The 230,686-nt window shown below is 42.7% G+C and carries 159 protein-coding genes and 1 tRNA gene (1 of these 160 cut by a window edge); 89 read left to right on the forward strand and 71 right to left on the reverse strand.

The genetic code is table 11. The annotated features are described in order from the left end of the window. Nucleotides 1–256: 256 nt before the first annotated feature. The gene (gene aroC / locus IEV61_RS14165) at nt 257–1,348 is read left to right on the forward strand and encodes a chorismate synthase (protein WP_188417692.1); all 1,092 of its coding nucleotides are present in this window, start codon (nt 257–259) and stop codon (nt 1,346–1,348) included. 127 nt (nt 1,349–1,475) lie between these two features. Here aroC and IEV61_RS14170 read toward each other — a convergent pair whose 3' ends face one another. The 3 genes from IEV61_RS14170 to IEV61_RS14180 form a co-directional block, all read right to left on the reverse strand. Then, entirely contained in the window at nt 1,476–1,766 is a 291-nt protein-coding gene (locus IEV61_RS14170) for a hypothetical protein (RefSeq protein ID WP_188417693.1), read from the reverse strand. 13 nt (nt 1,767–1,779) lie between these two features. Next, nucleotides 1,780–2,514 carry a heavy metal translocating P-type ATPase gene (locus IEV61_RS14175; RefSeq protein ID WP_188417694.1) on the reverse strand — a complete coding sequence of 245 codons (735 nt, stop codon included), beginning with the start codon at nt 2,512–2,514 and terminating at the stop codon, nt 1,780–1,782. An 87-nt stretch (nt 2,515–2,601) separates the two neighbouring features. Beyond that, nucleotides 2,602–3,153, reverse strand: a complete 552-nt coding sequence (locus IEV61_RS14180) for a helix-turn-helix domain-containing protein (RefSeq protein WP_188417695.1) — start codon at nt 3,151–3,153, stop codon at nt 2,602–2,604. Between the two features lie 61 nt (nt 3,154–3,214). On the opposite strand from IEV61_RS14180, the gene IEV61_RS14185 reads away from it, so the two are divergent. Then, complete coding sequence (locus IEV61_RS14185) at nt 3,215–4,783, forward strand: ArnT family glycosyltransferase (RefSeq protein WP_188417696.1); 1,569 nt, start codon at nt 3,215–3,217, stop codon at nt 4,781–4,783. 85 nt (nt 4,784–4,868) lie between these two features. On the opposite strand, the gene aroA is transcribed toward IEV61_RS14185, so the two are convergent. The 3 genes from aroA to IEV61_RS14200 form a co-directional block, all read right to left on the reverse strand. Then, nucleotides 4,869–6,155: a 3-phosphoshikimate 1-carboxyvinyltransferase gene (gene aroA, locus IEV61_RS14190; protein WP_188417697.1), complete on the reverse strand. Its 1,287-nt coding sequence runs from the start codon at nt 6,153–6,155 to the stop codon at nt 4,869–4,871. 129 nt (nt 6,156–6,284) lie between these two features. Then, the gene (locus tag IEV61_RS14195; RefSeq protein WP_188417698.1) at nt 6,285–7,415 is read right to left on the reverse strand and encodes a chorismate mutase; all 1,131 of its coding nucleotides are present in this window, start codon (nt 7,413–7,415) and stop codon (nt 6,285–6,287) included. Nucleotides 7,416–7,513: 98 nt separating this feature from the next. Next, complete coding sequence (locus IEV61_RS14200; protein WP_188417699.1) at nt 7,514–8,365, reverse strand: prephenate dehydratase; 852 nt, start codon at nt 8,363–8,365, stop codon at nt 7,514–7,516. Between the two features lie 473 nt (nt 8,366–8,838). Here IEV61_RS14200 and IEV61_RS14205 point away from each other — a divergent pair, with 473 nt between their 5' ends. Continuing rightward, the gene (locus tag IEV61_RS14205) at nt 8,839–10,065 is read left to right on the forward strand and encodes a sensor histidine kinase (protein ID WP_188417700.1); all 1,227 of its coding nucleotides are present in this window, start codon (nt 8,839–8,841) and stop codon (nt 10,063–10,065) included. Between the two features lie 23 nt (nt 10,066–10,088). Here the strand turns inward: IEV61_RS14205 and aroB are convergent, their stop codons facing one another. After that, nucleotides 10,089–11,150, reverse strand: coding sequence for a 3-dehydroquinate synthase (gene aroB / locus IEV61_RS14210; RefSeq protein WP_188417701.1), 1,062 nt, complete (start codon nt 11,148–11,150; stop codon nt 10,089–10,091). 6 nt (nt 11,151–11,156) lie between these two features. Beyond that, nucleotides 11,157–11,363, reverse strand: coding sequence for an RNA-binding S4 domain-containing protein (locus tag IEV61_RS14215; RefSeq protein ID WP_188417702.1), 207 nt, complete (start codon nt 11,361–11,363; stop codon nt 11,157–11,159). A gap of 67 nt (nt 11,364–11,430) precedes the next feature. On the opposite strand from IEV61_RS14215, the gene IEV61_RS14220 reads away from it, so the two are divergent. After that, nucleotides 11,431–12,633: a proline dehydrogenase family protein gene (locus IEV61_RS14220; RefSeq protein WP_188417703.1), complete on the forward strand. Its 1,203-nt coding sequence runs from the start codon at nt 11,431–11,433 to the stop codon at nt 12,631–12,633. Nucleotides 12,634–12,765: 132 nt separating this feature from the next. Here IEV61_RS14220 and IEV61_RS14225 read toward each other — a convergent pair whose 3' ends face one another. Beyond that, nucleotides 12,766–13,398, reverse strand: a complete 633-nt coding sequence (locus tag IEV61_RS14225; RefSeq protein WP_188417704.1) for an HAD family hydrolase — start codon at nt 13,396–13,398, stop codon at nt 12,766–12,768. 62 nt (nt 13,399–13,460) lie between these two features. Here IEV61_RS14225 and IEV61_RS14230 point away from each other — a divergent pair. Continuing rightward, nucleotides 13,461–13,534: transfer RNA gene (locus IEV61_RS14230), tRNA-Ile, on the forward strand. Nucleotides 13,535–13,686: 152 nt separating this feature from the next. On the opposite strand, the gene IEV61_RS20700 is transcribed toward IEV61_RS14230, so the two are convergent. The 15 genes from IEV61_RS20700 to IEV61_RS14300 form a co-directional block, all read right to left on the reverse strand. Further along, nucleotides 13,687–13,815 (reverse strand): hypothetical protein, encoded by a 129-nt coding sequence (locus IEV61_RS20700; RefSeq protein WP_262890606.1) that lies wholly within the window; start codon nt 13,813–13,815, stop codon nt 13,687–13,689. A gap of 304 nt (nt 13,816–14,119) precedes the next feature. Continuing rightward, entirely contained in the window at nt 14,120–15,160 is a 1,041-nt protein-coding gene (locus IEV61_RS14235; RefSeq protein ID WP_188417705.1) for a transposase, read from the reverse strand. Nucleotides 15,161–15,703: 543 nt separating this feature from the next. Beyond that, nucleotides 15,704–15,967: a hypothetical protein gene (locus IEV61_RS14240; protein ID WP_188417706.1), complete on the reverse strand. Its 264-nt coding sequence runs from the start codon at nt 15,965–15,967 to the stop codon at nt 15,704–15,706. 132 nt (nt 15,968–16,099) lie between these two features. Next, on the reverse strand, nt 16,100–16,633 hold the full coding sequence (locus tag IEV61_RS14245; RefSeq protein WP_188417707.1) for a hypothetical protein: 534 nt from the start codon (nt 16,631–16,633) through the stop codon (nt 16,100–16,102). Nucleotides 16,634–16,781: 148 nt separating this feature from the next. Continuing rightward, entirely contained in the window at nt 16,782–17,678 is an 897-nt protein-coding gene (locus IEV61_RS14250; RefSeq protein WP_229747147.1) for an HNH endonuclease domain-containing protein, read from the reverse strand. Nucleotides 17,679–17,844: 166 nt separating this feature from the next. Beyond that, nucleotides 17,845–18,672 carry a hypothetical protein gene (locus IEV61_RS14255; protein ID WP_188417709.1) on the reverse strand — a complete coding sequence of 276 codons (828 nt, stop codon included), beginning with the start codon at nt 18,670–18,672 and terminating at the stop codon, nt 17,845–17,847. A 56-nt stretch (nt 18,673–18,728) separates the two neighbouring features. Further along, a complete protein-coding gene (locus IEV61_RS14260; RefSeq protein ID WP_188417710.1) occupies nt 18,729–19,451 on the reverse strand; it encodes an N-6 DNA methylase in 723 nt (240 codons plus the stop codon). A gap of 288 nt (nt 19,452–19,739) precedes the next feature. Then, complete coding sequence (locus tag IEV61_RS14265; RefSeq protein WP_188417711.1) at nt 19,740–20,366, reverse strand: hypothetical protein; 627 nt, start codon at nt 20,364–20,366, stop codon at nt 19,740–19,742. Nucleotides 20,367–20,370: 4 nt separating this feature from the next. Next, nucleotides 20,371–21,426 carry a DUF262 domain-containing protein gene (locus IEV61_RS14270; RefSeq protein ID WP_188417712.1) on the reverse strand — a complete coding sequence of 352 codons (1,056 nt, stop codon included), beginning with the start codon at nt 21,424–21,426 and terminating at the stop codon, nt 20,371–20,373. Nucleotides 21,427–21,968: 542 nt separating this feature from the next. Beyond that, nucleotides 21,969–23,363, reverse strand: a complete 1,395-nt coding sequence (locus IEV61_RS14275; RefSeq protein ID WP_188417713.1) for a reverse transcriptase domain-containing protein — start codon at nt 23,361–23,363, stop codon at nt 21,969–21,971. A gap of 625 nt (nt 23,364–23,988) precedes the next feature. After that, nucleotides 23,989–24,591: a hypothetical protein gene (locus tag IEV61_RS14280; RefSeq protein WP_188417714.1), complete on the reverse strand. Its 603-nt coding sequence runs from the start codon at nt 24,589–24,591 to the stop codon at nt 23,989–23,991. A gap of 81 nt (nt 24,592–24,672) precedes the next feature. Beyond that, entirely contained in the window at nt 24,673–25,554 is an 882-nt protein-coding gene (locus IEV61_RS14285) for a hypothetical protein (RefSeq protein WP_188417715.1), read from the reverse strand. Continuing rightward, the gene (locus IEV61_RS14290; protein ID WP_188417716.1) at nt 25,535–26,017 is read right to left on the reverse strand and encodes a hypothetical protein; all 483 of its coding nucleotides are present in this window, start codon (nt 26,015–26,017) and stop codon (nt 25,535–25,537) included. The genes IEV61_RS14285 and IEV61_RS14290 overlap by 20 nt, the downstream gene beginning before the upstream one ends. 897 nt (nt 26,018–26,914) lie before the next feature. Further along, nucleotides 26,915–27,328, reverse strand: a complete 414-nt coding sequence (locus IEV61_RS14295; RefSeq protein WP_188417717.1) for a hypothetical protein — start codon at nt 27,326–27,328, stop codon at nt 26,915–26,917. A 667-nt stretch (nt 27,329–27,995) separates the two neighbouring features. Further along, nucleotides 27,996–29,816: a DEAD/DEAH box helicase family protein gene (locus tag IEV61_RS14300; RefSeq protein WP_188417718.1), complete on the reverse strand. Its 1,821-nt coding sequence runs from the start codon at nt 29,814–29,816 to the stop codon at nt 27,996–27,998. A 619-nt stretch (nt 29,817–30,435) separates the two neighbouring features. On the opposite strand from IEV61_RS14300, the gene IEV61_RS14305 reads away from it, so the two are divergent. After that, entirely contained in the window at nt 30,436–30,888 is a 453-nt protein-coding gene (locus IEV61_RS14305) for a hypothetical protein (RefSeq protein WP_188417719.1), read from the forward strand. A 37-nt stretch (nt 30,889–30,925) separates the two neighbouring features. On the opposite strand, the gene IEV61_RS14310 is transcribed toward IEV61_RS14305, so the two are convergent. Continuing rightward, complete coding sequence (locus IEV61_RS14310) at nt 30,926–32,074, reverse strand: tyrosine-type recombinase/integrase (RefSeq protein ID WP_188417720.1); 1,149 nt, start codon at nt 32,072–32,074, stop codon at nt 30,926–30,928. Between the two features lie 934 nt (nt 32,075–33,008). Between IEV61_RS14310 and IEV61_RS14315 the strand changes: the two genes are divergently transcribed. The 7 genes from IEV61_RS14315 (at nt 33,009) to IEV61_RS14345 (ending at nt 39,363) form a co-directional block, all read left to right on the forward strand. Further along, nucleotides 33,009–33,920, forward strand: a complete 912-nt coding sequence (locus IEV61_RS14315) for an SDR family oxidoreductase (RefSeq protein WP_188417721.1) — start codon at nt 33,009–33,011, stop codon at nt 33,918–33,920. 22 nt (nt 33,921–33,942) lie between these two features. Next, the gene (locus IEV61_RS14320) at nt 33,943–34,869 is read left to right on the forward strand and encodes a helix-turn-helix domain-containing protein (RefSeq protein WP_188417722.1); all 927 of its coding nucleotides are present in this window, start codon (nt 33,943–33,945) and stop codon (nt 34,867–34,869) included. 357 nt (nt 34,870–35,226) lie between these two features. Beyond that, complete coding sequence (locus tag IEV61_RS14325) at nt 35,227–36,207, forward strand: NmrA family NAD(P)-binding protein (RefSeq protein ID WP_188417723.1); 981 nt, start codon at nt 35,227–35,229, stop codon at nt 36,205–36,207. An 18-nt stretch (nt 36,208–36,225) separates the two neighbouring features. Then, complete coding sequence (locus IEV61_RS14330; protein WP_188417724.1) at nt 36,226–37,137, forward strand: helix-turn-helix domain-containing protein; 912 nt, start codon at nt 36,226–36,228, stop codon at nt 37,135–37,137. Nucleotides 37,138–37,151: 14 nt separating this feature from the next. Beyond that, entirely contained in the window at nt 37,152–37,940 is a 789-nt protein-coding gene (locus tag IEV61_RS14335) for a hypothetical protein (protein ID WP_188417725.1), read from the forward strand. A gap of 36 nt (nt 37,941–37,976) precedes the next feature. Then, a complete protein-coding gene (locus IEV61_RS14340; protein ID WP_188417726.1) occupies nt 37,977–38,591 on the forward strand; it encodes a TMEM175 family protein in 615 nt (204 codons plus the stop codon). A 298-nt stretch (nt 38,592–38,889) separates the two neighbouring features. Then, nucleotides 38,890–39,363, forward strand: a complete 474-nt coding sequence (locus IEV61_RS14345; protein WP_188417727.1) for a VOC family protein — start codon at nt 38,890–38,892, stop codon at nt 39,361–39,363. A 383-nt stretch (nt 39,364–39,746) separates the two neighbouring features. On the opposite strand, the gene IEV61_RS14350 is transcribed toward IEV61_RS14345, so the two are convergent. The 3 genes from IEV61_RS14350 to IEV61_RS14360 form a co-directional block, all read right to left on the reverse strand. Beyond that, nucleotides 39,747–40,847 (reverse strand): medium chain dehydrogenase/reductase family protein, encoded by a 1,101-nt coding sequence (locus IEV61_RS14350; RefSeq protein WP_188417728.1) that lies wholly within the window; start codon nt 40,845–40,847, stop codon nt 39,747–39,749. 118 nt (nt 40,848–40,965) lie between these two features. Then, entirely contained in the window at nt 40,966–41,826 is an 861-nt protein-coding gene (locus IEV61_RS14355; RefSeq protein ID WP_188417729.1) for a helix-turn-helix domain-containing protein, read from the reverse strand. 711 nt (nt 41,827–42,537) lie between these two features. After that, a complete protein-coding gene (locus IEV61_RS14360) occupies nt 42,538–43,716 on the reverse strand; it encodes an MFS transporter (protein ID WP_188417730.1) in 1,179 nt (392 codons plus the stop codon). Between the two features lie 145 nt (nt 43,717–43,861). On the opposite strand from IEV61_RS14360, the gene IEV61_RS14365 reads away from it, so the two are divergent. After that, entirely contained in the window at nt 43,862–44,425 is a 564-nt protein-coding gene (locus tag IEV61_RS14365) for a DapH/DapD/GlmU-related protein (protein WP_188417731.1), read from the forward strand. 173 nt (nt 44,426–44,598) lie between these two features. Here the strand turns inward: IEV61_RS14365 and IEV61_RS14370 are convergent, their stop codons facing one another. Next, a complete protein-coding gene (locus tag IEV61_RS14370; RefSeq protein WP_188417732.1) occupies nt 44,599–46,251 on the reverse strand; it encodes a pectate lyase family protein in 1,653 nt (550 codons plus the stop codon). A gap of 482 nt (nt 46,252–46,733) precedes the next feature. On the opposite strand from IEV61_RS14370, the gene IEV61_RS14375 reads away from it, so the two are divergent. The 33 genes from IEV61_RS14375 to IEV61_RS14535 all read left to right on the forward strand — a co-directional run bounded on the left by IEV61_RS14375 (nt 46,734) and on the right by IEV61_RS14535 (nt 115,329). Next, nucleotides 46,734–47,750: a zinc-binding alcohol dehydrogenase family protein gene (locus IEV61_RS14375; RefSeq protein WP_188417733.1), complete on the forward strand. Its 1,017-nt coding sequence runs from the start codon at nt 46,734–46,736 to the stop codon at nt 47,748–47,750. 369 nt (nt 47,751–48,119) lie between these two features. Next, on the forward strand, nt 48,120–49,664 hold the full coding sequence (locus IEV61_RS14380) for an MGH1-like glycoside hydrolase domain-containing protein (protein ID WP_188417734.1): 1,545 nt from the start codon (nt 48,120–48,122) through the stop codon (nt 49,662–49,664). Nucleotides 49,665–49,863: 199 nt separating this feature from the next. Then, nucleotides 49,864–52,647: an alpha-d-galacturonidase gene (locus IEV61_RS14385; RefSeq protein WP_188417735.1), complete on the forward strand. Its 2,784-nt coding sequence runs from the start codon at nt 49,864–49,866 to the stop codon at nt 52,645–52,647. A 496-nt stretch (nt 52,648–53,143) separates the two neighbouring features. Continuing rightward, complete coding sequence (locus IEV61_RS14390) at nt 53,144–56,041, forward strand: glycoside hydrolase family 95 protein (protein ID WP_188417736.1); 2,898 nt, start codon at nt 53,144–53,146, stop codon at nt 56,039–56,041. Between the two features lie 8 nt (nt 56,042–56,049). After that, nucleotides 56,050–59,691 carry a malectin domain-containing carbohydrate-binding protein gene (locus tag IEV61_RS14395; RefSeq protein WP_229747148.1) on the forward strand — a complete coding sequence of 1,214 codons (3,642 nt, stop codon included), beginning with the start codon at nt 56,050–56,052 and terminating at the stop codon, nt 59,689–59,691. Between the two features lie 18 nt (nt 59,692–59,709). Continuing rightward, nucleotides 59,710–62,511, forward strand: a complete 2,802-nt coding sequence (locus IEV61_RS14400; RefSeq protein ID WP_188417737.1) for a family 78 glycoside hydrolase catalytic domain — start codon at nt 59,710–59,712, stop codon at nt 62,509–62,511. Between the two features lie 71 nt (nt 62,512–62,582). Then, entirely contained in the window at nt 62,583–63,740 is a 1,158-nt protein-coding gene (locus tag IEV61_RS14405) for a glycoside hydrolase family protein (protein ID WP_188417738.1), read from the forward strand. Nucleotides 63,741–63,761: 21 nt separating this feature from the next. Continuing rightward, entirely contained in the window at nt 63,762–66,167 is a 2,406-nt protein-coding gene (locus IEV61_RS14410) for a glycoside hydrolase family 2 TIM barrel-domain containing protein (RefSeq protein ID WP_188417739.1), read from the forward strand. Between the two features lie 147 nt (nt 66,168–66,314). Further along, a complete protein-coding gene (locus IEV61_RS14415) occupies nt 66,315–67,898 on the forward strand; it encodes a sodium:solute symporter family protein (protein ID WP_188417740.1) in 1,584 nt (527 codons plus the stop codon). Nucleotides 67,899–67,922: 24 nt separating this feature from the next. Next, complete coding sequence (locus tag IEV61_RS14420) at nt 67,923–68,873, forward strand: dihydrodipicolinate synthase family protein (protein WP_188417741.1); 951 nt, start codon at nt 67,923–67,925, stop codon at nt 68,871–68,873. A 507-nt stretch (nt 68,874–69,380) separates the two neighbouring features. Further along, the gene (locus IEV61_RS14425) at nt 69,381–71,015 is read left to right on the forward strand and encodes a fucose isomerase (RefSeq protein WP_188417742.1); all 1,635 of its coding nucleotides are present in this window, start codon (nt 69,381–69,383) and stop codon (nt 71,013–71,015) included. Between the two features lie 9 nt (nt 71,016–71,024). Further along, nucleotides 71,025–71,714: a DUF3826 domain-containing protein gene (locus IEV61_RS14430; protein WP_188417743.1), complete on the forward strand. Its 690-nt coding sequence runs from the start codon at nt 71,025–71,027 to the stop codon at nt 71,712–71,714. Between the two features lie 99 nt (nt 71,715–71,813). Next, nucleotides 71,814–75,098, forward strand: a complete 3,285-nt coding sequence (locus IEV61_RS14435; RefSeq protein WP_188417744.1) for a SusC/RagA family TonB-linked outer membrane protein — start codon at nt 71,814–71,816, stop codon at nt 75,096–75,098. 10 nt (nt 75,099–75,108) lie between these two features. Next, complete coding sequence (locus IEV61_RS14440; protein WP_188417745.1) at nt 75,109–76,992, forward strand: RagB/SusD family nutrient uptake outer membrane protein; 1,884 nt, start codon at nt 75,109–75,111, stop codon at nt 76,990–76,992. A 396-nt stretch (nt 76,993–77,388) separates the two neighbouring features. Then, nucleotides 77,389–79,035 carry a polysaccharide lyase gene (locus tag IEV61_RS14445; protein ID WP_188417746.1) on the forward strand — a complete coding sequence of 549 codons (1,647 nt, stop codon included), beginning with the start codon at nt 77,389–77,391 and terminating at the stop codon, nt 79,033–79,035. Between the two features lie 79 nt (nt 79,036–79,114). Next, on the forward strand, nt 79,115–82,201 hold the full coding sequence (locus tag IEV61_RS14450; RefSeq protein ID WP_188417747.1) for a DUF6298 domain-containing protein: 3,087 nt from the start codon (nt 79,115–79,117) through the stop codon (nt 82,199–82,201). Nucleotides 82,202–82,205: 4 nt separating this feature from the next. After that, on the forward strand, nt 82,206–83,603 hold the full coding sequence (locus IEV61_RS14455) for a glycoside hydrolase family 140 protein (RefSeq protein ID WP_188417748.1): 1,398 nt from the start codon (nt 82,206–82,208) through the stop codon (nt 83,601–83,603). A 130-nt stretch (nt 83,604–83,733) separates the two neighbouring features. After that, entirely contained in the window at nt 83,734–84,636 is a 903-nt protein-coding gene (locus IEV61_RS14460; RefSeq protein WP_188417749.1) for a glycoside hydrolase family 43 protein, read from the forward strand. Nucleotides 84,637–84,652: 16 nt separating this feature from the next. After that, entirely contained in the window at nt 84,653–86,491 is a 1,839-nt protein-coding gene (locus tag IEV61_RS14465) for a sialidase/neuraminidase family protein (RefSeq protein ID WP_188417750.1), read from the forward strand. Continuing rightward, nucleotides 86,491–87,927 (forward strand): sialate O-acetylesterase, encoded by a 1,437-nt coding sequence (locus IEV61_RS14470; RefSeq protein ID WP_229747149.1) that lies wholly within the window; start codon nt 86,491–86,493, stop codon nt 87,925–87,927. The genes IEV61_RS14465 and IEV61_RS14470 overlap by 1 nt, the downstream gene beginning before the upstream one ends. 36 nt (nt 87,928–87,963) lie before the next feature. Beyond that, nucleotides 87,964–90,711 (forward strand): glycoside hydrolase family 2 protein, encoded by a 2,748-nt coding sequence (locus IEV61_RS14475; RefSeq protein WP_229747150.1) that lies wholly within the window; start codon nt 87,964–87,966, stop codon nt 90,709–90,711. A gap of 2 nt (nt 90,712–90,713) precedes the next feature. Next, nucleotides 90,714–93,479 (forward strand): alpha-L-rhamnosidase, encoded by a 2,766-nt coding sequence (locus IEV61_RS14480; RefSeq protein WP_188417752.1) that lies wholly within the window; start codon nt 90,714–90,716, stop codon nt 93,477–93,479. 13 nt (nt 93,480–93,492) lie between these two features. Continuing rightward, complete coding sequence (locus tag IEV61_RS14485; RefSeq protein ID WP_188417753.1) at nt 93,493–94,638, forward strand: sialidase family protein; 1,146 nt, start codon at nt 93,493–93,495, stop codon at nt 94,636–94,638. A gap of 176 nt (nt 94,639–94,814) precedes the next feature. Then, entirely contained in the window at nt 94,815–96,212 is a 1,398-nt protein-coding gene (locus IEV61_RS14490; RefSeq protein WP_188417754.1) for an alpha/beta hydrolase family protein, read from the forward strand. A gap of 282 nt (nt 96,213–96,494) precedes the next feature. Next, the gene (locus IEV61_RS14495; RefSeq protein WP_188417755.1) at nt 96,495–97,406 is read left to right on the forward strand and encodes a sugar phosphate isomerase/epimerase family protein; all 912 of its coding nucleotides are present in this window, start codon (nt 96,495–96,497) and stop codon (nt 97,404–97,406) included. Nucleotides 97,407–97,699: 293 nt separating this feature from the next. Beyond that, nucleotides 97,700–100,258 (forward strand): L-rhamnose mutarotase, encoded by a 2,559-nt coding sequence (locus IEV61_RS14500; RefSeq protein ID WP_188417756.1) that lies wholly within the window; start codon nt 97,700–97,702, stop codon nt 100,256–100,258. A 61-nt stretch (nt 100,259–100,319) separates the two neighbouring features. Continuing rightward, nucleotides 100,320–101,399, forward strand: coding sequence for a Gfo/Idh/MocA family protein (locus IEV61_RS14505; protein WP_188417757.1), 1,080 nt, complete (start codon nt 100,320–100,322; stop codon nt 101,397–101,399). An 18-nt stretch (nt 101,400–101,417) separates the two neighbouring features. Then, the gene (locus IEV61_RS14510; protein WP_188417758.1) at nt 101,418–103,010 is read left to right on the forward strand and encodes a sodium:solute symporter family transporter; all 1,593 of its coding nucleotides are present in this window, start codon (nt 101,418–101,420) and stop codon (nt 103,008–103,010) included. A 2-nt stretch (nt 103,011–103,012) separates the two neighbouring features. Continuing rightward, nucleotides 103,013–105,310: an alpha-L-rhamnosidase-related protein gene (locus IEV61_RS14515; protein ID WP_188417759.1), complete on the forward strand. Its 2,298-nt coding sequence runs from the start codon at nt 103,013–103,015 to the stop codon at nt 105,308–105,310. 230 nt (nt 105,311–105,540) lie between these two features. Further along, nucleotides 105,541–108,795 carry a glycoside hydrolase family 2 TIM barrel-domain containing protein gene (locus tag IEV61_RS14520; protein WP_188417760.1) on the forward strand — a complete coding sequence of 1,085 codons (3,255 nt, stop codon included), beginning with the start codon at nt 105,541–105,543 and terminating at the stop codon, nt 108,793–108,795. Between the two features lie 135 nt (nt 108,796–108,930). Next, a complete protein-coding gene (locus IEV61_RS14525; protein WP_188417761.1) occupies nt 108,931–112,287 on the forward strand; it encodes a glycosyl hydrolase in 3,357 nt (1,118 codons plus the stop codon). Nucleotides 112,288–112,417: 130 nt separating this feature from the next. After that, nucleotides 112,418–114,451, forward strand: coding sequence for an aceric acid hydrolase (locus tag IEV61_RS14530; RefSeq protein WP_188417762.1), 2,034 nt, complete (start codon nt 112,418–112,420; stop codon nt 114,449–114,451). A gap of 191 nt (nt 114,452–114,642) precedes the next feature. Beyond that, nucleotides 114,643–115,329 (forward strand): GNAT family N-acetyltransferase, encoded by a 687-nt coding sequence (locus IEV61_RS14535; RefSeq protein WP_188417763.1) that lies wholly within the window; start codon nt 114,643–114,645, stop codon nt 115,327–115,329. A gap of 195 nt (nt 115,330–115,524) precedes the next feature. Here IEV61_RS14535 and IEV61_RS14540 read toward each other — a convergent pair whose 3' ends face one another. Both IEV61_RS14540 and IEV61_RS14545 read right to left on the reverse strand, forming a co-directional pair. After that, nucleotides 115,525–117,843, reverse strand: coding sequence for a DUF5703 domain-containing protein (locus tag IEV61_RS14540; protein ID WP_188417764.1), 2,319 nt, complete (start codon nt 117,841–117,843; stop codon nt 115,525–115,527). Nucleotides 117,844–117,870: 27 nt separating this feature from the next. Beyond that, the gene (locus tag IEV61_RS14545; RefSeq protein WP_188417765.1) at nt 117,871–118,743 is read right to left on the reverse strand and encodes an AraC family transcriptional regulator; all 873 of its coding nucleotides are present in this window, start codon (nt 118,741–118,743) and stop codon (nt 117,871–117,873) included. A 278-nt stretch (nt 118,744–119,021) separates the two neighbouring features. Here IEV61_RS14545 and IEV61_RS14550 point away from each other — a divergent pair, with 278 nt between their 5' ends. The 6 genes from IEV61_RS14550 to IEV61_RS14575 all read left to right on the forward strand — a co-directional run bounded on the left by IEV61_RS14550 (nt 119,022) and on the right by IEV61_RS14575 (nt 125,887). Beyond that, nucleotides 119,022–120,167: an iron-containing alcohol dehydrogenase gene (locus IEV61_RS14550; RefSeq protein WP_229747151.1), complete on the forward strand. Its 1,146-nt coding sequence runs from the start codon at nt 119,022–119,024 to the stop codon at nt 120,165–120,167. A gap of 55 nt (nt 120,168–120,222) precedes the next feature. After that, nucleotides 120,223–121,164 (forward strand): dihydrodipicolinate synthase family protein, encoded by a 942-nt coding sequence (locus IEV61_RS14555; protein ID WP_188417767.1) that lies wholly within the window; start codon nt 120,223–120,225, stop codon nt 121,162–121,164. Next, on the forward strand, nt 121,154–122,191 hold the full coding sequence (gene pdxA / locus IEV61_RS14560) for a 4-hydroxythreonine-4-phosphate dehydrogenase PdxA (protein WP_188417768.1): 1,038 nt from the start codon (nt 121,154–121,156) through the stop codon (nt 122,189–122,191). The genes IEV61_RS14555 and pdxA overlap by 11 nt, the downstream gene beginning before the upstream one ends. Nucleotides 122,192–122,196: 5 nt before the next feature. Beyond that, nucleotides 122,197–123,348 (forward strand): four-carbon acid sugar kinase family protein, encoded by a 1,152-nt coding sequence (locus IEV61_RS14565; RefSeq protein ID WP_188417769.1) that lies wholly within the window; start codon nt 122,197–122,199, stop codon nt 123,346–123,348. Between the two features lie 28 nt (nt 123,349–123,376). Then, nucleotides 123,377–124,930 carry a sodium:solute symporter family protein gene (locus IEV61_RS14570; RefSeq protein ID WP_188417770.1) on the forward strand — a complete coding sequence of 518 codons (1,554 nt, stop codon included), beginning with the start codon at nt 123,377–123,379 and terminating at the stop codon, nt 124,928–124,930. A gap of 114 nt (nt 124,931–125,044) precedes the next feature. Further along, on the forward strand, nt 125,045–125,887 hold the full coding sequence (locus IEV61_RS14575; protein WP_188417771.1) for an endonuclease/exonuclease/phosphatase family protein: 843 nt from the start codon (nt 125,045–125,047) through the stop codon (nt 125,885–125,887). 91 nt (nt 125,888–125,978) lie between these two features. Here IEV61_RS14575 and IEV61_RS14580 read toward each other — a convergent pair whose 3' ends face one another. Then, nucleotides 125,979–128,357 carry a glycoside hydrolase family 31 protein gene (locus IEV61_RS14580; RefSeq protein ID WP_188417772.1) on the reverse strand — a complete coding sequence of 793 codons (2,379 nt, stop codon included), beginning with the start codon at nt 128,355–128,357 and terminating at the stop codon, nt 125,979–125,981. A gap of 397 nt (nt 128,358–128,754) precedes the next feature. Here IEV61_RS14580 and IEV61_RS14585 point away from each other — a divergent pair, with 397 nt between their 5' ends. The 3 genes from IEV61_RS14585 to IEV61_RS14595 all read left to right on the forward strand — a co-directional run bounded on the left by IEV61_RS14585 (nt 128,755) and on the right by IEV61_RS14595 (nt 130,433). Then, on the forward strand, nt 128,755–129,264 hold the full coding sequence (locus tag IEV61_RS14585; protein ID WP_188417773.1) for a hypothetical protein: 510 nt from the start codon (nt 128,755–128,757) through the stop codon (nt 129,262–129,264). Between the two features lie 21 nt (nt 129,265–129,285). Then, the gene (locus IEV61_RS14590) at nt 129,286–129,708 is read left to right on the forward strand and encodes a hypothetical protein (protein ID WP_188417774.1); all 423 of its coding nucleotides are present in this window, start codon (nt 129,286–129,288) and stop codon (nt 129,706–129,708) included. Nucleotides 129,709–129,785: 77 nt separating this feature from the next. Beyond that, nucleotides 129,786–130,433: a hypothetical protein gene (locus tag IEV61_RS14595; protein WP_188417775.1), complete on the forward strand. Its 648-nt coding sequence runs from the start codon at nt 129,786–129,788 to the stop codon at nt 130,431–130,433. Nucleotides 130,434–130,441: 8 nt separating this feature from the next. On the opposite strand, the gene IEV61_RS14600 is transcribed toward IEV61_RS14595, so the two are convergent. Beyond that, a complete protein-coding gene (locus IEV61_RS14600) occupies nt 130,442–131,515 on the reverse strand; it encodes a YdbT family protein (protein ID WP_229747152.1) in 1,074 nt (357 codons plus the stop codon). Between the two features lie 51 nt (nt 131,516–131,566). On the opposite strand from IEV61_RS14600, the gene IEV61_RS14605 reads away from it, so the two are divergent. From IEV61_RS14605 to IEV61_RS14615, 3 genes are all read left to right on the forward strand, one after another. Further along, nucleotides 131,567–132,157 (forward strand): hypothetical protein, encoded by a 591-nt coding sequence (locus IEV61_RS14605; protein ID WP_188417776.1) that lies wholly within the window; start codon nt 131,567–131,569, stop codon nt 132,155–132,157. Nucleotides 132,158–132,331: 174 nt separating this feature from the next. After that, a complete protein-coding gene (locus IEV61_RS14610) occupies nt 132,332–133,552 on the forward strand; it encodes a hypothetical protein (protein WP_188417777.1) in 1,221 nt (406 codons plus the stop codon). Between the two features lie 38 nt (nt 133,553–133,590). Next, a complete protein-coding gene (locus tag IEV61_RS14615; protein WP_188417778.1) occupies nt 133,591–134,589 on the forward strand; it encodes an SPFH domain-containing protein in 999 nt (332 codons plus the stop codon). 6 nt (nt 134,590–134,595) lie between these two features. On the opposite strand, the gene IEV61_RS14620 is transcribed toward IEV61_RS14615, so the two are convergent. The 8 genes from IEV61_RS14620 to IEV61_RS14655 all read right to left on the reverse strand — a co-directional run bounded on the left by IEV61_RS14620 (nt 134,596) and on the right by IEV61_RS14655 (nt 144,314). Next, entirely contained in the window at nt 134,596–135,216 is a 621-nt protein-coding gene (locus IEV61_RS14620) for a hypothetical protein (RefSeq protein ID WP_188417779.1), read from the reverse strand. A gap of 81 nt (nt 135,217–135,297) precedes the next feature. Beyond that, complete coding sequence (locus IEV61_RS14625; RefSeq protein ID WP_188417780.1) at nt 135,298–135,753, reverse strand: hypothetical protein; 456 nt, start codon at nt 135,751–135,753, stop codon at nt 135,298–135,300. Between the two features lie 198 nt (nt 135,754–135,951). Then, on the reverse strand, nt 135,952–136,926 hold the full coding sequence (pfkA, locus tag IEV61_RS14630) for a 6-phosphofructokinase (protein WP_188417781.1): 975 nt from the start codon (nt 136,924–136,926) through the stop codon (nt 135,952–135,954). 406 nt (nt 136,927–137,332) lie between these two features. Beyond that, nucleotides 137,333–137,716, reverse strand: coding sequence for a response regulator (locus IEV61_RS14635; protein ID WP_188417782.1), 384 nt, complete (start codon nt 137,714–137,716; stop codon nt 137,333–137,335). Nucleotides 137,717–137,975: 259 nt separating this feature from the next. Continuing rightward, complete coding sequence (locus IEV61_RS14640; protein WP_188417783.1) at nt 137,976–139,418, reverse strand: TolC family protein; 1,443 nt, start codon at nt 139,416–139,418, stop codon at nt 137,976–137,978. A gap of 11 nt (nt 139,419–139,429) precedes the next feature. Next, entirely contained in the window at nt 139,430–142,591 is a 3,162-nt protein-coding gene (locus tag IEV61_RS14645; RefSeq protein ID WP_188417784.1) for an efflux RND transporter permease subunit, read from the reverse strand. 86 nt (nt 142,592–142,677) lie between these two features. Further along, on the reverse strand, nt 142,678–143,817 hold the full coding sequence (locus IEV61_RS14650) for an efflux RND transporter periplasmic adaptor subunit (protein ID WP_188417785.1): 1,140 nt from the start codon (nt 143,815–143,817) through the stop codon (nt 142,678–142,680). Between the two features lie 101 nt (nt 143,818–143,918). Continuing rightward, nucleotides 143,919–144,314 carry a hypothetical protein gene (locus IEV61_RS14655; protein ID WP_188417786.1) on the reverse strand — a complete coding sequence of 132 codons (396 nt, stop codon included), beginning with the start codon at nt 144,312–144,314 and terminating at the stop codon, nt 143,919–143,921. A 302-nt stretch (nt 144,315–144,616) separates the two neighbouring features. Between IEV61_RS14655 and IEV61_RS14660 the strand changes: the two genes are divergently transcribed. Further along, a complete protein-coding gene (locus IEV61_RS14660; RefSeq protein WP_188417787.1) occupies nt 144,617–146,251 on the forward strand; it encodes an ABC-F family ATP-binding cassette domain-containing protein in 1,635 nt (544 codons plus the stop codon). A gap of 70 nt (nt 146,252–146,321) precedes the next feature. Here the strand turns inward: IEV61_RS14660 and IEV61_RS14665 are convergent, their stop codons facing one another. Further along, a complete protein-coding gene (locus IEV61_RS14665) occupies nt 146,322–147,299 on the reverse strand; it encodes a family 43 glycosylhydrolase (protein ID WP_308472333.1) in 978 nt (325 codons plus the stop codon). Nucleotides 147,300–147,540: 241 nt separating this feature from the next. On the opposite strand from IEV61_RS14665, the gene IEV61_RS14670 reads away from it, so the two are divergent. The 3 genes from IEV61_RS14670 to IEV61_RS14680 all read left to right on the forward strand — a co-directional run bounded on the left by IEV61_RS14670 (nt 147,541) and on the right by IEV61_RS14680 (nt 154,505). Continuing rightward, entirely contained in the window at nt 147,541–149,835 is a 2,295-nt protein-coding gene (locus IEV61_RS14670; RefSeq protein WP_229747154.1) for a GH92 family glycosyl hydrolase, read from the forward strand. 9 nt (nt 149,836–149,844) lie between these two features. After that, nucleotides 149,845–153,054, forward strand: coding sequence for a glycoside hydrolase family 2 TIM barrel-domain containing protein (locus tag IEV61_RS14675; RefSeq protein ID WP_188417788.1), 3,210 nt, complete (start codon nt 149,845–149,847; stop codon nt 153,052–153,054). A 113-nt stretch (nt 153,055–153,167) separates the two neighbouring features. Continuing rightward, a complete protein-coding gene (locus tag IEV61_RS14680; protein WP_229747155.1) occupies nt 153,168–154,505 on the forward strand; it encodes a glycoside hydrolase family 28 protein in 1,338 nt (445 codons plus the stop codon). 216 nt (nt 154,506–154,721) lie between these two features. On the opposite strand, the gene IEV61_RS14685 is transcribed toward IEV61_RS14680, so the two are convergent. The 10 genes from IEV61_RS14685 to IEV61_RS14730 form a co-directional block, all read right to left on the reverse strand. Next, nucleotides 154,722–157,289: a beta-N-acetylhexosaminidase gene (locus IEV61_RS14685; protein ID WP_188417790.1), complete on the reverse strand. Its 2,568-nt coding sequence runs from the start codon at nt 157,287–157,289 to the stop codon at nt 154,722–154,724. A 30-nt stretch (nt 157,290–157,319) separates the two neighbouring features. Continuing rightward, complete coding sequence (locus IEV61_RS14690; RefSeq protein ID WP_229747156.1) at nt 157,320–159,572, reverse strand: GH92 family glycosyl hydrolase; 2,253 nt, start codon at nt 159,570–159,572, stop codon at nt 157,320–157,322. A 48-nt stretch (nt 159,573–159,620) separates the two neighbouring features. Continuing rightward, nucleotides 159,621–160,769 (reverse strand): exo-alpha-sialidase, encoded by a 1,149-nt coding sequence (locus tag IEV61_RS14695; protein WP_188417792.1) that lies wholly within the window; start codon nt 160,767–160,769, stop codon nt 159,621–159,623. Between the two features lie 26 nt (nt 160,770–160,795). Continuing rightward, entirely contained in the window at nt 160,796–162,916 is a 2,121-nt protein-coding gene (locus IEV61_RS14700) for an alpha-L-fucosidase (protein WP_188417793.1), read from the reverse strand. A 2-nt stretch (nt 162,917–162,918) separates the two neighbouring features. After that, nucleotides 162,919–165,165 carry a family 20 glycosylhydrolase gene (locus IEV61_RS14705; RefSeq protein ID WP_229747157.1) on the reverse strand — a complete coding sequence of 749 codons (2,247 nt, stop codon included), beginning with the start codon at nt 165,163–165,165 and terminating at the stop codon, nt 162,919–162,921. A gap of 70 nt (nt 165,166–165,235) precedes the next feature. Further along, nucleotides 165,236–167,068, reverse strand: a complete 1,833-nt coding sequence (locus IEV61_RS14710) for a glycoside hydrolase family 35 protein (protein ID WP_229747158.1) — start codon at nt 167,066–167,068, stop codon at nt 165,236–165,238. Nucleotides 167,069–167,070: 2 nt separating this feature from the next. After that, the gene (locus IEV61_RS14715) at nt 167,071–168,489 is read right to left on the reverse strand and encodes a glycoside hydrolase family 125 protein (protein ID WP_188417882.1); all 1,419 of its coding nucleotides are present in this window, start codon (nt 168,487–168,489) and stop codon (nt 167,071–167,073) included. Between the two features lie 36 nt (nt 168,490–168,525). Continuing rightward, nucleotides 168,526–170,445: a glucosamine-6-phosphate deaminase gene (gene nagB, locus IEV61_RS14720; protein WP_188417795.1), complete on the reverse strand. Its 1,920-nt coding sequence runs from the start codon at nt 170,443–170,445 to the stop codon at nt 168,526–168,528. A 151-nt stretch (nt 170,446–170,596) separates the two neighbouring features. Beyond that, entirely contained in the window at nt 170,597–172,051 is a 1,455-nt protein-coding gene (locus IEV61_RS14725) for an alpha-L-fucosidase (RefSeq protein ID WP_188417796.1), read from the reverse strand. Between the two features lie 21 nt (nt 172,052–172,072). Then, nucleotides 172,073–173,287 (reverse strand): ROK family protein, encoded by a 1,215-nt coding sequence (locus IEV61_RS14730; RefSeq protein WP_188417797.1) that lies wholly within the window; start codon nt 173,285–173,287, stop codon nt 172,073–172,075. Between the two features lie 413 nt (nt 173,288–173,700). On the opposite strand from IEV61_RS14730, the gene IEV61_RS14735 reads away from it, so the two are divergent. The 3 genes from IEV61_RS14735 (at nt 173,701) to IEV61_RS14745 (ending at nt 181,120) form a co-directional block, all read left to right on the forward strand. After that, nucleotides 173,701–177,141, forward strand: a complete 3,441-nt coding sequence (locus IEV61_RS14735) for a SusC/RagA family TonB-linked outer membrane protein (protein WP_229747159.1) — start codon at nt 173,701–173,703, stop codon at nt 177,139–177,141. A 23-nt stretch (nt 177,142–177,164) separates the two neighbouring features. Next, a complete protein-coding gene (locus IEV61_RS14740; RefSeq protein WP_229747160.1) occupies nt 177,165–178,766 on the forward strand; it encodes a SusD/RagB family nutrient-binding outer membrane lipoprotein in 1,602 nt (533 codons plus the stop codon). Between the two features lie 167 nt (nt 178,767–178,933). Next, nucleotides 178,934–181,120, forward strand: a complete 2,187-nt coding sequence (locus IEV61_RS14745) for a glycoside hydrolase family 3 N-terminal domain-containing protein (RefSeq protein ID WP_188417798.1) — start codon at nt 178,934–178,936, stop codon at nt 181,118–181,120. Nucleotides 181,121–181,426: 306 nt separating this feature from the next. Here IEV61_RS14745 and IEV61_RS14750 read toward each other — a convergent pair whose 3' ends face one another. Both IEV61_RS14750 and IEV61_RS14755 read right to left on the reverse strand, forming a co-directional pair. Further along, the gene (locus tag IEV61_RS14750; RefSeq protein WP_188417799.1) at nt 181,427–182,446 is read right to left on the reverse strand and encodes a glycosylasparaginase; all 1,020 of its coding nucleotides are present in this window, start codon (nt 182,444–182,446) and stop codon (nt 181,427–181,429) included. Between the two features lie 402 nt (nt 182,447–182,848). Further along, nucleotides 182,849–183,868: a S66 peptidase family protein gene (locus IEV61_RS14755; RefSeq protein WP_188417800.1), complete on the reverse strand. Its 1,020-nt coding sequence runs from the start codon at nt 183,866–183,868 to the stop codon at nt 182,849–182,851. 454 nt (nt 183,869–184,322) lie between these two features. Here IEV61_RS14755 and IEV61_RS14760 point away from each other — a divergent pair, with 454 nt between their 5' ends. From IEV61_RS14760 to IEV61_RS14780, 5 genes are all read left to right on the forward strand, one after another. Next, nucleotides 184,323–187,430 carry a SusC/RagA family TonB-linked outer membrane protein gene (locus IEV61_RS14760; RefSeq protein ID WP_229747161.1) on the forward strand — a complete coding sequence of 1,036 codons (3,108 nt, stop codon included), beginning with the start codon at nt 184,323–184,325 and terminating at the stop codon, nt 187,428–187,430. A gap of 10 nt (nt 187,431–187,440) precedes the next feature. After that, a complete protein-coding gene (locus IEV61_RS14765; protein WP_188417801.1) occupies nt 187,441–189,012 on the forward strand; it encodes a SusD/RagB family nutrient-binding outer membrane lipoprotein in 1,572 nt (523 codons plus the stop codon). Nucleotides 189,013–189,029: 17 nt separating this feature from the next. Continuing rightward, a complete protein-coding gene (locus IEV61_RS14770; protein WP_188417802.1) occupies nt 189,030–189,827 on the forward strand; it encodes a DUF4397 domain-containing protein in 798 nt (265 codons plus the stop codon). A gap of 211 nt (nt 189,828–190,038) precedes the next feature. Then, entirely contained in the window at nt 190,039–190,947 is a 909-nt protein-coding gene (locus tag IEV61_RS14775; RefSeq protein WP_188417803.1) for a glycoside hydrolase family 25 protein, read from the forward strand. A gap of 197 nt (nt 190,948–191,144) precedes the next feature. Next, nucleotides 191,145–192,980 carry a DNA topoisomerase 3 gene (locus tag IEV61_RS14780; protein ID WP_188417804.1) on the forward strand — a complete coding sequence of 612 codons (1,836 nt, stop codon included), beginning with the start codon at nt 191,145–191,147 and terminating at the stop codon, nt 192,978–192,980. A 205-nt stretch (nt 192,981–193,185) separates the two neighbouring features. Here the strand turns inward: IEV61_RS14780 and IEV61_RS14785 are convergent, their stop codons facing one another. Continuing rightward, the gene (locus tag IEV61_RS14785) at nt 193,186–195,096 is read right to left on the reverse strand and encodes a DUF4153 domain-containing protein (RefSeq protein ID WP_188417805.1); all 1,911 of its coding nucleotides are present in this window, start codon (nt 195,094–195,096) and stop codon (nt 193,186–193,188) included. A 169-nt stretch (nt 195,097–195,265) separates the two neighbouring features. Beyond that, entirely contained in the window at nt 195,266–196,603 is a 1,338-nt protein-coding gene (locus tag IEV61_RS14790; RefSeq protein WP_229747162.1) for a hypothetical protein, read from the reverse strand. Nucleotides 196,604–196,919: 316 nt separating this feature from the next. Between IEV61_RS14790 and IEV61_RS14795 the strand changes: the two genes are divergently transcribed. From IEV61_RS14795 to IEV61_RS14810, 4 genes are all read left to right on the forward strand, one after another. Continuing rightward, nucleotides 196,920–197,519 (forward strand): hypothetical protein, encoded by a 600-nt coding sequence (locus IEV61_RS14795; protein WP_188417807.1) that lies wholly within the window; start codon nt 196,920–196,922, stop codon nt 197,517–197,519. Nucleotides 197,520–197,524: 5 nt separating this feature from the next. Then, nucleotides 197,525–198,322, forward strand: coding sequence for a hypothetical protein (locus IEV61_RS14800; protein WP_188417808.1), 798 nt, complete (start codon nt 197,525–197,527; stop codon nt 198,320–198,322). Between the two features lie 605 nt (nt 198,323–198,927). Then, on the forward strand, nt 198,928–200,001 hold the full coding sequence (locus IEV61_RS14805) for a GAF domain-containing protein (RefSeq protein WP_188417809.1): 1,074 nt from the start codon (nt 198,928–198,930) through the stop codon (nt 199,999–200,001). Nucleotides 200,002–200,062: 61 nt separating this feature from the next. Then, nucleotides 200,063–201,151, forward strand: coding sequence for a GAF domain-containing protein (locus IEV61_RS14810; RefSeq protein ID WP_188417810.1), 1,089 nt, complete (start codon nt 200,063–200,065; stop codon nt 201,149–201,151). A gap of 569 nt (nt 201,152–201,720) precedes the next feature. Here IEV61_RS14810 and IEV61_RS14815 read toward each other — a convergent pair. Beyond that, nucleotides 201,721–202,011: a hypothetical protein gene (locus tag IEV61_RS14815; RefSeq protein WP_188417811.1), complete on the reverse strand. Its 291-nt coding sequence runs from the start codon at nt 202,009–202,011 to the stop codon at nt 201,721–201,723. A gap of 371 nt (nt 202,012–202,382) precedes the next feature. Here IEV61_RS14815 and IEV61_RS14820 point away from each other — a divergent pair, with 371 nt between their 5' ends. The 9 genes from IEV61_RS14820 (at nt 202,383) to IEV61_RS20850 (ending at nt 209,214) form a co-directional block, all read left to right on the forward strand. After that, nucleotides 202,383–202,802 carry a MarR family winged helix-turn-helix transcriptional regulator gene (locus IEV61_RS14820; RefSeq protein ID WP_188417812.1) on the forward strand — a complete coding sequence of 140 codons (420 nt, stop codon included), beginning with the start codon at nt 202,383–202,385 and terminating at the stop codon, nt 202,800–202,802. Beyond that, nucleotides 202,803–203,201, forward strand: a complete 399-nt coding sequence (locus tag IEV61_RS14825; protein ID WP_188417813.1) for a DoxX family protein — start codon at nt 202,803–202,805, stop codon at nt 203,199–203,201. A 27-nt stretch (nt 203,202–203,228) separates the two neighbouring features. After that, on the forward strand, nt 203,229–203,906 hold the full coding sequence (locus tag IEV61_RS14830) for a type 1 glutamine amidotransferase domain-containing protein (protein ID WP_188417814.1): 678 nt from the start codon (nt 203,229–203,231) through the stop codon (nt 203,904–203,906). 22 nt (nt 203,907–203,928) lie between these two features. Continuing rightward, nucleotides 203,929–204,351, forward strand: a complete 423-nt coding sequence (locus IEV61_RS14835) for an organic hydroperoxide resistance protein (RefSeq protein WP_188417815.1) — start codon at nt 203,929–203,931, stop codon at nt 204,349–204,351. A 56-nt stretch (nt 204,352–204,407) separates the two neighbouring features. Further along, nucleotides 204,408–205,043: a nitroreductase family protein gene (locus tag IEV61_RS14840; protein WP_188417816.1), complete on the forward strand. Its 636-nt coding sequence runs from the start codon at nt 204,408–204,410 to the stop codon at nt 205,041–205,043. A 1,029-nt stretch (nt 205,044–206,072) separates the two neighbouring features. Further along, the gene (locus IEV61_RS14845) at nt 206,073–207,497 is read left to right on the forward strand and encodes an inorganic phosphate transporter (RefSeq protein ID WP_188417817.1); all 1,425 of its coding nucleotides are present in this window, start codon (nt 206,073–206,075) and stop codon (nt 207,495–207,497) included. A 13-nt stretch (nt 207,498–207,510) separates the two neighbouring features. Then, nucleotides 207,511–208,332 carry a universal stress protein gene (locus tag IEV61_RS14850; RefSeq protein ID WP_188417818.1) on the forward strand — a complete coding sequence of 274 codons (822 nt, stop codon included), beginning with the start codon at nt 207,511–207,513 and terminating at the stop codon, nt 208,330–208,332. A gap of 150 nt (nt 208,333–208,482) precedes the next feature. Next, complete coding sequence (locus IEV61_RS14855) at nt 208,483–208,818, forward strand: hypothetical protein (RefSeq protein WP_188417819.1); 336 nt, start codon at nt 208,483–208,485, stop codon at nt 208,816–208,818. A gap of 204 nt (nt 208,819–209,022) precedes the next feature. Then, nucleotides 209,023–209,214: a hypothetical protein gene (locus IEV61_RS20850; RefSeq protein ID WP_507762838.1), complete on the forward strand. Its 192-nt coding sequence runs from the start codon at nt 209,023–209,025 to the stop codon at nt 209,212–209,214. 541 nt (nt 209,215–209,755) lie between these two features. Here IEV61_RS20850 and IEV61_RS14860 read toward each other — a convergent pair. Further along, nucleotides 209,756–212,290: a response regulator gene (locus IEV61_RS14860; RefSeq protein ID WP_188417820.1), complete on the reverse strand. Its 2,535-nt coding sequence runs from the start codon at nt 212,288–212,290 to the stop codon at nt 209,756–209,758. A gap of 635 nt (nt 212,291–212,925) precedes the next feature. Between IEV61_RS14860 and IEV61_RS14865 the strand changes: the two genes are divergently transcribed. Further along, entirely contained in the window at nt 212,926–213,771 is an 846-nt protein-coding gene (locus tag IEV61_RS14865; RefSeq protein ID WP_188417821.1) for a metallophosphoesterase family protein, read from the forward strand. Nucleotides 213,772–213,777: 6 nt separating this feature from the next. After that, nucleotides 213,778–214,773 (forward strand): glycosyltransferase family protein, encoded by a 996-nt coding sequence (locus IEV61_RS14870; protein WP_188417822.1) that lies wholly within the window; start codon nt 213,778–213,780, stop codon nt 214,771–214,773. Nucleotides 214,774–215,070: 297 nt separating this feature from the next. On the opposite strand, the gene IEV61_RS14875 is transcribed toward IEV61_RS14870, so the two are convergent. The 3 genes from IEV61_RS14875 to IEV61_RS14885 all read right to left on the reverse strand — a co-directional run bounded on the left by IEV61_RS14875 (nt 215,071) and on the right by IEV61_RS14885 (nt 218,889). Continuing rightward, a complete protein-coding gene (locus IEV61_RS14875; protein ID WP_188417823.1) occupies nt 215,071–215,934 on the reverse strand; it encodes an SDR family oxidoreductase in 864 nt (287 codons plus the stop codon). 128 nt (nt 215,935–216,062) lie between these two features. Continuing rightward, nucleotides 216,063–216,698 (reverse strand): TetR/AcrR family transcriptional regulator, encoded by a 636-nt coding sequence (locus IEV61_RS14880; protein WP_188417824.1) that lies wholly within the window; start codon nt 216,696–216,698, stop codon nt 216,063–216,065. A gap of 1,204 nt (nt 216,699–217,902) precedes the next feature. Beyond that, nucleotides 217,903–218,889 (reverse strand): DUF6985 domain-containing protein, encoded by a 987-nt coding sequence (locus tag IEV61_RS14885; RefSeq protein WP_188417825.1) that lies wholly within the window; start codon nt 218,887–218,889, stop codon nt 217,903–217,905. A 233-nt stretch (nt 218,890–219,122) separates the two neighbouring features. Between IEV61_RS14885 and IEV61_RS14890 the strand changes: the two genes are divergently transcribed. Further along, entirely contained in the window at nt 219,123–219,599 is a 477-nt protein-coding gene (locus IEV61_RS14890; RefSeq protein ID WP_188417826.1) for a hypothetical protein, read from the forward strand. Between the two features lie 497 nt (nt 219,600–220,096). On the opposite strand, the gene IEV61_RS14895 is transcribed toward IEV61_RS14890, so the two are convergent. After that, nucleotides 220,097–220,441: a hypothetical protein gene (locus tag IEV61_RS14895; protein ID WP_188417827.1), complete on the reverse strand. Its 345-nt coding sequence runs from the start codon at nt 220,439–220,441 to the stop codon at nt 220,097–220,099. Between the two features lie 408 nt (nt 220,442–220,849). On the opposite strand from IEV61_RS14895, the gene IEV61_RS20855 reads away from it, so the two are divergent. Next, the gene (locus IEV61_RS20855; protein WP_507762839.1) at nt 220,850–221,170 is read left to right on the forward strand and encodes a hypothetical protein; all 321 of its coding nucleotides are present in this window, start codon (nt 220,850–220,852) and stop codon (nt 221,168–221,170) included. Here IEV61_RS20855 and IEV61_RS14900 read toward each other — a convergent pair. From IEV61_RS14900 to IEV61_RS14940, 9 genes are all read right to left on the reverse strand, one after another. Then, on the reverse strand, nt 221,104–221,349 hold the full coding sequence (locus IEV61_RS14900; RefSeq protein ID WP_188417828.1) for a hypothetical protein: 246 nt from the start codon (nt 221,347–221,349) through the stop codon (nt 221,104–221,106). The genes IEV61_RS20855 and IEV61_RS14900 overlap by 67 nt on opposite strands. A 366-nt stretch (nt 221,350–221,715) precedes the next feature. Beyond that, nucleotides 221,716–222,321, reverse strand: coding sequence for a hypothetical protein (locus IEV61_RS14905; RefSeq protein ID WP_188417829.1), 606 nt, complete (start codon nt 222,319–222,321; stop codon nt 221,716–221,718). A gap of 171 nt (nt 222,322–222,492) precedes the next feature. Next, nucleotides 222,493–223,473, reverse strand: coding sequence for a FecR family protein (locus IEV61_RS14910; protein WP_188417830.1), 981 nt, complete (start codon nt 223,471–223,473; stop codon nt 222,493–222,495). A 62-nt stretch (nt 223,474–223,535) separates the two neighbouring features. Beyond that, the gene (locus IEV61_RS14915) at nt 223,536–224,123 is read right to left on the reverse strand and encodes an RNA polymerase sigma factor (RefSeq protein ID WP_188417831.1); all 588 of its coding nucleotides are present in this window, start codon (nt 224,121–224,123) and stop codon (nt 223,536–223,538) included. Nucleotides 224,124–224,354: 231 nt separating this feature from the next. Continuing rightward, nucleotides 224,355–224,666: a hypothetical protein gene (locus tag IEV61_RS14920; protein WP_188417832.1), complete on the reverse strand. Its 312-nt coding sequence runs from the start codon at nt 224,664–224,666 to the stop codon at nt 224,355–224,357. A gap of 51 nt (nt 224,667–224,717) precedes the next feature. Next, entirely contained in the window at nt 224,718–225,224 is a 507-nt protein-coding gene (locus IEV61_RS14925; RefSeq protein ID WP_188417833.1) for a hypothetical protein, read from the reverse strand. 166 nt (nt 225,225–225,390) lie between these two features. Further along, nucleotides 225,391–226,413 (reverse strand): aldo/keto reductase, encoded by a 1,023-nt coding sequence (locus tag IEV61_RS14930; protein WP_188417834.1) that lies wholly within the window; start codon nt 226,411–226,413, stop codon nt 225,391–225,393. 5 nt (nt 226,414–226,418) lie between these two features. After that, the gene (locus IEV61_RS14935) at nt 226,419–227,333 is read right to left on the reverse strand and encodes a helix-turn-helix domain-containing protein (protein WP_188417835.1); all 915 of its coding nucleotides are present in this window, start codon (nt 227,331–227,333) and stop codon (nt 226,419–226,421) included. A gap of 74 nt (nt 227,334–227,407) precedes the next feature. Further along, complete coding sequence (locus IEV61_RS14940; protein ID WP_188417836.1) at nt 227,408–228,163, reverse strand: SDR family NAD(P)-dependent oxidoreductase; 756 nt, start codon at nt 228,161–228,163, stop codon at nt 227,408–227,410. 886 nt (nt 228,164–229,049) lie between these two features. Between IEV61_RS14940 and susR the strand changes: the two genes are divergently transcribed. After that, nucleotides 229,050–230,686 carry the 5' portion of a SusR family glycan utilization regulator gene (gene susR / locus IEV61_RS14945; RefSeq protein WP_188417837.1) on the forward strand. Its footprint extends 10 nt past the window's final position, so 1,637 of the gene's 1,647 nt are visible here — the first part of the coding sequence; the start codon lies at nt 229,050–229,052; its stop codon lies off the right edge, out of view.

A 230,686-nucleotide genomic window follows, 5' to 3' on the forward strand; every position in this document is an offset into this window, starting at 1 on the left:
ATTACAACTGGGAAAGGCCACATCAAGGTATAGGCGGTAAAAAACCTATCGAAATGACCACCCTAAACAACATATCTTAAATCATCTGTTTGTCCTCGAATTACTAAACCCTTACAGCAATGACATGATTAAATGTTGTTCTGTAAATTCCGGTACAGTCAAATTCAAACAAAAATCACATATTTGCCCATTAGTAAAATCACAAATACATCTGTGAAATCACCGAAGTAATCTGTGAAATCAAAATCAATCAATCATGGCAGGCAATTCTTTCGGACAACTATTTAAGATCACAACCTTTGGCGAATCGCATGGCGTGGCTATAGGGGTAATTGTAGACGGATGTCCCGCTGGTTTAACTATAGACTTAGATTATATTCAAGCTGAACTCGACAAGCGTAAACCTGGCCAATCTAAAATCACTACGCAACGCAAGGAAGCGGACACTGTGCAAATTTTATCAGGTACCTTTGAGGGTATGACCACTGGTACGCCCATAGCCATGCTCATCCCAAATGAAGATCAGCGTTCTAAAGACTACGGCCATAATACCGATGTGTTTCGCCCATCGCACGCCGATTATACTTACCACCACAAGTATGGCATTCGCGATCATAGGGGCGGAGGGCGTTCATCGGCCCGCGAAACGGCTGCACGGGTGGCTGCGGGTGCTATTGCAAAATTGCTGCTGAAATCGCAAGGAATTGAAGTTCTTGCGCATGTTAGTAGTGTGGGTAAGATTGAGGCGCCAAACATCAGCATCGAATCGGCCGAAGATTTTATAGCTATCCGTGAAGCAAATATTGTACGCTGTGCCGACCCGGCAACGGCCGAAGAAATGATAGCCCGGATAGACGAAATACGTAAGCAGGGCGATACCATTGGCGGTAAGGTAAGTTGTACTATTACCAATTGTCCGGTGGGCTTAGGTGAGCCCGTATTCGATAAACTACATGCCGATTTGGGTAAAGCCATGCTGAGCATTAACGCCGTACACGGTTTTGAATATGGTTCGGGTTTTACCGGCAGCGAAATGCTGGGATCGGAGCATAACGATATATTTATTAAAGGTACAGAAGAGCAGGTGAAAACCATCACCAACTATTCGGGCGGTATACAGGGTGGTATAAGTAATGGCATGCCTATCGAATTTAAGGTGGCTTTTAAACCTGTAGCCACTATTATGACCAATCAAAACACGGTAGATGCCGAAGGCAATGCCGCCCAGATTCAAGGTAAAGGCCGCCATGACCCTTGCGTTGTACCACGCGCCGTGCCTATTGTAGAAGCCATGGCCGCACTGGTGCTGGCCGACCATTGGTTGAGGAATAAGACTGCTAAATTGTAATTAGCTTTACCAACATGTTATTTCAAGGTACGAAGCAATCTCTGCACGATAGATAGCGGCCTGACTAATCGACGCAGGGATTGTTTCGCACAATAATGACGGTGATTCATCAGTGAGAAAAGCTTTGTTAGGCTTTCCTTCGGTAAGCCAGCGACAGCTTATTATCCTCAAACAACACCTCCGGTTGCTTTAACCATAGCTGCATTCTTTCAATCATCCTACACAACTGCTCGTCGTTCAACTGGCTAATGGCGGTTTTTGACTTGTCAAGATGATTATACCAAATATCGCTGAATAGCCAGTCTAATACAATTCGGTTGAAGCAATGGTTGTGGCGTACAGGTTGGGTAAACGATGCTGGTAACACTTCGTTTAAAAGTTGCCTGTATCTGTTAATAAGGGAAGGCTGAACTGCCATTTACTGTAATTTGTTATAGGCTGAATAACATTACTGCACTCATGGCTATCATCAGTCCGTCTTCAATAATGGTTACGGTACTCATAGGTAAATTAAATACGGCACCTAAGCAGGCACATTTAATAGCCTTTTTGTTAAGCACGCTTTTCAGTACGCCAATAATGCTAACTACCATTACCAGTAAAGTAACAACGTTGGTTACTACCGGGTTAAAGTTGGCGGCATAAGCAATGCCTAATCCCAATTCGATCAACGCATATATATATCCCCATGCTTTAAACCTACGGGCAATCACATCATACATGGCGTAACTATCGGCAAAGCCCTCTAAATTTAATAGCTTAAAAAAGGAGAACACTAAAAAGAAGCCGGCCATAAATACCCGCATAGCCACCATTTCATCAAAGCCCAGTACGGTAGAACCAGCAATTATGGAAACGGTGAACACATAGGCAAAGATGAGCACAATAGGCTTATAAGTTTCAAACCACGATTTGGATTCGGCTTCCATATTGCTGCTAATGGGGCTGGCTATGGCATGTGCATCGGTTAGCTGGTATTTAGGGTAGTCTTTTAAGGCCGCTTGCAACGTTGGCGTGTTAATGTGTTTATCCATTTCCACGGTTACTTCGCCATTGGCTAAGTCTACAATCGCCTCTTGCACATGCTCTACCTTGCCCAAAAGGTGCTGCACTTTATATTGACAACCGGAACAGGTCATTCCGGTTACTTGATAAGTATGTTTCATAACTGTATTATTTATATCACAAAGATACAGCCGTTAAGCCCTGTAACTTTATACAATTTGGATATGATGTTTCGAAATTTACAGTTCCTATATATTGCGGCGCTTATTGTCTTTTATATGCTTAAAATGGCTGGGCGTTAATCCTGTTTCCTTTTTAAACTGGCTGCTCAGGTAAGCTACGCTGCTATAACCCATGCGATAGGCAATCTGACTTAGGGTAAGTTCATCATAAATAAGCAGCTCTTTTACTTTTTCTATTTTTTGGCTGATGTAATATTTCTCAACAGTAGTGCCTTCAGCTTCAGAAAAAAGGTTGCTTAGGTAATTATAATCATAATGCAGTTGATTGGCTAAGTAGCTGGAAAGGTTGACCGTTAACGTATCATTGCTGTGATGCACCAATTGTATGATGACGTTCTTGATTTTTTCTACCAGCCTGACTTTGCGGTCGTCTATCAACTCAAATCCTAAATGCCTGAGGCGACCGTTTAACGCTTCTAACTGTTGATGATTTAATTCTTCTTCAATTGTTACCTCGCCCAACTCAATTTGCTGCGGATGATAGCCGCTTTGCTGCAACTCGTTTTCAACGGCAAGCTTACAGCGGTGGCAAACCATATTTTTGATGTGTATTTTCATAGAGATTGAGTAGACGGGAGCAAATTATCAAATAGTTGTTTAATTTTAAGCCAAACCTATCATGCTTACATCACAAAAAATTTCTGCTAAAGCATATGTGCCTTTTATCGGCTGCTTTGTTGCACTAAAAGCTTTGCTGTTATTGCTGGCTATCAATCACTTTGGTTTTCACCGAGATGAAATGCTGCACCTGGTTTTAGGCAATCACCTGGACTGGGGCTACATGGAGGTACCGCCGTTTATTGCGTTACTGGCTAAAATCAGCACTACCGTGTTCGGCTCATCGGTAGCGGCGGCCCGTGTTTTCCCCGCCATAGCCAGTGCCTTAATGGTATGGTTTACCGGCTTATTGGTAACAGAGTTTGGCGGGAGACGCTTTGCCATAGCGCTGGCTTGTTTGTGCGTTATTTTCTCTCCTGGAATGGCAGCAAGTGGGTACCTGTTTCAGCCGGTGGTGTTCGATCAATTGTGGTGGTTAGTAGCTGCCTATTTATCAGTTAAGTATGTGAATACCAATCAGCCTCACTATCTGTATTGGTTAGGCGCGGTAATAGGTTTAGGCTTGCTTACGAAATATACCATGGGCTTTTTTGCAGGGGCCTTGCTGTTAGGTATGTTGCTTACTCCTCAACGCGGGCTTCTATGGCGCAGGGAGATGCTGATTACTATTGCAATTTCTACCCTTATTTTCTTGCCTAATGTCATTTGGCAATACCTGCACCATTGGCCGGTGGCTACGCATATGAGTATGTTGCAAAAGCAACAGTTAGATTATGTGAAACCAGCCGATTTCATTATACAACAGTTTTTAATGCACGGTGCCTCTTTTATAGTTTGGATTACAGGATTAGGCTACATGCTCTTTCACAAATCGCTTAGTAAATACCGCTTTTTAGCCTTTGCTTATATATTGGTGTTCGCATTCTTACTAAAAATGAACGGCAAGGCTTATTACCTGCTGGCGGCTTACCCTATGCTATTTGCCGCTGGCGGATACGGCATATCAACTTTGTTAAAAAATTACCTGCTCCGTTTGGCAGTTCCTCTGCTTTTAATACTACCCAATTTACTTCTGCTTCCTATAGCGCTGCCCATATTAACACTTAATCAAACCCTTGATCTTATTGGGTATTACCGCCGGCACGCACATTTTATGCGCTTTACAGTGACCTGGGAAGACCAAAAACAGCACCCTCTCACTCAAGATTACGCAGATATGTTAGGCTGGGATGAAATGGTTGCTAAGACCGCGGCTGCTTACCGTGCCCTGTCACCAGAGCAACAAAAGCATACTGTAATTTTTGCCGACAACTACGGCGAAGCCGGTGCTTTAGCCACTTACCAAAAGAAATATAATTTGCCCCAGGCAATTTGCCTGAACAGCAGTTTCGCCCTTTGGGCACCGGAAAGCTTGAAGGCAGATTACATCATTTACGTAAGTGACGATAACGATGTAAGCGACTTAAAGCCAGTGGTAGAAAGTTATAAGAGGGTAGGTGGAGTGGACAACAAACTTTCCCGTGAATATGGCACCGGCATCTTTTTAATTAAACACCCTTCGCCGGTGTTAGAAAAGATTTACAAGCAACACCGAAGTGAAAGCAGGCTCGAGGGTTCAAAAGATAAGTGATTCCTGTTTGTTGATGTCAGTCTGAGTTTGTCGAAGCCTTAGCAAAGCGGCGAATTCTTCGACAAGCTCAGCATGACATTGGATGTTACTTAGATAGTATAAACCCAGCCTTCTCAAAATCATCCCAAAATGCTGGATATGATTTGTTAACCACTTCAGCATCTTCAATTTCTACCTGTGGAATAACCAATGCAAGCGGGGCAAAGGCCATAGCCATTCGGTGATCCTCGTAAGTCTTTACGGTCATACGTTCGGGGATGAATTTATGACTACAATCTAATTTATATACCATACCCTTTTCGGTGAGGCGTACGCCCATTTTTACTAACTCATTTTGCAAGGCAGCAATGCGGTCGGTTTCCTTAATTTTAAGGGTTTCGAGGCCTGTAAAGGTTGCATCATGACCTAAGGCCGCGCACACTACAATGAGCGTTTGAGCCAGATCGGGACACGATTTAAGGTCGAATATCTTACGGATGATGGGTTTAGGCTCTTTTTTCAAATAAACACCGCCATCTTTAAATTGGGAGGTGATACCAAAATTGGCCATCAATTCGGTAATTACGCTGTCGCCTTGCAGGCTGTAAGAAGTCAGGCCTGGTAGAAATAATTCGGCTTCGTCGGCCAGGGCAGCAACAGCATACCAGTAAGAAGCAGCGCTCCAGTCGGGTTCTACCCAAATATTTGTTTCCTGGAACTCCTGCGGCGCAATGCTGATGACGTTATCGGTCCATTGATGCTGAATGCCGGCTTGCTGTAACATACTCAAAGTCATCTCCACATAAGGGCGGGAGGTCAGCTCACCATCGATATGTAGATTTAATCCTTTGGGTAGGCTGTTTGCAATCAGTAATAGTGCTGTAATGTATTGGCTGCTTATATCACCTTTAATGGTAATATTATCAGTCAACTGCTCAAAACCACCTTTTATTTGCAGGGGAGGGTATCCTTCGTTTTCAGCATAGCTAATGTTAGCGCCTAAAGTTCTTAGTGCATCAACCAAAATGCCGATGGGGCGCTGTTTCATACGCTCGGTGCCGGTTAGCAGTACTTCGCCGTTTTGCAAGGTGAAATGTGCCGTTAAAAAACGCATGGCTGTACCTGCCGGACCAATATCGGTTGTCTGTGGGCCGTTGTCTGTTGTCTGTAATGGGTTTTCACCGGTAACTGACAACTGAGAACTGGCAACATTTCTTAATATTCCCGCCAGGGTTACCGCATCGGCAGCATCAGATACGTTAGTAACCTTTACCTTTCCTTTGCTCAGCGCTTCAATAACCAGTGCCCGGTTGCACTCGCTTTTGGAGCCGGTGAGTTGAATAGTGGCGTTTATTTTTTTGTTGTTACGGCTAACCGTTATGTTTTTTGACATGGAGGTAATGGAAATTAAAGAAATGTCATTGCGAGGAGCAATAGCGACGTGGCAATCTCATGCGCTTGGGTTACCTTGCGTGTGAGATTGCCATGCTACCGCTCGCAATGACATAAAGAAGTAGTACTACTAAGAATGCGTTAACTGCTCCTGAACGGGGGCATTACCCTGACCTTTATTCATAATTTCGGTTTGTTTACGGATAGATTCGCCGTGAATCAATTCTAAAAGTTTCTCGGTAAACTCCGGGTTTAAGTTAAGTGCTTTACCATAGTTGGTGCGTTTTTGCAAAATTTCATCCCAACGGTTCACTTGTAAAATAGTAATGCCGTTATCCTTTTTGTAGTTACCAATTTGTTCTACAATTTTCATGCGTTCGGCAAGCTTGGCAATTACCAGGTCGTCAATTTTATCAATGTTATCGCGAAGGTCGGCCAGTTTATCTTTTACATCTTTGTTAACTACCTCCGGCTTGCGCAGAGTAAGGCGGTCAATCAGTTCAACTAAAGCAGCTGGGGTTACTTGTTGTTTAGCATCGGTCCATGCTACAGACGGGTCAATGTGCGATTCTATCATTAAACCCTGCATATCCATATCCAAGGCTTTTTGCGACACGTATGGAATCAGCTCGCGATTACCCGAAATATGGCTTGGATCGCAAATAATAGGCAATTCTGGCGCATGGGTTTTCAGGTTGATGGCCAAATCCCACATCGGTTCGTTACGGAATGCTGTTTTTTCGTATGATGAGAAACCGCGGTGAATAGCCGCCAATTTGGTAATGCCTGCATTGTTAACGCGCTCTAAGGCGCCTATCCATAAAGAAAGATCAGGGTTAACCGGGTTTTTGATCATTACCGGAATATCTACGCCTTTTAATGCATCGGCAATTTCTTGTACGGTAAATGGGTTAGCGGTTGAACGTGCACCTATCCAAAGGATATCTACACCACCTTTTAGAGCTTCCTCTACGTGTTTGGCGGTAGCTACTTCCACGGCAGTTGGCAAACCGGTTTCGGCTTTTGCACGTTTTAACCATTCTAAACCAATACTGCCAATACCTTCAAACTCACCAGGGCGGGTACGAGGTTTCCAAATGCCTGCGCGCAGGGCGGTTACTTTACCAGTAGCTGCCAGCAAATGCGCAGTGGCTACCAGTTGTTCTTCGGTTTCGGCGCTGCAAGGACCGGCAATAAGCAGTGGTTGGGCCTTAGCAGTTATCCAAGAGCTAAGCGGCTGTATTTTAAGATCAAGTTTCATATTTTTGTTAATAGTTCATGGTTGATAGTTCATTGCCATGAGGGTGATTGAATGTTTTTAGTTTATGTTATTTACTGTTTTTCTTTATGATCCATTAACTAGGAACCGTTAACCACGTCTTCCATATACCGCTCATACTCGCCCAGTATATTAAAATTTTTAGTATAGTTAAGTATCTGCCTTACGGCTGTGTCGTATTGGCTGGGCTGGTTCCACTCAACATCCAGGTAGAAGTTGTATTCGTTGCGTTTACCCAGCACAGGCATGCTTTGAATTTTACTCATATTAATTTCCTGTTCGGCCAGTACATTTAAAACCTTGGCCAAAGCGCCTACTTCATTGCTCACCTGGAAACATAAAGAGGCTTTGTTAGCCTTAACTTGTTTAGCGTTTTCGTGGCTGGTAAAGATCAGGAAACGGGTAAAGTTCTTTTTATTACTTTCAATACGGCGCTCTTTTACTTCAAGTTCGTATATGCGGGCAGCAAGGCTGTTGGCAATAGCGGCCGTATCAGTCAATTGCTCCTCATGTACGCGTTTGGCGCAGGCAGCGGTATCGCTGCTTTCCACTACTTTAATGTGCGGGTATTCATCCATAAAATCAATACACTGGCGTAACGCAATGGGGTGAGATATTACCGTTTTAATATCTTCAAATTTAACGCCGGGCAGGGTTAAAAAATGCAGCTGTATGGGCAGGTAAACCTCGCCTACAATAGGGAAGTTGTAGCTCATTAACAAGGAGTAGTTAGGCAGTATGCTGCCGGCAATGTTATTTTCAATAGCCATTACCACATAATCGGCTTCTTTATTCTTCAGTGCCTCGAACGTTTGTTTGAACGAGCCACACTCTACCGTTTGTATATCGGTACCGAAATATCGGAAAGCCGCCTCTTCATGAAACGATGCGCGAATACCCTGTATAGCCACCTTTGGCTGTTGATTTTTCATAAACCGCTGTTAAACAAAAAATCCCGGTCTTGTTAGGCCGGGACTTTCTGATTTTGTATGTTTTGTTAGTGCATATCAGGCCCGGCTCTTACTGCTAAAGTAAAAGTAATAGAAACCGAAACCGAATGCGCTGTTGTTGATCATTGTTTTTTGTTGGTGTAAATTTACAAGTTAAAATTAATTTGTCAAGAGAAAATTTTAAAAAAGATGCGTAAACCAAATTTTATTTTTTTTCGTGACTTATTGTAACTGTTAGTTTCTTGCAAATTAAGCAATTGCTGTTATTGGTTAAGTTGCACTATAAAGTGCGCGATTAGTTGTGGCAAATAATTATATATAATTACATTTAAGGCTCTAATTGATCAATGCCCAAGATTAAATCCTATTTGTTCCATATATGGCACAGCCTAAATGGTTCTGTGTCACAGTTTCCGCTTACAACGCGTATATTTCATTCAATTTGCCTCATATCTGTGCTGGCACTTGCTTACAACGTGCCGCTTAATTATATGGTGGGGCTGCCTTGGGTGGCGGTGGTAAGTGCATTAGTGGGTGCTTTATTTGCAACGTTATACTACCTGTCCAGAGTAAAACGCAAAACCATGCTGGCTATGCTTATCTTTTGTATTGCGGGTGATCTAATGTTTATAGCGGTGTTCTTTCTAAACTCAGGCATAAACGGCCCAACCGATATTTTCTTTATATTAACTATGGTCATGATGGTGGCTATTGTGCCTGTAAGCCAGTACTGGGTGTGGGTTATTACCAATGTAATTATCGTTTCGGGCTTGCACTATTTACAATATTCTTTCCCTGAATTAGTACCCAATGCCTATCATGAAGAAGTTAACCGTTATGTAGATATTACTTCGGCTTACTTTACGGTAGTGGCGGTTGCGCTATTCAGCTTTTACCTTATAAGGCGTAATTACGAGTCGGAACGTAAATCGGCCGAACAGAAAACCGCAATGATGCGGTTGCTCAACGAAGAGAAGAATAAGTTGTTTTCGATTATATCTCATGACCTGAGGGCGCCGCTCAGCAATATTCAGAACTACCTCGAACTGCTTACTGTGGTAGATATTAGTGAAGATGAGCGTTTCAAAATAAACAGTGATTTGTTGCAATCTACCCGCAGCACACTCGATTTATTGAACAACGTGCTATCGTGGTCTAAAAGCCAGATGCAAGGCTTGTCGTTCAAGCTATCCCCCTACAATGTTTATCAGTTGTTGTCGTCGCCAATGCTGCTTTTTATACGGATTGCCGAGAGTAAAAATATCAGGTTGGAGATTTCTATAGATCCAAAGCTGGAAGTTGTTGCTAACGGCGACATGCTTCAACTGGTTATTCGTAATTTAATTAACAACGCCATTAAATTTACAGCACCCGGCGGACGCATTATTTTTAGTGCGCAACGACACGATGATTTATGTCACTTTATGGTGAAAGATAGTGGTACCGGCAAGCCTGTGAAACTTTCTACAGACATCTTTTATCTTAATTCGGACTCAACAGCCGGTACATCTAACGAAAAGGGGGTAGGGTTAGGCCTGGTATTATGTAAAGAGTTTACCGAGGCGCAAAATGGCCGGATATGGTTTGAATCCGATTCGGTAAGCGGTTCAAGCTTTTTTGTACAGTTACCTTTGGTAAGTGAAGAGGAAGTAGTAAGGATGGAAACACTGTTTACGCAATAAGCAGGGTTCCCATCCACTATAGTTTAAAGTCCCTTATAGTAACTTAGGCTCTGGCAAAGCTCTTCTTCAGTGCATATGTGGTCTATGCTGCACTGACCAATTTTGTTAAGCAACGTACAGTTAATTAAACCGTTCTGATTCTTTTTGTCGGTTTTCATCAAGTTATGCAACAAGCTGTAGCAGGAATCATCTATTTCATATTTCGGATACAGACCGGTTAGTACCGTGCTAATCTCGTCAAGTTCTTCGGCGCTTAAACCGGCTTTTTTGTGCGAGAGCCAAGCTTCGCAGATCATTCCTATAGCTATGGCTTCGCCGTGAGTTAAATGTACCTTGTCATTTTGCAGCGAGTAGGTTTCTACTGCATGGCCAACAGTGTGCCCAAAGTTTAAGCACTTACGGAAACCTTTTTCAAAAGGATCTGCCACTACCACCTTGTTCTTAATAACTACTGATTGATACACCAACTCAGCCGGTGGTGCTACACCTATATTTTGCACTTTCAATAAATTCCAGTAGGCGGCATCTTGTATTAAACCATGCTTCAGCATTTCTGCATAACCTGAGAGAATTTGCCTTGGTGGCAGTGTTTCTAAAAATGCGGGCTCAATAAATACTGCTTTTGGTGAGGTAAAGGTGCCTAAGATATTTTTCAGATTATTAAAATCAATACCGGTTTTACCACCTACAGATGCATCTACCTGCGAAAGCAGTGTAGTGGGCACCTGGACGAAATCTATCCCGCGTTTATAAACAGAGGCCGCAAAGCCCCCCATATCGCCAATAACCCCCCCACCTAAATTGATCATGAGCGCATGGCGGTCGGCACCAAAATCAATCAGCGTGTTCCAAATGCCTTCACAAAATTCAATGGTCTTGCTTTCTTCTCCGGCGCTTACTTCAATTAAATCATAATTATCGGCAGCGCTCAGGTACATTTGCAGCAGCGGCAAACAATGTACGCTTGTATATTCATCTGTTAAAACAAAGCAACGTGAATAATTGCCTTTTTCTATTAAGTTAACCAGTTCGGTTAAGGTATCGGTAAAATAGACGGGGTAGTCTATACTATTAATCGTATCCATAAAAAATTAAATCACTATGATCTTTTTCGAGCGAAACTCAACTACATCGCCTTTTTTTACTTTTAAGCGTTTGCGGTAATCAACTTCGCCATTGTACTTTACTTCACCTTCGGTAACTACAATTTGCGCTTCGCCTCCGGTGTAAACTAAACCTGTAGCCTTTAACAATTGTATTAGAGGGATAAACTCGCCGTTTAGTTTAAATTCGATCATGATTTGACAAAAATAAACTATTGAAGCAGAAAATGAGTTATATAGATTGAATTTCTAATTTTGCGCAATGTTAGCTGAAAATAATTCCACTCAGCCCCATAGGGGTAATTTATCTTTCGAAAATACAGAAATAGCCTTTCGTCATGCCAATAATGCCGATTTGAATCGCGCGTATTGGTTGTTTAAAGCCATCAATAATAATTTTTTAGTGAAGATAGGGCCGGGCATGACCAACTTTGCCTTGAACATTGGCCTGCCCATAAAAGGTGTTATTAAGGCCACAATCTTCAAGCAATTTTGCGGTGGCGAAACTATTGCTGAGTGTGCCGGTACGATTAAAAATTTGCAACAAGGCGGGGTAGGAACTATTTTAGATTACTCCGTAGAAGGCGAAGAGCATGAGCATGTATTTGACCATACGCGAGACGAAATTATACGCACTATTGAACGTGCCACTGGTGATGCGGCCATACCGCTTACTGTTTTTAAAGTAACTGGTGTAGGGCGTTTTGGGTTATTAGAAAAGCTGGATACAGGGCAAAGTTTAACTATTGCCGAAGAACAAGAATGGCAGAAGGTGCAGGATAGGGTAAAAGCTATCTGCCAAAATGCATTCCAGGCTGGCATACCGGTTATGATTGACGCCGAAGAAAGCTGGATTCAAAAGACCATTGACCATTTAGCATTGAGTATGATGCAACGATTTAACCAGCAGAAAGCTATTGTTTATAATACGTATCAGCTTTATCGCCACGATAAACTCGCATCGTTAAAACTTGATTTTGATTTATCCCGTACCGGAGGCTTTTTATTAGGCGTAAAAATTGTACGAGGTGCCTACATGGAAAAAGAGCGTAAAAGGGCGCAGGAAATGGGCTACCCATCGCCCATACAGCCCAATAAAGCGTCAAGTGACCGTGATTATAACGAAGCCGTGCGCTTTTGCGTGAACAACGTAGAAAGCATAGCCATGGTTGCCGGTACTCATAGTGAAGAAAGTTGCCGTTTGCTGGCCGATCTGCTGGACGAATTGAATGTTCCGCATAATCACCCTCATGTTTATTTTTCGCAATTATTGGGCATGAGCGATAACCTGAGTTTTAACCTGTCTAATGCCGGTTACAACGTAGCTAAGTATGTACCTTACGGACCCGTAAAGGCGGTAATGCCATACCTGTTTCGCCGTGCGCAGGAAAACACTTCTATAGCCGGCCAAACAAGCCGTGAACTTGGCTTAATTAGTAAAGAACGTAAGCGCAGGGGACTGTAAAGTTTCCCAGTTTTCCAACATATCTTCGGCTTCATTTAATCACTTGCATATGCTTACCAAGCATATGCAAGTGATGTATTTTTAAGCTGGATATTTCACGATGCACTTTTACAAGTTCTAAAAGTGGACTTTCTAAATTAACCCTTCACGTTGAGCAAAAGCCTGAATAGTGTCTGGGGCGGTCATCAAGAATGTTTGTATACCCAGAGCCTTGGCTGCTGCTAAATGTTGCGGACTATCATCTACGAACAAGGTTTCGGCCGGGTTAAGGTTATTTTCTTTTAATACTTTCTCAAAAATTGCAGGCTCCGGTTTGCGCATTCCGGTAAAGTGCGAGTAGTACACTTTCTCAAACAAGTGGTCATTGTTGTCGAAACTATATTCATCTTTAAGATACTTCATAATGTAACTGAAATGAATTTCATTAATGTTGCTTAACAGAAAAGTCCGATATTTCCCTTTTAATTTGAGCAACAAATCATGGTTTCCATCGGCAATTCCAATCAATATACTATTCCATGCTCCGTCAATTTCATTGTCGGTGAGCTCTGGGTTTCCACTTTTTTCGCGTATGCGGTCACGAAACTGACCCGCAGAAATTTGTCCGCGGTCAAAAGCATCAAAGATGGGGTCTTGCTGTAAATGCCCATAAAATTCATCTACATTACTGATACCCAATTCCTTTAAAGACTGCTGTACACGGGCAAAATCTATGCTGAAAATAACGTTACCATAGTCGAAAATGATGTTTTTAATATTTTGCATATTGTGTTTGGCTATTTGCCCGCAAATATGTAAAATTGCACCCGGAAACAAAACAAGTTCCTGCGCCTATAGCTCAGTTGGTTAGAGTAGAAGACTCATAATCTTTTGGTCCCTGGTTCGAGCCCAGGTGGGCGCACAAGCGAGAGAAGCTCCTTAGTATAACTAAGGGGCTTTTTTTATGCCTTAATCTGCGTATACAAGCTGTAAATGCGGTTTTTGAATTGAATTAATTAAATTAAGTTAATGGCATAGCTATAATACTACACTGTTGCAAGTTACATAAATTGTTCAGCTTGGTGCTGTTTGGCGCATGGCTTGGCGCACTTTTTGGCGCATACTGACCCGTTCTAATGGAATTGGCTGGTAGTCGAACTGCCTATCGTCGGCAGTACTCTTTTCAAGGGATTGTGTACTCATGATACTTATGTTGTTTAGTTAATAAGCAAACACATAGGCTAAGGAGCTAACTAAGTCAAGGAGGAACGGAATAAATGTAAGGCGGTGCGTAGGGTGGTGTTTATGCCGTAGTTCCTTGAAACGTGTTGTTCCTGTTGCCTAACTTTGCGTTAATCACTGAACAACACCCCCTTCCCATTGCCAACCTTATATCCTCGTTAGAGTGCTATCAACCTATAAAACAAACACTCATCATCTGTATCTTTCACATCAAATCAGTACCTGACTTGTACCCTAGTTTGGTAACGCCATTTCAACAATTGCATTAACCAGTAGGTTCGACTTGTCGTGCAGATGCGCGAACGTACTCCTTTTGGTAGACACGATCTTGGTTTAAGCAGGCAAATATTCTTAGTATGATTTTGTAACGGACGGCGTTGAGGACAGACATCTTAGATTTGCCTTCGTCTTTTGTTTTCCGTTGATAATATGCTTTGAAGTCGGATTGGTAGGAGATTGAAGAAATAGCACAGATATGTAAAAGGGTCTTCACCCGCTTGTTTGCTAAGGATGATATCTTAGCCTTTCCGACTACAATACCCGACTCATCTCTGAAAGGAGCTACACCAGCATATGATGCATACTTCTTTGGATCAGTAATGTCCTTGTATTCATTTGTCGTGATGATGATTTGAACTGCTGTAACTGGCCCTACACTTGGCACAGATGTTATGATTTCAAATAAGCGCTTAGTTCGTTCGTCCTCTTTAACGGTGCTTATGATTGCTTTATCAACCTCGTCAATGTCGTTCTTTAATGCCAACATGCTATTGCTACATAGACTCGTCATAGTGGTGACAATTGCAGGGTCTAAAAAGCCGGTTTGTTCCTTGAGTGGAATACGTATGGCATGGCTTAAACCGATTAATCTAAACCTAAGGCTTGAGAGGTGAGCTAACTTGTCAATGATGGGTCTACGTTGTGCCCACAACCTCGCTTCTTCCTTAGTTTTGTACAAGAAGGTTGCAATACGGATGGCATCCAGCTTGTCGTATTTGCCTCTCATCTTACCCAAAGAACTTTTTATATGCAAGGCATCTTCTAACACAACATTTCCTTTGAAGCGCTTCAACGCATTCAAAAGGTGACTGGTGTAGATACCTGTTTGTTCTAGTCCGAATAAAGACTTTCCAATTGTGAACTTGGGAAGCTGCTTGATGTCCTTAAGGAAGCTTCGTATCGCTTTAAGTTCATTTGGAATTACGGTATGGCTTACTAACTTTCTACCGTTCATAACTGCGCAATCAAGCTTATCACGCGATACATCAATACCGATGAAGTAAGAATACTTCTTTGCTATATCCATTGTCTAAAGGTTCTATGAAACAGGTCGGTTGAGATTAATCCTTTTGACAGGTCTTGTAACCTAGCGCAGCTAATAATTCGCTCAACCTGAAATATATTCAACAAGTAGGTACCGTCAGAGCTTTGATTCCATTTATAGGCCTTGATGCCTGGAACACGGACTAAGCCTTAGTTGAGGTCACTACGAGTTACCTAATTCCAACGACCTGTTTGGTATATAACAAATTTCTGAGCAGCCTGTTCAAGGCTAGCTACCCCTATGGCAATAAATATTATTGATGACCTTACGGGTTCAAACGGCCCATCTCGCCAGTGTTGTACTAATTCTTACTGCTTGAGGTTATCAAGCAATTCCATGCTTTTCGATTTACGAATACAGTGTATTCGCATTGCGAATGCAGTGCGTTCGTATTGTATAACGCTGCTTTGGTGGGCTTGTGGTAAGCAATTAGATGCACTTTGGACAAGCTTCTGCAATGAATAGCATTTGTTCTACAACCTCTGTAACGCAATAACGCCAAGCTGTGAAGCCTGGCGTTTGTGTTTAGTTTTTTGGCGTTACCTTCTTAACAGTTGACTTGTTTGCCTTATAGCGCATATCGGCTGTTCCATCTTTCTTAGTAGGCCCTACAACTGTAGTTGAACTACTGGCCTTATTTTCTTTATAACGTTTATCAGCTGTACCGTCCTTCTTAGTGTGTGCCTTAGTAGTCGTTACTACTTGGGTGGTTTTCTTTGTCTGTGCCTGAACTAAGGCTGTACTCATGCCTATCATTAGCATGGCGAACATTGTAAGTAGCTTCTTCATATCAATGGGTTATAGTGAGTGCTAATAACAACTTGACAGAAAGATTTGTTCTAAAGCTTTGAACCGATGCCGTGAAACACCAAGCTACGGAGCCTGGTTTGTTAATCATATCAACTAAGCCTGAAAGTTCGACTAGTTACTAGTGTTCGGATTTAAGTTCTTGAGAGTAGAACTTTCCGTCTCCCTTCTGCCAGACTCAGCTAAGAGCGTTTCCAAAACGTAGTTCTTTAGAGTATCCGTGTTAAAGCTCTCTATCTCGCTCTTAACTGTTTCGTAAGCTTGTTCTACCTTAGTGATGTAGCCTTCTGCCGTATCTTTCAATTCCTTAACCAGGGTTTCGTTCCCCGTAATTGACTTGTCAGTCAAATATCTAAAGCGTAAGTTGTTTGCTTCATCTATCCATGAATTACGGCCATCAACAGGTGTCACAGCTTCAAGTAGCGATTTGTCGCCACTCAATGGTACTGTGTAACTTACAGCATTAAGCTGGTCACCCGATTTATATCCGCTACCAAAGGGTGTATCACCGTTTCGAACAGTATGAATGCCGCTTTCTACCTTGAGCTTATCCCTTTCAACTTTTGGCGCCTTAATCGAAGAGTGTAGGCGCACAGTTTCTGCGAACTGCGTATCTTGTAGTTGTTGATTGTTTGCCTGCTTGATCATCCGGCTAGCATTCCCTTTCGCGGCCCTGTATGTAATATCTAGATTCATAAACTAAGTATCTTATGCTAGTAAAGATAGTTAGGCACAATGGGTATGTCAAACGAACATGTTCAAATTACAATTGACAGACGCAGGTAGCTTGAAACAGTTATAAGCTAAGGTATTCAAAGCCGTTGTTAGCTGCAATAGTAAGAAGTGGTTGCAGTTGCTCCCTATACCGTTGCTTGGCGCGGTTGTTATTATTAGTAAACATGGTGAGTTCAGGTAGAATGGTTAAGTAATCCTCTAAGTACTTATTCTTAGGGTTAACATGCTGCACGATTTCTATTGCAGTAGCCTGTAGTCTGTAGAATGGCTCAAAGTAAGTGTCTAGCCTAGGTAGCTTGTCGCTCTTACTACAGTTAAATGCTATGTCGGCAGGTATAAGATTCCATATAAGATCGTGAGCTACGAACGCAAATGGAACGAAGTGTTCAACGGCGTAGTCGCCAACAGTTAAACGCTTACCTGTATATATGCAATCGATCGAGCCGATTTCATTTATTACCACGTTCCAAAAGTTCACGCGCTGATCTCTTAAACTGTTTCTTAGCGCTGGCCTAATGAGTTTACCTGCTATGTCAGGTACATTAGGGTTCTTAGTTTGCAAGTAAAGCGTAAGATTCCAATAGCAGAAGTCTTTCAACACCCTTGCGTTGGTTGTAAGGTAATGAATCCAGTTAGGATTGATCGTTAGGCTATCATTACTCAATGAGTATAAGCAGTCATTAAGGTAGTCGTTAGACCCGCTATAAATCTCTACTCTATCTGCTTTAGGGAACCAAGGCGCTAAGAACCAATGAGGCACTTGGCTATTGAAGTAATTAAGCTCTGCAACCGTTGCTTTGTTATCGGTCTGCATCAGTCGCTCTTTAACCACCTTTAAATTAGCATCTACTTCCATTCCCTCGAAATCAATAAGAGCTTCAATCGCCCTTTGAAGCTTGTCTTGCTTGCCGAACGACACATGGAAGTAGTTAACCGTATACCAGGCGTTTGAAACCATACCAGCAAATAGTTCTCGCTTGCTTATGATAGTTAAACCACTCTCGACAGCTTGTAGGATAGATAAGAACCAGTAGAATTTATAGGTTGCTGAGGTATTGTTGAAGCAAGCAGCAAGTCGATTAACTGATAGGTTTTCGTGCTTAGGTAAACTCATTACGTTTCATTTATGCCGTATGGAACAGGCGCTGTATTATCGGTTCTAGGGCAGCTCCTGCGATTAAGCTTATCACGCTTACAATGGCAAGCAACCAAGGCGTTTCGTTCACTACATTAATAATGCCTACTAGTGAAGTTCCATAGATTGTTTTCCAATCTACATTTACTTTAAGCTCTCCTACTTCAGTTCGTTGGAAAATGCTTTCGATAACGTCCACCTTTTTCAAGGTAGACATATGAAGCTGAAGGTATTGTCTATTGTCAAATGCTGTTGCTTCCTCTGAACCAGTTAAAGCGTTTATCGTACTTATGTTATTACGCTCAGCCAAGTTCAGTAATCTACCCTTAGGCCTATTTGCTTCATAACCATAGGTGTATATAAGCCCAAGCATTCGAGGAAAGTCATACTTGCGGTCATCATCAATATCAAATGTATCTCCATTCAAGATACGCAAGCGATTGTTGATAGCTTCAAATCCATAGTTTGAATCTCGCATATTCCAGTGAATCCATCTATAACCTGAATGCCTCTTGACGAACGTTGAGAATTCAGATAGCATCGCAACTTCTAAGGTATCATAGTCGCCGTCACTAAGACTGTCAAAGCCTTGACGAGCGAATTGAGCCTGTAAGTGGATGGAGAACGAAATTGTTTGAGCTGTACCTAAGCTCTTAATACAAATTGACGTAACTCTTGGCGTTCTACCATGTAAGGTTACAAAGGATTCGCAGGAATAGTGGATAATAAAGCACCTGCTTTTATCCTTAGCTAGCTCTGCAAACGACGCTAGCCCCTGCTTCCTCTCTCTTAATCGTGGTGAATTGAATATGCTCATTCGGTATGTATCACTACGAATGTAGACAATTGGAGGAACACTTTAAGCTTGGTGGCTTAGAACAAGCTACCTTGGACACCATTAATAGACTGCGAAGCTCTTACGGGCTCAAATGGCTTATTAAACTTAGTTGCAGCTTTCTTAACAGGCTTAAGCCATATGTAGCTTTGCTCAGGCTCTTCAAACTCAACATAGTAAGGCATATGGTAACTATTAACCAATGTGGTTTGCACCTTGTAGCCTCTGTAGAAGTCATTACTTAATGAGTTCATATGGGCTATTTCACCCTGTAAAGAATTAAGCAGCAGGTTAAGCAAAGCCATCTTGCAGCAAGTAATATCAAGGTCTGCACCGTAAAGCTTAAGATGCCTGTTGATCTTTGCTGCACTAAGTAGCATCCTACCACTACCACAAGCACAATCAGCAACGCTTTGTCCATCTGTAGGATTGCCTACGCTCATTATAGCCATCATATCGCACATTGGCTCAGGTGTAAAGTACTGGCCGTTGTGTCCGTTACTTATTGCTTGCATATATAATTCACCAAGTGGGTCACAAAAGCCCTCTGACAGTTCGCCTACCAACTGTATCAGCCTTACTAGTTGGTTTACTTTGGGATGGTTGCGGTATGTATCGAAGGCTGCTTGTTGACTTGCGGTATCAGGATATTGTTTAAAGGGGATGAGTGTCCAATCTAACAAGTCTGTAAACGCTGTGTGTAGCGATTGGCCGTAAGCGAAGCATTCGAACTCTTTAAGTAGTTGTCTAATGTCTGTCATTGCAGTAAGTTTAATCCGAGGAAATTCTCGAACAGGCGAACCGCTGAACAGACGCACTAAGGCAAGGTGGAGATTGAGTAATTGCTGGAGGCTCCATGACAATGGATACCCAATTACGATATACTACCTTGAAGCGTTAGCGACTATGTGCGGATGGGAGGCTAACTTTGAGAAGAGAGTAACTCAATTAAAATAATAACGCCAAGCTTATCAGCTTAGCGTTTAATTGCAAGATTGTGTGACTTGCGTTTAGGCTAATTAGTAATTTGCAATCAAGTCATTCACCCTCTATGCGTTTGCAATGGCTTCGGCAGCAACATCCAGCTTAGAAAGATACACATCAAAGAATGTCGAACTGGTTGTAGACGTTGGATCAACAGCGAATATCACACTGGATACAGTGGCACCAATCACCCTTGTGCCTAAGAGTCTTGTCGCCAAAGCATCTAGCTTAATACTGGTCGTAGAGGACATGTGTGCTGCAGAATTCCTTACCGTTTTCAAATCCTGTAGGTCAGATGTCAGCGAGTTAATGTTTACTTCAAAGGGATTACCCGGATCAAAGTAAATTCGTGAGAGCGCTACTACTACATCACCACGGGTCCAATCGACGTACTTCTGTGTACCTATTAGCATATCATTTGCATGCACTTCATCTCTTGGTGATGCGTGCCTTGCAATTACAATCCCGTTAATGGACGCAATCCCCAACATGTATTTGTTAAAAGCACTTTCCAAAAAGGATTCCCATGCTATAAACACCTTTAGGAATGCCGAGTCAGTGATGAATTCACGTTGATCAGATGTCAGTATGTAATGGCCTGTTGCGGGATCAGTCTGAAATGCAATACTAACATAGGTCCTGATAAGGGTAATAGATGCTCTAAAGCTATCAAGCGACACCTGTAATGACATGTGACTATGATAGTATCAGGTCAATAAGAAATTCTGTTCGTCGTGTACGTACAGTTGTGTCAGTTGTCGCTCTACGGCTATCTTCTAAGAACTCGGCTTCGCTAGCTTTAAGCTGAGTAGAAGCGTCCTCGGAAAATATAATGTTAATTCGCTCAAGCTTCGAAGCTATCTTAGGGTAGTCATGAGGATCAATTGGTACGACAGGCCGATTAATGTTACGCAGTCCGTGCTGTAAATGGTAAAGAGCAGTAAAGAGACTATAGAAGATATGAATTCTCCTAAACTCCGTTGAACGCAGGTCTGAACCGAACAATCCTTTAATGGTATCAATCGTCGTTACGAAGTCCTCCTCTAATACTTCAGGTAAGGGGTCAAACGACTTCTCGAAAGTTGCATAATATGGCTTGATCTGCTTTTTACTCTTGATTCCTTCTATCATAGCAATTAACAAATCAGCTGTTAGAGTTACATCCCCCATCCTTAAGACTTCGGCATCAGTAAGTATCTTGTTTCGAATCCAAAATTCATGGAACTGATGTGCTACTCTGTCAGCAAGTGTTTTAAAAGGGCCGAAATGATTAGCGTTCAACTTCTCTTGGTCGTTCAAGGTCACCGAATAAGAGTTAAGTCGACTAAATATGTCTAGTACTTCAGCGTCAGGCATGTTCACCAACAAGTCAGTTGACAACTCGTAATTTAATAGGAAGCCTTGTATATCAGGATCCACCCTGTCTAATTGTGAGAAGTATAGACCTCCATATAGAGGATGGTGCTTTTTACTTATAACAAACCCATCCCTTAAGAAGGAAAGTATCGTCCGTAGTCGTTGTTGACCATCCACAACCTCCCTTATAGACTGCCGTGTTTGAATATTAAGCTTCTGCCTAATAAACACCTTTGGTATCGGCTTGCCTCTTATGATTGTATCCATAAGAAATGAACGAGCGGTATCGGTCCACACGGATCTACGTTGGAACTTTGGATTTAGCTCCAGTTGATTGTTATTTGACCATTCAAGGTAGTCGTTTATGCTATAGGTTCTGCTATCGAAATTCTTCATTCACTAACGTGTATTTAACAAAGATAAATTTAATTCTCGACTAGGAAAGAAGCGAAGCCGCCCAGCGAGTGGAGTTCGGGTCTGAGTGGAGGCAGTACGTTAGTACGACCACTCAGTATGCTTCCACAAGCAACTGGCGCTGCTTTTGACTTTGGGTGGTGCATGGGCATTCAAAAGCCGTGACAGTTGGGAAGCCCGAATGACCAGCAGGCGAGCAAAATATAGGGGCGCGACTACCTTTTTAAAGAGTGTAGTGGTAACGTAACGTGTAAAAAGATAGGGGCAGCGACCGTAAGTAATGACTTTGCTCAAACATCAAACGGTGTGACAAGTCAGCCGTAAGGATGGTGAAGCGTAACGTGCTTGAAAAGCTTGTTAAGCGTAACGCAACTTGGCGTACGGTTGTGATGAGCTTAGGTAATGGATTACACCTATCTTCCTGCGATAGCACGGTGGAACTACCCTAAAAGATCCAGAGCATCCCTTACTCGCTTAAACAACTCTTCGAGCTAATGGATGCTCAGGTTCTGACCGTACTGGCACTACAGCCCCGATTTTTTTTCGGTAGCAGTATCCCCTTCGCTCTTATAGTTCTTGATGTTAGTAATTCCTTGTTTGATAAGTGTATCAAGTAAATCATTCAATGGTAGTCTGTTTCGGCGTGCTTTTTCAAGTGTGCTTATGCAACTAGGTAATCCACTTAGCTCACGTTGAGCAGGAGTTAAGCCCAATGGCTTTTTAGCGTGGCCTTTAATTGCCGTCTTCCTGAGCTTTGATGGTTTAAGTTCAAATCCATAGCTTTCAAATAGCCGAGAGAGTTGAATGTTAACGTGGTTGTCCAGTTCCGCTACCTGTACATCACAATTAACAAAGGCATATGAAGCAATCCAGCCTTCTAAGGCGTTGCTGACCTTTTTAAGCGCTTGAAACAATCCAACTTTCTCATGTGGGTAGAGTGCATTGCAATCTTCTCTGCATGCAAGGGTTTTAAGCTTTCCAACTATGCTAGCTACCTTACCATCTTCTACTGTAAATGAAGTTCCATCAAACTTGATTGATAAGAAGTTAAACTTGTGCTGACGAGGGTCTTTGATCATACTGGCTTTCTCTCCTTCACCTTTAATCTCTCTTAGAGGATGTAGAGTTAATCCAAGCTTGCCCTCAAGCTCTTCCTTAGCTAACTCATAAGCACTTTTAGCATCATCAATGCTCTTACAGAGTATTATAAAGTCATCAGCATATCTGACCATCTTATATCCACCTTCAAGCATTCGCTGGTCAAAATCACTTAGGTAGATGTTTGCCAACAACGGCGAAAGGGCATTACCCTGAGGAATGCCATTCTCAGAGTCCTGGAAGTATTTCTCATAAACCTTCTTTGACATTAACTCTTCTACGTTGCTAAGCTCTTGCTTAAGAGCACCGTCTAGGAGCTTGTCAATCGTAGTGTCAGGTAAAGCAACCTTAACTTTTTTTAAGACATCTTCCGCAACTACGTTGTCGAAAAACTTTACGATATCAGCTTCAAGGATGTATTTGTAACCCATTTTGTAGTACAAACCCAATTGAACTATAGCATGCTCGACACCGATCTTGCTTTGATAAGCGAAGCTACATTCGTTACCTAACTTAAAAGTTTCTGAAAGTAGCGCTTCCAGACGTATCGCTAATGCCTTATGAATGATTCTATCTTGTATATCTGGTATCCTAAGTGGCCTTAGGTTGTTAAGTCTTTCTATTTCTGCATCCGCTGCATTTAGCGCAGTTGCTGGCTTACCTGCCTTCTTAGATAGTGTAGCACCTCTAACTGCGGAAAACTTAAAGGTTCCATCAACAAGGCTCTTAGATAGGCGTTCCAAATGCTTGTCTAAATGGGTTGCGAAAGATTTGATTGTAACTTGTGAAGGTCCCCGTGAACGTTGGTTGCTCTTGTTCATAAGCCTCCACGCGTGTCTTAATGAGTCGACTGAGGAAATTTCAGATAGAAGATCTGGTTTAGAAGTCATTTTGTATTGAGTGCGGGTTCCAAGCCTGTGCAGCTTATGCAGGTTGCATTCTGAAATGCCGGTGTGAGCTTGTCAAACACAGTAACCCTATGAACCACCTGATACTACGCCTGCCACACTCGAAGGCATCTGCCATTAGTGGGACGAACTCGTTCAGCGAAGGAATTGCGTTTGAGCCGAGAGCCTGGCTCTCTCTCACGTTTATTGTTTTTTAGCGTTCATCGTTTTTTCGGCTCGGCATATACTGCCCTAAGCAAAGATGCGGTTTTTTCGCAGTCTTGCAAGTTTTTTGAAAATAGTTGAAGGCCGCCCCTGCATCCCGCCCTTTAAAAGTCCCAACTCCACATTTACGGTTACCCTCAACCTGCAAATAGATGTGTCATTGAATAAGCACAGGTGTGAGCTTGTCAAACACAGTAACCAGATGAACCACCTGATACTACGCCTGCCACACTCGAAGGCATCTGCCATTAGTGGGACGAAATCGCCCCTCACCGACATGTTCAAATATAGTTAAAGGGTTCTTGACCTGCAATGTATGTGGATAACTTTTGGTTTACCACACTTGCCACCACGGCTTCTTTTTAGGCTGTTCAAGCACTTTAACAGTAAGCCGACTTACATATTCGTCTGCGTGCCAAACGTAGACTGTCCTTAAGTCTATGTTATGGGATTCCAAGAAACGTTCTGCAAACCCATCAAGCAACTCACCCCTAAACTTCATCCACCACCAGTTATGTATCTGCGCGTAGTCCTTGCTATGTTCAGTTAGGTTATCCAAAACAAGGGTTGAGGTTTCGTCTTGCGCTTTAACAGCACGGTAGATACCGGCTTGCTCTTTAATTTTCCCCAACATCTCTAAAAATTTATGCTGTACCTGCTTCCGAACATCAAGGCTTAGCTTATTTATTGGTATGATCGTCCCATCTTTGCTTCGCAGCCGTTCAATCAAATCCTTATAGGCCGAAAGCTCCTTCTTGCTGTAAGTAGTACTTACCCTGTAAACTAACACGGCATCAAATGTGAGAAACACATCCGTAGTAAGTGCAATGAAGCGGTTGTGCTTCTTGTCGTAATAACAATGCTGCTCGGCACCCTCTAAAGGAACAATCAGCGCGTCTATCAACCAACGTTTGTAGTCCTGTGGGAAAGGTTGCATAGCGTTAAAGATAAGTCTTTACCCTGTAAAGAAAGAGCCTGCCATGTGGCAAGCTCCTGTGTGATGTTGTTGTTGCAAAATTTAGTTGACAACCTTGTATTCATAAGTCCATGAACGGTTTTTGGTGCCTGTACCTACCTTAGTAATTGTTGTAGGGTAACCATTGCTGTTGTACTCGTAAACGTAGGTATAGCTGGTGCCGTTTTCGTTCATAGTAACCGGGTTGTTCGGCCCAGGTGCATAGCCTAATCCTTCTTCTTCTGTGTTTACTCTAAAGTAAATCCAGTTAGGTAAAGCACTTATTGGATTGTGCTTTGTGTCGAATGTGAGATAGTTATCTGTGTAGACATAGCCGTTTGGTCGACCTGTGGTATATTCATTGGCTACCTGCTTTGTGTTGTTGCCATCACTGTTATAGGTAAAGAGTATCTCTACTTCGTTTGGTGTAAACCACCTTGTTAACTTGCTTCCGTCATAAGTCAATGTATGCTCGGTAGGCGATATGCCGCTGGCCTTGTTAAAAGTGAGCTTGCTAATGTTGCTACCTGTGTAGGCTGCCACCGAGTTTACGAAATCACCGTTGTTGTAGTTGGTATTAGTGATGGTAGAACCTGTTAGCTGGCTCGAACTGTTGTAAGCGAACGTATGTGTTTCTTTAAAGGTTGATACATTGCTGTAAGAGTAGATGGCTGCTTGCAGTAACTGTTTGCCGTTGTAAGTGAACTCGGCAAGCGTTTTACCAAAGTCCTGGTCGCCTTTGGTGTTGTTGGTTACTTTTGTAAGCAGTACTGTCGGTTGGCTTGAACCGTTTTCGTCAGGGTTCGAGTTAGCTTTTTTCGAACATGAGGTTACGAATAACGCTGCGCATAGCAGCACTGTAGATAAGGTTTGTTTCATCTGTTTTATGGTGTTAAGGGTATCTAAAATTGATTGTCTTGAAGCTTTAGCGCTTAGTGTTCTCATCTACAAATGAGGCTATCGCTGCATTGAAAACTGATTGGCTATGCCCTTTTAAAGTAATAAGCTGCTGTATGGTTCGCTCAGCGAACTTAGCCTCCAGTACAAATTTGTTACTGTCGTTCATTTCCCTTGGATCGCTGGCGGTCGTTATCATGATGCTTACAACGTTGTAGGGCTTTATCAAGGTAAACAGCTTGTCTGTTTCTTCCAAATAAACTAACAGCCGTGCAGCCTTACCAAGTATGTGGGGTTCATTTTGATAGACTGTAGTAACGAACTGTCTTCGGATATAGGATTTATCCAGTTGTAGTATGAGGACAAAGGGTATAGGGCTATCGAAGCGCCTGTTCCACATTACAACAGGTTCAAACTGTTGTTTTAAACGGGATTGAGTAAGGTGTTCGCTCAGTTCAATGGTTAAGCGTTGCTGCTTCTGTTCGGCAGTTTCTGTAAATTCAACGGGCATGTGGTTGGGTTGAGTACCGAAGCAGTCCTTGAACGGTGGGTTATAAATGCGATAAGCGCAAGGACTGAACTCAGTTTGCAGCTTTTGAGGCCCTTGGAAAGCCCACGCAACAACAAACGAGCCAGCACCCTCACGCTTATCGCATGGGGCGTTGGGTCTCATCTGTTCTAGCTGCGTTTAAAATTTCCAAGGTTCCAAAAGCAAGAACAAACAAAGCTTACGCTTATATTATCTTAAATGTATATGTGTAGGTAGATGGTACTGTCTATGTGTTGCCTCCTGTATTGTTTGAAAACAAAGTTAAGCAGTAGAACAATACGTTAAGCTACTCTACGCAACTTTCTTTTGATAGGTTTAGGCTTGTAAGCTATCTGTACGAACCTGTGTCGCTTAATTCGGCTGTCCTCTAAACACTCGTATAGGTCTGAGCAGTCTGTATGTATCTCATTGCAACATACGCTTCCTTCGATATTGATGCTGGTGCTGTTGGCAGAAGTTAAGCTATAAATTAGTCTGAGGAACTGAGATATGATATTGCCAAAGCCACCATTATCGTTGTATGCCTCAAAGCCGAAGTTGATTTCTAGCGTTTCCCCATCAGCGTAAACTAAGCATAGGTAACAAAGTGGATTAACAAACTCATCGACCTTGACATTGAACCCCGGTTGCTTTCCTTCGGAGTGAACAAGCGTATAGCGTAGTTCGTCATGTTCTATTGTGGCAAGTAGGGCCTTCGTCTGCTTTAAGATTTTAAAGTAAGCCTTGCTTACCTCATCATTGTAATTTGGTGTCTGTGTAGCGTTTCTCATAGCGTTAAAAATTATTAGATGGCTTAAAATGAAAGAAGCCTGGTGCTACTGCACCAAGCTTCTGCTTGTTGTTTTATAAGGTGGGATGTTATCCCTGTAAAGAATAAAAGTGCTTCCTGTCCTGCACTTGCTGGACGTTCCTATAATAGGTATCGAAGTCGGGCTGTAGCTTTATTTCTTGAAGCTGCTCCTGTACAAAGAACTTGCTAAGCAACTTGCGGATGGCTACCTCTTGTGGGCAGTTGCCGAAGGCGTATGTCACTTGGTATTCTGTAAAAGGATCGCATTCGAGATACCAGTAAAATGTCGGTGTAATGAAGGCGTACAGCGCTAATTTCGACTTAGCTCTCGAACGCGTAAAATCAAGCTCGAACGCATGACCGTCAGTTGGTTTTAAGAGGGTCTTTGCTTCGACCAGGATGCCTCGATAGTCACCTGCAATGATAGTGTTGCGTTGCTTTTGGTTAAGGTTGGATTTACGGTACCGAATGTTATGTAACATTGGTGAGCTGTGTTGTGGGTTTGATAGCATGTTTTACAGGTTGATGGTTTGACATTCGGGTTGATTTACAAGGTTGAAGCAATGTCGAGCAATGCGATTAAGCTGTATTCTTTACAGGTTGAATTGCTTCGAATGCAGTAAAGGCAGATTGTATAGGTAGCACACTCAAATTATGGAGCGAAGCTCTTTTTTCAAATTCGAAGGCTGTGAGCCTGAGTCCGCGTCCGCTAAACAATTTACTTTCCGGCACAATTTAGGCGGGGGTGATATCAAGCTCTGGTTCCACGATTGAGAGCCACAAATGATTTCTGTAGGGGGCGTACTTAAAATATAAAGCTGGTATTTATATAGAAGGCCGGGGGGTATTGTTTAAACAGGTAGGGGGGGATTGGCGATTAACGCTTGATAAGTCTATTGAAATTGCAAGACTCAAAGCATATAACTTGCTAAGTAGTCAATCTTAGCCACTAAACACTGTAACTACAGCCATATTATCGTTCAAATTGGTGGTTAGTAAGTGTTAAGCGTTGAAGGCAGTGTTCATTGCGTCCTCATGTTAACGGTTGTACATAGACTACCAAATCTATTTCCTCTCAAATACATTTTCTTGTAAATTCCCTTACCAAGTCAATTTTCGATTATGAGAGGAAATGATAGGGTTAAATTTTTAGGCAGCAACCTTAAGATTGAACTGCATACCCAAAATCTGAAACCCATTCACGTCTTCTCCTTGCATTTTGCATGGATGGATTTGAAATCTGCCTTGCTCCGCTAACTGCGTGGCTTCTGCTTTTCTTATTTTACCGTTACTGTCCCTGATGTTCAATTTCTCATAGATGGCTTGTAGCTGGGCACTGATAGACACTCTAGAATACTTTTGTCCAGTCTTAAAAGTATGTGATAGCAGCTTTAACAACTTGTGCTCTGATCGCAAGTTAGATGCCACTATGACTTCCTGAGCAACCAGTTTGCAGTTGTACTTTAATTCTTCAAGTTTGCCACTGTCTAAGAATTGCTCGGCTTCATAGGCAAGTGGGTTTCGAGCTTTAATCTCATCCTCGATGGTTTGACCTAAATGAAAAACCATTGTCGTAGCCTCAAGGTCCTTATAAGCTTTCAGTGCGTCAATATCTTCTTTAAGTATAGTTGCTTTTGATTTACGTTTCATGTTTGTTGTAGTGTCAAGTTTAGCTCTTGAGCTTTGAACGTCTACATCGAAGTAGCCCGCTTCCCACTCTTGTTTAATAAGTGCAAGGTTGTTATAGATCTCATTGCTGTATGACTCATTTACTTGTTGGTCAAACAGTTCGTAACTGAAGGTAGGGTGACCTGTATGCTTATCTACATTTGCAAAGTGTCTAACACGGTCATCAGGCTTAGGCTTGTTTCCTGTTAATTCGCAAAGCGATAGATACTCAATTGTTTGGCTTATAAGTAGTCTTGCTTCGTCATTGTAGCTGTTCTGAAGGTCGGCTAGTTCTTTCCGTGGGGCATTAGAATGATGATGATTAGTTAGATGTATTACCTGCGCAGGCTTATTTCGTAAGCGACCAACGGCTTGCTTTAACTTCATTGCAACAGACACTTTTGTATGTGGCTGATGTATATCTGTCACAACAATGACGTTAGCGTTTTCATCGTTGATGTCTATTCCCTCAAAGTATTTGCAAGTATAGAAATTGACCTTGCTTTGATTTGCCTTACTTGGAAGTTCATGATAGTACTTGTTGAGGTCACCTAGCTTATTCATGTTCGCCTTGTCTTCGTCATCCGCGCAATAGATGCTTACATCCGTCAGCCCGGCTTGTTTAACGCATTTAGCAATTCCCGTAACAGAGTTGAAGTAAATATGGAGATTGCCTTTTACCACATTACTCTTTTGTAGAATGTCGTTTATCGTAGCGTACACGCTAAGGCAATCTACTAAAGTTATCGTGCCTAGCTTTTCTGTAAAACGGATCTCGTAGTAGTCTAATGCCTGAAATTTGGGATTGCTAAAGTGGTAGGGCGTAGCTGATATTATTGCTTTGTGATCGAACTTCCAAAAGTAATCGAAGGGTTTGAGTATGTTCTCTCGGAACACCTCAGTAATAAAAGTGTGGCACTCATCTAACATGAGAAACCAACCCTTGATTACCTCGTCGTACATTTTTACATTATCAATCGCCTTTATAAGCCTTGAAAAGCTATCAGGCGTTACCATGATCTTTTGACTTGGCCGACGTTTAGAAAGTTGTTCTTCTATTGCTGGTTGTTTAACATTCCCATCAATGATAAAGAGTTCCGGATGGTCTTTTGCTTTGCAATGTAATATCCCTCTTGTAGGTGCAACTATGATTGAACAGCGCAGCTTGTTCAAAAGTTCTAAGGTTGTTCCACCTATACCGCATCTGCCCTTGTTAAGAAAGGCATTTGAAGGTATGGCTTTAAAGATTGTATCTAGGTAAACGTTGTTGGGGATGCTGTAGTAATAATAGTTCTTGTACATTTCAGGTGTGCGTAATTGAGTCGCTGAGGAATATCTGAGTGCCCAGGTTTGGGCAGGATGGCTATCTGGTCAAAATCGGCGTTTGAGAGGAAAGTTGAATGCATAAAAAAGACCAGTTGCAACGTGGCCTCTTTTATTCAGCTAGCTATGCCGACCTTGAAATGTATTTAAAGATACGAAAAAAATATGGCTTTGCATAGCTCAAAACATCATAAATTGGCGCTGCCAGTAGCCTTGTCAGGCTATTATTTTTTAAACGATGGCTTGTGAATGTAAAATACTCATCCTATATTTGCATCAGCAACTCGGTTGTTGTTTTACAAACCACTTTAACAACCTTCACAGTCGCAAGGTCACTTTGAGCAAGTCATTTGACCGAAATAAACCACAATCAATGGAACCCCTGTCATTCGGGTTGAATGGACGTTGCTGTTTACGTTAAACAGGTTAAGTCTACTTGATCAATGCCTTGTAGCACTCGTTCTTTACCTTCTTGTGAATTAGCCTATAGCCCTCGGTTCGTTGGCTTAATGTGATTTCAAATCTGTATTTGGAACCAGCTTATGCTAGTTGGTTTATTGGCCTGACTATAGCTCAGGTTTATTTTAGTCGTATCCATATGGAAACACCTAACGACGGCTCAAAGCAGCCAATCAAAAAAACAGTGATGTCAAATCTTAAGTCAGGTAGACTACAGATACTCACTGCGTACTTTAAAGAAAGTGCAAGCACTTTGTTAAGCTTAATACCTTCAAGGGGCAAAAACGATTTCGACGACATCATGAGGCGTGTAGATTTTCTGCACAGAGCTACTGGTATTGACAAACAATACTATGTAGCACTTACAGATGCTTTCAAGGGAAAAGGATTTACCGATGCTAACAATGTTGCAAAAACAGTCTGTGAACTTAGGCAAAGGCTTCGTCTACCACGCTTTGCAGCGAAGACTGCTTTGAAGCAATCAGTCGAAGACTTGAACCTTGTTTTTTTTGTCATGAAGAAGATGGAGAAAAACTTAGCTGGCAAAGGTGAACCAAAGTTTAAACCCGAGTTCCCACTGCTTGTAGTATAACTTAATAAGCCCACCTGTTATAGGTGGGCTTTCTTTGTTAAAAGTCCAGAGTGGGTGCTGCTTCTTTCAGCTCTTCACTGTTGAACTCTCCAAGGTTGCGTAGATACTTTAAAGTCACCATAATAGTAGAATGACCTAGTAGCTTCTGTAGTAAGTATACATCTTTCGTTCTCCTAAACACTTCTACTGCTGCTGTATGCCTGAACGAGTAGATAGTTTGTTTCTTGTATATGAGCTCCTGCTTGTACATCTTCTTCCAAGCTCTAGTCCACTGAGTGTTGAAGTAAGCATCGTTGAAAGGTTCAGATCGTCCTGTAAATATGTTATCATCAGGTTTCAACTTAGTGAGTATAGGTTCTAGCACGCTTTGGGTGTATTCAGGTACATAAACCACCCTTACTTTTCCACCTTTGTTTTCACTGCCCGATAAGTGAATTTCTGTATTGGCTTTTTTGAAATGCCTCTTGGTTAGCAGCCTGACCTCTTCATGGGGCCTAAGCCACGAGCCATAAGTCAACAAGCAACATAAGTATACGTTAGGCTGATTAATCTTCAGGAACTCTAAGATAGGTTTCAGCTGCTCTTTTTCATATGAACGATGCAATGTAGCTTTGACCCTCATGCGTTCCGTTGACTTTATTGCAGGCAGAGCGTGACTTATAACCTTCCCTGCACTAGAGAATAGTACCCCCAGGTCTCTACGCTTATCCATGTAGTAGGTTCCTGATGATTTGAACCTTGATAGGAACTCTTCGATACGTATAGCACTTATCTCTGTAATTGCCCCGCTAAGTTCGCTTGTACTAAGGAACGTGGTAAACTGGCGGTGAATGTTTCGTAAGTTCCTTTTATAAGTTTTACTCAGGTCACCTATAAGCTTCTTATCAAGGGCAGATTGGAGAAGCTCTCCTGTTGTTACCGTTGTATTGTTTACAGGTGTCTGCTCAACTGTCACCACGGCTTTTGTAGCGGGATAACACTTGTTGTCTAAAGCTTTGTGTAGCTCAAATTGCAGTTTCCGTAACAACCTGTTTCGCTCTTCAATTGAAGGGGCTCTGTTAGGGTTAAGCATCAGGTCTAAGCTCTTACCATTGTACTCACGTATTCTTTTACCATCTAGGTAGAACGTAACGTAAGAGCGAGTTTCTAAATTGTCACTAGCGACGATCTTGGGTTCTGTAAACATTTCTTGGCGCGTCTTTGGCGCAGTTGACAGCTGATAGGTCGAAAAACGGCCTCTACATGTGCTCAGTTGGTTAGAGGTGTAACACTCATAATCTTTTGGTCCCTGGTTCGAGCCCAGGTGGGCGCACTTCAAACCTCTTCGTTAACTCGAAGGGGTTTTTTTGTTTTCAGGCTTAGTAGCTGTTTTGTGCTGAAATTAGTTATAAAAGCATTTTTTAATCTATTAATTGTTTAATTGCTTCTTTAGTTTGTTAATTGACGTTTTGTGATTTCTACTTTGTTATATTGAGTTTAAGTGAATTTGGCGCGCTGATGAGTACTTATAAAAAAGATAATTATTTAAAGACAACAAGATACTGAAACGAATAGTTAAAAAACAAAATCTGTCCTTTTGCGATGGGTTCAAGACCATTGACACTGCAAAATAATATTTTATTCAAGCTTTATCTTAAATAGAGTTGAAGACACACTTTTCAGTGCCTTCAATTTTAAAGGTTTTTTAAACCTCAATGTAAAGAAATGGTAGTTTGAAATAGCGGACGCATTGCTGTCCAAATCTTATGTCATAAGGAGGAAGATTTGAATCCCTCCGGCCATCAGATACACGGCAATCATTTCGGCATCGTTATACATTTGATCTATTTTAAAAGCAGCATATAAACTGTCCTGATATTCTTAGTCTTTGTAATTATCATTTCTATATGCTGTGATTTCAAATAAAGCGTACGAAATGAGTTTTCGCCCTAACTTGTTAAGACGGCAATGCTATTAAGAATGTAGTCTTCACAGATTCTCTCTAATGATGCAAATTTCTCTTTTTTAGCGTACTTCAAAATTACGGACCGCTATACCAGTTTCGGCTACAAACTAACCTGATTCGGGCACATTCTTCACCTCGTTTGTCAGGACCTTTACATCATCAAACAAAAATAAATATGAAAAAGATCTTAGTCATCGGTGCATCAGGGTTCATTGGCGGTTATTTAACCCGTGAATTAGTTGCGGAGGGATTCGCTGTACGTTGTATGGTACGCAACCCGGATAAAGTAAAGGAACTGGCCGGTATTGACTGCGAAATTGTTAAAGGTGATTTTACAGATTCTGCATCTGTGCAACAGGCGCTTGCATCTATAGATGCCGTATATGTTTCCATTCATACCTTGGCGCCTCAGCATAAAGATACTGCAGACCAGGAATTTATGGACATTGAAATGAACGCCCTGACCAATATTGTGGAAGGCTGCAGGAAACATGGTGTGCGCCGCCTGATCTACGTTACTGCTTTGGGCATTTCTGCTGATGCTAAGGATGCCTGGACCGCTGGCCGTTGGAAAACACAGCAATATCTTTTGAACAGTGGTTTGGATGTGACCGTGATCCAGCCGGGCATGATCGTAGGTATTGGCGGGCAGGGCTTTAACATGGTACTGGCCAATGCTCAAAAAAGCACCGCTTTTGTAATCGGAAACGGCCGTAACAAGTTTCGTTGCATCGCCATTGACGACTTGGTTTATAACCTGATAGGTGTTTTAAGTGAACCGAAAGCTTATGGACAGTGTTTTGAAGTGGGCAGTGACGATATTTTAACAGCCGATCAGTTGATAGATGAAGCGGCGGATGTGGTAGGCCACGCTCATCCCGGGAAAGTGCATATTCCGTTAGGCCTTTTACGCTTTGCTGCGCCATTGATCGAGCGTATAGCCAGATCACCAAAAGGAGCTATTAAAGGGGCACTGGGCGGATTAGGCGCAGACATGATCGGTGACCCATCAGCGATCAGGAAGCTATTGCCGCGCAAACCGCTATCCTATAAACAAGCCGTAGCCAAGGCGGCGGAAAATAAATAAAAATAAATAGTCAACTTGCATCATGGAAAAAAGCCAGCCATACCTGATAAAAACGATCAGCGATTTTCATAAGATACTGGGAGCACCCGCACCTGAGCATCCGCTGATCAGTGTTGTTAACATCAAACCGTTTGAGCATATACCGGCAGGTATAACGGGTAGTGTGATCAATGGTTTCTACAACATTTCTCTTAAAAGGGGGTTCAAGTCGCCTGTGAAGATCAAATACGGGCAGCAATCGTATGATTTCGACGATGGTGTACTTAGCTTTATGTCGCCCGGCCAGATCAGTGTTTTCGATCCGCAGAAATATGCAAGTCTCGAGCAATCAGGCTGGTTGCTGCTTTTCCATCCCGATTTTCTTTGGAATACGCCTTTGGCTAAAAAGATCGGTCAGTATGGCTTTTTTGATTATGCAGTTAATGAAGCTTTGTTCCTTTCAGATAAGGAAGAAGCGACGCTTATGCAGATCATTGATAATATCAGGCAGGAGTACCATAACAATATGGATAAGTTCAGCCATGACATCATCATCACCCAGATGGAATCGTTGCTGAACTATTCGGACCGCTTTTATCAGCGCCAATTTATGACCAGAAGGAAAACCAGTCATGAGCTATTGGATCGCGTAAACGAAAAGCTTGTAGCGTATTTCAATGACGCCAATGCCATGAATGGTGGATTGCCCACCGTTACTGACCTCGCGGAGCATCTTCATGTATCGCCCGATTATTTAAGCGGACTGCTGAAAACGCTCACCGGGATGACCGCGCAGCAGCATATACATGAGAAACTTATTGAAAAGGCTAAACAACAGCTTTCTGCAACAAAGCTGTCCGTAAGCGAAATTGCCTATCAACTGGGCTTTGAGCATTCACAATCTTTCAGCAAGCTATTTAAAGCGAAAACCAGCCTTTCACCCTTAGCGTTCAGGGCTAAATTCAACTGAGCGGAATATTATTGATAACCGTTATGACGAAAGAAGCCTGGTTATGGATTTCGGTTAAAGGTCAAGCACGGTCTATAATAATTTTCTGGTTTTTACCATAGGTTAAATCTTATACGAACAAGATGGTGTAAGTTTGAGATAGGCAACTCTGAAGATTTAAAGCATTGCAGGAACTGTTATTTATTCCTTCATAAATATCCGGCTTAAGTTTGGAACGGCCTTGCTTGAGCATATCTTACCGTTAGGTCCGCCGATTTGTATTCACTCTTTATCCTAAAAATGGCTATGACAATCACAGGTTTGGCTATGCTGGGCTAATGTGTTAAGCGGACATTTGTTATAAATAAAAACAAGAAAATGAAAATTATTATAACAGGGTCTTTAGGACACATCAGCAAGCCACTTGCTCAGGAGTTAGTTAAAAAGGGCCACTCGGTAACGGTAATCAGTAGTAACCCCGACAAAAAAAAAGATATTGAAGCCATAGGCGCGATATCAGCCATCGGTTCAGTTGAGGATGTCAGTTTTCTGGCAAAGACATTTGCCGGTGCCGACGCGGTTTACACTATGCTGCCGCCGTTTAAATTTGAGGAAAACCCCGATCTTGATGCAAGAGAAGAAGCGCGCCGGATCACATCCAATTATGTCGCGGCTATCCAGCAATCGGGCGTTAAAAAGGTAGTTCACCTCAGCAGTATAGGAGCTCACACTGATAAAGGAAACGGATTGCTTGCCTTCCATTATGTGGCAGAGCACGTGTTAAAGCAGCTGCCTGCAGATGTAACGATCACGTTTATGCGGCCGGTGGGTTTCTACTACAACCTGTACCAGTTCATGGATATTGTAAAAGGTGAAGGTTTTTTGAAAGGTTTTGTAGGGCTGTTCCTTACGCTTCGCCACTACGGTTTAACTGGTTTGCTGCAAGGGAAAAAGGGGCTTATTGTATCCAATTATGGTGCTGAAGACAAAATGCCCTGGGTTTCACCAGCAGATATTGCAGCTGCCATATCAGAAGAACTGACATCGACTTCTAAAGGGCGCAAGGCACGCTATGTAGCCAGCGAAGAGCTGACCTGTAATCAGATTGCAAATATTCTGGGAACTGCTGTTGGTAAACCTTATTTGAAATGGGTAACCATCAGCGACAAGCAAATGCTGGATGCGCTACTGAAATATAAAATGCCTTTAAGCCTGGCGAATGATATTACGGAAATGAATGCCAGCCAGCGGAATGGCGGGATCTTATTTGAAGATTACTACAAAAACACACCGACTATGGGCAAAGTAAAAATGAAAGATTTCGCTCAGGAATTTGCAGCCGTTTACAATTCGAAATAGGTTAGATTAGTAAAGAATATGGAACCCTATCAAATGAAAACCATCAGCCAATACCATCAGGTTTTGGGGATAGACAAACCGGAACATCCGCTGGTAAGCGTCATCAGCATGGATGATTTTAAACCACCGGCAGAAAACAGACGCATAAGCGTTGTATTTGATTTTTATGTCATTTCGCTGAAAAGGAATTTTGAGGGTAAGATCAAATACACCTATGGACAGCAGTCCTACGATTTTGATGAGGGCGTGATGTTTTTCCTTGCGCCCAAGCAGGTGTTTTCATTTGATGCCGATGATGATTATAAAAATTCAGGCTGGATGTTACTTATCCACCCGGATTTTCTTTGGGGTACTCCGCTGGCAAAAACGATCAGGCAATATGAGTTCTTTGACTACTCGACAAATGAGGCACTTTTTCTTTCCGGAAAAGAGGAGACAACTATTGGCAGTATTGCCCAGTTGATCAAACAGGAATATCATGCCAACATAGATAAGTTCAGCCAAGGCCTGATAGTCGCTCAAATTGAGCTGTTACTTCAGTATTGTGACCGCTTTTACAACCGCCAGTTTTTGACCAGGAAGATCAGTAGTCATCAGATCCTGAACCGCGTGGAAGAAATGCTGGAGGGATATTTTAACAGTGATGACCTGATCCAAAAAGGATTACCAACCGTACAATTCATTGCCGATACTTTAAATATATCGCCAACCTATCTAAGCGCATTGCTAAAAGCATTGACCGGCCAAAGCACACAGCAACACATCCACGAAAAACTGATCGAGAAAGCGAAGGAAAAACTATCCCTTACAGACTTGTCGATCAGCGAGATCGCCTATGCTTTAGGTTTTGAACACCCACCTTCCTTTAGTAAATTATTTAAGAGTAAAACCAATCTTTCGCCCCTGGAGTTTAGGGCTACATTTAATTAAACACATCTATTATTATGATCGACTTTTTTGCTGTTTTAAAATCCAGAAACGAGCCCTTGTTTTACTTTGGCCTAATCTGTCTTATCAGCGCTGTTTTCGTGTTGCTAATTGCTAAATTTAGCGAACTTCAAATAAATGGGGTTAACACCTGGTATAAGCCTTTTAAATTCGCTTTGTCAATCGGGATATTCAGCTGGACAATGGGCTGGTATACCGGGTATCTTGAACTGCCTGGCCAGGTTAGCACCTATAGCTGGACAACTATTTTACTATTGGGGTTCGAGTTGTTTTACATTACTTTTCAGGCTGCCCGTGGTCAGTTGTCTCATTACAACGTCAGTTCATCGCTTTATACTTCGCTTACCGCGTTGATGGCTATTGCTGCTATTGCCGCCACGTTGTATACAGGCTATATCGGTATCTTATTTTGTACAGGAGAATTCCCCGAGTTGTCCGGCTACTACCTGTGGGCTATTCGTATAGGCATATTTTTGTTTGTCATTTTTGCATTCGAGGGCGCTATCATGGGCGGTAATGGTTCACATAGCGTTGGCGGTTCGGGAGATGGCGATGGTTTACCGTTGCTTAACTGGAGCCGCAAATATGGCGATCTGCGTATCGCCCATTTCGTGGGAATGCATGCTTTGCAGGTATTACCGCTATTATCATGGTACGTATTAAATAATACGTTGGCCGTCAAAATTGCAGGTTTGTTGTATGGATGTTTGGCTGTTTTCACTTTAGTTAGTGCATTAAAAGGTAGCCCTTTAATAAAATACAGGAAAATGAAAGTTGCGCACTAATTGAAAAGGTGTAGTAAAACAAGCATAGATACAAATATGAAAACATCGGTAGATTTTACTGTGAACAGGATAGAAACATTTAGTGATGGGGTTTTCGCTATAGTAGTTACTTTGCTGGTTTTTGATCTGCACTTTCCACACATCAATAACCCAACCAATGAAAACGTGTGGGCCGCCATTGTAGCAACTTTGCCTAAATTATTATCTTGGGTCAACAGTTTCCTGATCGTCTGCGTAATATGGATGAACCATCACCGGTTTATGCAGCAGGTTAAAAGCTTTGATTTTGGGTTATTTTGGATGAATAACCTTTTATTGCTTTTCACTTCGCTGTTGCCATTTCCCACCAAATTATTAGGGGAATATCCGGGTAATAACGCAGCTACTTTTTTTTATGGGTTATGCATGTTTCTTCCTACTATTATTTTTCCATCAATGGGTTTTTATCTGGTCAGGCATGAACATTTGCTTAAGGGAATTCCGAACCAGAAAATCTTGATTAAGGTTGCAAGGCTGCGCGGTTTTTACGGTCCTGTCATTTATTTAATAGGCGCTGGATTAAGCTGGGTCAATAGCTGGCTTGCCGTTGGCATTTATACTATAATTTCCATTTATTTCGTTTTCCCAAGAATTAAACTAACAACTGATTAAGCAAAATATGATTTTAATTACATTACTTTAATATCTACTACTGACATGGGGTTGTCATCAGCTACAAATATCTTTATCGCAACAATCAACTTATAAATATTATAGAAGCGAAAAAACTTAATATAGTGCCTGAGCACTACACCACAGTAACACAACTTGGATTATTTCTCCGTCCTCAGCCAAATTAATTGAATTTTTAAAGGTTGCTTTTGATGCGGAAGAGATTCCTCACAGCAGAATTACAAATGAAGAAGGAACTATCATTCATGTAGTTATAAAAATTGGAGATGCCTTAATTATGCTTTTTGATTCGAGAGAAGGCTGGCCGCCGACCCCAAGTTTTCTAAATTTATACGTCGGGGATGTTGAGGGATGTTCATCAAAATCAATTAAGCTTGGGGCTAAATCGGTAACTGATATGACTGCATTATGGTTTGGAGAAAAGGTTTGCAGGATTATCGATCTATTTGGAAATTTATGGTGGATAAATCAACGTATAGCAGAAATTGATTTTACCAAACCAGAGGAAATTGGAAGAGTAGCTTCTACTCCGGAAGCAGTACAAGGTATTGCATATATTCAAAGATCTTTGGATGAAGCAATAAAATTATTGAATCTTTTTTTGAAAACCGATGAGCATTATCTTCTAAAGTTGTGGTTCTGGCTAATTACAAAATACAACCAAGGTTTAAGAAACAGATTCTGTTGGTTTGCTATACATTACAATGAACAGCCTGATTCTGACGTTTTATCGGCAAGTGTAAACAGTTAATATAATAGGTTATAGAACAGACAGTAGGCCTGATTTAGCCCACAAAGCTGTTGTATGCTTCAAATACAGTTCCTGCCGTTTGTTTCCATCAGCTGAGTTCCTTAAAGCACACACATAATCTACTATGGTAGTGTAGTGGGTTGATAAAAGGTCTATTTGCCCCCTGCTAAATTTTCAAAAACCTTTTTATTAGGTGCCATTGCGATCTGCATCGTTTTTTTTAACCTATGCATCAGTAATAAGCGATTTTGCCTACTGATTAAATAAGCCATCAAATTACCGCAAGTAATGCGCAACTTTTTTTATTGGCTATGCATGTTTTTACTTCTATTTTTTCAATGTGCGCTTGCATATGCAATTGATCTTACCACATCGCCCTTAGCTTAGGGTACAAGCACAACCTTGCCATAAGCGGTCCGCGATTCCGCCAATTTCATAGCATCTGTAATTTGATTTAGCGGAAACCGGGCAGCAATTTGCGGTTTAAGCACTCCACTGGCCAGCAAAGTAGTGAGCTCTGCAAAAGTTTCTCTTAGCTGCGCTTGAAAAGCTTCAGTGCCTTTTCCATCCCAGATGTTATAGAAATATGCTTTACGGCCATTAGGCAAAATGTTCCACCAACCTAACTGTACCAACACTTTTAAAAACGGGATCAAAACATTACCGGCATCCTTTAACGCCGAAGCAATGGCATAACAAACCAGCACACCACCCTTGGCCAGCAGGCCGAAAGACCTCGCAAAACTTGATCCACCCAAATGGTCAAAAACTGCATCTACACCGCCGGGGGCAAGTTGGAGCACGCTGTTGGCTAAATTAGTATCGTTATAATCTATCGGTTCAACGCCTTGTGCACGCAATGTTTCATGGTGACGGGGTGAAGCAGTTCCAATTACACGGACGCCGGCATAAAGCGCCAGTTGCGTCAAAATGGTTCCGACGCCACCATTGGCACCGTGAACCAGGATCGTTTGTCCACGCTTGATCTGCGCTTTGCCGTGCAGCATTTGCCAGGCTGTAATACCGTTAACAATTAACGTTTCCACTTCCAGCGGATCAGTCGCTTCAGGAACAGGTAGCAGGTCGCCCGCAGAAAGCAGCACATAGCTTGCCCAGCCGCCAATCTTCGTCATGGCAGCCACACGTTTGCCTATCAAAGCTAAATCAACGCCGGGGCCTGTTGCAACCACCGTACCAACCAAGTCATAGCCTGGAACAAAAGGAAATTTAGGCTGCTCATAATACCTGCCGCGGCGCATGGATTGCTCGGCAAATGCTATACCGCTGGCTTCCATTTTTACAACTACCTGCCCGGCAGCAGGGTTATCTAATACGCGTGTTTTGAGTAACAAGCCTTCCGGCTCAACGATGCCCGGCATGATTACTTCTGTCGTATTAAAGCTGGTTTGTTCTAAAACTTTAACTTCTTGTTGATTTTCGGTATTACCTGTAGTATTGTTTTGATCTTTTGTAAGTGATTCCATTTTTGCTGCTGTTTATTGAATGAACAGTACAAATGTATGGGGGTATGATAGCAGGAAATTGTAAGAAAACGAAATGGCTGGTTATTGTCCTGCCTAAATGCCTTCAGGCATAAGTGGGTTAGGATTGCGGTGGGTAAGTATCAGCAACTACGCAGAAACTGCCATTGTTTAAATTTTTAATAAACTGCTGAGGCGCCAGGCCTAAGAAATATTGAAAGTCTTTGATCAGGTGGCTCTGGTCATGATAATCATGCGTGGCGATCAAATCAAAAATGTCTATTTTTTGATCACTCCGGTTAAGGATGTAAGCAATAACTTCTTTAAAGCGCAAAAAGCGGAGCAATTCTTTAACAGAATAGCCGGTATGCTTTTGAAACTTTAATTGGATACTTCTTTCGGAAAGCCGAGTGTCAGCCGCTATGGCCTTTACCGGATCAACACGTGGGTTGAAAAACTGGGCAAGGTTACTAATCACCGTTTGCAGTACCTGGTCATTTTCTTTGAGTAAGCCCAGGGCTGACTGCTTCAATAGATCCACTCTTTGTTCTGCCGTGTGTAGCGTCGCTAATTTCTCCCAAAGACTGTTAAAACGGTCATCATCGGTTAAAATCTCTGCACTCGGCCCTTCCGGGCCAGTAAGTCCTCTTAAAGGCATATTAAACAAACGCTGAAAGCCGTTAAATTTAAAGTTAACAACCAGTCCATCTGACCCGGGCAACAGTTCATAGTTCAGCATCTGCCGCAGCGGGCCTATTACGGCGGTACGCTTGATCACTTTGGTGTTTAGTGGATTATTGTGAAAGGAAATACGTACTGGTACTCCAAAGTTATATATCAGCATCATTTCCAAATTGGGACAAACATGCCTGGTGATAGGTTCTTCTTTTGATGGAACAAACAGGTGATAAAAGCTGGTGATCACCTCGTCTAATGGTGGATCCACCAAAAATAATGCTTCGTTTATATCCGTTTGTTCCATTACTTCTTTCGTTTTCTTACAATACCAGGTTTCGTTGCCCTGCTATGTTTGCTTCATCAAATTTAACGATTTGATGAAGCCCTTTTAATATTAAAAACAACAAAAATTAATTTAAAAACTATGAAAACCACCTGCCTGCTTAACTTCCTGTCACTGGCTTTGGTAATAGCCTGCAATTTTGAATTTTCAGATATTCCTTATTTTGACGGTGTAATTCTAAATGCGTATCACAACTCATTAGCCTTTCTAAAGCTTCTTTTTAAAAGCTTAGCTATTTAGCCTTAAAGCATTGCATTTTGATTGCACTCTATCTTTAACGATAATGGTATTAAATGTCCAATCAAAAGCTGGAAAAGGACTAAAATTGCTTTCCATACTTAACATGCTAACCAAATGGTCCGAAAATCGGAATTATAAACAGCAGAATTTGGAATAGTTTAAACCCATAAAATAATAATGAATTATTTAAGATTTAATTAAATCTTAAATAAAATGTGCTTTGGGTATTAAGCTTGGTTGGATATTTTATTGGTACATGTATGACTTTGGTACTTGGCATGGCAGAAACCTTGTGGATTTAATTGAATTAATTTTACATATAACTTTCTGTAGCATCTTTACCATTGATAAGCTAAAGGAGGGGTAAGCGGTTTTAAGATAGTAAACACCTCTATTACCCTCATACCAACACGCAATCAATCTATAAATATGTTAATCTGCCAGCGCAACTTGTACATGGGTATTAACCCGGGCTTGTTTTTTAACTAAAACAAAGGCAAATAATACACCTATTATTGCCATCAACATTCCTACTAACGATGGGGAAGCATAGCCAAGACCCGCAGCAATGGGCAGGCCGCCAAAAAAGGCCCCAAGGGCATTACCTACATTAAAAGCGGCCTGCGTTATGGCAGCGCCAAGCATCTCTGCACCTTTGGCGGTGTTGATCATTAATATTTGTATAGGGGAGGCCAGGGCGATGGACAAAGCGCCGGCTATAAAAGTAAATAGTAATGATATGACCTGGTTACCCGAAAATAAATAGATACCTAACAAGGTAACGGCCATAGCCACCAGCAACCAGGCGCATGCCACCGATGGTTTGAATTTATCGGCAAGGCGGCCGCCAATAATATTGCCTACTACCATGCCGAAGCCTGCCAATATTAAGATCCAGGAAACACTGCCGGCAGAAAAGTGCGATACCTCCGTCATGAGTGGTGCTATATAACTTATCCAGGCAAACAAGCCGCCTGTGCCAATAGCAGTGATCAGGATAACTAACCAAACTTCTGCACTTTTAAACATCTGCAACTCGGAGCGAGCATTGCCACTTCGTATAACCGGTAGGGTAGGCATCCATATGGTCAGAAAAAACAGGGTGATTAACCCAATAAATGCTACGATACCAAAAGTATAGCGCCATAAGAAATGGTGGCCTACCCATGTTCCCAACGGAACTATGGCCAGGTTGGCTATAGTAAGCCCGGCAAACATCATAGATATAGCCTGCGCCTGTTTACCCTTTTCGGCCAGGCGACTGGCTACAACGGCACCCACACCAAAAAAGGCGCCGTGGGGTAATCCTGCAAAAAAGCGGGCAATGAGTAAGGTAATATGCGATGGCGCAAAAGCCGAAACGGTATTGAATAGAGTAAAGATAGCCATTAGCGCCAGCAACACTTTTTTTGGCGGATAGTTGCTGGTCATCATCACCAAAAGGGGAGCACCAACCACCACACCCAATGCGTAGGCCGAAATTAAATGGCCCGCGGTAGGTATGCTGATGTGCAGGTTTTTAGCAATGTCGGGCAACAAACCCATCATTACAAATTCGGTAGTGCCAATGCCTAAACCGCCAAGCAGCAGTGGGAACAAACTTTTCTTCATGCCTTTTTAAAGTTGAGCAAAGGTAGAAATTCATAGACTGTAGTTTTTCCCGGTAGTGTAAAAATTACACCAAGCCTTGGGTGTATGCGTTAAATAGTTTGAAATTAATTATGATTCCAAGACCCAATTAATTAAATTTAACTCTATGAAAGATATTTTTGAACGGCTAAGAGGCGGCGAACTGGTTAGGCTGACGGACGCTGAATTTTTTAAAGTAGACGAAGTGGTCAACCGTACATTGGCATTGTCACCCTCGCTAAACGCTTCAACATCCGTAGATGAAGTAAGAACAAAGCTCGGCGAGATAATCGGCATGCCCCTTGATAAAAGCGTTACCATATTTGCGCCGTTTTACACCAATTTTGGCCGTTTCATTAATATAGGTAAAAATGTATTTATTAATCATGCCTGCTCATTTTTAGATATGGGTGGCATAACCTTGGAAGATGATGTGCTTATTGGTCCAAAGGTAAATCTCATCACAGAAAACCATCCATTAGCGCCTGCCGAAAGGCGGGGTATTGTTGCCAGGCCAATCCTAATTAAAAGAAAAGCATGGGTTGGGGCAGCGGCCACTATTATGCCGGGTGTTACCATTGGCGAAAATGCGATAGTTGCGGCGGGTGCGGTTGTTACACGCGATGTTCCCGATAACACCATTGTTGCCGGTGTGCCAGCCAAGATAATAAAGAACATAGATACCCTTTAAGCGGCTTTCAGTTGTTAGCTGCAAATGAGTAGGTTGCATTGCTGCTGTTACAGGAAGTATTCGTATATCCCCACCACTTAAAACCTACAATCATGGCTGCAAGATTATCCTTGCAGCCATGGTTATTGTCACTAATATGTTGATGTAATTATTGATATTGATCTAATTGTAAGTTACTTACCCGCTGGTGGAACAACTTTACTTAAAGGGACAACACTGTTTAGGTATACTTCGATATTGGTATAACCTCCTCCGTTTTTTGCAGTTAAGGTTGCATCTGCGGCACTTTTAGGGTTAAGGCCTTTCTTTATTTCGTAAGTGTCGGGCATGCCATCGTTATCGCTGTCCTTGTAGGGAGTGCCTTTGTACTCGGGGTAACCGCCTACCTGACTTGGATCGGTAATGATGCCTTGCTTATAAGAATCATCGGGCAGGCGGTGCTTGATGTATTCTTTACCGGTACTGTTGGTGGTGCCTTCCTTGTAAATAATCTTTCCTGTTTTAACCACTTGCACAACCCGGCTGTCAACGGCGTCGCGTTTGGGCAATGTAGCTCCAACGTTTTCCAAAACATAATTATAAGCATCAGCGGCCGAAAGCATCTTCACTTTAGCCATAGGGAAGGGCTTGTTTGATTTTATACTATCGGTATAGCGACCTGCGTCTTCCATATCTTCTATCTGGATACCGCCATCCCAGTTGTTTTTGGTTACGCGTTCGTTACCGTCCATAATATTGCCGTTGGCATAAACACGGCCATACAGTTTCTTCTTGTCCTGTGCACGGCCAGCTTCCGGCTTCAAAATACGGTGACCTATGGGCTTATCTAAAGGGGTTATTGGGCCGGGTTTAAAGTAATTATTAATGAAGTTGAAAAACGATTCGTTGTCGCCACCGTCGGCGCTACGGTTCCACCAGTTGAAAACTACATTGTTCACAAAGCCAAAATCGCCGTACATACCAACAGATGGGTTACGGGCTATGTTATTGGCCCACAGGTTGCGCATAAAAGTACTGTTTAAACCGCCAATGGTGCTGCCAAACGCATGGTTATAAGTATCTAAGGCCTCCGAAAAAATGGAGTTTTGAATGGTGACGTTTACGGTAGGCAGCTTTTGTTGTTTGGCGCCATTACGATCGTATACGTGGCGGTAAATAGACATATTCTCATCTAAACCCCAGCTTGCCGAAACGTGATCTATCATAATGTTTCCCACCGGGTTACCACCCAAGCCGTCGTCGCGGCGGGCTACATCGGTTGCTCCGCGACGGAAACGCAGGTAACGCACCACAACATCATGCGTATTTATCCAAACAGATTCGCCGGCAATGCAAATACCATCGCCCGGTGCAGTTTGGCCGGCCAGGGTAATATATGGTGCACGAATAATGATAGGGCTCTTTAAATGTATAATACCTGCTAAGTTGAACACCACAATACGGGCGCCGCCTTGCTCACAAGCTTCACGCAAGGTGCCGGGGCCGCGGTCGGCCAGGCTGGTTACCACGTATACTTTGCCACCCCGCCCGCCGGGAGTGTAAGCACCGCCACCTTCGGCACCCGGAAATGCAGGAATCTTAGCCTGCGGCAGATCTGATGGTTTGGCGGCCCAGGGCACATAAGGTTTGCCGTTCTTTTCATCGCGTTGAATAATAGGCAGCGCTTTTTGCCAGGCCATATCAGAAAGCCGCTGCTCTTTAGCCAAAGCCGAATCTGCTACGGCCTGTACGGCGGGTGGTATAATGGGGTATTGCGCCCAAACAATTTTAAAGCTGGTTAAAATGGCAAAGGCAGTAATGCCTAAAATGCGTTTCTTCACAATCATGGTATAGTATATAACGGATACTTAACAGAGCGATTGGCTTATCATAGCCAACCCGGGTAAACAGAGTTTATATTATTGGTTTAATGTTCAAATATCAACAGATAAGCCCGCGTTACATTGCTGCATTTTTTCCATTCTGTGTATGATGTTATCAGTTGCACGCCAAACATTGTAAATTTATAGTTACGGTTAGCCTGTCTGTAATGCTTTGTATTGTAATGGCTACCAGCAAGGGTTTAATTAACGATGCTTGCTGTGTGGCCAAATTTCACCCATGAGGGCAACACTAAGCGTATATTTGGCTTGAAGATAATTTATCATAATATCAGGATAATTAACTATAATTAAATCTTACAGAATTTTTATCCCTTTGATGCACCAGTTGACCATGCCCAACCAGCTATAAGTAATAAAACTTAAGCAAAGCAGTTTTTCTATGAACAGGATTTGCTTATCAGGCCCATGAAGCCAACATTGAATATATGAAGATATTAACATGCACCACCCCCGGCCAGTTTGCGTATGCTGAAGCCGATAAACCGGTTCTAAAAGCCGATCATGCCATTATTCGCATCAAACGCATAGGCGTTTGCGGAACCGATTTGCACGCTTTTCGCGGAACGCAGCCCTTCTTTAGCTACCCACGAATTTTAGGTCACGAACTATCGGGCGAATTGGTAGAGCTCGACAATGCTCCCGGTTTTGAGGTAGGAGAGGCGGTAACTTTCATTCCTTACTTTAATTGCGGTGTATGCGTGGCCTGCCGCTCGGGTAAGCCCAATTGCTGCGTAAACATACAGGTTTGCGGTGTACATGCCGATGGGGGCATGGTAGAATACCTACAGGTGCCTTCATACTCGCTGGTACATGGCGAGGGTTTAACCTATGATGAATTAGCCTTGGTAGAACCATTGGCCATTGGTGCACACGGCATCCGCAGGGCAGGAGTAGAGCCCGGCGAGTTTGTGCTGGTGATAGGCGCAGGCCCTATTGGCTTAGGTACCATAGAATTTGCACGCATAGCCGGCGGTAATGTGATAGCCATGGATGTAAGCAACGACCGTTTAGCCTTTTGCCGCGAAAAGCTTGGCATACAGTACACTATTAATCCGTTGGAAGGTGACGCGGTCGAACAGTTGCGGGCTATCACCAATGGCGATATGGCCTCGGTAGTGGTTGATGCAACCGGTAACCTGAAAGCCATTAACGGTGGCATAGATTACTTGGCACACGGCGGCCGTTATGTGTTGATAGGTTTGCAAAAAGAAGCATTTAGCTTTAACCATCCGGAGTTTCACAAACGCGAATCGACCCTGATGAGCAGCCGCAACGCCACCCGCAGGGATTTTGAGCACGTGGTAACCAGCATGAAACAAGGCTTGGTAGACCCTAAAACCTACATTACCCACCGCGTATATTTCGACGAGGTAATTAGCCATTTTGAAAGCTGGCTCAACCCCGAAACACAGGTGATCAAGGCTATGATCGTGAATGAGTAACACCCCTCCCTGGCCCTCCCCAAAGGGGAGGGAAATAAAAGAGGTAGTTGCCAAGCAAATGCCACTAAAAGACGCGGGGCTTCCAGCGCACCCGATCATGAGCTGGCCTTGTATGGTGGCAGGGATTGCGCTGGATAGGCCTTTTGGTTCTTTTGTGGCTATGACAAAAGAACTGGCCACTCGCGCGGCCAAGAGCGAGACGAATTAAGTTCATTAGCAATGACTAACGTTAAAGGGCGCTGAACCTACCAACCGGAGATTGCCACGCTATCGCTCGCAATGACATGATGGAGACAGCGCAGTATGCGTCCGCAGAGATTGCTTCGCTATCGCTCGCAATGACGTTTTGCTAATATATAAACCAAGATAATGAAGAAGACATTCATCTGCCTCGTACTAACCCTAACTATCGCTATCAGCCAGGCGCAAACCAAGCCCATGCTGAGCACTGATAAGTTAAAGTTTTACGTAAACTCTTTTAATAAAATTGATACCGAAACGGTGAAGAACTACGTCACCAATGATCAGGCTTTCGACTGGTTGTCTAAAAACGTTCCGCTGTTTGAGTGCCCCGATACCACCATCGAAAAAATTTACTATTACCGCTGGTGGACGTTTCGCAAGCACCTCAAGCAAACACCCGATGGCTTTGTGTTCACCGAATTTATTACGCAAATGAACCACGGCGGTAAATACAACACCATCAGCAGCGCGCTTGGGCATCACATTTATGAGGGCCGTTGGTTACGCAATCCGCAATACATCAACGATTATATTAATTTCTGGCTCTTAATAGATCCCAAAACGCCTAAGCCGCATTTACATAATTTTAGCAGCTGGATGCAGGATGCGGTGTATAATTATTACCTCGTTAACCAAAATAAAGGCTTTGTTAAAAACCTCGTACCCGCGCTGGATGCAGATTACCGCCTTTGGGAAACAGAAAAGCAGTTCCCCAACCAAATGTTTTGGCAATTTGATGTGAAGGATGCCATGGAAGAATCTATAAGCGGAGGGCGCAAGGATAAAAACATTCGTCCAACCATTAACAGTTACATGTATGGAAATGCGGTTGCCTTATCGAAAATGGCAGCATTATTTGGTAACGATACTTTGCAGCGTAGATATTCAGCTAAAGCCAAACAGCTAAAGCAATTGGTGCAAGACAGCCTTTGGGATGAAAAGGCCACCTTTTTCAAAGTAAAGCAAACAGCTAAAAATCAACTGGCCGATGCCCGCGAAGAATTGGGTTACATACCCTGGTACTTTAACTTGCCCGATGACAAAGCCAAATATGCAGAACAATGGGAACAATTAACCGATACCACCGGCTTTAAAGCGCCTTGGGGAATTACCACAGCCGAACGCCGTCACCCGTTGTTTCGCACACATGGCTCGGGGCATGGCTGCGAGTGGGATGGAGCTGTATGGCCTTTTGCCACCACGCAAACGCTGAAAGGCTTAGCTAACCTGCTCACCGGGTACAAGAATAAAGATGGCATGTCGGCCCAGGTGTTTTATGATGAATTGCACAAATACGCCGCATCGCACCAAAAACGTGGCCTACCTTACCTGGGCGAGTACCAGGATGAAAAAAACGGCTATTGGTTAAAAGGTGACAATCCGCGTAGCAGTTATTACAACCACTCGGGCTTTGCCGATTTAGTGATTAACGACCTTGTAGGCCTCAAACCTCGTAGTGATAATAAACTGGAACTTTATCCGCTCATCCCTGAAAACCAGTGGGATTGGTTTTGTTTAGACCAGGTTTTATATCACGGCAAACTATTAACCATACGCTGGGATAAAACCGGTAACAAGTACAAACAGGGTAAAGGGCTACAAATTTTTGCAGATGGTAAAGCGATAGCAAACAGCAAAGAGTTAAAACATATTGTGGTTAAAATGCCGTAAAGTGTATCCGTTTATGGTAAAATGCTATAACACCATGAAAAAATATTATACATTTTTTTCAAGCCGTAAACATAGATTTGGAGCTGTAAACCAATATAAACATTTAATCTGTTGTTAAGCTGTAACTGATGCTGTGGCGCAAGCTATCAAGCAATAAGTTTGTATACAACTCTGTTAAATTGTTATTTAAAGAACAAATATGGCCCAGTTGCGAATACGCTTTTTCATCCAATGCTTTTGTTTATTACTGCTTAGTGTATTTAAAGTTCAGGCTAATTCGGCACCGGTAAAAACTTTTACCATAGTAATATCTGCGTCAGCTCATCCCCGTATTGGGTATGGTGCGGTGCAAATCACAAAAGCGCTTACTTCAAAAGGGTATCAGGTTAAACTGTCACATCAAATGTCACCAACGGCGGCATCGCCTGTTATTTTAATTGGCCTGTTGCAAGATGCCTTGGTTAAAAATGCCATTAATAAGTATCAGGTCAAACCATCGGGCCAGCCGGGTAAAGAAGGCTTTATTATCAATTCGGCTAAAAATAATGTCATTATAGCCGGTACCGATAATTCCGGCGCCCTTTACGGCGCTATGGAGCTCGCCGAACGTATCAGCACGCAAGGTAAATTGCCCGAAAACCTGAATATAACCGATAAGCCCGAAATGGTAATGCGTGGCGCTTGTGTGGGAGTTCAAAAACCGGCGCTGCTTCCCGGTCGCGGTACTTACGAGTACCCTTATACCCCGCAAAATTTTCCCTGGTTTTATGATAAGGCACTATGGCTGCGCTATCTCGATTCGCTGGCATCCAATCGTATGAATGCTTTGTATTTGTGGAACGGCCATCCTTTTGCTTCGCTGGTGAGGGTAAAAGAGTATCCTTATGCGGTTGAGGTTGATGAGGCCACGTTTAAAAAGAACGAAGAGATTTTTAAGTTCCTGACCGATGAGGCCGACAGGCGGGGCATTTGGGTTATACAAATGTTTTACAACATCATTGTATCTAAACCTTTTGCTGAAAAAAACAACTTAAAAACACAGGACCGTAACCGTCTCATCGTTCCCATCATTGCGGATTATACCCGCAAATCTATCGCAGCTTTTGTTCAAAAGTACCCACATGTTGGCTTAATGGTTGCCTTGGGCGAGGCCATGGAAGGTGTAGGGCAGGATGATATTGACTGGTTCACCAAAACCATTATTCCGGGGGTAAAAGATGGGCTGAAAGCTTTGGGTAAAACCGAAGAACCACCCATTGTATTGCGTGCACATGATACCGATGCGCCTGCCGTAATGAAGGCCGCGCTACCACTGTACAAAAACCTGTATACCGAAGCCAAGTTTAACGGCGAAGCATTAACAACTTATACCCCACACGGTGCCTGGGCCGATCTGCATCGTACCCTCAGCCGTATAGGTACCGTACAAATAGAGAACGTACACATTTTGGCCAATTTGGAACCTTTCCGTTATGGGTCGGCCGATTTTATACAGAAATCGGTACTGGCTATGCACAACGTTTATGAAGCCAATGGCTTGCACCTGTATCCGCAGGCTTCTTACTGGGACTGGCCATACAGCGCCGATAAAGCCGATACCCGTTTGCTACAGTTAGACCGCGACTGGATCTGGTACAAAGAATGGTCGCGTTACGCCTGGAATTGTCACCGCGACCGCAATGAGGAAGTTAAGTATTGGGGTAATCAACTGGCAGCCATGTACGGCTGTACGCAGGCGCAGGGCGAACAAATACTGAAAGCCTATGAAGAATCGGGCGAAATTTCGCCACAGATCTTGCGCCGTGTAGGGATAACCGATGGTAACCGCCAAACCATGACCCTGGGTATGCTGATGGCACAGTTTACCAATCCCGAAAAGTTTGGCCTGTTCAGTTTGCTATATGAGTCGGAAGCACCTGAAGGCGAGATACTAAGCCAGTACGCCGAAAAAGAATGGAAGCACCAGCCGCATGTAGGTGAAACCCCTGTCGATGTAATGAACAACATTATAAGCTTCGGCAAAAAAGCCGTAACCGCTATTGATGCGGCGGCACCGGGTATCACCAAAAACAAGGCAGAATTTAACCGGTTGAAAAACGATATGTACTGCTACAATGCCATGGCAAACAGCTATGCTGCAAAGATCAAGGCGGCGGTATCTATCATCCGTTATAAGTACACCGACGATATTGCCGACCTGGAAAAGGCCGTGCCCGACATGGAACGCAGTATAGATTATTACCGCGAACTGGTTAAACTAACTAAAGACAGCTACCTTTACGCCAACAGCATGCAAACACGCCAGCGTAAAATACCGGTGCCAGGCACCGATGGTACCATGAAAACCTGGGCCGAACTGCTGCCGGTGTACGAAAAGGAACTGGCGAACTTTAAGAAGAACATAGACTCGCTAAAATCGCCCGATGCGAAAGCTAAAAAGGCCAAACAACAAGCATTAACTAATGCCCAGGTAAACATAGCAGCAGGTTATGCTGGGAGTTATACCATAGTTGAAAATGCACGTCCATTTGCCGATACCGCTGCAACCATTAGTGGTTTTGCCAAAGAGCTGCAAGGCTTAAAGGCAGTGCAATTAGACCGTGCCATGCAAATTAAGCAAGGCACCGCTATTACTTTTACCAATGCACAGCCGTTGAAAGTTTTAGTAGGCTACTTTAACAAAGGCGGCTTTATAAACCCTGATACCTGGCATTACGCCTTAGCTCCACAACTGGAAATTGACGCCAGCGCCAATGATTTTGGCCAGGCTGATGTAAAGCTTTCAAACGGTATATTGATCCCCGGTCAGCCATCAGTAAACATACACACCTACAGCTTCAAAGCTGGAACAAACACATTGACCTTGCCTAAAGGCATTGCATTAGTGCTTGGCTTCATACCCGAAAGTGAACCCATTCCGGTATACGATGCCGGCTTGAGCATGACGGGGAACATAAAAGATTTAAGGTGGCTGTTTAATTGAGAAGAGATGCGCTGGTTGAGGGAAAAGCCGGAGCGGGGGAAGGAAGTATTGGGTGGAAAGAAAGCTGTGCTGTCAGTCTGAACTTGTCGAAGACTTAGCAAGGCGTACAAGTCTTGGACAAGCTCGGACTAACAGCACATAAAAAATACTATCACGTTGTTACATGGAACGAAGCAATGCCTGTGCCGACAAGTAGAGAAAAGAAAAGCCGGAGCGAAGAGAGTAAGACCGAAGGAAGAAAGAAGTTGAAAACCTGATGCTATTGGCATATTACAGGAAAAGCATTAGCTTTAATACACCGTTTTCAAGCGGCATCAGAACTGTTGCGGGCAGCACAAAGCAAGTAACAGCACAAATTTAAGTAGCAACAGAACGTAGCCGCAAGTTTTCTTTTTGGTGCTTTTTCTTTTGTATAAAAGAAAAAGTACATCCACAGGTAGTGGTGCAAGTACTTAACCAATCCTAACCGGGAACAGAACCAACGTTAAAGCAGAGAATGAAAAATCGATACACAAGACAATCAATTATAGCATACCTAACATGCTTAATAATATTCACCTGCACCAACCTCTTTGCCCAAAACAAACTCTGGTACAACAAACCTTCCCAAAAATGGACAGACGCCTTACCCATTGGTAACGGTCGCATAGGGGGTATGATCTACGGCGGCATTGATACCGAACGACTGCAATTTAACGAACAAACCCTGTGGACCGGCGCACCCCGTGAATACCAGCGGGAGGGCGCCTATAAATACCTTCAGCCCATCCGCCAGCTCATTTTTGACGGCAAACAAAAAGAAGCCGAAGCCCTGGCCGAAGCACACTTCATGGGTCGCAAAAGCAATGAAGATACCTACGAAACTCAAAAGGCCGCCTGGTATAAAACGGTGAGCAGCGTTAAAGCACCTGCGGCAGCTAATTTTAACGATGGAAAGTGGAAAAGCATAACACTACCCACTGAAAAGGGCTGGGAAATTGTACCCGGCTTTGAAGGCATGGATGGTGCCGTTTGGTTTCGCACCACGTTTACCTTGCCTGCCAACTGGGCGGGTAAAAATGTGGTATTAAGCCTGGGCCGTATCCGCGACAGGGATTTTACCTTTGTGAATGGTCAGCAGGTTGGGGCTGTGGATGGACAAGACTACCGTCGATACGCCGTACCCGCCAAACTGCTTCACACAGGCAAAAACCAAATAGCCATACAGGTTATCAATTACAATGATAAGGGTGGTTTAACCAGCAACCCGCATCAGTTGGCTGTTTACCCAGAAGGTTATGAACCGGTAGATATTAAAGGCGGGATTATAAGTAAAGACATAAATGATGTTGCCGTTAACTCAAATACTGGTGAAATTGTAAAAGTTGTAAAGCTAAATGGCGCTTGGAAATACTGGATTCAAAACGATAACCCACCACAATTCCCCCGGTACAATGCCGATTACCAGCCTTTTGCCGATCTGTACCTGCAGTTTGCCAAACAAGGTACAGTTAGCAATTACAGCCGCGATCTGGATATCAGCAACGCCACTGGTCATGTTAGCTATAGCGCTTCGGGTGTAAAATATACCCGCGAGTATTTAGCCAGTAACCCCGACCAGGTGATGGCCGTACACTTAACGGCTGATAAGCCGGGGAAGATAACTTTCAACGCTTCATTAAAAACCTTACATCAATCAGTCATTACTAAAAGAATTGATGCACACACTTTGGCTTTGTACTTTAATGTTCGCGGCGGAGCTTTGCGTGGAGTGAGTTATCTGTATGCAGATGCAAAGAGGGGCAAACTAACGGTAACCAATCAGGGCATCAGCATTACCGGTGCCGATGTAGCTACGCTTTATTTGACCGCGGCTACCAACTTTAAAACTTATAAAGATGTATCGGGCAACCCGGAGGCATTGTGTCAAAAGGCTATAAAAGGCATCCGAACTAAAACTTATGCGGCTGTAAGATCGGCGCACATAGCCGATTACCAAAAGTATTACAACAAGTTTGCCATCAATTTGGGGAAAGGTAAAAATGCTGAGTTACCTACGGATGAGCGCATCTTGAAATTTAATAATACTGATGACCCATCGCTCGTAAGCCTGTTTATGCAATACAGCCGCTACCTGCTAATTTCCACATCGAGGCCGGGCAGCGGTGCAGCAAATTTACAGGGCCTGTGGAACGATTCACTTACTCCGCCATGGGGCAGTAAATTCACCACCAACATTAATTTGGAGATGAATTACTGGCCGGCCGAAATGCTCAATCTGTCAACTTGCACGCAGCCGCTGTTCAACATGGTAGAAGATTTGGTACAAACCGGAAAGCAAACCGCCAAAGCACATTACAACATGCCTGGCTGGGTGCTGCACCACAATACCGATCTCTGGCGTGGCACTGCGCCGGTTAACGCCGCTGATCATGGCATTTGGGTAACCGGCGCTGCGTGGCTGAGCGAAAGTTTGTGGGAACATTACCAGTTTACGCAGGATAAAGCTTTTTTACAAGCGCGTGCTTACCCAACAATGAAAAGTGCCGCTGAATTTTTCGTCAACTTTTTGGTGAAAGATCCTAAAACCGGCTACCTCATTAGCGCGCCTTCTAATTCGCCCGAGCATGGCGGCTTGGTGGCCGGGCCAACCATGGATCATCAGATTATTCGTGAGCTGTTTAAAAATACCGTGGCAGCCGCCCAAATTTTAGGAACTGATGCCGACTTCAGCAAGATATTACAGGAAAAATATAGCCAGATAGCACCTAACACCATTGGCAAATATGGCCAGCTACAGGAGTGGACGGTTGATAAAGACGATACCACGGACAAACACCGCCACGTATCGCACATGTGGGGTGTACATCCGGGCACCGATATTACCCCGGCTGATACCGAATTAATGAAAGCAGCCAAAAAATCGATGTACTATCGTGGCGACGAAGGCACAGGCTGGAGTTTGGCTTGGAAAATTAACATCTGGGCACGTATGCGCGATGGAAACCATGCTTATAAAATGCTCACCATGCTGCTTTCACCTGCCGATGCGGTGCCTAACCACGAAAAGGGTGGTATCTACCATAACATGTTTGACGCTCACCCGCCGTTCCAGATCGACGGTAACTTTGGCGGCGCGGCCGGCATTGGCGAAATGCTGCTGCAAAGTCAATTTGGGAGTTTAGAATTACTGCCCGCCCTGCCTTCGGCGTTACCTACTGGAGAGGTGAAAGGCATCCGGGCACGCGGTGGTTTTGTGCTAAACATGAGCTGGAAAAATGGTGCCTTGCAACAGGTAGAAATTACCTCAGATGCAGGTAAGCCTTGTACTGTAAAGTACCAGGGAAAAGAGATAAAGTTCGATACACAAAAGGGCGGCACTTACAAGCTCAATAGCGAACTAAAGAAGATATAAGATAAAGAATGGTTTTTTCTAAAAGCAGCAAGATTAGCACTAACTTAAGTTTCCCAGCTGGAGAGGGGGTAGCAGGGTCCGTGTATTTTGCACAGGCCGGGGTTAGGGGTTTGTTCCTACTGATGCTGCTTTTTGCCTTTTCTATCACCAAGTTAGCTGCACAAACCACCACAAGGCATGAAGTTTTGCTCAACAGCGGCTGGCAAATCGTTGCCGATGATAATAATTCGCAAGCTTATAACGGTTTCGAGCAATCAAATTATCCAACCAAAAACTGGAAATCTGTTACGGTACCTCATAACTGGGATCAATACGAAGGCTATCGCCGTTTAAAGCATGGTAACCGTCATGGTTATGCCTGGTACCGCAAAAATTTTACGGCAAGGCAATTAAAGGCTGGGCAGCGTTACTTTTTATGGTTTGAAGGGGTAAGCTCTTATGCCACTGTTTGGCTTAATGGTAAACAAGTGGGCAAACATGCTGGCGGGCGTACTTCGTTTACTTTAGACGTTACCGATGCCATTAAATTGAACCAGCCTAACTTGTTAGCCGTAAGGGCCGACCATCCGGCTAGTATTCAAAACCTGCCCTGGGTATGCGGCGGTTGCTCTGATGAAGTTGGCTTTTCAGAGGGCTCACAGCCTATGGGTATTTTCCGGCCTGTGCACCTCATTGCCACTAACCCGGTACGGATTCAGCCGTTCGGCGTATACATCTGGAATGATAGTACGGTAACCGAGAAATCGGCCACGTTAAACCTCGAAACGGAGGTGAAAAATTATAGTACAACAACAAGCCAGGTAACGGTGGTCAGCAAACTGACTGATGCACAGGGAAATACAGTATCTGCAGTGAAAGGGCAGGTTACTTTACAAGCAGGTGCACAAATCACTGTAAAACAACAATTTGCAAAGCTTAAAAACGCGCAGCTATGGTCGCCGTCAAAGCCTTACCTGTACACCTTACATACGCAAATCATCCAAAATGGTAAACTCACAGACGAGGTAGTTACACCTTACGGCATCCGCTGGATCAAGTGGGGGATGGGTATTAATGGTGACGGCCGGTTTTATGTAAATGGTAAGCCGGTTTTTATTAACGGTATGGGCGAGTACGAGCACCTTATGGGTAAAAGTCATGCCTTTAGCAGCGAGGAAATTAAGGCACGGGTTATGCAATTGCGTGCCGCCGGTTTCAATGCGTTTCGCGATGCGCATCAACCTCATAACCTCGAATATCAGCAGTACTGGGATAAATTGGGCCTGTTATGGTGGCCGCAATTTTCGGCGCATATATGGTATGATACGCCAGAGTTTAAGGCAAATTATAAGGCTTTATTGGTCGACTGGATCAAAGAGCGAAGAAATAGTCCCTCGGTTACGCTTTGGGGATTGGAGAACGAAAGCAAGCTGCCCGAAGCCTTTGCCCGCGAGTGTACCGAACTCATCCGAAGCCTTGATCATACCGCTTCATCGCAACGCAAAGTAACCACTTGTAACGGGGGTAAGGGTACCGATTGGGATGTACCCCAAAATTGGACCGGTACCTATGGCGGTAACCCGCTAACTTATGGCGAAGACCTGAAGAAACAAATATTGGTAGGAGAATACGGTGCCTGGCGCAGCCTCGAATTGCATACCGAAGGTCCGTTTCAGGCCAACGGACCAGTAAGCGAAGATCGCATGGCGCAACTTATGGAAACTAAAGTGCGCCTGGCCGATTCGGTTAAAGACCAGGTAGCCGGGCAATACCACTGGCTGCTCTACTCGCACGAAAACCCCGGCCGCATACAAGGTGGTGAAGGTTTACGGGAGTTGGACAGGGTAGGTCCCATTAATTACAAAGGCTTATTCACCCCCTGGGGACAACCGCTGGATGTGTATTACATGTTCAGGTCTAATTACGCACCCAAGGAAACCGACCCTATGGTTTACATCGTGTCGCACACCTGGCCCAACCGCTGGCTGAAACCTGGTAAGAAGGATAGCATCACGGTTTATTCTAACTGTGATGAAGTGGAGCTGTTTAACGGAGAGCGAACCGTTTCGTTGGGTAAGCATAAGCGCCGGGGCGGTATAGGTACCCACTTTCAATGGGATGGCGTCAACATCCAATACAATCAGTTATATGCAGTTGGCTATGTAAACGGCAAAGCAGTAGTGCATGATGAAGTTATGCTAAACCATTTGAGATCGGTCGCGGGGAAGGACGTCGCGAGGAATAATGTTGCGAAGAGCGACGTTGTAAACCCCGTACCCCGCACCTCGCACTCCGCAACCAAAACCCCTGCACCTCACTACCTTTACCGCATTAATTGCGGCGGCCCGGATTATAAAGATCACAACGGCAACTTTTGGTTAGCCGACAGGCATTTATTCGATGCTAAAATATGGGGTTCTAAATCCTGGACGGATGATTTTAAAGGGATGCCGGCATTTTTCGCAAGTCAGCAACGTACATTTGATGAAATAAAGGGAACCGCCGACGCTGCGCTGTTCCAAACTTTCCGCTATGGAATGGATAAACTGAAGTATGAGTTCCCCGTTCCCGACGGGCAATATCAAATAGAACTGTATTTTACCGAACCATGGTACGGTATAGGTGGTGGCAATTGCGAAGGCTGGCGCTTGTTTGATGTTGCGGTGAATGGCAAAACGGTTATTAAAAATTTAGACATTTGGAAAGAGGCAGGTACAAACACTGCTTATAAAAGAACGGCGACTGCACAGGTTACTGGCGGCAAATTGGTGATTTCATTTCCTAACGTTGCGGCAGGGGAGGCTATCATTTCGGCCATTGCTATCAGCACAACCAATCCAAAAGCAGTTGCTGCACGGGCATCAAAAGACATCATTCAAAACTTACAGGCACCACAGGGATGGTCGGCCAAAACCTGGCTGGACCTTGGCGATGAGGCGTACGCCAATGCTGCGGACAAAATAATCAGCCAGTTACCATCGCCCTTATTTGGTGCTGAATGGATCCAAACCGCACCTGCAACAGCACCAGCACAGTTTACATCTGGCGATAATGGCAGTTTATATGTTGGTATGGATGCAACCGCCGATAAACGTCCGCAATGGTTAAAAGATTATGAAGTGACCGGCTTAACGTTGCATATTAACGATCAGGCTTTACCGCTTTATCGTAAGTTATTCAAAAAAGACGAAAAAGTGATTTTGGGTGAGAACGTAGGCAACATGATGTACACCGTAGCGGTGCTGCCTGCCGTAACTTTAGAACCCGCCACCGACTTGCGCAAAACCATAACTTACCGTGCCGATAACGCCGAAATAAAAGGCAGCGGTGCGGTAGCCGATACATTGAGCGATCGTAAGGTGATTCGTTTTACGCAGCCATCGGGCAGTAGTGTGGCCCTGGCTATTACACCGGGCGTGGCCAATCTGTATGCTTTACGTATCAAATATTACAACTTTACCGGTAAACCATTAACTGCTAAAATGCAATTGGTAGCGGCCGATGGTACGGTAATGAAAGAAGAGGCATTAACCTTTAAAACGGTGGTCAAAGGTAAATCGGGCACCTTGGCCACCACAACAGGTACCAGTATAAACGCCGGTAATTATAAAGTAGTAATCACTGCTTTGGATGCGCAGGACCTAAATATTTCGGGCATCGAAATGCAATAATCATTAAGGAATTATATCATGAAAATATTTTGCTTTTTATGTTTGCTTATACCCATCCATGTTTTAGCACAGGGGCTTGGCGTTAGCAATTTGCAATGCGAGTACAAGGCCAATGCACAGGGTGTTGACGTAGCTGCACCCAAATTAAGCTGGCAACTGCAAAGCAGTGGTTACAATATTATGCAAACGGCTTACAGGGTTTTAGTGGCCGATAGTCGGGACGCATTAAGTAAAAACCAGGGCAACCTGTGGGATTCAAAAAAAATTAATTCATCTGCCTCTATACAGGTATTGTACCAGGGCAAGCCGCTGCAAGCTGCAAAAACTTATTACTGGAAGGTAATAGTGTGGGACAATCAGCAACACACCTCGGGCTGGAGTAAGCCTGCGCAATGGCAAATGGGCCTGTTAACCAAAGCTGATTGGAAAGGTGCGCAATGGATAGCCTACGACAGGCTGGAGGACAGTGCGCGTATTGCACCACACATCCATTTACGCGGCCCAAAAACCCTGGCTCCGGCCAATGATGTACTTCCGCTGCTGCGCAAAACGTTTACGATAAGCAAATCGGTAAAAAAGGCCACTATGTACATTTGTGGTTTGGGCCATTTTGAGTTGAGCATTAACGGTGTTAAAACCGGCGATCACTTTTTAGACCCTGGCTGGACCGATTATGACGACCAGGCTTTGTACGTGCCTTTTGATGTAACCAGCCATTTAAAACAAGGTAGCAATGCCATAGGAGTAATGCTGGGCAACGGTTTCTATTATATTCCGCGCGATAAACGATACCGTAAAATGACAGGCGCCTATGGCTATCCTAAAATGATTTGTCGCTTAGTTACAGAGTATACCGATGGTACCACAGAGAGCGTAATAAGCGATCAAAGCTGGAAAACCACGGCCGGGCCAACTACCTACAGCAGCATATACGGTGGTGAAGATTATAATGCCAATCTGGAGCAACCCGGCTGGAACAAGCCCGGCTTTAATGATGCCGGTTGGAAGAAAGTGTTGATCGTTATCGGGTCGCCCCGGCTTGATGCACAAATAGCCGAGCCTTTGAAAGTATTTGAGCAGTTTGCTCCAAAAAGCGTAAAAACGCTTGGCGCAGGTGTAACCGGCCAATATAGTAAACCTAAAGACAGCACTCAGAAGCAGCAGCAAGTGAAGAACAGGGTGCTGTATGATTTTGGTCAGAATTTATCGGGCATTGTACAAATCACCGTAAAGGGGCATAAAGGCGACACGGTTCGTATTTACCCGGCCGAACTATTGGCCAACGAAGGCACCATCAATCAAAAAGGTTCGGGCGGTCCGCATTATTATGACTACGTGCTCAAAGGCGGCGGAGCCGAAACGTGGCAACCGCGCTTTACCTACTACGGTTTCAGGTATGCGCAGGTAGAAAATGCAGTGGCACAAAACGAAAGTAATCCTCGAAATTTGCCTGTAATTACGGCTATCAAAAGCCTGCACACACACAACGCGGCACCCCAAATTGGTAGTTTCAGTTGCTCTAACGAACTATTTAACAAAACTTATACGCTAATTGACTGGGCCATGCGCAGCAATATGGCCAGTGTGTTTACCGATTGTCCGCACCGCGAAAAACTGGGCTGGCTCGAAGAAGCGCATTTGGTTGGCAGTTCTATCCGTTACGCTTACGATATTGCCAACCTGAGTCGTAAGTGCATTAACGATATGCGTTATTCGCAAACCCCCGAAGGACTGGTGCCTGAAATTGCACCCGAATTTACCAATTTCGGCGGCATCTTTCGCGATTCGCCCGAGTGGGGAAGTAACGCTGTGATCTTGCCATGGTACGTTTACCAGTGGTATGGCGATAAAAAAGTATTGGCCGATAGTTACCCCGTGATGCAAAAGTACCTCGATTATTTAGCAAGCAAGGCAGATAACCATATTCTTACCCAGGGTTTGGGCGATTGGTATGACATTGGCCCTGCGGATCCGGGATTATCGCAGAACACCACTAAGGGAGTTACGGCAACGGCTATCTATCACTACAACTTACAGATCATGAGCAAAATAGCGCGCCTGTTAGGGAAAAATGCTGATGCCGCGGGTTTTGATAAACTTGCTGCTGCGGTAAAAAAATCTTTCAATGCCACGTTCTACAATGCTCAAACGCACCAATATGCTACTGGCAGCCAAACATCCAACGCTATGGCCGTGTACTGTGGTTTGGTAGATGCCCGCGACAAAGATGCGGTGATCGCCAATATTGTGAAAGATATACGCAACCGCAACAACAGCTTAACCGCTGGTGATATTGGCTACCGCTACCTGCTCAGGGTGCTCGACGATGCCGGCCGCTCAGATGTAATATTCGATATGAACTTCCGTGATGATGTGCCTGGCTATGGTTACCAACTGGCCAAAGGTGCCACCGCGTTAACAGAATCGTGGCAGGCGCTGGCGGGTGTATCTAACAACCACTTTATGTTAGGTCACATTACCGAGTGGTTTTATAGCGGGTTGGCAGGCATACGCCCGTCAGGTGATGCAGTTGCCTTTAAACAAATTGAGATCCGCCCAGAGCCGGTAGGTAATGTAACATCGGCACAAGCCACTAACTTGTCGCCTTATGGTACCATCAGCACCAGGTGGGAGAAGAAGAGTAAGGCGTTTAAACTGGATGTAGAGATTCCGGCTAATACCAGTGCTCTGGTTTATTTACCGGTGGCGAAGAACGCCAAACTAAAATTAAACGGCAAACCGGTTTCCTCACACAGCTATGCCAATGGCAAGGCCTTGGTCAAAATAGGTTCAGGCATCTATCATTTTATAGCTAATTAAAAGTGTCGGCATATGCAGGAAAGGGAGACAGCCGTACCTCAATAACGATGATTGAAATTACATGAAGAAATATGAAGTTTTATAAAGATATAAGTAACAAAAATCAATTTTTAGGAGTCAACTTTTTATTGGTTTTGATGCTGCTTTTGGTCACCGGTGTAAGCGCCCAAACCGCTAAAAAAGAAGTTTCTCAAAAAGTGATGCAGCAAATTTATGAGGAAGTTAAAACACCACATAAATACGGTTTGGTGCTTACCCCGATAGAGAATAGCAAAAAGATGGATTGCCCTACGGTGTTTCGTAAAAACGGCCAATGGTACATGAGCTATATTATTTTTGATGGCCGGGGTTACGAAACCTGGCTGGCCCATAGTAGTGATCTGCTTAACTGGAAAACAACGGGCCGCATCATGTCATTTACAGACACCACCCAATGGGATAGTAACCAAAAAGCGGGCTACGTAGCCCTGCAAGACCCTAAGTGGGGCGGAACCTACCAATTACAGAAATATAATAACAAGTACTGGATGTCGTACTTCGGCGGCAATACCCAGGGTTACGAAAAGGGACTGCTATCCATCAGTATGGCCTATACACAGCAAGACCCCGGCACCGTTCACGAGTGGAAACGCTTGGGCAAACCCGTGCTCATGGCAACCGATAATAATGTGCAATGGTGGGATAACCATACTCTTTATAAAGAAACCGTGATCTGGGATAAGAAGAAATCGCTTGGTCATCCGTTTATTATGTATTATAACGCCAATGGCGATAGCGTGAACAAAAAGCGTGGTGCCGAGCGCATTGGGATGGCTTTTTCGGATGATATGATAACCTGGACACGTGCAAAAAACAACCCTGTACTTAATCACAACATAGGTATTACCGGCGATCCTTATCTTCAAAAAATTGGTGATGTTTGGGTAATGTTTTATTTTGGTGCGTTTTGGAAAGACAAAGGTGGGGCGTTCAACAGGTTTGCGTGCTCGTACGACTTGGCCAACTGGACCGAATGGAACGGTGATGATTTGATTAAGTCGTCGGAGCCCTATGATGATATGTTTGCACATAAATCGTGCGTGGTGAAGTATAAAGATGTGGTATATCATTTTTATTGTGCCGTAAATAAGGCCGATCAGCGGGGCATAGCTGTGGCAACCTCCAGGGATATGGGCAAGAGTAAGCTCAGCTTTGTAGCGCCGCCACCGCCAAAAGTAAAGAAGAGTTAAAGTATTAAGGATCTGATATTCATGAAGTTGAAGTGGTGTAGTTTATTCGTGTTGATGGTGTTGAATTTGGTCATAGCAAAGGCGCAGATCAATCCGAGGAAAGTAGAGTTATTCAACAGCGACTGGAAATTTTACATTGGCGATGATGCTAAGGCTAAAGACGAAAACTATAACGATAGCCAATGGCGCCAGCTAAGCCTGCCTCATGATTGGAGTATTGAAGGTGCTTTCAGCGAAACTAATCCGACCGGTCAGGCCGGTGGTGGTTTGCCTGCGGGTATAGGCTGGTACCGCAAAATATTCATGGTGTCGGCTACCTCACAAAGCAAAAATATTTTTATAGACTTTGATGGTGTGTACTGCAATAGTGAGGTTTGGATAAACGGGCATTACCTGGGCAAACGTCCTAATGGATATATCTCGTTTCAATACGATTTGACGCCTTTCCTGCATTACGGTGCCGAAAAAAATGTAATTGCTGTTAAGGTTGATAATTCTGCACAGCCAAATTCGCGCTGGTATACCGGTTCGGGTATTTACCGTAATGTATGGCTAAGTACAACTGCCAAATCCTACATTCCGCAGTGGGGCACATTTGTTACTACGCAGGTTAACATCAAAAATGCCATCGTGCGCATGCAAACCCTGGTGGTAGTTCATCAGGAGGGGCTGCGGGTAAAGGCGTCAGTATATGCACCCAACGGCGAACTGGTCAACTCGATAATTACCCCCATTGAAAGTGCCGATACGCTTGCTACCATTCAGCAAAATATCATTGTTGGCCAGCCAAAACTATGGTCGGTAGATAAGCCCAATCTCTACAAAGTTGTATTGCAGGTATTATTGGGTACTCAGGTTATAGATAAATACCAAAGCTTTACCGGTATCAGAACGTTTAATTTTGATAAGGACAAAGGCTTTTCTTTGAACGAAGAACCGATGAAGATCAAAGGCGTTTGTATGCACCATGATTTGGGCGCTTTAGGGGTTGCCATAAATGTAAGGGCTATGGAACGCCAGCTCCAAATTTTGAAGGCAATGGGCTGTAATGCCATCCGTACGGCACATAACCCGCCTGCTCCTGAGTTTTTAGATTTGTGCGACCGCATGGGCTTTATAGTGATGGATGAAGCCTTTGACATGTGGCGCAAAAAGAAAAACAAACAAGATTACTATCAATACTTCCCCGAATGGCATAAACGCGACCTGGAAGACCAGATCAAACGCGACCGCAACCATCCGTCGGTCATGATGTGGAGTATCGGCAACGAAATACGAGAACAGTTTGATAGTACAGGCATTATCCTTACCCGAGAGTTGGTGGGTATAGTTAAAAGCCTGGACAATACCCGGCCGGTAACTTCAGCATTAAGCGAGGCCGACCCAAAGAAAAATTTCATCTACCAGTCTGGCGCACTTGATGTGTTAGGCTTCAATTATCACCCGGAAACCTACGCCGATTTCCCAAAGAACTATCCCGGGCAAAAGTTTTTAGCATCAGAAACCGTATCCGGTTATGCCACGCGGGGCTATTACGATACACCTACAGACAGTACCCGCCATTGGCCAACAAGTTCAAAAGCTAAGTTAACACAAGGCAACCCCGAATTTGCCGTTACTGCCTATGATAATGTGGCCGCTTATTGGGGTGCCACGCACGAAGAATACTGGAAGATCATTAAAAAGTATGATTTCCTATCGGGAGAATTTGTATGGTCGGGGTTTGACTTTATTGGCGAGCCGGTTCCTTACCCTTGGCCGGCACGCAGTTCTTATTATGGCATAATTGATCTGGCAGGTTTTCCTAAAGATGTGTACTATATGTACCAAAGCGAGTGGACTACCAAACCTGTGTTACACCTGCTGCCGCATTGGAACTGGGAACCGGGTAAAACCGTAGACGTTTGGGCTTACTACAATAATGCCGACGAAGTTGAACTGTATCTTAACGGACGCTCATTAGGCATCAGGAAAAAGCAAGGTGACGACTTGCATGTATCCTGGAAAGTGCCCTACGAAGCCGGAACATTGAGAGCAACCTCTCGTCTGAATGGTAAAATTGTGCTTACCGAAGAAGTAAAAACTGCCGGTGCCCCTGCACGTATTGAACTGGTGGCCGACCGTAAACTCATTAAATCAGATGGTAATGACTTGTCGTTTGTTACCGTGCGCATTTTGGATGCCGCTGGTAACTTAGTGCCTAACGCTGATAATCTCATCAATTTTATCATTAAAGGAAAAGGCATGCTGGCAGGGATAGATAACGGGTCGCAAAATAGTATGGAATCATTTAAAGAGCCGCATAGAAAAGCGTTTCATGGCTTATGCCTGGCAATTGTACAGGCCATGCAAAGTCCGGGTGCAATTACCTTGACAGCGCAAGGCGATGGATTAAAACCGGCTACGGTAATCATCAGGGTGAGATAAACTTTATTGCTACCGGATAAGATGTTATAGTAGATAGCCAAAATGCTATATAATAGCGTGTTCGCTATCTTATAGTTTTGTTGTGAAGGGAGTAGCTATTCATTGCGCTGCCTGCCAATAAACCAAAATACATCTGATCTTGAACCAATGAAGAGCTTGCCAACGCTTGACCTTGCCGTTATTTCCATTTACTTACTGGCAATGCTATTGGTGGGCTTTTACTTTTCGCGCAAAAATAAAAGCGCCGATCAGTTTACCAAAGCATCGGGCAGTATACCCGGCTGGGCGTTAGGTATTTCTATTTACGCTACATTTTTAAGCAGCAATACCTTCCTAGGCGTTCCCGGTAAAACTTTCGGCACCAACTGGAATGCTTTTGTCTTCAGCATCTCCATGCCGTTGGCCGCTTGGATTGCTGCCAGGTATTTTGTGCCATTTTACCGTAATACCGGCGAGATTTCGGCTTATACCCACCTCGAACACCGCTTTGGTGCCTGGGCACGTACTTATGCCGTTATTTGCTTCCTGTTAACTCAACTGGCCCGCATGGGTTCCATCTTTTTCGGTATAGCGCTAAGTCTCCAGGCACTTACCGGTTTTAGTATGAAAATGATTATCATTAGTATGGGGATCTGTATCATCATTTATACCGTACTGGGCGGTATTGAAGCCGTTATATGGACCGAGGTGGTGCAAGGCATCGTAAAAACGTTTGGCGCGCTGCTCATTTTGTACATCATTATTACCAATATGCCGGGCGGTGTAAGCAAGATAGCGGAGATAGGCGGGAGGGATGGTAAATTCAGCTTAGGCAGCTACCTGCCCAATTTTAAGCAATCTACCTTTTGGGTAGTGTTGCTTTATGGCTTTTTTATCAATCTTAATAATTTTGGTATGGATCAAAACTATGTGCAGCGTTACCATACGGCCTCATCATCAAAGCAAGCGGTAAAATCTATATGGTTATGCGTATGGTTGTATGTACCTGCTTCATTGTTGTTTTGCATCATTGGCTCCGCATTATATGCTTATTACAACATCCACCCCGAATTAACCGAAGCCATCCGTCACCAGGTAGCTGTTGAGCGGTTGCCGGGTTCGGCATCGGCCATGGAAATTGCTAAAACTGCCGCAAAACTAAAACCTGAAGATTATGGCGATAAGGTAATGCCCAACTTTATGGTTACAAAAATACCGGTAGGGCTGGTAGGATTAATTGTTTCGGCCATACTTTCGGCAGCTATGAGTACCATAAGCTCGGGCATGAACGCATCGGCTACAGTTTTTTCGGAAGACATCTACAAACGATACATTAACCAACATATTACCGAAAAGCAAAACATGCGCCTGCTACATTGGGCAACTACCATTGTTGGTATAGCCGGTGTATGTGCAGGTGTTGCCATGATAGGGGTAAAGAGCGTGCTGGATGTGTGGTGGCAGCTCTCAGGTATTTTTGCCGGTGGCATGCTCGGCTTATTCCTGCTGGGCATCATCAGTAAACAAAGCCGTAACCACGAGGCGTTTATAGCTGTTGTTATTGGCCTGTTGGTTATAGTCTGGATGACGCTTTCTCCGTTGCTGCCCGAAAATTACGCCGCCTTACGCAATACGCTTCATCAAAATATGGTAATCGTAATAGGCACACTAACCATCTTTTTAACCGGGATATTTATTACTAAAATTAAAAGAGGCTTTGCACCTATTACGCCGCCTGTCTCTGAATTATAAAGAACTACCTATATATATAACTACATGACAACTGCCCCAGCTTCCGCAAAAAAAGGTTTCATACCTGTTATGCTAACGCCTTTTACCGATACTGGCAAGATTGATTTTGATGCACTAACCTCGTTGACCGAATACTATTTACAAGCCGGCGCTTCTGGGCTGTTTGCCAACTGCCTGTCGAGCGAGATGTTTGAGCTGGATAATGAAGAACGTATTGCCATCATTAACCAGGTAGTAAAAGCTACTAACGGCACTGTGCCCGTGGTAGCTACCGGAACTTTTGGTGGCCCTGTAGAAGATCAGGCCAATTTTGTAAAAGAGGTTTATGACACCGGCGTACAGGCCGTAATTGCAATTACCGGCTTGCTGGCCGGCAATGACGAGTCCAATGCCGTATTCAATCAACGGGTTGAGCAACTGCTGCAACTTACCGATAATGTACCCCTTGGTTTTTACGAATGTCCGGTGCCTTATAAAAGAGTGCTTTCTGCCCAGCAATTGCAGCAGTTTGTTTCGACCGGCAGGGTTATTTACCATAAAGACACCAGTTTGGATATAGCACAAATTAAAGCTAAAATTGAGGTTACACAACCTTTTAAAAGCTTTGGTTTGTATGACGCGTACATGGCGCATTCAGTTGAATCGTTAAAGGCAGGTTCGGCAGGGTTGTCTTGCATACAAGGCAATTACTTTCCCGAACTTATAGTTTGGTTGTGCAACAATTACAATGATGCGTCTTTGGTGAAAGAAGTAGATCTGGTACAACAGTTTTTAGTTGATCATATGGATGTTATGCACGATGTGTATCCGACATCATCGAAGTACTATTTACAAATGCGAGGAATACATATATCCACCTTTATGAGGCGCGATGTGGGTGATTTCAACCTGAAAAAAAAACAAGGTATTGATAAGCTGTACCAAAACTACGAGCGTTTACTACAACAAATTCAAATAAATCAGGTAAGCATTTAGCACTTTCTAATCAATGTCGGGTTGAATAAGTCCGCAGATACGATTTCCTCTTAGTAGTGTATAATATTACCTTTTAACGTTTTAATGCTTTTGCATGATTTAAGCAATTAAATTATTTAATCAATTACGCTTTTGCTTTAATATTATCAAATTACTAACGATGGTGAAGTGTCTGACAATTATGATGTCGAATTATAATGAGAATATCACCATGAGGGTGTACAACTTACACCAAAAGATGGCTTGCGTCATTGATAATATCCTACAATAAGTTGATAAAAAGCTGTAAAAAAACGGTGATGTGATAATTGATATTTGTGTACTAACCAGTTGGTAAAGCCATACATTTTATAAATCGATTTTTTCAAAAGCATCATAAATTACTTAAATAGGTTTTTTAGCGTGTTTGCCCCGAAAGAGTGTTTTAACTAACTCCTTGTTAGCACTTTCGGGATGCCTCAATTGATTTGTAAAATAACTAAAACACTGGTTGGTTTATATAGAACTATGTTAAATACAAGCAGTAATAAGCAAATTTTATTAGTTGCCAGCGGCGATCTCCGTTTATCGGCCAATCAAAATTGTTGGGCCGCACAACAGGAAATGGAAACCCTGCTAAATGCTGCTGTTGAAAAGCAAGGCTACACCGTTAAACGTGCACATACCTATGATGAGCAAAAACAACACGGTTTCATTGATTCCCAGAAAATGGGAATTGAGGTATTCCGCAACCTTGATCCTCATCAACCTATAATAGTGGCCGAAAGTGTTTGGCAATACACCCACCATGTTTTAGCTGGTTTAACTACTCATAAGGGCCCCATTTTAACTGTTGCAAACTGGAGCGGTACCTGGCCCGGCCTAGTTGGCATGTTAAACTTAAACGGCTCGCTAACCAAAGCCGGCGTAAAGTACAGTACCCTTTGGAGTGAAGATTTTACCGACAGCTTTTTTACCGAAAAACTTACCCAATGGCTGCAAACCGGTGCGGTTGAACATGATTTAAGCCATGTAATGGATTATGATGCTGTGAGCATCCCTGCGGCAGATGAAGAAACTGGTAAGGCATTTGGTGCAAGACTTAAACACAATAAAGCCATAATGGGTGTGTTTGATGAGGGCTGCATGGGTATGTTCAACGCGATAGTGCCCGATGATCTTTTACATGCCACGGGCATCTTTAAAGAACGTTTAAGTCAATCGTCCCTATACGCTGCCATGCAGCAAGTAACAGACAATGAAGCACAACAGGTGCTCAACTGGTTGTTGCAAAAGGGGATGAAGTTTAACTGGGGCACCAATCCAGAAACAGAACTTACCGAGGCGCAAACCCTGGAGCAATGCAAAATGTACATTGCTGCTCTGCGCATAGCCGATGAATTTGGCTGCGATACCATAGGTATACAATATCAACAAGGCTTAAAAGATTTAACCGCCGCCAGTGACCTGGTAGAGGGTTTGTTAAATAATCAAGACCGTCCGTCGGTGTATGCTGCCGACGGTAGAGAATTGTATGCAGGTGAAGCTTTACCACACTTTAATGAGGTAGATGAATGTGCAGGTATCGATGCTTTACTAACCTACCATTTATGGAAAGAACTGGGCATGCCCGGTGAAACCACGCTGCACGATCTTCGTTGGGGCGAAAACTTTAGCGGAGATGGTATTGATGATTTTGTTTGGGTATTCCTGATTTCGGGCGCAGCACCGCCGGCGCATTTTATAAACGGCTACAAAGGCGCATCGAGCGACAGGCAGCCGGCTATGTATTTCCGTATGGGAGGGGGCAGCCTGAAAGGGATCAGTAAACCCGGCCACATTGTTTGGAGCCGGATATATGTGATGAACAACGAACTGCATTGCGATTTAGGCGTAGGCGAGTCGGTGTTATTACCCGAGGCCGAAACACAACGCCGCTGGGATTTAACCACACCGCAATGGCCTATTATGAACGCTACGTTGAAAGGCGTTTCGCGTAACCAATTAATGGCACAACATAAAGCCAACCATATACAGGTAGTATACGCTACTGATGAACCCAAAGCACATCAGGCTTGCCGCATAAAGGCCGCCGCCTTGCAGGAATTAGGCATAAAAGTGCACTTCTGCGGCGATGTGAGTTTTTCTACTTCTAATAACTAAGACATAACCATGAAAAGGATAGCACATATATTATTTATTGCAGCCCTGTTTTTTAAAGTAGTGCCTGCTATAGCGCAAGACAATACCTCACCGGTAGAAAAAGAAATGGCCTACCGTAAAGTGATCTTTGAACGCTCGGCCAAAATAGTGAAAGGCTTAAACCCTACAGACTCTACCAAGGCTTTACTGGTTACCGATATTATTGCCAGGCAATACCGCGATCTGAATGATATTTATCTGCTTCGCGATAACAATAAGGCAACCATTAAAGCCGAAACCGGCGACAATAAAGAAGCCGCCGCCGCTAAACTTAAAAAACTGGATGAGGAAATAACTGCCAAAATCGATAAGCTTCATCCAAAGTATTTAAAAAGTTTGGCCAAAGCCGGTTTAACCCCAATGCAAATAGACCAGGTTAAGGATGGCATGACCTATAACGTGCTGAATGTGACCATGACAGCTTACAACAGCATGATGCCTAACCTTACCGAACCGCAAAAAGCCCAAATTCTGGCATGGTTAACCGAAGCACGCGAACATGCTATGGATGCCGAATCATCAGAGAAAAAACATGGCTGGTTTGGGAAATATAAAGGCCGCATCAATAATTACTTGTCAGCACAGGGCATTGATATGAAGAAAGAAGAGGCTGCCTGGATGGCCCGGCTTAAAGAAGAGAAAGAAGCAAAAAAGCAGTAAGTGAAACACACATAAATAACATATATATGGCTTAAACGCAATTGTCCACCATCATTAGAAGAAGATAAACCCAATTAAATAAATCACAACAATTAAGAGATGAAGAAATTTTTACTAATCTTATTGCTGTCTATAATTGCCGGATCGGTGTTTGCCCAAACGCGCACCATAACCGGTATCATTACCAGCAGCGATAAAAACGAACCGCTTGTAGGCGTAACTATCCAGGTTAAAGGAGGCACGGCAGCCGCACAAACGGACGTGAACGGAAAGTATAGCATCACCGTAACTAACACCCAAAATGTGGTGCTTATGGTTAAATACGTAGGTTATGCGTACCAGGAACGTACCCTGAGGGTAGGCGAAAATAACTTTGACGCCAAACTGGTACCCTCGGCCGAAACCAACCTGAACGACGTTGTAGTAGTAGGCTACGGAACTCAAAAGAGAATTTCATTAACGGGTGCCATCGCAACGGTAGATACCAAACAAATTCAGGATATTCCTGCAACAGACCTGGCATCTACATTACGTGGGCAAATTCCCGGGCTTGGTGTATCTGGTGGTAATGCACGGCCTACGTCTAACTCAACCACCTTAACTGTTCGTAACCCAACGATATTTAACGGTGCTAATAATCCTGGGCCGTTATTTATTATTGATGATGTATTCCGTGATGCGGCTGCATTCAATAATCTCGACCAGAGTGAGGTTGAAAGCATTTCTGTTTTAAAGGATGCTGCTGCAGCTATTTATGGTATACAAGGTGCATATGGAGCCATTGTTGTAAGAACAAAAAGAGGGAAAAATAGCGCTCCTAAGGTGAGTTACAACGGCGCATATGGAGGTTCTACCGCTGTTAAAATCCCTGATGTTTTATCTGGTGGTCAAATGGCGCAGTTTTATAACGATTACAACGCAACTCCGATCATTGCAAACAATCAAACCATTGATGATCGCGGTTATGTAAGCCCGCTTACACCCGGTGGTGCCCCTACAAGAAATTTGGCTTATTATACTCCCGACGAGTTAGCCTATTTTAATAATCCCGATAACAATACAGATTGGCTAAGAAAGGCTTTTAACACTGCAATAACGCAGCGTCATACGCTAAATGTAAGTGGCGGTAGTGATAAAGTTACCTATTTTGCAAGTTCTACTTACACCAGTCAAAATTCAAACTTTGCCGGCGTTGGTAGTAACAGGTGGACCTATCGTGCCAGTGTTGATGCCAAAGTAGCAAATGGCTTAAAGGTTGCTTTATCACTCAGCGGATCTATAAATAATTCCAAGATCAGGTACTTCAAACAAGGTTCCGAAAATCCGGATAACGATTTCAGAACCTTACTTACGGTAGCGCCGTGGACTCAATATTTCATTAATGGAAGAGCCGCGTTGCCTACAGGGCCGCAAGGTAACACGGGTAGTAACGTGCTTCAAAATTTTAACTACTTTCAAGCGGTAGAGGAACTAAATGATTATTCATTAACCAAGCCTACCGTACTTAACATCAACCCAACCATTACTTATGACGTTCCGTTCGTAAAAGGGTTGCGTTTATCTGCCAACTATAACAGGCAAATTACCAACACATTTTCAAAACAAGTTGGAACCAGTTACACGCTTACGCAGTTTGCCGGTTTGGGAGAAAATAACCACATTCCCGGCGGCGCAATTCTGAACGCCGATTTAAAGCAAAGCAATGGTGATCTTATCCGTTTCAATCCAAGTTACGCAAACGATTACCAGTTGACTACTACGGCATCATACAGTCGTAAATTTGGTAAGCATGACATTACGTTTTTAGGTTTATACGAGCAACAAGAAAAATTTCGTGAAGGTATTGAAGCATTTGCGAACGGTGTTTTGCAGGGAGGTTTTGATAACCTGAACTTTACCAACGGAGCACAAAATGTTAATCAAGCCAATGGCTTAATTAGTAATTACGGTCGCCAGGCTGTTGCCGGTCGATTGAACTACAGCTACGATGATAAATATTTGTTTGAAGGTGTTTTCCGTGCCGATGGTAACACAAACTTTGCACCGGGTAAAAACTGGGGATACTTCCCTGCATTCTCGGCTGGCTGGGTTGTGTCGCAAGAAGGCTTTTTTAAGGACAATGTTAAATTCATGAATCTGTTAAAGGTGAGAGCATCGGTTGGCTTTTTAGGAGCCGATAATACCAAGCCTTTTCTTTATGCAGAAAACTACAACTTTGGTCAAACCGGAAAATCTGCAGTGTTTGGCGGCAATAATGATCGCGGACTGGCCATTTACCAATCTGTTGCATTGGCCAACCCCGATGTGCGCTGGGATAGTGTTAACAAGTACAACTTAGGTTTTGATATGCAGTTCTTAAGGAGCCGTCTATCTTTGAGCATAGATGGTTATCTCGATCATCGTTACAACGGTCTCGGCAGCTTAACCTCGTCTACGCCATTGGTTGTAGGAGCAACTGTTCCTATTGAAAACTTTGCTGTAGGCAATAACTTTGGAACAGAGGTTTCGGCCACCTGGCGCGACCGTATAGGTAAAGATGCAAGTTATTATGTTACAGCAAACTTTAGCTGGAGCGATAATAAAAACATCAGGATAGATCAGTCTGCCGGTGTTGCCGGAACGTATCTTGACGGAATTAACCGCTCAAGTGATATGGGGTTGCTTGGATACAAATATGCCGGATTTTTAAGAACACAATCAGATGTTGATGCATGGATGTCAACTCATCCTGGCTATACCCTTAATAATATTGCGCCAAGACCCGGTATGTTAGTGTACGAAGATGTAAGAGGTCTTAAAAATGCCGCTGCACCTGGTGGTTACAACGCTCCGGATGGTAAAATTACCGATGCCGATTTAGAATATATCAAACCCAAATCAAGCAACCATTACGGTGGCGCATTAAATTTTGGTGGTACTTACAAAGGAATTAGTGTACAGGTAATTACTACGTTAGGTTGGGGTGGTGCAAGCATGCTTGAGGCCGATGCACTTAACCCGTTGGGCGGTGCGTTTAATGGAAACGGTACTGTTCCTTTGCAAAACCGTCCGTCTTTTTGGGCTCCGGGTAATTATTGGACTTACAGCAACACAAATGCTTCTTTGCCAAGCCCTTACTATGTTGGCAGAAACGGTATGAATGATGTGACTTCTGATATTTGGCTCGAAAGCTCGTTCCAATTCCGCATGACGAATTTGAATGTATCTTACGCATTGCCTAAAAAATGGGCTACTAAAGTTGGTGTAAGCGATATACGCGTATATACTAACATCGTTAATCCCGTCAACTTCTACAATCCGTACGGATGGCGCGATCCGGCAACCAATTTCCTTCAATATCCTTTAGTTAAATCTTACACTTTCGGTCTAAATGTGGGCTTTTAAAAATAAAACGATGAAAATCAATTATATAATTTTAGCAGCGTTTGCAGGAACGGCGTTGTTTTCAAGCTGTAAAAAAGTGCTTGATAAAGTTGATGAAGGCAAAGGTACTGCCGGTCAGGTTTACAGTGACTCTGTTTTAGCCAAACAGGCGGTAGATTATCTTTACGGCCAAAACCTTCCAACTTGGGGTGGTAACGGTGCCGATGGTGGTACAATACCAGTTTCGTTAACTGGCCTTACCGACGAAACCACCGGAGACAACAGGTTTCTTCAGGGAGTGGCTACCAGCGCCGACGAGGGTTCGATAGGCACATCTAATACGAACTCTAACTTTTATGGTAAGATGCGTATTATTAACACCTTCATAAGAGATTGCCGTGCAGGCTCATTACCAACCGCGCAAAAGAACAGATTTATAGCTCAGGCTTTATTCTTCCGGGCATTTAAATATTTTAGCATGGTACGCGTTTATGGTGGTGTTCCCTTAGTTCTTGAACCACTCTCTTCGGTTGGTGAGGATAACAAAGTTGAAGCGCAGCAGCCGCGTGCCACTACATCGGCTTGTATTACACAAATAACAGCAGATTTAGATTCAGCAATTAAATATTTGCCCACGAAGTGGCCTAACGCCAATGACTGGGGTCACATCACCTCCGGTGCCGCTGCAGCATTTAAAGGCCGTGTTTTGCTTACCTGGGCAAGCCCTCAGTTTAACCCGGCCAGAGATCAAGCCCGGTGGCAGGCAGCCTACGATGCCAGTACGCAGGCAATTACTTTGCTTAATCAAGGTGGATTTGGTTTGTTTGTCTCCACAGGATCTTCGGGAGCAGGAGGTGGTACAAACGCTTATGCAAATATGTGGTTTACCGAAATTAACAACCCCGAGGCTGTAATGGTAACCGGTTATAACACCAGTATTGCAGACCAAGCCAGATACACTAATACATATGACAAGTCGGTACGCCCGGCTTATTTAGGTGCAGGTTCCGGCTCTTCTCAACCTACATGGGATTTTGTAAGAAATTACCTTATGAAAGATGGTAAAGACACCCTGACCTCTAAGTACGGTAAATCGGCCGCGGGCGGTTACAGCCTTCAAACATTTTGGAAGAATCGCGACCCACGCTTTGACTGGACCATTGCCTATAACGGATGTACCTGGCCTACATTAGGCGTATCTAACTACAGGCTTTGGACTTATATTTATTATACCAAGGCAGACAGATCAACCTTTGCTTCAACCGAAAGCTCAGGACAAACCAGTACAGGTTTTTATTTGAGAAAAGCAACCAATGCCATTACTAATGCAAGTGACCTGGCAAATAGTGGCACCGACTGGATGGAAATCCGCTATGCTGAGGTATTAATGAACCAAGCTGAGGCAGCAGCCGAAATTGGTCGTTTAGGTGCAGGCCAGGAAGCTTATACCAATATCATTGCCATCCGCAAGCGTGCCGGCATTGAGCCTGGTACTGATAACCTTTACGGCTTAACCGCAGGTTTAAACCGCGATGACATGATAAAAACGATCATGAACGAGCGAGCAGTAGAGTTTGCGTATGAGGGTAAACGTTTTTGGGATCTTCAGCGCAGAAACCAAACGCAATCGCTACTTAATTTTGAAGGACGGAAAGCCCGTTACGGTATTACAATATCTTTAAAAACTGTACCTGCAACAGACTATGCTAAGGCTACTCGCGACGCAACCAGCATGGACGACCTCTACGCCAATACTTTTGATGTAAAAGTTAACAGGAAACTTGACACAAAATATCCATTGAATTGGCAGAGTAATTATGTTTTCTTTGGTATACCGCCGGCAACCATCACAAATAACCCCGCTATTATCCAAACAAATGGATGGGATTTAGGTGGATTTGACCCATTAAAATAAATGGTATTTGTCACAAAGAAAAGGGAAGTAGAAATACTTCCCTTTTTTGCTTTTGTATGATTTTAACAATTTAGGAAATAGGCCATGTTCGCCTAAACTACATTAAAACGCGCTCAATGAGTTATTTAAAGCCATTTATTGGCTAAATGTAACAACTTTGCTATAACTGTTAAATATAGCTTTATTTAGGGGTAATGGTAATATGCTATACTACTTTGTTAACATTTTATATAATTTAGTGTAGCACACATCGCATATTTGGACAAGAACATTATATAAAACCTGATATTACCTAAATATCCCTGTTCGTAATTAAAATCAAAGCTGCTGAATATTGCAAGCCGGATAACTGGCGCGCACTATAGCTTTTTTGATAACAACATTAAACGCTGAAAAATGAAGAAAAAGATTCCGTTGCTTTTGTTAGGTACTGCATTTGCACTTGCTAAACCGGCATTTGCGCAATACCCTCAAATACCTGCTGATATTAAGTCGCAAAGCGAAGCTATGATGAAGGAAGCCGAACGCAAGTCTGATTCGGCCTGGAAAGTTGCTTACAAGGCCGTTGATTACGATATGCGCCACGGCAAACCTTACATTCCATGGGCTGCACGTCCTAACGATTTGCCTCAGTCTGATATATTGGCTTTCCCTGGTGCCGAAGGTGGCGGCGCACATTCTTTCGGTGGTCGTGGCGGTAAAGTTTATGTAGTTACCAGTTTGGCCGATAGTGGTCCGGGTACTTTACGCTGGGCTTGCGAGCAAGGTGGTGCACGTATCATTGTCTTTAACGTATCAGGAATTATCCGCATTAAAAGTCCTTTAATTATCAGGGCACCTTATATTACCATTGAAGGGCAGTCGGCACCAGGAATGGGCGTTTGCGTAGCAGGCGAATCGGTTTGGATTAACACACATGATGTTGTTTTACGTTATATGCGTTTCCGCCGTGGCGAAACCAACGTAGGCCGTCGCGATGATTCTTTGGGTGGTAACCCCGTGGGTAACATTATTATCGATCATTGCTCTACCAGCTGGGGATTGGATGAAAACATGTCCATCTATCGCCACATGTTTGATCCGGGCGATGGTTCTAAAGAAGAAAAATTAGGTACAGTAAATGTTACTATTTCTAACTGTATCTACTCCGAATCCTTAGATATCTGGAACCATGCTTTTGGCAGTACCACCGGTGGCGAAAATAGCTTACTGGTGCGTAACCTTTGGGCCGATAATACCGGTCGTAATCCATCAGTAGGATGGAACGGAATATATAACTTCGTGAACAACGTGATATTTAACTGGGTACACCGTTCAATGGATGGCGGCGATTACACAGCTAAGTTTAACATCATCAACAACTACTTTCAACCCGGACCGGCCACACCTAAAGATAACAACGTTGGCCACCGAATTTTGAAACCAGAGTCAGGCCGTTCAAAATTAAAAGAACGCGTATTTGGTATGGCGTATGTTAACGGAAATGTAATGGAGGGTTACCCTAAAATTACGGCCGATAACTGGGCTGGTGGTGTACAGGTTGACGAACTGCCAGATACCGGTCCGTATAAAGACTACATGAAATGGAACAAGCCATTCCCGATGCCTTCCGTAAAAATTTTGCCTGCCAGTGATGCCCGTAAATTTGTGTTAACCAATGCAGGTGCCACGCTTCCGGTGCGCGATGCTGTTGATACCCGCATTGTTAAACAGGTGGTTACAGGTAAAATTGAATATAAAGAAGGAGTGGAGTTGCCTAAAACACAGTTCGAGCATCGCCGCTTACCTATCGACTCTTACAAGATAGGTATCATTACCGATCCAAGCCAGGTTGGTGGTTATCCTGATTATAAAGGTACGCCTTATAAAGATACCGATAACGATGGTATACCAGATGCCTGGGAAACAGCACATGGCTTAAACCCTAAAAATGCTGCCGACTCGCCTGCAATGGCTAAAAACGGCGGCGGTTACAGTAACATTGAGGTTTACCTGAACACGCTGGCTGTTAAAGGCGAAAAAAGCCCGGCTTCGGCTAAATAATTTTAGAGATATAACTATCAATATTGTATTGAAAAGATATAGAAAACTTTTGGTTGGTTGCATGTTAGGGTGCATGTGTATGCATGCGCCCGCATGGGCCCAAAATAAAAAAGCCAAACCTCAGCCGCCGGTATCGGTGGAAAAAGATGGCAAACTTATTTATGCTGCCAACGCTAAGAGTGATCGTATTCCCGATTACTCTTATTGCGGTTACATGGCATCTGAGCAAGCTATACCCAACGTGCCTGTTAAAGTGGTAGTGCCCGTAAAACCGGGCGATGCTACCTTGCGCATACAGGCTGCCATTAATTATGTAGCTGCATTGCCTACAGGCATAAATGGTTTAAAAGGCGCTGTGCTTTTAGAAAAAGGAACTTATGAGATTGCTGGTAGTTTAAAAATAAATGCTTCGGGCGTGGTGCTTCGGGGTAGCGGTATGCAAGCTAACGGCACAACGCTGGTGGCTGCCGGTACCGACCGTGAAACATTCATCCGCGTAGCTGGTAAAGACGACCGCGTATATGGCGATACCATTAAAGTGACTGATGCTTACGTACCCGTTAATGCAACCACCTTTCATGTAGCTGGTGGGAATTTTAAAACCGGCGACCATATCAGCATTCGCAGACCCAGCACCAAAAACTGGATAGATACTTTAGGTACCGATCACTTTGGTGGCGGCATTACCACCCTTGGCTGGAAACCCGGCGAACGTGATATTATTTGGGATAGAACCATTACGGCTGTATCGGGCAATGCTATTACCATTGATGCGCCCATCACTACTGCTTTAGATGCAGCTTTTGGTGGCGCGACTGTTACTTCATACAAGTGGGCCGGTCGTATACAAAAAATAGGTATAGAAAACTTACGTTTACAATCAGCTTATGATACTACAAACCCTAAAGACGAAGCCCATCGGTGGATGGCTGTTACCTTAGAGAATGTTAGCGATGCCTGGGTACGCCAGGTAACATTTGAGCACTTCGCTGGTTCGGCCGTTTTTGTACTCGAAACTGGTAACCGCATCACCGTACAAGATTGCAAAGCGTTAACGCCCATATCTGAAATTGGCGGCCAGCGCCGTAATACTTTTTGGACGATGGGAGGCCAAACACTGTTTCAGCGTTTATACAGCGAGCAGGGATTTCATGATTTTGCCGCGGGTTACTGTGCGCCTGGGCCTAATGCCTTTGTACAATGCCAGGCGTCGCAATCATACAGTTTTAGCGGTGCTATTGACAGCTGGGCATCGGGCGTTTTGTTTGATGTGATCAATATAGACGGACAGGCACTTAGCTACATGAACCGTGGACAAGACGGCCAAGGTGCCGGTTGGACAGCGGCCAACAGTTTATTTTGGAATTGCAGCGCCGCCCGTGTAGATTGCTTTGCTCCACCCACCGCTCAAAACTGGGCCTTTGGTACCTGGGCACAATTTGCCGGCGATGGTTACTGGGGCGATTCTAATAACTCCATCGAGCCTCGCAGCTTTTACTATGCCCAGCTAAAGCAACGTTTAGGCAGGGATGTAGCCCAGCAAGCCGATATTTTACACATCGAAACCGATGCATCAAGCAGTCCAACAGTTGAGGTTGCGGCTAAACTTACCGCGCAAGCCGTAAAGCCGGCCGTTACCATAAGCGACTGGATAGATGAAGTTCCGCAGCGTAATCCTATCCCTGTCAATCTATCTGGCGTAAAAACTATTGATCAGATTGGTTTTAAAGAACCAACTGCCGTTGCAATGGCTGGTGGAATGAAAGTAAGTAATGGTTGGCTGGTGCGTGGCGATGCTGTGTTAAGCGGTATGCGCCAGGAAGCGCCCTGGTGGAACGGCTCAATTGAACCGACGTTTCTTAAGAAGGGAGCAAAGCCCGCACTTACTCGCTGGGTACCGGGCCGTACGGGTACCGGTTTAACCGATGATTTAAGCGATGTTGCTAACCAGATGCAAAAGGAGCATTTAGTAGGCTTTGAGCAAAATTATGCGCTTTGGTACGAACGTCGCCGTGACGATCATGAACGTATCCGCCGAATTGATGGAGATGTTTGGCCGCCGTTTTATGAAGTACCTTTTGCCCGCAGCGGTAAGGAAACCGCCTGGGATGGCCTAAGCAAATATGACATTACCACTTACAATAAATGGTACTGGAACCGCCTGAAACAGTTTGCCAGTTTGGCCGATCAAAAAGGGCTGGTGCTCATCAATCAAAATTATTTTCAACACAATATAATAGAAGCCGGTGCGCATTACGCCGATTTTCCGTGGCGACCGGTTAACAATATCAACAATACCGGTTTCCCTGAGCCTGTGCCTTATGCTGGTGATAAGCGCCTGTTCATGGCCGAGCAGTTTTACGATGAAACGCACCCGGTGCGCCGTAAACTGCACCAGGCTTTCATCCGTCAAAACCTCGATAACTTTGTGGGTAATAACGGCGTCATCCAGATGATAGGGGCAGAGTTTACCGGTCCGCTACATTTTGTACAGTTTTGGGTGGAAACCATCCAGGAATGGGAAAAAGAAAAAGGTAAAAAAGAAATCATCGGCCTGAGCACGACCAAAGATGTGCAGGACGCTATCCTGGCTGACCCCGCACGGTCATCGGCCATTGATGTAATCGATATCCGTTACTGGCACTACCAGGCCGATGGTAAGGCTTATGCACCAGCAGGTGGTCAAAACTTAGCACCGCGCCAGCAAGCCCGTCAGTTTAAACCTAAGGTAACCTCGTTTGAGCAGGTGTATCGTGCCGTGCATGAGTACCGCGAAAAATACCCGGCTAAAGCAGTGATCTATTCGGGCGATAGCTTTGACAAGTTTGGTTGGGCAGCCTTCATGGCTGGTGGCTCGTTGCCTAACCTGCCTACAGGCGTTAATCCAGCTATGCTTGTCGATGCCTCATCTATGAAAGCCATTGAATTAAACGGAGCCAAAGATCAGTGGACTTTAGGCAACCCGGCTAAAGGTTATATCATATACAGTAATAATACTACCGTTACCCCGGTTACCTTAGACCCCAACGCTACTTACCAGGTTAGCTGGATTGACCCGAAAACCGGTAGCACATTGGCTGCGCCTAAAAAAATGAAAGCCTCAAAATTTACCAACTGGAGCAGTGCAGCTAATGGTCCGGCTGTATTATGGCTAAAACGTATTTAATATCATGCTTAAAAAGATCACCTATATAGTACTGCTATTAGCGACTGTTGGATTAGCTTTTATACCGGTTAAACAGGCGGTGTTACCTGGTATTAAAATCTCTGAAAACAGCCGCTATTTTACTGCAGATAATAAGCCCTTCTTTTGGCTGGGCGATACCGGCTGGCTGTTGTTTTCCAAACTGAACCGCGCCGAAGCCGAAAAGTACCTGGAAGCCCGCCGTAGGCAAGGTTTTAACGTGATACAGGTTATGGTAATTCACGATATTAAAGAGACCAATTTTTATGGCGACTCGGCACTTGTAGCCAGCAACATTGCCAAGCCAAAAGTAACCGAGGGCAGCAACCCTGCAAGCGCTACTGAATACGATTACTGGGACCATGTAGATTACATAGTTGACCTGGCTGCTCAAAAAGGTCTATACATGGCACTGGTGCCGGTTTGGGGCTCGGTGGTAAAGTCTAAAAACCATGATGTTCCTGCTGATAAAGCTAAAGTCTACGCCGACTTTTTAGCCAAACGATACAAAGACCGCAGCAACGTGATCTGGATGAACGGTGGCGATATTGCCGGCAGCGACAGTACCAAGGTTTGGAACACCATTGGTTCAACCTTACGTGCTGAGAACCCCGACAAACTCATCACATACCACCCGCGCGGACGCACACAATCATCCACCTGGTTTCATAACGAGAAATGGTTAGATTTTAACACTTTTCAATCAGGTCACCGTACTTATGCACAAGATACGTCTAAAAAGGACTTGAAGTATGGCGAGGACAATTGGAAATATGTAAACGTTGATTACAACAAAACACCCGTTAAACCTACGCTGGATGCTGAACCGTCTTACGAAAAAATACCTTACGGCCTGCACGATGTAAAGCTGCCCCGCTGGAAAGCTGCCGATGTGCGCCGTTATGGCTACTGGTCAGTTTTTGCCGGAGCATGCGGTTATACGTATGGCAATAACGATGTAATGCAAATGCACAAACGCACCGATAAAGGCAGCGCTTACGGTTCTAAAGAATACTGGTACCAATCCATTAATGATCCCGGTGCTCAACAGATGATCTATCTGAAAAAGTTGATGCTATCGCGTTCGTATTATGATCGCATGCCCGATCAATCTTTAATTGCAGGCAAGCAGGGCACTCGCTACAATTACCTGCTGGCTACCCGTGGAAAAAACTATGCCTTTGTTTACACTTATACAGGTAAAAAGTTCGTCGTAAACACTAATAGCTTACCCGGTAATAAAATTAAATCATCGTGGTTTAACCCGCGTACGGGAGTAATTACTGCCGGTGTAACGCAAGCTAAAACTAAAACCATCAGCTTTAACCCGCCGGGCGAACCTAAAAACGGTAACGATTGGGTGCTCATATTGGATGCTGTTTAATAGGATAGGGAGCATGGAAACCGTTAATAATAGAGCCAGACCGCACATGTCATTGCGAGCAATAGCGCGGAAATTCCAGTGCGCTAATAATCAGCGTAAAGAGATTGTTTCGTCGTTATCACTCCTCGCAATGACATTTTTAATGGCGTTGTCAATTACCTCATGCACCACCAAAAGCGCCTACCTGTTCACGTCTTTTCACGAACCCGCTAACGAAGGGCTGCGCATGCTGTACAGCTACGATGCTTGCCACTGGACGGATATGAACCACATTTTCCTTAAACCCGAGGCGGGCAATCCCAAGATCATGCGCGACCCATCCATGGTGCAAGGACCCGATGGCACGTTTCGTTTAGTATGGACAACCGGCTGGAAGGGTGAGCAGGGCTTTGGTTACGCCAGTTCAAAAGACCTGGTTAATTGGTCGCCGCAACAGCATATTAATATTATGACCACCGAGCCAACTACCGTAAATGTTTGGGCACCCGAAATTTTTTATGATGATGAAGCCAAACAGTACATTATTGTTTGGGCATCCACCGTTCCGTTCCGTTTCCCCAAGGGTCAGGAGGACGAGAACAATAACCACCGGCTGTATTACACCACCACTACCGATTTCAAAACCTTTGCACCGGCTAAGCTTTTTCTCGACCCGGGTTTCAGCGTAATTGACGCACAGATATTGAAGCGTGGTCATGAAGATTATGTGCTCGTCATGAAAGACAATACCCGCCCTAATCGCAATATACTGGTAGCTTTTGGTACAAATCCATTAGGGCCTTACAGCAATTACAGCAAGCGCTTTACCGAACCATTTTCAGAAGGGCCTAATGCCGTAAAAGCAGGTAAAAACTGGTTAATATATTACGACTCATACCGTCTAAAAAAATACGGTGCTATGCAAACTACCGACTTCAAAACGTTTAAAGATGTATCAAACCAGGTCATCATTCCCGAAGGGCACAAGCATGGCACCATACTCAAAGTAAGCCGCAAAACGCTCGATCAGCTGAGGAAGAGCATAGGCCAATAAATTACAGCAACTACCCATGAATAAATATACTAAGCTCCTTTATATCTTAACCGTTTCCTGCTGCTGGCAAAATGCCTCCGCACAAGACACTGTGCGTTATACAGGCAATACAGTAGCCAATGTCGATTATCATCACGGGCAATTGAGTCCGGTAATTGGCGTACACAGCAGGCAAATTTTCCGTGCCAATCGTGAGCATCCCGAACAAGCCGATGGCTTTGGTTTTACTTACAACCATGCGCCTATGCTGGCTTACTGGAACAAGACATTTTATGTAGAATACCTGAGCGATAAAGTAGGAGAGAGCGTACCACCAGGACAAACGTTGGTTTTAACCTCTAAAGACGGTAGCACCTGGACCAAACCCCAGGTGGTTTTTCCGCAATACAAAATTCCCGACGGTACCACCAAAGAAGGCAATAAAGGCGTAGCTAAAGATCTCATATCGGTTATGCACCAGCGCATGGGTTTTTACAAATCTAAATCAAACCGTTTACTGGTACTTGGTTTTTACGGAATAGTGTTGGACGAGCACGACGACCCTAACGATGGCCAGGGCATTGGCCGCGTAGTGCGCGAGGTATTGCCGAACGGTAGATACGGCCCCATCTATTTTATTCACTACAATCCAAAATGGAACGAAAGCAATACGTCGTATCCGTTCTATACTACCAGCAAAGACAAGGGTTTTGTACAGGCTTGCGATGAATTGATGGCTAATCCGCTCATGATGATGCAATGGGCCGAAGAAACCGACCGTAAAGATCCTATTATCCCTCTGCATAAAGAGTATAAGGCATTTAACTTTTACCACCTGCCCGATGGCCGCGTAGTTGGGTTATGGAAAAATGCACTTACGGCCATTAGTAAAGATGGCAAGACCTGGCCTAACGCTACCCGTGCACCGCGCTTCGTAAACGCAGCGGCTAAAATTTGGGGACAACGCACCAGCGATGGTAACTACGCCACGGTGTATAATCCATCAGAGTACCGCTGGCCGCTGGCTGCATCAGTAAGTAAGGATGGTCTGAATTATACAAACCTGCTGCTTATTAACGGCGAAATTTCGCCTATGCGCTATGGCGGCAATTATAAATCTTACGGACCGCAGTATGTGCGTGGTATTGAAGAGGGAAACGGCTTTCCGCCCGATGGCAAAATGTGGGTTACTTACAGCATGAATAAAGAAGATATTTGGGTGTCATCTGTCCCTGTACCCTTAACCGAGATTGCCACCGCACATGCCAACGAAGATTTTAACCAACTGCCTGCCGGCCGCGAATTGGACAAATGGAATACTTACAGCCTGCAATGGGCACCTGTAAGCATTGAAAAAGCGCCCGATGGCAGCAAAAGCCTCACCCTGAAAGACTGGGACCGGTACGATTACGCTAAGGCCGAACGGGTAGTGCCCGAATCTAAAAAGCTGGAAACAGAATTTACCATAACTCCGGCACAAAATAGCAACGGACAATTGGATATTGAATTTCAGGATGCCAAGGGACAGCCCGGTATTCGTTTAATGTTTGATTCTACGGGTACTTTCAGGGCTAAATCGGGTTATCGGTACAAAAACTTCATGAAGTATGAGGCCGGTACAGCGTATACCATTAAGCTGAAACTGAACACCGATACACGCTTTTACACCATGAACGTGAACGGCAAGGAACTTTCGCCTTCGCTGATGTTTGCACCGCTAACCAGTGTGAGCCGGGTGGTGTTCCGTACGGGCGATGTACGCCGTTTCCCGGATGCCGATACACCTACCGATCAAAGCTACGACCTGGCCAAACCCGGCGAACCGGTTAAAGAGGCAGCATTCTACATTAAATCGTTCACTACAAAGGCTAATTAATGTTTGTTAAACATCATAGAGTATTAGGGCTTGCGCTGGCTGCTTGTTTAAGCGCCCTAAGCAGCAATGCTACCGTAGTGTTGCCCAAAATTCTGGGTAACAACATGGTGCTGCAGCGTAACCAGCAAGTACCCGTATGGGGTAAGGCCGCTAAAGGCGAAAGGGTGACAGTAAAGTTTGGTAAGCAAACCAAAACCGCTATGCCCGATACGGCCGGCAACTGGAAAGTTTGGTTAGCGCCTATGCCTGCATCTGCCAAAGGCGAAAGTTTGATTATCTCGGGTTCTAATAAGATCGTTCTCACCAACATATTAGTAGGCGAGGTTTGGGTATGCTCGGGCCAAAGCAATATGCAATACGAAATGCGTAAGAACAGTAAGGTGAACCGGCCCGATACCAGTACGGCAAACTCGCCTATTGATGAAGTGGAACGTGCGCATAATCCATCCATTCGCATTTTCCTGGTCGACCGCAAACGCCAGTTAAAACCTGATTCCACGCACAGCGGCTGGAGCGTAGCGCAAGATTCGGCGTTACGCGAATTTTCTGCAGCAGGTTACTTTTTCGCCAAAAAATTACAGGCAGAGTTAAAAGTACCCGTAGGAATGATCTCTGCCGCAGTAAGCGGAAGCCGCATTGAGCCCTGGATAGATACCACGGCTTACAATGCCGAACCTTATTTTAAAACCATTAAGGTAAGTGCCGATCATGGCAAGTTTTATTATCCCATGATAAAAACCCTTGCACCCTTTGCCATTAAGGGCTTTTTATGGTATCAGGGCGAGAGTAACGTAGATGAACCCCTTAACTACATCTACAAAATGCAGGTGCTCATTAATAACTGGCGCAGCCTGTGGCAAAACAAAAATTTGCCGTTTTACTACGTACAGTTAGCGCCTTACTTAAACTCTAAAGATCCAAAGTTTACTAACGAAACCTTGCCCCAATTTAGGGAAGCGCAGGCGCAGGTATTAAAAATACCGCATACGGGCATGATTGTAACTACCGATTTAAACGATGATTTAAAGAACATCCATCCACCCTTTAAATGGGAAATTGGCCGGCGTTTGGCGCTGGTAGCGCTGGCTAAAACCTATGGTTTCAAGATCGAATATTCGGGCCCGGTATATGCCGGTATGAAAGTAGACCGCGACCAGGCTGTGTTGAGCTTTGACCATGTAGGTAAGGGTTTAATGAGCAATAACGGTAAGCCATTATCACATTTTATCATTGCCGGGGCCGATAATAAGTTTGTGCCCGCCAATGCCATGATTGTTGATAACCGGGTTATGCTTTCGGCACCATCAGTTAAAAAACCGGTAGCCGTTCGGTTTGCCTGGGATGAAGCTGCACAACCCAATTTTTATAATAAAGATGGTTTGCCTGCCATGCCATTTCGCACCGATAATCCGCTAAATTATCAGCCAAAAAATTAAATGAGGATCACATGCTTTGCCATATCATTTTTTTGCATGCTTACAACAGCTTGGCTAAACAGCTATGCACAGCAAACGCAAAAGATGTACTTGTCGGGCACTGGGAGCGATCATACCGTTCAATGGGATTTTTCCTGTTCGGCAGGCCGTAACTCGGGTAAATGGACAACCATACCTGTACCTTCCAACTGGGAGCTGCAAGGCTTTGGCAAATATAATTACGGCTGGGCTAAAGATAGTTCGCGCGGTAAAGAGGTAGGGCAGTACAAATACAAATTCAAAGTACCGGCAGCCTACAAAGGCAAAACCGTGCAAATTGTATTTGAAGGTGCCATGACCGATACCGAGGTCAAGATCAACGGTAAACCGGTAGGTCCAATCCACCAGGGTTCTTACTACGCTTTCAAGTACGATATATCTGCGTTGCTTAATTACGGCGGCAGTAACATGCTCGAAGCCACCGTTGCCAAACACTCAGCCAATGCATCGGTAAACGAAGCTGAGCGTAAAGGCGATTTCTGGATCTTCGGCGGCATATTTCGCCCGGTGTATTTACAAGTGTTACCTGTTCAACACATAAGCCGGGTATCGTTGGATGCACAGGCCAATGGCCATTTCAAAGCTGATGTATATATAAAGAATGCACCTGCTAACAGCATGGTATTGGCGCAAATTTTCACCTCCGGTGGCCAATCGATCGGCACACCAGTAAGTATCAAAGCCGATTCATTAATTCATCTGCAAACTAAGATTACTTCGCCCAAACTATGGTCGTCCGAAGCACCTAACCTGTACCGCGTTGATTTTACGCTAATGCAGAACGGCAAAGCTTTGCATGTAATCAGTAAGAAATTTGGGTTCCGCACCGTGGAGGTTAAACAGCGCGATGGCGTGTACGTGAACGGCACCAAAATGAAGTTCAAAGGCATCAACCGTCACTCGTTTTGGCCAACCACAGGCAGGGCCTTAAGCAAAGCGCGTAGTATTGAGGATGTGAACATGATCAAGGATATGAACATGAACGCGGTGCGCATGTCGCACTACCCGCCCGATGATCATTTTCTTGATGTATGCGATTCATTAGGACTTTTTGTAATGGACGAACTGGCGGGGTGGCATGGTCATTACGACACACCTACCGGTACCAAATTGGCCAAAGAGATGCTGGAGCACGATGAAAATCATCCGTCCATCGTATTTTGGGCCAACGGGAATGAAGGCGGTCACAACGAGGAACTCGACCCGCTGTTTCGTAAGCTGGATCTACAGCACCGTCCGCTGGTACATCCCTGGGAAGATTTTGGCGGTTTTGATACGCAGCATTACCGTGATTTTAACTATGGCATTGGCAATTACGATAACGGCCACAGCATTGTAATGCCCACCGAGTTTCTGCATGGTGAGTACGACGGAGGCCACGGCGCAGGTTTACAGGATTACTGGGAAGCCATGTGGCGTAACCCGCTTTCGGCCGGTGGCTTCCTGTGGGACTTTGCCGACCAGGGTGTGTTACGTACCGATAAAAACGGAATAATAGATACCGACAAAGATCATGGTCCCGATGGTATTGTTGGCCCATTTCACGAGAAGGAAGGTAGTTACTTTACGGTGAAAGAGATCTGGTCGCCCGTATATTTTGAGCGTACCGAAATTGCCTCGGGTTTCGATGGCACTTTCCATTTGGAGAACCGCTATAATTTCACCAACCTAAGTCAGTGTACTTTTACCGCCAAGCTGGTGCGCGGTGCCGATGTTTATGGCAAAACTAAGGCTGCCGAGGTAAGCATTGCCATTGCATCGCCTAACATTAAACCCTTTGAAAAAGGCGAGCTGAAACTCAACCTACCGTCGGATTTTAAAAGTTACGACTTCCTGTATATCACCGTAACGGATAACCATCAGCGCGAATTGTTTACCTGGAGCTGGCCTATTACCCGTCCCGAAAAGGTAGCCCGCAAGTTGGTAGTTAAATATGCGCAGGGGCAAGCGACCATTACCGAAACCGATTCGCTCTATAAAGTTACGGCTAATGGCATTAACCTGTCTTTTAGCAAAACCAGCGGTCTGCTGCGTAAAGTAAAAAATGCCAAAGGTGTTATTCCGTTTAACAACGGGCCCATTTTGCAGGAAGGCCTAACTAATTTTAAAAGCTTCAGTCAGAAAATAGAGGGCAAGAACGTAGTGATTGAATCTACCTATGACCGTAAAAGCAGCTATAATACTCTACAATGGACCATCTATCCATCGGGCTGGGTGAAAATGAAGTTGCGCTATTTCCCAGGCGATTACTTCACCAACTTTGTGGGCGTCAACTTTTCCTTCCCCGAAAAAGAGATGAAGGGTGTAGAGTACATGGGCAGCGGCCCGTACCGGGTTTGGAAAAACCGGATGAAGGGCACCCGATTAGGTATTTGGAAAAAAGATTACAACGACACCGAAACCGGCGAAAAATGGTTGTACCCCGAGTTTAAGGGTTACCATGCTAATCTGTACTGGGTAAAATTTAATACCACCGGCCAGCCCTTTACCGTGGTGGCTGAGGATGAAGATACTTTTTTACGGCTATTTACCCCGGCACCTAAAGATGACCAGTGGCACAATTACGTGGTGAAGTTTCCATCCGGTGATATTTCGTTTATGCAGGGGATAAGCGCTATCGGCAACAAAACCTTAGGAGCCGAAGATACCGGCCCCATGGGTATGAAGAACATTTTTTACGATTATGAAAAAGAGCCTAAACGCGCCAAGGAGCTGAACTTGTACTTTGATTTTTCCGGAAGATAATAATGAGAATATTTAAATATATAAAGCATTTTTCAGGGGTTTTAGTGAGCATTATGATGCTGACTGGCTACGCCTTTGCCGCCGATATTCAGCTGCAAAACCTGCGCTGTGAAATGTTGTTCAATCCGCAGGGAATAGATGTAACGGCACCCCGCCTGAGCTGGCAGCTCACGGGCAGTGGCCGTAACATTCAGCAAACGGCTTACGAAATTCTGGTAGCTTCATCGGCAGCCAAACTGGCCGCTAACCAGGGCGATCTGTGGACGTCGGGAAAGGTATCTTCCAACGAATCAATCATGGTAGCTTATAAAGGAAAGGCGCTAAAAAGCGGTACTGCCTGCTACTGGAAAGTGAAAGTATATACCAACAACGGCGTAAGCAGCTGGAGCGCACCCGCCAAATGGAGTGTAGGTCTGCTTAATGCCGCCGACTGGAAAGCCAAATGGATAGGTTACGAAAAAGGTTTCCCTTGGGATAGTATTGCTAAATTTTCAAGACTTTCGGCCCGCTACTTCCGAAAGGAGTTTACATCGGCAGCAAAGGTAAAAAGGGCAACGGCTTATATATCGGGTTTGGGTCACTATGAATTGTATCTCAACGGTAAATACATTGGCAACGAGGTACTGACCCAAATGCCAACTGATTATAATAAATCTGTACAATACAGCACATACGATGTTACCGCCGATGTTAAGCAGGGCAAAAATGCCATTGCCAATGTGTTAGGAAACGGGCGTTACTTTACCATGCGCCCTATATACAAACCCAAAAAAGTAAAAGAGTTTGGCTTCCCCAAAATGCTGCTGCAACTGGATGTGGAGTATGAAGACGGCCACCACCAGTTAGTCATAAGCGACCAAACTTGGCGTATGACCGCCGATGGCCCGATCCGCACCAATAATGAGTACGATGGCGAAGAATATGATGCCACTAAAGAACTACCCGGCTGGAATAAGATCGGCTTCAATGATACCAAATGGCTGAAACCGCAGCTAACCCCTGTACCAACCGGCAAGTTAGTTGCCCAAATGAGCGAACCCATCAAGGTAATGCAAACCCTGAAGCCACAAAAGTTGGCGGAGCTTAAACCCGGCACCTGGATTATGGATATGGGCCAAAACATGACCGGCTGGATCAAGCTGAAAGTAAAAGGCAAACGCGGCGACAAAGTAACCCTACGCTTTGCAGAAACCCTGGAAAAAGACGGCAGCCTGTATACCGCCAACCTGCGCGACGCTAAAGTAACTGACACCTATGCCCTTAAAGGCGGTGCGGAAGAAACGTGGCATCCGGTATTCGTATTTCATGGTTTCCGTTATGTAGAAATTACCGGCTATCCCGGCAAACTAAAAGAGAGTGATTTTGTGGGTGAGGTAGTATACGATGCACTGGCTACCATCGGTGAGTTTGAAACATCGAACGCTACTATTAACCAGGTTTATAAAAATACATGGTGGGGCGTCGCCGGTAACTATAAAGGCATGCCCATTGATTGCCCGCAACGCAACGAGCGCATGCCCTGGCTGGGTGATAGGGCCACCGGCTCATTAGGTGAAAGCTTTATTTTTGATAACCAAAAGCTGTATGCCAAATGGTTGAACGATATTGAAGAAGCCCAAACACCCGAAGGTGCCATCCCCGATGTAGCCCCGGCTTACTGGAACTATTACAGCGATAACATGACCTGGCCCGGCACATACATCCTCATTGCCGATATGCTGTACAAGCAATATGGCGATGTGCGCCCAATTGAAAAGCATTACCCTTCCATGAAAAAATGGTTAACCTACATGCAAACCAAATACATGAAGGATTACATCCTCACCAAAGATAAATACGGTGACTGGTGCGTTCCTCCCGAATCACCGGAGCTCATTCACGCTAAAGATTCATCGCGCACCACTAACGGGCAACTCATTGCTACGGCCTACTATCACCGTATGTTGTTCCTGATGAAACGCTTTGCCAAAATGTTAGGTAAAGAGGATGATGCCAAGGCTTATTCGGCGTTGTCGTTAAAAATTGCGGACGCGTTTAATACCAAGTTTTACAACACGCAAACACAACAATATGACAATGGTACGGTAACTGCCAACTTGCTGCCGCTATACTTTGATATTACCCCGGTAAATAACCGTAAGGCAGTATTCAATAACATAGTGAAGCGGATAACCACTATTGATAATAACCATATTGCCACCGGTGTTATTGGTACCCAATGGCTCATGCGCGGCTTAACCGAATATGGTCGCCCCGATTTAGCCTACCGCATTGCTACCAATAAAGATTACCCAAGCTGGGGCTACATGGCCGAGCGTGGTGCCACCACCATATGGGAGCTCTGGAACGGTGATACCGCCAATCCCAGCATGAACTCGGGTAACCACGTGATGTTACTGGGTGATCTGATCGTTTGGTATTATCAAAATTTGGCAGCCATTAAAGCAGGGATAAACCAGCCGGGCTTCAAACAGGTGATAATGAAACCTATAATGACCAATGGATTAGACTTTGTAAAAGCCAGTTATAAAACGCCATACGGAATTGTAAAAAGCGAGTGGAAAAAAGACAAAGATTTTACCTGGAACATCACCATTCCGGCCAATGCTACGGCGCTTATTTCAATTCCTGCAAAATCGGTTGATGGGATTACCGAAGGAGGAAAGAAAGCGGCCGAAGCGGAAGGACTAAAGTTTGTAAAAATGGATGGCGATTATGCTGTTTACGAAGCAGGGTCGGGTGAGTATAAATTCAAATCGGTATTTTAACAACGGGAGGGATATGAATATTATGGGTCGATTTTCTTATATATTTTTTGGATTACTGTGTTATGCCGGTTCAATCCGTGCGCAAACTATAAGCAACCCCTGGCGTTCGGGTATTGTTACCGATGAGTTTATTTACGAAACAGCGCCCTACAAAGAATGTCATTCGGCCACCATTGCCGAAACACCTCAAGGTTTGGTAGCATCGTGGTTTGGCGGCACCAAAGAGCGTAACCCCGATGTATGTATTTGGGTGAGCCGCAAGGTCAACGGCAAATGGACCGAAGGTATCAATGTGGCCAACGGCATACAAAACGATACACTGCGCTATCCATGCTGGAACCCCGTGTTATTTCAGATCCCTAAAGGTGATTTGATGTTGTTTTACAAAATAGGACCAAGCCCCTCTACCTGGAAAGGCTATTTAAAAACGTCAAAAGATGGTGGCAAAACGTGGTCGGCCCAGCAGGCTTTGCCCGAGGGTTATTTAGGTCCAATCAAAAATAAGCCGGTATTGATAGACAAAAACTTGTTTTGTCCAACCAGCACCGAGGGCAAAGGCGGCTGGCGAATCCATTTTGAAGTAACGCCCGATTTTGGTAAAACCTGGAAACAGGTTGAAGTAGCTAAAGGGCCTGATTCTTTGGAAGGTATACAACCCAGTATTTTAAAATATAAAGATGGCCGGCTGCAAATTTTAGCCCGCAGCCGTAACCGCTCAGTATTGGAGTCGTGGTCTGCAGACCAGGGGATGACCTGGACGGCTTTGGCAAAAACTAAGTTGCCTAACAACAACTCGGGCACCGATGCCGTGACCATGAAAGACGGCCGACAAGTGTTGGTATACAACCATGTGCTGCCGCCAGGCAAACTTGCCAAAGGTGCCCGTACACCGCTGAACGTAGCGGTTAGTAAAGACGGAAAAACCTGGTACGCAGCTTTGATTTTAGAGGATTCGCCCATTAGCCAATATTCCTATCCATCGGTCATACAAACCGGCGATGGTATGCTGCACTTCGTATACACGTGGCGCCGCCAACGCATTAAATATGCCGTGGTTAATCCTAAGAAGATGAAATTGGTGGAAATTAAGAACGGCGAATGGCCAAAGGTTGAAGGGTATACGCTGCCGGAGATTAAGGGTGAAACGAAGGATTTGTAGCCCCCAGCCTCCTAACAGGGGAGTGGGAGTTAAAAATAGCAGTTTTTAATAACTACCAGGGCAATGTAACACTATATGTCATTGCGAGGAGCGATAGTGACGTGGCAATCCCATTGAGATGGGTTTGGAGGAGATTGCCACGCTATTGCTCGCAATGACATATTTATAAAATTAAAATGTTAAACTACATCAAAATAAGTCTGATCAATACATGTCTCCTCATAGGAGGTACCCATGCTTTTGCTCAAACCAATAATTCAGATAACGACTACAAAAAGCCACTAAAACAGGTACTTGCCGAAATACAGGATAGGTTTCATGTGCAGGTAAAGTACTCTGAAGATATGGTGAAAGACCGCTTTGTGCCTTATGCCGATTGGCGCTATAAACCTACCGCAGCCAAAACTCTGGCGGCGGTTTTAGCCCCTTTAGATATGAAGGTGAACGAAGAAGGACCTAACGCTTTCAAACTAAAATACTATGAGTATTCGCGCATAACGCCCGAAGAAGGTCGTGAAAAGCTGGCTTACCTGTCGTCGTTTTATCATGATAAAGCCAGTTGGGAGAAACGAAAATACGACCTGCGCCCGTGTATGTTGCAGGCGCTGCAATTGTCGCCCATGCCGGCCAAACCTGCGTCCAAACCTATCATTACCAACAAGCGGGTAATGGATGGGTACACCATTGAAAATATTGCCATTGAGACCTTACCGGGTGTTTATGTATGCGGTTCGTTATATAAACCTTTGAAAATTAAGGGTAAAATACCGGTAGTGCTTTGTCCCGACGGGCACTTTGGCGATGGCCGCTACCGTGCCGACGGACAGTACCGCTACGCCACGCTGGCCCGTATGGGCGCTATGGCTATCAGTTATGATCTGTTTGCCTGGGGCGAATCGCTGCTGCAATTCAAAGGTGAAGATCATCGCCGTAGCTTAGCCATGACGGTGCAGGCCCTGAACAGTTTCCGCATACTCGATTACCTGCTGTCGCTTAAAGAAGCTGACCCTAACCGCGTGGCCATTACGGGCGCTTCGGGCGGGGGCAGCCAAACCATGTTGATTACCGCGTTGGATGATCGCATTAAGCTAAGTGTACCAGTAGTGATGTTATCCAGCTATTTTTCGGGCGGATGCCCCTGCGAAAGCGGTCAGCCCGTGCACTTGTGCGGCGGCGGTACCAATAACGATGAACTGGCCGCTATGGCTGCACCGAGGCCGCAACTGGTCATATCTGATGGGGGCGACTGGTCTGCCAACGTACCCGACACAGATTTGCCCTACCTGCAAAAAATATACGGCTACTACGGCAAACCCGAAATGGTTCAAAATGCACATTTTCCTAAAGAGGGGCACGACTACGGCAAATCTAAACGACTGGCTATGTATGACTTTGTGGCCAGGCAGTTCAAGCTAAACATCAACGCTGTAAAAGGCGCCGACGGTAAGGTGGATGAAAGTAAAGTAACTATTGAAAAATTTCCGGCGCAATACGTATTTGGTGCTAACGGTGAAAATTTGCCTAAGAATGCGATACATGGGTTTGGGGAGTTGGAAAGGCTGTTTGCAAAGTAAGAGCCCTTCTTAAATCCTACCTGGGGAGGGAGGACTTAAAATGAGAGGTGGAAACATAACCAACTTATCAGTCTGAGCTTGTCGAAGACTTAGCAAAACGGTGGAATGCTTCGACAAACTCAGCATGAGATACCGCATTAGATAGGAGCGGGTGAGGTGCTGAAACAAGTCTTACATTACAGGAACAATATTATAACAAAGCTGTCAGTCTGAGCTTGTCGAAGACTTAACAGAGCGGCGAATGCTTCGACAGGCTCAGCATGACAGAAGAACAAAAACAATATGGAAACCATTAAACAAACACGGCGCAATTTTATCGCCCAAACTGCCTTACTAACCGGCAGCTTCATGCTGGTCCAAAGTAACTGGGCATCGGTATTTGCAGGTGCGGCCAAAGGGCAGCGGTACAGGGTAGCCGTAGTGGATCTGATGATTTTGAAACGCCAGAAGTTAGGCGCTTTTCAACTAACCAAAGACATTGGGGCCGATGGCGTAGAAGTAGATATGGGGGGCCTGGGCAACCGGCCAACTTTCGAAAGCCAGTTGGCCGATCCTGCCATTCGACAACAATTTTTAGATAAAGCCAAAGAGCTGAACCTGGAGATATGTTCATTGGCCATGACCGGCTTTTTTGCACAATCGTTTGCCAAACGCGATGGTGTAGACCGTATGGTGCAGGATTGCATCGATACCATGAAAGCCATGAATGTTAAGATAGCTTTTTTACCCTTAGGCGTAAACAGCGACCTCACCAAAAACCCGGAACTGCGCCCCGCGGTAATTGAACGCCTGAAATTAGTTGCACCCAAGGCCGAAGCTGCCGGTGTGGTTATTGGAATAGAAACATCATTAAGCGCAACGGACGAGGCTAAATTGCTGGATGAAGTAGGCTCAAAGGCTATCAAAAGCTATTTTAATTTTGCCAATGCCTTGGATAACGGCAGGGATGTAAGCGAAGAACTGAAAATATTAGGCAAGAAACGCATCTGCCAGATTCACTGTAGCAATACCGACGGCGTTTGGCTGCAAAACGACCCAAAAATAGATTTAAAAAAAGTGAAGAAGACCCTGGATAAAATGAAGTGGGAAGGCTGGCTGGTAATAGAACGCTCGCGCGATGCCAAAGACCCGCGCAACGTAAAGTGGAATTTCAGTGCTAATACGGCGTATGTGAAAGCGGTGTTTCAGGGGTGACTTTGGTTTATTAATAAAATGTCAGTCTGAGCTTGTCGAAGACCTGTGCACTTTGCTAAGTCTTCGACAAGCTCAGACTGACAAGCCAATTTACAATTTTTCATAAAGTGGTATTGCGTGCGGTTGCCACGTCGCTATCTCGCGTAATGACATGATAGGACTAATAAAAATTAAAAGATACTGTCATCTCGAACGATAGTGAGAGATCTTTTCCAATAGTTAGGTGGACAACTCGTCCCCTTGAAAAGATTTCTCGTTATCACTCGAAACGACAAAGACTAAGTAATAAACGAATGCAAAACGCTTTACGCAAACTACTCTTCTTTCTGTTGATAGTAACCCTATCAGCAAGCGTAAATGCTGCAGATATATTTGTATCGCCGAAAGGCAATGATGCCAACGCAGGTACCCAAGCTAATCCCAAAGCAACATTAAACGCCGCTTTACGGCAAGCACGTGAAATGCGGAGGCTAAACGATCCTGCCATAAAAGGAGGCATCCATATCATTCTTTCGGGCGGATTGTATAGCTTACAAGAGCCGGTGTTCATCCGTCCCGAAGATTCGGGCAGCGAACAATCACCCACCTGGATAGAAGCCGCAACTGGTGAAAAACCTGTGTTAAGTGGAGGGGTGGCTGTTAACGGCTGGGAGAAACTGGGCACTAAAGTGCCCGGTTTACCATCAGCGGCACAAGGTAAAGTTTGGATTACGGCGTTGCCTCAATTTGAAGGTGCACAGTTACAATTCAGGCAGTTGTGGATAAATGGCGCTAAAGCCATCCGTGCACGTGAAACAGATAACGATAATCAGATGAACCGGATACTGGCGTTGGATAAAGTTAAGCAGGAGATGTGGATACCAACGCCTGCGGTGAAATTACCAGCCAATGCCGGTCAGCTTGAAATGGTAATCCATCAAATGTGGGCCATTGCTAACCTGCGGGTAAAAACTGTTACCACCGAAGGGAAGCGCACTAAACTAACCCTTCATCAGCCCGAAAGCCGCATTCAGTTCGAGCACCCATGGCCACAGGCAGTTATTGATAAGGATAACCAAATGAATGGCAACTCCGCTTTTTATTTGGTAAACGCCATAGAGCTCTTAAACAAACCGGGCGAATGGTATGCCGATAGCAAAACCAACAAACTGTACTACTGGCCCCGTGCAGGCGAAAACATGGCTATAGCAAAAGTAGTTGCCCCCGCTTTGCAAACACTGTTGAAAATAACCGGTACCATAGATAGACCGGTAAGTTATGTGCACGTTAAAGGGATTGGTTTTGAGCATGCTACCTGGCTGCGCCCATCGCAACAGGGGCATGTGCCGCACCAGGCCGGTATGTACATGACCGATGCGTACAAACTTAAAGTGGCAGGTACGCCCGAAAAGAAAGGCCTGGAAAATCAGGCATGGGTTGGTCGCCCTGCGGCGGCGGTTGAAGTAACTTATGCCAACCATACCGGTTTTGAAAATTGCCGCTTTGAGCACATGGCTTCTACCGGGCTCGATTACCAGCGTGGTACGCACGATGACGAAATTAAAGGAAACCTGTTTAAAGATATAGGGGGTACCGGCATCCAGGTGGGCGTTTTTTCCGACGAACCTGTCGAAGTGCACCTGCCTTACAACCCAACCGATCTGCGCGAGGTTTGTACCGACGAGCGCATCAGCAACAACCTGGTGACCGATGTTACCAATGAAGACTGGGGATGCGTAGGTATTGGCGCGGGCTATGTTAAAAACATCAGCATAGAGCATAACGAGATCAGCGAGGTATCATACAGCGGCATTAGCATGGGCTGGGGCTGGACGAAGTTGCCCAATGTAATGAGCGGTAACAAGATAATAGCTAACAAGATTCATCATTATGGCAAGCACCTGTATGATGTGGCCGGTATCTACACCTTATCCGCCCAACCCAATTCGCTTATTGCTCAAAACGTGGTAGATAGCATTTATAAGGTTCCTTACGCGCACGACTTGCACCATTGGTTCTACCTGTATTGCGATGAAGGGTCGTCTGAATTCACAGTAAAAGACAACTGGTGCCCGGCCGATAAGTTTTTGCAAAATGCCAATGGTCCAGGTAACAAATGGACTAATAATGGTCCGCAGGTAGCCGTAAGCATTAAACAAAACGCAGGTTTACAGACTAAATATCAACAACTTTTTAAGTACCGAAATGCTACCGGCAAGCCATCCGCCATTAACTATATAGGCTACGATGCCAGAGCCGATAAGCCGCAGGTGATAGAAATTGTAGGCGCTGATGATAAAACGCCGGATGTGAGCAAGATCAAAGATTTGTGCATTCGCAATGGCATCCCTTCATCGGCTATTTATGGATGGAAGAACAGGGTAACTATATTTGGTTACATCCCCGGTGCCGGGCGCATCAAAAAGCAGTTGCAGGAAATGTTTACCGGTGCCGAGGTGAAGCTTTATGATAGTCCGTTTTACGTGTTCAGCAACAAGGAACATTGCGGTAACACGGCTCAAACAGCAACCCAATGGGACAACATTATCCTTACCGCTAACTTGATGGCCGACCCTAAAAAACAGCAGCAGTATTTGGACTATCATGCCACCCAGTTTCAGAAATGGCCGGAGGTTGCCAAAGGATTTTGCAATGCCAGCTTCCAGCAATTGCTGGTGTTTAAAAGTGGTCGTCAGCTCATGCTCATCATCAGCATCCCCAAGGGTGAAAACCTCGACAAGCTAAACCCTAAAACTACCGAGAACAACCCGCGGGTGAACGATTGGAATAACATCATGAAGCAGTACCAGGAGGGGGTGAGCGGCACCAGGCCCGGCGAGGTTTGGGTGTTTATGCAGCCTGCGGAAAAATGAAGTTTTGAAGTGGTTTTTTGAAGTTTAATGAAGTTTTATAAGGAAACCTGAACAAAGAATTATGCTAAAAATAGGAATATTAGGATTGGGCGAGGGTCGCAGCACCATGTCGGCGGCGTTGCAAAGTGAAAAATGCGAGCTGAAAATGGTATGCGACCGCAGCCTGGACACCTGCCAAAAACGGGCGGAAGAGTTCAAATTTCACCAGTACACGACCGAGTATCAGGACATGCTGAATAATCCGGAGATTGACCTGATAGCCATTTATACGCCCGATCATCTCCATGCCGAACATGTAAAACAAGCCTTGTTGGCGGGTAAGCATGTCATTTGTACCAAACCTTTTATTGATGATTTGAAAGATGCTAACGAATTAATAAGTCTCTCTGAATCAACCGGTAAAAAGGTATTCATAGGGCAGAGTTCCCGGTTTTTTGAACCTGCCAAAAGACAGCGTAAAGACTTTGAAGCGGGCTTAATAGGTGACCTGATCACCATTGAAGCCGAATATCATGCCGACCACCGCTGGTTTCTGGAAAAGCCTTGGGCGCTCGAACAAGCGTTTAAATGGCTGTACGGCGGTTTGAGTCACCCGGTTGATTTTGTTCGTTGGTATTTGCCTAATATAGAAGAAGTTATGGGTTATGGTATGATCAGTGCCAACGGTAAAAAAGCCGGGTTGAAGAATGAAGATACCATGCACTTTATCTTTAAAGCAACCGATGGTCGTATTGCGCGTGTAAGTGGTTGTTATACAGGCCCTACGCAACCTGCCCAACGCGATAGCGGTATGAGTACCATACTGCGAGGTATCGAAGGTGCCTCGCAAGCCGATTACCACGAGCTACGCTATGCCATCACCGATAAAACCGGTGAAGAAAAGATAGTACAATGGGGCGATAAATATATCAAGTATTATTTCCGTTTTGAGGGGCAAAGTCATCATGCCGGTGAGTATCAAAATTACATAGAATATGTAGCTGATTGCCTTGAAAGCGGCCAAACAGCGTATCCTGATGTTAAAGAGGGCATAGGTACAGTCGCCTTATTGCAGGCTATGGACCGCTCGTTAAAAATCGGTAAACCGGTTAAAATCAATGATGTTTTGACAGAATTTGGCCTGGCCATTCATACATTATAAGCCTGAACTTTACCAAGCATGGGGAACATCGCACAGCATCTTACCACGTTAGACTATCTTATTGTAGCTGCTTATGTGGGCATACTTCTTTTCTTAGGTGTACAGGCCAGCCTTAAAAACCGCAAACGCGGCGATGATGAGACACTGTTCCTGGGAGACCGCTCGCTGGGCTGGAGCAGTATCGGCTTTAATATGTGGGGGACCAACGTTGGTCCATCTATGTTAGTGGCTTTTGCCGGTGTAGGTTTCAGTACGGGTATAGTGGCTGTTAACTTCGATTGGTATGCTTTTATATTCTTGATGCTGCTGGCACTCATTTTTGCACCACGTTACCTGGCAGCTAAAGTGAGTACCATGCCCGAGTTTATGGGTAATCGTTACGGCGATTCTACCCGCACCATTCTGGCTTGGTACGCACTTATAAAAATACAAATTTCGTGGCTCTCATTAGGTTTATATGCCGGAGGTACGCTGGTAAGGCAAATACTGGGCATCCCTATGTGGCAATCGGTAATTGTACTGGTAGCGTTTGCAGGGTTGTTCACCTATATGGGCGGGCTTACCGCTATTGCTAAAGTGAATGTTTTTCAGATGCTGCTGCTCATTGTAGTATCGGTTATGCTTACCGTGCTGGGCGTTAATAGGGCAGGTGGTTTATCGTACGTATACAAGCATGTACCCGGCCATTTCTGGAACTTGTTTCACCCTGCATCCGACCCTAATTATCCGTGGTATGCCATTATGCTGGGCTATCCCGTTGCGGCTGTGGCCTTCTTTTGTACAGATCAGTCGATGGTGCAATCGGTATTGGGCGCTAAAAACCTGGAACAAGGCCAGTTAGGTGTTAACTTTATCGGTTGGCTTAAAATACTATCGTTGCCGTTATTCATCTTCACCGGTATACTTTGCCGCATCATTTTTCCTGATTTAAAAGACGAGAACTTGGCTTACATGACTATGGTGACCAACCTGTTCCCTGCGGGTTTGAACGGCTTGGTCATCGTGGTGCTTATAGCCGTTTTAGTAGGTACTATAGGCTCGTCCCTTAACTCGTTAAGTACGGTTTTTACCATGGATATTTATGCCGAGCGTATCAATAAAAAGGCTACTAACAAGCAACTGATCAGCGTAGGCCGCATGTCTATCATCGTGGGCTGTATATTATCAGTAGGTGTAGCCATTGCGTTGGACAGTATTAAAGGACTCAAGTTTTTTGATGTTTTTCAGTCGATATTAGGCTTCATTGCACCGCCATTGTCTGTTGTGTTTTTGCTGACAGTGTTTTGGAAACGTACCACACGCTTGGCTGTTAATACGGTATTATCTGCTGGCTCGGCATTTAGTTTAACGGTCGGCATCTTGTACTTATGGGTTTTTCCTAAAGCTGAGTATCATTTTTGGCCGCATTATTTAATGCTGTCGTTTTACGTTTTTGCTTTCCTGATGGCTGTAGCTGTACTGGTTTCTTTGTTAGATTGTAACCCTAAAACATACATTGCTGGTGAACACGAAGAACGGGATATGCCTAAAACATCATTAAAGGTAAAAATTGCCTGGGCACTGCTAACATTGGTGATGATAGTCCTCTACATCATATTTAACGGACATTAATTATGAAGAACTTAATACAAAACACAAATAAAAATGTTATTGCCAGGAGTGATAACGACGTGTCAACCTCGTCGCATACCGATATAGCTGAGAGAAAGATAGGTTTTAAAAGTTCTCCCTTCCGGGGAGGATTTAGGAGGGGCTTCCTGCTTTTCTTCGCTCTCCTTTCCCTCTTCGCCCCCGAAATTAAAGCGCAAACCAAAGCCACCTGGATTTGGTACCCCGGCGATTACGAAATATGGCTAAGCAATAAAATGCAGAACCGCCGTACCGAGCGCGGATCGTTTTTTCCGCCATTCTGGAAACTGGACAGCCATTATGTTTTAACTGACTTTCATAAGGATTTTAACCTATCTGCACCCGAAGAAGCGGAACTGATGGTAGAGGGTCAGTATAACTTAAAAGTTGATGGAAAGGCTTTTTCAGGCTATCCTAAACGCATAACCTTACCTGCGGGTAAGCACCGCATCAGCCTTAAAGTATATAACCAGGGCAGCGTACCTGCGGTATTTGTGAAGAGTGCGAATGTGGTTTCGGACACCTCGTGGAAGGTGACTTATGAGGATAAGGAATGGATAGATGCTTCAGGTAAAACGTCGGATATATCAGCTACACAGTATGTGCCTGCTGGTGCCTGGAACTTTAATGAAGTTACCTCGCTACCATCACAGTTTCACTTACCAACTAAGGCGCAGAAAGCGGTTACTACCGATAAAAAAGCACATTCTATTTTTGTTGATTTTGGTAAGGAAACCTTTGGTTTTGTTAAGCTGCACAACGTAATAGGCAAAGGTAAGGCTACCATTTACTATGGCGAATCGAAAGAGGAAGCCATGAGTACCGATGGTGGCGAACTGGTGGATCAACTGGAGATCAACCAGCCGCAAAACGGCGATATTACTTACGATGGTTCGCGTGCATTCCGTTATGTAAATGTGGTTTATGACGATGCGGTGAGCATGGATGAAGTATCCATGCTGTATGAGTATTCTCCTGTGGAGCAGCGTGGTAGCTTCAAGTGTTCGGACGAGCAGATTAATAAAATTTGGGAGGTATCGGCCTATACTATGGAGTTGAACACCCGCGAGTTTTTTATTGACGGCATTAAACGCGACCGCTGGGTATGGTCGGGCGATGCTGCGCAGAGCTATTTAATGAACTATTACCTGTACTTCGATTCGCCTACGGTTACCCGCACCATAAGTGCTTTGCGTGGTAAAGACCCGGTGACCAGCCACATCAATACCATTATGGACTATACTTTTTACTGGTTCATCAGCATTTATGATTATTACCAGCATACGGGCGATAAGACATTCATTCAGCAATCGTACCAGCGCATGCAAACCATGATGGACTACTGCCTGGCGCGACGTAACAAAGACGGGTTAATGCAGGGCCTAACCGGCGATTGGGTATTTATTGACTGGGCTGATGGCCTGAGCAAGCAAGGCGAAGTAAGTATTGAGCAAATGCTGTTTTGCCGCAGCCTGGAAACCATGGCTTTATGTGCCGATATTATGCACGATGGTAAAGCCGCCGCCCAGTACAGCTCACAGGCAAAAGACTTAAAAGAAAAGCTGTTTACCTACTACTGGGATGCACAAAAACACGCTCTGGTGCATAGCCGCATGAACGGTAAACCTACTGACAACGTGACCCGTTACGCCAATATGTTCGGCATCTTCTTCAACTACTTTACCGAAGCCCAAAAGCAGGAGGTAAAGAAATATGTGCTGATGAACGATAAAATTCAGAAGATCACCACCCCATACATGCGCTTTTACGAACTGGAAGCCCTATGCGCCATGGGTGAGCAGGATTACGTTCTGAAGCAAATGAAAGATTACTGGGGCGGGATGCTAAACCTCGGCGCTACCTCATTTTGGGAGGAATACAATCCCGATAAAAAAGGGGCCGAGCATTACGCCATGTATGGCCGTCCATTTGGTAAAAGCCTTTGCCATGCCTGGGGGGCCAGCCCTATTTACCTGTTAGGTAAATATTATTTAGGTGTAAAGCCTACCGGTCCTGGTTATCAAACTTACTTGGTTGAACCTCAATTGGGTGGACTTAAATGGATGGAAGGTACGGTGCCAACACCTAACGGTGATATTAAGCTAAGTATAACCACCTCGCAAATTAAACTCAGCGCAGCAACCGGTATAGGTACCATCCGTGTTAAAAGCAAAACCAAGCCGGTTTGCAGCAATGCAACGGTTAAAATGGTGTCGGCAGGCTTGTACGAAGTTAGTACACAAAAGGGAAAAGATTATACAATAAAATACACCGCAATTTAAGCAAACTTGCATATTAAGACCGCCGGTTCAAGCGTCCACGCTTGAACTTAAAGCAGGTGTAAGCGTCCACGCTTACATTAATCATAAGCGTAGACGCTTATACTAAAATGGTTCAAGCGTGGACGCTTGAACCGGCGAAGGAAATGCAAAGAATCATAACAATCAAAAGTATAAAGCCCTCCCTCCCGGGGAGGGTTGGGAGGGGATTTTGCGTAGGGCTTCTTTTTATAATGCTTCCGGGTTCGTTATTTGCTCAACTGGTAGATAAGACTCCGGCAGCAGTGCCTAATGCTCCAGCAGTATTTAACACCGAACCATGGGAAGATCCGCTGGTAAGCGGCATAAACCGTGATGCTTCACGTGCTACGGCTTACTCGTTCAGCAATGTGGCCGATGCCTTGCAGGGCGACCGTGAAAAATCTGGCCGGATGCTGTCTTTAAATGGCCAATGGGATTTCACCTTTGCCGAAAACCCGGGTGCTGCGCCTAAAGATTTTTATAAGAGCCGCGTAAGCGGATGGAAGAAAATAACCGTACCCTCTAGCGTGGAAATGCTGGGTTATGGCAAGCCGATTTACAAAAGCGCAGTATATCCTTTCCGCCCAGTTAACCCGCCGCATGTACCGCTGGATGTGAATGGCGTTGGCAGTTACCAGCGTACCTTTACCTTGCCTGCTAGCTGGAAAGACATGAATGTCACCCTGCATTTTGGCGGCGTAAGTTCGGGCTTTAAGGTATGGCTCAACGGTAAGTTTTTAGGGTATGGTGAGGATAGTTTCCTGTCGTCGGAGTTTAATATCACCCCTTACTTACAGGCCGGCGAAAATATCGTATCGGTGCAAAACATTCGCTGGAGCGATGGTTCTTTTTTGGAAGATCAGGATCAATGGCGTTTAAGTGGTATCCACCGCGAGGTGATGTTGCTGGCCGAGCCTAAATTGCGCATTGCCGATTTCTTTTACCAAACCAAGCTGGATAAAGATTATAAAGATGCGCTGTTAAGTATTCGTCCACGGATTGAAAATCTGACCGGTAAAGCCATTGCGGGTTATCAAATTAAAGCCCAATTGTTCGATAAGAACAAAAAACAGGTATTGCAAAAACCTTTAACCCGCAGTGTGGAAAGCATTATCAATGAAATCTATCCCAGGTTGGATAATGTGAAGTTTGGTTTGCTGGAAACCAAGATAACCAACCCCGCTAAATGGAGCGATGAACAACCAAACCTTTACATGCTTACCCTATCGTTAGAAGATAGTACCGGCCATGTGCTGGAAGTAAAAAGCTGCCGATTAGGTTTCCGCAGTATTGAGTTTTCAAAAATGGATAGTAAGTTGCTGATCAACGGCAAAGTGACTTACTTGTACGGCATTAACCGCCCTGACCATCATGCTGTAAAAGGTAAAGCGCTATCGCGCAAGGATATTTTAAACGATGTGCGAACTATCAAGCGCTTTAACTTTAACTGCATCCGTACCAGCCATTACCCAATGGATCCGTATCTGTATGACCTTTGCGACCAGTATGGTATTTTAGTAATAGATGAGGCCAACCTCGAAACACATGGTTTGGGCTCTAAACTGAGTAACGACCCGCAGTGGACCAGCGCCTACCTTGACCGCGCCACCCGTATGGTGATGCGCGATAAAAACCACCCGAGTATTATTATGTGGAGCCTGGGTAATGAGGCCGGCCGGGGACCAAACCATGCTGCTATGGCCGCCTGGATTCACGACTTTGATATTACCCGCCCTGTACATTACGAACCGGCCCAAGGCACCCCGCAAGCCGAAGGGTATATAGATGTGACCGATGCGCGTGCCCTCAAACCTAATGATCACTCGCACCGCATTCAAAACCCCATAGATGAGCCTTATGTAGATGTGGTGAGCCGAATGTACCCCGCCCTTTACACTGCACCCTTGCTGGCCAACCAGCCCAACGGCGATACTCGTCCTATATTCTTTGTAGAATATTCGCACGCCATGGGTAACTCCAACGGTAACTTAAAAGACCTGTGGGATCAGTGGCGTTCAACCAAACGTGTAATTGGTGGTGCTATTTGGGAATACAAAGATCAGGGGTTGCTGAAAAAAGATTCTGCCGGAACGGAGTTCTTTGCTTATGGTGGCGATTACGGTGAAAAGTATTTCGATAATTTTACCATTAAGGGAACCGTAGCATCCGATGGTCGGCCTAAAGCGGCGATGTTCGAATGTAAGCATGTTTTTCAGCCGGTGGTAAGCCAATTGGTTGATGCTGCCAGAGGTTTGGTGAAGATTGCTAACCGTAGTGCTGTTCAATCATTAGCTGGTTACACTATGCTGCTGCAAGTACGCGAAGATGGACGTGTTATAGTAACCAAAGCTTTACCGGCTATCAGTTTAGCTGCTGGTAAGGACACGGTGATCAGCATCAAAGCATACTTGCCATCATTAAAAGCAGGGCATGAGTATTTAGCCGATATTCATTTCAGCTTAGCTAAAGATGAACTATGGGCAGCCAAAGGTTACGAAATAGCCGCCGACCAGTTTGCATTGAATGGTTTGCCAGTTACCAAATCATCATTTAACAAAGGTGTGGTTGCATTAGCAGATAATACCGACACTTATACCTTAACCGGTAAAGGATTTAAGGTAAGCATCAACAAACAAAACGGCGCATTAAGCTCCTATATCTATAACAATCAAGAGCAAATATTCGCGCCTTTGCTGCCGCATTTCAGCCGCCCGGTAACTGATAATGATCATCGTGGCTGGAAAGCCGATCGTAAATTAAAGCCTTGGTTTAAAGCCGTACCAGTACTTAAAAACATCAAGGCTGATAAGCAGGCTAACGGCTCGGTAACCATCACCAGCAACTACAGCCTGATCAATGATAGCGCCGCTGTTACCGTAATATATACCGTAAATGGTATGGGCGTTATTAAAGTAGAGCAACAATTGACACCCAAAGTTAAGGGCTTACCTAACCTGCCTAAAGTAGGTATGCAAGGCGGCATTAAACGCAGCTATGATAACATCAGCTGGTACGGCCGTGGGTTGATGGAAAACTACATCGACCGTCGCAGCGGTTTTGAAGCAGGTATCTATAGCCAGTCTATAACAGATTTTATGGAAAACTACGCCGTTCCGCAAGAAAACGGTAATCGTACTGATGTGCGCTGGATGCTCCTGGCCGATAAACAGCAAAACGGCTTACTGGTAGTGGCCGATAGCTTGCTGAGCATGAGCGCCTGGCCTTATACCGAAGCCAACATCGTAGCCGCCAAACACACCAATAAACTGAAAGATGCCGGTTTCATCACCTTGAATATTGACTTAATTCAAATGGGCTTAGGCGGCAACGATAGCTGGTCGGATGTGGCAGCACCGCTGGATATTTACCAGATACCCGCCAAGCCGTATAACTATAGCTTTTACCTGTATCCGTATAAAGGGAGTGTGAGTAGTGTGACCGGTGTGGTTAGTAAAGTGAAGAATTAAGAAACAAAATATAAAAACCTGTCATTTCGAGTGATAACGAGAAATCTTTTTAAGTAAGTAGCAAACCTGAAAGTTCGAAAAGATCCCTCACTATCGTTCGGGATGACAGGTTGTAATAATCGGTAAACCAAACCAATGAAAAAACTCATTCCATCCCTACTGCTTTGCATCATTTGCCTGGGTTCATCTATAGGGGTAACGCAAGCACAGGTTCGTGGTAAAGTAATGGCCAAAGTCGATCTGGAGCAGTTGTTCAAACATCCGCCTCAATCGGCTAAGCCCTGGGTGTTTTGGTACTGGATGCAAGCTGCCGTAACCAAAGCTGGTATTACAGCCGACCTGGAAGCCATGAAACTGGCTGGTATGGGCGGCGCTTATTTAATGCCTATTAAAGGTGTAGCTAACCCGGCCTGGATAACCCCGCCTGTTGAGCAGTTGACCCCCGAGTGGTGGGCCATGGTTAAGTTTGCCATGCAGGAAGCCGACCGTTTAGGTCTGCAAATGGCAATGCACGATAGTGATGGTTTTGCGCTGGCCGGTGGCCCGTGGATAACACCCGAACTCTCCATGCAAAAAGTGGTATGGAGCAAAACCTTGATTAAGGGCGGACAAACATTTAAAGACACCCTTCAAAAGCCCGAAAGCTACAAAGGTTATTATAAAGACATTGCCGTGCTGGCTTATCTGTCACTGCCCGGTTCGGGCATCAGTACTAAAAATATAACGCCTCAAATTGCCAGTAGCGTAGAGGGTGCCACCAATGTGCAGTTCTTAGCAGATCCAAATAACAAAAAGAATTTCATCAGTGCCGACTCCTGCTGGATGCAATTAACATTTGCTGTACCGTTTACCTGCCGTTCGCTGGTTATTCGCAGCAACGCACCAAATTATCAGGCCGAGCGCCTAACCATTGCAGCGAGTAATGATGGTAAAACGTTTCGCAAAGTTATGCAATTACAAGCCCCCCGGCACGGCTGGCAAGATAACGATGCCGACATCACACAAGCTATTAGGCCAACCACTGCTAAATACTTTAGGTTTATATATAACAAAGAGGGCTCCGAACCCGGTGCCGAAGATTTGGATTTTGCCAAGTGGAAGCAATCGCTCAAAATAACTGGTATTGAGTTATCTTCCGAACCTCGCATTCACCAATACGAAGGTAAAACGGGGGAGGTGTGGCGTATTAGCAAAAATTCTACCACCGAGCAGTTGCCCGATGATTTGTGTATCCCGAAGGATAAGATCATCAACATTACAAATAAACTGGACGCCAATGGCAGGTTGAATTGGGATGCACCTGCCGGTAACTGGACTATATTACGCATTGGTCATACCTCTACCGGTCATACCAATGCTACAGGAGGTAAAGGTGCCGGTTTGGAGTGCGATAAGTTTAATCCTGATGCTATTAAGCTTCAGTTTGATAGCTGGTTTGGCGAAGCCTTTAAACAGATAGGCCCTGATTTGGCTAAACGTGTGCTTAAAGTTTTTCACGTAGATAGCTGGGAGTGCGGCAGCCAAAACTGGTCGACCACATTTGCGCAGGAGTTTCAGCAGCGTCGGGGGTACAACCTAATGCTTTACCTGCCTGTTATGGCCGGCGTGCCAGTAGAAAGTGCGGCACGATCGGAAAAAGTATTAGCCGATGTACGCCAAACCATTGCCGAATTAGTGGTGGATAAGTTTTACGGTACCATGAGCAAATTGGCTCACGAGAAAGGATGCACCTTTAGCGCCGAAGCGGTAGCGCCAACCATGACCAGCGACGGACTGCTGCACTACAGTAAAGCCGATATTGCCATGGGCGAATTTTGGCTGCGCAGCCCCACACACGATAAACCCAACGATATGCTCGACGCCATTTCGGGCGGGCATATTTATGGTAAAAATATTATCCAGGCCGAAGCTTTTACCGAACTGCGTACCATGTGGGATGAACACCCGGGCATGTTAAAATCTCTGGGCGACCGTAACCTGGCTTTAGGGGTGAATCGCTTGGTTTTTCATGTAAATACGCATAACCCTTGGTTAGATAAAAAGCCCGGTTTAACATTAGATGGCATAGGCCTGTTTATGCAGCGCGATCAAACCTGGTATAAGCCCGGCCGTGCCTGGATTGAATATATACAACGCTGCCAGGCACTGTTGCAACAAGGTCACCCGGTAACCGACATTGCCGTATTTACCGGTGAAGAAACCCCAAGGCGCTCATTATTACCCGATAGATTAATACCTACGTTTCCCGGCTTGTTTGGCGCTGAAAAGGTAGCCCGTGAAAAGGAACGCTTAGCCAATAAAGGCTTACCCATGCGTACCATACCTATTGGTGTAACCAGCGGCGCAAATATGCTGGATGCCGATGCTTTGGTGGATCCATTACATGGTTACCAGTACGATTCCTTTAATCTCGATGCCCTGATGCGTTTGGCTGTTGTGAAAGATGGTCGAATACAACTACCGGGAGGTGCCAGTTACAAGGTGTTGGTTATTCCTGGCCATACGCAAATGCTGCCCAATGGTGCCGTTATTTCGCAAAAGGTGGTTGACCGTTTAAATGAGTTAATTGCTCAGGGCGCTACTATTATTTACCACCCTGATGCTGGTCCTGCGTTAAAACAAACAGGTAAAGGCCGCCTAATTACCGGGCCATATCAGCAAGGCGACCTTAGTAGTATTGGCTTATCCAAAGATTTAACGGCTGTTGATGCGTCAGGTAAATATGCAGGTAATATTGCCTGGAACCATAGGACTACAACAAACGAGGATGTTTATTTTATTTCCAATCAACTTAATGAAAAGCGCACGTTTCATTTATCCTTGCGTATGTCTGGAAAAATTCCAGAGTTGTGGGATGCAGTAACTGGTGAAATGCGCGAAGCAGCAGGTTGGCAGGTGCAAAACGGTCGTACGGTGTTACCTGTTAACTTAGAGGCTAATGGTTCGGTGTTCGTGGTGTTCAGAAAAACAGGTGTAGCCAATCTGAAAAAAAAAGAGCTTGTATTCCAGTCTGTACAAACGCTGAAACCGGATTGGACAGTAACCTTCGATCCAAAAATGGGTGGCCCAAAAGCACCGGTTAAATGGACCGCATTGCAGGATTGGAGCCAGTCGGCAGATACCACTATTAAATACTATTCGGGTACAGCTATCTACGATCAAACGTTTACTTACAAACCTGGCAAAGAGCAATCGTCTATTTATTTGAATTTAAATAAGGTTGATGACATGGCCGAAGTGTTTGTAAACAACGTTTCCTGTGGTATAGCATGGACGGCTCCTTACCGCGTTAACATTAGTAAAGCTTTAAAGCCAGGGGTAAATCAAATATGCATAGCCGTTACCAATACTTGGGCCAACCGCCTTATGGGCGACCATGCCTTACCTAAAGAAAAACAAATAACCTGGACCAACGCGCCTTACCGTTTAGAAGGTAAGGAATTGCTTCCTGCCGGATTAATTGGGCCAGTGGTGATTGAGAAAAGTAATTAAAAAAACAAAATTGTCATCTCGAACGATAGGGAGAGATCTTGTTCAAGATGCGAAGTATACAACCTGTATGTTCAAACAAGATTTCTCGTTATCACTCGAAATGACATCATAAGTTATAATCGTAGTTGTGATGAGAAGATTAATGAATTTAGCCTGCGTAAGTGTGCTGTTGCTGGTAGCCAATTACGCCATTGCCCAAAACAAAGCCCTTGTAAATACTTCTGCAAGTCCGTACGCAAAGCTGAGCAGTTTGGATATGGGTAACGTTACCTGGACCAAAGGTTTTTGGGCCGACCGTTTCCAGATTTGCCGCGATACCATGATCCCTAATTTGTGGAAGGTTTATACCGATCCGAAGGTTAGCCACGCTTACAAAAATTTTGAGATAGCTGCAGGATTGGATACCGGATTACACTCGGGGCCACCGTTTCACGATGGCGATTTTTACAAGCTGTTTGAAGCCGTGGCCAGCATGTATGCTGTTACACACGACCCTAAGCTGGACGCACTGATGGATAAAACCATCGCCGTGATTGCTAAAGCGCAACGGGCTGATGGATATATTCATACGCCCACTATTATTGCTCAAAAGAATGACCCGAAAAATGCCAAAGCCTTCGCCGACAGGTTAAACTTTGAAACCTATAATTTGGGTCACCTCATGACCGCCGGATGCGTACATTACCGTGCTACGGGTAAAAAAACTTTGCTCAACGTAGCTATTAAGGCTACCGATTATTTATACAATTTTTACAAAAAAGCATCGCCCGAACTGGCGCGTAACGCTATTTGTCCGTCGCACTACATGGGTGTGGTAGAAATGTACCGTACCACGCGTGATCCCAAATACCTGGAACTATCCAAAAATTTAATCGATATTCGTGGTTTGATGAAAGATGGTACCGACGATAATCAGGACCGCGTCCCATTCCGTCAGCAAACTAAAGTAATGGGTCATGCCGTGCGTGCCAATTACCTGTTTGCCGGCGTTGCCGATGTGTATGCCGAAACAGGAGATACCACATTGATGCATACGTTGAACCTGATGTGGGACGATGTGGTTAACCGAAAAATGTATGTAACCGGTGGAACGGGTGCTTTATATGATGGTGTATCGCCAGATGGGACTTCTTACAACCCGGTAGATGTGCAAAAGGTACACCAGGCTTACGGGCGCGATTACCAGTTGCCCAACTTTACCTCGCACAACGAAACCTGCGCTAACATAGGCAACGTACTATGGAATTGGCGCATGCTGCAAACCACCGGCAACGCCAAGTATGCCGATGTGATGGAATTGGCTTTATACAACAGCGTGCTCTCTGGCATTAGCCTAAACGGTAAAAACTTTTTATATACCAACCCCATGAGCTATTCAGACGATCTGCCGTTTACTCAGCGCTGGTCAAAGGATAGGGTGCCTTATATCAGCTTGTCAAACTGCTGTCCGCCGAATGTGGTGCGCACCATTGCCGAGGTAGCCGATTATGCTTATAGTGTATCTCACAAGGGATTGTATTTTAACCTATACGGTGGTAATGTATTGAATACGGTTTTAAAAGATGGTTCTAAGCTAAAGCTTGATCAGCAAACAGAATACCCCTGGGACGGTAAAGTGAATATCACCTTGCAACAGGTTCCAGCCAAGGCTTATTCATTATTTTTAAGGATACCGGGCTGGTGTAATGGTGCAAGCTTGTCTGTAAACGGACAACCTATTGATGCCACATTAACGACAGGTGAGTATGCGGAAATAAACCGTAAATGGAAAGCGGGCGACCGTATAGAACTTAACCTGCCTATGCCGGTAAAACTCATGGAATCGAACCCTTTGGTTGAAGAAACCCGTAACCAGGTAGCTGTAAAACGCGGCCCCGTGGTGTACTGCTTAGAGTCGGTTGGTATGCCTAAAGGACAGAAGGTATTTAATGTGGCTATCCCGGTTAATAACGATTTAAAGCCTGAGCTTATTGAAATAGAAAATAGCCCGATTATGAGCTTAACCGGCAAAGCCGACCTCAGAAATGAAGGCAGTTGGACTAACCAGCTATACCGTGAAGTGGGCACAAAAACCTCGAAAGTAAATATTCGTATGGTACCTTACTATGCCTGGGGCAACCGCGGCCATGTAGATATGGAGACATGGATACCGTTGGATAGATAGTAAATAATTCATAAAAATGCCCTAATGTCATTTCGAGTGCTAACGAGAAATCCTGTTCATGATGCAAAGTGTGTAACTTACCATTTGAACAGTATCTCTCACTATCGTTCGAGATGACATTTTTTTATAATTCAAATAGTTCTAATAGCCGTACGTGCTTCCATTCATATAAATTTTTTAGGTTTGAGGCAATGGAGCATGTATTAGATAACCCGGCATGGAATGCTTTAAATACTGGTAATAAAAACTTATCGTTAGGCAGCGAAGAGGTTAAATTTTTTGATGAACAAACGTCGCCCTTTGCCGGAATTAACGAATACACGGAAGAAGGCTTTCAGCAACTTTATAACTTATATACCGGACAAAGCCCCAAAGTAGTTATCCTAAAAGAAGAGATCGCCATACCTCAGCCCTGGATTAATTTAAGGCATATGAAATGCCTTCAAATGATTTACCATACTGGAGAGGCTCCGTTGGCATACCAAAGTGGGCTAATTGTTCCACTAACAAATGAACATGTGCCCCAAATGCTCGAACTTACTGCTTTAACCAACCCCGGGCCGTTTGCTTTAAATACCATAACTTTCGGTCACTACAGCGGCATATTCGACGGTAGTAAACTGGTTGCCATGGCTGGCCAGCGTATGAACCCGCTGCCTTATGCCGAAATTAGCGCCGTTTGTACTCACCCCGATTATACAGGGAAGGGATATGCCAAACAATTATTGCTTCAACAGGTAAATCGCATTATAGCAGCCGGCGGTGTTCCATTTTTACATGTATTAGATTATAATGAACGGGCTATAAAAGTTTACGAGTCTTTAGGCTTTGAAACCCGAACCGAATTACACTTTTACGTTATTCAAAAACAGGTTTAAGTTACATGCTGCCTGGAGATTTGAAGGACATGGTAAAGGCAAAACGCTCTTCTTTAAAATTAGAAGCTTATTATTTCAAGTGATAACGAGAAATTTTGCTTGTACGTACAATTCGTCTAATTTGAAATTAAACAAGATTCCTTACTATCGTTAGAGACAACAATTAAACTACAAAAGAATCTTAGTTTTAGAAAGCTACTTCAACATATTCACCACATCCTGCCTGCGGCTTTCGGGCCATACCTGCAAATTAACAAGTTTTCCATTTTTCACAGTAGCTTCAACGGTTGTTTGGTAGGGGGCATGCAGCTTAAAATGTACATCCCAGGCTTTAGGCCAGGCAGGTAGCAGGTAGATCTTTTTGTCGTTGGTTTGCAGCAGCATTTCCTGTAAGCCTATCATGCCGGAGCCACCCCAATTGTGGTCTGGTGTCCAATCAAAACCCGGTCCCCAAAATGCCGGGAAGCGCCGGCCGGAATCTTTTAATTTTAAAAGCGTTAATTCGGCAGCGTCATTCGTTAGTCCAAGGCGAGCGGCAAAAATATTATCTTGTTTCCAGCCTTTGCTACTCCTGAACTTTACCGCCAGCGTATCATATTTCCAAGTGTTGATGGCCACGTCCAAATCAGGTTTGCCAACACCATACATTCCCCAGGGAAATACCGGGTACATTTGTGTAGTCTCAACGTTATTAACCCTTTCCCAGCTTTGCGCAGGTGCAATAGTTTTATGCCCGTTAAACTCAGCAAAGCTAATAGGAGGTATGCGTTGAAGCATTAATACCCAGTTACTTCTTTTTGTATCACTCAAGTAACCGGCAGGCAATTCAAGCAAACTGGTAAGCACCGTTTTGAGCGCAACAATAGTAGAAGTGGAGTTGTAAGCCATCTTGTACGTTTCGCCGCCCGAACCGGGGTAGAGCACCAGGTGTCCCGAACCGTCAAGCGCTTTACTTCCGCGGTTGTGGGCCAGGTATTGGTAATGTTCGTTAAAAAAGGTAAGGCAGCTTTCAATAAACGGAATATATGGTTTTATATCTTTGCCGGCATAGCGCCCGGTTTCGAGCATCATGTAACAAAACTCCAGCACTGTGTCCCATTCATATTCCAGCCAGGCATTATATTCCATGCCTTTATCATACCCTGTGGGACGTTTCCAGCCGTATTCGGTTACGTTGGGCAAGCCAAAGTTTTCTAACTGTTCGGTAAAGCTGGCACCAGGATGATTCCAGTAGGTTTTTGTACGGAGCTCTGCATTATGTAAGGTTTGTAAGTAAAAGTCGAACTGCGGCTTCATTAAATCCCAATCTCCGCTTTTAAGCATAGGCCAGTACACCAGTCGCTGGTTTTGCGCAGTCATTAACCCGCCGCCCCAGTTACGAAAGTCGGGCGTAAAATTAGCTGTGGAATCTGTAAACTGCGGATCGTAGGTGAACAGACCACCGTTGAATTTAGTTGGGTACTTTCCTAAGGCGTTACAACCCAGCATATAACGAAACAGCTGATAATTGCGGCCAGCCTGCCAGGCTTCCGTTTGGGCAGAGTCGGGATTGATGTAAATAAAGCTCCTGTTCCAATAGTCTTTCCACCAATTTTGCGTTTTAACTGCTGCGGTTTTAGATTGTTGATTTGCTGTGGTAATTACCGCCTGCAAGCCTTCTTGCCAATCGTCAAGCGTATGAGCTTGCGCAGTGTGCAGGTAAACTCTAATATTCTGTTTCTTTGAGGCCGACCTGCTCTTCAGCACCCATCCCTTAAACGGCGTACCCAAATAGATTCCTTCATAACTGCCCGAAGCTTGCATGTTATCCCCTTGCATACTACCACCAAAAGTTAATTGTTTAAGTGGATTGAACAACTGTGATTTTACAGCAGATAAACCCTCATGTGCCACCGTAGCATCAAAAACCGTAGTGTCTTGGTTACGGTGATAAAACTGGATGGTATTGTTCTTAAATTCTATCTCATCTTTACGGGTTTTAATGTCGGGACGGTTCGCCCACTTCCAAGAACCCTGGTTATTTTCTTTACCCTTGGTTTGTCGGTCTTCATTACGCCAGCTTTCAAAGGAGGCTTCTGTTATTATTGATCTGTTGCTATTTACTTCTATGTTTATCAATGGGTTAAATACATCAACCCAAACCTTTATTATAGCTTTTATCCCGTTGGCGCTTCCCTCAACAGCAACTGCACCTGTTTGTAATGACAGCTCCTGTTTAAAATATTTGCCTGCAAAGGGATTAGGATATAGTTTAACGCGCACCCTGCCTAATTTCAAGAATGTATTATTTTCATCAAACGTGCCGCTTTTGCTGACGTAAAATAGCAGATCTCCATTTTCTACCCACACGTTGAGTCCAATATCTCCACCACCACAAGGCATCGATTCCCCCGAGTTCTTACTGGAAGTAGTCCATACAATGTTGTTAGATTTTAGCTCTGCCGGTTGTGCTTGCGTATTTTGCCGACACCATAACAGCAAAACGCATAAAATCAATACTAAACGTTTGATCATATTTTGGATAGGTTATACGGCTTACTATTAATTTTTCAAATACCGGCGCTTGTATTCTGCAGGAGTAATGCCTTTTACTTTCTTAAAGTGGCGGTAAAAGTTAGATACATTGTGAAAGCCGCATTCAAAACATATTACTTCGGTAATTAATTTGTTTTCGACCAGGAAACGGCAAGCGTGGCTTATGCGTATCTCAATCAAAAAGTCGTAATAGGTTTTGTTGGTCATTAATTTAAAGTAGCGGCAAAAAGAAGTCACACTTAAATTGCTCAAAGCTGATATCTCTTTCAGGGTGATGTCGCGCTTATAGTTTGAGAGCGTGTAAGTGTAAATCTGGCTTAACCGGGCATCGTCCATTTCGCTCGGTTGCTGAAAAGCGTTCAGGTTGTTTACAATAGGTTTATAATCTGTGGTTTCGGCCAGCTGCTTCAAAATCGTCAACATAATAATAAGGCGGTCAAGGCTACTGGCTTCCACACCCGATCGCATTAAGTCAATTACCCGCTCTTTGGTGGCACCGTTGATGATCATGCCGCTTTTAGCTCTTTCATACAGCTTATTTATAAGGTAAGCTTCCGGCAGCGTTAAAAGATCCTTACCTAAACAGGTGGGTAAGAACTGAAAAACTATGGCCTCAATGTTAAGGCCGCTGTTGTGGTGGTAATATTCTTCGCGGCACCGCCAGGCGTGGGGTAAATTCTGACCGAGCAAAATTAATTCGCCCGACGAAAAATTGCCGATATTGTCACCAATAAAACGCACACCCTCACCTTTGATATTGTAATGCAATTCCAACTCGGGGTGGTAGTGCCATATGTTGCCAAAGTTTGGCTTAATATCGTGCCTGATGCTGAACGAACTTTCTGACTCTCCTGATAATTTACGGTAAATGGGCTTCATGGTAAAAGCAAATAATTAGTGCTTTAAATATAGAAATACATTATAAAAATTATAACATATATTCCTTTAAAACCAGTGTTAATTGGATATGATGGTAAGATGGTACCAATTATAGAAAAAATGCTATAATTTATGGAAACGCTTTTGCGCTAAGTTTGTGCATACACAATCCGTATTAAACCAAATTAAATTAGCGTCTGCATGTACAATTATTCCGGTTCGGGTATACTGAAAAGTAAATGCTGCAGCAAGATAAGTAAGTAACATTTATGGCTGCAATGCAGAATTTAAAAATTCACTTTCCCGGAAAACTAATTTTCGGCAACGGATCACTTAACAACCTGGCCGATGAAGTTTTGCAATTGGGTTGTTCACGTGCTTTAATTATTACTATCGAGCCGCTGCTACCGCAATTGCAAGCGTTTTTAAAGCAGTTAAAGGATCATAACATAACCACCACTATTGATACCAGTATAGTTCAGGAACCAAGCTTTACTGATTTTTATAATTTACTGCAACGCGTGCAGCCCGTCAACCCCGACCTGGTGATAGGCATAGGCGGTGGCAGTGTGTTAGACATCGCCAAATTGGTAGCCGCACAATTGGATAACGAGCAGACCATACAAGAAATTGTGGGAAACGGTTTGCTGAAGCAACGCAATCAAAAGCTTATTTGTGTTCCGGCCACTTCGGGTACGGGTAGCGAGGTATCGCCCAATGCCATATTGGTTGATGATGCCGACAATCAGAAAAAAGGAATCATCAGTCCGTATTTAGTGCCCGATGTAGTGTATATAGACCCCTTGCTCACCATAAGTGTACCACCTGCTATTACCGCAGCCACCGGGCTCGATGCTTTAACCCATTGCCTGGAAGCGTATACCAATAAGTTTGCACAGCCATTTATAGATATATATGCGTTTGAGGGAATGCGGTTAATTGCCGCTAATCTTACGCAAGCAGTACATCAGGGAAGCGACACCGAAGCACGCAGCCAGGTTGCTATGGGCAGCCTGTTAGGTGGGTTTTGCTTAGGGCCGGTAAATACAGCAGCTGTACATGCATTGGCTTATCCTTTGGGAAGCATGTTCCACCTGGCGCATGGACTGTCTAACGCCTTGCTGTTGCCTTACATCATGGAATTTAACATTCCTGCGGCTCCAAAACGTTATGCCGATGTGGCCATGGCTTTAGGATGTAAAAAACAAGCCGACGACACAGATACAGCAAAGCTTGGGGTTAAAAAGATCCGGACACTCATAAAAGATTGTGGCGTACCTGCAACATTGGGGGAGGTGGGTATCCCGCGGGAGGCTATACCGCAAATGGCCGGGGATGCAATGAAGATAACCCGGTTGCTTAATAACAATCCGCGCGAAGTTACGCTACAGGATGCCATTGATATTTATATGGCAGCCTATTAAAAGTTTCGCTCAGGCATAATGCAATGTTCCCTAATTAATGAGACTAAAAGGTTAAATGAATATAGATAAGAAATTTAAAGGTAATGTAATACCGGTGGTAACGCCGCTCACGGCTCAGTGTACGTTAGATACTGAGGCTTTGGAGCGGATGTTCTATAACCTGATACATCACAAGGCATCCCCATTCATTTTGGGGACCACAGGCGAATCGGCATCGTTTTCGGTAGAGGTAAAGAACGACTACATTAAGCAGGCGCTCAGACTAAAGCCTGCTGATGCCGTCTTATACGTAGGTATATCCTCAAACAGTATTGAGGAATCGGTTGAAATGGCTAAACGCAGTTTTGATGCAGGTGCCGATGCTGTGGCTGCAACCCTGCCTACGTATTACAGCCTTACCACCGACCAAATGAAAAGGTATTTTACCGAGTTGGCCAACCAGGTTACAGGGCCTATGCTCATTTATAACATACCGGCCACCACGCACATGTCTATACCGTTGAGCTTAATTGATGAATTGAGTTACCACGAGAAAGTTGCCGGCACAAAAGATTCGGAGCGTAACATGGAACGGCTTACGCAATCTTTAAAATTATGGGCTTCAAGAACCGATTTTAGTCACTTTGTAGGCTGGGCTGCACAATCTGCCTACGGACTGTTAAATGGCAGCGATGGTCTCATCCCAAGTACAGGTAACCTGGCACCCGAAATTTATTGCAGGTTAGCCGAGGCGGTAGACAACAACGATGCTGAAGGAGCGTACTACTACCAGCATCAGTCGGATGTATTGGGTAACTTGTACCAGTCGGGCCGTTTACTGGGGCAATCGTTAGCGGCTTTAAAAGCGTTGATGCAGGAAGTTGGATTATGCCGTTCTACCATGATGTCGCCCTTACAGGAGCTTTCGTCGGTTGAAAATAAAACACTCGTTAGTGATTTTTACGAGTTGATAGAAAAAGAAGGAATTGTACTTAATAAATTAAATCATGCCAGATAAACCCATTATAGGTATTACCATGGGCGACCCAGCAAGTATAGGTCCCGAAATTGCCGTTAAGGCACTGTTAGATGAAGAAATCTATACAATATGCCGTCCGTTTATTGTTGGCGATGCCAGCGTGTTTGAGCATATTATTCAAAAGCTTGGCTTGCAGGCATCTCTAAATGTTATACACGAGGTAAGCGAAGCCCGTTTTAATTATGGCGTGATAGATGTTTACGATTTAAATAATGTAAACCTTGATGAGTTGGAGTTTGGCGTGGTATCGGCTATGGCGGGTAACGCAGCTTTTGAGTCGGTTGTAAAAGTGATAGAACTGGCTATGGCCGGCAGTATTGATGCAACCGTGACCGGTCCGCTAAATAAAAAATCGATGAACGAGGCCGGGCATCATTTTGCGGGGCATACAGAAATCTACGCGCAGTATACCGGTACCAAAAAGTACGCTATGCTGCTGGTAGAAGATAACATGAAAGTGATCCATGTATCCACGCACGTATCGTTGCGTCAGGCTTGCGACCTGGTTAAAAAAGACCGCATTGTAGAAGTTATTGAACTGCTGCATAACGGTTTGATAAGTTTAGGAGAAACCAACCTTAAAATAGGGATTGCAGGCTTAAACCCGCACGCCGGCGATTCGGGCTTATTTGGTACCGAAGACGATGAAGAAATACTACCGGCGGTAAACCAAGCCTTAAAGCTGGGTTACGATGTAGAAGGCCCCGTGCCTGCCGATACACTTTTTTCCAAAGCCGCCACGGGCAACTACGGTGGGGTAGTGGCCATGTACCACGACCAGGGGCATATTCCGTTTAAGCTTTCTGGCTTTAAATGGAACGCCGAGAAAAAGCAAATGGATAGCGTGAAAGGTGTTAACATTACCATGGGACTGCCCATTATACGCACTTCGGTTGATCATGGTACCGCTTTTGAAATTGCGGGCAAAGGCATAGCCAGTGCCGATGCCATGACACTTGCCATCAAATCGGCGGTACAGCTGTCAAAAAACAGGATAACTGCTTAACTAAAATGATAGCCGTAATTGCTGATGATTTAACGGGTGCGGCCGAAGTAGGAGGAATAGGATTACAATATGGTTTTACCGTCGAAATAACAACCGAAGTAAATGTAGCCTCAACCGCTGATTTGCTGGTGATCAATACCGATTCCAGGTCAAAAGGTGAGCCTGAAGCTGTAATTGCAGTGGTAAAGGCATGCAAGGCCATTAAAGCATTGAATCCGGAGCTGATCTATAAAAAGATCGATTCGGTAATGAGGGGCCATGTACTTGCCGAGCTTGAAGCAGAAATGGGTATACTGGAAAGGACTGCGGCGCTCATCATTCCGGCTAACCCTCATTTAGGGCGCAATTTTGTTAATAACACTTACCTTATTAATGGCGTTCCGGTGCACCAAACATCATTTGCCTTTGACCCAGAATTTCCGGTTAGCGGTTGCGAAGCGGCGCAGATGTTAAGGGCGCGTCATCAGCCCGTTGAAGTGCGGAAACATACAGAACTACTACCCAAGAGTGGTATTGTGGTAGGCGAAGTTGAAACTGCTGATGATCTAAATAGTTGGTCAACATCTATCAATTCAACCCATTATTTAGGCGGTAGTTCGGGGTTCTTTTCTGCTTTGTTGAAGTCGCTTCCGTATGCATCCTCGCAAAAAAACAGCAATTACCGCCTTGGTAAGCCAGTGCTTTTTGTGAGCGGCACTACCTTTAATGTAAATACCGGTAAAATAAAAGATTATCATCAGGCGGGCAAACCGGTGAGTTATATGCCGAAGGCTATCATGTACGGTCAAGATGCTGCGATAGAGATTATTGATGTGTGGGCGGCCGAGATAGTTAATTTGCTGGCTCAACATGGCAAGGCTTTAATAGCCATAGATCAAAATATGATGCCCGATGCTAATGTTACTGCATTAGTGCTGCGCCGTAACATGGCTGCAGTAGTAAAACAGATTTTTGATAACGCAAATATTGAAGAGCTCATCATTGAGGGAGGATCAACAGCAGCTGCAATTTTAAGTTCGCTAAATATTAATACGTTATTTCCGGTGCAGGAACTTGCACCCGGAATAATAAGAAGCAGGACTATGTATCCTCAAAATATACATGTTACTTTGAAGCCGGGCAGCTATCCATGGAGTGAGAAGCTATGGAGTTTTTAAGGCCGCCCCAATACTAACCAATTGTAAAATGACTAAACCTATGTTAGGTGTAATTGATTATTTAATAATCGTTGCAGTGCTTTTAACAACGCTACTCTTAGGGTTGAGGTATGCCAAAAATCAAAATACAACACAATCATACTTTGCCGCCAAGGGGCGGGTTCCTGCCTGGGCCATTGGTATGTCGTTGCTGGCCACGCTCATTAGCAGTGTTACGTTTTTAGGTTATCCCGGCGAAGGCTTTTCATCCAACTGGATACTTTTGGTGCAGGGCTTAATGGTGCCCATTGTATTGCTTGGCACTATATGGTTCATTGTGCCGCTTTTCCGCAAGGTCATAGGCCTAAGTACTTATGAGTACTTTGAAAAACGGTTTGGCCTGGTTGCCCGCTATTACAGTTCCATAGCCTTTGTGCTACGGCAATTTGCAGGTATGGGCACGGTGTTTTTCCTGCTGGCTGTGGCTTTGAATAAAATGACCGGTGGTAATATGTATTTTATTATTGCCGTGGTTGGTGCTATCATTATTGCCGTAAACCTGATGGGTGGCATTGAGGCCGTAATTTGGTTAGATGTTTTTCAGGGTTTCATGCTGTTTGCCAGCGGCATTATTTGCCTGTTGGTACTAATATATTCCATCAAAGGCGGTTTGCCCGAAATATGGAAGGTGGCATCGGCCGGTAAGCGAACTGGTTTTGGGCCATATGATATTGATTTTACCAAGCTTACATTTATTGTAATGGCTATCAACGGTATGTTTTACGCCATACAAAAATACGGTACCGACCAAACTGTGGTGCAACGTTATTTAACCGCAAAAACCGATAAGGCGGCCATCAGGGCATCTATCCTCGGCATATCGCTAACAGTACCCGTATGGGCTTTATTCATGTTTATTGGCACCTGCCTTTATGTTTTTTATAAGCAACATGCACTGCCTTCTGATACCAATCCTAATGCTATATTTCCTTACTTCATCATGACCCAGCTGCCCACCGGTGTTGTTGGGTTTATATTAGCAGCTATGATATCGGCCGCTATATGTAGTTTGAGCGCCGATTTGAACTCGCTTGCCGCTGTAGGCGTTGAAGATTATTATAAGAAGCTTTTTCCTGACAAAAACGATGTGGCTTATTTAAAAAGCGGCCGCTTAATGATATTGTTATCGGGCCTTTTAGCCATGGGGATAGGCTGCATTTACGTGAATATTGGTAACGAAGGCATCCTGGGAATCATCTTTACCTTGTACGCCATATTTTCGGGTGGTATTGTTGGTATATTTTTGTTGGGCGTTTTTAGTGCAAGGGCCAATAGCCAAGGTATAAATATCGCCATTTGCGTATGTATTGTTTTTACGGCATATGCTTTTTTAACCTCTACACCCATTGGTGTAGGCGAGCATAAATCGGTATTGCTCGATATGGGTAAGTATAACTTTATACATAACAAACTCATGGTAGGCGTGTATAGCCATTTGGTGGTGATAGGCGTGGGGTATGTGGCGAGTTTGTTTTTCCCCAAACCCGTATTAGATCCAAACTTACTTTACAGCGGCCGTAACGCTTCCACAACCGCTAATTAATTGAAAAAGATAGCTGCGGTTACGGGGTTAACATTACCTTAATGTTTGATTTATATCTTCGACCAAACTATCTCGAAGGCGAATTATAAGTCTTCGGTTAAAGTAATATAGGATATGAAAATTAAGATGTTTTTACCGGCTTTAGTACTGCTTTTGCTGACTTTCAATGTGTTTGCTCAAACCTTTACTGTAGGCACATTTAACCTGCGTAATGCTAACCCGGCCGATACCGGTAACCTTTGGGTTAACCGTGAGCCGGTTGTGGTATCGCTTATCCGCTTTCATGATTTTGATGTGCTTGGAACGCAGGAAGGTTTAAAAAGCCAGATAGAAGACCTTGAAAAAGCAATGCCCGAATATCAGCGGTATGGACTTGGTCGCGACGATGGTAAAGATAATGGTGAGCATTCTGCCATTTTCTTTAAAAAAACTAAATTCAAATTGTTGAACAAGGGGGATTTCTGGCTTTCTCAAACACCCGAAAAGCCATCATTAGGATGGGATGCCACTTGTTGCAACCGCATTTGTTCATGGGTTTACCTGCAGGATGTACAATCAAAAAAGAAATTCTATTTTTTTAATGTTCATTACGACCATCGGGGCGTTATTGCTCGTGAAGAAAGCAGTAAGCTGATCCTTGATAAAATAAAAACGATTGCTGGTAAAGAAGCGGCTGTTCTAACCGGCGATTTCAACGGCGACCATACCAGCAGCTGGTACCAAAAGGTTGCAACATCGGGCTTACTAAAAGACACTTATCAAGGTGTTGAACACCCATATGTACTTAATACGTCTTTTAACGGCTTTGGCGCATCTGTTAAACGAAATAACATAATTGATCATATTTTTACTACCGGCGCTTTTTCGGTAACCAAGTGGGGCGTTTTAACTGATACCTATCATGGCAAATATCCGTCAGATCATTTCCCGGTATTAGCTAAAATAGTATTACGCTAATACTGCTTTACGGTAACCTTAAACACAAAAGGCTAACAGATTTCAATTGATCTGTTAGCCTTTTATTCGATGAGGATTATGGAAATTTTGGTTACAGCTTTACTACCATCGCTTTACCAGTATAAACAACGGTTTTATCGGCCTTGTTTGTAGCGGCGTTGTCGGCACCATGCGCATCTTTAACTATGGTTATGCGGAATGTACGTTTCTTAAGCATCCCTGGGAACGAGCCTTTGTTGGCAGATATGCTCAACTGGCGGGCTTTATCATTCCAACTTAATAGGAAGGATGCAAACTGACCTTTCTCATAGTTGTAAGTATCGTTAGCATCCTCGTAAAAGCGGAATTCGCCGTTGGCACCGGGATATACGCGTAGTTCAATATCATTAGCTGGTTTTTCGGTTGCGTATTGCATAACCGGACCTATTGGGATTATAGACCCTGCTTTTACATACAATGGCATGGTTTCAATGGGTGCTTCAGCATCCAGCGTTTGTCCGCCAGTGTACTTTTTGCCGGTCCAGAAATCATACCAGGCAATTCCTTTTGGCAGGTATACGCTCCGCGTACTTTTACCCATGCCCGCATTGGTGCCGGTGTACAATTGCTCGGTTACAGGGTTAACCAGGAAAGCTGGCCCGAACATGTACTGGTCGGGTATGTTATGCACGTTAGTATCGCTTGCAAAATCAAAGGCAAGCGAACGCATGAGCGTGTAATTTTCCTGCGTTACCTTACCGGCCAGCGAATAGATATAAGGAAGTAAGCGGTAGCGCAACTTATCATATTTTACTACGATGGAACGGGTCTTTTCATCCCAGTTATTGGAGAACAAAGCACGTTCGCCTTTACCATGAATACGGAAAATTGGGCTGAATGTGCCGAACTGAAACCAGCGAGTGAACAGTTCGCGGTTCTCAGGAGTAGACCAGTCGGGTGCGTGCCAGTCATAATGGTAACCGCCAATGTCTGATGTCCAGTAGGGAATACCCGATGCACAAGCGTTAATGCCCTGCGGCACCTGGCTTTTGAACGCCCTGAAGGTACACGTAATATCAGACGACCATAACGTAGCGGCATTGCGCTGCTCACCGGCAAACGATTGGCGAATGAGGAAGAACGCACGCTTATTAGGCATGTCACGGCGCCAGCCTTTATACAGCCCTTTAGAGTGTTCTAATGAGTAAGTATTAAAATAATCAATGCCCTTACCTACCGAAAAGTTGGCTTTGCGGCGTTCATCAAGCAGTGCGCCGTTATCGGGTTCGCATTGGTCTACCCACCAGGCATCCCAGTCGTAACGTTTTACCAGGCTGTCGCGGGCTTGCTGCCAGTACATTTCACGCGCTTTTGGGTTATGGGCATCGTAGTAGGTGTCAAAAGTATGGGTTACCACATTGTCCCAGGTAATGCTGGTGAGGTAACCGGCTTTATCAAGCGCATCGTAATTAGGGGTGCCTTTACCAAACACCGGCCATATAGAGATCATGGCATGAATGTTAGCTTTGTGCAGCTCGTCTACCAATGCTTTGGGGTTTGGGTAACGCTCGGGCTTCATGACATGCGAGCCAATAGGCAACGGATCCCAGTAATACCAGTCCTGCACAATAACATCTACCGGGATGTTCTTATTGCGGTAATTGTTTTTCACGCCAATGATCTCATCTTGGCTTAAATAACGGTCTTGCGATTGAAAAAGCCCAAACGCCCATTTAGGAAACATAGGCGCCTTGCCGGTAGTGTTGCGATACAGATCAATGATACGGTCGAAGCTTGGCCCGTAGAAAAAGAAATAGTCTACCTGTTTACCGCTTTCAGACACGTAGCTGAATTGCGTGTTATTCTCTTCGGCGCCAAAAAAGTTTGATGCCGAGTAATTTTCCCACATTAACCCGTAACCTTTGGTAGAGAGCATAACAGGGATAGCGCCAGTAAGATATTTGATGGCCATGTCCTGATTACGGCCCTTGTAATTGATAGACAGAGTATCGGTGGGATGGCAGCCCATGCCATACAAGCCTTCGTCCGCAGGTGATTTGAAACTGGTGCTGCAGCTATAAGTATCGATACCTGCTACAGTTTGGCTTTGCATGCTTTTACCTGTTTCGGCAGTTATCATATGGCCTTTCAGGTCGGTGTAAGTAATAGCATCAGTTTCTTTATTGACCACAACTTTGAGGCGGGATGTAGTGATAACCACATTTTCGCCGGCTTCACTTACCGTAAAAGCACCGGGCTTGCCAAACTTATTGTTTACCACCAGCGAGTTAAAGGTTGGAAAGTTGTCAAGTGTGGTATATTTCACTTCTACAATATCGGCCTGGCAAACGCGTATTTTCAGAAGGCCTTTGTTGAGCGTAAACTTCACGCCATCGGTTTCTTTTTGATAACGGCTTACTTTAGCCCAGCCTGGCTGCCACATTAGCGCAAATACCAATAACATTGCCCAGCGGCAATTTAGCTTCGTCATTTTAAATGCTTTGGTTAAAATCATTTCATAATTGGTTATAGGAAGTTCAATCGATTGTAAGACGTTAGTTTAAAATATATGCCCCATAGTTTTAAACGCGCAGCACGCTAAAAACTTTAATTGCAAACGGTTCAAATTCTGGATCATCCAGTTACGAACAATTAAATTTAATTTAAATAATCAGGTTTACAGTGCAGGAACAGTGGCCTGTATTCGCCATCGTTTAACTTTACCAAATATTAAGAATTGTAGCGATATAAATTATATCCGAATAAATATTTTTATCAGGCGCCCAATATCTTTTTCATATGCTACCTGCCTATCAGGAACATTTTTCTAAACAGTATTGAATATTACCCGTTATTGCTTCACAACCCAATCACAAAATAATAGTTATATGAAAGCTGCCAAACTTATATTTCTTTTCTTACTCACCTTATCCTCGTCAGGTGAGTTGTTTGCACAAAAAAGTGCAGAAGCGTCAGATGTTTTAGCCATACGCCGTGAATATCAAAAAATCAATGCTATGCCATTAACTAAAAAGCATTATACCTACGAAAGCTCAGGATGTGCCGACGGTGGCGTGGTAGACTACTTTCTTAACAATAGGCAAATTGTAAAAATAACCGAATCTGGTGCAATAGGCGATGGAAGTTGGGTAAATGAATATTATTACAGCAATGGCAAAGTGATCTTCATCTTTGAAACCACGGTTGGAGGACCGGCTATTGGCAAAATCACGAAAACAGCAGACCGCTACTATGTTAAGAATGATCGCCCGGTGCGTGTGATGGAAGGTAGTAAGATAGTGCCGGTTAATAGCAGGGCGGTGGAAATTATTAAAACCGCCAATAAAATTTATAAAGCCTACATTACTAAGGATTTTGTGGCCGCGCTTTGTAATTAATCAGCATCTTTAAATTAGTATATGAAATCATTTATTTTAGTTATAGTCTTATTTATACTTACATCGACAGGCTTCTCGCAAGATAAACCTGTGAGGACCGGTGTTCATTCATTTACTATTCAATGGATAGGCTATAACAACGGCAAGCCCGGTACAGTAACCATTAAAGCTATAGGTAATGGCGTTTATAGCATTGAGGGTGAGCAACGTAACAAAAAGAGTAACGAGTATGTAACCATTAAGGGAACATTTAAACCGGTTGGCAGGGAGCTTTTATTTAACGGTAAAATAGTTTCTAAGGTAGAATTAACTAATAACGGTCAGCCGTGTACACTTGATGGTGCTGCCGTTTTCAAAGCCTCGGGTGCGCGCAAATACTGGCGACTGCAGCAAATGGTGAATTGCGATGGTGAAACTACAGATTATATTGATATCTTCTTTTAGCAGCTATTAGTAATGAGGCGCCCTGTATAACTACTTAGCTAATTTCAAAGCACTATCAACTTCCAAAACCTAATACAATGAATCGAATATCTTTAACCATACTGTGCATCTTACCGGCAATACTGTTTAATGCTTGTAAACATCCCGACAAAAAGCCTGCTATTACCAAGATAGCAGTCGTTAAGCCGAAAGACACGGTTGCAGTAACTTCATCAACAGCAAATGTTAATGCAACCGATACCACAACTGACGAATGCCCACGCGCAGTATCAGAACCTGTAGTTAAAAAATCGGTGTTCCCTGATGCTACTTTCAAGCTGGAACCTGATCACCGCACGGGAATTGAAACACTCACACTGGCCAACGGTGATAAACTGACCATTAAACAATCAGGCTGTGAATATTTCACGCTTACTTTCAAGTTTGAAACATCCCGCTTCGTAGCCGACACAACCAATATAGCTTATTGGAGCAATGCTACCCTTATGCTCCTGCGCCAGGTTATTAAGGGTCTTGATACGCCGCTGGAAATGGAAAACGCTTTAGCCAAGCTTTCTGCCCGTATAGAGAATGCAAAAACAGTTAAAGAAGAGCAGTTATCACTGAATGAGGATATTGATTTCGGCGGTCCCGATCCAAGGCAGTATTTAACAATAGAGCGGGTTGGTAGGTTAGCAGAACAGCGTTATGTAATTGAAGTAAGCGTAAGTTACGGACCAATGTAACGGAGATTTTAAATTTCCATGATCTGGTACAGTTCCTCTACGAACCGTTCAATATCTGCGCTTTTTTTCAGTGATATAATTGTTATAATATCCTGCTTGCCATTTTTACCCGCCACCTCAAAATAGAGGTTTACGTCGGTACCTATATAAATAAAATTTAGAGATCTGCGCACCGTTTGTATACCTGCAAAAGCGACGAAGTGATGGCTTCGGTTTAAAAATTTTGCCAGCCCGGTTCTGCTGATGGTTTTGGTTGTGGTATTTAAGGCAATTTTAGTGTAAGCTGCATTGAAGAATATTACTGCCAGGAAAACCGTGAAAACCACAATAAATACTTTGGCTAATATGCCGTTAGTTTCTACATTAAGTAAAACAATGCCGATTGCTAAAAAGAACAGGCCGAATATAATAGCCCCGATCTTTTTATTCTTAATAGTGTAAGTATCGCCTTGCTGCGTAAAAAAACGGAACGAAGTAATTTTTTCTTTAACGTTGTCTGCAGGTGTATCATATTGGTCTAAATAACCGTGTATAATAGGTACAGCTTCCTCAACAAAGGCAATGGCATTAGGATCATCGGCTTTGGTGTACCCCGAAGAAACTATAATGCCTTTACCAAACCTTGAGTTTTTTTCAAAAAGACGGTAGTTATAGCTTCCGGCCATATTACTTACCGAATTAATACCCTGCAATTTCGAAAGAGGGATGGTGTTTACCGGTATAAAACCCATCAGCATTTTGCGCATACGTGCTTTACCCAGGTCAAATTCTATGTAGGTGGCAGCAAAGCCCCAAAATAAAACTACAATGAGCAGTAATAGAAGCACAAATGGTAACGACTCACCTATACCAGCATGTTGGTAGTTCATGTAAATGAGCAGCAGTCCTGTAAATAAAACAGCAATAATGGCTGTAAATAGGTAAAATACACTGTATGGGTATACCGTTACGCGGTCGGTTTCAATTTTCCAGCGGGTTTTAGAAATGCTTTTTAATGACATGGTATAAAGTTGAGTTGCAGTATTTAACACCATAGCAGTATTGTGGTTTGCGGTAATCTGCAATTGCGTATACCAAAACATTTTCGGGGTTGTTTGTTTACAAAAACAATTACTATACACCCTTTTCAATTAATGATGCGCAAACTATACCTCTTATCACTGTTATTAAGCTTTACAAGTCTTGCAGTTTTAGCCCAGCCCGAAATGCCGGTTAATGTTCCAGCCGCTTTAAAAGGCTTCATCCCTAAAGGCTACAATGCACTCAATATTACCAAAGGCGACCTTAACCGCGATGCCTACCCGGACGCCATCATGATCTTGTATAAAGATGGTGAAAAACAATCCTCTGATGTAATTGACCATCCCGAAAAAAGGCCCCTGCTGGTGCTGTTAGGCAAACCAGATAAAACTTACGCCCTTGCTGCCCGTAGTAACAATGCCGTGTACTGTATAGATTGCGGCGGACAAATGGGCGATCCGTTTACCTCCGTCACCATTAAAAATGGCTATTTTTCAGTGGAGCATTATGGTGGCAGCGCCTGGCGCTGGACGCGAATTATTACTTTTAAATATGCACCTGCAGAAAAAAAATGGTTCTTGTTTAAAGACGGCGGCGACAGCTTTCATGCTACCGACCCCGAAAAGGTAAAAACCGAAGTAAAAACAGTTAAAAATTTTGGTAAGGTGCCTTTTGAAAAGTTTGATATTTACAAAGAGCAGTAATTATTAAATTGATTAACCGGCAGTTATTTTAGAAAATCCCCGTTGTTTTCTACCTTATAAAGGTAAACCAGGAGTTAATATAGTAGCTTAAATTTCAATAAGATAATAATCCTATGCCGTATACATCATCATTAACAAAACCTAAACAAGGCAATTACTGTTCAAACATAAGCTATGGCTAAAGATATTAAAGCAGTACAATGCCCGCATTGCGGCAGTATTCATAAAACAGAAACCAAGCCCGATTTTTACCGTTGCCTTAATTGCGGAACAGAATACTTTTTGAATAGCGATGATGTACATATTTACCACCACCACAACCGCCCGGCAGGTTACAGCTCTTCGCCGCCGGTAAACAGCCGGTTGCCGCTTTATATACTCATAGGTGCGGTTTTTTTTATTGTGGTGGTTTACTTTGTCAGCATGCTTTTTCAGCCAAAAAGATCAAGTACAAATACTTATTATACCAACACTACGTATAAAGCACCACGTTCATTTTACAGCAGCTTTGTTTATACCAATACGGTAACCGGCGAGCCTGTTTATTTACGCATGGGCACCGATTATATTGATAAGGGTAACAACCATGGAGAACAAGAACTGCATGCACAATTTAACAATGCCCTCAATGGCAAACTCATAACCGACCGCATTATTACAGATGATGTACAACGCAAAAACCGCTGCTCGTTAACATTTAAAACCTACGCACCCAACATGATATACGCTATTGGCTGCAATAATACCTTACTTGCGCTCGACACCAGGAACAACGATATTAAGGACGTTACTCAGGAGGTATTTAAAAGCTTTTCGCAGCTAAGTTCGGGCGTGGCCAGGTTAGATTTTGATTATTACAAAGCCATTATCAAAGTAATGAACAACGAGGGGGTGAGCTACTACTATTTCCCAACTCTTAAAAAACTGGTACAAACCGAGGCGCAGTCTACCGAGGTATACCGAAAAGAGTTTAACCCACATTATTTTGAATTTGGCTATAATGGCAGTTTTTTTGATGATAACAAGGTTGACCAGTTACTTGAAGTAAGGGTGGATAAAAAAACTGACGATAAGATTAAGCGCGATCTTACACCCGGCAGAAAGTACTTTAACCCCAATATTCTTTACCAAGATGCCGATAATTTGCTTATTGTAGTTAATACCACTGCAGCTGCCGATCCGCCCGTTTCTATTCAGCGTATTAATGTGCATACCGGCAAACTGGAGTGGGCCTTACCACCCGATAAGTATTACCTTTCATCTGCTACAAAATGGAAGCACGGTTTTGCCATCGAATACCGCAAGAATGAACAAGCTGATTATGTACACGGTGTATTAGTGGTAGCTGATGATGGAAAGCTGGTGAATAACTATCAGCTTGGCCGTACCGAATAAATATGAACAGGCACGTAATTTTACCATAAAATTAACAAATGGGTTTTACCGATTTTTTTAAAGAGCAGTTTGCCGCAGTAATAGAGTGGAAAAATCAACCGCAGGAATTACTGTTTTATAAATATCCTTTCAAGAGCGATGAGATAAAAGATGCCAGTAAGCTTATAGTAGCCCCAGGGCAAGGTTGCATACTGGTTTATCAGGGTAAAGTTACGGGTGTGCTACAACAGGAAGGCACCTATACCTTGCAAACAGATAACGATCCTTTTATTACCACCTTGTTTAAACTGATGCAGGGCTTTGAAAGCGAGCATAAGTTAAAAATATATTTTTACCGCAAGGCGGCCGTGGTAAACCAGGGGTGGGGTACATCTACCCGGGTAAAGTATGAGGAGCCTGTTTACAAATTCCCGGTTAGCCTGGGTGCTTATGGTAATTATTCTTTTATCATTACAGATGCCACTTTGTTTTTAACGCAGATAGCCGGCATGGCAGATGCCTATACCACTGCACAGGCGCAAATGCTCATTCAGTCGCGCATAGAACAGCAGCTTACCGTAACACTGGCTACCACCGCTTTTGGAGTTTTGCAAATTGACAGCAAGCTAAACCAGCTGGCTGATGAATTAAAGGCTCAACTAAACGGCACTTTTGCGGAGTTGGGTTTCCAGCTTGCTAATTTGCAGGTACAGGGCGCATCATTCGATCAGCAAACCCAACAACAGATCAATCAAATAGCCAATGCGCGAGCCGGTAAGCTGGCAGCCGAACAAGCCGGGTTAAATTATACTGAAATGGAAAAGTTGCAAGCCCTGCGTGATGCCGCAAGTAATGAAAGCGGCACTGCCGGTGCAGGCTTGCAAATTAACTTGGGTAATAGTTTAGGAAATTCGTTTGAGCAAACCTCACCCAAAACCGGAGATGAGCCGTTTGATGCTGTAACGCAGCTGCAAAAGCTTAAAACGCTTTTAGACCAGGGAATTATTACCCTTGAAGAGTTTGAAGCGAAGAAAAAGCAATGGCTGGATAAGCTCTAACGTTCATCAATTAATTCTTTTTAAGGCCGATAACGGCATAAAGCCTGTGGTTTCTTTATCCGCTTTGTTCATGTACGAAACAAATACCCAATTACCCGTGTTGGCAGCCATGTTTTGCATATCAAGCGTAACTTTGTCGCCTTGAACTACATAGGCCTTAAGTTTACTGGCTGTGTTGGCAGCTTTATAAAAATACGCTTTAGATGCTATCACCTGGTAATCGCCAGCTACGGCATCACTAATTTTAGTGTAAGTTCCATTAAAATCTTCGGTAAGATGATCTGTTGAGCATTTTGAAAATGTAGCTTTAATTTTCCCCTGCACAAGGTGTAACGTTACTTTGCACTCAGGCTCATTTTCGTCACTTTTTAAATAAACAAAATCATTTTTTAAGGTGCCTTGGCCAAAGTAGCTACCTGTTTGCGAGTTTGAAGAGTTCCACCAGGTGAAAATTTCTGCCTTAACCAAATTACCTGTTTTTTGAAACGAAATAACACCATATGCGCCTTTGGTGGCATTTCTTTCGTAAGTGCCGTTTTGTGCAAGTACGGGTAATGTGCTTAGTAAGAGCAGTGATAATAACAGGTTAATTTTGCTTAAGCAGGTTGATACAATAGTTGTGTGCATATAGATTGAGGTTATGTTTAAAAGCTTGAAACTAATGTGTGGTGAAAAACAATAGCATCTGTTACAATATTAGGTAGGTAGCTATCTGTACCTTACATCAAGAATAGTTTGTGTGCGACCATTAGAATAATAAGGAGAGGTGCTTGTGGCAGTAGACTTGAGTACATCGTTAATATAGACCTTGCCTGTTGCAGTCGCCTTGTCGCCATTAAGCAAAAGGTCTACATACAAGATAATGCTACTTTTCTGATCATCAGTAATGGTGACTTCCTTTTTCCATGTACTGGTGCTGTAAGTATCAAATAGGTAAGAACCGCCTGAACCTGCGTAAGACACTTTGTTATAGGCCGGAGAAGTGAACGCTTCGGCTGTGCTGGTAATTTCGTAAGTGATCTTAATTTTATTTTCGACAGGAGCGGGTTCCGGATCGGCGGGCTTGGTTACCGGGGTTTCTTCGGGGCTCTTTTTGCAGCTTAAAATAGCTACCGCAATAAATAAAAAGCAAAGTTGCTTAACAGACCGGTGTTTTGTTATCATGCTTTTTATCAACAAGCACCTACCCAAGATGTTTACAGAAAAGTATACGTGTAATGATAAAACGCTGTTAGCTAATTAAACCGCATGCAAAAATAACAAACCGGTTCTAAGTACTCGCTTTATGCCTCAAGTGCTTGAGCAGATGCGAAAACTTACTTAAATTAACGAAAGAAGATCTACAAGTATATATTCAAAAGTTTAAGAAAGCAGGTCTATGATCTTCAGCATGTTCATGTCCAGTTCCGAAGGTTGAAGAATAGCTTCGTGCAGGGGAACATAAACAATATCGTGATGCCTTACGCCAACCATTTCCTGGGTGCGTCCTTCCATGAGGCCTTCTACCGCAGCAACGCCAAAACGGCTGGCCAGTACGCGGTCTGTACAGCTTGGATGACCACCGCGTTGCATATGCCCCAGTACCGATACACGGGTGTCATACTGCGGAAATTTTTCTTTAATAATACGACCAATTTCAAAGCCGCCGCCAATTTCCTGTCCTTCCGAAACTATCAATATTTTGGAGCTCTTATGGTGACGGCTGTCTTCCAGTCGCGCAAAGAGTGGTTCTAAGTTATTCTTGATTTCGGGGAGCATTACGGCTTCGGCACCTGCGGCAATACCCGCACGCATAGCGATCATGCCCGATTCGCGCCCCATCACTTCAACAATAAATAAACGGTCGTGCGATTCGGCAGTATCCCTGATCTGGTCTACAGATTTTAACACCGTGTTTAGCGCCGTATCGTAGCCTATGGTAAAGTCTGTGCCTTTTAAGTCGTTATCTATTGTAGCAGGTATACCTATTACAGGGATGCCAAACATATCGCCAAACTTGTTGGCTCCGGTAAAGGTACCATCGCCGCCAATGGCCACTAACGCATCAATACCAAAACGTTTTAACTGGCGGTAAGCTTTCTGTTTGCCTTCATCGGTACGGAACTCTTCGCTTCGGGCGGTCTTAAGAACGGTACCCCCGCGATGAATAATATTCCCTACCGATTTTAAGGTCATGGTATGCATATCGCCGCTAATCATGCCCTCATATCCTAAGCGGATACCGGTAACTTCAAGTTTGTAATACAAAGCTGTTTTAACAACGGCCCTGATGGCAGCGTTCATACCCGGCGCATCGCCTCCTGATGTGTAAACTCCAATATTTGAAATGTCGGTCATATCTTTCGTAGTTGATGTGCTCTACCTCAACAGTAAAGCCGGATTTGATGTCATAACTATGATAACATCTATCCCTTTAAAAGCGGCGAAAGATAAGAAAACTTAGTGTTTATTTTACACTTACGGCAAATTGTTTTTAGTGGTTAATGGAGGTCTACTTAAACCCATGGTGTAAAATTAAATTTGTAACCGGGGGAAGTGGTCTCAATAAAGCTTCCGGGGAAAAACCAAATGGTAACCCATTGAACAAAAAAATGTCAGGGATAAAATCAATTATCTCTGACATCTTGTTCCATCAAATCTTATTTCTTAAAATCTAATTAAATGAAGAAAAATGTATTTTAAGCGAAGAATTATGAAGAAAAGTAAGGAATTCCAAAATTTTTAAAAACCCTGAAAATACCTATTAATGATAGCTTAATTCTGATTGCTGATCCAGGCATTTCTTGATGGTTGCATACATAACCTCTAAGTCAAAAGGTTTGGCAATGAACGCATTAGAGCCGTAATCGCCTAATGATTCTAACACCCTCGGGTAGGCCGACATTAAGACTACAGGTATATGCTTGGTTAAGGGATCAGTTTTAATGTGGTGACATAATTCGCCACCATTAATTCCAAAAAGAAGGTAGTCTAAAAGTACCAAGTTAGGTTGATGCTCTTTAACTAACTGTAAAATATCCTCGCAGTAATTATAAGTGGTTACTTTATAGCCTTCTTCGGTAAGAGCTTGTTGCAAAGCGTCTAAAATATCCTGGCTATCATCCAGGATGAGTATATGGTTATTCATGTGTTGCGTTATAATTGGTGCCATATAAACAGACAGCATAAATAATTGTTTTTACCTGCAAACTTTTCAAATACACCCCCAAGATACGTTAAACGCGGTTTTAGCTCATCATATATCACTACCTTTTACGGTAAAAGTATACTCTTGAACCATAGGTAGTTAGTTAATGCACCCACTATAATTACAACATCTTGGAGAAGAAAAAGCATGAAATTAAACCCGGGTTTTATTATTGCTCCCGGGTTTAAATTATTAATATTTAGCGTTTCCAGCCACCACCTACTGAGCGGTACAAGTTAATAGCACCTATAAAAATATTCTTTTTGGTATTGGCCAATTCCAACTCGGCATCCAGCACGTTGCGTTGGGCGGTAATGATTTCCAGGTAGTTGGCCCGGCCTACCAGGTACAAATCATTAGCTACTGATACGGCATTGTTAAGTGCCTGTACTTCCTGTTGTTTGTGCTTGTACATCTGGTTATAATTTTCGATGCTTTTAAGGCTATTTAAAACTTCCTGGTAGCTGCTTAGTACCGTTTTTTGATAACCGTACAAGGCTTGTTTGCCTTGAGCCACAGTGCGTTCGTAATCAGCTTTAATAAGCTTTCGGTTAAATATGGGTGCGGTAATACCGCCTAATAAACCATAGGCAAAAGACCCGGAATTGAACAGTAACGATGAACTAAATGCATTAAAGCCTACATAAGGTGATAAAGTAAGGGCAGGGAAAAAAGCCGCATGAACTGCCTTAATATCGGCGTTCATGGCACGTAGTTCAAATTCTGCTTCCTGTATATCGGGCCGGTTAAGCAGTAGCTGTGAAGGTACACCGGCTTTTAATACAGTAGGAAGCTTCAATGTGCTTATTGATGTATCGCGAGGAATGGATTTCGAGAACGTACCAGTTAAGAAATTCAACTGGTTCTCGGTTTCTGTAATCTGTTGCAGGGTTTGATATTCAAGACCTTGGGTACGCTCAAGTTGTGCTAAGAATTGCTGAACAGCAAGCTCTGACGCACGGCCGCCCAGTTTTTGTAGCTTTATTATCTCCAAAGCATCCGTTTGTAATTTTATATTCTTTTGGATTACCCTTAGCTCATTATCCAGGGCAAGCAATTGATAATAAGCCGTAGCAATTTGAGCTGTAAGCGAGGTGGTTACCATTTTATATCCGCTTTGACTGGCCAAAAAACGATTGAATGCCGCACGCTTACGATTACGTAACTTACCCCATAGATCAACCTCCCAGGAGCTGCGAAAACCCAGGAAGTAATCGGGCGTTGGGTTAGGAATGCGCTGCCTGTCGGTAATGTTGGGTGATAGGTTGGTGTCATAATTGCCGACACCGTTCATTGTATAATCACCATATTTCTCCAAACCGGCATTGGCGTTAAGCGTAACCGATGGTAGAATTAGCAACCCGTTGTACTTCAAATTAGCATTAGCTATTTCTACCCTTTGTAGGGCAGTAAGAACATCTAGGTTTGCAGCCATGGCGGTATCTATCAAACCCAATAAATAACTATCAGCAAAAAAATTGGAGATACGCATAGCTGCAATATTGGTCGAATCGGCAGCGTTATCGCCATAAGTAGTGTGCATATTGTCAGGAGGAGCAACCTCAACTGTTTTGAGGCTGCTGCATGCCGTTATTAAAAACAGCAAAAGAACTATATAGGTGTGAACTTTATATTTAAACATAAGCAGTATAATTAGTGGTAAGTGTTTTCCAGTTCGGGCTCTGGCAGGGCCGGGGCTACATCATCTTTCTTTTTTGACTTGGAGAGGCTGGAGAAGATCACATATAATCCCGGAATAAGAATTAAACCGAACAATGTACCCAGTAACATGCCTCCGGCTGCAGCCGTACCAATAGACCGGTTACCCATAGCACCGGCACCACTGGCAATACACAGTGGCACTAAGCCTGCAATAAAGGCAAAGGATGTCATGAGTATAGGGCGCAGCCGTGACACAGCACCGTCAACAGCGGCCTGTAAAACGGTTGCACCATCACGTTCGCGCTGCACAGCAAACTCCACAATTAAAATGGCATTTTTCCCCAGCAAGCCTATCAGCATTACCAGTGCTACCTGTGCGTAAATGTTGTTTTCAAGACCAGTGATCTTCAAAAAGAAAAAGGCACCTAAAATACCCGTAGGCAAGGATAATATAACCGCCAAAGGCAGCAGCAAACTCTCGTATTGTGCTGCCAGCAACAGGTATACAAACACTAAACATATAATGAAAATGTAAATGGCCTGGTTGCCCGAAAGGATCTGTTCACGCGTCATGCCCGACCATTCAAATGAGTATCCTTTAGGCAGTTTTTGAACGGCTATCTTCTTTATAGCTTCAATGGCATCTCCGCTACTGTAGCCGGCGCGTGCATCGCCGTTGATCATGGCCGAGGTATACATATTGTAGCGGGTTAATTGCTCTGGGCCATAAACTCGCTCCATTTTTATAAAGGTGGAAAATGGCACCATTTCGCCATGATTGTTCTTTACGTACAGTTGCAGAACATCTTCCGGCTTTGACCTGTACTCGGGCGAGGCTTGCACCATTACCTTATACATCTGCCCGAAACGGATAAAGTTTGAGGCATAATAACTACCCATCAGCGTTTGCAGCGTACCCATAGCCTTATCAATGGTAATACCCTTTTTAGCCGCCATTTGCTGGTCTACTGTAATGAGGTACTGCGGAAAGTTAGGATCGAAGCTTGAGAAGGCATTAGCTATGGCAGGCGAATGGTTAAGTGCCTTAATAAATTCATTACTTATCTGCGCCGTTTTCTGCAGATCACCTGTACCGCTTTTATCTAACAAGCGTATTTCAAAACCGCTGGAATTACCAAAACCAGGCACAGTAGGTGGCGGAAAAAATTGAATAGAAGCGTCGCCAATATTTTTGGTGCGCTTGGTCAATTCATCAATAATATCCTGCAACGATTCTTCACGTTCATCCCAGCCTTTCAAGTTTATCATGGCCATACCATAAGAAGCACCTGCAATTTCGTTCACTAAGCTGTAACCCGATAGGGTAGATACCGACTCTATGGCTTTGATATCTTTGGTCTGTCGCTGAATTTCGCTTAGTACTTCCTCAGTACGTTCAACGGTGGCACCGGCAGGGGTGGTAACGTTAACGTAAATCATCCCCTGATCTTCGGTGGGTATAAATCCAGTCGGCAGTATGGCGCTCATACCCCAGGTTACTGCAAAGAAAAATGCCAGTGCAATGAATGTGATAATTCGCCGACCGGCAATTTTGCCAATTAAGCCGGCATATTTGTTTTGAACCGCATCGTACCGCTTGTTAAATCCAGCAAAAAATTTATCAATGAAGCCCTTTTTGTTACCATCCTGATGTTTGAGCATAATAGCACAGAGTGCCGGCGTTAACGTTACCGCATTAATACCCGATATTACGATGGCAATGGCCATGGTTAGCGAAAACTGCCGGTAAAATACACCAACCGGTCCATCCATAAATGCCACAGGCACAAACACGGCCGACATTACCAACGTTATGGCCACGATTGCCCCGCTAATATCTTTCATAGCACTTATGGTGGCGTCCATGGCGTTCATGTGCTCCTCGTTCATTTTCACATGTACTGCCTCTACCACAACGATCGCATTATCTACCACAATACCTATGGATAGCACGAGTGCAAACAGCGTAAGCAGATTGATAGAGAAACCGAGCATCTGCATAAAAAACAACGTACCTACCAAGGCTACAGGTACGGCCAGTGCCGGGATAAGAGTAGACCTGAAATCTTGCAAAAAAATGTATACTACAATGAATACCAGAATAAAAGCTTCTATAAGTGTGTGTAAAACTTCATCAATAGATGCGTCTAAAAAACGCGAAACATCGTAGTTTACATTGTAGGTCATGCCGCTGGGAAATGAGCTGCTTTTAAGCTCGGCCATACGGATTTTTATATTATTAATAACATCGCGTGCGTTAGAGCCCGGGCGTTGCTTTATCATAATTGAAGCCGAAGGGCGGCCATCCGTTTTGGATACCATGCCGTAACTTAGCGAGCCAAATTCTATGTCAGCCACTTCTTTTAATAACAACACCGTGCCGCTTTCATCGGCACGTATTACAATGTTTTCGTATTGTTTAGGCTCAAAAAACTTGCCGGGGTAACGCAACACATATTGCAGCATTTGGGGTGCCTTGTCAGAGCTTTGACCGGTTTTACCTGGTGCCGCTTCCACGTTTTGGGCACGGATGGCTTCAATAACCTCATCGGTCGATACTTTGTAAGCCATCATACGGTCGGGCTTTAACCATACTCGCATCGAGTACTCTTTGGCACCCATAATTTCGGCACGGCCTACGCCGTCAATACGCTTAAGCTCCTGTAGAACATTAATATCGGTAAAGTTGTAAATGAACTTTTCGTCCATAGCTTTATCCGTACTCATAATGTTGAGGTACATGAGCATACTATTAACCTCTTTTTCGGTGGTAACGCCGGCTTTAATTACCTCTTCGGGCATTTCATCAATAATGGTGGCCACCCGGTTTTGCACGTTTACCGCAGCTTGATCGGGGTCGGTGCCCACCTTAAAGTAAATTTGAATCACGGTTAAGCCATCGTTGCTGCAAACCGACGACATATAGGTCATGCCGGGTACTCCATTGATGGCGCGCTCCAGCGGAGTGGCTACGGCTTTTGCACAAACCTCAGCGTTGGCACCGGTATAATTTGCCGTAACAGTGACCGAGGGCGGTACAATATCAGGGAACTGGGTAACCGGTAGCGTAAATAAAGCCAGTATACCCAGCAAGGTTATAATTACAGAAATAACAAGCGACAGAATAGGCCGCTTAATAAATACATTGAACATGATGTTTCAAGGTTATATCAAATAATAGCCACCTGCACAAATAATGGCAGGTAACACTAAGACAGAAAATAGCTTGCCCGAAGATTTTACTTCAAGGCTAATTTGGGAGTTTCTTTAAGCATGTTGGGCTTTATAACCATGCCGTCGCGTGCGCTTTGAGCACCTTCAAACAAGATCTTATCGCCGGCTTTTAAACCGTCTTTAACCACATAATACTGCGAGAAACGGGTAAGCGGGGTAAAGCTTTGCATATGGAGCTTATTATCGGGCCCCAGCGTATAAACATAGCTTTTATCCTGAACCTCGAACACCGATTTTTGCGGTATCATTACGGCATCATCTAATTTGGTTGTGATATAAATTTTACCGCTGGCACCATGGCGCAGCAGTTTGTGTGGATTGGGAAACTTTGCGCGCAGCGCAATTGAACCGGTAGCTTGTTCTATCTCGCCTTCAATGGTTTCAATAGTACCGGTGTGGCTGTAACTTGTACCATCAGAAAGCATTAGTTTCACCGTGTTGTTGGCATCGTTAAGTCCTTTGTTTATGCTACGCTGATATTGAAGATATTCGTTTTCGGGGAAGCTGAAATAAGCGTAAATAGTACTGATGTCGGATATACTGGTAAGCAGTGCTCCTTCATCAATTAAACTACCTCCTTTTAAAGGAATACGGTCAATGATACCGTCAAACGGTGCCCTAATAATGGTGTATGCAATATGGTTTTGTGCGCTTTGTACATTGGTACGCGCTTCGGCAATAGTGGCTTCATCGGCCTTAAGCTTTGATTTTGCAACGTCCAGTTCGGATGGAGCCAGTACATTTTTGCCTACCAGCATTTTTACACGGTTTACCTCAACGCGGGTAGCTACGGCGTCGGCCTCAGCATTGCTTAGTGCGGCTTTGGCACGAGCAAGAACTACGCGGTATTCTTCGTCGTTTAGCTTAAATAATATTTGTCCTTTGCTTACAGGTTTACCTTCGTCTACATATATTTTTTCGAGAAATCCGCGCAAGCGAGAACGTACTTCGACGTTTTTATGCGCTTGTATATCGGCCACATATGCCGTTTGAAGGGTGGTATCTTTGGTTTTTATGGTTATTACGGGTAGCTCCAGGGTATCCTGGCCGGTTGTGTTCTGACTTTTGTTTGACGAGCAGCTGCTTACTAATAATGCAGCGGCCACAACCCAAAGCCAGCTATGAACACGTTTTATTTTGATCATGATGATAGATGTATTCTTAATGTAACTGAAAATTTTGCCATACGGCAATACACATTAGGCACTTAGGCTTATGTATGTAAAAAAGTTAAGGAAGAATACAATCAAAATGGGCAGAGCCGGAACAGGAAATTATAGTAAGAGGGTAATAACGCAATACCAATAGAGTAGTGGTTTACCTTGGCAAGAATAGCATTTTTTAAGTGCTGATAATAAAAATAAAAGTTGGGTGCCGGTACAAATACATTATTATTTGCTGAGCGGCTGCGAACATACCTGCGCTGATGTTTAATTCTATGAAACTTGGTTGCAGCATCATCATCGTTATCTACAAAAGATTGAATAATGCAATCGGCCCAGGTGTTAACTTTTACACAAGTATCTTGTGCAGATGCGCTGTGTTCGGAGTTTGCAAAATCGGCAGGACTACTCGCATGAAAGTACGTAACTGAATTTATCAGCCAGAACGACAATAGAATATGTATCCAATTTTTAACCATCAGTTACAACAAAACTAATAAATATAATAGAAAAAGTGTTGAATATGTGCTTTTTTGATAACAAAAAACACAAATAGTTGCTCAATTTATTTTATGTTATTGCTTATAATGTGCGGGTTATCAAGTTAGTGTCTTGTCGAAAGAAAATAGTAAGAACAGATTTCCTGTCAGGAGCGAATATATTGTAAACTTTCCTTGTTGCGCTCCTCAAGATAGTGTGGCACAGGTACCTCTGCAAAAGGTATTCAAAGATTTTAGATCGTGTGTCATTCTTTTATCTTTGCCTTAAATTTAGTATTACTGTGATCAACGTAAATAACATCTCCGTTTCATTTGGTGGAACCACTCTATTTAGTGATGTAACTTTTCCAATAAACGAGAACGATAAAATAGCCCTAATGGGTAAAAACGGTGCAGGCAAATCAACCATTCTTAAAATCATTGCCGGTGCTGCCAAACCCACTACAGGTAATGTAACCGGCCCCAAAGAAGCGGTTATTGCTTACCTGCCGCAGCATTTGCTCACCCAGGATAACGTCACTGTTTTTGAAGAAACCATGAAAGCTTTTGCAGAAGCCAACCAAATGCAGAAGGAGTTGGACGAAGTGAATGAACAGCTTAACATTCGTACCGATTATGAGAGTGATGAATACATGAAGCTGGTAGAAAGGGTATCTGAATTGAGTGAGAAAGTTTACACGGTAGAGGAAACCAACTACGATGCTGAGATTGAAAAAGTACTTAAAGGACTTGGATTTGAGCGCAAAGACTTTGGGCGGCAAACATCGGAGTTTTCGGGCGGATGGCGCATGCGTATCGAGCTTGCCAAGATTTTATTGAAGAAGCCAGACCTTATTTTGCTGGATGAGCCTACCAACCACATGGATATTGAAAGCATCCAATGGCTGGAAGAATTTTTGATCAACTCGGCCAAAGCGGTGATGGTAATTTCGCATGATCGGGCCTTTGTAGATAATATTACCAATCGTACCATTGAAGTAACCATGGGCCGTATTTATGATTACAAGGCTAAATACAGCCACTATCTGCAGTTACGTGCCGATAGGCGTGTACACCAGTTAAAAGCTTACGAAGAGCAGCAGCGCTTTATTGCCGACAATCAGGAATTTATAGACCGCTTTAGAGGTACCTATTCTAAAACGCTGCAGGTACAGTCGCGCGTAAAAATGTTGGAAAAGCTGGAAGTAATTGAGATAGATGAGGTAGACACTTCTGCGTTGCGGTTAAAGTTCCCGCCTTCACCACGTTCGGGACAATACCCGCTTATGGTGGAAGATCTGACCAAAACCTACGGTGATCATATTGTATTTAAAAATGCATCCATGGTTATTGAGCGTGGAGAAAAGGTAGCTTTTGTGGGTAAGAACGGCGAGGGTAAATCTACCATGATCAAAGCCATCATGAATGAGATCGAATTTGAAGGTAGCCTTAAGGTTGGCCATAATGCCAAGATAGGATACTTTGCCCAAAACCAGGCCGCCCTGCTGGATGAAAACCTGACGGTATTTGAAACCATCGATCAAATTCCATTGAGTGACGGCAGTTTGAAGATCAAAGATCTTTTGGGCGCTTTTATGTTCAGTGGCGATGATACTACTAAAAAAGTTAAAGTATTATCGGGAGGGGAGAAGACCCGTTTAGCCATGATCAAATTACTTTTAGAACCCGTTAATTTGTTGATACTGGATGAGCCTACTAACCATTTGGATATGAAGACCAAAGACATTATTAAAGATGCGCTGAGAGATTTTGACGGTACATTGATCTTAGTATCTCACGACCGCGATTTTTTAGACGGGTTGGCAAAAAAAGTTTTTGAATTTGGCAACAAGCGCGTACGCGAACATTTTGAAGACATCAAAGGATTTTTGGCCTACAAGAAAATGGATAGCCTGAAAGATATCGAAACAAGTTAAGCATCCAACGGCTACGTTACTGATGATGTTTCGTTAGCTGTTAGCTGCTTAAATGATATAAGTCAAATTTCTATTTACGCTTTTGCTTTTTAAATGTTCTAACACCTGCGGTGTTTACTTTAAGAATATTGCCCTTGCTGTCAAAATTTAAGCTGTCAAGGCAAAGTTGCCTTAATACATAAGCTTCTTTTTGCGGATAAATGCGGTGGTAAAGGATGTAGTATTGCCCGTTTTCTTTAAAAGTAGTATGATGCCCTGGACCGATAATCGTACTATCGGCAGATGTTTTCAAGATGAGCCTGTGTTCATCCTCTTTAAACGGACCAAGCGGCGATTTGCCGGTAGCATAGCCCACTTGGTAAGTGGCATCAATTGCTTTACCTTCCGAAAACATGAGATAGTATTTGCCCTGACGCTTCATCACATGCGCACCTTCAAAAAAGTGAGTGGGTGTAATATCGGCAGGCTTGCCATCGAAGGTATACATGTCGCTTTTCAACTTGACGGCAATGCAGTGCCCGTTTATCCAATTATATCCCGACCCCCAGTATATGTAAGCTTGTCCATCGTCGTCAATGAAACAATCGGGGTCTATGTTATGCACTTCAGGGAAATCGGTCACCTTAACTAAAGGGGTATTGTCGGGCTTGATATTTTTCCATGGACCTGTAGGCGAATTGGCAACACCGCCCCATATTTCGCTGCCAACAGCCACATACATATAAAATTTAGCGTTCTTTTTTACTACCGATGGTGCCCAAACCATCGAACTTTTTGATGTAGGGCTGGTGCATGCAGCTTTAGTTGGCCAGTTCAAATGATGCTGCTTGAAAGTTATAAAGTCTTTGGTTTCAAATACTGCTAATTCGTTACCACCCCACGGGTCAATAGTAGCATATATAAAGTAGCTACCATTATTTTTTACAATAGTTGGGTCGGCATAGTAACCGCTCATGATAGGGTTACCAATAATTGATTTTTGTTGCGCAAAGGAAAATGTACAGCTACAATAAAGTAATAGCATGCATAGCGAAAGAAATTTGCTCATAAATATTAACAGTAGTAAATATTATACTTAAATAGTATGGCTACAATAATAGCATTCCAATGTCTAATTACAACCAGGGAAATCCAGCTAAATCCTAATTTATTTCAAATCTGGGATATTAAAAAGGTAATAGCCTGCCAGATCTTATGACAAGCTGTTAATATGTATGAAAACTTCATTAGTATACCAAAAACTAATAGTTTTACACCCTAAGATACTATTGATACTTACCTAATAGAACATGAGTTTACAAAATATGCTTAAAAGCTATGTTTTCTGCGTTTGCCTGTTATTAATCGTTTCGCCCGCTATAGCGCAAAATTTGGTGAAGTATGTGCAACCTATGGCTGGTACAGCAACTGCTACCACTACATCAGCTTTAAAACACGGCTCGGAATTGGCCAGATACGCTAATACCATACCAGCAGCCACCGTTCCGTTTGGTATGACGCAATGGACCCCACAAACCCAAACCAGCGAAAGTAAATGTATCCCCCCCTATTACTATAAAGATGATGAATTTTACGGCCTTCGCGGATCGCATTGGTTAAGCGGATCTTGCACGCAGGATTATGGTAGCTTTAGTGTTATGCCAGTAACCGGTAAGCTAAAAACAACAGGCTACGGCGTAAAGTTTAAGCATAGTGATGAAGCATCGGCCCCGCACCTATACCGCATAAACCTCAAGCAATACCAGGTGAAAGCAGCGGTTACCGCTACCGAACGTTGTGGCATGATGCAATTTACTATGGATAAAACAGATAGCCTTTACCTGCTCATTAAAGCCAATAGCGATTACCATGAAGGCTATGTAAATGTGGATAGCAAAGCTGGTGAAATATGGGGCTACAACCCGGCTCACCGCATTTACCAGGGCTGGGGTAAAAGCGCAGGTTTCAGCGGTTATTTTGTAATAAAATTTGAGAGAAGCTTAACCAAAGCCGGTACTTTTTTAAACGAAAAATTATTTAAGGCCGATAGTATACATAATAACGACGGTGCCGGTATTTATGCCGGCTTCAAGCTCAATAAAGGTGAAAAGCTTACCATCCGTATAGGTACATCATTTACCAGCGTTGATGGTGCACGTAAAAACTTACAGGCCGAAATTCCCGGTTTTAATTTTGAAAAAGTTGCAGCGGCAACCAAATCTAAATGGGAAAAAACGTTAAGTCAGATCAATGTTTCGACCACTAATGAGCGAGATAAACGCATATTTTATACCGCCTACTATCATGCTGCACAACAGCCACGTTTATTTAGCGACGTTGATGGTAAGTATCCCCGCTTTGCAGGCAATTATCAAATAGAGCAAGTTAAAAGCGGTGCCTACTATGATGATTTTTCTATGTGGGATATTTACCGTGCTCAAATTCCTTTATTTGAGATACTGGATCCATCATTCGTTAACAACTTAAGTAAGTCGCTTATCTTAAAAGGACAGCAGGGTGGATGGATGCCCATATTTCCATGCTGGAACAGTTACACTTCAGAAATGATAGGTGATCATACCACATCTGTTATTAGTTCGGCTTATTTAAAGGGCATTACCGATTTCAACGCTGATGATGCCTATAAGATATTAAGACGTAATGCTTTTGATATACCTGTTCATCATGCCGATTATGTTGAGGGCAAAGGACGCAGGGCCTTGGACAGTTATTTAAAATATAAATACATCCCGGTTGAAGACAGCGTGCTGGATGCGTTTCATAAAATGGAACAGGTGAGCCGTACCATGGAGTATGCATATGATGATTACGCTTTGGCTCAATTTGCCAAAAGCCTGAAGAAACAAAAGGACTATACCGAGCTAACCAAGCGTTCTAAATATTATGCCAACGTATTTGATGCATCGAGCGGGTTGGTACGCGGCAGGCATGCTGATGGCAGTTGGGTAACACCTTTCTTACGTGATCAGAAAGAGACTTATATTACCGAAGGCACAGCTCGGCAATACACGTTTTATGTACCGCATGATGTGCCGGGACTGGCTAAGCTAATGGGAGGAAGTGCTAAGTTAGAGCAAGGTTTAGATAGTTTGTTTACTTTAGGCGAGTACTGGCATGGTAATGAGCCCGGTCATCAAATACCATTTATGTATAACTTTACGCCATCGCCGTGGAAAACGCAGGTAGCTGTTCGCAAGATATTAGCGGCCGAATACAGTGATGGGCCCGGAGGTTTGGGGGGCAACGACGATGCGGGGCAAATGTCTGCCTGGTATATGTTTGCTGCCATGGGTTTTTACCCGGTAAACCCGGTATCGGGCGAGTACCTGTTATGTTCTCCTATATTCAATAGTGTGACCATCAAACTGAAAAACGAAAAAAAATTCGAAGTGTTGTGTCACAAGGCCAATGTAAGATCAACTTATATCCGCGAGGTAAAATTAAACGGCAAAACAATGTCAAACAGCTATATCACCTACCGTAATATTATGAATGGCGGCAAACTTGACATTTACATGCAGGATTCGCCTTATAAAACTTGGGCTAGCAAACCTAACCAACAACCAAAGGTCATAACCCAATAACAGTTAAAAATGAAATTAAGATCATCGTTAACAACAATAGCTCTTTGTTTAATAACCTTTGCAACATATGCTGCAAATGAAAAAAAACTATTAGCAGATACTAATTACAGGAAAGACTTACCGCCCGAAATTGAGAACCCTGAATGTATAGGTATTAATAAGTTACCTGCACATGCCACTTTAATGCCTTATGCTAATTTAAAAGAAGCATTAACAGCTAATCGGCATGCATCAAGCTATAGTCGCAGCTTAAATGGCAATTGGAAATTTAACTGGGTTGCCTGGCCAATTGACAGACCCGTTGATTTTTACAAAACCGATTACGACGTATCAAAATGGAAAGATATTGCCGTACCGTCTAACTGGGAAATAAAAGGGTATGGTACTCCATTTTACCGCAATATTGGTTATACTTTTCAAAAGGATTTTCCAAGGGTGATGAGTACTCCACCAGAAAAATATACCGCCTTTAAAGAGCGAAATCCGGTGGGCAGTTATCGCCGCGATTTTGAGGTTCCGGCCACTTGGAAAGGCGGACGCATTTTTATCACCTTTGATGGCGTAGATGCCGGATTTTTCTTGTGGGTTAATGGCAAAAAGGTTGGTTACAGCGTAAATAGCCGCAACGCAGCCGAATTTGATATTACTAAATTTGTTAAAACCGGTAAAAATATGCTGGCTGCTGAAGTATACCAGTATACATCGGGAAGTTACCTCGAAGATCAGGATATGTGGCGTCTGCATGGCATTTTCCGTAATGTTACCTTATGGAGTAGTCCAACCCAGCACATTCAGGATTTTATGATAAAAACTGACTTGGATGCGCAGTACAAAAACGCCGTAGCCAATATATCAGCAAGCATCAAAAACTATGGAAGTAGTGCAATTGGTTCACAATCACTGGTTGCATCCTTATACGATGGTAACAGGCTTATCACAACTGCGCAGGTAGCTCTAGGTTCAGTTAAGCCTGGCGGTGAGTTGCCTGTCAAGTTAAATTTCAAAGTAAATAGCCCGCTTAAATGGACTGCCGAAACGCCTAAGCTATATACAACAGTACTCCAACTTAAACAAGGCAGCAAGATTATTGAAACTGTTTCCACGCGCACAGGCTTTCGGGAGATTGAAATTAAGGGAAAGATATTCACGGTAAATGGAGTGCCCATTAAGTTGAAAGGCGTAAATCGTCATGAAAACTGGCCCGAAGTAGGGCATGCAGTAACCGAGGCACAAATGATACGTGATTTGGAGGTGATAAAGCAAGGTAATTGCAACCATATCCGTACCTGTCATTATTCTGATGATCCGCGTTGGTATGAGTTATGCGACCAGTATGGTATTTATTTAGTGGCCGAGGCTAATGTGGAGTGCCATGGCTTGCGCAATCGCTTTAACGAAGATTCCACCATAAAAGCAGCCATAGTAGACCGCAACGTGGCTAACGTTCAAAGTTTCAAAAATCATGCATCGGTAATTATATGGTCGTTAGGTAATGAGTGCGGCACCGGTGGAAGTAATTTTTTAGCAGCACTTAGAGCTATAAAAAGCATTGATAAAACGCGCCCGACACATTATGAGGGCTTTGGCGTGGGTGCACAAAACCCTGCCGATCTGGATAGTAAAATGTATTCGCCTATTCTACCTTATGAAAACCCGAGTGCAAAGCAAAAAGTACTGGCTTCGGTAGAGTTTACGGCGACAGATAAAAGCCTGACCAAGCCTTTTTACATGTGCGAATTTGCCCACGCCATGTTTAATTCTATGGGTTCGTTAAAAGAATATGGGGAGGCTATAGATAAATACCCGTCTCTTTTAGGCGGCGCTATTTGGGAGTTTCAAGATCAGGGTATATGGAACAGGCGTGACCCCAACCATCCGATACTTGCTTTTGGAGGAGGTTTTGGTGATTTCCCGAACGATCATTATTTTATTCATAAAGGCGTAGTAGCATCAGACAGGTCGGCTAAACCGCATTATCCGGAAATGAAGCACGTGTTTCAATGGATAAGTGTAACGGCTGAAAACCTGCAAAAAGGAACGTTAAGAATTAGAAATAAATTTCAGTTCATTAGCCTGAATGGTTTCAAAGCAAGCTACACCATTACCAAGAACGGCGTTGCCGAATCTTCGGGAAATATCAACATTGATAACATCTTACCACTTACAGAAAAAGTGGTTAACATTCCCTACAAACCATCAACATTTACCCCGGGTGCTGTTTATTATTTGCGGCTGTCTTTTGTACAAGCCAATGACGAATTGTGGGCCAAAAAGGGTTATGAAGTGGCTTCTGATCAATTTGAGCTGCCGGTAAGCAAAGTGCTGGTAGCAGCGTCGACAACAGCAATACCGCCCTTATCTTATAAAGATGCCTATGGTAACATTGCGGTAAGCGGAAAATTATTCAGTTTGCTATTCAACAAGGCAAACGGAGCCATAAGCAGCATTACCAATAATGGTGTAGAGGTATTGCAAAAAGATGGTGGCCCAAAACTGCACCTGTGGCGTGCACCACATCAGGAAGACGATATTTACGCCAACAAGGGGTGGGATAGCACTGGCTTAAAACAGTTGGTATGGAAACCCGCCACCATTACCGTAAAACAAATATCTGCCTCGCAAGTAAACGTAGCTGTAAATTTAGTTGCTAAGGGTAAAAATAACTTTACGGTTAATCATAACGTAGTCTATGAAATATCAGGCGATGGAACTATTAACGTGAACAACGATATTAAAACGAATGCTCCTGACTTAGTTATTGCCCGCTTGGGAGTTCGCCTGTTTCTTAACAAATCGTTTCAGCAGTTTAATTACTTTGGCAGAGGGCCGATGGAAAACTATTCGGACCGTAAAAGCGGATCGGATGTTGGCCTGTATGGCAGTACCATAATGCAGCAGTTAACTCCTTACGAAAAGCCAATGGAGTGCGGTAACCATGAAGATGTGCGCTGGGCTTCGGTTAAAAACAGTACGGGTAACGGGTTCAAAGTGTTGGCAAATGACAATGTAATACAGGTTTCGGCATTGCCCTACAGTGATGAAGAACTGGCACGCACCGAATACCGTATGGATTTACCGGAAAGTACCGCGACAGTATTGAATATAGGTTACAAAACTTTGGGTGTAGGTTCAAACTCATGTGGCCCAACACCAATGCCACAATATACCGTTACCGCGAAGCCTGCTTCATTTGGTTATACTATTAAACTATTTCATTGATCTTCAACATGTCTATAAAGAATTTTTGGGTTAGATATAGTGTGTTATGCGTTTGTTTGTTATGCATAACGAGCATTCACGCCCTTGCACAACAACAAGGGATTTACAATATTGTGAATTTTGGCGCAGTAGCCAATTCCCAAAACGATAATGCCAAGGCAATTCAAAAAGCTATTGATGCAGCATCGGCATCAGGTGGTGGAAGGGTTGTGGTGCCCGCTGGTGGCGTGTATATGGCAGGGCCTTTTGACCTAAAATCGAACATTGTATTTGAAGTTGAGGTGAACGCCTGGGTATTGGCCAACCCCGACGAAAAAATTTACACGAAGAGCGCGTTCCGAGATAATAAGGGCGAGGGAACTATTTGGATTGGAGGCGAAAAACTACAAAACGTTACTATTTGCGGTGCAGGTACTATAGACGGCAATGGTATCAGCTTTATGGGTGCCGAGCTCGATGACTCGTATGTGCTCAAACCATTCCAGGTGATTGATCCGCGTCCGCACCTGTTAACCATTGTGGGCGGTAAAAATATTCGTATCCGCGATCTCACTATTCGGAATTCTGCTTATTGGACGGTTCACCTAATTGGTTGTGATGATGTGGCCATTGATAATATTACCTTGCTCAACAGTCTCAAGGTGCGCAACAGCGATGGGATAGACCTTGACCACAGCAAAAATGTACGCATCAGCAATTGTTATATAGAATCAGGGGACGACTGCATTTGTCTTAAAAACAGGCGTGAGTATGAAGAATTTGGCGTTTGCGAAAATATCGTGGTAAGCAATTGTACCATGACCTCGCGCTCGTGTGCCATTAAGATAGGGTCTGAAAACATGGACCGTATTAGCCACGTGCTCATCAATAATTGCATCATCAAGAAAAGCAACCGCGGTATCGGCATTCAAAATCGCGATGAAGGAACTGTAAGCGATGTGATCTTCTCCAACATTATAATCGATTCACATTTATTTTCGGATGTATGGTGGGGCAAGGCCGAGCCTATTTATGTAACGGCCTATCGCCGGGCTAAAGGCAATAATAAAGATGCCGGGTGGCGTTTTCCGAAAGGGCAAACCGAGGGAAGAGTTGGAGCGGTTAACAATATTTATTTCAGCAATATAAAATGCGTGAGCGAAAACGGCATCTACGTAGGTGGCGAAACTGCAGAAATGGTTTCGAATATTGTTTTCGACGGAATAGATATCACCCTAAATAAGACTACTGCCATAGCCGGTGGCGTATATGACCGCAGGCCAAGCCAGGTAGAAGGATTACTTAAGGTGAATACGTCAGCATTTTATCTTGATAATGCCAATCATATAAGAATCAGCAATAGCTCGGTTAAATGGGGTCCAGATCGTCCTCCTTATTTTGGAAAGGCAGTTGAAAAAAAACAAGTGAGTGATTTAAAGATAGATCACTTGAGCGTAGCGCCTAAGCCTTAATTTAGGAGCAGATCGTTAAGGGGGTTAGAATAATACTGCATAATTATCTTTCGCCGGTTTTAAATTATATCGCATCTGACTGCTGGTTGCAATATTTAATGGGTATTATAGAAACTGATGGGTTTGGCAACAGTTCTTTGGCTTTCGGATTTTCAATTGGAAACTTTTATTATAGCATAAAATTTGTCATTTCCTGTTTCTACTTAAGATCAAACCCTAATTCACCACCGAAGTCGCGTTGCCTCCTCTGCCTATCGTATCGAATACACGAAATGATATCTTGCCTTTAACTTTGATTGGTTCTGTATAGATTTTACTTGATGAAGTTGGTTCGCCGCCATCTACTGTATAACGTATAATCATACCCGGAAACTGATTATTAACCTTCACTAAACCATTTTCAATTAATGCACCTGCGGTGGGTATGCGGTATTGAAACCCGCCGGCATAGTGGTTTAACCGGGGGAGTTCTTTTTTAGTCAATACATTGCAAAAAGTTGCCCAAGCTGCATCGTACATCAATTTGCTTTTTTTTTGATCAGGCTCCGTTGCCCATTCAGGGTCTTTGGCCCATGCTCTTTCTGCAAGGCCCAGTAGCTTTGGTAAAAGCATATACTCCATTCTAGCGGGGCTCCTGGCTGTTTCACTCCATAACTGACCTTGTATGCCTGCTATGTTAGCTCTTCCTTGCTCGGTTAATGCTTCTTCTTTAGCTAAAGCAGCGGTAGAATACTCGTTCCCCATGGCATTTTGAGTAGTATTTTTAAAGTAGTTATAAGGGATGAATTTGAAAGGCTTATCAACGTCTGTAAATCCGCCCCAGTAATAGCCGGGTTCCTGATATGACTTTTGGTAAGCCAGGTCAAAATACAGGTTAGTAACGCACGATAATATAACCGGATAGCCCGCATTGGCCAGCCTGTAAGCCAAATCTTCGGCGCCCCAGCCCAAGACATTATTCCATACATACATGTGGAAGTTTTGGTCGGCAAAATCGGTATTGGGTATCTGCTTTCTGGCACCGTTAACAACCACTTTTCTTAACGCCGCTTCTTCCCAGGCTGAAACATAGAGGTTGCGTTTTTTTAAAATTTGATTTACTTTTTTGAAGTAATAGTACCACAGGTCATCTGTTGTTTTAACCTCGGGCGATGTAGCAAATATTTTTTTAGCAGCGGGCGATTTTGTCCACACACCGGCGGGAACTTCATCGCCACCAAAATGAATAGTTTTAAGAGGGGCACCCGCTTCCTGATACATTTTAATAATATCATCGGCAACGGTGGTTATAAAATTATAGGTGGATGGCAGTGATACGTCAATAACGTTATCGTTCCAATGCTGTACCGAGCTGTATACCGAACTATCATTATAATCATGCAGCAGGTAGCGTTCGGCCTCAGCCATGTCACTGCCTTTAAACTTATTATAACGGGCATCCATTGATTTTATGGCGGCTCTTGCATGTCCGGGGCTTTCAATTTCGGGTATTACCGTGATGTGGCGTTCATTAGCATATTTTAATATTTCTATAAAATCGGCTTTGGTATAGTAGCCACTGCCATAAGGGTTATTAACATCAGGGCCTGATGCATACGCCGGTTGTAAATGATCTGTATTGGTTTCTGTATGTCCTCTTTTTGCGCCTACTTCCGTTAATTCGGGTAAGGTAGGTATTTCAATCCGCCAGCCTTCATCATCATTTAAGTGAAAGTGCAATGTGTTTAACTTGTACAAACTCATTAGATCGAGCACCTTTAGCACCTGCTTTTTAGAATGAAAGTTACGGGCTACATCCAGCATTAATCCGCGATATCCAAACCTTGGTTCATCAGTTACCAATACACCGGGTACCGTAATACTTTGCATCTTACCAAGCCATGCCTTGCCCGGTAATAGACTTTTTAGTGATTGTATGCCATAAAAGGCTCCTGCGCCGGTGCTGGCCGTAATTACAATACGATCAGCATTTACCTGAAGCTCATATGCCTCGGGAGCCATGTCTGCTTTTTTATTTAAAGAGATGATCTTGCCCGGTTTAAAAACGGCGCTTGAAGACGGCACTTTAAATAGTAAGGCCAGCTCTTTTTTAAGATAAGCTGCTTCCTTGCCGAATAGGGCATCGGCTAAAACCTGGGTATGGCCATTTAAATGAAACGGTAAACCACTTTTTTGAAAGCTTACCGGCGTAGGAAAAATTCTGGGTAACTGATTTTCTGGAAGATCTGTAATAAGTTCATTTTGTTTATATAATGCCTCAGGTGTAACTACGGGTATCTCATCCGTAGCTAAACGTTGTAGTTGCCGTGGTTGCGTAGAAGGCACTTGGCTAACTTTGGTAATGGTAGTAAAAGAGCCGGGCTTACTGTCGTCTTCATAGTAAAAACCTTCAGGCGCATCGGTTATATTTAGTGCCCAGGCATTGGCAATAAGAGGAATTTGCACCGAATCATTTGCAGCCAATCTTTTAAAATTGGATTTAGGCGACATACGAAAATAGTCACCGTTGATATGCTCAATTTTTACCGGACCGGCTACAGACTCTTCAACCACTTGCCTTGGAAAGGTGAAGTATATTTTCCAACCCGTGGCCGGCATTGGCTGTTTGCCGGTGTTTGTTATAGTTAATGCCGATTTAAATTGTGGTTTGCCGTTATAACTGTTCTGCAAAACTTCCCACTGTATCTTGAGGTCTGCAGCGTTAAATGTATTAACCTTTACCTGAGCCCTTACTAAAGCTGTTAACGATAATGTTAAGATTGTTAAAGCAATTGTTTTTTTCATGACCACTGGTTTGTACCGGTTAATATTATACTATGGCTTAACTGAATAGGGGCGGTCTTGTTGTAATTTACCCCAGTTTAAATTTGGTTTATTCCCCATCTCAAATACAAGCAGTCCGCCTTTCAGCAAATCGGCATGTGTAATGTAAGACTTAGTATAGCTTTTACCGTTTAATGTTACCTGTTGAATATAGATGTTCTTGTCGCTATTGTTATGGGCTACCATACGGATAGATTTTCCTCTGGCTAATTTTATGTTAGCCTCATTAAACAATGGGCTGCCAAATACATAATTGCCATTTGACGGGTTTAGCGGATAAAAACCCAGTGAAGAAAATACATACCACGACGACATTTGTCCCACATCTTCGTTACCTATAATGCCATCAGTTTTGTTAGTGTAGAAGTTTTTTAAGATGTATCTTACTTTTTGGGCAGTTTTCCAGGGTTGACCGGCGTAGGGGTACATATAGGTAATATGATGGCTTGGCTCATTGCCATGCGCATATTGGCCTATTAAACCCGATATATCGTTAGAGGCCTCGGCACCCATGTTGCCCTTTGCAATAAACAGCGAGTCGAGCTTTTTAATAAAGGGTTGTTCGCCGCCTTGTAAAGCTATCAAACCCTCTACATCCTGGGGTGCCAGCCAGGTATATTGCCAAGCGTTACCCTCTGTATAATCATCTTTACGGTGGCGCGATTCAAAAGGGCTAAAAGGCGTGCGCCATTCTGTTGCCGATAGTCTTCCACGCATAAAGTGTGTTTGCTTATCAAAATAGTTTTGGTAGTTTTTACCACGTTTGCTAAAATATTGATAGTCGGCTGTGTTGCCCATCTTTTTGGCCATTTGGGCAATGCTCCAGTCATCAATAGCATATTCTAACCCCATGGCTACAGACTCTACCACACTGTCTGCAGGGATATAGCCTAACTTCTTTACAAAGTTTAATCCCAAATCGTCGCGCATGGCGGTTGCCTTTACTGCTTCATAAGCCAGCTTAGCATCAAAACCTTTAAAGCCTTTTAAATAGGCATCTACTACAATTGGCACGGCACTATAACCTACCATGGTGTTGGTTTCGTTACCCATAAGGTGCCACATAGGTAGTTTGCCTTGCTGCTGATAAATAGCCAGCATAGAATTAATCATATCATTAACCCGCTGGGGCTGTAAAATAGTGTAAAGCGGATTAGCAGCACGGTAAGTGTCCCATAATGAAAACGTGGTTAAGTTAGTAAAGCTGGCTTTAGGGTAAACCTTTTTGTCTGTGCCCAAGTAATCGCCATTATGGTCATTAAAAATGGAAGGTGCAATTAGGGTATGATACAATGCTGTGTAAAAAATAGTCTTCTTGCTCTCTTCAGCAGTTTTTATTTCCACCTTTTGCAGTTCTTTGTTCCAGGCCGCATCTGCTGCTGCTACCGTTTTATCAAAGTTCCAACCGGGTAGCTCGGCTTTAATATTGGCCAAGGCGTTAGCCGTACTTACGGGAGATATGCCTACTTTAACAAATACTTTTTCGCCTGCGGTGGTGGCAAAGCTTAATACGCCCTTTACTTTTCTGGCTTCCAGCTCGGTACCTGTTTGTACTGCTGTACTATCATAAACTGAAAAGTTTTTTATCTTTTTTGAAAACACCGCAGTAAAGTAAATACGTTGGTCTGCGGCCCAGCCCGCAGAGTATCTGTAGCCGGTTATCGTGCTATCATTAACCTGCCTGATAGCTGTTTTTATTGGTCTGTCCCAACCTATGCCTTCTTGTAAGTCGATTATAATATTTGACTGGGCAGATTTAGGGAACGTATATTGATGAAAGCCCACCCGTTGTGTTGCTGTTAATTGTACGCCAATATTGTAGCGATTTAATTTGACAGCATAGTATCCCGGCCTGGCAGTTTCTTGCTGGTGACTGAACGTGGATACATAACCACTTTGCATATCTTTTAAGGTGCCCTTACTAACCTTTACAGGGCCGGTGGTGGGCATAAAGGAGATATCGCCTAAATCGCCAATACCTGTGCCGCTTAAATGTGTATGCTGAAAGCCAACAATAGTAGAATCGGAAATATGGTAGCCTGAGCACCAATCCCAGCCTTGAGAAATATTGGTAGGCCCTAATTGTACTGCGCCAAAAGGTACGTTTGCGCCCACGAAAACATGGCCGTGAAAGCCGGTGCCGATAAATGGGTCAACGTATTTTGTAAGGCTTGATTTTGGCTTTTGCTGACTAAAAACCGGTTGCGTTACCGTGAGACCGGTAAATAAAACGGTTGCCGCCAAGAATAAATTATTTACAGAGGTTATAATGGGTATTCGCATAGTAATGGCTTAATGCAATTGGTTAATTTTAAAGCGTAAAATTTCGATAGATTCTTTTTGGCGGGATATAATAACATACATATATCCATCTTTAACTAACGTATGAGGATAGCCGTATTGGCCACCTTTCCATAGCCCTTCTTTTTTTAAATGGTACACTTCATCACTTATAATGTAATTGTGGTTAAATAGCTTGCCATCATCTGCAACACTTATTATAAGTGGATTGCGGTCATAATGGTGCAGCGTATCTGGTATACCTACATAATAAACTTTGCCGTTGGGCAAGTGCCCAAAATGGAATTTACTGTCGTTATCGCTAAATGCGGTTTCTACAGGTTTTGACCAGGTTTGGGCATTATCTTTACTCTCGGTAAGCCACAAGCGGCCTTTCCAGCCCTGGCCGGTAACGCGTAGCAGCATGTGTATTTTGTTATCGGGGGTTTGGTAGAATGACCCCTCGCACAGCGGTGGGAAGCCATTTACCTTGGCGGGTGCATAAAATGTGGCAGAATTATCTTGTTTGTATAAATCTCTCGCATAAAAGCTATTGTATTTCCACACGCCAACGCCAGAAGCATCATCGGTATAAGGAAACATGAAGTTGCCGCTAATTAGCAGGCGCCCGCTTTGCAGCCTTTGCGGGCCATGATTGGGTATTAGCGGAACATGCAGATCAATAGGCTTGCTCCAATGCACACCATCGGTAGTGGTTTTTGCCCACAGCTTAGTTTGCGTACGGTGTTTGGTATATTCACCATAATAAGCAACCAGGGTGCCCTTATGTTCATACAAGCCGGCAGCTGTTAATACATTTAAAGTATCGTTTGTTGTGGAAGGGGTTTGTAATACTTCAGGGGCCGACCAATGCTTAAAATCTGTTGATGTGGCATATACTACCCGTTGACCGGGCGAATCTTCATCTTTAAAACCGTTTGACCATAATGCTATAAGTTTTCCTTTGAAACTTATAATAGCCGGATGATGGGAGTACAACCACGAAGTATCATTGGGCGTAAATATCATACTGCGCTCAATTTCTAGCTTAGGCAAACCTTGCGGCGTATGGTAAGTATTCTTAATAGCTGGTTGCTGGGCATAGGTGTTTATGTAACAAAAACCTATTAAAATTAAACTCAACAACCGGATGCTTTTCATGTGTTATACTGTATTAAATGCTGTTCCTATTTTTCGATCAAGCCAATTTCGGCCGCGGTTGCACCATTGCCATTAATTACATGCAAGGCTTTAAACTTAACAAACCGTACGTTAACCTGCTGTTTAAACTCAACTATTTGCTCAATAGGGTTAGATTTAATGTTAGAGAATTCGCCCTGCGCAACCTGCTGCCAGTTTTCACCATCGTTACTGGTGAAAAAGGCATACTGGTCAACCAACCCTGCCGTCTTTTTGTCCTGGCGCGGCAAATAGGTAAAGCCTTTTAAGTCTGCCGCCCGGTTGATGTTTATAACTAACTCGGCTGGTAAAAACTGTTGAGTTGTATCGCTTTGCAGGGTACTCCATATGGTGTTGGGGTCATCATCTATAGCAAATGGTGCTCTTGTGCGTGCAGCGTTTTGACCAATAATTACTTTCCAATCACCCTTACTTAAGTTAAACTGACGAGTGGATACCTCGCTTTGCTGGTTGCCATCAATAGCTAATGCCTTTACTAAGCCACCGGCAGGTAAACTGATAGGTTTAATATAAACAGGAGATCTTAAATTTGGTAAGCTGCCGTTGAGCGTGTAGTGAATAGCAGATACAGGCGCACCGGTAGCAATGCTCACGTTACCGGAAATATCGCGCTTAATTACCGGCGCTGTTAAATGAATGGGTTCTTTATATAATCCAAAGTCGCTCAATGCAATGCACACCGGCGATTCGGTTATTTTTAATCTTACTTTATTTGTAGTAATATTTTGTGGCAAACGGATTAACCTGTTAGCTCCTATGCTGGTTGCTGATGCAATTTCTTTCCAGCTTCCGTCCATCCATGCCTCTACTGCAAAGGCACGAATGCGTTGGCCAAGCTTTATGTTTTCGCGAAGGCGAATAACGTTGAATGTTTTCTTACCGGCTAAAGTAAGTGTCAATTGAGGGTTCGTCACCTGGTCGTCTGTAGCCCAGTAGGTATATCTGCTTTTGTCAAAAAGGTTTTGAGGGCCAAAGCTTTTTGAGCTTTTTGCCCGTACATTGCTTGCCGTTAGCGTTGCTCCTGCTGCCAGGTTAGTGGCAAAAGTTTGTTTCAATACTTGCCCGAATTTTTGCAGCGAGGTTACATCTTCGGGATTAAGTAAGCCTTGTGGGTTGGGCGATAAACCCAGGTCTAAATTAGCACCCCGGCCAACGCTATTGTAATACAAGTTAAGCAATTTGTAAGGCGACTTTACCTGGCTGTTTTGGCTTGCATGGTAAAACCAGCCCGGTCTTAACGATACATCGCACTCTGCCGGCATCCAATGTTTACCATTTAAAGTGCCTTCGGTGGCCAGCTCATATTTCGAATATCCGTTTGCGGGTTGTTTGCCGACATCAGGTGCTTCAGGATCATAGGTTGCCCAGCAGGTTTCGCCGGCATAGCCTTCTTCATTTCCTACCCATCTTACATCAGGGCCAACATCGCCAAAAATAGTAGCGTCGGGCTGCATTTTTCTGGTAATTGCCCAAGTACTATCCCAACCATAATAAGTTGTCCGGTCAATTTTGCGTACTTCACGTGCTCCGCCATAGTAGCCATCACCGCCGTTAGCACCATCGTGCCACGAAATAAATAGCTTGCCGTAACGGCTATACAATTCTTTTAGTTGCCTGCGGTATATTTCCACATACTCCGGCTTGCCGTAATAAGCGCTATTACGATCCCATGGAGAACAATATAGCCCCATCTGCATACCCAAGGTTTGGCATGCCAGCTGGTAGGCTTTAACCATATCGCCTTTGCCGCCTTTCCAGGTACTCTGGCTAATGTTGTGTGGGGTTGTTTGAGTTGGCCATAAGCAAAGACCGTCATGGTGTTTAGCCACCACTACAATGCCTTTAAAGCCACCTGCTTTGGCTGCGCCTACAATTTGCCCGGCGTCAAATTTAACCGGGTTTATAAGTTTAGGATCTTCATCGCCGTAGCCCCATTCTTTATCTGTATAGGTATCAACCCCAAAATGTATAATGCAATACATTTCCATTTCATGCCAACTCAACTGGGCCTTTGACGGAAGCGCACCATATGGCTTAGGCGCTTTTTGAGCAATAGCGCACATTGCAGATAGAGTGCAAAAACTAGACAATAGCAGTTGTTTACGCATAATTAATGTTTTAACCAACTGTCCGGAACTTCGGCAGGTTCAGAACCGTTAATACTGTACTTAAGCTTCAGCGTATAGCCACCGCCGCCCTCTACAAAGTTTAGTTCAATGGGCTGCATTCCTTTTTTTAACGCAACCTGCCCGCTTTTTTCAATAGGGCCGTGCCAGCCATCATTGTTTACCACTTCGCGTTTGGCAATGTTAAGTATGCCACCATCATCGCAGGTTAAATAGAAGCTGTAGATGCCATCGGCAGGAACGTTTAAATAACCTTCATACCTTAAGCCAAAGCTTGGAGCCTTAACAGCCGTCGGCACCACAACGCTGTTTACGGTAAATACCTCAGTAGCTTTAACCGCAGCCATTAACTTAGAGCTTTTGTACGAGCCCGGGTAATAACTGCATAACAATCCGCTTTCAACATTGGCTTTAGCTTCGGGTTGGGCCAGTGTTTGTTTAGTATAGTTTAAATTATATACATCGCCCGCGGTACCATTACTTTTAAAAGCAGCAAGCCTTATGTGCACTGGCTCTTTAATAACAAAGGGTCTATCCAGCACCTTAGCATTTGCATTGGGCAGGCTGCCATCGGTAGTATAATGTATGGTAATATTTTTCAACGAGCTTTTTAGGTCCAATACGGTTTCATCGGTAAATACGTTTTGCTCTACCAAGCCCTTAAAATCGGGCAGGCGATAGTTGACCTTTAAATTGTTCAGGCGTTCGTAATGTTCTTGTAAGCGCTGTAAATAAGACGTGTAGCTGGCTTTGTCGGTCCAAAGGTTTTCGGCCAGGGCAGTCATACGGGGCATGTACATATAATCGGCCCTGTTTTCGCTCGGTATATATTCTGTCCATAAGTTGGCTTGCGCACCTATGATGCCCTTTGCTTCGTTAGCGGTTAAACCGGTGGGTATAGGGTTAAAATGATATACATTGTATACAGAGTTTTGATCTGGTGGGGTGTCAAAGTACAGCGGGCTACCCGGTGTCATGATTACCTGATTGCCATTTTTGGCAGCTTCAACCGGTGCTTTGGGCACCCATGAGCGCCAGTACATAATTAATGCGGTTTTGCTTATTCCGCCTTCCAGAATTTCGTCCCAACCAATAAGCTTACGGCCTTTGGCGTTAAAGAATTTTTCCATGCGGTTAATGAAATAGCTTTGTAATTGAGCAGTGCTGGTAATACCTTCTTTTTGCATCAATGCTTTACAAGCATCAGATTGTGCCCAGGAGCTGCGGTCTACTTCATCGCCACCTATGTGAATATATTTGCTTGGAAAGATGTCCATGATCTCGGTAAATACATTTTGCGCAAACTCGTAAACCTCTTCGTTGCAAGGGCAAATAGGCGTAGTAAACAGTTTACCCCACTTGTTTTGACCATTACAGGTTAAAAACGGATACGAGTTTATAGCCGCCATCATGTGGCCGGGCATATCAATTTCAGGAATAATATCAATATGGCGTGCTGTGGCATAAGCTACCACATCTTTCATTTGCTTTTGAGTGTAAAAGCCGCCGTAAAGAGTTTTACCATATTTTTTTATGATGTGTTTGGGGTCGATAGCCATATCAGGATTATCGGCCGATTTTTTTATACAAATAGAGTCCTGGTTGTTAAAAGTACGCCATGCACCTTCTTGTGTTAATTTTGGATACTTTTTTATTTCAATTCTCCAGCCCTGGTCATCTGTTAAATGCAGGTGAAACTTATTGAATTTATAGAGGGCCAACAGATCAATAAACTTTTTAAGATAATTTACTGAGAAAAAATGACGCGAAACATCGAGGTGCATGCCGCGCCAGGCGTAAGCGGGAGCATCTTCTATGTTAACCGATGGTAAGCTTAATGCACTGAAAACGCCGGTTTGCTTACCTTCAATACCTGCTGGTAATAGCTGCCTAACCGTTTCAACGGCGCGAAACATTCCGGCTCCTCCCTTGGCCCATATCGTAACCTGCTGCGGTGTAATAGCCAGGCGGTACCCTTCGGCCGCGGTGATGGTAGAATCGTTTACTAAACGAATAGTGTTATTTGCCTTTGATGTACTGCTTACTGCTAGCTTATTGCTAAAAATGGCATTAAGTAATGTGCTTTCATTTTTATACTTAGAAGCAGCTACAATAACGGTTTTAGCATTTATGATAAATGCCCCATTACCCGCTACAAGTTTTTGTGGATACGGAATGATGAGGTAACGTGCAGGCTGTTCCTGAGCATTTACTAATGTACTGCTTACCAAAAAAAGGAGTAATGCGACCAGTAGCCTTAAATTGAATGAACTCGTAATTTGCATAATGCCTTTATAATTATCAAATGTTTTGATTTAGAATGCTGTGATCTAACGCTTGTAGTTCATGGTGGCCAGATTTAAGCTGGTCAAAGATCACTATCTCGTTTTTGCCTTTTTTTAACCATGACGCCGGTACGTAAAGCGTTTGCTGCGGACCAATTTGCCAGTATTTACCTAAGTTGTGGCCATTCAAAAAAACAAACCCTTTACCGAAAGAATGCATATCAAAATAGGTATCTGCCACCTTGCTTAGGTTGAATGTACCTTTGTAAAGTACGGGTTGTGTAGCTTTCAAAGCCTGAGAATTAAACTTGAAGGTTTGTAAGACGGTAAAGGGCAAGCGGTACATTTTCCAATTATGCACTACTGTATGGTTTAGGGTAACATATTGTGTAATGCCTTGCCTGTTATCGGTTAGAAAGGGGCCATAGTTTATACGTCCGTTATTTTCAACCAATATGTCAAGGGTGACGCTTTTATCAATATTCTGCAATAGCAGTGAGTCTTGTTTCAGGCGACGGTCAAGTGCGCCTATTCGTTTGCCGTTAATGTACACAATGGCAAAATCGCGGAGATCTTTAAGCTTTAACAGCCCGCTTTTGGCAATGGTTGTGCGGTATAATACAAAGCCATAAGCCTGGTTAAGGTCTTCAAAGCACAAAGGTGTTTCAGCTATGACTGGTTTTGGCAAATAATTAAACACATTGGCATAACCGGTTAGTTTTATATTGCTAATGGCTATAGAAGGCTTGTTTTTAGGTACCGGTGGTAGTTTTTGGCCTGCAGGTAAGTGTTTGGTAATTACTTCTCTAAACTTATAATATTTTGGTGTGGCATTACCAGCTTCATCAAGTGGGGCATCATAATCGTAACTTGAAACTTGTGGCGCGTATGGATTGCTTTGATTCATGTTAGCACCATTCATGAAATCTCGCGTGGTACCGCCATGAAACATATACATGTTAATGGAGATACCTGCTCTTAAAATTTTATCCAGCTTTTTTGCCGACTCATCGGCCGATACGGTCGCATGCTTTTTGCCCCAGTCGTCAAACCAGCCCGGATACCATTCGGCAATGTAATAAGGCCCTTTGCCGTTATGATATTTGTTAATTAACTGCTTTACTTGCGCCGGGTCTTCCAGTCCGTTTACCGCAGGCAAATAGCCCGGCAGATAACCTTTTGGCATTTGGTCGGCGCCATCGCAGGTAAACAATAAGCCATCAAAGCCGGCATTACGGAAAATTTTGCGGTTAAGATCCATGTAACTCTTATCGTCGCTGTAAGAGCCATATTCATTTTCAATTTGGATCATGAGAATATTACCGCCATGCGTTACCTGTAAGGGCGCCAGTTGTTTAGCTAACTGGTTAATATACCGTGTGTAAGCGCCAATAAATTGAGGATCCTTGCTCCGAACTTTTAAAGTGCTGTCTTTTAGCAGCCACCAGGGGTAGCCTCCAAATTCCCATTCGGCACAGGCATAGGGGCTTGGCCTGAGCACTACCCATAAACCTTCTTGCTGCGCGGCCTTCACAAATTCGGCAATGTTGTTATTGCCCGTAAAGTCATATTTGCCAGGAACTACTTCATGTGCATTCCAAAAAACGTAGGTGCCTATGGTATTTAGCCCCATGGCTTTTGCCATCTTCATTCTATCGTGCCAGTATTCTTTTGGAACACGTGCACAATGCATTTCGCCAGAAATCATTTGGAAGGGCTTACTGTCCAGCATGAAGGTAGAATCGCCTAAGGCGAAGGTGTGGCTGGTTTGTGCTACTGCTTCTTGATTGCCTAGAAGCAGGAATACGACACTTGCGCAGCTAAAGAGATAATTTAACGCTTTTTTCAAAATTAGCTATTTAACAGGTGAGGAGTTTGTCGATAGGTTTTCCACAAAAACTCTCCAAAAATGGTGTTTGACCATGCAAACCAACTCCGGGTAAAGTCTTCGGGACGATTTTTATTAAACGACTCATGCATAAAGCCGGTGCCGGCATGGGTGGTCTTAAGCATGGTTATGCATTGTTTAATTTCCTGCTCATTAGTGCTGGTTAACCCTCTGCTTATGATACTTAGCGGCCAAATCATATCGGGCTTGCCTACATGAGGACCGCCTATGCCTTCGGCAATAGTGCTTTTGTAGAAAAATGGATTGCTATCTGATAATACGAAGCGACGGGTATTCTGATAAATAGGGCCCGTTGCTTTTACCGCATCCAGATAGGGCAGGGCAAGTAGACTTGGAATGTTGGCATCATCCATGAAGCTGTGATTGCCAAAGCCATCAACTTCAAAAGCGTAGATATTACCAAACTGCGGATGGTTATAAATTGCATGTTTTTGCAGCGCCTGTTCAACCTCGGTGGCCAAAGCCTGAAGGTTGTTAGCCAGTTGTTGCTCTTTTAATACCTGCATTATTTCGGCAGCTTGCTTTAAGCTAACTACCGCAAAAAAGTTGGAGGGTATTAAGTAAGGATATATGGTGGCATCATCGCTGGGGCGAAACATGGAACAAATTAAACCTGTAGGTTTAACAGGGAAACCATAACCACCTATTGGCAAAGTATCGGTAGGGGTATGGGTATTCCGCTGAAAATGGTACGGGCCACGGCTGGTTTTACGTTGCTGTTCTATAAACGTATTTAAGATGAGCTTGATGCTGTTTTTCCACTGGGCATCAAATAGGGAGGTGTCGCCGGTATTTTTATAATAATGGTAAGCCAAGCGTATAGGGTAACATAACGAGTCAATTTCCCATTTACGTTCATGAACACCGGGTTTCATGTTAGTGCTATCGGTTTTCCATTCACTTACCTTGCTCTCGTCTTTATAAAAAGCATTGGCATAAGGATCTTTTAAAATACATTGTGCCTGACGGTTAATAACCCCAGCAACCATTTGCTGTAATTTCTTGTCTTTCTTAATTAGACTTAAGTAGGGCCAAACCTGGGCCGAACTATCGCGCAACCACATGGCGTCAATGTCGCCGGTAATTACGTAGGTGTCTGGCTTGCCTGGATTGTTTTCAAAGAAAACAGTAGTGTCAAGCGTGTTTGGAAAGCAGTTTTCAAAAAGCCAGGTGAGCTCCTGGTCTTTAACGTTTAATTTAAAGTCTTTAATGGCATCTTCAACAGCCTTGCTGGTAAAATTTCGTTTAGCCAAAGGCGGCCTGTTACTCACTTTATCAGCAGCAATTGCTAAAACCGATTTGCTTAAAAATAAACCGGTAGTTAGCACTCCTGCCTTTTGTATAAAATCACTTCTCTTCATCATGTATCTGCTTAGAGCCAGGTTTATTGTACTGCTTTAGAACTTATATTGTACAAATGCCTCCATTGCTTCATATTCGGCAAGGCCTAATTGATTATAGCGGTTAGCCGTTTCGCGGTTTCTGTCTTCGGCCCTTACCCAAAACTCGCGGTCATCATCACCCGGGAATACCGGCGTATCTTTTTGCGACTGATGTTTGAAGATAGCATGACGCTTACGTAAAACTTCTTGAGGCGAAAGCGGTACAGCCATTTCAATTTCATGGGTTTCAAACTCATGCCAAGCACCGCGGTATAACCATAGCCAGCAATCTTTCACCCATTCTTCGGTTTGTTTAAGGCGTTGCAAGGCTGCTAAAATTATATTGAAGCAAACTACATGCGTACCATGAGGATCGGCAAAATCTCCGGCGGCAAATATTTGATGGGGCTTAACTTTTTGTAAAAGCTCCATTGTTAATTTGATATCTTCTTCGCCTACTGCGCTCTTTTGGGTTTTACCGGTTTCGTAAAACGGCAGGGCCATAAAATGAATATGATCATCGGGTATGCCCGCATAGCGGCTGCCTGCAATGGCTTCTGCTTTACGGATAAAGCCTTTAACATTACGTATCTCCTGCGTATCTATCTGGTTGGGTTGTTTGTTTTTCATGAAGCTGGTCATGTCTTCATAAATGGCTTTAAGCTTGGCACTGTCATCGCCAATGCTATCGTTAAAGTCAATGGCAAATTCTACATAACGCAATACATCATCGTCCCAAACCGCCGTGTTACCCGAGGTTTGGTAAGCCACATGTACATCATGACCTTGGTCTACCAGGCGAATAAATGTTCCACCCATAGAAATCACGTCATCATCGGGGTGTGGTGAAAAAACAATAGATCTTTTTTGGGCAGGCAGGGCACGTTCTGGGCGCTGCGAATCGTCGGCATTGGGTTTTCCTCCCGGCCAACCGGTAATAGTGTGCTGTATCTGATTAAATATGTCGATGTTAATGTTGTACACCGGGCCTTGCTCTACCGCCAGCTGTGCCATACCGTGGTTGTTATAATCTTCTTCGGTAAGCTTTAGCACTGGTTTGCTTAATTTACCAGCCAACCAAATCACCGCTTTCTTTTTAAGTTGATTGGTCCAAATGCAGTCTTTTACAAGCCAAGGCGTGTCAAAACGCGTTAACTCCGATGCTGCGCCTTCATCCAACACAAACTCTACCTGACCGGATAGTTGCAGGTAGGTAGCCGGTACTTCGCCAGAAATTTCGCCTTCTACGGCTTTTTTAATGATAGGTGCCTTTTTTTGACTCCATGCCATTAAAATAATTTCACGGGCTTTAAAAATGGTACCTATACCCATGGTAATAGCCTTAGCCGGTACTTTTTCTTTACCGCCAAAGTCGCGTGAGGCATCGCTGCGGGTTAAATCATCTAAGGTAACCACCCGGGTGCCCGAATTTGGTGCCGAACCAGGCTCATTAAAGCCAATGTGGCCGGTACGGCCTATACCAAGTATTTGTAAGTCTAACCCGCCTAACTGCTCAATTTGTTTTTCGTAGTTTAAGCAAAATGCAGCTACCTCATCTTTGTTGAGCGTACCATCGGGGATGTGAATATTTGCAGGATCTATGTCTATGTGGTTAAACAAGTTCTCCTTCATAAAAGTCACATAGCTTTGGGCAGCATCGGGCTTCATGGGGTAGTACTCATCTAAGTTGAAAGTGATCACATTTTTAAAGCTCAAGTTCTCCTCTTGGTGAAGTCTTACCAATTCCTGGTAAACCTTTATAGGAGTTACTCCGGTAGCTAAGCCTAACACGGCAGGTAGTGCACTATCTTGTTTGCTCTTTATTAAGCCCGCAATTTTTCTTGCTACCTGTTTTGATGCAGTTTGCTGATCGGGGTATACCGTTACATGTAGCTTTTCGTAACGGGTTTCTTCTAAAAGATTTAAACGTGACATGAATTTTCAGATATGTAGGTGATTCTTATTGGGTATTGGTGAACTATAGTTGCGAGATTTAGGCGCTTACTAGTTAAGTTAATTTTATACAGTTATAAATCGTATTTATGATCTATATGAGGTTAAACTCAAGTAGTGAAATAATATATAATTATTTGTACTCTATTTTTAAACCTGCAGCCTGTTTTAACCTGCTATTTTTTTGTATGCTTTCCGGAATGCTAAGATCAATACCGTCAGAAACTGGTGCCCATTTAATGTTTTGTGCCAAGCCAAGTAAGGTTACTCTTTTTATACCTTTTGCATTGTTGAGCTTGACATGAAGTTGGGCAGGTATAGTAACCATTTCTGTATCACTTAATAAGTAAGCGTAAATTGCCTTTCGATTTTTTGACTGTGTAAAATAAATATTGTTATCTGAATAAGGAGCAATAGACCGCGAGCCATAGATGCCTTCGCCATTTATTTTTATCCATTTTCCTATACCTTCTAAGCGTTTGTAGGCTTCTGGGTCCCAATCCCCTTCAGGGCCAGGGCCAATATTCATGAGCAGATTACCACCTCTTGATACGATCTTAATAAGCAGCTGTACAATTTCTTTGGTAGACTTGTAGTGATCGCCCGGAACATAGCTCCAGGAGTTACCCATAGTTATGCAGCTCTCCCATGGATGATCGAGCGGCTGAGTTGGTACTTCCTGTTCAGGCGTTGTATAGTTTTCGTAAGGGCCTGCAACTGTACGGTCAACTATAATTAACCCAGGTTGATTTTGCCGGGCCATGGCCGCAATTTTTGGCATATCAATATCTTGGTTAAACTTAATATCGCGCTGCCAAACAATGGTTGTGTCTATTGTTTTGCGCGGCCTAACCCATCCGCCATCTAACCACAAAATATCAACACCACCATACCCGGTCATGAGTTCCTGAATTTGATTATAGGTAAACTCTTTAAACTGGTTCCATTTTTCGGGATATTTAGCCGGGTTATAATTAACGTTACGGTCTTTAGGTGGAAAGTATGGCCACCAGTAATAAGGCGAGTGCCAGTCGGGCTTAGAAAAGTATGCGCCGATTAAAAAGTTTTGCTTCCTGAAAGCATTAAATATCTCCTTGGTAACATTAGCCCGCGGGTTAGATGCAAAAGCAGTTTGAGGATCTGTAATCTTATAGTCGGTTTGCTTGGTATCAAACATGGCAAACCCATCATGGTGCTTGGTGGTAAACACCATATATTTCATTCCGGCATCGTTAGCAGCCTTTACCCACTTTTCGGGGTTGAACTTTTGCGGATTGAAAGTTTTTGGTAAGTTTTCGTAAGCTTGCTTGTACTCATTATAATTAGCACCATACGGGCCTTTGCGTTGAGTCCAGCCTTCATCTTCCGGACAAATGCTCCAGCTTTCTACCACACCCCATTGGCTGTAAGTGCCCCAGTGCATAAATAGTCCAAACTTAAGATCCTGCCAGTTAGCAAGCTTTTTTTGCACCAGTACATCTATGGGTGCCTGGTACTTTTTAGAAACTTCGTGTACCTGTGCCTGCACATTAAAAGCCAAGGCATAAATAAGCATTACTGTTAAACTGAGTTTAGTACCGGATGTCATGCTACTGAACATAATTATATATTAAAGATCAACGGATAACTCTTTTTTTAAAGCATTCATCTTTGCTTGCAAAGGCTTACCTATATTTTCTACAACCAATGCACCACCGCCGATAATTTGAGCTTTACTGTTTAAATTAGATACCAGCAGTTCGGTGTCATGCGCCAGGCGCGGAATACAATGCTCGTTTATAGCTTGCTGAATAGGGGACAGCCACAATTTACCCACCATACTGCCTATGCCACTCAATACGATTGATGCCGGGTTTAAGATGTGAATAAGTATAGCAATGCCTTGCCCAACGTTGTAAGCGGCTTCCGAAATCAGCTTTACCGATAATACATCGCCTTTTATGGCTTCTGTCATTATCGCATTGGCATCAATTTCCTCGTAACTGGATAGGCTGCTTATCTGACCTAAATTAAGCTCGGCTTTAGCTTTACCAATGGTAGCTATAAATGATGCTTCGGTTTCAAGGCAGCCATGTTTACCGCAGGTGCAAAGCTTTCCGTTCTTAACTAATGGGATGTGGCTAAATTCGCCGGCTAAACCGCTATGCCCCCTGAATATTTTACCATCCATGATCATACCCAAGCCAATACCCCAACCCAGGTTAACTATCATCGCATCTTTTTGATGCATGGCAATACCAAACTTTAATTCGCCCAGGGCTATTGCTGTTGAATCATTTTCTAAAAACACCGGCAATAGAAGTTGATGTTGCAAGTAATCTACCAACGATTGGCCCTGTACATCCAAGAAAGTATAATTAATACCCTTAGCAGTGTCAATAAAGCCTGGCATAGTTAAGCCCAGGCCTAAAATTTTGTTTTTTTCTATAGCCGAACTCTTAACGTAATCGTTGATAAGGTTAAATAAAGAATCAACTTTTAAAGTAGCAGTATTAAGCTGATGTTGAGCAAGCGCTGTGATAAAGTTATTGTTCATATCCATAAACACCAGTTGCATACTATACTGATTCATGGCTACTGATAATATAAAATGCGTATCAGTAATTAGGGAGTAGTGCAAAGGTTTACGACCGCCACTTGAAATAGCATAACCATTTTCTTTTACATAGCCATCGGCAATTAACTCATTTAGAACCTTAATGGTGTGAGGTATGCTTTTACCAATGTGAGCACTTACTTCGGTGCTTGTTAAAGACTCATTATAATATAAACTTTTAATGGCTTTAGCATTCGTATTCAAAATGGAGGACTTTATTTCGGGCATTGCAGATTTTATATTTTACATAATTAGCCATTTTTAATAAATAAAAAAGACTTTTTTAAATTTTTAAAAAGTTTTTGCTTTTCAGAGAATTAATAACTTATTTTAGACAATCATTTTAAATTAAACTTATCTATTCTTAACATAAGCCGCTTTTAAGGTTGTAAAAATGAGAATTTCATACCGAGAAAGCATTTACAAACTTAAAATGATAAATAAAGAGCTTGTTGAATTAGCATTTCAACCATTTAGCGTTTCGAAGCAAGTTATCAAAGTATAAAATACACCTTAAGAGCAGTAAGATGAAAGACGCAATACCTTAAGCCTCATTAAGTCGACACTCCTATATGTCGATAATGCAGTGATGATTATCATCACAAAAATTTTTAATTATTAAACTCAATCAATGTATTAGTATGAAAATGAAATTTTACCAAAAAGGTATTTCGCGCAAATATGGGTCAACGATGCTATCGTTAACGACGGGCCTCGTATTTGCGGGCGTGTTTCTTGTAAAAACTGATGCTAAAGCGGCTGTAAAAGCACACTATGGCAACGGTCTTACAATAACTAAAGCTCTTAATAAAACATCCTTCGCCGATATAAACATTTCGGGAACAGTAATGGATGAGAAAGGCCAGCCGCTTACAGGCGTTTCGGTCAAAGTGAAAGGTAGTAGTGCCGGCACTATGACCGATCCGAGCGGCGTGTTTAAAATCACTGCTCCGGAGAATGCAACTTTGGTGATATCTTATATAGGTTATCAATCTAAAGAAGTGCCAGTTGGTGGTAAAACATCGATTTCGATAACCTTAACCCCATCGTCTAACAGCTTAAATGAAGTGGTAGTTACCTCATTTGGTATCAAGCGTCAGGCACGTGCGGTAGGGTATGCAACAAGTACCGTTACCGGTAAAGAAATTACAGAAGCAGGTGCTACAAACTTTGGTTCAGCCTTGTACGGTAAAGCTGCCGGTGTGCAAGTAACTACAGCTCCTGGTGGCGCAAGCAGCGCTGTTAACATACAAATACGTGGTCTTACATCTTTAGGATTTCAACAGCAACCTTTATATGTAGTAGATGGGGTTATCATCAGAAGCGAAAATCAATATGGACCAAATGGTAGAAACAACGGCGGGTTTTATGATGATCAGCGTATTAGAGGTAATGGTATATTAGATATTAACCCGCAGGATATTGAGAGCCTTAATATACTTAAGGGTGCTGCAGCGAGCTCTTTATACGGTTCTGACGCTAATGCCGGTGTTATTATAATTACTACAAAAAAAGGTTCAAAAAGTAAAGGTCCGCAGGTTGCCTTCAATTATGTTGGTACCATGGAGCAAGCCGCTTTTATGCCCAAATTTCAAAATGTTTATGGCCAGGGTTATGACAGGGCTACAAATTTAGCTGTGGGGGCGACAGAAGAAGGTTGGATTCCAGATGCGGCATCGCCAAACGGTGTTAGACCCAATTTTAGGGCATATGCCAACTTTGGTCCTAAGATGGAAGGACAGCAAGTGCGTTGGTGGGATGGATCTATTCGTTCTTACTCTCCACAACCCGATAATTATAAAAACATATTCAGGAATGGTTTTAGTTCTCAGGCAAATGTTTCCTTATCAAACCAAACTGACAATGCTGATTATCGCATTTCGGCATCAAGGCTTGATTATAACAGCATCCAAAGAGAATCAAACCAACAGAGGAATACCTTTGGCTTAAACAGTGGTTTAAAATTAAGTAAAACGGTTAGCGTAGACATTGTTGCAAACTACGTAAACACTTTAACGCATAACAGACCATATCAAACGAACAGGTTAGCTCAGTCATTTGACGGGTTTTTCGGACGTGAAGAAGATATGAATCTGATATTAGATAAATATCAAACTTCTCAAGGATATGCATTTGTACCGTTCAATCAAACTGCACGCAACCCAAGTGAGGCATTCGTTTTTAACGTACGTCCTAATTTGTACGATTACTTCTTTACTACCTTAAAAAATACTTACGATGAAAATGAAAATCGTTTATATACAAGTGCTACCTTAAATTGGGATGTTTTAAAGCACTTAAGGTTTAGGGGACGTATTGGTCAGGATTATACAGGCAGAAGTGTAGAAGAAAAAGGTTACAATCAGTACCCTGTAGCGTTTAATCCGGTAAGTAACAGTACTGGTAATTTTAATGTAAGCACGGGTATTTATTCTGTTGTGTATGGAGATGCATTATTAACATATTCTGATAATCTAACCAAAGATTTTAATTTCTCGTTAAGTGGTGGTTTCACATCGCGCAGCGAACGCTATAAAGATGAAACTTCGGCAACAAGTCAAGGCTTAGTTTCTGAAAACTTTTTCTCGTTGAATAACTCTTATGGCTTGCTGAATACGACTTATACTCGTCAGTCATTTTTAAAATATGGCTTTTTTGGTATACTTAACTTAACCTATAAAAACTATCTATTTTTAGAAGGTACAGTACGTCAGGAATCGGCTTCTACATTACCTCCAAAAAACAACAGTTACTTTTATCCATCGGTAAGTGGCAGCTTTGTATTTACCGACGCATTTAAAAATAGCTTACCTTCTTTCTTATCGTATGGTAAGTTAAGAGCGTCTTACGGTGTGGTGGGTAACCCTGCTGCCAATTACAGGGCTAATGTGCTGTATGCACAAACCTCGTTACAAACTAATAACGGTTCAGTTGCCCAAGTTTCTATACCCAACTCCAATTTTGGTAACAATAACCTGATGCCTGAGAAAAAGCATGAGACTGAATTTGGTTTAGAAACAAGAATGTTTAACGACAGGTTTGGCCTCGATTTTACCTATTACCAAAACAGGATTAAAAATCAAATATTGAGTTTACAGGTGGCACCTACAAACGGCCAGTCGAGCCAAATTGTAAATGCAGGAGAAATTGGTAATACAGGGGTTGAAATAGGATTAAACGGTCGTCCATTGGTGGGCGCTTTTAAGTGGCAAACCCGCTTAAACTTTAGTAGGATCCGCTCTAAAGTTTATTCTTTAGAAGGTGTTAGCCAGATTGTTTATGCCAATCTAGAAAACAGCGGTATTCAAATCGTAGTTAAACCTGGAGAAGATATAGGTAATATTTATGTTTATCCGGTGGCTACTGATAATAACGGCAATAAAAAAGTAGATGCCGATGGATATTATATTATTGATAAGACTTACAAAAAGGCCGGTAATATTTTACCAAAAATCTCTGGTGGTTTAACAAATACATTTGATTACAAAAACTTCTCCTTAACTGTTTTGACCGATTACCGCTTTGGTGGCAAAATAGTATCAACACCACTTAAGTATGGTATTTCGGCTGGTATGTACGAAAGTACTTTACAATATCGTGATGCTGAGCACGGTGGTCTAAGCTATTATATAGACGGTACTAACTACGTGCAGGTTGCCAGCGGTGCAACAGCTGGCCCTGCCGGTCAAAAACTTTACCATGATGGTGTGATATTACCAGGAGTAAACGCAAATGGGCAGCCAAACACTAAGATATTGGATGCTGCTTCGTACTACTTTAATTCATTTGCAGCAGGCAGCGATGAGTCTTTAAACGAAGAAGGGGCTATTTACAAAAATAACTATATTAAGTTAAGAGAATTGACATTAGGTTATACATTACCTAGAAGCGTTTCAAGCAAATTGCACGTAAGCAATGTAAGATTTTCGTTGATAGGAAGAAACCTGTTATACATTTACAGAACACTTAAAAACCTTGATCCGGAAACTTTGATTGGTAGTCAATGGTATAGCCAGGGTGTTGATAACGGATCTTTACCGGCAACACGCAGCTATGGTGCTTCTCTAAATGTTACCTTTTAATAATTAGCCATCAAATATTTATAATGATGAAAAAAGTATTTATAAACATAAGCTTGCTACTTGTGCTGTTTGTAACATTCAGCTCATGCAAAAAAAGCCTCGAAAAGCAATTCAATAATCCGGAATTAACTTCACAAACCAGTTTGTCTACATTGTTTACCGCAATGTTAAACAGCGACAGGGTTAGACCTGCCTATTGGAATCAGCGTACGTATTTAATGCCGCACGCAGCAGTATATTCACAAACGGCTACTTTCGATATTGGCAATACCGTTTACCAGCAAAATGATAATTATACCGGTAATTACTGGTCAGATTTTTATTATCCGGCTGGTAATGGCAGTGGGCCCATGGCTATTTACAGAACAATGGAAAAAACGTTTAATGCATTACCCGCCGCCGAGCAGGCAAACCAACAAGTATTTATGCAGGCAGCAAAAATATTCTTGTATGACCAAGCTTCAAAAATGATTGATGCCTGGGGCGATATTCCGTTTACTGAAGCTGGAAGCCTTGAAACAAACAACGCTATTAAAGACCCTAAGTTTGACGATGCCAAAACGTTATACACTACTTTTATAGCAGGATTAAATGATGCAGCAACATTTTTTAAAACTGCAAGCTTACCTGCTAATGTATCCGCATCTTTTAGTAAGCAGGATATTTTGTTGACCGGCAGCACGGATAAATGGAGAAGATATGCTAACTCTATTCGTTTGCGTATGCTCATGCGTACTTCATTTGTAGATGAAGCTACATCACGCACCGCAGTAACAACCATGCTAAACAATAGCGCAGAATATCCATTAATAGATGGTGGAGGAAGTGCGAGTTACTCACCTGCAAGTAATGATGTTTTGTTACAGCCGTTAACTAACTATACCAATACACCGTTAAGTGCATTAACTGAAATTAACAGTTACTCTGCGCCCGATTACATGCTAAATACTGTAATGGCACCGGCTAATGATCCGCGCATACCAGTCATATTCGATAAATATGGTCAAACTGCCGGAGGCAAATTTACGCCTAACCCAACATATAAGGCAATGCCTATAACGTTTACTGCAGAGCAACAAACCACCGAGCGTACAAAATTTGCCATCATCGATTCAACAACATTCTTGAATAACTCTAAACTGCCGGGTATTGTAATTACTGCTCCGGAGGTTAACTTTTTAAAGGCCGAGGCGTTTGAGCGCTGGGGTTCAAGTGCATCTGCTGCTACAGCTTACAACACTGCTGTTGCTCAATCAGTATCATTTTATTATTACCTGAATAGCATTTCGCCAAGCGGTGTAAAAGTAAGTGCACCATCGGCTGCTGATGTAAATACCTTTTTGGCGGCACCAACTGTTGCTTATACAGGAACGTCGACCGATAAACTGGCTAAAATATGGATTCAGAAATGGTTGAATTTCGGTTTACTACAGGCCGACCAAGCTTGGTCTGAATACCGCCGCACCAAGTATCCGCAGCTAACTTTTGTCGCGCAAAACTCAAATTTCCCTTTACCTCCAACCAGGTTGATTTATCCAAGTGTTGAAACGGGATTCAATACGAACTACGGCGCTGTTAAATCTAAAGACACACGCACCACCAAAATATTTTGGGATGTAAAGTAGTTTTTTCATGATCTAAAAAGCCAGTCTGTAACCACAGACTGGCTTTTTAATTTAATTACCTGTAAGCTAATTTTTGAAATAGTAATTTAGCTTTCAATTCTATCATCACGTTACTTCTCCTTTAGTTGTATTAACCATAGGAGTACTGCAAACCTCAATGCATACTTATGATACTTTTATTTCCTGCAAAAAAAATCACTTTAAAGGCCATTGGTGCGTTTGCGTTCACGGCAATTAGTTGTTTTAGTTATGCACAAACTCTGCCTGTTTACAAAGATGCGCGGCAACCTTTAGATACCCGGGTAAAATCGCTGATAAGCACTTTAACGCTGGAAGAAAAAGCATCTTTACTGGGTTACCGGAGTAAGGCAGTCGACCGTTTGGGTATACCGGCTTACAATTGGTGGAACGAGGGTTTACATGGCGTTGCGCGCGCCGGCGAAGCCACTATTTTTCCGCAGGCTATAGGTATGGCAGCAACTTTTAATGAAGATTTAATACAACAGGTGGGCGATGTCATATCTACAGAAGCACGCGCCAAATATAACTTGGCCATACAGCAAGACCGACATTTGCAATACATGGGTTTAACGTTCTGGTCGCCTAACATCAATATATTTCGCGATCCGCGCTGGGGCAGGGGGCAAGAAACTTATGGGGAGGATCCATTTCTTACATCGCGCATGGGCATAAATTATGTAAAGGGAATGCAGGGTAACGATCTGTTGCATCTAAAAACAGCTGCAACCGCAAAGCATTTTGTGGCACATAGTGGCCCCGAAGCAACCCGCGATGAATTTAACGCCTTAGTAGATGAAAAGGACCTGCGTGATACTTACCTGTATGCTTTTAAAGCATTAGTAGATAATCATGTTGAGTCGGTAATGACGGCTTATAACAGGGTAAATGGGGAGCCAAATTCGACCAGTGATTCTTATCTTAAGAATATTCTTTTAAAAGAATGGGGCTTTAAAGGGCATGTGGTTACCGATTGTGGCGCACTTGATGACATTTACCTAAGGCATAAAACCATGAAAAATGGTGTTGAAGTAGCCGCCGCCGCCATTAAAGCTGGTATTAGTCTCGATTGCTCATCTATATTGCAAAACCAAGTTATTAAAGCCATAAAACAAGGTTTAATAACGGAAAAAGAAGTGGATAATGCTTTATCCAAAATTTTAAGAACCGAATTTAAGCTTGGCTTTTTTGATGATCCTAAAAGCAGTAAATACGCTTATTACGGAGCCGATAGCATAAGTAATTCATCGCACATTGCGCTGGCCCGTAAAGTTGCACAACAGAGCATGGTGTTGCTAAAAAACAAAGACAATGTTTTACCACTCAAAAAGAGTAACTATAGCAGTATAACAGTTTTAGGAACAAACGCGGCATCGCTTGATGCATTAGTAGGTAGCTATCACGGCGTTAGCAGTAAAATGGTTGATTTTGTGGAAGGCATTACCGCTGCAGTAGGTTTGGATACCCGGGTAGAATATGACTTGGGGAGCAATTATACCGATACCACCCATTTTGGTGGTATTTGGGCAGCTGGTAACAGCGATGTAACCGTTGCTGTAATTGGCTTATCACCCGTGTTGGAGGGTGAGGCTGGAGATGCATTTTTATCGGCTACTGGTGGCGATAAAGCCAACCTCAGTTTACCCGTAGGTAATATCGCCTTTATGAGAGCCCTAAGAAAGGGTGTGCCCAACAAGCCCATAATTGCAGTGGTTACAGCAGGAAGTGATGTTGACATTGCAGCTATAGAGCCCTATGCCGATGCCATTATATTAGCATGGTACCCCGGTGAGCAAGGTGGTAACGCACTTGCCGATCTGGTTTTTGGCAAAGTATCGCCTTCGGGCCACTTACCTCTTACTTTTTATAAAAATGAAACCGACCTGCCTGCTTATGATAGCTATGCCATGAAGGGTAGAACTTACCGTTATTTCAAAGGGGCGGTACAGTATCCTTTCGGCTTCGGCCTAAGTTATACCACATTTAACTATGACTGGAAAGATGTGCCAAAGCAAAAATATGTGTTAAAAGATAGCCTAACTTTTTCTGTTACTGTTAATAACACCGGTAAAATTGATGCCGATGAAGTTGTACAAGCCTATATACAGTACCCAAACTTAGAACGGATGCCGGTTAAAGAGTTAAAAGCCTTTAAGCGGATTACGGTATCGCAAGGGCAACAGCAAACAGTAAACTTAACAATACCAGTCAAAGAACTGCAAAAGTGGGATATGAAAAGCCATAAGTGGCGCTTGTATCCTGGTATCTATCAATTGCATGTAGGCGACAATTCGGCCAGTACTAAACTTACTAAATCTTTTACCATAGCTCAATAGATTGAAAGACAAGAGGCCGTTAAATAATGGGCTCTTTGTCTTTCTGGGTTAACATATACTTTCTGTAATGCTAATTAACTCTTTTACAATATTAGAGTCTGTATTGTCAGTTTTAAGTTCCTCCTCTTCTGTGCCCGCTTTTACATCTCTAAAAGTATTTGGTTATTAAAAGTGCGCTTAGCTGTGGTATTCTTTTGAACCGGTAAGTTAAATAAGTTGCCTAAAGTTTTTAGGACGGGGGGCCTTGGCCGTCAACGCTGAGGTTAATGAATTAGCGCATATTTCAAGGCGTATCATTTGTTAGTTTTAATAGATGCTTTGTCCTTTAATTAAAGTGTCCTGTTTTTCTGAATTACAAACAGCGTAAGAAAATCCTTTTTGTATGGCATAAGCACCATACTCGCCTTTTTTATTCAGCGCTAAAAAGCCTACTTGCAGGTTTTTTGCTTTTTCTGGGTTCTTTTTAATGATACGGTTAACGGCTTCTTTACACGCGTTTTCGGGTGTGTAACCTTGTCGCATTAACTCAACCACCAAAAAGCTGCCTACATTTCTTATAACTTCTTCGCCTACACCTGTTGAAGTTGCACCGCCCACTTCATTATCAACAAAAAGACCGGCACCTATAATGGGGCTGTCGCCAACGCGGCCATGTAACTTAAAGGCCATACCGCTCGTAGTACAAGCGCCAGATATATTTCCTGCTGCATCAAGCGCCAGCATGCCAATGGTATCGTGATTATACTGATTGCCTGGAAGTTTTTGAGGCGTGTAATACTTATTCTCAACATTGATTTCAGGCTGATACTTTGAGGTTTTTAGCCATTCCTGCCACGCTTTCTTTGATTCATCATTAAGCAGTTGTTTCTTTTTGAACCCATTCTCAAGCGCAAATTGGGTAGCACCTTCGCCAACAAGCAGCACATGTGGTGTTTTTTCCATAACCATACGTGCTACCGATATGGGGTGATCAATATATTCCATAGCGGCTACCCCTCCGCAATTACCCTTCTCGTCCATAATACAGGCATCAAGGGTTACATGACCGTCGCGATCGGGGTAACCCGAGGCTCCAACGCTATGGTTTTTAGGGTCTGCTTCAGGAATTCGTACACCGGCTTCTACCGCATCCAATGCCCTGCCACCTTTAGAAAGCACTTTCCAGGCCGCCTGGTTAGCCGGAATTCCGAAATCCCAAGTAGAAATAACAATTGGATAATTTGAAGCGGATTTAAGTTCAATGGTTTTTCCAAGTGCATTAACACCCAATAATATTCCAGATGTACCTATGGTACTTTTCAGCAAAAACTTGCGGCGATTTATCATTATATGACTCTTGATTTAAAAGCTTGAAGATAAGGTAAAGCATGTATTTAAAGGCTATTTTTTTTAGAAAAACGCCTTAAAGTGCATGATTTTTTGAAATCCTTTTTCGTCTATAGCGAAAGTATTGGCAGCTCCTTTTACGATAAAGCAGGTATACTTAAATATATCGTCTTTATGTAAAAGGTATTGCCGCTTATGGGGGTTTGTCGGTTTAAAATACTCCTTTTATATCGGCTTTTCAGCTGGTAAAAGCACTACGTCGGAAATATTTTTATGCAATCAAACAGTGCTTCACATTAATAAATCTCTCAGGTATTCAAACTTATTTTATGCAAAGAAAAGCCTATAAAGTTTCCTTTATAATAAGTTTGCTTTCGATTCTGATGTTCCACATTATTTACATTACAATTTTGATTGCAAAATAGCGCCATTTTCAGATACTTGCAATGTGTGAACAACGCCACATTTTAGTGCAAAATTATTTTTCTGATGGCCCACAGGAAATTCAAAGCAGACAGGAAAATCAAAGTTTTTGACTTTTTCCATGACAACGCTTTGCAAGGTACCTCCAAACTCTTCGTCAGCATCGTCGGCTTTTAATTTAAAACCACCAACAATAAGCCCTGCTAAACCTTCCAATTTTTTGCTCCGCAAGAGGTTATACATCATACGGTCAATGTTATAGAGGTATTCACCGGTATCTTCTATAAAAAGTATCTTACCCTTTGTGTTAATGTCTGATTTACTCCCGGTTAAACTGGCAAGCAAACTCAGGTTTCCACCTATTAATGGTGCTGTAACTGTACCCAAGCGATTAAAGCTGGAGGGTAAGGTTTTGTAAATCATACTATCACCCACCAGGGCTTGCTTAATAGATAAAATGTTGTCTGCTTGTATAGGTTCGGCTAACGACCAATTAACAGGAAAACTATTGCACATTTTACTGTGTATTGTAGCTAAATTACAATTGCTGTGTATATGGTTATGTAAAACTGTAATGTCGCTAAATCCAATTACCCATTTAGTGTGTTGCATTAATCCGTCAAAATTCAATTGATCTATTATACGTACCACACCGTACCCACCTCGTGCACACATTATGGCTTTTATATGAGGTGCATCAAGCATATATTGCAAGTCGGCCGTCCGTTCTTCGTCAGTACCGCCTAAAGTAAAGTGTCTTTTGCCTACAGTTTTTCCGATCTCAATGTTAAAGCCCCAGCTTTCCATTAATTCAACGGCAGGCCTTATGGCATCGGCAGAGATATAGCCTGCCGGGCAGGTAATACCTATGCAGTCGCCTGTTTTAAGGTAAGGTGGTAATTTTATCTTCTTATTGTAACTAAGCGACGACTTGCTTTTAATTGATGATGCGGCAATTGTTAACGGTATAAACGAAGCGATAAATTTTTTACGGTGCATAATAAAGCGGTATTCTACAGGTCTGTTAAAACTTTATCTTAAAGCTATGCCTATAAGCGAATGTTGGAATGCTATATTTTTAATGAAGTTAAGTTTGTATTATCGAAGCATTACCAATTGTTATAATTCTTTTAACGTAACTTTTTTGTACGAAAATAGGCATTGTTTGTATTTTTAATTAAAAATAAGCAACTTCATAGGCAAATTGCTCGACAGAATTTAATTTTTTTTAATAATTTAACTCAATTAATAGCTATGAACAGCTAATAGTATATTTAGTTAATATTAACACAATCAGTAATATATCTCATCTCTTATTATAAGGGTTCACCAAATTTAAAATAGAATATTAACTTAAAAATTTACCATTAATCTTAAAATTAAAAGCGAAATCAACAATAATCATTCAAAGCGCTTTTTTATAACACGTCCGAAATATATTAACCATTCATGTATGAAGAAACTTTTACCGATTTTTTTATTTCTCTTGTATATTGGGCTTACACATGTTGAAGCCCAAAGTCAAACTATTACAGGAAAGGTAACCGCTGCCGACGACGGACTTCCTTTACCGGGTGTCACCGTTAAAATTAAAGGTGCTGCCGGAGGTACTCAAACAAGTATTGATGGGGGTTACCGAATTACAGCCAGCCCTAACCAGGTAATTACCTTTTCATTCGTAGGTTACCTAACGCAGGATCAAACTGTGGGCACCTCTGCTGTTATCAACGTTCAATTAAGCACAGATGCAAAGAGCTTAAACGAGGTTGTGGTTACAGCATTAGGCCGTACCACCCAAAAACGGTCGTTAGGTACCTCGCAGCAAACGGTTAAAGGTGCAGATATAGCCGGCACCCAGCGTGAAAACTTCATTAATTCCTTACAAGGCAGGGTAGCAGGGGTGGAAGTTAATAGTTCTTCCGGTGTTCCGGGAGCTTCTACCTCCATTACCATACGTGGCGTTAGTTCTATAAGCGGCAGTAACTCACCGTTGTTTGTGGTTGATGGCTTACCTATCGATAATAAAACATTAAACACCACAGCATTAGTGTCTGACAATAGTGCAACTACAGCTTTTAGTAACCGTGGTGTAGATTTCACCAACCGTGCATCTGACATTAATCCCGAGGATATAGAAAGTTTGGTGGTGTTGAAAGGTCCTGAAGCTTCGGCTTTGTATGGTATTGATGCCGCCAACGGTGCCATTGTAATTACCACAAAAAGGGGTAAACCGGGAGAGGGAAGAATTGATTACAGCAATAGTTTCAGGCTCGAAAAGCTACGCACAAAACCCGAAATTCAAAACACTTTTGGCTTAGGTACCAATGGTGTGGGCAATACTATTTCATCGCTATCTGGCGCGTATGAATATTTTGGTCCTCAATATCCGGCCGATACTAAGTTTTATGACAATGTTGGTAATTTCTTTCAAACCGGCTTCACGCAAAAACACAACCTGGCTCTTTCGGGCGGTAGCGATAAGGCTACATACCGGATTTCCACTTCTTATACCAACCAAAACGGTGTTGTTCCGGGTTCACTATACGATCGTATTAATGTTACTGGTGCTACGCAGGCTACTTTAAACAAATGGATGAAGGCCGATTTGAGCATGAACTATGAATATGCCAATAACGACCAGCCTTTAAAAGGAAACATAGGACCGTTAATTGGTTTGCTCGACTGGCCTCAAACGGATGATGCTCAAAACTTTTTAACCCCGTCAGGAACCAGGCGATACCTGGCCTTAGCTCCGGGACTTGTGGCTACCGAGGTTGACAACCCATACTTCAGCATCAACAAAAACATCAATAACACTAAAAACAACCGTATCTTCAGTAACCTGGCTTTAATTATTACGCCGGTTAAATGGCTTAGTTTAAAAACCAATGTAGGTATAGATGCCTATAGTAACCATTTAGTGCTGGTTAGGCACCCCGAAAGTCGTGCGGGATATTCAAGAGGCGGAACTATAGATGTAGCTAATGATAATACCCGCAATTTTAACCTGCAAAACATCCTGAGTTTAACCACTCAAAAATTAGCTAAAGATCTTTCCATAAGCGGTTTTGTCGGCTATTCTATGCAAGACCTGAAATCGACCATTGATGCCGGTTTCGGTGAAAATTTCTACGACCCTAACTTTGTATCATTAAATAACACGCTTAGTACAAGCAGGGGTAATAAAACTACGATTACGCAGCGTCGGTTGGCAAGCTTTTTTAGTCAGGCATCCTTAAATTACAAAGATTATTTATACATAACCGGGACATTGAGAAACGACCGGACATCAACTATACCAATTGAGCGGTATTCTTTCTATTATCCGGGTGTTTCGGGTAGTTTCGTATTTACCGATGCTGTTCCTGCTCTAAAAAAGTTTTTTACATCAGGTAAACTTCGTGCGGCTTACGCAGCTGTTGGTAAAGATGCCAGGCCCTACGCTTATGAATCTTCTTTGGAAAGCAAAACAACGGTTGGCGGAGGATATGGCTATGGCCTTACCGGTCCAAATCCAAACTTACGGCCAGAGTTTGCAAAGGCGTTTGAGTTAGGTACCGAACTTAGCTTTTTAAATGATAGATTAGGATTAGACTTAACGGTATACCGGAAAACAACTACCGATCAAATTGTAAACGACATACGTGGCAGTTATGCAACAGGGTTTGTATTATTTAACTTGAATGGTGCTGCAACGCTTAGTAAGGGTTTAGAAATTACCTTGCGTGGAGATCCTATCAAGAGTGAAAACTTTAACTGGAACATTCTTGCCAATTTTGCGGCAAACCGAACTATCGTAAAATCTTTACCTAACGGTATACCCGAATCATATGTTTCTGATGCTAATTTGTATGCTAACATACGTACCGGTAACATCGTTGGCAATTCCACACGTGGTATAACCGGGCAGTTCTATTTGCGCAATAATAACGGGCAGCTCTTAATTAACCCCGGTACTGGTTTACCCGTTCGTTCTACTTTGTACACCAATAACGGATACGACCGTAATCCGAAATTTAGCATAGGTTTAACTAATACATTTAGTTACAAAGCATGGTCATTAAACTTCCTGCTCGACATTAGAAAAGGTGGAGATGTATTAAATGCCACTCAGCATTTCTTAACTACCGTAGGTTTAAGTACCCTGACTGAAGATCGCCTGCAATCGCGCATTATTGGTGGTGTACTACAAGATGGTAAAGAAAACAGCGCTAACCCAACAGTAAATAATATCGCTGTTACCCCATACTATCAAAACGGCTACTACACTAATATGAGCGAGGAACTGTTTATCGAAAAAAACATTAATTGGATAAGGTTAAGAGATGTTACTTTGAACTATGCCTTACCGACCAGGCTCATTAAAAGGCAAAAATTTGTTAAAACAGCCAGCGTGTTTGTAACTGCAACAGACCTGTTCCTGATCACAAATTATACCGGCCTCGACCCCGTAGTAAATGGCAATACAGCCGCTGTGGGTGGTTCGGGTGCAGTAGGTATTGATTATGGTAACTTCCCAATTCCTTTGGGTTTAAATTTCGGTATCAGAGTAAGCTTATAAAAATAACATAATGAAAAAGATATATATATTAATAGCCATATGCCTTATTTCGGCAAGCGGTTGTAAAAAATACCTGGATGTTAATACCAACCCCAATGCACCTACATCAGTAACAGCAAATCTGTATTTGTCGCCCATTTTAAGCTGGATGGCAACAGGCCCTGTTTACGACGGCCGTCAAATAAGCCGTTATATACAAAACTTCACACTAACGAGTTCGAGTAATTTGACTTGGGATCTGCAAGGCTACGATTTGCCTCCGTCTGACAATGGCGGTATGCTTTGGCGCACCGTTTATGTTGACCATGGCCAAAACCTATTAGATATGACCAAAAAAGCCGAAGCAGAGCAGCGCTGGGACCTATTGGGTGTAGCGCAGGTAATCAAGGCTTGGGATTGGCAGAATTTAACCGATATACATGGTGAGATTATTATTAAGGAAGCTTTTACGCCAGATCCCACCAAAACATCATTCAATTATGATACACAAGAATTTGCTTATGACGAAGTACGTCGCTTATTAAATTTGGCTATAGCAAACCTTCAGCGTACCGATGGCGCTGTTGATGCAGCATTTTTAGGTAAAACAGATATTGTATACAAGGGTGACAGATCAAAGTGGTTGAAGTTTGCTTATGGACTGCTGGCCATTAACCTCAATCATTATAGTAATAAAACATCTGTGTACAATGCTGATGCGGTGATTGATGCGGTTAACAAATCATTTGCGAATAGTGCTGATGACGCTGCTGTTAAATATACCGGTGTATCAAATGATGACCGTAATTTTATTGGTCCAACGCGCGATAACTATACCTCTTACCGCCAAACAGCATTTATAACAGCATTAATGGACGGGACACAATTTGGTGGTGTGGATGATCCTCGCAAGAAGCGGATGCTTTCCCCTTCGCCCGACGGTACTTACAGGGGGTTGGTTACCGGAAGTGGTATAACGGGTATTGCTACCGCGCAGCAACCCTTAAACCTGGCAGGTTATGCCGCCATACCCGTGGTTGGCTCGCCCACTAAATATCTGTTTGACGATAAAAGCAGGTACCCGATCATGACCTATGCCGAATTGCAATTTATAAAAGCCGAAGCGGCCTATAAAAAAGGGGACAGGGCAACAGCCTTAGACGCCTATACCAAAGCGGTATCGGCACACATAGACTATGTTAACGCAACCAACGCAGATATTGGCGGCACGCCCACGCAAATTACACCAGCAGAGAAAGCAGCTTACCTGGCTTCACCAAACATATTACCAACTGCGGCTAATTTGACCCTTTCGCAAATTATGTGTCAAAAGTATATTGCACTTTGGGGCTGGGGCTTTATTGAAACCTGGATGGACCTGCGCAGATATCATTACACAGAGCCTGATCCTGTTACAGGTAACCAGGTATTTTTAGGCTATGTATTTCCTACTACCTTATACGCAGATAATAGTGGAAAGCCTGCCTATCGTATCAGGCCTCGTTACGCATCAGAATACGTATGGAATATACCATCATTGCAGAAGATAGGTGCTTTAGAGCGTGACTATCATACCAAAGAAATGTGGATTACCCAGAAGTGAGCTTTAATCTTAATTAAATGAAAAAACTACAAATAGTGTTAGTAGCGTTGCTGCTAACAACACTTTTATATTCGTGTAAAAAAAATGGTGTACAGGTTATTGATCAAAATATTGAAGCCGGTAGCCCCCAAATCAAATATTTTAATTTTGGTGTAAACGCGCCTTCCGTAAATTTTTATGCAAGCGGAACTAAGGTTTCTGCTGCCTTGAGTGCTACCGGTACAGAAAGTACAAGCGGAGTTAATTCAGGGGGTGTTTACCCGGCATCAAATTATAGTGTATTAAAAGCAGGCTCCTATAATTTTGAAGCCAGGTTACCGTCAACAGCAACAGCAGATCCTGATCTTTCAATAACATCTTTAAACGGAATTGTTGAGGCTAACAAAATCTACACCCTTTATTTATGTGGCTTGTACACCAACAAGAAATCAGATGCTTTTTTAATAGAAGATAAGTTGCCGGCGGTTGATTACAATGTAGCTTATGTCCGGTTTGTAAACACCGTTCCTAATGCCACGTCAAATTTGAGTTTATACGCGCATAACACCTTAGCAGCAACAGGTGTTGATGTATTGGTAGCAGAAAATGTAGCTTACAAAGGCGCTTCGGGCTTTGTGCCCGTGCCTGTTGGTACCTATGAGTTGTTTGCCCGGTATCCATCGGCACCTACCGTCAATGTAATATCGCGCAACGGTACCAGTTCTGTTGCATTTGTTGGTGGTAAGATTTACACTATTGGCTCACGAGGAGATATTACAGTCACCGCAGCCACTGCTACCAACCGACCCCAGTTAGACAATACCTCAAACAGATAAGTCGCTAACCTAAAGCCTGGTTAACCAGGCTTTAGGTTAATATAGATTCCATTTTTTAATAGAGTTAAGCGGATAAGATAGTTAACAAAAGTTCCTTTAATAGGAACTTTTTCCTTTATATAGCCTATCTTTTAAAATATAGCTTCATCACCATCCAATGTGATGCCTATTAATTTAAGCTCATTATTTCTAAATAACTGTATTTTTACATGTGCCACCACGTAAGACATCACCCGGACAATTGCTCAAAAAAAGAGAAGTGGCTACTTCAAAACCTTCGGCTAAATCTAAAATTTCAAAAAACAATAAGGCTGTTAAAAATATTGGGGCTAACGTTTTTCGGTGGAAAGTTATTGCTATCACTGTATTGCTCATTTTATTATCGCCTTTCTACTATGGCTATATACTTAAATTCTTTGCTTCATCCTGGCGCTGGGTTAGCGATTTAGGGTCATCGTCGCATTACCGTACTTATCAAAGTTTTGGCATACGTATACCCACACGTTACCATATACATGGCATTGATGTTTCTTACGCGCAGGGTAAAATAAACTGGCCCAAAGTAAAAGCCATGAAAGAAGATCATATACACATCACCTTCGCTTTCATTAAAGCAACAGAGGGTTTGCTTACTGTTGATCCGTACTTTAAGCGTAACTGGCGCGAAGCACCGAAAGTAGGTATCCGTTGCGGCGCTTACCATTTTTTCAGGCCGAAAAAAAATGGCCTATGGCAGGCTCGCTTCTTCCTGCAAAATGTTAAGATCGAAAGCGGCGATTTGCCCGCCGTGGTAGATATTGAGCGTTTGGACGGCGTGGCGCCAGCAGCTATGCGCAACCAGTTGCACAATTTTTTAAACCATGTGCAAACTAAAACACATGTAAAGCCCATTATTTATACCGGTTTAAGTTTTTATAAAGATTATTTGGAAGGCTATTATGACGATTATCCCCTTTGGATTGCCCACTATAACCGTGAAGAGCTTAAAGCAGGCGCAAATACCAACTGGTGGTTTTGGCAGCATTCAGAAACAGGGAAAGTAAATGGGATAAATCATGCCGTTGATTTTAATGTGTTCAAAGGCGACAGTTTACAATTTGAGCGTTTCTTGATGAGGTAACACCTGCGTTAAATTATTAAGGTAGTAATGAACAAGTTGGTCAACTCATTTTGATTAACCATTGCAGCAATACAAGCCTTTACTTAGTTTTAGACTGATATTATGGAACAGATACTGTGTATAGCTAACTTTTAGTCCTCCTTCAACAAAGTAACTGGCACTACCACAGTATTATTTCAACTGCTTAGTATTTGAGTATGAAAGTGATTATAGCAGAAAAACCATCAGTAGCACGCGAAATTGCAAGAGTATTTGGAGCTACAGTTAAGAAAGACGGTTATATAGAGGGTAAAGGTTATACATTTACCTGGGCTTTCGGTCACTTGTTGCAACTGGCTCCCCCGCAAGAATATGGTTATTACGGCTGGAGCGTTCAAAACCTACCTATGCTGCCTGCTAAGTTTAAACTCTCTATCCGTAAAGTAAAGAGTAAAGAGGGGATGGTAGATGATCCCTCGGTGAAAAAGCAGTTGGATACGATAAAGTCTCTTTTTGATGAGGCAACTGAAATTATAGTGGCTACCGATGCCGGGCGCGAAGGTGAGCTTATATTCAGATACATTTATTACTACCTTAAATGTAAAAAGCCTTTTAAGCGTCTATGGATATCTTCGCAAACCGATGCCGCAATAAAAGATGGCTTTAAAAACTTAAAGCCCGGAACCGATTACGATACACTTTTTAACTCTGCCCATTGCCGTTCACAATCTGATTGGCTGGTGGGCATGAATGCTACACAAGCGCTTAGCCTGTCATCGGGCACTCGTTCGGTGCTTTCTTTAGGGCGGGTGCAAACACCTACACTGGCCATGATCTGTTCCCGCTACCTTGAAAACAAGAACTTTGTACCGCAAATTTATTTCCAGGTAGCCATACAATTAGATAAAGACGGACAACTTTTCCGGGCTATATCTGCCGAAAGTTTCAAATCCAAGGAAGATGCACAGATCATACTGGATAGGGTAGAAGATGTGACCGGAGGCTTTGCTAATGGAGGTCATATTTTTAGCGTAGAAGCAAAGCCGCGCAAAGAACCACCGCCGCTTTTGCACGACCTGAGCAGCCTGCAACAAGAAGCTAATAAGCGCAAGGGCTTTACAGCCGATCAAACGCTTTCCTTGCTGCAAAACCTTTATGAAAGCAAATTGGTAACCTATCCTCGTACCGGCAGTCGTTACATCGGCGATGATGTATTTGCCGGTGTGCCAACCTTGATCGAAAAATTTACCGGCCATGCCGACTTTGGTAAGCAGGCAACTTTTTTATTGAGTGCTAAATTGAACAAGCGCAGTGTAAATGCAAAAAAGGTAACCGATCACCATGCTATTTTGCCCACAGGCGAAAAAGCGTACCAGCTAACGCCCGATCAGCAGGCCGTTTACGATATGGTAGTTGGCCGTATGCTGGAGGCTTTTCACCAGGAATGCGTAAAGGAAATTACAAAAATAGTGGTACAGTCTGGCGCTAAGTTTACAGCAAGTGGTACGGTTATTAGCTCAGCCGGTTGGCGGGCGGTGTTTAACGAGGTTGACGAAGAGAAAAAAGATGAAGAGAATACCTCGTTACCTAAAGTTAAGAAAGGAGAGGATTTACCGATAACCAACAAGGCAATCTTAGAGAAGCAAACTAAGCCTAAACCCTTTTACAACGAAGCATCTTTATTAAAAGCGTTGGAAACTGCGGGTAAAGAAATTGATGATGAAGAACTACGCTATGCCATGAAAGACAGTGGCTTAGGAACGCCGGCCACACGTGCTTCCATTATTGAAACACTAATTAAACGCGACTACATTAAGCGTGAGAAAAAGAATCTGATACCTACCGAAACGGGCTTGTCTGTTTACGGTGTTGTTAAAGAGCAGCAAATAGCACAGGCAGAACTAACAGGCAATTGGGAAAAGCGCTTAGAAGAGATACGTTCTGGTGCATCGGTGACTGAATTTCAGCAGGAAATACAAAATTATACCCGCGCCATAACACGCGAAATGTTAAAAGCAGGCGCCAGTTTACGCGCGCCAAAGATTGTTATGTAAACGCTATAAAAATGATATCTCGGCATACCTTCATAAATCTGCCTTTTTACATAACTTATTATCCAGATTAGATCTTATTTTAAGGGAACATAACGAGAACAGCCGATTTAGACATTTCCTTATAAACAACTAATTAGATACACATACATATAATTTTGAAGGGGTTGCTACGGTTCAATAGTTATTATAAAACTAAGTTTTAAGGTTACCTGAACTTAATAAAATAATAGGCTTTAACTGAACCAATTCTCACTCCCTCCTTTTGCGAATAATCAAAACTCATTTCCTGAAATTGTACTGTTACCTCAAAGTTTGCTTTTTGCTGGGTTAGCCTAAGCATTTTTTGCGGAACTGCATATTTTTTATCTAAGCCTTGTGGTGTGTTTGTATCCTCGTATGCTTTCATAATTTCGGTTTGCTTTGCCAGTTGTGTTGCAAGATCTTTAGCAGAAAATTTAAATTGGGTAGTACCAATATTGAGTATCATGTAATTCTGATCAAAATCATCATGCTGCTTAACTACATATCCCGCCACGGTATCATTTTTTAAAGAGTCGGTATAAGGATCTTTAACCATCATATAATCGTACCCTTTTATTAAGGATATGCCTTCTTTAGCATTGATATAATAATTGGCAAGAATGCTATCTTCTAATTCGTCTTGCGTGTAATTCTGCCGGTACTCATAGCCACCCAAACGTAAATAGCTTTGTAGCCACGCAGACCGTGTCCAGTTAAAGCTATCATTGTCGGCCATATCGTAATTGCTATTCATGTTGTAATCCTTTCTTAACGAGTCGTTTATATGCTTTAGGTTAACATTTAACAGCGACTGCATAGCATCAAAATCATAGTGTTTAGATATATAAACTAGTGTACTGGCCATACGTACAGCTACAAAAGGTTTAACTTTATTTTCATTAATAGGTTGCAGTTTATTATGGCGTACTGATTTTGCCTTAATAAAGAGATCTAACAACACGGACTTTTGAGAACGTAAACTAATAGCCGTTGCGCTCAACGGACCATAAACAACCAGCATAATTACCACAAACAAAGAAATTGGAATGACTTTGATGTTCGCCTTTTTATAAATTAGAAAATATACGATCAAAAAAGTAAGCCAAATAGCAAGGGCAATTATAAAATAGCGGTATTGGGTAATGCCATAACTATTTATCCTTGTGGTAACTGCCAAAACCAATAAGATGGTTAAGGGAAGCAAAAACAGGTAAAAATATTTACTGTAAACCTTAATCCATCCGTTATCTTCCTGTTTACGAATAGGGTAAATCAGTAGCAGTGACAGCAGGCCCACACCGGCGTAACCCAAAATCAATGCAGATACAGAGCCTTTTGGCAGTTGCCACTCCACTAAAATTTTTGCCTCGTAAGCCAATAAAATAACCAGGTAAATAATGGCCAGCGGGACCAGGACGTATTGAATAAAAAACTTTAATCCTTTTGGATATACAAACTCTGCTTGTACAAGCTGCGTATAGTTGGAAAACCCAGCCAAAACAAACATTGTATTGAACAAGCCAAAAGTTACTATCCATATCTTATAAAGATTACTCCAATCTAACTCAAACCCAAATAACGAATTTACAGCGCTGAAAGCAGCTGTTAAACCTAAGGCCAAAGCCAGGCTGTAAAGTATCCCCAAGAGTAAGCGGCTTAATAGAGCCCGGTTAAACTCCCAAAATGCTATTGTATTATTAGCACCTGTGAACCCGGCAAAAGAAACAAGCAGGTGCGAAGCCAAAAATATCAATACAAAATGAACAGTATCTTGAGGGTGTGTGGTTGGCCTGAGCGCAAACAAAAGGCTTATGGCTATTAAGGCGGCGAAACTTTTTAACAACAACTTTTTGGAAAGTGAAAATGCCTTGCTTTGTACAAAAAGCGTGGTAGCGAAGCTAAGCGGTAAGCCAATGGCACTCATCATTAATATACGCCTATTCCAATTATTGCTGATGTATCCATCCAAATACATGTTAGAAAGACCAACTGCCGCAAGTGTCCCAACCACCGTAAAAGCAAATTCAAAAGGAAAGCGTTTAATAGTGTCTGTTATTTGCCGGTAAAGAAAGGTAGCAGATGGTAATTGCTTCATATAGGTTAATATTTTAGTTTAAATTTTAAGGGTAGCATAAGTTTTAAGACTATTAAATTGGCAGTAGCTAAAAGTCACTTCCATCAACTATCGCTCAAATGTAAGTTAACTCATGCGGTCAAAATTATGGTGTTTACTGATGTGTAGTTAATACTTGTTGAGTTATGAATTAAATAGAAAGCATAAGAAATTCGCCGTATGCTTTCCAAACATTAAATGCAAGTGCAAATGACAAACAATACCAAATAATGTCTATCTGCTTGCTCAATCTAATTAAGAAGACAATAATAAAGAACAGTGGGCATGTTGAAATATAAAGCAGGAAAAATATGGCGACCATTTCAAATATATCGTGATGGTTATCGCCTAATAATAGTGTAATTATAAGCTGAAAAATCCAAACAACAACAGGCAAAACCAAGCAGAGCAACCACTTGAACCCAAGTTTAATTTGAAGCTTTTTGTGTAAAGTGCTAAGATAGTTTTTCACTAAAAGGAAGACCATGCTTATCATACACAATATCAACACTCCAATCTGGATACCTTTGTTTCTAATGGTATCTGTGCGGGTATTAATGGTATTAGATGAAACAAGCTTATCGTCTTTAAATTGTTGAATTTGAGTACGCTCTCCATTGATAAATTTCACTTTAGTTACCAAGGCACTACTCGTGTCCCCAAACGTCCAGATTGAATCTTCGATCCCCTTTTTGTAAAATCCTTCAATAATTGTTTTTTCACCTTTTTTACTGACAAATTTACCATCTAAACGTCCGCCGTTAAATCGTAAAAAATCGTTCCCATGCGCCGTTCTTAAGGTTATAGAAGTCACTTTTCCGGCAGTCATCAAGGATTTAATTCCTGGAACAATACTGAAAACGTCTTCGTCAAGGTTTCTAATCACTAGGTTTTTTTGATAATCGTCATCTTTGGCGGCCTGTTTTGAGCTATACAGTTGGTTTACCTTAACTACCAGCAATGAGTCAAGATGGTAAAATTTAAAGTCTTCCTGAAACGAATTAGAGTCAGGCACAACATTAGTTTTGAAAAGTACATATTGCGGTTGATCAAAGGATTGAACATATCTTGGTTGGCTGGTTGCACAAAACGAAAAAACTGTTACAACTGCTATGAAATAGGGGCCCGCATGCCGCAATAACCTGTTAGCATCGGTGGTTTTCCACTCTTTATTTAGGCTCAACCAGGCTAAAAATAAAACAGGTAAAGCAACAAGGTCAGAAAGATCAACTGTTCGCTGGATATTGAAAAAGTATGCGCTCACAAATTCAATAACTGTAGATGCGTATTCGCTCTTCCAATAGATGAAAAGTATTCCGCTTAAGATAAATACCCACAATTTATACCGGGGGAATAATGCAGACCAAAAAATAGGGAATATAAATAATCCGCATAGATCGGATAGTTTGCCGGTTAGCGTGTTATGAAAAGCTGCTTTTAAAAAAAAGTCGTTTACTATTAAAAGTAAGAGGCAAACTACAAATGGCAATGATACCAAAGGTTTAAGACGATTATGCATAATACTACTTAAATCTGCTTTTTAGTTAATACCCAAAAGCAGATTTAGTAACCCAATGGGTTAAAAGTATCTTTTCGGCAGTGTTAAAAATAAACTCAAAGCTACAACTGTGTTTGTTCGGTTATATGCTCCGGCAGGTTTTGGATAAGGGTCTTAAAAATATAACAGGAGAGTCTTATATGGGTATTAGCGCACTTTGGCTGCTTAACGTTTATCTGTTATTGACTATACGGGCAAAACATTCACGGTGTCAGTTGTTTATAATCACAAAATCATAGTATATTTTATGAAATTTTGGCCTTATTTATCTTTCATAGTAATCCTGCAGCTATCGTTATCTAAAGTAATGGCACAAACGCCCAAATTGGTAGTTACCGTACCCGCAAATCTTAAAGGCTTTGTTCTTAAAGGATATGACGTACTTGACCTTACCAAAGGCGACCTTAACCGCGATAACTACCCTGATGCCATTATGGTGTTGTACAAAAAAGGGGAAGAAAAAACCTCTGATGTTATAAGCCATCCGGAAAAACGGCCTTTACTAATATTAATTTGCCAACCCAATAAAACCTACAAGCTTGCTGGCCGAAGTGAGAACGCCGTTTACTGTGTTGACTGTGGTGGGCAAATGGGCGACCCATTTACCGGAATCACTATCAAAAATGGTTATTTTTCGGTAGAGCATTACGGCGGTAGTGCGTGGCGATGGACTCGCATTGTTACTTTTAAATACTCGGCCTTAGATAAGAATTGGTTTTTATTTAAGGATGGAGGGGAACGTTTTTATGCAATAACGCACGAAGAAGTAAAAACAAAAGTTAGCACCGTGAAAAACTTTGGTAGGGTACCTTTTGAAAATTTTGATATTTATAAAGACAAAAAATAACCAAAATGAAAAAAAGTAATTTAAACATGGTATACACGCTGCTATACTGGTTGGGTATCACATTGTTATTTAATAGTAATGCTATAGCACAGCCTGCAGGCACTACTAATTTTTATTCCAATATCAAGGGCTATAATCTGGCTTCACTCTGGCATGCAGATAAGCTGCGGCTAATTAGCCTTAAGCGCACTGACCCTTTCCCTGAACCATACGGTATTCTTGGGAAAAATAACCAGCGTTTTTATATACACTATACTACGGTAACTAAGGATGCAACAAACCCTTACCTCTACAAGGTGGAGGGGAAGACCCGTACAGGCAACCAGGTGCGCACCTTTACCGGAACAATTACCGTAAAACAAGCCGGTATATTTAAGCCAGGTAATAACCCTTATGCACCCGAACCCTACAAAGGCTACCGGCGGGGAAAATTGGTTGGCCAAGTTGTACTAACCGAAGCTAATACATCTGTAAGCAGTACAATAACCGGTGAACTTACTACCGATTTCTGCATTAATTCACAAAACCAGCTTTTGTATGATACTTTGGACTTTGGTATGGATGGGTATGCAAACAACAGTTTCACCGGTCTTTATAAAGCCAATGGCAGTAAGGCTACACAAAAGCTCCATTATGGAGATTACGACATTACAGGTTCCGAATTTAGCGATGAGGGTGGTATTGCCGTTCCATCTCAATATGAAAAATATGGGTGGAAAAGCTTTGTGGATGCCATTCCCAGTGATTTGCGCCCGGCCAGTAAAGCTGCCATTGCCGAAGAGAAACGCCAGTGGTGGAAGTAATCGTTTGATTCGTTTAACGAACACTCTGCTTTTACCATCCTATCCGAAATTATACCTATGCGTATACCAGCGGATATTTAGTAAAGCTTGTCTTACGGGGGCAGTTTTATTCTCGGGTATTATTTCTCTCTTGGTTTGTTACCCGGAATTTTACACATTATAGGAGCGATCTAATAGTTTAAGAGAAAATATTAATCATTTAAGGACCAGTTGGATATTCCGGAGCCATTGATAAAAACGTTTCGGAAACTCGTTAAGAGTATTCCGTTACACTTTGACCATGCTAATTAGCTGATTAAAATTAAAAAATATTATTCAATACACAACTCATTGATCTGTGTGCACGGAACAGGATGGTAAAGGGTTCCGGAATGTCCAGGTAAGGAACCAAACCTTACTGAGCAGGTAATTATCATTAAACACGCTGGAGCAGATCATGCATTCACAACATTGCCCGTTCATGGCAGTCTTCGCTTTAGAAGAGAACAACTTTTTTCCGGTAATATCCGTATACAAGCTGTAGCCAATAAAATTCGCTTATTGGGGTATATATAAGCCATCAAAAGAATTTTTTCACCAGCACAAATCACTATAGCAAAGCAAATATGTCCGAAAAAGAGCGCGATAGGTTAGCTACCGTTAACCGTTTTTTGCAGATGAAGATTACCAACAAGGATGAATTGCAACAGATAGTAGAACTGGCTGCTAAAATTTGTGAAACACCTATAGCCATGATCACCTTTATGGATGATGAAACACAGCATATAAGGTTCAAAATGGGTGCCGAAATTCAAAAAGTGCCCTATCAGGATACATTTTGTCAACATACTATTTCACAGAAAGACTTGCTGGTAATTACTGATGCGCTGGCAGATGAGCGGGTTAAAGAAAATCATTTTGTAGTCAATAAGCCCAGTTTGCGTTTTTATGCTGGAGCAACGCTCACTACGCAGGACGAACATAACATGGGTACACTGTGCGTTTATGATACTCAACCAAAGGTTTTGTCTTCTCTTCAGGAAAAGATGCTGCTACGGCTGGGTAAACAAGTTATGCGATTGCTCGAATTTGACGCCAGCCTTCAGCTTTTAAAAGATCAGTACGAATCTTCCATAATGGAAGAAACCAAACTCCGCTCATTCTTCGAAAGCTCAAGCTCATGCCATTTGTTACTGGATAAAGAATTGGCTGTACATTCTTTTAATAAAGCAATGGTTAACGTTTTACGTAGTGTATATGAAATTGAACTTGCAGAAGGCATGCCAATGACCGATTATGTAGAAACTGAATTTTTAGATGAATTCAAAAAAAACTGCCAAAGCGCATTGCTGGGAGAAATTGTCAGCGTCGACAGTTTAGTAGATTCGCCTATAGGGAAAATGGCTTGGCATCTCACCTATGAGCCGGCTCTGGATGCCAGCGGGGCTATTGTCGGTGTTTCCTATAGTGCTACAGACATTACCCAAACCATGCATCATAAAAAAACAGTGATCGATCAAATGGAGTCTTTTCGTCAGATCGATCGCATTTTATCAGCTGAACTCCATCAACCACTTGATGCTGTTATGGAAGCAATGTCATGCCTCAAGCAAAAAGGTTATCCGGCCCATATAACAGAATTTAGTTTTTTGGAGAAGGCATTTGATGAATTATCGCAAAAAAGAAAAAATATTTTTTAGCAGATCAGCGTAACATCTACCAATACGATGTTGCCGATATATTTGATAGATCCTACATGTTATGCCTTACGAAGAACTGAAACGCCTTGAAGCTGTACACCGTTTTTTGCAAATCCAAATCAATAAGCAGGAAGAATTTGAAGAGATCTCTCAACTGGCTGCGGATATTTGCGGGATGCCTCGTGCTATGATCACATTAATTAGTGAAGAGACTGAATTTATTTTATCGGATAATAAATTTGTCGCCAACTCCGGAAGAAGTGAATCTTTTTGTCATTATGTATTGGAAAGCGATGCTGTTATGGTGGTCCCGGATGCTCAGGTAGATATCAGGCTAAAAAATTATGCGGCGGTAAAAAAGCAAGCAGGAATTCGTTTCTATGCAGGAGCGCCATTGACCACACATGACGGACAACGGCTGGGTAGTTTATGTGTTATTGATCAAAAACCAGGTGAGTTAACCCAGCTACAAATGGAAATGCTGAAAAACCTGGCCAGTCAGGTGATTCAATTACTTGAATTTGAGAGTAATCTTCACTTTCTGAAACTTCAATACGTGGAAGCAAAGAAAACAGAATTGAAGATGCGGTCGTTTTTTGAGAGTGTAGCCAGCAGCCATCTGTTATTAGACAGGGACCTAAAAGTAGTTTGTTTCAACAAAGCTGTCAAGCTCCTTATAAAAAAAGCTTACAACATTGATATGCAGGTAGGAATGGATGTGAAGCAATTTGTTCACGCAGCATACATGGCTGACTTTGTTGAGCATTGTAGCAGGGCTTTAGCAGGGGAAAGCATTCGTCACGAACGTTTATTGACTTTTGCTGATGATTCGGTGTGGTTTATGCTCAACTACGATCCAGCTCGGAACAATGATGGCGAGATCATTGGTGTTTCTTATAACTCAAGTGACATTTCCACGAGAGTAGGTTTTCAACTTACTGCATTAAATCAGCGATCACGGCTGGAGCATCTCGCTTATATGCAATCGCATGAGTTTCGCAGACCTGTTGCAACGATTCAAGGTTTAGTTAATTTACTGGAAATGGAAGGATATGATGAAACATATCCTGAATTAAAGATCATTAAAAATCAAATGAATGAAATTGATACAAGAATTGGAAAGATCGTGAACCTTACCGTTGAGAAGTAAGTTCATACTGCGATTATGAGTGAATTTACCCTAAACTAACATAGCAGAACAAAAAAGCAGATCAAAGAAACTTGGTACCTGACGCGTGTTTACTACACCAAAGCTTTTTATGGCTACAGGTCAATTATAAACCTGGATATTCTTACTCATACAATTTTTTTGGCTTGATAAAGTTATAGGCTGTTAAGCAATCTCTGAAGAATTTTTTTACATATGATCTTACGTCACCGGCTTGTTGGCAAGGCATGATAAGTAGTTTCTTCAACCATGTTGATTTGTTCATGCAAATTTTCATTTCTACTGGGTGTAAGGTATTCCAATCTACACTAGCCTAATGTAAGGAAAAAACGTAATTGCCAATTTTATTCAAGCGTAAACGATATTACAGCTTCACACTGTTGATGTATTCAAAACTTTGCCAAACGTCAACGAAATCGTCAGAAATAACACAAAAAAAATCGCTTATAAAGCATAAAAAAAGCTTTTGTGTGAAGCAATAACGGCGACATCATTTCCAATATTCTCAACACTATGAATTAGAATACGAAACGAAATAATCGAAATTTGATTTAAGGAAAGTGCTTATCGCCCTTTAATACATTGGTTGTAATTGCATCAAAATGATAGAAGTTTTTCACTGGATTCGGATAATTTTCCTTTAGCACTTTAGGTAGCTCCGCAACTGATACAGTTTCAAAACCGATACCGGGGTTTTTCCATTCACTTTGGTTTATATACTGATTACCTGCATCCTTAAGCTGATGATTTACTTTTAGTTTACCCCATGCGTATGCGCCAATTAATAAAGTAAAGGCTATACCTACCGAAAGGTTCGACTGAGCATTTTTTATATAAGTCAAATAATGACCATATCACTTAAATTGTGCGGTGAGGGTATATCTTGGTCTGCCGGTTATTGTAAAATCAGAATCCCCTTATTTAAGGTTACGGTATCATTGAACTACAATTCCAGCACTTCCTCCAGCTTTGTAACAGCTCATTATTAACCGGTTTTGGTATGGGTATAAACCACATTTAATTGACCGCGCTTGGCCAATTCAAAATAACCACCTTTAGCTTTTAAATTCAGGCTTTATGAAAAGAATGAAGATTAGTCAAGATAGGCCGATATCATTTATTTCTCCAACACGGAAACGCACTTCCACAAGCTTTTAAATCGTTCAAAATTATATTGTGCAAAACATTTATTTATTATTAACGTTCATACTGTATGGAAGATTTACTTAAGCTTGAGAAACAGATCTGTTTCCCGGCCTATGCGTTTTCAAGAAATCTCACTAATCTTTACAGGCCAATGCTTGCCGAATTGGATATTACATATCCCCAGTATTTAGTGTTGATGATCTTATGGGAGCACAAACAGCAGACCGTTAACCAGTTGGGCGAGAAGCTGTACCTGGATACAGGAACGCTCACGCCATTGTTAAAAAGACTGGAACAAAAAGGAATGGTAAACAGAACCCGGAGTAATGAAGACGAGCGTGTGGTAATGATCTCTTTAACAACATTTGGTACTCAATTAAAAGAGAGGGCAGAACACATCCCGATGGAACTGGTAAAATGCCTGAATATCTCTATAGAGGAGCTTCTGCAGTTGAAAGGATTGTTAAACAAGATGTTGAACAAGTAAATGCACACATCAAAAATACAAAACGCTGCCCGGGTCATTTTAGGTGCTTTTTTAACATTTGCAGGTGTAAGTCACCTTACTTTTAACCGTTCAGAATTTTTAGCACAGGTACCTCAGTGGTTACCTGTTGATCCGGATGTCACAGTAATACTATCCGGAATTGCGGAGATCAGCTTAGGTTTAGCGCTCATTTTTGCACTTAGATATAAAAGATGGGTCGGCATTACTGCCGCTGCCTTCTTTGTACTGATTTTCCCCGGCAACATCGCACAGTATGTCAATAAAGTGAATGCCTTCGGTCTTAATACAGACAATGCAAGGTTAACACGTCTCTTTTTTCAACCAATCCTTATTATATGGGCACTATGGAGTACCAATGTGTTCAATAAGAAAAATTAACAATTATATAATTAAGAAAATTAAAAAATGAAAATTCTATTTGTAGTAACATCACATGATCAATTAGGCGATTCGGGCAAAAAAACAGGTTTTTGGGTCGAAGAATTTGCTGCTCCCTATTACAAGTTTGCCGATGCTGGTTATGAAGTAGTGGTAGCTACGCCTAAGGGCGGCCAGGCGCCTATAGATCCCAGCAGCGAAGCACCTTCGGCACAAACCGAAGCTACCCAACGGTATTACAACGATACCAAAGTGCAGGAGGTTATTGCCCACACCCACAAGCTTGCCGAAATGGAAGCATCAAACTTTAATGCGGTGTTTTATCCGGGTGGTCATGGTCCGCTCTGGGATTTAGCTAATGACCAGAATTCGGCAAAACTGATTTTAGACTTTTACAACAGCGGAAAATTAGTTGGTGCGGTGTGCCATGCGCCGGGTGCGTTTAAAAACGTAAAGTTTGAAAATGGAGAATCTTTTGTAAAAGGCAAAAACGTAACCGGTTTTTCAAATACAGAAGAGGATGCCGTAAAATTATCGGACATAGTACCCTTTTTAGTAGAAACTGAAATGAAAAATTTAGGTGCTAACTATAGCAAAGTGGCAGACTGGGGTATACACGTGGTAGAAGACGGCTTGTTGATCACCGGTCAAAATCCGGCATCGTCTGAAAGTGTTGCCGAAAAAATGATAGCCCGTTTAAAATAATTGTTCACTAAAGACTATAAAGATGAAAACCTTATATACTGCAGATGCAACTGCAACCGGAGGCCGCAATGGCCATGTAAAGAGTGATAACGGCGTATTAGACGTTCAGGTTAGAATGCCAAAAGCACTTGGTGGTGCCAATGACGATTACACCAACCCCGAGCAATTATTTGCGGCAGGTTATTCTGCCTGTTTTGATAGCGCCCTTAACCTGATTATAAAACAGGAAAAAATATTAACAGGAGATACTACCGTAACTGCAAAAGTAAGCATTGGGCAAAATGATGCAGGTGGTTTTGGCTTAGCTGTAGCATTGAATGTAAACATTAAGGAAATAGATTTGGATAAGGCTAATGAACTGGTAAACAAAGCCCACCGGGTATGTCCGTATTCTAACGCTACCCGTGGTAATGTTGAAGTGAAACTAGCTGTTACTAATAATTAAAAATTCACAGCGGGGCTTAAATAGCATTAAGCCCCGCTGTTATAAAACACTATCAAATGTCATTAATAGAAGATTTAAAGTGGAGATATGCCACTAAAAAATACGATTCAACTAAAAAAGTAAATCAGGAGGATATTGATAAAATAGTAGAAGCTGCACGTTTGGCACCTACTTCTTCGGGCTTGCAGCAGTTTCGTGTGTTGGTGGTTTCCAACCAGGAAATTAAAGAGAAGCTTGCGCCAAGCTCGCTTAACCCTGAGGTTATGGTAGACTGCTCTCACGTATTGGTTTTTGCCGCATGGGATAAGTATACCGCCGAACGGATAGATACTATCTATAATCGCATTACCGACGAAAGAAACCTGCCGCGCGGAAGATTTGATAGTTATACCGATAAGATAAAAAATCTTTATTTGAATGAAACTCCGGAGGAAAACTTTGAACATACGGCCCGCCAGTCGTACATTGGGTTTGCAATGGCCATTGCCGAAGCTGCCGAGCTTAAGATAGATAGTACGCCGGCAGAAGGATTCAACAATGCCTTAGTTGATGAACTGCTTGACCTCAAATCATTAGGACTGAAAAGTGTAACTTTATTATACTTGGGATACCGTGATGAAGCCGGAGATTGGTTAGCGTCAATGAAAAAAGTTCGTAATCCTGTTGAAGAATTTGTAATTGAATATAAGTAGTTGTTAATGGGCAACCCGGTAGGAGATAGGGTGTTTATGTCGATGCCTTTTTGCAAGGTGCTTATCCACGCTCTTGTGTATAGAACGCGGGTATTCATATCAAAGCTATACATAATTTTGTGTGTCTTGTTGACCCCAATACTTTTTACGGAAATAAAAGCTAGTTGACTAACGCTATTAACGCAGCAACATCAACCAATGATACCAAACTAAACGTGCTGAACAGCGGGAGGACATTGTTTAAAACAAGCTCTTTCAATGTGACAACGGCCGGCAAAAATGTTTACACATATTACCTTACAGACCTGAACCGTACTGCTAATGCTGCCGATATTTTCAAGAATGGTAAGTACTATAGTATTTCCATAAACCCACTATTTCTATAATTACTGACTTTTGGGTGGGTATTAATGCCGTCAACAGAAACAAAACTCATGAATAACTGGACTTGTCCAACTTGTAAATACATAATCAGTTTTGAAAGAATATCAAGAAGTACTTGGGTAAAAATATGGTTATGCTGGATACCTTTACAGAGGTTTATGTGCTACAGTTGTAAGCGTAGCTATTATGTGCTTAAAGGTAGATAATTTAAAACACTATCAGGTATGGGTGGTATAGTGGCTTAAATACTATTTTGCGTTATAATAGATATTTGGTTGTGAAATGTAATGTAAGAAGTGGTTGCGCAGCATGATGTCGACGAAAATTATGTTGTAAATCTCTTGGTTGTCATCTTTGCATTCGCCTTTTTGGTGTTATTTTTAATTACAATTAAAAAATTGCGCTATAACTATGCTCAACGAGTGTTCGTAACATTACCTCAAATGCTTCTCTAATCAATGCTTTATCGGGCCTTTGGCACGAAAAATTTGTGATCAGTAAATGATTACGCTGAGGCTTATAACAACTAATTATCGATGTAATTAGCATGCGTTTACAAGTACTTTCAGTTTTTGAAAAATGAATTTAGTAATTTGTTTATATCAAATTTATGTTAAAGCAACCTGTAAATCGGTTATTTGATAAATGCATCATTCCATCATCGCCGTTGTTCTTCCTTTTTTGGGAGAGGTACAACTGAGCGGTTACCTGCTGTTTGTTTTCTTTTTATGTGTCTTAGCCGTCATAGGATTTGAGTTTGTAAATGGCTTTCACGATACGGCAAACGCAGTGGCCACAGTAATATATACCAAAGCGCTTAAGCCGGTATACGCTATACCGTGGTCTGGTGCATTTAATTTTTTAGGCGTGTTTTTGGGTGGTGTTACTGTTGCAATGGGTATTCTTAAACTGGTACCCTTAGATAAGCTCATGACCTTGCCCGTTAGCGTAGGTGCCTGCCTGGTATTGGCAGTATTGTTAGCTTCCATTATCTGGAATTTGGGTACCTGGTATTTGGGCATCCCGTGTTCTAGTTCGCATACCATGATAGGGGCAATGATTGGCGCGGGTTTGGCCTTTACCTGGTATTATAACGGCCCGGGCGTAAACTGGGAAAAAGCTGAAGAAATCGGTTCATCGCTGGTGCTTTCTCCAATCATTGGTTTTGGGGCTGCCGCTTTACTGATGCTGTTTTTAAAACATGTTACCAAATCACATGCGCTGTTCCATATCCCATCCGGCGAAAATGATCGTCCGCCTATACACATCCGTTTACTGCTCATCACTACCTGTACGTTGGTCAGCTTTTTTCATGGTAGTAACGACGGGCAAAAAGGCGTAGGCCTGTTTATGCTTATCCTCATTGCTTTTATGCCGGCTCACTTTGCAGTTAATCATCATATTCCTAATGCAAAGGTTTTATCCGAATTGAATAGAACCGAGCAGGTGATCACTAACGCATTAAATTCCGGCACCGATCAAAAGAATGTTTTACTGCAGTTAAATAAGGCGCTCGATCAAACCCGAGCTTCGCTCAAAGCAAAAAGTGAAACTGATGTTGCTAAAACTTACAGCTACCGTAAACAGGTAGAAAGTGTAATTAAAGATATAAGGCTTGTCATTAAAAATGAGAAAATAAAGTTTTCGCAAAAAGACCGGGACGTACTAACCGGAGCATCGAACGAGTTGGAGCATGTGACAGACTTTGCGCCCATATGGGTAATTGCCATCATTTCGCTTTCGTTAGGCCTGGGCACGATGATAGGCTGGAAAAGAATTGTAGTGACCATAGGCGAGAAGATAGGTAATGAACACCTGAACTATGCACAAGGTGCCACCTCCGAAATTGTGGCGGCTTCGACCATTGGCCTGAGTACCGCCTTTGGCCTGCCGGTGAGCACCACACACGTACTATCCAGCGGTATAGCCGGTGCTATGGTTGCTTCGGGCGGCAAGGGTAACCTAAATAGCAAAACCCTTAAAAATATTGCCCTGGCTTGGGTATTAACGCTGCCCGTTGCCATCGTTTTAGCAGCATTGCTGTTTATGTTATTTCATTTGTTTATTTAATAATTATTGAAAGATGAAGCAAATACTTGTTGCCACCGATTTTTCGCCGAGCGCTGCAAACGCCATGGAATATGCCATGAAACTGGCCGTGCTGCTACAGTTGGAAGTATGTGCCATTCATGCCATCCATCCTACCGAAGGCATAAACAACAGTACTTACAACGCTATTTTTATTGAAGATTACTACCGAAATAAAAGGGAAGCACTGAAAGGCTGGGTCGCCGTTTACAAAGATACCGATGAGTTTAAAAAAGTAAAGGTGACCACACTTTGCGATGTTGGCTTTCTCAAAACAGTTATTACCAAACATATTAGCAATCATACAACAGAGTTGCTGGTAATGGGCATAACCGGATCAACAGGCATCAGTGGCATTGTGGGCAGTAATGCCAGCATGATGGTAACTAAGGTAAAGACGCCGACACTCATTATTCCTTTAGAAAGTAAGTTTCCGGAGAAACCAACCATAACCTTGGCTACCAATTATGGAACTAAATTATCTTCTAAAGATGTAACTGCTCTTAACGAAATGATTAAAGCCTTTAATTCGGAGCGAATGCAAGTATTGTACGTAGAGGAAACATCGGATGCCATACATATTCAAACCGGCGAAGACAGAATAAAAGAGCTGATACCGAATGCCACTCTTAATTTTAATTACTTAAAAGACAGTAGCCCCCTCAGCGGCATAATAGATTTCGTTGATAAAACCGAAACAGATATTTTGTGCCTTGTAAAACATCATCACAATATTATTTACCGGCTGTTTAACCGCAGCACTATAAACCAGATCATGAACCTTACGGTGAAGGCTATTCTCGTTTTACATGAATAATAATTCAATTTATTTAGGCTAATTTATCAGTGAACAATAATGCAAATTATTACAACGAATAATATCTGCTGGAGCATTTAAGTATTAAAAAACATTAATCAAGTAGAAACAGATTTTTAGAATCTCAGCACTTATTTAAATTGTAATGAAATGGATTTAAACATTGTTACACTGGAAATAACAGACCATATTTCGCATTTTGATTATTTCGAACGCCTTATCTCAAAGAGATCGGATTATAATGGTGCACTTTATGAGGATATAAATAACATCAGCAACAAGTATAAGGAACATCTTGCCGAGCACTTTGCCAAAATAGATTTCTACGATGCAGAAGAACAACTATTACCATTGTTCGAAATAAGTGTCTTAATTATGCATCAGATTGCAGTTATAAAAGCAAAAGATATACATACTTTAATCGAGGTTTTAGAAAAAGATGTTAAGAAAATAAAGAAGCTTTACAAAGCTATAGGTAAATCATAATGGATAATCACACGGCCCTTTAATGATTAGTATCTTGAAGAGCAAACACACCTTCCTGGCATTAGCCTTTTCCTGTGTCAACACGGCTTTATGGGCACAAAACTTAACTGCTAACCGGATGCATAGCCACAACAATTACAAGCAAAATACTCCTTTTCCACAAGATTATTATGCCGGCGCAGGGTCAATTTAGGCTAATTTTTTTTGTTAAACGGCAAGCTATACGTGGCGCATGAACGTAAAGAAATTTTGGAAGAACGTACCCTCGCAAATCTATATTTAAAGCCGCTGGTTGCTATGTTTAATAAAAATAATCAAAGCGAAAAAAGTTACATCAATAGTACAGTCAGAGATGTAGGGTTAGAATATCAATACATTATTCGTTATGTGTGGTAAAAGCGGTGATCAAAAAAATCATCTCGATCTACGATATCAATTATCCATACTGGCTATGCAAAGGCAAGCAGGTGATGATATAGTTCCGCTTAAGATGTAAGTCAACCAGTTGCCCGATTCCTAATGTTAACGAAAATTTAAGAAAGGGTGATGATAAAAACGAATTGTCATTATTCCGGTTTAAAGGTTGAGACAATAACGAACAGTTCTTCTGTCGTAATTTGAGCGGGCTTGAGGAACTGTGTTGCTATTTGTTGATCGGATATGGTGATTTGAAACTGTGGTTGTTTTGACCTATACAGAACCGTCGTTAAACACATGATCTTTATAGTCACCAATATAGTAATCATAGCCCGCCATTCTGATCAAGATTTCAACAATCGCATAAACGACAAGCTATAATTATCCATAGCCGCAAAGTTACACCATTGTTAAGAATTGTTTTATAAATGATATAGTAACAGCAATTCTTACCTGATGCTCTTGTTGCAAAAAGCCATCAACTAGTGCGCAAATAATTAATCCTTACGCCTTTTAAGAGTTAAATCAACTCATAAGCCTTTGTTAAACTCGCTAAAAGGCTTTCAATGTGAATCGGTTTTGACAGGTAATCGTTCATTCCTACACTCATGCATTCCTCTTTATCTTCGGGCATGGCGTTAGCCGTCATGGCAATAATAACAGGTTGCCTGGTATCGCTGCTTCTAATCACTTGTGTTGCTTCGAGGCCATCCATCTCGGGCATTTGAATGTCCATCAGTATCACATCAAATGGACGGAGTTCTATTAAAGACAAGACCTCAAGGCCATTGTTTGCCAGCATGGGCTCGTAACCCAGCTTATTCAATATTCTTATAATAAGCTTTTGATTGATCATATTGTCTTCTGCAATCAATATGCGTAAGGGCTTATGTTCTCCCAACTCTCGGTTTAACTGCCCCTGGGCGGGCGGGCTGCATGGAATAGCTATCTCGCTTTGCTGAAAAGCCGACTGCATTACTTTACATAACTGCTGTTGTTTAACCGGCTTGGTAAGTACAGATGTGAATAGGTTGGGGAATTTATATTTGGCATCATCTCCGATAGAACTGAGTAGAATAACAGGTGCATGGACATCCTTGCTTCTAATCACCTCGGTTAGCTGAACACCATCCATATCTGGCATCTGCATATCGGTTAGTATAAGATCGAAGCGCCGGGCTTCGAGTAAATTAATTGCTTCACGGGCAGAGGCAGCCATTACTGGGTGCAGTTTCCATTGTTCCAATTGCAGTTGTAGTATCCTGCGGTTGGTTTCATTGTCATCCACCACTAATACTCTTTTGCCATCCTGTCCGCTCATGGTGGAAGCCTGAAAAGTTATGGTTGGCAAGGTGCTTACTTCCGTCCGTATGGTAAAGTAAAAAGTTGTGCCTTTACCGAGCGCGCTTTCAACAATGATTGTACCGTTCATCAATTGGACCAGGCGTTCGCTTATGGCCAAACCCAAACCGCTGCCGCCGTATTGACGTGTGGTGGAAGAGTCGACCTGTGAAAAAGCTTTAAATAATTTTGATAATTTTTCCCTGGGAATGCCAATACCGGTGTCCTTGATCTCAAAAGTGAGTTCCAAATTCTTTCCAGACTGGTTGGATAGGCTTATGCCTAAATAAACCTCTCCCTGGCCGGTAAACTTAATGGCATTACCCACGAGATTAATTAATACTTGTTTCAGCCGCATGCTGTCTCCCTTTTGTTGCAAGGGAAGGCCATGGTCTATCTGGTAGATGAGATCAATTCCTGTTTGCGCCGCTTTGCCCGCAAACACATCCATCACTTCTTCAATAACTTGACGTAAATTGAAATCGTGCGGGTCCAACTCTAGTTTTCCCGATTCTATTTTCAAAAAATCAAGTATATCGTTAATTACACCAAGCAGGGTTTCGCCGCTGCATTTAATAGTCTCTACATATTCAGCTTGCTCTGTGTTTAAAATTGTTTCATGCAGCAGGCACGCCATACCCAAAACACCGTTCATAGGAGTACGTATCTCATGGCTCATGGTAGCCAGAAACACGCTTTTGGCCCGGTTCGCTTTCTCAGCTTCTTCACGTGCTAAGTGTTCCTGTTCTTTTTGTGAATGTAGCTCTTCGTTAAGGGCCTGCATTTCTTCAGATTGTGCTTGCAATTCCTCATTCAGGTCCTGTAATTCGTCTTTGTGCTTACTTAGGTTGCTGATATAAGCTGTAAGCGTGTTTTTTAATAGGCTGAAGTCGTTATTCAACTTTTCAATTTCAATGCTGTTTGGCCGGAAACTTTTTTCTTTGGACAAATGCCGGATTGTACTAAAATCAGAATTAATAAACGCTGACATACGTTTATTAAGTTCCTTAATATCATAAGTCAGGTAACGTGTTAAAAAAGAGCTTAAAGCGGTAATTCCCAAAAGCAATAAGGCAGAAACGCCGATAAGAAGATAATTGAACCGCAATTGCAGCCGACGTGTTTCCCCGGCAACTCTGTTCTCAGTGAAGGTATACTGCTTTTCAAACTGGTTAATGTAATATTGTGTTCGTGGCGCTACACCCTTTGTTTGATTAACCCCTAACATATTAGTGTGTTTAACAAATTGCTCAAAATATTCTTTATAACTTTTTAACGCATGGTAGCTTTTGCTGTTTTTGGGTATTTGCTCAAGAAGGGATTGGCTTTGCGTAAGAAAAAGACTTACGTATTCGGGCTTTCCTCTAAGCATATAGTCTTTTTCGTGGCGGCGTAGTTGTAACACTGTGCTTGTAGATATAGAACTTGAGTCTTCCATCCAATGTGCTTGTCTCCTCATCCTGCCCTCAAGACCATGGTCTTCGAAGCCTTTGATAAGATAACCTGCCTTCAACTCCCGGCCCAAGGCCCGGGTTCGATTGCTTAAACTGATCAGGCTATCTAAAGGCTCGTCAAGTTGGAGATGATTTTGAATTGCTTGCTGCTTTAAACTGATAAGTTGCTGTTTGATGTTAAATTGAAGAGACAAAAATTGGTCAATATCCTTTTGATTGCCGGTTCGGTAAAATTCGGCTCCATGAAAACCTGAAATCATGAAGTTTTGGAGTGAAGTATTGCTCTTTAAAAACTGCGTTTGTATCTTTGAAAGATCCGAAGAAAATAGCCTTAATTTTACTTGCTGATTGTTGATTATCAGGTAAGTGATTATCCAAGTTAGGACGACGAGCAGTAGAGAAAAGAAACTTAAAAGGAGTCTGGCCTTGAAAGATTTAAGGAATGGGATGTTTAGATAGTTCACAGGCAATTTTACGCAACAATAATCCTGTGGTTGTTAACACAACATTAAGCTTTGTTTAAAATGCCAGGGTTTAATTAAAGCGATAATCTAGAAAATCGCTCGAATCCATAAAGAATGAAGTCTGGCATAGCTTCCTGTCCTACGCATCCAAATTATTATCCCGGAGAGCCCGTGATAAAGAGCATAGAATTTTTTGAAATAAGACGGTGTAAAATAGGGGGCTAATTGTGGTTGCAAGGTTTAATCGGTTATTAACATCGCCGCCTTGCAGCAGGCGCTTAAGGTGATTTTTGATTAGCTGCCAATTTAAGTACAATTTGCTAATGATTAGGTAACCTGCTGTTATTTTTTATTTAAGTTGTAAAGTCGATATTTACCTGCATTATTACGTATGCAGGTATTGATCATAAATAAATTAAACTTAAAACAGCATGGCTAACCGCCGTAAATTTTTGCAATCGGGTATTGTAAGCCTGGCCGGTATAAGCTTATTGCCGGCCGTAAATGCATTTGCCGATAGCTCTAATACTTCAACATCGTCTCAAAAATTCAAGTTGCGCTTTGCCCTGGCATCCGACGGGCACTATGGGCAGTCCGATACCGATTTTGATGGCTTTTACCTTAATCTTATCAGTTGGTTAAGCAAGGAGCATCAGCAAAACCACCTGGACTTTGTGATCATTAACGGCGACCTGGTACATGACCGGCCAGACCTGTTAAGTAAGGTAAAACAAACCTACCTGGATAAGCTCCCGGTTAAATACCATACGCTGCCAGGTAATCATGATTTTGCCGATGCAAAACTTTGGAAAAACGTATTTGGCTATGAAGATAATTACACCCTGGAGTTCAGCGACATTGGTTTTGTTTTAGCTAACACGGCTGATACGAAAGGTAAATATGTATGTCCCAACAATAGTTTCTTGAAGGAGTCTTTTGAAAAGTTTAGATCTAAACGCATGGTATTTGTGGTACTACATATACCACCACATCAATGGCTGCCCGAGGAAGAAAAGATATTTGTAAACTGCCGGGAAACCGTTGAACTATTGCACGCTTATCCTAATATCAAAGCCTGTTTTCATGGACATGACCATTCGCTGGACGGCGTACGTTATACAGGTAAATTACCTCATTTTTTCGATTCGCACTTTGGTGGTAACTGGGGTACCGATTATAAAGGATACCGTATCGTAGAAGTTAGTGATGACGATCAGATTTTTACTTACCAGGTTAATGCAAGCCAAAACCCAAGGTTAAACGCCAGCAAAATCTGACAGCCTATGGCAAAAAAGATTCTATATGCCATTCAAGGCACGGGTAACGGGCACTTAAGCCGCGCTATGGATATTGTGCCTTTACTAAAATTGAAAGGAGAGGTAGATGTTTTGGTAAGCGGCAAGCAAGGCGATTTGAAGCTGCCTTTTGATGTTAAATACCGTTGCCATGGCATGGGCTTTGTGTTTGGCAAAAGCGGAGGGGTTGATTTTTGGAAGAGCTTTCAAAAGGCTGATACTAGGAAATTTATCAAAGAGATTAACCAGCTGCCGGTAAATAATTATGATTTAATTGTTTCAGATTTTGAACCGGTATCGGCCTGGGCCTGCCATTTTGCCGACAAACCCTGCATAGGGTTAAGCCATCAGGTAGCAGTGCTTAACAACCAAGTGCCCAAGCCCGACACTACCGATCTGCTTGGCAAAATGATATTAAAGCAGTATGCACCGGTTACGGCTCAGTATGGCTTTCATTTTAAAGCATTTGGCCACAATATTTTCACACCCGTAGTAAGGCAGGAGGTACGCGAACAACCAATCGGGGAAAAAGGCCACTACACCGTATACCTGCCGGCTTATGATGATGAGCGTTTGATCAGGAAATTGGTTAAATTTAAGCATATAGAATGGCAGGTGTTCTCCAAGCATAATAAAAAGCCGGTAGACTATAAAAATATAGCCATAGAGCCGATTAGTAATCAGGCGTTCATTAAAAGTATGGCCTCGGCGCAAGGGGTGTTGTGTGGTGCCGGTTTTGAAACCCCGGCCGAAGCTTTGTTCATGAAAAAGAAATTATTGGTGATACCTATGAAAAACCAATATGAACAGCAGCTAAATGCCGCAGCGCTTAAAGCGATGGGGATGCCGGTAATTAGGAGCTTAAAAACCAAACACGAAAGCACCATACAGCAATGGCTGGATAGCGGAAAGATCATAGAGGTACACTACCCCAATCAAACGGAGGAGATACTGGAATTGATCATAAAAGAACATGCTCATTAAAAGATGTTATAATTAATTTATAACCCACGCCGTTCCACTATAATTTCGTGTTAGCTATTTACCAAAGCATCAATTTTTAGGCGATGCACTTTTCAATCATTAGTCTCCTTAATTCAACTCCCTGAAAATCAGTTAAAAGTTTCGACTTCTGTCCGCTTCCTTTGTTATATCTTCAATTTTGCGAGAGCTTTACTTCTAAACTTTAAAAATTCGATAATATAGGTTTGCTTCCAGGTTCGAGTCCTGTTCGATTTGATCTTATAAAAAGTGAAAGCAATACTGCATAAAGGTTTTCACTTAATCTAAACCTAAGAATGCATCTTTGTGCTCCTTTGCAAAATTGAGAAAGGAACGGGGTTGATGATTGGTCAGTCGGAAAACTTCTTCATTAAGGTCTTGATCATGATTCTTGGCAACCACTTCTGCATATTGTTCAACGAGACCATTCGCTAACCATCGAGATGCTCCAGTGACCCGCAATAAAACGCGAAAGAACAATGAAGGTAAATTTACATAGCGAACTTTCTTGCCTGTGGCATCTGCTATTTGCGAAGCGATCTCCTTCATGTCTAACGTTTCAGGGCCATTGAGATAGTAGGTAGCTCGTTTGTGATGATTTTCTGTTAAAACATGGTAAGCAACCCTACCTATATCCTGCGCATCAATATAACCCACAAGCCCACTGCCGCCAACCTGGGGTAAAAAGCCTTTAGAGATAGGTTTAGTCATGGTCAAAAAGTTTTGCATAAACGCAGTTGGTTTGAGTATGGTCCAGGCTATACCAGATGCACGAAGGTGGTGATCAATATGCGCATGAGTCTTAGCCCATGGCACTGATGACCTCAAATTCGCATCTGACGCAGAAACTTTAACGATGTAAGCTATTTGTTCTTGTTTCGCCACGTCAATGGCATTCATTTCACATTTAAGTTGATTCTTAGTGGGTGGACTGACCAAAAATAGACAAGTACAGCCTTTCATAGCCGATCTCAAACTTTCCGGATCTTCAAATTTACCTAGAACGGCTTCTATACCTTGTTTACGGAAGTTTTCTAATTGATCTTCTTTTCGGCACATAGCACGAAATGGCTTGTTATTTTCAGCTAATAATTGACATAGCTTTTGCCCAATAACACTGGTTGCTCCGGTTACTAAAATCATAATTCTATAGTTTTATTGATGTGTTAATTTTTTTATCTGATGTATGCCTCAGGTACTAAGGCTCGTATAGACATACCTCACTATTATTTAAAATAAAAATGACTAACAGTCACTATTCAATAAAAAATTTAGCTTTTCATTCCAGCCACCAAAATTTCCGAATAAAGTTTAAGCAATTCTTCTCGTTGAAGCTTCTCAATTTCCTCGATAAACACCTTTTTTGCTTCTATAAAATTCATCAAACCCATACAGCTTCCCCAAATCATATAAGTACAGTAGGAAGGGTCTAAATCTTTTTTAATTAAGCCTGCCGACTGGCATCGTATCAGATGTTCAGTAAAATATTTCTTCAACTCCAAACTTATACTTAAATAGCCCTGAATGTTACTGTGGAAGTCAGGTCTTTCCATGTAAATAAATAGCTCAAAATATTTTGGATACTTTAAGTAGTATTTATAAAATGCCAAGATTAATGCCTGTAAAGCTTCCAACGGCTCGTTTTCTTTTTCCACCGCTGCTTTAAAGTAGTCAAGCAAAATCTTAAGTGCTTTAACACTCATCTCCGCAAGCACATCATCCTTACTTTTATAATACTTATAGATCGTACCCTTGGCAACACCCAAATGAGCAACTACCTTATCGATCGTAAAATTCTGAGCACCAGCATTTGTCAACACATGATCTGCTGCATCAATAATTTGTTGCTCTCTGTGTAATTTGGGAAGATGTTTAGTTTTTATACCCATTAAGTGACTAATAGTCATTATAGGACATCTTTAATTAGAATTTGTTTTTTAGTTTTAAAAAAATGGTTTTTCTGGCTTATCGCTTCCAAAAAGCAATATAAAGTGCGGAGAGCTAGGGACGACAATCGAACACCTTATGCCGTTATTGATGTTTTTAGACGGTTTGAAGATATAGTGTATGAAGTTGATTATTAATTGTTTGCATAATATTTAGTATGCTGCAATTTATTGAATTTCAAAATGTACAGGGTGTTCGAATTATTGAATTAATTCACTTTAGGTGTGTATTAGGCATTTAAGTGGAGCGAAAATCTGACAATAATTTCCCCTATCGAACACCCTAATCTCCGTTGATGCAATGTGTAGATAAATAACGCAAGACATAAATAATTTGTGGGTTAGACATTCCGGCTTTATTGACCTTGCTATTCTTTGCGAATTTGACTAATAAGTTATGATGACAGATATTAATTTTTTAATTTCCAAACCACCAAGTTAGCATAGTCATAGTTTAACGGAACGCTATAACTCTCTTCTGGAACACTTTGATTATAATTTTTTAGATAGGGAGGGAGAAGAGTGAACGGGAACTGATGTAGGAATGATATCTTCATTTACTGTATGTTAAGTTACCTTGTTATCAAGTACTTTACGAGCCAGGCAAGAGATTTTATGACTCTAAATCGTCAATTAGATTTACGATTTTTTCTCAAAATCCAAAGAAGTTTTACTAAATAACCTTCTGATTAACAGAGAAATGGTCGACCCCGTTTCCGTAATGAGAAAAAAAAATGCTTTAAAAGCTTACCGCATTAAAAATGATCAAATGTTCTGTCGCCCATTCAATCTGACCGGCCAAAGTTTCAAGTTTTTGACGCAGTGCGTCTTCCACTTTATATTGAGGAAGAAGTAACATTTTAGGATATCGAGTATCTTCACGCGGAAAGGTTCGGGGTGATTCGCCAATGATTTGACTGCCGTTGTATTTCCTAAAAATAGATCTGTATAACCTTCCAACATAAAGCTTAATTAATTAAAATCGAAAAGCGCTCGCCGCACGGGATGTAAGTTAGGTGCAATTGCAATTTATTTGATAACCTTTACATCAAATGTTTATTATGTTGTTTTAGACTATGCCTGAACGTGCTTGATAAATTAAATACTAAACAGGTATTCATCAACTACGATGAATACCGGCTTACATTTGAGGAAAGGTATTGCATTAGCCAATCATTCCGTCGCCCATATAGCCTAAAATGTGACCGTCTTCTGCACTTACACGTATCAATTTGCCGGTTTTGTTAAATACCAGCTGGAGGCCGTGTTCTATCTCCCAATCACATTCGCAGCTCAGTAGAATATATAACTGGTGCTCTTCGTACGGTTCGCGGCTTACATAAAGCTTATTGTAGCGCACGTAATTCCAGATCTCTTTCGGGTCTTTAATGTTCCATAGCAGCTCATCTTCTTCGTTATAGCCTATCATCTCTAAATACTCCATACAGTTTTTGTATACGTGTTCCGATGCAGCTAAACGATCGACTTCGCTGAGTGCCATAAATTTACTAATAGCTTCATCCGCTTCAGCGGTAAATGCTTCATCTTCGGCCGGGTTAAGGTCGAGATATATAAACTCTAGTTCCTGCCCGTCCAAATACGGGATAACTACCGGCGCCGACTCCCACCAGTCCTCGAACTGTTTGCTTTGGTTAAGGGCGCCTATAACAGCCGATTCCACTTCGGTAGCGGTAATAGGCTTAAGTTTGAAGGTATTCACCGCATTTTCCAAACGCTCAAACGCCGCCATTTTAGCGGCTTCATCAATCGGCGTGAAACTGTTCAGTTGTTGTTGGAGTTCCCACATATTGGTTTTACGGGTCATCTCACGAGCCTTTATGGTAAATACCGGCTTGCCTGTGTTCTCATCAACTTCTACGTCCACCCCCGTGTAGTCTAATCCTAAAGGCAAGTTAAAATACAGATAGCTGGTGGCATCATAATAAGCCATGCACATGCGGTAGGTGTTCAATTGATGATTAGGATCATCCGGATTACAATTTAACGAAGGGTGATACCGGCGTATTATTACCAGCACATTGCTTTCCTTATCGGTACCTGCCAGCGGGTTTTGCAATGCGTATGCTTTGATACGTTCCTTTTTATTTAAAAGAATATCGTTATTTGGTTTTTCCAATTCCCATCCGTTCATTATATTTTTTTTAAAGTATTATTTAGATAGTGCGCAATGCAATTGTTGAAATATAACATATTGATAATAATTGATTATTTGCCTTTTTAAGCTAAATAAGACACCATCGTAGCGTAATAGTATTTACGAATTTAGAGAAAAATTCAAAATAAATTTAAGGTAATATATCACACAAAAGCAGGCTGTCTTTGGTTAGCTTATCGTTAAAAATTCGATTTTTAGGGCTCATTTTTATGATTAAAGTATATAAATTAAGTGAAGATCAATTATCATCTGCAGCAATTCGAATCATTAAAGCGGCTGTTAAGTTAATGGTAATTGTTTTGGTTTTGGTTAACGGATATTTTCTTGGATGCCTCCATCTTAGTTGGAAATATGCCCTTATTGGTAGTGCAGTATGCGTACCGGCATTCGGCTTGGCAATACTGATTGGATATGGGTTGCTCAAACAAAGTTATAAGCATTACAGAATTGTATTGGATGATGATGGTGTAGAATTTTACATGCCTCCTAACGATAAAAAAATAAAATGGGAAAATTTGTCAAAGCACCTAATAAGTAATGGCACAATTGAACTTCACGATACGACCAAGTCAGCATTTTTCCGTTGGTTAACGGGTGAAGGTAATATCCAAATTATTCCGGAACTGGAGAATTTTGATGACCTGTGCACGACTATTGACATTTATATCAATAAATTCAGCGTATAATTCGACATCGCGTAGTCATCAAAATGGTAAACTATAAAATACATATTACATAACAATATTTACCCATTTGCCTGGCCACTTTATTACTTACAGCCTATTAATATTGAAAGAATGCATAATTTAATCAACCTCAGCTTAAGTTAGTATCACAACCATCCGCAGTCAAGGATGATGATTTAGTAGTTCAACTGATAATAAATCTTGATGAGGCGAAGCGCAAGGTGTGCAGGTGGAAAAAGACAGTAATGGATAAAGATATTTACAAATCTATATAGAAACTCCTATCACAGCTAAGGACCCTAATTATTAAGTTAAGGTACCGGAGATTACGGCGACAACCTGGCGATTATTTATATTTTGCATTCCATAAAAACTAGCAGATCAGTTTTTTACGACGATATGCACGACATGCTAATTCCGTTTAATCAATGGCGACAGCAAATGCCGCCAGACAAGCGTTAATCCGATAATAAAAAAGATTAATTTAGTAATATCACTTAAGCTTGTGGAACATTAGGGAATTTATCTTCTATTCCATATTCCTGAGCAAGATCCAGCAAATAGTAACCGTAAATAGTGGCTTGACTTATATTGACCACAACTACTATAAAACGATGTTCGCTATCTGTTGGTAGTAAAACATGGTCATAAGTTGCATTACCATTCCTGTAAACGCATGCTATCAATTCATTTTGAAAAACATAAGGCGAAACAACTCTATTTTGCACTAGTAAGTTAACATATGGCCATATATCAACCACCGGTTGCGCCGTAGCCGTCACAACCAGCATAGGGCTATTGAAAGTAGTATCATATTCTTGGTTGCTGAGCAGACGAATCATTTATCATCAACGCTCACAAACCACATTGGTTTTAATGGTTGGGTTGAGATACATAGCAAACAACTGTAATTATTCAGGCAAACTGTAAGCGCAATATCTGTCTTCACTAACAATTTGCAGCTGCAATCGTCATATTCTTTTTGTCGTCTCCGTACTGGCCTGGTAAGTTAAATGGCTTTCTCACAATTTAAACCACTCAGATCGGGCACTTTTCATTTACAATTCAGTGGCTCACTTCCAGTCCTCTCACGCCAGTTAAAGCGCTAATAAACCGTTAAAATGGTATTTATAGTATATAAGGCTACCAAAAGGCCAGAGCCGTTGTAAATACGTTGTCATTAAGGGTACTATGGAAGGCATTGATAATTGTCTCTAAATTAAGAATAAAATTATTAGCCGGATTAAATTATCAACAATGGACAACCTTGCAAAATCAATGGTAAAACGGTCTATGGCGCTTCGGGAAAAAGGAAATATTGGCGTATGCAGCAGATGCTGAACTGTGATAAAGAAACTTCAATGATCAAGTCATATCCTTCGTACTTTAGCTTTGTAGTTCTTACCGTTTACCGGTCAATTACCGAATGCTCATTAATAGCTTTCATGGTTGAATTATTCAGTTTTCAGATAATCTATAATCAGACTTACCCAAGCACGCGGTTTCAATTGTTATTAGTGATCCCTAAATGGTTTTTTAATGCAACTGCTATAGATAGCGCAAATTTATAATATTCAGGTCCTGGGTTTCGCCATGCAAATTCACCATTGGCTTCAAGCATTACCACTTCTCCATATGTCTGCTGCAAATGTATATCCTCCGGCAGAACCGTATATATATTACCCGCCTGATCTACTTTAGCTAAATAGGTTGTATCGTCTAGTAAAAAAGATATGTTAAAGTTTGCCATAATAAATTATTGAGCAAGCAATTTATTCCAAAATTTTGAAATCAAGAGGTTTTTGCGTTAAGAAATCGTTATGATTATAATTCCGGATAGGTAAGAGTCCGATCTGGCTCAACTTGCACCATCTTTTAACAACCGTTTTATTGACCTTGCGTATACTGTGCCATTAAAAACTATTTACCTCTTTATGCTACAGCTTTTTTAAAACATTCCTGATTTAATTTGTTTCACTATACGTCATTTGTTACTATTATTTTTATTAACGGGCATTAAAGCTTATCAATCATAATTATCCTCATGAGCAAATTACCTGAATTTTCGTGTTGTAAATATTACCTATTGTTTTGCTTAGGATTCGTCACTTTAAGCTCATGCGATCATTCGAAGCAGGGTACAAAGCAGCACCCGCCAGCCGTAACGACCGATTGAATCTGTAAAAGCCTGCCCGACTAATTGCAGGTCCGTGTTGCGTAAAAGCTCCACACGGGCCGAAACCAGCGGCTGCTTGGTATCCGCAGCTAATACTTTTCCGCTGATCCTCGTTTGTATGTTTTGCGGTTGGCTATTGGTTTCGATGAGAATATTTTGATCTAACTGCCTGAAGCTGAAGCCTCGATTATGCAGCAATTCAAAAAGTGTCCGTTCAATGGTACGCCGGGCAGGTGGCAGGTTCAATTTATCTAACTTATCCACCTCTGCCTTACGGTAAAAGAAGCGCAGGGTAGTTTGCTGTTCAATTTGTTTAAGCGCGGTCGTTAATTCCTGCTGGTTCAGGCTTACGGTTACTTTTTCAACAGTCATATCCTGACCATGTGTTGGCACTGCCAGCAGTAGCTGCAAGGTGGCAATGAGCAAGGCGGTGATGAGGATACTGACGCGCATGAATTGTAAAAAAAATAATTGGTATTGCTGTGATTTAGTAAAACCGGAGGCATAATACCATCCCGGTTCCTGCTTTTGTGCAGAAAAATTCATAATTTTAAAAGTTTTAAGTGATTGCCAAAATGATTTAAAACATTCCCGGTTAGCCGGGTCGCCTGCGGGCCGGTTGCAGCCGGCTTGCAGGTTTTTGTTTTATGAAGCTTTCTCCGCGTGGCAGAAAAAGCCTGAGGTGTTCTTGTTTTTCCTTTCTATAAGCTAATTGAATTAATTGCAGCCCTTCCCATCTATGCTGATGCTGCCATCTGGGTGATGGTCATAATGCGCATTATTAAATGCGCAGATCACTTTTAATACTTGGTCTATATTTTTGCCGCTTAATGCACTGCCCGAAAAGCGGCATGCTCTTATTTTATCGTTATTGAAAGTGATCTTTACATTAAACCGTTCTAAAAGTATCTTTGCCGCTTCCTGGAAAGTGATATCCTCAAAACGCAGCTCGGCAGATTGCCAGGCAATAACCCGGCTTGCATCCACCGAGGATTGTACATGTAAATTAGTATGCTTGTTATAACTGATCTGCTGGTTAGGGATAATCAAACCTAACAGGCGCTTGTCCTCGCTGACACTTACTTTACCACGGGTAACCGTAACAATAATCAGCCGATCATTTTTAATTGCTTTAATATCGAATGCGGTGCCCAGCACTATGGTTATCAAACTACCTGTATGTACAATAAACGCTTTGCTGGCATCATGCTTAATATTAAAATAAGCTTCGCCTGTTAAAAACACTTCACGTGTGGTACCATTAAACTTTTTAGGGTACTTCAACTCCGAGCCGGCGTTTAGCCAAATCTTACTGCCGTCACTTAATACCACTTCCTTTTTTTGATTATCAGCGGTTTGCATAGTGGTTAGTTGAATAGGATTACGCCAGTTTTGCAGCGCGGCACGTTGCCAAAATAAGCTAAAGCAAATTATTAGCATTGCCGCACCTGCCGCAATCCGCCACAAAGTCCGGCGCGGATGTATATGGATTATCGGGGTGTTTTTTCCAATGGTTGATTCTACGTCGGCAAATACCTGGCCCAGCCATTGCTTGCGTCCTGCTATATCCATGCGTTCCCATTGGTTGTCGGGGTTTTCATGGTTTGCTAACCAGTTTTCGACCCGCAGGTTTTCTGCTGCAGAAGTTGCCCCCCGGGCGTAGCGCTCTAATAAAATGGAAATATCCTGACGGCTCATACCTGTTGATTTTAACAGTTGTCGGTTGAGGGCCGGCAGAGTACCAAGAAAAGTGAACTATTTTACTTATTCAGCCAATCCATCATTAAAGCCAGGATGCCTAAACCGGCAATTGCCTGTCGTAAGTGCTTTAAAGCAATGCTTAGCTGGTTTTTTACGGTTTGTTCGGAAAGGTTAAGCTGCTGGGCTATTTCCGTAACAGACAGGTATTCATTACGGCTTAGCTGGTAGATCAGTTTTGTTTTGGCGGGTAATTGCTCCAGCGATTGATCAACTAATTGTTGCAATTCTTTTGCGTCTAATTGTTGTTCAACACCATTGGCTTGCGGTTCTGCCAAGGCCTGCAGCAAAACATCGTATTCTTGGCGAGTAACGTTACGCCTGATCTTATCAATGATCTTATAGCGGATAGCTGCAAAAAGAAAAGATCTTAAATTATCATTTACCGTAAGTGTGAACCTGTCTTCCCATAGTTTAACAAACAGGTCGTGCAAAACATCGCGGGCATCATCCAGATCGTAAAGTTTCGAAGCTGCAAAACCAGCAAGGCTTTCGGCATAGCGTTTATAAATCTCGCTAAATGCCATGCGATCACCATTCTTTAAAGAATGAACTAATTCCTGATCGCTGAGTTGGTTTATCGCCGACATCTATATTTAGCGAAGATATGCTTTAAAGACAATTTGGCAATTAGTATCACACGTTTTAGGCTAAACCAAATTGATAAACCAATCACTAATCAGTGGGTATATTAGTTAAACCCATTACTGGGTAAAATTGGGCGTATTCGGTTTGGTTGCCGGCGGAATAAGCATCATGTCAAACTTCTGAATCTAGGATCGCATGGCTGACGATAGCTTGATCCTACCAGACCAACTGTCCTATTTTAATTTACTCAGATTTATGAAGCTCCGGGAATATTGATTGGTATATTTTAACAGGTTAGCATCCTCCGGATCAAGCAGGTCAAAAAGCTTGCCCCGCGCGTCAATTCGATACCTGGCAAAAGAAATTACAGAAAAGATTTTAGTCCGATTAAACTGAGAAAGCTCGTAGATCAGATTACCCAGCTCTTGAAACCCGCTTGATCTAGTTCCCCTGGCTATGTGTACAGAACCTATTTTGACAAAGACTTTAAGTAGCGCATCTTTTGCTTCGGCTATTTTATAGTTGTCTGCAAAATTGGTTTTCATGTTTTCTACTCTTGGATACCAGTTATTTTTGATTTCCTGCTCATATATCTTCTATGATGCTATCTGTTCAGCTATGATTGACCTTGCCCGAGCATTAGTTGCTGCAATTTCAAAAAAAGATTTGATGGCTTCTGAACGAAGTAAACTGCCCGGCAGGTTATATGACTTACGGACCCTGTCTTTTTGGTATTCGGTCACAGCAAATTGATAGGCTTTTTTATAACTTTCACTTATTGCGGGTGTCTTTTTTGACATGCTGTAAAGTTCATCCAAAATATAAAGGGCTGAGTTATAATTTTCGAAATCCAGGCCCCAAAGCTGAATGCCATTGTCTAACGCTCTGTTGGCAAACTGTTCTTCTTCCTTTCCCTGAAAAAAACCAAACGGAACACCATTGAGGGAAGGATAACAAATGGTGTTAAAAGCGGTTAAAGATTCCTTTTTACGGTGTATGAAAGTCAGTTTCCCCGCAGTAACAGTTCCAATTTCAAGCACTAAATATTTATAATTTTTATTTGCTAAGTAAGGCATAAGCACTATATAATGCACTTTAAGCATAAATTTTAAAAGACTTACGTATCCCCTTCTTCTGAGTGTCTTGTCCTGATATAGCTTGTCACAATCTTAAAATCGTATTAGGACAGAAGCTTTCCACATGTCAGAACCAATTATCTGATGAAGTCATTATCAACAAAAAAGTATCGTGCACATATCCTCCCTTTATTTACGACGCTTTTCGATCAGAACTCATTATAGCATCCACATTTCCAGGATATTCTTCCGTAATCGCACTAACTTTATTTAGAACGGACAGCTCTTGGGATGAGAACTTGATATCTAATGCCTTTAAATTATCTGTCAGTTGGCTGATTTTGGTGGCTCCGATAATGATTGAGGTAACCACGGGCTGATGCAGTAACCATGCTAAGGATAATTGAGCAAATGAACTGTTCTTTTCTTCAACCATTGGCTTCATTGCTTCAAAAATAGCTTGCAGGCGGTCGTGGTTTATAAACTGCTGTTTAAAATTATCAATTCTACCGGTTCCTTTTTCTTTAGCATCTTTTTGATACTTGCCAGTTAGCCATCCGCTTGCTAGCGGGCTCCACACTAGCAAACCTACATTTTGATCTCTTAGAAGCGGAACCATTTCACGTTCTAATTCCCGGCCGACAATGGAATAATTTGCCTGCAACGACGCAAACCTTTCCAGCTTATTATATTGTGAGTGGGCCAATGTTTTCATGAGGTTCCAGGCAGTCATATTACTGGCCCCTGTATAGCGCACCTTGCCGCTCTTGACCAGGACATCCAATGTTTCAAGAGTTTCCCCCACAGGGGTTAATGGGTCAGCACTATGGATCTGATACAGGTCTATATAATCTGTTTTCAGTCGTATTAAACTTGCTTCCACTTGCTGAATAATGTGTTTTCGGGAAAGGCCCCGATCATTAACACCGTTGCCCATACCACCTCTCACTTTCGTTGCAATCACCAGATCATCTCTGTTGATTGACAGGTTTTTGACGGCCTGTCCGATCATTTCCTCAGATAGTCCTTCTGAATATACATTGGCCGTATCAATGAAATTAATACCGTGTTCCAGGGCCACCTTAAATTGTTCGTCTACTGCCGCTTGGTCTAAAGTTCCCATAACCTTGAAAAAACCTTTGCCACCATAGTTCATGGTGCCCAAACCGATCACAGATACCTTTAAACCCGTGCTACCTAATATTTTATAGTTCATGTTTATTAATTGAAAGATTGCCTGAACTCCAGCGGAGACATACTGGTTTTATTTTTAAACAGTTTATTAAAGGATTGCGGAAACTCAAATCCTAACCTGAATGCGATTTCGCTAACAGACAAGTCGGTATTAGCCAAGATATCCTTTGCTTTTTCGATGAGTTTATTGTGGATGTGCTGCTGCGTATTCTGCCCGGTTGTTGCGCGCAGCATATCACTCAAATAGCTTGCAGATACGTTGAGTCCTTCAGCTAAATTGTTAACTGTTATTAAGCCCGTCGCTGAACTCTCTTCAAAATGATCTGCTAACTTTTTCTCAAACTTTGCAAGCAGGTCATTATTTGCCATTTTTCTGGTTACGAATTGCCTGTTATAAAACCTGTTGCAGTAATTCAATAGCAGATCCAGGTTTGATACGATGACATCTGCGCTAAAATTGTCAATCCTGGATTCGTATTCATTTTGAATATTCCGTACTAAACTCTCAATCAGTTTTTCCTCTTCGTCGGAGAGGTGCAGTGCCTCATTAACATCATAAGCAAAGAAGCCGTAGTTTTTGATGGACTTACCTAAGGGATAATTTCGGATCAGGTCCGGATGAAACATCAGTGACCAGCCATCATTATCTCTTTCATCCCCCTGATCAACAGCGATAATCTGGCCGGGAGCGGAAAAAGTCATTGTTCCATTATCAAAGTCGTAGTAATTGCGGCCATATCTTAATTGTCCCTGAAAACTTCTTTTAATGGAAATATTATAGAAGTTAAGCAACATGCGATGAATACCGCCTGCGGAGGCAGGTGGCTCATGAGCATGATTGATCAAGGTGATAAGCGGATTCTTTGGCGCGGGCAAAGATAGTAACCGGTGCACTTCTGAAACGGAATTGATGTTTTTGATGGGCAAATCTTGCTTACTCATGATTATAATTAATATAAACAGAAAAGCCCGGAATTACTTTTCTGTATAGAGGGTTTATAATGCGTACCTGTCTTCTATTTGAAACCACCGGACACTTCAATAAACTGGCCGGTAATTATAGCTGAGTCATCAGAAGCAAGAAACACGGCCATTTTTCCTATATCATCAGGCTCAGCCATGCGTCCCATGGCACTTCTAGAAACCATTTGTTTGATTGCGTCTGATTCTGCGTCTGCGCCCAATTTTGCCACTCCTTCGGTGAATACACCGCCCGGTTGAATGGCATTGACCCTGATCTTTTGAGGCCCTAGTTCCTGCGACAAGGCCCTGGTAATAGCGTCAACTGCACCTTTGGAGGCTGCATAAGCTACGGAATAAGGTTCAGGCCGGGTACTGGCGAAGGAACTGATATTAATGATACTACCACCTTTACTACTGATCAATTTTACCGCTTCCTGAGTGGTAAGTAGAATCCCTAAAACGTTGATATCAAAAATCCTTCGGTAAGATTCTTCAGTAAACTGTTCTAATAATGCAAACTCGTAAATGCCGGCATTGTTTACCAGTACATCAAACGCGCCAAATTCTTTTAAAGTCTCCTGGAATAATCTCACCACATCCATTTGCTTTGACATATCACCTTGAATTGCAACAGCTGTTCCACCAATTTCTCTAATTCCAGCTACAACCTTGTCAGCACTTTCTTTACTCGATGCATAATTCACAACAACTTTTGCACCTGACGCTGCCATCTGTTTTGCAATTCCAGCACCGATGCCCTTGGAGGCACCTGTTACAATGACTACTTTATTCTCTAATTTATCGCTCATCTTACTTTGATTTTGTTAACTCAAAGGTCTGGTGTTAATAATGGATAAAAGTATCCAGACCAAAGTTAGTTGTGTCCAAAACAAGTGTAGCATGTAATGTGTGGATAAACCACAGCTAATTGATCCTGCTTGGCCAATTTCAAAATGACCACCTTGAATGCTTAAGTTCAAGATTTTAAGAAAAGAAAGAAACTTGGCCAAGAGTGGTCAGTACTACTGGTGTATCCTGGCAGGGAAGAAGTATAAGAAATTAATAAGGAGAAGAGGCTAATCAAGGATATTTTTCATTGCGCCGACCGCTTCGCTAAATAAGAGTTCCTAAAATCTTTTTGCCGTTGCCTGCGGCCCGCGCTCGCTGCTGTATCTGCCTCCGGCAGGGTGCCGCGGTGATCGCTAACGGTATTACCCTTCGGACTCTTGAGCCAAGTGTTATAGATTCGAGTCTTGAACCCGCTAGTAAAAACGTCGATTTCTAACAAAAAAGGCGGAGTTTGCTTTGGGCAAACTATTAAGTATAATTCTAATAATTGATGAACAATGAGATAGGCAATGAATAACAAAATCACCTTCAACTCAAAACCTTCAGAAAGTCACCCTAATGAACAGCTGATGCTCTAGAGTATTCAAGATTTTCAAATGCTTTAAAATATGCAAGCTACTTTAGCCTGCCACCCTCTGCTCGGTTCAGCGAGCTGAAATTATAACATGCAGATAAGGAATTGTAAAGCATAATTTCGCTTTCATAACGATGTAATTAGTTGGTTTAATATCGTAACTTTACTAATCCAATTATAAAAAGATCTTTATTATTGATCATATGTATAGCTATTGTAGGGTAAGACTTAGAATAATAACCTTGGTTTGTTTGTGCTTTTGCCAGATATTCATGGTTCAAAGAGTTTGTGCCAATAATTACTCTGATAGCTTAAAGCACGTTTTGGACAATGTCTTAGATCATAAGCAGGTTTATGATCAAAAAAATCTTGCAAAAATAAAACAGATTAAAGGAAAATTAAATTCAAAGGAACTTTCGTCTGCACTCAGATACCTGTTGTATAAGCAATTGTTCAATGCCTACAAATCTTTCGTACACGATTCAGCTTACGTTTATTGTAAGCAGTTAAATAGCAGTGCCGGTTTGCTTAAAGATGCTAATAAAATAAATGAAGCCCGAGTTCAAATGGGATTTGTATTGGTTTCGGCAGGCCTGTTCAGAGAAGGGTTAGATACGCTGAATACAGTTGACTTAAAGCACCTGAACCCAACCCAGCGTTATGAATACTTGTTTTTGAAAGCCAGAACCTACTTTGACATGGCCGATTTTTACAAAATCAAGTATTTTTATAACCGGTACTATACACAAGGGCAGCTCACATGCGATACTATTATCAAGCAAGCCCCGGCCGGCTCTTATGCTTCTTTATCTGCAATCGGATTAAAATCCATACGTAACGAAAATTTCAAGGAAGCCTTACAAGCCTACCATAAAATCCTCAAAATATCACAATCTTTTCAGGACAGTGCAATTAATTTAAGTTGTTTGAGTTATACGTTATTCCGTTCAAGAGAGAAGGATATGGGCCTTTCGGCGTTACTGCAGGCAGCTATTATTGATATTTCGCATTCTACCAAAGAATCGGTAGCCTTAACCAACTTGGCCAATCACTTCTATGAAAAAGGCGATACTAAGGCCGCTTTTAATTATATCAATAATGCCATAGCTGATGCAAACTATTACGGTGCCAGACATCGGGAGGCAGCTATCAGCAATATCATGCCGCTTATTGAAAAGGAAAAGATCAATGGCATAGAAAAGCAGAAGCGATCGTTAATGATCTATGCGTCAATCATCACCTTGCTGATCGTTATCGTGATTGTATTCGCTTTTATTACTTCGAACCAGCTTAAGAGGCTCCGAATCGCCGATCAGCAAATTATTAATAAAAATAACGACTTAAACGCAGCCAATGAAGCTTTGACACAGGTAAATACTACGCTGGATACGGCAAACCGTTCCTTATCAAAAATGAATGCAAAGCTTGACGAGGTAAACCTGATCAAAGATGAATACATCGGGTACTTTTTCAACGTTCACTCCGACTACATCGAAAGAATTGACCGGTTGAAGCGGTCCATCGAAAAAAACATTAAGGACAAAAGCTATAACGAAGTATTGCATACCCTCCACAAACTGAATACTAATATAGAGCGCGATAACCTATCACACAGTTTCGATAAAGTATTCCTGTCTTTATTTCCCAATTTTGTGGAAGACTTTAATGCCTTATTTGACCTGAATCACCAAATACACCTGAACGATGGTCAGTTACTAAATACCGAACTTCGCATTTTTGCCCTGATCAGGTTAGGAATTGATGATAATGAAAGCATAGCCAAAATACTGAATTACTCGGTTAATACCATTTATACTTATAAGACAAAGGTTAAAAACCGATCATTTATCCCGAACGAAGTATTTGAAAATAAAATCATACTCATCAAAGCTGTCAAGGAGTTTGCTGA

This window comes from Mucilaginibacter galii, assembly GCF_014635825.1.
Classification (GTDB): Bacteria; Bacteroidota; Bacteroidia; order Sphingobacteriales; family Sphingobacteriaceae; genus Mucilaginibacter; species Mucilaginibacter galii.

Bases quoted from the DNA above. Each gene is read 5' to 3' on its own strand.
- IEV61_RS14745 (WP_188417798.1), top strand. From the start codon at position 178,934: ATGATACTTTTATTTCCTGCAAAAAAAATCACTTTAAAGGCCATTGGT.
- IEV61_RS14235 (WP_188417705.1), bottom strand. From the start codon at position 15,160: ATGGATATAGCAAAGAAGTATTCTTACTTCATCGGTATTGATGTATCG.
- aroC (WP_188417692.1), top strand. From the start codon at position 257: ATGGCAGGCAATTCTTTCGGACAACTATTTAAGATCACAACCTTTGGC.
- IEV61_RS14545 (WP_188417765.1), bottom strand. From the start codon at position 118,743: ATGAAGCCCATTTACCGTAAATTATCAGGAGAGTCAGAAAGTTCGTTC.
- IEV61_RS14195 (WP_188417698.1), bottom strand. From the start codon at position 7,415: ATGAAACTTGATCTTAAAATACAGCCGCTTAGCTCTTGGATAACTGCT.
- IEV61_RS14605 (WP_188417776.1), top strand. From the start codon at position 131,567: ATGATGCGCAAACTATACCTCTTATCACTGTTATTAAGCTTTACAAGT.
- IEV61_RS14735 (WP_229747159.1), top strand. From the start codon at position 173,701: ATGAAAATGAAATTTTACCAAAAAGGTATTTCGCGCAAATATGGGTCA.
- IEV61_RS14750 (WP_188417799.1), bottom strand. From the start codon at position 182,446: ATGATAAATCGCCGCAAGTTTTTGCTGAAAAGTACCATAGGTACATCT.
- IEV61_RS14425 (WP_188417742.1), top strand. From the start codon at position 69,381: ATGTTAAATACAAGCAGTAATAAGCAAATTTTATTAGTTGCCAGCGGC.
- IEV61_RS14185 (WP_188417696.1), top strand. From the start codon at position 3,215: ATGCTTACATCACAAAAAATTTCTGCTAAAGCATATGTGCCTTTTATC.
- IEV61_RS14250 (WP_229747147.1), bottom strand. From the start codon at position 17,678: ATGGTTTCAAACGCCTGGTATACGGTTAACTACTTCCATGTGTCGTTC.
- IEV61_RS14500 (WP_188417756.1), top strand. From the start codon at position 97,700: ATGCAAAACGCTTTACGCAAACTACTCTTCTTTCTGTTGATAGTAACC.
- IEV61_RS14685 (WP_188417790.1), bottom strand. From the start codon at position 157,289: ATGAAAAAAACAATTGCTTTAACAATCTTAACATTATCGTTAACAGCT.
- IEV61_RS14450 (WP_188417747.1), top strand. From the start codon at position 79,115: ATGCATGCGCCCGCATGGGCCCAAAATAAAAAAGCCAAACCTCAGCCG.
- IEV61_RS14525 (WP_188417761.1), top strand. From the start codon at position 108,931: ATGAAAAAACTCATTCCATCCCTACTGCTTTGCATCATTTGCCTGGGT.
- IEV61_RS14780 (WP_188417804.1), top strand. From the start codon at position 191,145: ATGAAAGTGATTATAGCAGAAAAACCATCAGTAGCACGCGAAATTGCA.
- IEV61_RS14355 (WP_188417729.1), bottom strand. From the start codon at position 41,826: ATGGAACAAACGGATATAAACGAAGCATTATTTTTGGTGGATCCACCA.
- IEV61_RS14330 (WP_188417724.1), top strand. From the start codon at position 36,226: ATGGAACCCTATCAAATGAAAACCATCAGCCAATACCATCAGGTTTTG.
- IEV61_RS14565 (WP_188417769.1), top strand. From the start codon at position 122,197: ATGATAGCCGTAATTGCTGATGATTTAACGGGTGCGGCCGAAGTAGGA.
- IEV61_RS14740 (WP_229747160.1), top strand. From the start codon at position 177,165: ATGATGAAAAAAGTATTTATAAACATAAGCTTGCTACTTGTGCTGTTT.
- IEV61_RS14725 (WP_188417796.1), bottom strand. From the start codon at position 172,051: ATGACATCCGGTACTAAACTCAGTTTAACAGTAATGCTTATTTATGCC.
- IEV61_RS14590 (WP_188417774.1), top strand. From the start codon at position 129,286: ATGAAATCATTTATTTTAGTTATAGTCTTATTTATACTTACATCGACA.
- IEV61_RS14350 (WP_188417728.1), bottom strand. From the start codon at position 40,847: ATGGAATCACTTACAAAAGATCAAAACAATACTACAGGTAATACCGAA.
- IEV61_RS14860 (WP_188417820.1), bottom strand. From the start codon at position 212,290: ATGATTTCAGGTTTTCATGGAGCCGAATTTTACCGAACCGGCAATCAA.
- IEV61_RS14875 (WP_188417823.1), bottom strand. From the start codon at position 215,934: ATGATTTTAGTAACCGGAGCAACCAGTGTTATTGGGCAAAAGCTATGT.
- IEV61_RS14915 (WP_188417831.1), bottom strand. From the start codon at position 224,123: ATGTCGGCGATAAACCAACTCAGCGATCAGGAATTAGTTCATTCTTTA.
- IEV61_RS14625 (WP_188417780.1), bottom strand. From the start codon at position 135,753: ATGATAACAAAACACCGGTCTGTTAAGCAACTTTGCTTTTTATTTATT.
- IEV61_RS14370 (WP_188417732.1), bottom strand. From the start codon at position 46,251: ATGATTGTGAAGAAACGCATTTTAGGCATTACTGCCTTTGCCATTTTA.
- IEV61_RS14695 (WP_188417792.1), bottom strand. From the start codon at position 160,769: ATGAAAAGCATCCGGTTGTTGAGTTTAATTTTAATAGGTTTTTGTTAC.
- IEV61_RS14675 (WP_188417788.1), top strand. From the start codon at position 149,845: ATGAAATTAAGATCATCGTTAACAACAATAGCTCTTTGTTTAATAACC.
- IEV61_RS14540 (WP_188417764.1), bottom strand. From the start codon at position 117,843: ATGATCAAACGTTTAGTATTGATTTTATGCGTTTTGCTGTTATGGTGT.
- IEV61_RS14275 (WP_188417713.1), bottom strand. From the start codon at position 23,363: ATGAACAAGAGCAACCAACGTTCACGGGGACCTTCACAAGTTACAATC.
- IEV61_RS14255 (WP_188417709.1), bottom strand. From the start codon at position 18,672: ATGAGCATATTCAATTCACCACGATTAAGAGAGAGGAAGCAGGGGCTA.
- IEV61_RS14395 (WP_229747148.1), top strand. From the start codon at position 56,050: ATGGTTTTTTCTAAAAGCAGCAAGATTAGCACTAACTTAAGTTTCCCA.
- IEV61_RS14770 (WP_188417802.1), top strand. From the start codon at position 189,030: ATGAAAAAACTACAAATAGTGTTAGTAGCGTTGCTGCTAACAACACTT.
- IEV61_RS14845 (WP_188417817.1), top strand. From the start codon at position 206,073: ATGCATCATTCCATCATCGCCGTTGTTCTTCCTTTTTTGGGAGAGGTA.
- IEV61_RS14890 (WP_188417826.1), top strand. From the start codon at position 219,123: ATGATTAAAGTATATAAATTAAGTGAAGATCAATTATCATCTGCAGCA.
- IEV61_RS14485 (WP_188417753.1), top strand. From the start codon at position 93,493: ATGAATATTATGGGTCGATTTTCTTATATATTTTTTGGATTACTGTGT.
- IEV61_RS14175 (WP_188417694.1), bottom strand. From the start codon at position 2,514: ATGAAACATACTTATCAAGTAACCGGAATGACCTGTTCCGGTTGTCAA.
- IEV61_RS14830 (WP_188417814.1), top strand. From the start codon at position 203,229: ATGAAAATTCTATTTGTAGTAACATCACATGATCAATTAGGCGATTCG.
- IEV61_RS14850 (WP_188417818.1), top strand. From the start codon at position 207,511: ATGAAGCAAATACTTGTTGCCACCGATTTTTCGCCGAGCGCTGCAAAC.
- IEV61_RS14595 (WP_188417775.1), top strand. From the start codon at position 129,786: ATGAATCGAATATCTTTAACCATACTGTGCATCTTACCGGCAATACTG.
- IEV61_RS14480 (WP_188417752.1), top strand. From the start codon at position 90,714: ATGAGAATATTTAAATATATAAAGCATTTTTCAGGGGTTTTAGTGAGC.
- IEV61_RS14920 (WP_188417832.1), bottom strand. From the start codon at position 224,666: ATGAAAACCAATTTTGCAGACAACTATAAAATAGCCGAAGCAAAAGAT.
- IEV61_RS14445 (WP_188417746.1), top strand. From the start codon at position 77,389: ATGAAGAAAAAGATTCCGTTGCTTTTGTTAGGTACTGCATTTGCACTT.
- IEV61_RS14170 (WP_188417693.1), bottom strand. From the start codon at position 1,766: ATGGCAGTTCAGCCTTCCCTTATTAACAGATACAGGCAACTTTTAAAC.
- IEV61_RS14435 (WP_188417744.1), top strand. From the start codon at position 71,814: ATGAAGAAATTTTTACTAATCTTATTGCTGTCTATAATTGCCGGATCG.
- IEV61_RS14215 (WP_188417702.1), bottom strand. From the start codon at position 11,363: ATGATCGAATTTAAACTAAACGGCGAGTTTATCCCTCTAATACAATTG.
- IEV61_RS14390 (WP_188417736.1), top strand. From the start codon at position 53,144: ATGAAAAATCGATACACAAGACAATCAATTATAGCATACCTAACATGC.
- IEV61_RS14765 (WP_188417801.1), top strand. From the start codon at position 187,441: ATGAAAAAGATATATATATTAATAGCCATATGCCTTATTTCGGCAAGC.
- IEV61_RS14520 (WP_188417760.1), top strand. From the start codon at position 105,541: ATGCTTCCGGGTTCGTTATTTGCTCAACTGGTAGATAAGACTCCGGCA.
- IEV61_RS14585 (WP_188417773.1), top strand. From the start codon at position 128,755: ATGAAAGCTGCCAAACTTATATTTCTTTTCTTACTCACCTTATCCTCG.
- IEV61_RS14840 (WP_188417816.1), top strand. From the start codon at position 204,408: ATGTCATTAATAGAAGATTTAAAGTGGAGATATGCCACTAAAAAATAC.
- IEV61_RS14490 (WP_188417754.1), top strand. From the start codon at position 94,815: ATGTTAAACTACATCAAAATAAGTCTGATCAATACATGTCTCCTCATA.
- IEV61_RS14365 (WP_188417731.1), top strand. From the start codon at position 43,862: ATGAAAGATATTTTTGAACGGCTAAGAGGCGGCGAACTGGTTAGGCTG.
- IEV61_RS14465 (WP_188417750.1), top strand. From the start codon at position 84,653: ATGAATAAATATACTAAGCTCCTTTATATCTTAACCGTTTCCTGCTGC.
- IEV61_RS14295 (WP_188417717.1), bottom strand. From the start codon at position 27,328: ATGTTACATAACATTCGGTACCGTAAATCCAACCTTAACCAAAAGCAA.
- IEV61_RS14200 (WP_188417699.1), bottom strand. From the start codon at position 8,365: ATGAAAAATCAACAGCCAAAGGTGGCTATACAGGGTATTCGCGCATCG.
- IEV61_RS14530 (WP_188417762.1), top strand. From the start codon at position 112,418: ATGAGAAGATTAATGAATTTAGCCTGCGTAAGTGTGCTGTTGCTGGTA.
- IEV61_RS14495 (WP_188417755.1), top strand. From the start codon at position 96,495: ATGGAAACCATTAAACAAACACGGCGCAATTTTATCGCCCAAACTGCC.
- nagB (WP_188417795.1), bottom strand. From the start codon at position 170,445: ATGTCACGTTTAAATCTTTTAGAAGAAACCCGTTACGAAAAGCTACAT.
- IEV61_RS14620 (WP_188417779.1), bottom strand. From the start codon at position 135,216: ATGCACACAACTATTGTATCAACCTGCTTAAGCAAAATTAACCTGTTA.
- IEV61_RS14240 (WP_188417706.1), bottom strand. From the start codon at position 15,967: ATGAAGAAGCTACTTACAATGTTCGCCATGCTAATGATAGGCATGAGT.
- IEV61_RS14760 (WP_229747161.1), top strand. From the start codon at position 184,323: ATGAAGAAACTTTTACCGATTTTTTTATTTCTCTTGTATATTGGGCTT.
- IEV61_RS14385 (WP_188417735.1), top strand. From the start codon at position 49,864: ATGGCCCAGTTGCGAATACGCTTTTTCATCCAATGCTTTTGTTTATTA.
- IEV61_RS14755 (WP_188417800.1), bottom strand. From the start codon at position 183,868: ATGCACCGTAAAAAATTTATCGCTTCGTTTATACCGTTAACAATTGCC.
- IEV61_RS14655 (WP_188417786.1), bottom strand. From the start codon at position 144,314: ATGGTTAAAAATTGGATACATATTCTATTGTCGTTCTGGCTGATAAAT.
- aroA (WP_188417697.1), bottom strand. From the start codon at position 6,155: ATGTCAAAAAACATAACGGTTAGCCGTAACAACAAAAAAATAAACGCC.
- IEV61_RS14345 (WP_188417727.1), top strand. From the start codon at position 38,890: ATGCTTTTTGATTCGAGAGAAGGCTGGCCGCCGACCCCAAGTTTTCTA.
- IEV61_RS14795 (WP_188417807.1), top strand. From the start codon at position 196,920: ATGAAATTTTGGCCTTATTTATCTTTCATAGTAATCCTGCAGCTATCG.
- IEV61_RS14870 (WP_188417822.1), top strand. From the start codon at position 213,778: ATGGCAAAAAAGATTCTATATGCCATTCAAGGCACGGGTAACGGGCAC.
- IEV61_RS14305 (WP_188417719.1), top strand. From the start codon at position 30,436: ATGGAAACACCTAACGACGGCTCAAAGCAGCCAATCAAAAAAACAGTG.
- IEV61_RS14280 (WP_188417714.1), bottom strand. From the start codon at position 24,591: ATGCAACCTTTCCCACAGGACTACAAACGTTGGTTGATAGACGCGCTG.
- IEV61_RS14260 (WP_188417710.1), bottom strand. From the start codon at position 19,451: ATGACAGACATTAGACAACTACTTAAAGAGTTCGAATGCTTCGCTTAC.
- IEV61_RS14320 (WP_188417722.1), top strand. From the start codon at position 33,943: ATGGAAAAAAGCCAGCCATACCTGATAAAAACGATCAGCGATTTTCAT.
- IEV61_RS14785 (WP_188417805.1), bottom strand. From the start codon at position 195,096: ATGAAGCAATTACCATCTGCTACCTTTCTTTACCGGCAAATAACAGAC.
- IEV61_RS14820 (WP_188417812.1), top strand. From the start codon at position 202,383: ATGGAAGATTTACTTAAGCTTGAGAAACAGATCTGTTTCCCGGCCTAT.
- IEV61_RS14325 (WP_188417723.1), top strand. From the start codon at position 35,227: ATGAAAATTATTATAACAGGGTCTTTAGGACACATCAGCAAGCCACTT.
- IEV61_RS14805 (WP_188417809.1), top strand. From the start codon at position 198,928: ATGTCCGAAAAAGAGCGCGATAGGTTAGCTACCGTTAACCGTTTTTTG.
- IEV61_RS14880 (WP_188417824.1), bottom strand. From the start codon at position 216,698: ATGACTATTAGTCACTTAATGGGTATAAAAACTAAACATCTTCCCAAA.
- IEV61_RS14935 (WP_188417835.1), bottom strand. From the start codon at position 227,333: ATGAGTAAGCAAGATTTGCCCATCAAAAACATCAATTCCGTTTCAGAA.
- IEV61_RS14900 (WP_188417828.1), bottom strand. From the start codon at position 221,349: ATGGCAAACTTTAACATATCTTTTTTACTAGACGATACAACCTATTTA.
- IEV61_RS14825 (WP_188417813.1), top strand. From the start codon at position 202,803: ATGCACACATCAAAAATACAAAACGCTGCCCGGGTCATTTTAGGTGCT.
- IEV61_RS14575 (WP_188417771.1), top strand. From the start codon at position 125,045: ATGAAAATTAAGATGTTTTTACCGGCTTTAGTACTGCTTTTGCTGACT.
- IEV61_RS20700 (WP_262890606.1), bottom strand. From the start codon at position 13,815: ATGAGTACACAATCCCTTGAAAAGAGTACTGCCGACGATAGGCAGTTC.
- IEV61_RS14940 (WP_188417836.1), bottom strand. From the start codon at position 228,163: ATGAGCGATAAATTAGAGAATAAAGTAGTCATTGTAACAGGTGCCTCC.
- IEV61_RS14455 (WP_188417748.1), top strand. From the start codon at position 82,206: ATGCTTAAAAAGATCACCTATATAGTACTGCTATTAGCGACTGTTGGA.
- IEV61_RS14515 (WP_188417759.1), top strand. From the start codon at position 103,013: ATGAAGAACTTAATACAAAACACAAATAAAAATGTTATTGCCAGGAGT.
- IEV61_RS14265 (WP_188417711.1), bottom strand. From the start codon at position 20,366: ATGTCATTACAGGTGTCGCTTGATAGCTTTAGAGCATCTATTACCCTT.
- IEV61_RS14865 (WP_188417821.1), top strand. From the start codon at position 212,926: ATGGCTAACCGCCGTAAATTTTTGCAATCGGGTATTGTAAGCCTGGCC.
- pdxA (WP_188417768.1), top strand. From the start codon at position 121,154: ATGCCAGATAAACCCATTATAGGTATTACCATGGGCGACCCAGCAAGT.
- IEV61_RS14895 (WP_188417827.1), bottom strand. From the start codon at position 220,441: ATGATTCGTCTGCTCAGCAACCAAGAATATGATACTACTTTCAATAGC.
- IEV61_RS14580 (WP_188417772.1), bottom strand. From the start codon at position 128,357: ATGACGAAGCTAAATTGCCGCTGGGCAATGTTATTGGTATTTGCGCTA.
- IEV61_RS14400 (WP_188417737.1), top strand. From the start codon at position 59,710: ATGAAAATATTTTGCTTTTTATGTTTGCTTATACCCATCCATGTTTTA.
- IEV61_RS14930 (WP_188417834.1), bottom strand. From the start codon at position 226,413: ATGAACTATAAAATATTAGGTAGCACGGGTTTAAAGGTATCTGTGATC.
- IEV61_RS14285 (WP_188417715.1), bottom strand. From the start codon at position 25,554: ATGAGAACACTAAGCGCTAAAGCTTCAAGACAATCAATTTTAGATACC.
- IEV61_RS14885 (WP_188417825.1), bottom strand. From the start codon at position 218,889: ATGAACGGATGGGAATTGGAAAAACCAAATAACGATATTCTTTTAAAT.
- IEV61_RS14645 (WP_188417784.1), bottom strand. From the start codon at position 142,591: ATGTTCAATGTATTTATTAAGCGGCCTATTCTGTCGCTTGTTATTTCT.
- IEV61_RS14245 (WP_188417707.1), bottom strand. From the start codon at position 16,633: ATGATCAAGCAGGCAAACAATCAACAACTACAAGATACGCAGTTCGCA.
- IEV61_RS14700 (WP_188417793.1), bottom strand. From the start codon at position 162,916: ATGCGTAAACAACTGCTATTGTCTAGTTTTTGCACTCTATCTGCAATG.
- IEV61_RS14360 (WP_188417730.1), bottom strand. From the start codon at position 43,716: ATGAAGAAAAGTTTGTTCCCACTGCTGCTTGGCGGTTTAGGCATTGGC.
- IEV61_RS14405 (WP_188417738.1), top strand. From the start codon at position 62,583: ATGAAGTTTTATAAAGATATAAGTAACAAAAATCAATTTTTAGGAGTC.
- IEV61_RS14555 (WP_188417767.1), top strand. From the start codon at position 120,223: ATGAATATAGATAAGAAATTTAAAGGTAATGTAATACCGGTGGTAACG.
- IEV61_RS14855 (WP_188417819.1), top strand. From the start codon at position 208,483: ATGGATTTAAACATTGTTACACTGGAAATAACAGACCATATTTCGCAT.
- IEV61_RS14310 (WP_188417720.1), bottom strand. From the start codon at position 32,074: ATGTTTACAGAACCCAAGATCGTCGCTAGTGACAATTTAGAAACTCGC.
- IEV61_RS14315 (WP_188417721.1), top strand. From the start codon at position 33,009: ATGAAAAAGATCTTAGTCATCGGTGCATCAGGGTTCATTGGCGGTTAT.
- IEV61_RS14800 (WP_188417808.1), top strand. From the start codon at position 197,525: ATGAAAAAAAGTAATTTAAACATGGTATACACGCTGCTATACTGGTTG.
- IEV61_RS14505 (WP_188417757.1), top strand. From the start codon at position 100,320: ATGCTAAAAATAGGAATATTAGGATTGGGCGAGGGTCGCAGCACCATG.
- IEV61_RS14510 (WP_188417758.1), top strand. From the start codon at position 101,418: ATGGGGAACATCGCACAGCATCTTACCACGTTAGACTATCTTATTGTA.
- IEV61_RS14290 (WP_188417716.1), bottom strand. From the start codon at position 26,017: ATGCCCGTTGAATTTACAGAAACTGCCGAACAGAAGCAGCAACGCTTA.
- pfkA (WP_188417781.1), bottom strand. From the start codon at position 136,926: ATGACCGACATTTCAAATATTGGAGTTTACACATCAGGAGGCGATGCG.
- IEV61_RS14470 (WP_229747149.1), top strand. From the start codon at position 86,491: ATGTTTGTTAAACATCATAGAGTATTAGGGCTTGCGCTGGCTGCTTGT.
- IEV61_RS14225 (WP_188417704.1), bottom strand. From the start codon at position 13,398: ATGCAAAATATTAAAAACATCATTTTCGACTATGGTAACGTTATTTTC.
- IEV61_RS14440 (WP_188417745.1), top strand. From the start codon at position 75,109: ATGAAAATCAATTATATAATTTTAGCAGCGTTTGCAGGAACGGCGTTG.
- IEV61_RS14410 (WP_188417739.1), top strand. From the start codon at position 63,762: ATGAAGTTGAAGTGGTGTAGTTTATTCGTGTTGATGGTGTTGAATTTG.
- IEV61_RS14835 (WP_188417815.1), top strand. From the start codon at position 203,929: ATGAAAACCTTATATACTGCAGATGCAACTGCAACCGGAGGCCGCAAT.
- IEV61_RS14475 (WP_229747150.1), top strand. From the start codon at position 87,964: ATGCTTACAACAGCTTGGCTAAACAGCTATGCACAGCAAACGCAAAAG.
- IEV61_RS14460 (WP_188417749.1), top strand. From the start codon at position 83,734: ATGACATTTTTAATGGCGTTGTCAATTACCTCATGCACCACCAAAAGC.
- IEV61_RS14910 (WP_188417830.1), bottom strand. From the start codon at position 223,473: ATGAGCCGTCAGGATATTTCCATTTTATTAGAGCGCTACGCCCGGGGG.
- IEV61_RS14570 (WP_188417770.1), top strand. From the start codon at position 123,377: ATGACTAAACCTATGTTAGGTGTAATTGATTATTTAATAATCGTTGCA.
- IEV61_RS14420 (WP_188417741.1), top strand. From the start codon at position 67,923: ATGACAACTGCCCCAGCTTCCGCAAAAAAAGGTTTCATACCTGTTATG.
- IEV61_RS14670 (WP_229747154.1), top strand. From the start codon at position 147,541: ATGAGTTTACAAAATATGCTTAAAAGCTATGTTTTCTGCGTTTGCCTG.
- aroB (WP_188417701.1), bottom strand. From the start codon at position 11,150: ATGGATACGATTAATAGTATAGACTACCCCGTCTATTTTACCGATACC.
- IEV61_RS14635 (WP_188417782.1), bottom strand. From the start codon at position 137,716: ATGAATAACCATATACTCATCCTGGATGATAGCCAGGATATTTTAGAC.
- IEV61_RS14380 (WP_188417734.1), top strand. From the start codon at position 48,120: ATGAAGAAGACATTCATCTGCCTCGTACTAACCCTAACTATCGCTATC.
- IEV61_RS14665 (WP_308472333.1), bottom strand. From the start codon at position 147,299: ATGAGCAAATTTCTTTCGCTATGCATGCTATTACTTTATTGTAGCTGT.
- IEV61_RS14335 (WP_188417725.1), top strand. From the start codon at position 37,152: ATGATCGACTTTTTTGCTGTTTTAAAATCCAGAAACGAGCCCTTGTTT.
- IEV61_RS14535 (WP_188417763.1), top strand. From the start codon at position 114,643: ATGGAGCATGTATTAGATAACCCGGCATGGAATGCTTTAAATACTGGT.
- IEV61_RS14270 (WP_188417712.1), bottom strand. From the start codon at position 21,426: ATGAAGAATTTCGATAGCAGAACCTATAGCATAAACGACTACCTTGAA.
- IEV61_RS14810 (WP_188417810.1), top strand. From the start codon at position 200,063: ATGCCTTACGAAGAACTGAAACGCCTTGAAGCTGTACACCGTTTTTTG.
- IEV61_RS14730 (WP_188417797.1), bottom strand. From the start codon at position 173,287: ATGCCCGAAATAAAGTCCTCCATTTTGAATACGAATGCTAAAGCCATT.
- IEV61_RS14615 (WP_188417778.1), top strand. From the start codon at position 133,591: ATGGGTTTTACCGATTTTTTTAAAGAGCAGTTTGCCGCAGTAATAGAG.
- IEV61_RS14925 (WP_188417833.1), bottom strand. From the start codon at position 225,224: ATGCTTAAAGTGCATTATATAGTGCTTATGCCTTACTTAGCAAATAAA.
- IEV61_RS14415 (WP_188417740.1), top strand. From the start codon at position 66,315: ATGAAGAGCTTGCCAACGCTTGACCTTGCCGTTATTTCCATTTACTTA.
- IEV61_RS14640 (WP_188417783.1), bottom strand. From the start codon at position 139,418: ATGTTTAAATATAAAGTTCACACCTATATAGTTCTTTTGCTGTTTTTA.
- IEV61_RS14430 (WP_188417743.1), top strand. From the start codon at position 71,025: ATGAAAAGGATAGCACATATATTATTTATTGCAGCCCTGTTTTTTAAA.
- IEV61_RS14300 (WP_188417718.1), bottom strand. From the start codon at position 29,816: ATGTACAAGAACTATTATTACTACAGCATCCCCAACAACGTTTACCTA.
- IEV61_RS14600 (WP_229747152.1), bottom strand. From the start codon at position 131,515: ATGTTTTGGTATACGCAATTGCAGATTACCGCAAACCACAATACTGCT.
- IEV61_RS14650 (WP_188417785.1), bottom strand. From the start codon at position 143,817: ATGATCAAAATAAAACGTGTTCATAGCTGGCTTTGGGTTGTGGCCGCT.
- IEV61_RS14610 (WP_188417777.1), top strand. From the start codon at position 132,332: ATGGCTAAAGATATTAAAGCAGTACAATGCCCGCATTGCGGCAGTATT.
- IEV61_RS14220 (WP_188417703.1), top strand. From the start codon at position 11,431: ATGTTAGCTGAAAATAATTCCACTCAGCCCCATAGGGGTAATTTATCT.
- IEV61_RS14340 (WP_188417726.1), top strand. From the start codon at position 37,977: ATGAAAACATCGGTAGATTTTACTGTGAACAGGATAGAAACATTTAGT.
- IEV61_RS14375 (WP_188417733.1), top strand. From the start codon at position 46,734: ATGAAGATATTAACATGCACCACCCCCGGCCAGTTTGCGTATGCTGAA.
- IEV61_RS14715 (WP_188417882.1), bottom strand. From the start codon at position 168,489: ATGAAGAGAAGTGATTTTATACAAAAGGCAGGAGTGCTAACTACCGGT.
- IEV61_RS14180 (WP_188417695.1), bottom strand. From the start codon at position 3,153: ATGAAAATACACATCAAAAATATGGTTTGCCACCGCTGTAAGCTTGCC.
- IEV61_RS14905 (WP_188417829.1), bottom strand. From the start codon at position 222,321: ATGAATTTTTCTGCACAAAAGCAGGAACCGGGATGGTATTATGCCTCC.
- IEV61_RS14550 (WP_229747151.1), top strand. From the start codon at position 119,022: ATGCAGAATTTAAAAATTCACTTTCCCGGAAAACTAATTTTCGGCAAC.